Origin of the sequence: Ruegeria sp. YS9 (assembly GCF_024628725.1) — a bacterium.
Classification (GTDB): Bacteria; Pseudomonadota; Alphaproteobacteria; order Rhodobacterales; family Rhodobacteraceae; genus Ruegeria; species Ruegeria atlantica_C.
In genome coordinates, this window is sequence record NZ_CP102410.1 from 171,292 (window position 1) to 401,977 (window position 230,686).

196 protein-coding genes, 3 pseudogenes and 1 riboswitch (2 of these 200 running past the window's edge) are annotated in these 230,686 nt (G+C 58.7%); of the genes and pseudogenes, 91 read left to right on the forward strand and 108 right to left on the reverse strand.

Features of this window, described 5'->3' with window-relative positions; translation table 11 throughout:
- The 3 genes in view from NOR97_RS17165 to NOR97_RS17175 are tightly spaced (at most 5 nt apart) and all read right to left on the reverse strand, a layout consistent with a single transcriptional unit that may run on beyond the window.
- Positions 1 to 1,007, reverse strand: the 5' portion of a protein-coding gene (locus NOR97_RS17165) for an MlaD family protein (protein ID WP_257601270.1). 310 nt of this gene lie to the left of the window's left edge; 1,007 of the gene's 1,317 nt are visible here — the first part of the coding sequence; it begins with the start codon at positions 1,005 to 1,007; its stop codon lies beyond the left edge, outside the window.
- 5 nt (positions 1,008 to 1,012) lie between these two features.
- Entirely contained in the window at positions 1,013 to 1,828 is an 816-nt protein-coding gene (locus tag NOR97_RS17170; protein WP_170347114.1) for an ABC transporter ATP-binding protein, read from the reverse strand.
- 1 nt (position 1,829) lies between these two features.
- Complete coding sequence (locus NOR97_RS17175; RefSeq protein ID WP_257601272.1) at positions 1,830 to 2,954, reverse strand: MlaE family lipid ABC transporter permease subunit; 1,125 nt, start codon at positions 2,952 to 2,954, stop codon at positions 1,830 to 1,832.
- Between the two features lie 260 nt (positions 2,955 to 3,214).
- Between NOR97_RS17175 and NOR97_RS17180 the strand changes: the two genes are divergently transcribed.
- The 3 genes from NOR97_RS17180 to NOR97_RS17190 all read left to right on the forward strand — a co-directional run bounded on the left by NOR97_RS17180 (position 3,215) and on the right by NOR97_RS17190 (position 7,472).
- Positions 3,215 to 4,747: an alkaline phosphatase family protein gene (locus NOR97_RS17180; RefSeq protein WP_257601273.1), complete on the forward strand. Its 1,533-nt coding sequence runs from the start codon at positions 3,215 to 3,217 to the stop codon at positions 4,745 to 4,747.
- 158 nt (positions 4,748 to 4,905) lie between these two features.
- Positions 4,906 to 6,771, forward strand: a complete 1,866-nt coding sequence (locus NOR97_RS17185; protein ID WP_374041639.1) for a PAS-domain containing protein — start codon at positions 4,906 to 4,908, stop codon at positions 6,769 to 6,771.
- A complete protein-coding gene (locus NOR97_RS17190) occupies positions 6,771 to 7,472 on the forward strand; it encodes a response regulator transcription factor (protein ID WP_170347119.1) in 702 nt (233 codons plus the stop codon). Before NOR97_RS17185 ends, NOR97_RS17190 begins: the two co-directional genes overlap by 1 nt.
- A 139-nt stretch (positions 7,473 to 7,611) precedes the next feature.
- On the opposite strand, the gene NOR97_RS17195 is transcribed toward NOR97_RS17190, so the two are convergent.
- From NOR97_RS17195 to NOR97_RS17215, 5 genes are read right to left on the reverse strand one after another with little or no spacing between them, the layout of a single operon-like run.
- Positions 7,612 to 8,922, reverse strand: coding sequence for an HlyD family type I secretion periplasmic adaptor subunit (locus NOR97_RS17195; protein WP_171640945.1), 1,311 nt, complete (start codon positions 8,920 to 8,922; stop codon positions 7,612 to 7,614).
- Entirely contained in the window at positions 8,906 to 11,017 is a 2,112-nt protein-coding gene (locus NOR97_RS17200; protein ID WP_257601275.1) for a type I secretion system permease/ATPase, read from the reverse strand. The genes NOR97_RS17195 and NOR97_RS17200 overlap by 17 nt, the downstream gene beginning before the upstream one ends.
- Positions 11,018 to 11,049: 32 nt before the next feature.
- A complete protein-coding gene (locus NOR97_RS17205) occupies positions 11,050 to 12,393 on the reverse strand; it encodes a TolC family protein (protein WP_257601276.1) in 1,344 nt (447 codons plus the stop codon).
- A complete protein-coding gene (locus NOR97_RS17210; RefSeq protein ID WP_257601277.1) occupies positions 12,380 to 13,213 on the reverse strand; it encodes a SapC family protein in 834 nt (277 codons plus the stop codon). Before NOR97_RS17210 ends, NOR97_RS17205 begins: the two co-directional genes overlap by 14 nt.
- 47 nt (positions 13,214 to 13,260) lie before the next feature.
- On the reverse strand, positions 13,261 to 17,166 hold the full coding sequence (locus NOR97_RS17215; RefSeq protein ID WP_257601278.1) for an Ig-like domain-containing protein: 3,906 nt from the start codon (positions 17,164 to 17,166) through the stop codon (positions 13,261 to 13,263).
- Positions 17,167 to 17,326: 160 nt separating this feature from the next.
- Between NOR97_RS17215 and NOR97_RS17220 the strand changes: the two genes are divergently transcribed.
- The 5 genes from NOR97_RS17220 to rfbA all read left to right on the forward strand — a co-directional run bounded on the left by NOR97_RS17220 (position 17,327) and on the right by rfbA (position 23,104).
- The gene (locus tag NOR97_RS17220; protein ID WP_257601279.1) at positions 17,327 to 19,375 is read left to right on the forward strand and encodes a dockerin type I domain-containing protein; all 2,049 of its coding nucleotides are present in this window, start codon (positions 17,327 to 17,329) and stop codon (positions 19,373 to 19,375) included.
- Between the two features lie 377 nt (positions 19,376 to 19,752).
- Positions 19,753 to 20,322: a dTDP-4-dehydrorhamnose 3,5-epimerase gene (gene rfbC, locus NOR97_RS17225; protein ID WP_257601281.1), complete on the forward strand. Its 570-nt coding sequence runs from the start codon at positions 19,753 to 19,755 to the stop codon at positions 20,320 to 20,322.
- Entirely contained in the window at positions 20,319 to 21,359 is a 1,041-nt protein-coding gene (gene rfbB / locus NOR97_RS17230) for a dTDP-glucose 4,6-dehydratase (RefSeq protein WP_171724549.1), read from the forward strand. Before rfbC ends, rfbB begins: the two co-directional genes overlap by 4 nt.
- A complete protein-coding gene (gene rfbD, locus NOR97_RS17235; RefSeq protein ID WP_257601282.1) occupies positions 21,356 to 22,219 on the forward strand; it encodes a dTDP-4-dehydrorhamnose reductase in 864 nt (287 codons plus the stop codon). The genes rfbB and rfbD overlap by 4 nt, the downstream gene beginning before the upstream one ends.
- A gap of 18 nt (positions 22,220 to 22,237) precedes the next feature.
- Positions 22,238 to 23,104: a glucose-1-phosphate thymidylyltransferase RfbA gene (gene rfbA / locus NOR97_RS17240; RefSeq protein ID WP_170347133.1), complete on the forward strand. Its 867-nt coding sequence runs from the start codon at positions 22,238 to 22,240 to the stop codon at positions 23,102 to 23,104.
- A 73-nt stretch (positions 23,105 to 23,177) separates the two neighbouring features.
- Here the strand turns inward: rfbA and NOR97_RS17245 are convergent, their stop codons facing one another.
- Positions 23,178 to 24,032 carry a glycosyltransferase family 2 protein gene (locus tag NOR97_RS17245; protein ID WP_257601283.1) on the reverse strand — a complete coding sequence of 285 codons (855 nt, stop codon included), beginning with the start codon at positions 24,030 to 24,032 and terminating at the stop codon, positions 23,178 to 23,180.
- An 808-nt stretch (positions 24,033 to 24,840) separates the two neighbouring features.
- Here NOR97_RS17245 and NOR97_RS17250 point away from each other — a divergent pair.
- The 3 genes from NOR97_RS17250 (at position 24,841) to NOR97_RS17260 (ending at position 28,514) form a co-directional block, all read left to right on the forward strand.
- Positions 24,841 to 25,824 carry a bifunctional 2-polyprenyl-6-hydroxyphenol methylase/3-demethylubiquinol 3-O-methyltransferase UbiG gene (locus NOR97_RS17250; RefSeq protein ID WP_257601284.1) on the forward strand — a complete coding sequence of 328 codons (984 nt, stop codon included), beginning with the start codon at positions 24,841 to 24,843 and terminating at the stop codon, positions 25,822 to 25,824.
- On the forward strand, positions 25,824 to 27,089 hold the full coding sequence (locus NOR97_RS17255) for a glycoside hydrolase family 99-like domain-containing protein (RefSeq protein ID WP_170347138.1): 1,266 nt from the start codon (positions 25,824 to 25,826) through the stop codon (positions 27,087 to 27,089). Before NOR97_RS17250 ends, NOR97_RS17255 begins: the two co-directional genes overlap by 1 nt.
- A gap of 129 nt (positions 27,090 to 27,218) precedes the next feature.
- Positions 27,219 to 28,514 (forward strand): glycoside hydrolase family 99-like domain-containing protein, encoded by a 1,296-nt coding sequence (locus NOR97_RS17260; RefSeq protein ID WP_257601285.1) that lies wholly within the window; start codon positions 27,219 to 27,221, stop codon positions 28,512 to 28,514.
- An 80-nt stretch (positions 28,515 to 28,594) separates the two neighbouring features.
- Here NOR97_RS17260 and NOR97_RS17265 read toward each other — a convergent pair whose 3' ends face one another.
- Positions 28,595 to 29,530, reverse strand: a complete 936-nt coding sequence (locus tag NOR97_RS17265) for a LysR family transcriptional regulator (protein WP_257601286.1) — start codon at positions 29,528 to 29,530, stop codon at positions 28,595 to 28,597.
- Positions 29,531 to 29,558: 28 nt separating this feature from the next.
- On the opposite strand from NOR97_RS17265, the gene NOR97_RS17270 reads away from it, so the two are divergent.
- Together NOR97_RS17270 and NOR97_RS17275 are read left to right on the forward strand one after the other, a co-directional pair.
- Positions 29,559 to 30,668, forward strand: a complete 1,110-nt coding sequence (locus NOR97_RS17270; protein ID WP_257601287.1) for a phosphotransferase family protein — start codon at positions 29,559 to 29,561, stop codon at positions 30,666 to 30,668.
- 11 nt (positions 30,669 to 30,679) lie between these two features.
- Entirely contained in the window at positions 30,680 to 31,921 is a 1,242-nt protein-coding gene (locus NOR97_RS17275) for an acyl-CoA dehydrogenase family protein (RefSeq protein ID WP_170347145.1), read from the forward strand.
- 93 nt (positions 31,922 to 32,014) lie between these two features.
- Here NOR97_RS17275 and NOR97_RS17280 read toward each other — a convergent pair whose 3' ends face one another.
- Positions 32,015 to 33,610, reverse strand: coding sequence for a GMC family oxidoreductase (locus NOR97_RS17280; protein WP_152460476.1), 1,596 nt, complete (start codon positions 33,608 to 33,610; stop codon positions 32,015 to 32,017).
- 109 nt (positions 33,611 to 33,719) lie between these two features.
- On the opposite strand from NOR97_RS17280, the gene NOR97_RS17285 reads away from it, so the two are divergent.
- The 5 genes from NOR97_RS17285 to NOR97_RS17305 all read left to right on the forward strand — a co-directional run bounded on the left by NOR97_RS17285 (position 33,720) and on the right by NOR97_RS17305 (position 38,085).
- A complete protein-coding gene (locus NOR97_RS17285; protein WP_170347147.1) occupies positions 33,720 to 34,958 on the forward strand; it encodes a TRAP transporter substrate-binding protein in 1,239 nt (412 codons plus the stop codon).
- A gap of 64 nt (positions 34,959 to 35,022) precedes the next feature.
- On the forward strand, positions 35,023 to 35,688 hold the full coding sequence (locus NOR97_RS17290) for a TRAP transporter small permease (protein ID WP_171205792.1): 666 nt from the start codon (positions 35,023 to 35,025) through the stop codon (positions 35,686 to 35,688).
- Positions 35,688 to 37,046: a TRAP transporter large permease gene (locus NOR97_RS17295; protein ID WP_170347151.1), complete on the forward strand. Its 1,359-nt coding sequence runs from the start codon at positions 35,688 to 35,690 to the stop codon at positions 37,044 to 37,046. Before NOR97_RS17290 ends, NOR97_RS17295 begins: the two co-directional genes overlap by 1 nt.
- Positions 37,047 to 37,057: 11 nt before the next feature.
- Entirely contained in the window at positions 37,058 to 37,837 is a 780-nt protein-coding gene (locus NOR97_RS17300; protein WP_170347153.1) for an IclR family transcriptional regulator, read from the forward strand.
- Positions 37,838 to 37,860: 23 nt separating this feature from the next.
- Positions 37,861 to 38,085 carry a hypothetical protein gene (locus NOR97_RS17305; protein ID WP_170347155.1) on the forward strand — a complete coding sequence of 75 codons (225 nt, stop codon included), beginning with the start codon at positions 37,861 to 37,863 and terminating at the stop codon, positions 38,083 to 38,085.
- Positions 38,086 to 38,292: 207 nt separating this feature from the next.
- On the opposite strand, the gene NOR97_RS17310 is transcribed toward NOR97_RS17305, so the two are convergent.
- Positions 38,293 to 39,789, reverse strand: a complete 1,497-nt coding sequence (locus NOR97_RS17310; protein ID WP_170347187.1) for an aldehyde dehydrogenase family protein — start codon at positions 39,787 to 39,789, stop codon at positions 38,293 to 38,295.
- 18 nt (positions 39,790 to 39,807) lie between these two features.
- A complete protein-coding gene (locus NOR97_RS17315) occupies positions 39,808 to 40,914 on the reverse strand; it encodes a saccharopine dehydrogenase family protein (RefSeq protein WP_257601291.1) in 1,107 nt (368 codons plus the stop codon).
- 598 nt (positions 40,915 to 41,512) lie between these two features.
- On the opposite strand from NOR97_RS17315, the gene NOR97_RS17320 reads away from it, so the two are divergent.
- From NOR97_RS17320 to NOR97_RS17330, 3 genes are all read left to right on the forward strand, one after another.
- A complete protein-coding gene (locus NOR97_RS17320) occupies positions 41,513 to 43,987 on the forward strand; it encodes a CoA transferase (RefSeq protein WP_257601292.1) in 2,475 nt (824 codons plus the stop codon).
- Between the two features lie 240 nt (positions 43,988 to 44,227).
- On the forward strand, positions 44,228 to 45,478 hold the full coding sequence (locus NOR97_RS17325) for an aminotransferase class V-fold PLP-dependent enzyme (RefSeq protein WP_257601293.1): 1,251 nt from the start codon (positions 44,228 to 44,230) through the stop codon (positions 45,476 to 45,478).
- 27 nt (positions 45,479 to 45,505) lie between these two features.
- Positions 45,506 to 47,923 carry an FAD-dependent oxidoreductase gene (locus tag NOR97_RS17330; protein ID WP_257601294.1) on the forward strand — a complete coding sequence of 806 codons (2,418 nt, stop codon included), beginning with the start codon at positions 45,506 to 45,508 and terminating at the stop codon, positions 47,921 to 47,923.
- Between the two features lie 61 nt (positions 47,924 to 47,984).
- Here the strand turns inward: NOR97_RS17330 and NOR97_RS17335 are convergent, their stop codons facing one another.
- Together NOR97_RS17335 and NOR97_RS17340 are read right to left on the reverse strand one after the other, a co-directional pair.
- Positions 47,985 to 48,602 carry a UbiX family flavin prenyltransferase gene (locus NOR97_RS17335; RefSeq protein WP_257601295.1) on the reverse strand — a complete coding sequence of 206 codons (618 nt, stop codon included), beginning with the start codon at positions 48,600 to 48,602 and terminating at the stop codon, positions 47,985 to 47,987.
- Entirely contained in the window at positions 48,599 to 50,107 is a 1,509-nt protein-coding gene (locus NOR97_RS17340; protein WP_257601404.1) for a UbiD family decarboxylase, read from the reverse strand. Before NOR97_RS17340 ends, NOR97_RS17335 begins: the two co-directional genes overlap by 4 nt.
- A gap of 137 nt (positions 50,108 to 50,244) precedes the next feature.
- On the opposite strand from NOR97_RS17340, the gene NOR97_RS17345 reads away from it, so the two are divergent.
- Genes NOR97_RS17345 through NOR97_RS17360 form a run of 4 tightly spaced genes read left to right on the forward strand, consistent with a single transcriptional unit; the run spans position 50,245 to position 53,927 of the window.
- Positions 50,245 to 50,787, forward strand: coding sequence for an SCP2 domain-containing protein (locus NOR97_RS17345; RefSeq protein WP_306980657.1), 543 nt, complete (start codon positions 50,245 to 50,247; stop codon positions 50,785 to 50,787).
- Positions 50,787 to 51,764, forward strand: coding sequence for a peptidase U32 family protein (locus NOR97_RS17350; protein ID WP_257601406.1), 978 nt, complete (start codon positions 50,787 to 50,789; stop codon positions 51,762 to 51,764). Before NOR97_RS17345 ends, NOR97_RS17350 begins: the two co-directional genes overlap by 1 nt.
- 4 nt (positions 51,765 to 51,768) lie before the next feature.
- Positions 51,769 to 52,686 carry a U32 family peptidase gene (locus tag NOR97_RS17355; RefSeq protein WP_170347167.1) on the forward strand — a complete coding sequence of 306 codons (918 nt, stop codon included), beginning with the start codon at positions 51,769 to 51,771 and terminating at the stop codon, positions 52,684 to 52,686.
- The gene (locus NOR97_RS17360) at positions 52,683 to 53,927 is read left to right on the forward strand and encodes an NnrS family protein (RefSeq protein WP_257601296.1); all 1,245 of its coding nucleotides are present in this window, start codon (positions 52,683 to 52,685) and stop codon (positions 53,925 to 53,927) included. Before NOR97_RS17355 ends, NOR97_RS17360 begins: the two co-directional genes overlap by 4 nt.
- A 164-nt stretch (positions 53,928 to 54,091) precedes the next feature.
- On the opposite strand, the gene NOR97_RS17365 is transcribed toward NOR97_RS17360, so the two are convergent.
- From NOR97_RS17365 to NOR97_RS17380, 4 genes are all read right to left on the reverse strand, one after another.
- Positions 54,092 to 54,241, reverse strand: a complete 150-nt coding sequence (locus NOR97_RS17365; RefSeq protein ID WP_257601297.1) for a hypothetical protein — start codon at positions 54,239 to 54,241, stop codon at positions 54,092 to 54,094.
- A gap of 339 nt (positions 54,242 to 54,580) precedes the next feature.
- Positions 54,581 to 55,834: an MFS transporter gene (locus tag NOR97_RS17370; protein ID WP_257601298.1), complete on the reverse strand. Its 1,254-nt coding sequence runs from the start codon at positions 55,832 to 55,834 to the stop codon at positions 54,581 to 54,583.
- A 141-nt stretch (positions 55,835 to 55,975) separates the two neighbouring features.
- Positions 55,976 to 57,148, reverse strand: a complete 1,173-nt coding sequence (locus tag NOR97_RS17375) for a diaminopropionate ammonia-lyase (protein ID WP_257601299.1) — start codon at positions 57,146 to 57,148, stop codon at positions 55,976 to 55,978.
- Between the two features lie 14 nt (positions 57,149 to 57,162).
- Positions 57,163 to 58,305, reverse strand: a complete 1,143-nt coding sequence (locus NOR97_RS17380) for an amidohydrolase (RefSeq protein WP_257601300.1) — start codon at positions 58,303 to 58,305, stop codon at positions 57,163 to 57,165.
- 82 nt (positions 58,306 to 58,387) lie between these two features.
- On the opposite strand from NOR97_RS17380, the gene NOR97_RS17385 reads away from it, so the two are divergent.
- Positions 58,388 to 58,876, forward strand: coding sequence for an Lrp/AsnC family transcriptional regulator (locus NOR97_RS17385; protein ID WP_217355951.1), 489 nt, complete (start codon positions 58,388 to 58,390; stop codon positions 58,874 to 58,876).
- Positions 58,877 to 59,008: 132 nt separating this feature from the next.
- On the opposite strand, the gene NOR97_RS17390 is transcribed toward NOR97_RS17385, so the two are convergent.
- Both NOR97_RS17390 and NOR97_RS17395 read right to left on the reverse strand, forming a co-directional pair.
- Complete coding sequence (locus NOR97_RS17390; protein WP_257601301.1) at positions 59,009 to 61,027, reverse strand: CocE/NonD family hydrolase; 2,019 nt, start codon at positions 61,025 to 61,027, stop codon at positions 59,009 to 59,011.
- Positions 61,028 to 61,113: 86 nt separating this feature from the next.
- Positions 61,114 to 63,153: an NADH:flavin oxidoreductase gene (locus tag NOR97_RS17395; RefSeq protein ID WP_170347173.1), complete on the reverse strand. Its 2,040-nt coding sequence runs from the start codon at positions 63,151 to 63,153 to the stop codon at positions 61,114 to 61,116.
- Positions 63,154 to 63,603: 450 nt separating this feature from the next.
- On the opposite strand from NOR97_RS17395, the gene NOR97_RS17400 reads away from it, so the two are divergent.
- Positions 63,604 to 63,948, forward strand: coding sequence for a RidA family protein (locus NOR97_RS17400; RefSeq protein ID WP_170347174.1), 345 nt, complete (start codon positions 63,604 to 63,606; stop codon positions 63,946 to 63,948).
- 76 nt (positions 63,949 to 64,024) lie between these two features.
- Here the strand turns inward: NOR97_RS17400 and NOR97_RS17405 are convergent, their stop codons facing one another.
- Positions 64,025 to 64,951, reverse strand: a complete 927-nt coding sequence (locus NOR97_RS17405; RefSeq protein WP_257601302.1) for a LysR family transcriptional regulator — start codon at positions 64,949 to 64,951, stop codon at positions 64,025 to 64,027.
- 157 nt (positions 64,952 to 65,108) lie between these two features.
- Between NOR97_RS17405 and NOR97_RS17410 the strand changes: the two genes are divergently transcribed.
- From NOR97_RS17410 to NOR97_RS17450, 9 genes are all read left to right on the forward strand, one after another.
- On the forward strand, positions 65,109 to 66,125 hold the full coding sequence (locus tag NOR97_RS17410; RefSeq protein ID WP_257601303.1) for a TRAP transporter substrate-binding protein: 1,017 nt from the start codon (positions 65,109 to 65,111) through the stop codon (positions 66,123 to 66,125).
- 67 nt (positions 66,126 to 66,192) lie between these two features.
- On the forward strand, positions 66,193 to 66,729 hold the full coding sequence (locus NOR97_RS17415; protein WP_170347177.1) for a TRAP transporter small permease: 537 nt from the start codon (positions 66,193 to 66,195) through the stop codon (positions 66,727 to 66,729).
- 17 nt (positions 66,730 to 66,746) lie between these two features.
- Complete coding sequence (locus NOR97_RS17420; RefSeq protein WP_257601304.1) at positions 66,747 to 68,087, forward strand: TRAP transporter large permease; 1,341 nt, start codon at positions 66,747 to 66,749, stop codon at positions 68,085 to 68,087.
- 17 nt (positions 68,088 to 68,104) lie between these two features.
- Positions 68,105 to 68,599 (forward strand): universal stress protein, encoded by a 495-nt coding sequence (locus NOR97_RS17425; RefSeq protein WP_170347179.1) that lies wholly within the window; start codon positions 68,105 to 68,107, stop codon positions 68,597 to 68,599.
- Between the two features lie 26 nt (positions 68,600 to 68,625).
- Positions 68,626 to 69,012: a nuclear transport factor 2 family protein gene (locus NOR97_RS17430; RefSeq protein WP_217355952.1), complete on the forward strand. Its 387-nt coding sequence runs from the start codon at positions 68,626 to 68,628 to the stop codon at positions 69,010 to 69,012.
- A 36-nt stretch (positions 69,013 to 69,048) separates the two neighbouring features.
- Entirely contained in the window at positions 69,049 to 70,452 is a 1,404-nt protein-coding gene (locus tag NOR97_RS17435; RefSeq protein ID WP_257601305.1) for an FAD-binding oxidoreductase, read from the forward strand.
- Positions 70,453 to 70,496: 44 nt separating this feature from the next.
- The gene (gene xsc, locus NOR97_RS17440; RefSeq protein WP_257601306.1) at positions 70,497 to 72,275 is read left to right on the forward strand and encodes a sulfoacetaldehyde acetyltransferase; all 1,779 of its coding nucleotides are present in this window, start codon (positions 70,497 to 70,499) and stop codon (positions 72,273 to 72,275) included.
- Positions 72,276 to 72,364: 89 nt separating this feature from the next.
- Positions 72,365 to 73,402, forward strand: a complete 1,038-nt coding sequence (locus NOR97_RS17445; protein ID WP_257601307.1) for a YeiH family protein — start codon at positions 72,365 to 72,367, stop codon at positions 73,400 to 73,402.
- Positions 73,403 to 73,492: 90 nt separating this feature from the next.
- A complete protein-coding gene (locus tag NOR97_RS17450; RefSeq protein ID WP_170347472.1) occupies positions 73,493 to 73,864 on the forward strand; it encodes a cupin domain-containing protein in 372 nt (123 codons plus the stop codon).
- Between the two features lie 63 nt (positions 73,865 to 73,927).
- Here the strand turns inward: NOR97_RS17450 and NOR97_RS17455 are convergent, their stop codons facing one another.
- From NOR97_RS17455 to NOR97_RS17500, 10 genes are all read right to left on the reverse strand, one after another.
- Entirely contained in the window at positions 73,928 to 75,004 is a 1,077-nt protein-coding gene (locus NOR97_RS17455) for a 2Fe-2S iron-sulfur cluster-binding protein (protein ID WP_257601308.1), read from the reverse strand.
- Positions 75,001 to 76,155: an aromatic ring-hydroxylating dioxygenase subunit alpha gene (locus NOR97_RS17460; RefSeq protein WP_257601309.1), complete on the reverse strand. Its 1,155-nt coding sequence runs from the start codon at positions 76,153 to 76,155 to the stop codon at positions 75,001 to 75,003. Before NOR97_RS17460 ends, NOR97_RS17455 begins: the two co-directional genes overlap by 4 nt.
- A 23-nt stretch (positions 76,156 to 76,178) precedes the next feature.
- On the reverse strand, positions 76,179 to 76,337 hold the full coding sequence (locus tag NOR97_RS17465) for a hypothetical protein (RefSeq protein ID WP_257601310.1): 159 nt from the start codon (positions 76,335 to 76,337) through the stop codon (positions 76,179 to 76,181).
- Between the two features lie 159 nt (positions 76,338 to 76,496).
- Positions 76,497 to 76,928 carry a DUF2141 domain-containing protein gene (locus NOR97_RS17470; protein ID WP_257601312.1) on the reverse strand — a complete coding sequence of 144 codons (432 nt, stop codon included), beginning with the start codon at positions 76,926 to 76,928 and terminating at the stop codon, positions 76,497 to 76,499.
- A 183-nt stretch (positions 76,929 to 77,111) separates the two neighbouring features.
- The gene (locus NOR97_RS17475) at positions 77,112 to 78,044 is read right to left on the reverse strand and encodes a hypothetical protein (RefSeq protein WP_257601313.1); all 933 of its coding nucleotides are present in this window, start codon (positions 78,042 to 78,044) and stop codon (positions 77,112 to 77,114) included.
- Positions 78,045 to 78,051: 7 nt separating this feature from the next.
- Positions 78,052 to 79,365, reverse strand: a complete 1,314-nt coding sequence (locus NOR97_RS17480; protein ID WP_257601314.1) for a TRAP transporter large permease — start codon at positions 79,363 to 79,365, stop codon at positions 78,052 to 78,054.
- 4 nt (positions 79,366 to 79,369) lie between these two features.
- Positions 79,370 to 79,903, reverse strand: coding sequence for a TRAP transporter small permease (locus NOR97_RS17485; protein ID WP_257601315.1), 534 nt, complete (start codon positions 79,901 to 79,903; stop codon positions 79,370 to 79,372).
- A 69-nt stretch (positions 79,904 to 79,972) separates the two neighbouring features.
- Positions 79,973 to 80,950: a TRAP transporter substrate-binding protein gene (locus NOR97_RS17490; RefSeq protein WP_170347464.1), complete on the reverse strand. Its 978-nt coding sequence runs from the start codon at positions 80,948 to 80,950 to the stop codon at positions 79,973 to 79,975.
- A gap of 52 nt (positions 80,951 to 81,002) precedes the next feature.
- Positions 81,003 to 82,253 (reverse strand): FAD-binding oxidoreductase, encoded by a 1,251-nt coding sequence (locus NOR97_RS17495; RefSeq protein ID WP_257601316.1) that lies wholly within the window; start codon positions 82,251 to 82,253, stop codon positions 81,003 to 81,005.
- The gene (locus NOR97_RS17500; protein ID WP_257601317.1) at positions 82,250 to 83,383 is read right to left on the reverse strand and encodes an enolase C-terminal domain-like protein; all 1,134 of its coding nucleotides are present in this window, start codon (positions 83,381 to 83,383) and stop codon (positions 82,250 to 82,252) included. The genes NOR97_RS17495 and NOR97_RS17500 overlap by 4 nt, the downstream gene beginning before the upstream one ends.
- A gap of 98 nt (positions 83,384 to 83,481) precedes the next feature.
- Here NOR97_RS17500 and NOR97_RS17505 point away from each other — a divergent pair, with 98 nt between their 5' ends.
- Positions 83,482 to 84,402: a LysR family transcriptional regulator gene (locus tag NOR97_RS17505; protein WP_170347461.1), complete on the forward strand. Its 921-nt coding sequence runs from the start codon at positions 83,482 to 83,484 to the stop codon at positions 84,400 to 84,402.
- Here NOR97_RS17505 and NOR97_RS17510 read toward each other — a convergent pair.
- Positions 84,363 to 86,057: a thiamine pyrophosphate-binding protein gene (locus NOR97_RS17510; RefSeq protein WP_257601318.1), complete on the reverse strand. Its 1,695-nt coding sequence runs from the start codon at positions 86,055 to 86,057 to the stop codon at positions 84,363 to 84,365. The genes NOR97_RS17505 and NOR97_RS17510 overlap by 40 nt on opposite strands.
- A gap of 112 nt (positions 86,058 to 86,169) precedes the next feature.
- Between NOR97_RS17510 and NOR97_RS17515 the strand changes: the two genes are divergently transcribed.
- A complete protein-coding gene (locus NOR97_RS17515; protein ID WP_257601319.1) occupies positions 86,170 to 86,874 on the forward strand; it encodes a GntR family transcriptional regulator in 705 nt (234 codons plus the stop codon).
- Complete coding sequence (locus NOR97_RS17520) at positions 86,871 to 87,587, forward strand: aspartate/glutamate racemase family protein (RefSeq protein ID WP_257601320.1); 717 nt, start codon at positions 86,871 to 86,873, stop codon at positions 87,585 to 87,587. The genes NOR97_RS17515 and NOR97_RS17520 overlap by 4 nt, the downstream gene beginning before the upstream one ends.
- A gap of 46 nt (positions 87,588 to 87,633) precedes the next feature.
- On the opposite strand, the gene NOR97_RS17525 is transcribed toward NOR97_RS17520, so the two are convergent.
- The 4 genes from NOR97_RS17525 to NOR97_RS17540 form a co-directional block, all read right to left on the reverse strand.
- A complete protein-coding gene (locus NOR97_RS17525) occupies positions 87,634 to 88,272 on the reverse strand; it encodes an AAA family ATPase (RefSeq protein ID WP_257601321.1) in 639 nt (212 codons plus the stop codon).
- Positions 88,269 to 89,045 (reverse strand): ATP-binding cassette domain-containing protein, encoded by a 777-nt coding sequence (locus tag NOR97_RS17530; RefSeq protein ID WP_170347457.1) that lies wholly within the window; start codon positions 89,043 to 89,045, stop codon positions 88,269 to 88,271. Before NOR97_RS17530 ends, NOR97_RS17525 begins: the two co-directional genes overlap by 4 nt.
- The gene (locus tag NOR97_RS17535) at positions 89,045 to 90,118 is read right to left on the reverse strand and encodes an ABC transporter permease (RefSeq protein WP_257601322.1); all 1,074 of its coding nucleotides are present in this window, start codon (positions 90,116 to 90,118) and stop codon (positions 89,045 to 89,047) included. Before NOR97_RS17535 ends, NOR97_RS17530 begins: the two co-directional genes overlap by 1 nt.
- A gap of 108 nt (positions 90,119 to 90,226) precedes the next feature.
- The gene (locus NOR97_RS17540; protein ID WP_257601323.1) at positions 90,227 to 91,246 is read right to left on the reverse strand and encodes a sugar ABC transporter substrate-binding protein; all 1,020 of its coding nucleotides are present in this window, start codon (positions 91,244 to 91,246) and stop codon (positions 90,227 to 90,229) included.
- Between the two features lie 252 nt (positions 91,247 to 91,498).
- Here NOR97_RS17540 and NOR97_RS17545 point away from each other — a divergent pair, with 252 nt between their 5' ends.
- From NOR97_RS17545 to NOR97_RS17570, 6 genes are all read left to right on the forward strand, one after another.
- Entirely contained in the window at positions 91,499 to 92,623 is a 1,125-nt protein-coding gene (locus tag NOR97_RS17545) for an ROK family transcriptional regulator (protein WP_257601407.1), read from the forward strand.
- Between the two features lie 124 nt (positions 92,624 to 92,747).
- A riboswitch (cobalamin riboswitch) is annotated at positions 92,748 to 92,947 on the forward strand.
- Between the two features lie 130 nt (positions 92,948 to 93,077).
- Positions 93,078 to 93,863 carry a DUF4198 domain-containing protein gene (locus NOR97_RS17550; protein WP_257601324.1) on the forward strand — a complete coding sequence of 262 codons (786 nt, stop codon included), beginning with the start codon at positions 93,078 to 93,080 and terminating at the stop codon, positions 93,861 to 93,863.
- 6 nt (positions 93,864 to 93,869) lie between these two features.
- Positions 93,870 to 94,481, forward strand: coding sequence for a cobalt transporter CbiM (gene cbiM / locus NOR97_RS17555; protein WP_170347453.1), 612 nt, complete (start codon positions 93,870 to 93,872; stop codon positions 94,479 to 94,481).
- Positions 94,478 to 95,053, forward strand: a complete 576-nt coding sequence (locus NOR97_RS17560) for a cobalt ABC transporter permease (protein WP_257601326.1) — start codon at positions 94,478 to 94,480, stop codon at positions 95,051 to 95,053. Before cbiM ends, NOR97_RS17560 begins: the two co-directional genes overlap by 4 nt.
- A complete protein-coding gene (gene cbiQ, locus NOR97_RS17565) occupies positions 95,053 to 95,832 on the forward strand; it encodes a cobalt ECF transporter T component CbiQ (RefSeq protein WP_257601327.1) in 780 nt (259 codons plus the stop codon). The genes NOR97_RS17560 and cbiQ overlap by 1 nt, the downstream gene beginning before the upstream one ends.
- A complete protein-coding gene (locus NOR97_RS17570) occupies positions 95,829 to 96,479 on the forward strand; it encodes an energy-coupling factor ABC transporter ATP-binding protein (RefSeq protein ID WP_170347450.1) in 651 nt (216 codons plus the stop codon). Before cbiQ ends, NOR97_RS17570 begins: the two co-directional genes overlap by 4 nt.
- Positions 96,480 to 96,583: 104 nt before the next feature.
- Here the strand turns inward: NOR97_RS17570 and NOR97_RS17575 are convergent, their stop codons facing one another.
- The 5 genes from NOR97_RS17575 to NOR97_RS17595 all read right to left on the reverse strand — a co-directional run bounded on the left by NOR97_RS17575 (position 96,584) and on the right by NOR97_RS17595 (position 103,252).
- Positions 96,584 to 96,796: a hypothetical protein gene (locus NOR97_RS17575; protein ID WP_170347449.1), complete on the reverse strand. Its 213-nt coding sequence runs from the start codon at positions 96,794 to 96,796 to the stop codon at positions 96,584 to 96,586.
- A 76-nt stretch (positions 96,797 to 96,872) separates the two neighbouring features.
- Complete coding sequence (locus tag NOR97_RS17580) at positions 96,873 to 97,871, reverse strand: hypothetical protein (RefSeq protein WP_170347448.1); 999 nt, start codon at positions 97,869 to 97,871, stop codon at positions 96,873 to 96,875.
- Positions 97,864 to 101,577 carry a hypothetical protein gene (locus NOR97_RS17585; protein WP_257601328.1) on the reverse strand — a complete coding sequence of 1,238 codons (3,714 nt, stop codon included), beginning with the start codon at positions 101,575 to 101,577 and terminating at the stop codon, positions 97,864 to 97,866. The genes NOR97_RS17580 and NOR97_RS17585 overlap by 8 nt, the downstream gene beginning before the upstream one ends.
- Before the next feature lie 177 nt (positions 101,578 to 101,754).
- Positions 101,755 to 102,600, reverse strand: a complete 846-nt coding sequence (locus NOR97_RS17590) for a Rossmann-like and DUF2520 domain-containing protein (RefSeq protein ID WP_257601329.1) — start codon at positions 102,598 to 102,600, stop codon at positions 101,755 to 101,757.
- A gap of 22 nt (positions 102,601 to 102,622) precedes the next feature.
- Positions 102,623 to 103,252 carry a response regulator transcription factor gene (locus NOR97_RS17595; RefSeq protein ID WP_257601330.1) on the reverse strand — a complete coding sequence of 210 codons (630 nt, stop codon included), beginning with the start codon at positions 103,250 to 103,252 and terminating at the stop codon, positions 102,623 to 102,625.
- Between the two features lie 219 nt (positions 103,253 to 103,471).
- Here NOR97_RS17595 and NOR97_RS17600 point away from each other — a divergent pair, with 219 nt between their 5' ends.
- From NOR97_RS17600 to NOR97_RS17625, 6 genes are all read left to right on the forward strand, one after another.
- Positions 103,472 to 104,713, forward strand: coding sequence for an aminotransferase class V-fold PLP-dependent enzyme (locus NOR97_RS17600; RefSeq protein WP_257601331.1), 1,242 nt, complete (start codon positions 103,472 to 103,474; stop codon positions 104,711 to 104,713).
- Between the two features lie 15 nt (positions 104,714 to 104,728).
- The gene (locus tag NOR97_RS17605) at positions 104,729 to 105,925 is read left to right on the forward strand and encodes a malate--CoA ligase subunit beta (RefSeq protein WP_170347444.1); all 1,197 of its coding nucleotides are present in this window, start codon (positions 104,729 to 104,731) and stop codon (positions 105,923 to 105,925) included.
- Complete coding sequence (sucD, locus tag NOR97_RS17610; RefSeq protein ID WP_257601332.1) at positions 105,925 to 106,812, forward strand: succinate--CoA ligase subunit alpha; 888 nt, start codon at positions 105,925 to 105,927, stop codon at positions 106,810 to 106,812. Before NOR97_RS17605 ends, sucD begins: the two co-directional genes overlap by 1 nt.
- Entirely contained in the window at positions 106,812 to 107,783 is a 972-nt protein-coding gene (locus tag NOR97_RS17615; RefSeq protein ID WP_257601333.1) for a D-glycerate dehydrogenase, read from the forward strand. The genes sucD and NOR97_RS17615 overlap by 1 nt, the downstream gene beginning before the upstream one ends.
- 78 nt (positions 107,784 to 107,861) lie before the next feature.
- The gene (glyA, locus tag NOR97_RS17620; RefSeq protein ID WP_257601334.1) at positions 107,862 to 109,157 is read left to right on the forward strand and encodes a serine hydroxymethyltransferase; all 1,296 of its coding nucleotides are present in this window, start codon (positions 107,862 to 107,864) and stop codon (positions 109,155 to 109,157) included.
- 18 nt (positions 109,158 to 109,175) lie between these two features.
- Positions 109,176 to 110,153 (forward strand): CoA ester lyase, encoded by a 978-nt coding sequence (locus tag NOR97_RS17625; RefSeq protein ID WP_257601335.1) that lies wholly within the window; start codon positions 109,176 to 109,178, stop codon positions 110,151 to 110,153.
- A gap of 69 nt (positions 110,154 to 110,222) precedes the next feature.
- Here NOR97_RS17625 and NOR97_RS17630 read toward each other — a convergent pair whose 3' ends face one another.
- The 9 genes from NOR97_RS17630 to glyA (NOR97_RS17670) all read right to left on the reverse strand — a co-directional run bounded on the left by NOR97_RS17630 (position 110,223) and on the right by glyA (NOR97_RS17670) (position 121,299).
- The gene (locus NOR97_RS17630; protein ID WP_257601336.1) at positions 110,223 to 111,224 is read right to left on the reverse strand and encodes a helix-turn-helix domain-containing protein; all 1,002 of its coding nucleotides are present in this window, start codon (positions 111,222 to 111,224) and stop codon (positions 110,223 to 110,225) included.
- A 104-nt stretch (positions 111,225 to 111,328) separates the two neighbouring features.
- Positions 111,329 to 114,184 carry an aminomethyl-transferring glycine dehydrogenase gene (gene gcvP, locus NOR97_RS17635; protein WP_257600875.1) on the reverse strand — a complete coding sequence of 952 codons (2,856 nt, stop codon included), beginning with the start codon at positions 114,182 to 114,184 and terminating at the stop codon, positions 111,329 to 111,331.
- Positions 114,185 to 114,298: 114 nt separating this feature from the next.
- Complete coding sequence (gcvH, locus tag NOR97_RS17640; protein ID WP_170345522.1) at positions 114,299 to 114,664, reverse strand: glycine cleavage system protein GcvH; 366 nt, start codon at positions 114,662 to 114,664, stop codon at positions 114,299 to 114,301.
- A 17-nt stretch (positions 114,665 to 114,681) separates the two neighbouring features.
- On the reverse strand, positions 114,682 to 115,776 hold the full coding sequence (gene gcvT / locus NOR97_RS17645; protein ID WP_257601337.1) for a glycine cleavage system aminomethyltransferase GcvT: 1,095 nt from the start codon (positions 115,774 to 115,776) through the stop codon (positions 114,682 to 114,684).
- Positions 115,777 to 115,792: 16 nt separating this feature from the next.
- Positions 115,793 to 116,215 carry a universal stress protein gene (locus NOR97_RS17650; RefSeq protein WP_171635830.1) on the reverse strand — a complete coding sequence of 141 codons (423 nt, stop codon included), beginning with the start codon at positions 116,213 to 116,215 and terminating at the stop codon, positions 115,793 to 115,795.
- Between the two features lie 78 nt (positions 116,216 to 116,293).
- Positions 116,294 to 117,667 carry a sodium:alanine symporter family protein gene (locus NOR97_RS17655; protein WP_170345519.1) on the reverse strand — a complete coding sequence of 458 codons (1,374 nt, stop codon included), beginning with the start codon at positions 117,665 to 117,667 and terminating at the stop codon, positions 116,294 to 116,296.
- A gap of 25 nt (positions 117,668 to 117,692) precedes the next feature.
- Positions 117,693 to 118,637, reverse strand: a complete 945-nt coding sequence (lipA, locus tag NOR97_RS17660; protein WP_257601338.1) for a lipoyl synthase — start codon at positions 118,635 to 118,637, stop codon at positions 117,693 to 117,695.
- 14 nt (positions 118,638 to 118,651) lie between these two features.
- Positions 118,652 to 120,034: a dihydrolipoyl dehydrogenase gene (gene lpdA, locus NOR97_RS17665; RefSeq protein ID WP_257601339.1), complete on the reverse strand. Its 1,383-nt coding sequence runs from the start codon at positions 120,032 to 120,034 to the stop codon at positions 118,652 to 118,654.
- Positions 120,035 to 120,045: 11 nt separating this feature from the next.
- Positions 120,046 to 121,299, reverse strand: a complete 1,254-nt coding sequence (glyA, locus tag NOR97_RS17670; RefSeq protein WP_257601340.1) for a serine hydroxymethyltransferase — start codon at positions 121,297 to 121,299, stop codon at positions 120,046 to 120,048.
- Positions 121,300 to 121,445: 146 nt separating this feature from the next.
- On the opposite strand from glyA (NOR97_RS17670), the gene NOR97_RS17675 reads away from it, so the two are divergent.
- Entirely contained in the window at positions 121,446 to 122,048 is a 603-nt protein-coding gene (locus NOR97_RS17675) for a helix-turn-helix domain-containing protein (protein ID WP_257601341.1), read from the forward strand.
- 65 nt (positions 122,049 to 122,113) lie between these two features.
- On the opposite strand, the gene NOR97_RS17680 is transcribed toward NOR97_RS17675, so the two are convergent.
- Positions 122,114 to 123,052: a GlxA family transcriptional regulator gene (locus NOR97_RS17680; RefSeq protein ID WP_257601342.1), complete on the reverse strand. Its 939-nt coding sequence runs from the start codon at positions 123,050 to 123,052 to the stop codon at positions 122,114 to 122,116.
- A gap of 80 nt (positions 123,053 to 123,132) precedes the next feature.
- Here NOR97_RS17680 and NOR97_RS17685 point away from each other — a divergent pair, with 80 nt between their 5' ends.
- The 4 genes from NOR97_RS17685 (at position 123,133) to NOR97_RS17700 (ending at position 127,627) form a co-directional block, all read left to right on the forward strand.
- Positions 123,133 to 124,293, forward strand: coding sequence for an acyl-CoA dehydrogenase family protein (locus NOR97_RS17685; RefSeq protein ID WP_257601343.1), 1,161 nt, complete (start codon positions 123,133 to 123,135; stop codon positions 124,291 to 124,293).
- A 2-nt stretch (positions 124,294 to 124,295) separates the two neighbouring features.
- Positions 124,296 to 126,311, forward strand: coding sequence for an acetate--CoA ligase family protein (locus tag NOR97_RS17690; protein ID WP_257601344.1), 2,016 nt, complete (start codon positions 124,296 to 124,298; stop codon positions 126,309 to 126,311).
- A gap of 3 nt (positions 126,312 to 126,314) precedes the next feature.
- The gene (locus NOR97_RS17695) at positions 126,315 to 127,094 is read left to right on the forward strand and encodes a carnitinyl-CoA dehydratase (protein WP_170345511.1); all 780 of its coding nucleotides are present in this window, start codon (positions 126,315 to 126,317) and stop codon (positions 127,092 to 127,094) included.
- 164 nt (positions 127,095 to 127,258) lie between these two features.
- Positions 127,259 to 127,627, forward strand: coding sequence for a hypothetical protein (locus NOR97_RS17700; protein ID WP_170345510.1), 369 nt, complete (start codon positions 127,259 to 127,261; stop codon positions 127,625 to 127,627).
- Here the strand turns inward: NOR97_RS17700 and NOR97_RS17705 are convergent.
- From NOR97_RS17705 to NOR97_RS17735, 7 genes are all read right to left on the reverse strand, one after another.
- Positions 127,618 to 128,688 carry a polyprenyl synthetase family protein gene (locus tag NOR97_RS17705; RefSeq protein ID WP_170345509.1) on the reverse strand — a complete coding sequence of 357 codons (1,071 nt, stop codon included), beginning with the start codon at positions 128,686 to 128,688 and terminating at the stop codon, positions 127,618 to 127,620. The two genes, NOR97_RS17700 and NOR97_RS17705, sit on opposite strands and share 10 nt — an antisense overlap.
- Positions 128,689 to 128,692: 4 nt before the next feature.
- Positions 128,693 to 130,816: an FAD-dependent oxidoreductase gene (locus NOR97_RS17710; RefSeq protein WP_257601346.1), complete on the reverse strand. Its 2,124-nt coding sequence runs from the start codon at positions 130,814 to 130,816 to the stop codon at positions 128,693 to 128,695.
- The gene (locus tag NOR97_RS17715; RefSeq protein ID WP_257601347.1) at positions 130,809 to 131,633 is read right to left on the reverse strand and encodes a DUF3237 domain-containing protein; all 825 of its coding nucleotides are present in this window, start codon (positions 131,631 to 131,633) and stop codon (positions 130,809 to 130,811) included. Before NOR97_RS17715 ends, NOR97_RS17710 begins: the two co-directional genes overlap by 8 nt.
- 14 nt (positions 131,634 to 131,647) lie before the next feature.
- Positions 131,648 to 132,529 carry an encapsulin gene (locus NOR97_RS17720; RefSeq protein WP_170345506.1) on the reverse strand — a complete coding sequence of 294 codons (882 nt, stop codon included), beginning with the start codon at positions 132,527 to 132,529 and terminating at the stop codon, positions 131,648 to 131,650.
- Positions 132,530 to 132,581: 52 nt separating this feature from the next.
- Positions 132,582 to 135,782, reverse strand: a complete 3,201-nt coding sequence (locus tag NOR97_RS17725) for an adenylate/guanylate cyclase domain-containing protein (RefSeq protein ID WP_257601348.1) — start codon at positions 135,780 to 135,782, stop codon at positions 132,582 to 132,584.
- 538 nt (positions 135,783 to 136,320) lie between these two features.
- Entirely contained in the window at positions 136,321 to 137,253 is a 933-nt protein-coding gene (locus tag NOR97_RS17730; RefSeq protein WP_257601349.1) for a choline/ethanolamine kinase family protein, read from the reverse strand.
- An 11-nt stretch (positions 137,254 to 137,264) separates the two neighbouring features.
- On the reverse strand, positions 137,265 to 139,688 hold the full coding sequence (locus NOR97_RS17735) for an FAD-dependent oxidoreductase (protein WP_257601350.1): 2,424 nt from the start codon (positions 139,686 to 139,688) through the stop codon (positions 137,265 to 137,267).
- Between the two features lie 150 nt (positions 139,689 to 139,838).
- Between NOR97_RS17735 and NOR97_RS17740 the strand changes: the two genes are divergently transcribed.
- A complete protein-coding gene (locus tag NOR97_RS17740; protein WP_257601351.1) occupies positions 139,839 to 140,621 on the forward strand; it encodes a DeoR/GlpR family DNA-binding transcription regulator in 783 nt (260 codons plus the stop codon).
- Between the two features lie 69 nt (positions 140,622 to 140,690).
- On the opposite strand, the gene NOR97_RS17745 is transcribed toward NOR97_RS17740, so the two are convergent.
- The 28 genes from NOR97_RS17745 to NOR97_RS17885 all read right to left on the reverse strand — a co-directional run bounded on the left by NOR97_RS17745 (position 140,691) and on the right by NOR97_RS17885 (position 167,804).
- Positions 140,691 to 140,948 (reverse strand): hypothetical protein, encoded by a 258-nt coding sequence (locus NOR97_RS17745; RefSeq protein ID WP_170345501.1) that lies wholly within the window; start codon positions 140,946 to 140,948, stop codon positions 140,691 to 140,693.
- Between the two features lie 13 nt (positions 140,949 to 140,961).
- A complete protein-coding gene (locus NOR97_RS17750) occupies positions 140,962 to 141,654 on the reverse strand; it encodes a NapC/NirT family cytochrome c (protein ID WP_170345500.1) in 693 nt (230 codons plus the stop codon).
- Positions 141,655 to 141,683: 29 nt separating this feature from the next.
- Positions 141,684 to 142,121: a nitrate reductase cytochrome c-type subunit gene (locus tag NOR97_RS17755; RefSeq protein ID WP_257601352.1), complete on the reverse strand. Its 438-nt coding sequence runs from the start codon at positions 142,119 to 142,121 to the stop codon at positions 141,684 to 141,686.
- 12 nt (positions 142,122 to 142,133) lie between these two features.
- Complete coding sequence (gene napH / locus NOR97_RS17760) at positions 142,134 to 143,051, reverse strand: quinol dehydrogenase ferredoxin subunit NapH (protein WP_257601353.1); 918 nt, start codon at positions 143,049 to 143,051, stop codon at positions 142,134 to 142,136.
- Positions 143,048 to 143,866: a ferredoxin-type protein NapG gene (gene napG / locus NOR97_RS17765; protein WP_257601354.1), complete on the reverse strand. Its 819-nt coding sequence runs from the start codon at positions 143,864 to 143,866 to the stop codon at positions 143,048 to 143,050. Before napG ends, napH begins: the two co-directional genes overlap by 4 nt.
- A gap of 27 nt (positions 143,867 to 143,893) precedes the next feature.
- Positions 143,894 to 146,386: a nitrate reductase catalytic subunit NapA gene (napA, locus tag NOR97_RS17770; protein WP_257601355.1), complete on the reverse strand. Its 2,493-nt coding sequence runs from the start codon at positions 146,384 to 146,386 to the stop codon at positions 143,894 to 143,896.
- The gene (locus tag NOR97_RS17775) at positions 146,383 to 146,676 is read right to left on the reverse strand and encodes a chaperone NapD (RefSeq protein WP_170345495.1); all 294 of its coding nucleotides are present in this window, start codon (positions 146,674 to 146,676) and stop codon (positions 146,383 to 146,385) included. Before NOR97_RS17775 ends, napA begins: the two co-directional genes overlap by 4 nt.
- Positions 146,673 to 147,188: a ferredoxin-type protein NapF gene (napF, locus tag NOR97_RS17780; RefSeq protein ID WP_257601356.1), complete on the reverse strand. Its 516-nt coding sequence runs from the start codon at positions 147,186 to 147,188 to the stop codon at positions 146,673 to 146,675. Before napF ends, NOR97_RS17775 begins: the two co-directional genes overlap by 4 nt.
- Positions 147,189 to 147,317: 129 nt before the next feature.
- Positions 147,318 to 148,214: an FAD:protein FMN transferase gene (locus NOR97_RS17785; RefSeq protein ID WP_257601357.1), complete on the reverse strand. Its 897-nt coding sequence runs from the start codon at positions 148,212 to 148,214 to the stop codon at positions 147,318 to 147,320.
- Positions 148,211 to 148,726: a nitrous oxide reductase accessory protein NosL gene (locus NOR97_RS17790; protein ID WP_170345492.1), complete on the reverse strand. Its 516-nt coding sequence runs from the start codon at positions 148,724 to 148,726 to the stop codon at positions 148,211 to 148,213. The genes NOR97_RS17785 and NOR97_RS17790 overlap by 4 nt, the downstream gene beginning before the upstream one ends.
- The gene (locus NOR97_RS17795) at positions 148,723 to 149,544 is read right to left on the reverse strand and encodes an ABC transporter permease (RefSeq protein WP_170345491.1); all 822 of its coding nucleotides are present in this window, start codon (positions 149,542 to 149,544) and stop codon (positions 148,723 to 148,725) included. Before NOR97_RS17795 ends, NOR97_RS17790 begins: the two co-directional genes overlap by 4 nt.
- Positions 149,541 to 150,434 (reverse strand): ABC transporter ATP-binding protein, encoded by an 894-nt coding sequence (locus tag NOR97_RS17800; protein WP_170345490.1) that lies wholly within the window; start codon positions 150,432 to 150,434, stop codon positions 149,541 to 149,543. Before NOR97_RS17800 ends, NOR97_RS17795 begins: the two co-directional genes overlap by 4 nt.
- The gene (locus NOR97_RS17805; RefSeq protein ID WP_257601358.1) at positions 150,424 to 151,680 is read right to left on the reverse strand and encodes a nitrous oxide reductase family maturation protein NosD; all 1,257 of its coding nucleotides are present in this window, start codon (positions 151,678 to 151,680) and stop codon (positions 150,424 to 150,426) included. Before NOR97_RS17805 ends, NOR97_RS17800 begins: the two co-directional genes overlap by 11 nt.
- Positions 151,681 to 151,683: 3 nt before the next feature.
- Complete coding sequence (gene nosZ, locus NOR97_RS17810; RefSeq protein ID WP_257601359.1) at positions 151,684 to 153,591, reverse strand: TAT-dependent nitrous-oxide reductase; 1,908 nt, start codon at positions 153,589 to 153,591, stop codon at positions 151,684 to 151,686.
- Between the two features lie 14 nt (positions 153,592 to 153,605).
- Positions 153,606 to 155,729 carry a NosR/NirI family protein gene (locus tag NOR97_RS17815; RefSeq protein WP_257601388.1) on the reverse strand — a complete coding sequence of 708 codons (2,124 nt, stop codon included), beginning with the start codon at positions 155,727 to 155,729 and terminating at the stop codon, positions 153,606 to 153,608.
- 44 nt (positions 155,730 to 155,773) lie between these two features.
- Positions 155,774 to 156,238, reverse strand: coding sequence for a DUF2946 family protein (locus tag NOR97_RS17820; protein WP_257601360.1), 465 nt, complete (start codon positions 156,236 to 156,238; stop codon positions 155,774 to 155,776).
- An 89-nt stretch (positions 156,239 to 156,327) separates the two neighbouring features.
- Positions 156,328 to 156,591: a hypothetical protein gene (locus NOR97_RS17825; RefSeq protein WP_170345486.1), complete on the reverse strand. Its 264-nt coding sequence runs from the start codon at positions 156,589 to 156,591 to the stop codon at positions 156,328 to 156,330.
- Positions 156,548 to 158,071, reverse strand: a complete 1,524-nt coding sequence (locus NOR97_RS17830) for a nitrite reductase (RefSeq protein ID WP_257601361.1) — start codon at positions 158,069 to 158,071, stop codon at positions 156,548 to 156,550. Before NOR97_RS17830 ends, NOR97_RS17825 begins: the two co-directional genes overlap by 44 nt.
- A gap of 76 nt (positions 158,072 to 158,147) precedes the next feature.
- Positions 158,148 to 159,362 carry a heme d1 biosynthesis radical SAM protein NirJ gene (gene nirJ / locus NOR97_RS17835; protein ID WP_257601362.1) on the reverse strand — a complete coding sequence of 405 codons (1,215 nt, stop codon included), beginning with the start codon at positions 159,360 to 159,362 and terminating at the stop codon, positions 158,148 to 158,150.
- 3 nt (positions 159,363 to 159,365) lie between these two features.
- Positions 159,366 to 159,848, reverse strand: a complete 483-nt coding sequence (locus NOR97_RS17840; protein ID WP_257601363.1) for an AsnC family transcriptional regulator — start codon at positions 159,846 to 159,848, stop codon at positions 159,366 to 159,368.
- Positions 159,845 to 160,294, reverse strand: a complete 450-nt coding sequence (locus NOR97_RS17845) for an Lrp/AsnC family transcriptional regulator (protein ID WP_170345482.1) — start codon at positions 160,292 to 160,294, stop codon at positions 159,845 to 159,847. The genes NOR97_RS17840 and NOR97_RS17845 overlap by 4 nt, the downstream gene beginning before the upstream one ends.
- Positions 160,291 to 161,280 (reverse strand): AsnC family transcriptional regulator, encoded by a 990-nt coding sequence (locus NOR97_RS17850; protein ID WP_171330809.1) that lies wholly within the window; start codon positions 161,278 to 161,280, stop codon positions 160,291 to 160,293. Before NOR97_RS17850 ends, NOR97_RS17845 begins: the two co-directional genes overlap by 4 nt.
- 3 nt (positions 161,281 to 161,283) lie before the next feature.
- Complete coding sequence (locus NOR97_RS17855) at positions 161,284 to 162,429, reverse strand: cytochrome D1 domain-containing protein (RefSeq protein ID WP_170345480.1); 1,146 nt, start codon at positions 162,427 to 162,429, stop codon at positions 161,284 to 161,286.
- Positions 162,426 to 162,809 carry a cytochrome c gene (locus NOR97_RS21175; protein ID WP_306980750.1) on the reverse strand — a complete coding sequence of 128 codons (384 nt, stop codon included), beginning with the start codon at positions 162,807 to 162,809 and terminating at the stop codon, positions 162,426 to 162,428. The genes NOR97_RS17855 and NOR97_RS21175 overlap by 4 nt, the downstream gene beginning before the upstream one ends.
- Positions 162,802 to 163,563: a uroporphyrinogen-III C-methyltransferase gene (gene cobA, locus NOR97_RS17865; protein WP_257601364.1), complete on the reverse strand. Its 762-nt coding sequence runs from the start codon at positions 163,561 to 163,563 to the stop codon at positions 162,802 to 162,804. Before cobA ends, NOR97_RS21175 begins: the two co-directional genes overlap by 8 nt.
- 198 nt (positions 163,564 to 163,761) lie before the next feature.
- Positions 163,762 to 164,163: a plastocyanin/azurin family copper-binding protein gene (locus NOR97_RS17870; RefSeq protein WP_170345477.1), complete on the reverse strand. Its 402-nt coding sequence runs from the start codon at positions 164,161 to 164,163 to the stop codon at positions 163,762 to 163,764.
- 55 nt (positions 164,164 to 164,218) lie between these two features.
- Entirely contained in the window at positions 164,219 to 166,003 is a 1,785-nt protein-coding gene (locus tag NOR97_RS21180) for a NapC/NirT family cytochrome c (RefSeq protein WP_306980755.1), read from the reverse strand.
- Between the two features lie 124 nt (positions 166,004 to 166,127).
- Positions 166,128 to 167,804, reverse strand: a complete 1,677-nt coding sequence (locus tag NOR97_RS17885) for a nitrite reductase (protein WP_257601365.1) — start codon at positions 167,802 to 167,804, stop codon at positions 166,128 to 166,130.
- A 245-nt stretch (positions 167,805 to 168,049) separates the two neighbouring features.
- Here NOR97_RS17885 and NOR97_RS17890 point away from each other — a divergent pair, with 245 nt between their 5' ends.
- Positions 168,050 to 169,246 (forward strand): NnrS family protein, encoded by a 1,197-nt coding sequence (locus NOR97_RS17890; RefSeq protein WP_170345474.1) that lies wholly within the window; start codon positions 168,050 to 168,052, stop codon positions 169,244 to 169,246.
- An 18-nt stretch (positions 169,247 to 169,264) separates the two neighbouring features.
- On the opposite strand, the gene NOR97_RS17895 is transcribed toward NOR97_RS17890, so the two are convergent.
- Positions 169,265 to 170,377, reverse strand: coding sequence for a Hint domain-containing protein (locus tag NOR97_RS17895; protein WP_257601366.1), 1,113 nt, complete (start codon positions 170,375 to 170,377; stop codon positions 169,265 to 169,267).
- A 326-nt stretch (positions 170,378 to 170,703) separates the two neighbouring features.
- Between NOR97_RS17895 and NOR97_RS17900 the strand changes: the two genes are divergently transcribed.
- The 6 genes from NOR97_RS17900 to NOR97_RS17925 are packed head-to-tail and all read left to right on the forward strand — an operon-like array spanning position 170,704 to position 176,120.
- Positions 170,704 to 171,153, forward strand: coding sequence for a cytochrome c (locus NOR97_RS17900; protein WP_152460362.1), 450 nt, complete (start codon positions 170,704 to 170,706; stop codon positions 171,151 to 171,153).
- A 16-nt stretch (positions 171,154 to 171,169) separates the two neighbouring features.
- Complete coding sequence (locus NOR97_RS17905; protein WP_152460361.1) at positions 171,170 to 172,537, forward strand: cbb3-type cytochrome c oxidase subunit I; 1,368 nt, start codon at positions 171,170 to 171,172, stop codon at positions 172,535 to 172,537.
- A 5-nt stretch (positions 172,538 to 172,542) separates the two neighbouring features.
- Complete coding sequence (locus tag NOR97_RS17910) at positions 172,543 to 173,352, forward strand: CbbQ/NirQ/NorQ/GpvN family protein (protein ID WP_374041635.1); 810 nt, start codon at positions 172,543 to 172,545, stop codon at positions 173,350 to 173,352.
- A gap of 8 nt (positions 173,353 to 173,360) precedes the next feature.
- The gene (locus NOR97_RS17915; protein ID WP_257601368.1) at positions 173,361 to 175,283 is read left to right on the forward strand and encodes a nitric oxide reductase activation protein NorD; all 1,923 of its coding nucleotides are present in this window, start codon (positions 173,361 to 173,363) and stop codon (positions 175,281 to 175,283) included.
- Complete coding sequence (locus tag NOR97_RS17920; protein ID WP_257601369.1) at positions 175,280 to 175,828, forward strand: cytochrome c oxidase subunit 3; 549 nt, start codon at positions 175,280 to 175,282, stop codon at positions 175,826 to 175,828. The genes NOR97_RS17915 and NOR97_RS17920 overlap by 4 nt, the downstream gene beginning before the upstream one ends.
- A gap of 4 nt (positions 175,829 to 175,832) precedes the next feature.
- Positions 175,833 to 176,120, forward strand: coding sequence for a cytochrome C oxidase subunit IV family protein (locus NOR97_RS17925; RefSeq protein ID WP_170345470.1), 288 nt, complete (start codon positions 175,833 to 175,835; stop codon positions 176,118 to 176,120).
- 55 nt (positions 176,121 to 176,175) lie between these two features.
- Here NOR97_RS17925 and hemA read toward each other — a convergent pair whose 3' ends face one another.
- Positions 176,176 to 177,399: a 5-aminolevulinate synthase gene (gene hemA, locus NOR97_RS17930; RefSeq protein WP_257601370.1), complete on the reverse strand. Its 1,224-nt coding sequence runs from the start codon at positions 177,397 to 177,399 to the stop codon at positions 176,176 to 176,178.
- A 187-nt stretch (positions 177,400 to 177,586) separates the two neighbouring features.
- Here hemA and NOR97_RS17935 point away from each other — a divergent pair, with 187 nt between their 5' ends.
- Positions 177,587 to 178,279, forward strand: coding sequence for a Crp/Fnr family transcriptional regulator (locus tag NOR97_RS17935; protein ID WP_170345468.1), 693 nt, complete (start codon positions 177,587 to 177,589; stop codon positions 178,277 to 178,279).
- 134 nt (positions 178,280 to 178,413) lie between these two features.
- Positions 178,414 to 179,445 (forward strand): D-cysteine desulfhydrase family protein, encoded by a 1,032-nt coding sequence (locus tag NOR97_RS17940; protein ID WP_257601371.1) that lies wholly within the window; start codon positions 178,414 to 178,416, stop codon positions 179,443 to 179,445.
- Between the two features lie 85 nt (positions 179,446 to 179,530).
- Here NOR97_RS17940 and NOR97_RS17945 read toward each other — a convergent pair whose 3' ends face one another.
- From NOR97_RS17945 to NOR97_RS17980, 8 genes are all read right to left on the reverse strand, one after another.
- Complete coding sequence (locus NOR97_RS17945; protein WP_257601372.1) at positions 179,531 to 182,851, reverse strand: AAA family ATPase; 3,321 nt, start codon at positions 182,849 to 182,851, stop codon at positions 179,531 to 179,533.
- Between the two features lie 187 nt (positions 182,852 to 183,038).
- Entirely contained in the window at positions 183,039 to 183,416 is a 378-nt protein-coding gene (locus NOR97_RS17950; RefSeq protein WP_257601373.1) for a VOC family protein, read from the reverse strand.
- 3 nt (positions 183,417 to 183,419) lie between these two features.
- Complete coding sequence (locus tag NOR97_RS17955; RefSeq protein WP_170345465.1) at positions 183,420 to 183,968, reverse strand: thioredoxin family protein; 549 nt, start codon at positions 183,966 to 183,968, stop codon at positions 183,420 to 183,422.
- Positions 183,969 to 184,089: 121 nt separating this feature from the next.
- Complete coding sequence (locus NOR97_RS17960; RefSeq protein WP_257601374.1) at positions 184,090 to 185,349, reverse strand: TRAP transporter large permease; 1,260 nt, start codon at positions 185,347 to 185,349, stop codon at positions 184,090 to 184,092.
- Positions 185,346 to 185,879, reverse strand: coding sequence for a TRAP transporter small permease (locus NOR97_RS17965; protein WP_257601375.1), 534 nt, complete (start codon positions 185,877 to 185,879; stop codon positions 185,346 to 185,348). Before NOR97_RS17965 ends, NOR97_RS17960 begins: the two co-directional genes overlap by 4 nt.
- 63 nt (positions 185,880 to 185,942) lie before the next feature.
- Positions 185,943 to 186,917, reverse strand: coding sequence for a TRAP transporter substrate-binding protein (locus tag NOR97_RS17970; RefSeq protein ID WP_170345462.1), 975 nt, complete (start codon positions 186,915 to 186,917; stop codon positions 185,943 to 185,945).
- Between the two features lie 23 nt (positions 186,918 to 186,940).
- A complete protein-coding gene (locus NOR97_RS17975; RefSeq protein ID WP_152460347.1) occupies positions 186,941 to 187,483 on the reverse strand; it encodes a 3-hydroxyanthranilate 3,4-dioxygenase in 543 nt (180 codons plus the stop codon).
- 105 nt (positions 187,484 to 187,588) lie between these two features.
- The gene (locus NOR97_RS17980; protein WP_170345461.1) at positions 187,589 to 188,542 is read right to left on the reverse strand and encodes a dihydrodipicolinate synthase family protein; all 954 of its coding nucleotides are present in this window, start codon (positions 188,540 to 188,542) and stop codon (positions 187,589 to 187,591) included.
- Positions 188,543 to 188,688: 146 nt separating this feature from the next.
- On the opposite strand from NOR97_RS17980, the gene NOR97_RS17985 reads away from it, so the two are divergent.
- From NOR97_RS17985 to NOR97_RS18025, 9 genes are all read left to right on the forward strand, one after another.
- A complete protein-coding gene (locus NOR97_RS17985) occupies positions 188,689 to 189,462 on the forward strand; it encodes an aspartate dehydrogenase (RefSeq protein ID WP_257601377.1) in 774 nt (257 codons plus the stop codon).
- A 2-nt stretch (positions 189,463 to 189,464) separates the two neighbouring features.
- Positions 189,465 to 190,430 carry a LysR family transcriptional regulator gene (locus tag NOR97_RS17990; protein ID WP_257601378.1) on the forward strand — a complete coding sequence of 322 codons (966 nt, stop codon included), beginning with the start codon at positions 189,465 to 189,467 and terminating at the stop codon, positions 190,428 to 190,430.
- A gap of 82 nt (positions 190,431 to 190,512) precedes the next feature.
- The gene (locus tag NOR97_RS17995; RefSeq protein ID WP_257601379.1) at positions 190,513 to 191,943 is read left to right on the forward strand and encodes an NAD-dependent succinate-semialdehyde dehydrogenase; all 1,431 of its coding nucleotides are present in this window, start codon (positions 190,513 to 190,515) and stop codon (positions 191,941 to 191,943) included.
- A gap of 352 nt (positions 191,944 to 192,295) precedes the next feature.
- Entirely contained in the window at positions 192,296 to 192,643 is a 348-nt protein-coding gene (locus NOR97_RS18000; RefSeq protein ID WP_257601380.1) for a hypothetical protein, read from the forward strand.
- Positions 192,636 to 193,880 carry a gephyrin-like molybdotransferase Glp gene (gene glp, locus NOR97_RS18005; protein ID WP_257601381.1) on the forward strand — a complete coding sequence of 415 codons (1,245 nt, stop codon included), beginning with the start codon at positions 192,636 to 192,638 and terminating at the stop codon, positions 193,878 to 193,880. The genes NOR97_RS18000 and glp overlap by 8 nt, the downstream gene beginning before the upstream one ends.
- Before the next feature lie 284 nt (positions 193,881 to 194,164).
- On the forward strand, positions 194,165 to 195,415 hold the full coding sequence (locus tag NOR97_RS18010) for a sarcosine oxidase subunit beta family protein (RefSeq protein ID WP_170345456.1): 1,251 nt from the start codon (positions 194,165 to 194,167) through the stop codon (positions 195,413 to 195,415).
- Positions 195,416 to 195,427: 12 nt separating this feature from the next.
- Entirely contained in the window at positions 195,428 to 195,715 is a 288-nt protein-coding gene (locus tag NOR97_RS18015) for a sarcosine oxidase subunit delta (RefSeq protein ID WP_171119335.1), read from the forward strand.
- Complete coding sequence (locus NOR97_RS18020; RefSeq protein ID WP_257601382.1) at positions 195,712 to 198,666, forward strand: sarcosine oxidase subunit alpha family protein; 2,955 nt, start codon at positions 195,712 to 195,714, stop codon at positions 198,664 to 198,666. The genes NOR97_RS18015 and NOR97_RS18020 overlap by 4 nt, the downstream gene beginning before the upstream one ends.
- Entirely contained in the window at positions 198,659 to 199,222 is a 564-nt protein-coding gene (locus tag NOR97_RS18025) for a sarcosine oxidase subunit gamma (RefSeq protein ID WP_257601383.1), read from the forward strand. The genes NOR97_RS18020 and NOR97_RS18025 overlap by 8 nt, the downstream gene beginning before the upstream one ends.
- Here NOR97_RS18025 and NOR97_RS18030 read toward each other — a convergent pair.
- From NOR97_RS18030 to NOR97_RS18045, 4 genes are all read right to left on the reverse strand, one after another.
- The gene (locus NOR97_RS18030) at positions 199,181 to 200,212 is read right to left on the reverse strand and encodes a GlxA family transcriptional regulator (RefSeq protein WP_257601384.1); all 1,032 of its coding nucleotides are present in this window, start codon (positions 200,210 to 200,212) and stop codon (positions 199,181 to 199,183) included. The genes NOR97_RS18025 and NOR97_RS18030 overlap by 42 nt on opposite strands.
- A gap of 45 nt (positions 200,213 to 200,257) precedes the next feature.
- Positions 200,258 to 200,497, reverse strand: a complete 240-nt coding sequence (locus NOR97_RS18035; protein WP_257601386.1) for a hypothetical protein — start codon at positions 200,495 to 200,497, stop codon at positions 200,258 to 200,260.
- Positions 200,498 to 200,753: 256 nt separating this feature from the next.
- A complete protein-coding gene (locus NOR97_RS18040) occupies positions 200,754 to 201,911 on the reverse strand; it encodes an aromatic ring-hydroxylating dioxygenase subunit alpha (RefSeq protein ID WP_257601387.1) in 1,158 nt (385 codons plus the stop codon).
- Between the two features lie 103 nt (positions 201,912 to 202,014).
- Positions 202,015 to 202,962, reverse strand: coding sequence for a LysR substrate-binding domain-containing protein (locus NOR97_RS18045; protein ID WP_306980807.1), 948 nt, complete (start codon positions 202,960 to 202,962; stop codon positions 202,015 to 202,017).
- Positions 202,963 to 203,061: 99 nt separating this feature from the next.
- Here NOR97_RS18045 and NOR97_RS18050 point away from each other — a divergent pair, with 99 nt between their 5' ends.
- The 4 genes from NOR97_RS18050 to NOR97_RS18065 all read left to right on the forward strand — a co-directional run bounded on the left by NOR97_RS18050 (position 203,062) and on the right by NOR97_RS18065 (position 207,611).
- Positions 203,062 to 204,006, forward strand: coding sequence for a PDR/VanB family oxidoreductase (locus tag NOR97_RS18050; protein ID WP_257600908.1), 945 nt, complete (start codon positions 203,062 to 203,064; stop codon positions 204,004 to 204,006).
- Between the two features lie 425 nt (positions 204,007 to 204,431).
- Positions 204,432 to 206,258 carry a BCCT family transporter gene (locus NOR97_RS18055; protein ID WP_257600909.1) on the forward strand — a complete coding sequence of 609 codons (1,827 nt, stop codon included), beginning with the start codon at positions 204,432 to 204,434 and terminating at the stop codon, positions 206,256 to 206,258.
- Positions 206,259 to 206,608: 350 nt separating this feature from the next.
- Entirely contained in the window at positions 206,609 to 207,169 is a 561-nt protein-coding gene (locus NOR97_RS18060) for a hypothetical protein (protein WP_306980143.1), read from the forward strand.
- Positions 207,120 to 207,611: an FAD:protein FMN transferase gene (locus NOR97_RS18065; protein ID WP_306980145.1), complete on the forward strand. Its 492-nt coding sequence runs from the start codon at positions 207,120 to 207,122 to the stop codon at positions 207,609 to 207,611. Before NOR97_RS18060 ends, NOR97_RS18065 begins: the two co-directional genes overlap by 50 nt.
- Before the next feature lie 7 nt (positions 207,612 to 207,618).
- Here NOR97_RS18065 and NOR97_RS18070 read toward each other — a convergent pair whose 3' ends face one another.
- The 6 genes and pseudogenes from NOR97_RS18070 to pedF all read right to left on the reverse strand — a co-directional run bounded on the left by NOR97_RS18070 (position 207,619) and on the right by pedF (position 213,775).
- Positions 207,619 to 208,410, reverse strand: a complete 792-nt coding sequence (locus NOR97_RS18070) for a xanthine dehydrogenase family protein subunit M (protein WP_257600912.1) — start codon at positions 208,408 to 208,410, stop codon at positions 207,619 to 207,621.
- A gap of 95 nt (positions 208,411 to 208,505) precedes the next feature.
- Positions 208,506 to 210,866 carry a xanthine dehydrogenase family protein molybdopterin-binding subunit gene (locus NOR97_RS18075; RefSeq protein WP_257600914.1) on the reverse strand — a complete coding sequence of 787 codons (2,361 nt, stop codon included), beginning with the start codon at positions 210,864 to 210,866 and terminating at the stop codon, positions 208,506 to 208,508.
- 255 nt (positions 210,867 to 211,121) lie between these two features.
- Entirely contained in the window at positions 211,122 to 211,604 is a 483-nt protein-coding gene (locus tag NOR97_RS18080) for a (2Fe-2S)-binding protein (protein ID WP_257600916.1), read from the reverse strand.
- 28 nt (positions 211,605 to 211,632) lie between these two features.
- Positions 211,633 to 212,157 carry a CoxG family protein gene (locus NOR97_RS18085; RefSeq protein ID WP_257600917.1) on the reverse strand — a complete coding sequence of 175 codons (525 nt, stop codon included), beginning with the start codon at positions 212,155 to 212,157 and terminating at the stop codon, positions 211,633 to 211,635.
- A 73-nt stretch (positions 212,158 to 212,230) separates the two neighbouring features.
- Positions 212,231 to 213,127: an ABC transporter substrate-binding protein gene (locus tag NOR97_RS18090; protein ID WP_257600918.1), complete on the reverse strand. Its 897-nt coding sequence runs from the start codon at positions 213,125 to 213,127 to the stop codon at positions 212,231 to 212,233.
- An 18-nt stretch (positions 213,128 to 213,145) separates the two neighbouring features.
- Positions 213,146 to 213,775, reverse strand: a pseudogene (pedF, locus tag NOR97_RS18095) (cytochrome c-550 PedF).
- Positions 213,776 to 214,098: 323 nt separating this feature from the next.
- On the opposite strand from pedF, the gene NOR97_RS18100 reads away from it, so the two are divergent.
- The 6 genes and pseudogenes from NOR97_RS18100 to NOR97_RS18130 all read left to right on the forward strand — a co-directional run bounded on the left by NOR97_RS18100 (position 214,099) and on the right by NOR97_RS18130 (position 221,725).
- Entirely contained in the window at positions 214,099 to 215,154 is a 1,056-nt protein-coding gene (locus NOR97_RS18100; RefSeq protein WP_306980159.1) for an ABC transporter substrate-binding protein, read from the forward strand.
- Positions 215,155 to 215,156: 2 nt separating this feature from the next.
- Positions 215,157 to 215,741: pseudogene (locus tag NOR97_RS18105) on the forward strand (PQQ-dependent catabolism-associated beta-propeller protein); the annotation flags it as partial.
- Between the two features lie 495 nt (positions 215,742 to 216,236).
- Positions 216,237 to 217,478: pseudogene (locus NOR97_RS18115) on the forward strand (PQQ-binding-like beta-propeller repeat protein); the annotation flags it as partial.
- A gap of 130 nt (positions 217,479 to 217,608) precedes the next feature.
- The gene (locus NOR97_RS18120; protein WP_170345438.1) at positions 217,609 to 218,292 is read left to right on the forward strand and encodes a response regulator transcription factor; all 684 of its coding nucleotides are present in this window, start codon (positions 217,609 to 217,611) and stop codon (positions 218,290 to 218,292) included.
- A gap of 46 nt (positions 218,293 to 218,338) precedes the next feature.
- Positions 218,339 to 219,508: an FIST N-terminal domain-containing protein gene (locus NOR97_RS18125; RefSeq protein ID WP_170345437.1), complete on the forward strand. Its 1,170-nt coding sequence runs from the start codon at positions 218,339 to 218,341 to the stop codon at positions 219,506 to 219,508.
- 3 nt (positions 219,509 to 219,511) lie between these two features.
- Positions 219,512 to 221,725, forward strand: a complete 2,214-nt coding sequence (locus tag NOR97_RS18130; RefSeq protein WP_257600920.1) for a PAS-domain containing protein — start codon at positions 219,512 to 219,514, stop codon at positions 221,723 to 221,725.
- Between the two features lie 44 nt (positions 221,726 to 221,769).
- Here NOR97_RS18130 and NOR97_RS18135 read toward each other — a convergent pair whose 3' ends face one another.
- Complete coding sequence (locus NOR97_RS18135) at positions 221,770 to 222,714, reverse strand: LysR family transcriptional regulator (protein ID WP_257600921.1); 945 nt, start codon at positions 222,712 to 222,714, stop codon at positions 221,770 to 221,772.
- Positions 222,715 to 222,843: 129 nt separating this feature from the next.
- Here NOR97_RS18135 and NOR97_RS18140 point away from each other — a divergent pair, with 129 nt between their 5' ends.
- The 6 genes from NOR97_RS18140 to NOR97_RS18165 all read left to right on the forward strand — a co-directional run.
- Positions 222,844 to 223,851 (forward strand): TAXI family TRAP transporter solute-binding subunit, encoded by a 1,008-nt coding sequence (locus tag NOR97_RS18140; RefSeq protein WP_374041627.1) that lies wholly within the window; start codon positions 222,844 to 222,846, stop codon positions 223,849 to 223,851.
- A 79-nt stretch (positions 223,852 to 223,930) separates the two neighbouring features.
- Complete coding sequence (locus NOR97_RS18145; RefSeq protein ID WP_257600922.1) at positions 223,931 to 226,144, forward strand: TRAP transporter fused permease subunit; 2,214 nt, start codon at positions 223,931 to 223,933, stop codon at positions 226,142 to 226,144.
- A gap of 1 nt (position 226,145) precedes the next feature.
- On the forward strand, positions 226,146 to 227,384 hold the full coding sequence (locus NOR97_RS18150; RefSeq protein WP_257600924.1) for an FAD-binding oxidoreductase: 1,239 nt from the start codon (positions 226,146 to 226,148) through the stop codon (positions 227,382 to 227,384).
- 39 nt (positions 227,385 to 227,423) lie between these two features.
- Positions 227,424 to 228,164: an aspartate/glutamate racemase family protein gene (locus NOR97_RS18155; protein WP_257600926.1), complete on the forward strand. Its 741-nt coding sequence runs from the start codon at positions 227,424 to 227,426 to the stop codon at positions 228,162 to 228,164.
- Between the two features lie 153 nt (positions 228,165 to 228,317).
- Positions 228,318 to 230,495 carry a Tex family protein gene (locus tag NOR97_RS18160; protein WP_306980167.1) on the forward strand — a complete coding sequence of 726 codons (2,178 nt, stop codon included), beginning with the start codon at positions 228,318 to 228,320 and terminating at the stop codon, positions 230,493 to 230,495.
- 172 nt (positions 230,496 to 230,667) lie between these two features.
- Positions 230,668 to 230,686 carry the 5' end (the start) of a bifunctional enoyl-CoA hydratase/phosphate acetyltransferase gene (locus NOR97_RS18165; protein WP_257600927.1) on the forward strand. 1,379 nt of this gene lie beyond the right edge of the window, so only the first 19 of its 1,398 coding nucleotides appear in the window; the start codon lies at positions 230,668 to 230,670; its stop codon lies off the right edge, out of view.

A 230,686-nucleotide genomic window follows, 5' to 3' on the forward strand; every position in this document is an offset into this window, starting at 1 on the left:
TCCGCAACGGGCGCCACGTCTTCTTCCATGACGCGGTTGGCTGATTCAAAGGCCGTTTCCGCCGAAGATAACGCCCCTTTGGCCGTGTCCATTGCGGATGTTATCGAACCAAGTGTCGTGTTGGCGTTCAACACGGTCTCGTTCACGATCCCCAAAGTGACGCTGCCCTCATCCGACAAGAGGGTCAACCGTTCGGCCAGTTGCGACCCGCGTTCGATGAAAGGTCGAACGTCCTGCTGCAAGATGCGGTCTGCTGTTTCGATCGTCGTTTTCGCTTCGTCCAGCGCGGCCCTGGCTGACTCGGACGCGGATTTAACCGAATTGAGCGTCTCCGTGCCGGTCTTGAGGGTCGTATCGGCCGTTTCGATCAGAGGGTCCAGACGTTTCGAAAACTCACCAATATCCTTGGCTGCACTGCCAATGTCGCTGGCCACGGATTCAAAACTTGTCAAAGTCTTGTCCAGCCGGCCCGTCGCAGAGGCAAGGTTGTCCAGAATGCTGTTCACGGCTTGGCGGTTCTTGTCGTCAACGACCTTGTTCAGGCTTTCCAGTAGGGTTACGGCTTCGTCCAGCACCTTCGGTGCGCCTTCAAACAATGACTGGATGGTGCTGCGCTTGCTTTTGATCACGCTGTCCTGCGGCAGCCTTTTGGCGTTCGGCGACCCGCCGGTAAGTTCAACGTAACCGACGCCCGTTACACCCAGCGATTGAAGCTGGGCGATCGTTTCTTCGGTGATCGGAATATCTGCATCCACTTCTATACGCACGCGAACCTTGGACGGATCGTCCTTGTCCAGGTTCAAAGAGAGCACCTGCCCAACAGGAAGACCGTTGAAATTTACCCCACCCGCCGCCGAAAGCCCCGAGACGTTGTCGAACAATACATCGTAATAAGCGTATTGGCGGGTCACTTCGAATTTCGCCAACCACAGGAAAAAGCCGAATACGCCCAACAGCCCCGCAAGGGTGAACGCGCCGATCAGGATGTAATTTGCTCTGGTTTCCATCGCTTTTACCTGCCCTGACCCTTCTGTTGCGCCGCGCGGGCGCGGGGGCCTGTGAAATATTCCTGCACCCAAGGATGGTCCACTTTGGTCATATCCTCAATCGGACCTTCAACCAGCACGCGTTTTTCTGCAAGCACTGCAATTCGGTCGCAGATGGCGTAAAGGCTGTCCAGATCGTGGGTGACCATGAAAACAGTCAACCCAAGTGCCTGCTGCAATTCGCCGATCAGTTCATCATATGCAGCCGCGCCAATCGGGTCCAATCCGGCAGTCGGTTCATCCAGAAAAACGATTTCGGGATCAAGCGCCAGCGCCCGCGCCAGTGCGGCGCGCTTTCGCATGCCGCCCGACAGTTCCGATGGAAACTTGCCGCAACTCAGCTGGGGCAGACCCACGAGGCTGATCTTCAACGCACCCAGTGACTCCATCAGTTTTTCACTGATGCCCGTGTGCTCTCGCAGTGGGGCCATCACGTTTTGCAATACGGTCAGCGATGAAAACAGCGCGCCGTCCTGAAAGGCCACGCCCCAGTGGCGTTCGATCCTGCGGCGATCTTCTTCAGGGCCGTTCAAGACATCCACGCCCAGCACTTCGATACTGCCGGCGGCTGGCTTGTTCAGACCCACAATCGTACGAAGCAAAACGGATTTTCCGGTTCCGGACCCGCCAACGATGCCCAGAACCTCGCCACGCCAGACATCAAGGTTCAGATCGTCATGAACCACCTGCGTTCCGAATTGGCTTCTGAGACCGCGAACGCGGATCACGGCGTCACGCTGCGATGCGTTCTGTTCCGTTTCGTGTTGCGTGCTATCGTTCATGTCAGATTCCGATTTCGGAAAAGAAAATCGAAAACAATGCGTCGATTGCAATCACCATGAAAATGGATTGCACGACCGAAGCGGTTGTGCGCTGCCCCACACTCTGGGCCGACCCTTTGACCTGCAAGGCCTGCCAGCAGGCTATGACCCCGATGACCAATGCAAAGAACGGTGCCTTGATCAAGCCAACTGCAAGTTGCCAGACATCGGTGTTTTCTTTCAGACGAGTGACAAACATGCCCGGGCTTACGCCCAGATCGATCCAGCTCATCAGGGCGCCGCCGAACAGGCCGGCCATATCTGCGACAAAGCCAAGAATGGGCAGCATGATCAGCAACGCCAACACCCGCGGAATAACCAGAACCTCGATCGGGTCAAGGCCCAGTGTCCGCATGGCGTCGATCTCTTCCTGTACTTTCATCGAACCAATCGAGGCCGTGAATGCCGAACCCGAGCGGCCGGCGACGATAATGGCGGTCAGCAAAATTCCCAGCTCTCGCAGAATCGAGATCGAAATCAGTTCGACCACAAAGATTTCGGCCCCGAACTGTTTCAATTGTGTCGCACCCTGAAAGGCCAGCACGACACCGATCAGAAAACCCATCAGGGCCACGATGGGAAGGGCTTTGACCCCGGTTTCCTCCATATGAGTGACAAGGGCCGCTTTGCGCAGGCGCCACGGCATGATCAGGGTCCGAAACAAGCGGTGCAGGGTGAGGCCCAGAAATTCGAGGATCGACAGGGTATCCTTCCAGGCTCCGAATGTGCCCTGACCCACGTGAGCAACCCAGTCCAAAAATCCACGAGGGTCCTCGAGCTTGCCGGGTTTGTCCGGGATACTGCGGGTCACGGTTTCTATCAGCGCCGCATGCGCGGGTTTCACGCCTTGAATTTCCAGCGTGGCACCGTTTGACGTGAACCTCCGGCCCAGGTCTGCAACCAGCCAAGCTCCGCCCGTATCCAGTGCTTCGACGCCGGACAGATCAAAAATGACATTGCCCCCGCAAGGTTGGACCGCAGCAAAATCACGCTCCACGGTTTGCAGGGATTGTGTGAGCAACTCACCAGAAATGCGCACTTGATTGCCGCTGGCGTCGCGCTCTGATGTTATCGTTGGCTGCGTCATGGTGCCATGTGAAGTAAAACATTCAATGCCCGCAATGACTTTGTGCCATGTGACCCGGTTTTTGCCGCAAAGAATGGCCTTGGCGTCACGCCGGACCATGAGTTGGAGCAAGCGTAACTGGACACCAGGAACGTATTTTTTCGGTTCAAGTCAGGCCGGAAAAGAAAACGCAGGGCTGCTCGACTAATCGGTTGCGCGAAGATCGGAAGCGGGACACATTCCGCTGCGGAACCCTGGGTGCGGAATTCGGAGAAGTCGGTATGCATCACGCCAAGAACGTTCTGTTCATCATCATCGACCAATTGAGGGCAGATTGCCTGAACGGCGCTCTGGCCGAGCACGTGAAGCTACCGAACCTGCGGGCTTTCATGGACGAAGCGGTGAGTTTTACGCGCCACTTCTCTGTCACCAACCCCTGTGGGCCATCCCGCGCATCGATTTTGACCGGCCAATACGCGATGAACCATCGTTCCGTGCGAAATGGTACGCCGCTGCGTCATGACACGCCGAACATCGCCACGGAAATGCGAAAGGCGGGTTATATGCCGATGCTGTTCGGGTACACCGATACGTCTGCCGACCCCCGAGTCCATGATCCCAACGACCCCGTGCTCAAATCTTACGAGCAATCGATGAACGGGTTCCTTGAAGTTGTCGAAATGCGCCTGGAAGAGTCATACCCCTGGCAATCGTATTTGATGAAGAAAGGCTACACGTTCGATACATATTGGGATGTCTACAAGCCTGTCTCTCCGGATGGTCAAACGCCCAGGCTGAACGACCCGGCCATGTATCGGGCGGAACACAGCGACACAGCCTTCCTGACCGATGCGTTTCTGGACGGTATTGCACCTCATCGTGGCCAGGGGTGGTTTGCTCATCTGACGTACATCCGTCCGCATCCACCTTTGGTTGCGCCTGCTCCGTATAACGACATGTACGATCCGGCGGATATACCGCTGCCGCAGCGATTGCCGAGCGAAGCCGCTGAGAAGGCGCTTCATCCGTTTTTCGGGCCAAAGCTGGACGCCTATACGGCAGAAAAGTTTGTTCATGGCTTTGCTGGTGTTGAGCCAACGGATGAAAATTTACGCACTTTGCGCGCCGTTTATCTGGGATTGGCGACCGAGGTCGATCACCATATCGGGCGCGTTGTTCAGTATCTCAAGGACAGCGGGCAATACGACGATACCATGCTGATCATAACGGCTGATCATGGCGAAATGCTGGGCGATAGGTACAGCTGGGGGAAAATGACTGTGTACGATGCGGCCTATCACACACCGTTGATGATACGCCTGCCGGGGAACGAGGCACGGGCCGGCGCAAAAGTCACCGTTCCTACCGAATCAATTGATGTCACGCCGACAATCCTTGATTGGATTGGGCAGACAGTTCCAAACGCCATGGATGGCAGGTCTTTGCTGCCCTTGTTGCATGGCGACGTTCCCGATGACTGGCGCAGCTATTCCTTCAGCGAGCTGGATTTCTCGGAACCCGAAGAACCGACCGTCTGGCAACAGCGGTTGGGAACGGGCAACAGTGATTCATGTCTGGGAATATTGCGGGACGAACGATTCACGTTGATCGAATTTGCAGCTGACCTCCCGCCGATCCTGTTTGACCACCAGGGACAGGGAGAATTCGAAAATCTTGCGGAAAACCCCGAGTTTGCGGACGATCTTGCCCGGTTGGGCAGACAGATGCTGCGCCATCGGATGCGAAACATGGATCATACCTTGTCGTTGCACTCCATCACGTCCGAAGGCGCGAAGTCCCGTTCCAGGTATTAGGATCACTGCCCGCTTTCGTCCTCTTTTCAGTTGGATCAGGCAAGTTGCATGGGACGTTTTGTCGTTCATCAATTCCACTACCGGCGCATCAATTCTGATGGTACCCATGGGGTGTGGAGAAGACGAACCTGGACATCACCGAACAGCGCATAAAGGCGATGACGACTGCCGGACTGAATCTCATCGGTCAGGCGCTTTCGATCTATGACAGCAACCTGAAACTGGTGCTGAGCAATCGTCGGTTCAAGGAAATGTTCGACCTGCCGGACGAGCTGGTCGAACGCGGAGCCTTGTTTCGGGATACCATCCATTTTCTCGCCAGCCGTGGCGAATACGGTGACGAAGAAAGTGTGGAAGAAATGGTGAACCTGCGCGTCGAGCAGGCTTTGGCGTTTGAGCCTCATTACATGGAACGCGTAAGGCCCAACGGGCAGGTTATCTCGATAGAAGGCGCGCCGCTGCCGCAGGGTGGATGGGTTGCGGTCTATACCGACATAACCGGCACCCGGCGTGCAGAAAACCTGCTGCGGGCGCGATCGGAAGAACTGTCGGAACAATTGCTCGGCCACGCCGAAGAACTGTCAGCAACCAACCGAAAGCTTGCGGCCACCATCAAGGCATTGGAAGAGGCCAAACGCGAGCTGACCGAGATCGAAGCCCGCACACGCATGATGACGGAAATGATGCCGGCTCATATCGCGCATTTGGATAGCACTGGTCGATATGACTACTCCAACCGCCGTTTGAGTGCGGTCCTGCCGGGGCGCCCGTCGGAAATTCTGGGGCTTCACATATCTGAAGCGCTTGGTGCCGCCGCGTTTCGGCGGGTCGAAGCGCATCTGGCAAAAGCATATGGCGGAGAAGCTTCCGTATTCGAGTTCAACGAGGATCAGGATTCCCGCCGCATCCGGGTTTCGTTCACGCCGGATGACGCCGGTGGCGTCTATGTAATGTCGGTTGATATCACCGAAGAAACGCAGGCGCGCGTCGTTTTGCAGCAAACGCGCCGGCGGGCCATGGCCGCCCAGATGACCAGTGGATTGGCTCATGACTTCTCCAATTTGCTGACGATCATCCTTGGGATGCAGTCCAAACTGAACAAAATGGACCTGCCGGATGAAGCACATGAACTGGTTGCCGCGACACAGCAAACCGCGCGTCGGGGTGGGCAATTGCTGAACCGAATTGCAGACATGACCGGGAACCGAACGCCACAGCCTCAGGCCACGGACATGAAGGCGCTGCTGGAAGACCTGAGAATATTGGCCTCGCCTTCCTTGCCGCGCGGCGTCGGTTTGTCGGTGGTCAACACTTTGCCGGACCGGGCTTTGATGCTGGATCCGGGAATGGTGCAGGATGCGTTGCTGAACCTGGTGCTGAATGCGCGGGATGCCTGCGGCAGTTCGGGCCAGATTACGATAAGCGCGCACACCATCGGAGAAATTTGGGTTGAAATCGCCGTATCAGACACTGGCCCGGGCTTTACACCCGAGGCGCTGGAAAAGGCGCTGAACCCGTTCTTTACCACCAAGGGAAGCGACGGGTCGGGGCTGGGTCTGCCCATGGTGTATGACACTGTGAAGCTCGCCGGTGGCGATTTGCATCTCAAAAACACGCCATCAGGCGCGTCCGTCGTTTTGCGGTTGCCCTATCGGCCAGCTCCGCCCGTGCAAGGCGGTTTGGTGCTTCTGGTCGAAGACAGTGAAGATCTGCGGGGTCAGTTTCGGGACATGCTGGTAGAACTGGGCTTCGCCGTCATCGAGGCCAATTCGGTAGATGAAGCGCTGGTACTGATAAACAGCGTTGAAGACATTTCTCTTGTCCTGTCCGACATCCGTCTGGAAGGAAGTGGTACCGGTCTGGACATATTGCGACAGGTGAAGCCGGGATTGCCATGTATCCTTATGACATCGCTGCCCAGTTCGGACCCGTTGTACCAGCGCGCCCTTGCGTTAGCCCCGGTGTTGCGTAAACCGTTTTCGCAGGCTCAATTGTCAGCTCTGATCCAAACCGAGGCCGCCTGATGACGCAACCGCTGGTTACCATCCTCGACGACGAACCCGAAATCCGACGCATCCTGACGGACGCTCTGGAGGATGCCGGTTTCCGAACGCAGAGTTTTTCCCGCGCGCGAGAGTTCGAGGCTGCGCTCAATCGTGTGACGCCTGATGTCTGTCTGGTCGACCTGTCTTTGCCGGACACGGATGGGCTGGCGTTGGTTCATCGTCTGGCGCTGGAACAAGGCGCGGCCGTGATCATCATTTCGGGGCGGGCGCAGGTGCAGGACCGTGTTACGGGGCTGGAACTTGGCGCAGACGACTATATTACGAAACCGTTTGACCCTGCGGAAGTCGTGGCGCGGATCAGGGCAAGGTTAAGAACACCCCGCACTCAGACCTCACATTCGGATACGGCGGAATTCAACGGCTGGACCGCACATTTTGACCGATATGTTCTTGAAAGTGACACAGGTGAGGAAACACCATTCAGCCATGCCGAGGGGGAAGTCCTTCGTCTGTTTCTGGAAAGCCCCAAGCGGCTGATCAGCAGGGGGCAAATGCAGGAGTCCCTGGGCGGTGCAGCCGGCGACAGTTTTGACAGGGCGATGGATGTTCGGATTTCCAGGTTACGCACAAAGCTGGGAGAGGACCCCAAGAACCCGCGGTTGATCAAGACGATCTATGGAGCAGGGTATATATTCTTGGGTGATGTTGGTTGGAAGTAGATGCAGATCCGACCGGTAGAAACTTGGTCAGATGAGTTGTTTTCCATGTCTGTTTGAACCGCCCCGGTTTTCCCGGAGGCTGCTGACACCGTGATATCCATATTGGAACCCACTCGACTGTCCCCAATTGCCCCATCGCTCATTCGCGCAGTGCCTGATCCTTTATTTTAACAACCGGTTGCAGAACATAATCCAGCACTGATTTCCGGCCAGACAGAATGTCCACTTCGGCGATCATTCCAGGTATGATTTCGACTGCTATGCCATTCCCGTCAAGCATGGTGCTTTTGGTTCGGATTTCGACCACAAAGACCTCTTCGTCATTCCGCTCTGATCGTGTGACCGTGTCTGCACCGATGCGGATGATTTCACCATCCAACGCCCCGTATCGTGCGAAATCATAAGCCGTGATTTTGACCTTCACAGGCTGACCCGCGTGCAGAAACGCAATGTCCTCAGGCTTTACATAGGCTTCAACCAGCAATGTGTCGTCCAGCGGCACGATTTCAACAAGGTCCTCTCCACTGCGGGCGAGACCGCCGATGGTTGAGCGATGAATCCGGTTTACAATGCCGCGTACCGGAGACCGAACCTGCGCCCTTGACGCCCGGTCGCGCAAAGCGGGCAGGGCGGGTTGCAAAGCAGCCAGCTCGGCAGTGGCAAGCGCCAGGTCCGTCAGCGCGGCGCTGCGAAACCGGCTTCGCACCGCCTGAATCCGATCGTCGATTTCGTCCAGGCCCGTTTGCAATCTGTTGGTTACAGCTTCTGCCCGCACCTTGCGACCGCGCCATTCGGCTTCACTCCGCCGCAACGCAAGCAATGTTGTTGCAGGCTCCATTTGACGCTCGACCAGCGGCGCCATGATCGCCCTTTCTTCGGCCAGGACCAACAGGGTTTCCTCTGCCGTCACTTGATCGACCAGGCCTTCCTCAAACTCTCGCTGTTTTTGCTGACGCTGACGCTCCAGGATGGCTATTTCTGCCTCCAATTCGGCCCGCCGTCCTTGGTACAGCGCGGTTTCAGATTGCACGACGGTAGGCGCGCCGTTGATCAGTTGAACATCGAAATCCAGTTGTGTCCCATCAATTTCAGACCGAAGACGTTGGATGCGCGCCATCAGCCCGAATGCGCGTTGCTGTTCCTGACTGAGCTGACTGTCAATTTGAGTTGTTTCAAGCTCCATCAGCAGTGAACCTTTTTCGACCAGCTGGCCTTCGCGCACGTGCAATGACTGCAATACGCCGGGCTCGGTGGCTTCGATCAGCTGAATGTCGCCGGAAGGCACGATCCGGCCGTCCACGCGCGTGACATCGTCCAGTTCGGTCAGATGCGCCCACAATACGGCGGCGATCAGGCAGAGCAGAATCACCAAAAGCAGCAAGGAACTCCGAACAGGAGAGCGTCCCTGCATCTCTCGTGCCAGAGAGGCCAGATCAGGATGCTGCGACATTCAGGTGCCTCCCTGTCCGACGAACATGTTGCGTCAGCATGCTTTTGGGGCCGTCTGCCGCGATTTTCCCGTGTTCAAGGATGATGACTCTGTCAACAAGCTCCAACAGGCTGGTTCTGTGTGTAATGACAACCATGGTGGACTCTGCCGCGCATTCTTTCAGACGTTGGATAACCTGGGCTTCGGTTTTGACATCCATCGCGCTTGTTGGTTCATCCAGCAGGAGAACCGGCGGACGGCCTATGAGTGCCCTTGCCAGGGCAATGGCTTGCCGCTGTCCGCCAGAGAGGCCTTCGCCGCGTTCCGCGAGTTGAAGATCGTAACCCCCGGGATGGTTGGCTAAGAAATCCTCAACCCCGGCGGCGCGGCCTGCTTCGATCAGTTCGCGATCTTTGGGCCGGATTGCGCCACTTGCGATATTGTCTCGGACAGATCCGGAAAAGAGCCATATGTCTTGCAGGACGGATCCGATATTGCGGCGCAGATCGCCAGGATCGATCTGGCGTATATCAAGGCCGTCGAACGTAACAGATCCAACACGCGGCGCATACAATCCCAGCATCAGACGTGCGATGGTGCTTTTTCCGCAGCCAATCTGACCCAGGATCGCCACTTTTTCACCCGGTTTGATCGTGAATGAAACGCCTTGCAGGGTATCTTCCCCCTGGTCAGGGTAGGAAAAATACACGTTGTTGAAGGCGATCTCTCCTTTGAAATGGGGCCGGTTCACCCATGTTCGGCCTTGTGGGCGTTCGCTTTCCGCCATCATCAGCGCGTTGAGGTTTCGGTATGCACTTCGGGCTTGGTTAAGCCTTGTCAACGTCTGAGCCAGTTGCCCCAAAGGTGCCAGGGCCCGCCCTGTCAGCATCACCGAGGCAACCAAAGCGCCCATGCTGGTCTGCCCGTCTGTGATCAGAAAAACACCATAAAATACGATCAACACCTGAGCAGCTTGTTGCGTAAAACCGGTCAGGTTGAGGGCAAATTGTGTAACGGCCCGGCTCTGAGCACCGTGCGAGGATTGCCGTTCTATCGCCTGCTCCCAACGGGAACGCATTTGCCGGCCAGCGGCCGTTGTCTTTAGGGTTTCCAGGCCCGAGACAGCTTCGACGAGGACCGATTGTTTGGATTGCCCGTCAGACAGGCTCTTTTCTGCCATGCGGGACAGAAGCGGCTGTACGGCCAAACCTGTCAGCAGAACCACTGGTACGGCCAGAGCCGGGACCAATGCCAGTTGTCCGCCGACCAGGTAAATGACAAAAACGAACAACCCGATGAACGGCAGATCCACGACGGCAACAAGCGTTGCGGACGTGAAGAACTCGCGCAGGGTCTCGAATTCACGGATGGTACTGGTCATGGCGCCGGTGGATCCCGAGCGCGACTTCATCTGGATATTCAGAACGTGGTCGAAAATTCGCCGTCCCATCAGCAAGTCGGCTTTTTGCCCGGCCTTGTCGATGAACGCGGCCCGCAGCAGTTTCAGCGCGAAGTCAAAAAGAAGCGCCAGAGCCACGCCTGCCGTCAAGGCAATGAGCGATTCGGTTGCCTCATTGGGCAACACACGGTCATAGACGACCATAATGAAAATTGACGTCGACAAGCCAAGTAGGTTTGCCAGCGCCGCAGCAAGAGCAACCTGTACGTAAGTCCATCGATTGGCGGACAGTGCCGCGCGAAACCAATGACCTCGGTAAGCTGTGTGGCCGGCGTCCTGTTCATCTGTATGATTTCGCCGAAACAAGACAGCGAAACCGGTGTAGGATTTGGCCAGCCGTTCTTCTGAAACTTCGCCGATTCCTTCGCCAAGTTCCGGGTCGTAGACCAGTAAGGCACCGTTTTTTGTGCGGCCATGGTACACAACGGCCTTGTTTTCGGTCATCAGCAACAAGGCCGGAGCCAATGCTTCGTCAAAACTCGTGATGCGCCGCTCGCCATAGCCCGCCTGTAGACCTGTGTTTTCCGCTACCGAGATGATGTCACGAACAGTCAGATCCCCGTCTGAACCGGTCTGCGACGCCTGGATCGTTGCAAGGGTCAGAGGGCGTTCAAGCGTCGCGGCAATGTTCAAAAGGCAGGCTTCGTAGCATGTCAAGCGAGCGCGGTCTTGCATTGATTCCAACGTGCTCATTTCACCTCGTTCCAATTGCCAAGCGAAATTCCGAGCAGGTCCAGAATGTCTCCGGTAAGGCTCAGAGCCGCGTAGTTGGTCAGAAAATAACTCTGTTCGGCCAGAATCAGGCGTTCTTGCGCATTTACGTAATCGCGTTGAGCGTCCAGGATTTCGATCAGGCTGCGACGCCCAATCGAGAACTGTGCGCGGGACGCAGTAACGCTGTCGGCATTGGCACTTGCCGCAATACGGGCCGCGCGCAGCCGTTCCGCGCCTGCTTTTTGATCGGATCGAATAAAGCCCAGCTCCCGCATGATTTCGCGAACCAATTGCTCTCTCGCGAATTCCGTTTCTTTCACTTTGGCTTCTGCTGCTGCGATGGCGGCGCGGCGTTGGCCGGTGCTGTCCAGCTCGTAGTTGAAAGAAAGATCGACGCCAAAATTTGCATCCCGAGTGTCATCCTGGTTGGCAAATGCGGCGACCCGAACATTCGGTTTCCGCCGCGCCTGAGCTGCCGACCACTCCGCTTTGGCTGCCAGCAAGCCAGCATCCGCTCTGCGGATCTGAGGGCTGTTCATCACGATCTGGGCATCACTTCTATTCAGCAGTGGGGCCGGTACAGGAGGGGGCAATGAGCCAGGAAAAGTCCCGAACACTTCTCGAAACCGCGCTTCGGCCCGATCAGTTCGTGCTCGTGCGTCAGCAAGTCTTGTACGTGCATCCGCCATTCTGGATTGTGCGGTCAGCACATCTGCATTTGAACCGGCGCCACCCGCTGTGCGTTCCGAAATCTGACGCACCAGTTCTTCATGGACCGAGACATTGTCGGCCGCGATGCGGAGCAACTTTCGTTGATCAAGGACAAGCACATAGGTCTCGATGGCGGCCAGAGCCGTGGCCGATGCCGTCTGAATTTGATCGCCCCGTGTTTCCAGAACACGTGCCCGGGCTGCCGTCAGATCCCCCGAGGCAGCCCCACCGTCATAAACCAATTGTGAAATTCTCAGATAGGGTGAAACATCTGCAATATCCGATTCGACCCGTTCGGACCGTGCATTTATTCCCAACGATATCTGTGGAAGAAAGGCGCCTTCGGCCGCATCTTGATTGGCTGATGCGATATCCATCCTGGTATTACTTTGCGCCAGTGTCGGGCTTGTCTCTACCGCCTGGCGCACGCGTTGCCCGAATGCACTGCTGCTGAGCTTTGCCGATGGCTTTGCTGCCCCGGCACCGGTGGTCCCGGGTGCAAAGGATACTGCCACTGAAGTCAAATCAGGAGGCGGCGTGCAGGCAGACAACGGTATTGCAAGCAGAGCGAACGCAACCCAGGACAACACTGCTTTACAGGAACGCATGGTGACCCTCCTGGCTGCAACGGTCCATGGCTTCTTCTTTCTGTTGTGCCGCAATCAACGCGTCCATGAACCCAGAAACACCGGTGGTCTGTTGTGTCAGAGAACCATCAGCTACCCGATCTGCGCGGGCATGAGCATGTGTCAGCCAGATACTATGGGTCAGCGAAATCTGATGAGCGTGAATCAGTCGCAAACCCCCATTCGAAGTAAGTAGTGACAAGTGCGCGCGGGGAATTTTCTCCAGGGCGTTCTGCGTGACGCCAAAATGCCCGCACGGGAACTCAACTCCCTGAAAAGAGTCAAGCGGACCAAACAATCCCATGTCAGCAAGAACACGACACAGATGAGTTGTGTATTTCATCGACTCTTTTAGGGCGCGAAAGAAAGCTGCGACTTTTTTCAGTTCCGGCGCAAATTGACCTGATTTGTCGAAGAAAGCTTCATCCTCCGGATTGTCGGTGATAAGCCACGCCGTTTCGTCGATAAGCAATTCGTCACTGCCGTCACCTTCCGGTTCTATCAGTTGTGGCCGAAACGGAGCACAGCGCAAGACGCAAGGGACATAAGTCGCGAGCCATTTGCCATGTGCTGATACAAATGGCGTAGGCTGGTTCGGTTGCATGGACAAAACAGCTATGGGGTAAAAGCCGTGTTCGGATTTCCGAAAAGTGATTGGAAATGTGGCGGCGGCTTGAAGAATTTCTGCTTCGACCACGGGGCAATCTGCCATAGTCCGTGCGAAATCGAACGAGGTGAACCGCCTCCAGAACCGATGACCATGTCGTCCAAGACTGACCGGAGTTAAGCCATTCTGTGCCATAACCGCCTCATGATGTTGAATTACGTCTGTATGTGCGCCGGTCCGGATCAGGCCGTTGCCCCGGTTGGGTCGGTGTGCAGGATGTTATCTGCGGTCAGGCCGCTCAGATCGCTCAGGTCTTGGAACGTGGCCACGGTTTCAACGCTGGCATCGTTCGCCGCCTGGAAATCTGCCTTGACCAGAACACTGTTTGTTCCGTCGGTTGCCATCACGTAAAGCTCATCGCCCGCCGTGGCTCCGGCAAGACTCTCGACAGCGGCTTCGATTGTGCTGAGGTTGAGGTCTGCGAGTACCGTGCTGAGGCCGACAAATCCGGTGTTTGTGCCCAAGGTGTCTCCTGCGGACAGCAATTCGAATCCGGTGCCATCACCGCGAAGCGTATTGGTGTCCAGCCCGTGGAACATCAGTGCGTCGGTTACATCCGCAGCCGGGCCAATCGTAAAGCCAGTCACAGTGTCCGTACCATTGTTGGTCGGGTCCGCCTCGAAGACGACGATGTCTCGCCCTGGCGCAGAAACATCAATGGTATCGTCGCCGTCACCGCCGCGTGTGATGGTGTCCGTATTCGCAGCGGTGAGCGTGTCATCGCCATTGGTGCCAAACTGAACTGAGGTTGGCCCGCCATCAGACGTTTTGATTGTCAGCTCAATAGGTTGGCCGGAGTCCTGGATCGTCATCGTGAAGGTGACAAGCGGCTGAGAAAGATCTGTAAAGGTTGTCGCGGCGCCGGCAAAATTCATCGCGCCCCCGGCGCCCGGGCTGGCCAAGAACAAATCGAAGGCGTTGTTTTCCGAAACCGACGCCACGTTGAATGTGACAACCGAAGGGTCAAATCCGAGCTCTGCCGTCAAAGCCAGACCGCCAGAGATATCGCGGTCGGCTTCGGCATAGATTGCGAATGTCACCGTAGATCCCGAGCGCCCAACTTCAGAGATAACATAGGCGGCGGGTTCGTACGCAACGGCTTGATCGGAAACCGGCAGCGGATCTGGTCCACCCGCAACTAGCGCCTGCGCGGAAAAAACAAGGTCATCACCTGCCTCCACTGCCGAAAAGTTGGACGCCGCGACAGCCAGCGACCAGGATCCGTCGGCGGCCACCGTTGCAGATCCGACCGAACTGCCGTTTAACGTGACATCCACCGACTGGCCGATTGACAATCCGGTCGATGAACCGCCGAGAGTTATTCCGGAAGCTTTGGCATCGGTAAGAGCAATCGAATTGTTGACCCCGACATCGTTCAACGTCAACAGGGGGCGAAAATCTGTGGAAAGTGAGTTGTTCGCGGCTGCGGAGCTGTTTCCGGCCAGATCGTCAACGGTGGCGGAAATGGAATAGGTCGTTCCGTCAGAGAGCATTCCAAGATCACTTGCTGGAACGGTAACTGCCCACGCGCCATTTGATGCAACGCCTGTATAGGTTTGCCCGCCGAATGTGACCGAAACGGTCTGGCCATCTTCAGCCGTGGTCGTGCCTGAGATTGCAAGATCCACGCCCCTCTCGGTCACGTCCAACACGGCACCCACAGGCAGACTGTTTATGGTTATCGAAGGTGCTGTGAAGTCAGTGGCAAAGCTTGTCGTGGTTTGATTGTTGTTTCCCGCCGCGTCCGAGATCGACGCATTGATATTGTAAGTCTCGTCGTCTTGCAGGGCAGACAAATCTGTCACGGTTGCCGTATAGGTCCAAGTACCCCCGGTTACCGTTGCCGTTCCGGTGACGTCCGTAGTGCCGTCAGCGCGCGTGATTTCGACGGTAACAACGGTTCCGTCCGGCGCATCGGAGGTTCCTGACGCGGTCAGGTCGGTTCCTTGTTCAACGGCGTTCATGACGGCCCCGTCGGATACGGTTGAAATTCCGACCGTCGGTGGCGTGAAATCGGTGGTAAAGCTGTTGTTCGCTTGCAGAGCCGGATTCCCGGCAGCGTCCGTGACATCCGCGGTTACGGTGACGGTCGCCGCGTCAGAAAGCCCCGACAGATCCGAAGCAGGTACAGTTACGCTCCAGTTGCCGCCAGTAACCGTTCCGCTATAGGACTGCCCGTTCAGACTGACGGTTACGATTTGTCCGTCTTCAGCTGACGTGCTGCCCGAGATGTAAAGATCCGTGGCGCGCTCGGCTGCGTTCATGACAGCTCCGTCCGAAAGACTGTCGATGCTGAGCGTCGGCGCGGTCACATCCTTGGCAAGTGTCACTACGGCCTGCGGTGCCGTCAGGCCACTGGCGTCGTCGACATCCGCTGTAATAGAGAAGTTGCCCCCATCCGACAAGGACGCCAGATCCCCAGCTGGCACGGTCACGTTCCAGGCCCCGCCGGATACTGTTCCGGAATAAGTTTGACCATCGAGGGTTACGGTAACTTGCTCACCATCCTCAACATTTGACGTCAGCCCGCTGATGGTCAAGTCGGACCCGGCTTCGACAGCGTTCAGTACGGAACCAACAGGAAGCGGTGATATCGAAATGGAAGGACCGGTCAGGTCCACGGGAACCGATACAAGAAGCGGTACTGCCGGATTGCCCGACACGTCTTCGACAGCAACCAGAACAGATGCCGGGACTCCGGTGGAAAGACTGCTCAGATCGGAATTGGGGATCGTTACACTCCAGCTTCCGCCAGAAGCGGTGCCGGTATGCACTTGTCCGTTGAACGTGACGACAATGGTCTGCCCGTCCTCTGCCGTGGTGGAACCGGTCAAGGCCAGGTCGCCGACTACGTCGATCAGTTCTATCGAGCCGCCAGCCACGGGATCCAGAGAAACAGTTGGTGCAGTAAAGTCAGTATCAAAGCTTCCGCTGGCTTGTTGAGCGGGATTTCCCGCCGCGTCGGCAACATCAGCGGTAACGGCAATCGTCGCGCCATCAGGAAGGGCCGAGAGGTCTGCTGCCGGAACGGTGACACTCCATTGTCCGTTGGATACCGTGCCCGAATAGTCTTGCCCGTTCATTGAGACGGTGACGGTCTGCCCGTCCTCTGCATCGGTTGTTCCGGTGATCGTCAGGTCCGTTGCCTGTTCGATCGAATTCAAAACAGGGCCATCGGAAAACCCGGTGATCGACAGGGTAGGGGGAATTGAATCAATATCGAACTTGACGGATTCGCTTGACAGTTCCGTGCCTGAATCGTCCAGATGTCTGACTGTCACCGTAGAGACGCCTTGCGGAAGCGCATTTGCTTCGGCCGCAGTGAGAGAAACGCTCCAGCTGCCGTCACCGTTGGGTGTTACGGTTTTGACCAGCGAACCTATCGTGACCTCGACTGTCGATGTTCCGTCTGGTGCGGCGGCATTGGTAATGGCGCTGTTCAATGCCGTTGCCTGAAGTTCGGCCAGGTTCAGGCTGGTATAGCTCGGTTCCGGTTGGGGTTGGGGTCCAGGCGCGACAGGTTCCGGGGAATCGCCGCCGCCGCCGCCACCTCCGCCCGCGGCGGCAGCTGCGCCAGCCAGCCCGAGGCCGCCCAGTGCAGCCCCGGCGCCGCTGATTCCGCCAGCTGCTACGCCGGCTTCAGCTGCGCTGAACTGGGCGATTTCAGCAACCGCCTCTTCTGCGATCATGATTGCGCCGCTGTCCAGGACCTGTACGTTTTCCGCCGCCACGATCATCGTCCGACCGTCAGCCATTTTCAGAAGAACATCGCCGTTTTTCAGCAACTTGGCGGATCGCACACCCGGAATAGTCTCTGCGAACTGGAAGGCGTAAAGCTCTTCGATGGTTGCCTGTGACAAGGCAGGCAAGGCCATCAATGTGGACATAAGGCCGCCAGCCGCGCCGCGACCCGCCCAACGACCAAGCTTTCCATTGATCCACTGTTGAACTTGAGATTTGCGATCTCCGTCCGTCGAGTCAACCGCCGAACGATTGTTGGCCTCAGGTGCTTTGGTCATCTTGCCCTCGCATGTGGTGTCCGCGATCATCGCAACAGGAAAGGATGTGCTGTTTGGCGTTTTGCTCATCTGTCTTTCCCATTTGTTGCCGTTGCGATCGGACCTGAAAAAATTGAGTTAAACTGAAACCGAACTTCTCGTTTTCACCACAATTCTGCTTCGGTTTCGGTCTGCTCATCTGGTCATCTTGCCGTAACTGCCAGGGGTGGCGTGTGAGGTGATGGCTGTGATGCTTCAGTTCGAAAGTGTAGTGGCAACGGGGAGCACGGCGCTCGATTCAGGTATCGGCGATACGGCTTTAAAAACGCTTAACGGGAATACGTATCTCTACTCGGTGACCGGCCCGGGTGGCGGCGTCGCGGTCTGGCGGTTGGCCGAAGGTGCCCTGCCGCAGCTGGTTGATACAGAGTATTACAGCGGTTCGATCACCTTCCAGGTGGGGCGCAGTGCCACGCCGATCACGCTGGCGGGAACCGAGCAGATTGCGCTCGATATCAACACTGCCGTGGGCCTGGTCGGGTATGACGTGAACGCGGACGGAACGATCGGCGGCCTGAAGGAAACAGGTGTTCTCAACGGAGGCGGGGATATCTCGGCCATCGTACAGTTTTCACTTGGGTCTTCGGATGTCCTTGCGATGGCGCATGAGGATACCGGCAACATCGGAACCTATCATGTGAACGCGAACGGGACGCTCAGTCTTGCGGGTTTGATTGCCGGCACAGCGGATGCCATGCAGACGTTGCGGTCGGGTTCGGAACATTTTCTGGTCTCAGGTGACGCGGCAACAAACTCTGTCTCGACGTATCGCATCGACTCCGGCACCGGCACGTTAACCGAGATCAACAATGATTCGGCCCTCGGAACCCTTGGTGTTTCTACCCCAACTGCTGTCGAGGCAGTCGAGGCATACGGTAAATCCTGGGTCGTGGTGGCGGGGTCCGGCAGCAACTCTCTCAGTGTTCTTCAATTGAACAGCGACGGAAGTTTGAAGGCGACGGACCATGTGCTTGATACGCTTCATACGCGGTTTGAATCGGTTCAGGATCTGGCGGTCATAGACGTGAACGGGCGGGTCTTCGTGGTTGCAGGCGGGGGCGATGATGGCCTGTCTCTGTTCACTCTGACACCCGAAGGTCAACTGGTTCATATGGACAGTTTCGCGGATACGGTGGCGAGCGGCTTGCAGAATGTCGAATCGATCAGCGTTGCGCATGTGGGTGATGAGTTGCAAATTCTCGTGACGTCACAACAGGATGCCGGACTGACAGTCCTGACTGTCCCGGTTGATGATCTTGGTGTGGTGCGCAAGGGGTTCGGTACCGTGAACGGGAGCGCATCGGACGATATCCTCAGCGGCGGTATTCTGGACACGACCCTTTTAGGAGGCGCCGGAGACGACATTCTCATTGCAGGGAAGGGTGCGACGACGATGTCGGGTGGTGCAGGGGCCGACATTTTCGTGATGCAGTCGGGTAGTGGTCTGACCACAATCACCGATTTTCAGGCGGGCGTGGATCGTCTGGATATGTTCGACTACCTGCTGTTGCGGTCGCCTCAGCAACTCACCTTTACCAGCACGGCAAACGGGGCTCAGATCGAATATCGTGGCGAGGTCGTGCAGGTCCAATCCGCCTCGGGCGGAGCTTTGACAAGCACGGATATCTTTGGCGCAGGCTTCGCCGGACCGGATCATATTCCGGTGGATTTCGGGGACCTGGGCGGGCAGACCCCGGGCAGTTCTGATGGATTGGTCGGGCAGATTACGGTGGACAGTGGGGCGGCTAATCCGGGGCTGACGGATGCGGAAATCCGGTTCACGCCGGACGGCGGGGGTACGGTATCCGCCACCGCAGATGATCAGGGGCGGTTCGATCTGGAATTGCCCGATGGTACCTTTCCCGGAGTGCTGGACATCACCAAACACTATTCCACGGCAAGCGGAAAGATTGACGCGCTGGACGCTTTGCAAGTGTTGCGCATCTCGGTTGGTCTTGATCCGACATGGGGTCCCGCGACCGCGGAAAACCTGATAGCCGCAGACGTCAACAGGGATGGCACCGTAAACGCCCTGGATGCGCTTGCAATTCTGCAAGTCGCCGTCGGGCAGCCCACGGCCCATGACCCTGAATGGGTCTTTCTGGATGAGAACGCGGACCTTTCCGGAATAACCAAGGACAATGTAACCTATCAGACGGGTGTCGATATCGTGGCGGTGGATGGGGTCATCAACGTGGACATGACCTCCATCTTATTGGGAAATCTCGAAGCGGCCTGAGCGCCGAAAGATATCTCGGCCAAAGCAGGGTTGTACCTTTTTGAGCAGCAAGATGCGGATCGGCCTTCGCGGCGAAATTGACACGTCCCGGCCTCAGCGCTCGAATGCCGCCCCATGTCGCGGTGCTTTTGGTTTCGGCCCAAGCGTTGTCGCGCCTGCGGCTTCGTTATCTGTTCCATTCTTGTGCCTTCATGCAGAGATGGCCCAATAATTTCAATGTATTCTACCAGAATCGCAACTTGCCTGCGATAATCGCCTGACCTTCGGAACCGATGAGCCGCTCAAATTGCTGGTCGGACAACATAGGTCTTGGCGTCGGTGGAACAAATGTGACATAGCAGGCCGAGACATCAACACAGAGATGAAAATTAGTAACAATGGAAATATTGGCGCTTTCCATTCCGGAAGTGAAACTGATCACCCCGAAGCGTTTTGGCGATCATCGCGGGTTCTTTGAAGAAACCTACAATGCCGACAGTTTTGCGGCACAAGGGATTCATACGCAATTCGTTCAGGACAATCATTCCCTTTCGAGCACGGTGAACACGGTACGCGGATTGCATTTTCAGGCTCCGCCAAGGGCGCAGGCCAAGCTGGTGCGCTGCGGTCGTGGGCGGCTGTTTGATGTCGCGGTCGATATCCGCAAAGGCTCGCCCACCTATGGTCACTGGGTCGGTGAAGAACTGAGTTTCGAGAACGGGCGGATGCTGTTGGTTCCAGCGGGGTTCGCGCATGGGTTCGTGACGTTGGAGCCGGAGACCGAGATCGTCTACAAGTGTTCTGATACCTACGCACCGGAAACTGAAGGCGCGGTTCGTTGGGACGATCCCGATATCGGCATTGAATGGCCACAGAGCAATTCAGAACCCCAGCTGTCCGAGAAAGACCGGATCGCACCACTTCTGCGCGAAATTGAATCTCCTTTCGTATTCGAGGGCACACAATGAAAATTCTGGTTACGGGCGGGGCGGGCTTTATCGGCTCTGCCGTTATCCGTCGCGCGATTGCCGATGGGCATTCGGTCGTCAATGTCGATGCCCTGACCTATGCAGCCTGTCTGGACAATGTTGCCTCTGTTGCGGATGCGCCGGGATACGTTTTTGAACACGCGGATATCCGGGATGCGGCCGCCATGTCGGCGATACTGGACAGGCACCAGCCCGACGCGATCATGCATCTGGCCGCTGAAAGCCATGTCGACCGTTCGATCGATGGCCCGGCCGCGTTCATCGACACGAACCTGACCGGTACTTATGTATTGCTGGAGGCCGCACGCGCCTACTGGGTGGGTGCCGGCCGTCCCGAGCATTTCCGGTTTCACCATATATCAACCGACGAGGTCTTTGGGTCCTTGGGTAAAACCGGGTTTTTCACCGAAGACAGCCCGTACCAGCCGAACTCACCCTATTCGGCCTCGAAAGCGGGATCGGATCATCTTGTGCGGGCGTGGCGCGAAACATACGGCCTGCCAGTGGTTCTTACCAATTGTTCCAACAACTACGGCCCTTACCAGTTTCCGGAAAAGTTGATCCCCGTGGTCATCCTCAGCGCGCTGGCGGGCAAACCGATCCCGATTTACGGGAAAGGCGACAACATTCGCGACTGGCTGCATGTCGATGACCATGCAGAAGCTCTGTTGCTGGTACTCGAAAAGGGTGAACTGGGCCGCAGCTACAACATCGGCGGCGAGAATGAGATGACCAATCTTGATCTTGTCAGAATGCTGTGTTCGATCCTGGATCGCCTCAAGCCGGGTGAAACGCCCTATGCGGATTTGATCACGTTCGTCGCTGACCGCCCCGGTCACGATCAGCGCTATGCCATCGATCCGACACGGATTCGCACGGAACTGAACTGGCGCCCTTCCTATACGCCCGAAACCGGGCTGGAACAGACGGTTCAGTGGTATCTGGACAACAGCGCGTGGTTGAACGCGTTGCAGGCCCGCAGCGGTGTGGGTGAGCGGCTGGGTGTTGCCAAATGAAGGCGCTGGTATTCGGCCACGGGGGGCAGGTGGCGACCGAGTTGCGACGTCGCGGACAGGCGCATGGTGTCTTGGTTGAATCCTTGGATCGCGCCGCGGTGGACCTGTCTGACCCGTCGCAATGTGCAGACGCCATCCGGCATACGGATGCGGACGTGATCATCAATGCAGCAGCCTATACTGCCGTTGACCAGGCCGAAGAAGAAAGCGACCTGGCGCAACGGATCAACGGAGATTCTCCCGGAGCAATGGCGCGTGCCGCCGCTGCCCGTGGCCTGCCCTTTCTGCATATTTCCACGGACTACGTTTTTGACGGTTCTGGTACGACCCCCCGGAGCACCGATGACCCGACCGGGCCTTTGGGGGCTTATGGTCGAACCAAACTGGACGGCGAACGCCAGATCGCAGAGGCTGGCGGCCACCATGCCATTTTGCGCACAAGCTGGGTGTTTTCGGCCCACGGAAAGAACTTTGTAAAGACCATTCTTCGACTGGCAGAGACCCGTGACAAGCTGACCATCGTCGCAGATCAGATCGGTGGGCCAACACCTGCTGCCGACATTGCTGAAACCTTGCTGAAAATGGCCAAGGCCGGCCCCGCAGCCAAAGGTGGCGTGTTCCACTATTCCGGGGCTCCCGATGCCAGCTGGGCGGATTTCGCCCGTGAAATTGTTTCTCAATCCGGCTTGTCGGTCGAAATCGAGGATATTCCAACTGAGGCGTACCCAACGCCGGCGCCCAGGCCGCTGAACTCACGTATGGACTGTTCGCGGCTTGAAAACGTGTTCGGAATTCAGAGGCCCGACTGGAAAGCTGGACTGGCCGAGATATTGAGCGAGTTGAAGTCAGCGACCAGCTGAACCTTGAAAGGACAGATTATGCAGCGCAAAGGCATTATTCTTGCCGGTGGGTCCGGAACCCGGCTTTATCCGATCACCATGGCGATATCGAAGCAATTGCTGCCGATCTACGACAAGCCGATGATCTTTTACCCGCTGAGTGTTTTGATGCTGTCGCAGATCCGCGAAATCGCGATCATCACCACCCCCCAGGATCAGGATCAGTTTCAGCGCCTTTTGGGGGATGGCAGTCAATACGGGTTGTCCTTGACCTGGATCGTGCAACCGTCTCCTGACGGTCTGGCGCAGGCTTATACATTGGCCGAGGATTTCCTGGATGGTGCGCCGTCGGCGTTGATTCTGGGTGACAACATTTTCTTCGGACATGGCCTTCCGGACCTGCTGCTCGAGGCGGATCAACTGGAGCGCGGCGGGACGGTTTTTGCGTATCGGGTCGCTGATCCCGAACGCTACGGTGTCGTGGATTTCGAAGGGAACAAAGCCCGCGCGATCGTCGAAAAACCCAAGGTGCCTCCGTCGAACTACGCGGTGACGGGTCTATATTTTCTGGATGGCGATGCTCCGGCCCGCGCGCATGAGGTCAAACCGTCAGAGCGTGGTGAGCTGGAAATCACATCGCTGCTGGAGATGTATCTGGACGAAGGTTTGCTGGATGTGCAGACCATGGGGCGCGGTTTTGCCTGGCTGGATACCGGCACGCACGGGTCTTTGCTGGATGCGGGAAACTTCGTGCGCACGATCACGGAACGTCAGGGTATGCAGACCGGAAGCCTGGACGAAATTGCCTGGGCAAATGGCTGGATTGGCGACGAAGCGCTTGATGAACGCGCGCGCCTGTTCGCCAAGTCCACGTACGGCACCTATCTGAAGGGGCTGTTGAGCTAGGCCGCGAACTGTCTCATGGTTACGTGTTCAGGCTTGATTTTGCTTGAGCCGCAAACGGCTTCGCGCTTTGTGATCAAGGTCTGAACGGGGCTGGTCGGGCATTCCGGCCATGCCAGACACCGCGCAAGAAGGCCCATTGCTTGGCGCGTTTTCTCGCTGAAAACAACACAGCCGGAGACAGCAATTGCAGCAGCGCCGATGCCAGGGCCCGACCAAAGGCCATCGGGACTTCATGTTTGCGGGCGACGTAAACCCGCGATTGCCCCATATACCAGCCTTTCAGGCCAGCGATGGCTGGACTTCCCGGCGAAGATTTGCCTCTGGCGTGGCGCATCCGCGCGTTGTGAACATAGAAAAGTGGCCCGCAAACGGCTTTGAGCCGCAGGCTCAGGTCATCGTCCTCATGATACAGAAAGATTTCGGGATCAAACCCGCCGACCGCCTCGAATGCTTCGCGGCGGACCAGGAAGGCCGCGCCGACGAGGACCGGCAATTCAAAATCGGAATCGGTTGTTTTCCTGGGCAGGGTTTCATTTCGGGGAATGATCACACTGTATCGCCTGAAACGAGGTGCCCCCTTCCGGTCCAGAATTGCAGGGTTGAAGGCTGACGCATCCGAATGATTGTCGGCCCCCTCTTGCAACGCATCCAATGCTCCGGGCAGCAAGTGAGAATCCGGGTTCAGAAAAAAAAGCAGGTCCGTTGTTGCCTTGGCTGCACCAAGGTTGCAGGCGCGGCCAAACCCGATGTTGTCGGGGCTTTCGATCAGAGTTGCGCCATGTGCCCTGGCCATTTGCCGAACCGCTTCAATATCATCCGAACCATTGTCGACCAAAATCGTCGGCACGCCTTTCGGAATGGAACTCAGCATCTCCGGCAGTACACCACTGCTGTTGTAACAAACGCTTATGACCGTAATCTGTGACAAACCTGCCTGCCGTGTCTGTGGAATGGGCCTGATCGTTACTTCCTCTCAAACACGGTTAGGGTCAACCCCGGTTCCAGTACGGCGGATCCGGGCTGCTGAATGCGGTCCGTGATCTTGTGCACTCAGTCACGGCAATCTGAGAAATGTTTGAATTGGTTCTTCTCCGCTGAAGCGACGACAGCAAGCCGATCATCAAGCGCGGCCGGATGGCAAAGCCGCGTTTGGGGGGGCATGCCTTTTGGATCGGAGCGGTAAGATCTACCCCGTTGGGATTTTTCGATTTCCGGTGGCCGTGGTGAATGAGCAGATTGTTGCCTGTCGTCGGGTCGAAACCAGTAAGTCGCGACATGCCCTGAAGGCGGTATCGGAATTCTGGCGCCGACCGCTTGCCAGAATGAAGGCGTTGGCGGTTCTCAGAAAGATCCGCAGATGGTTGCAGACGTAAGCTTGTGCGCTCAACACCCTGCGCGCGTTTGCATGACCTCACAATGCCCAAAGCCGTGGCGTCCCGCGATATCGGTAAGCTGTTGAAAACTGTATCAAGCATACCTCAACTGAAGTGCGGCACGAGCCCAAGAGGTTCGACCCGACGCCCACGCGGATGCCGCTTCTTTTGCAGATAAGGCCACGAAACAGAACCCGGTCAAAACATGTTTCTTTGAAGATGGTTGCAAAACGCCCTTGGTGCGATTGACCCTTGGGCGAGTGGTCATTGCTGCTGGGGGAGTTTTGTGCAACATTAACCTCTGAGTTGAACATTATCTGGGTGCAACATCCAAGGCCTTGTGTATCGGTTTGGTATTGGGGATTGCAGAACCAGACCAAACTATATAGCAGCCGAATTGAAGCACGAAATAAGCATCACGGAAGAATTACAGTGAGCGATAGACATACTTACGAATACGACATTGATATGAACAGTGATGTAGCACCCGCACGTGTGCTGCGCATGGTAAAGCCCGGGTCCAAGGTGCTTGAGATCGGGGCCGGGCCTGGTTCGATCACGCGCCATCTTTCCGGTACTTTGGAATGTGATGTTGTGGCGCTCGAGATCGACCCTTCGGCGATCGAAAAGCTAAAACCGTTTGCCCGTTCGGTGTATCCGATGGATCTCAACGATGCTTCATGGAGTGACATCGTTCGCGAAAAAGACGGGGTATTCGACTACGTGATCGCAGCAGACGTTCTGGAACACGTTTACGACCCGTGGAGCGTTCTTTCAGGCATGAAATCGCTGTTGAACGACACGGGATCGGTTATTCTTTCGCTGCCGCATGTTGGCCATGCAGCGATTGCCGGTTGTCTTGTCGATGAAGATTTTGAATATCGTGACTGGGGCCTGTTGGATAGAACCCATGTCCGGTTCTTCGGCATCAAAAACGTTCAGCACCTGCTCAATTCGCAGGGTATGAGCATTGAGCAAGCCGAATTTGTGGTTCGTACGCCAGAGATGACGGAGTTCTGTCACCGGTGGAGTCGTCTGCCACAGGATGTCCAGGCCGCCTTGCAGCGCAATCGCTATTCCCACGTCTTCCAGGTCGTAAGCAGATCGGTCCCCAAAGAACGTGCCGAGAATGATATCTACCTGATGGGCTTGCCCGTCGAACAACCCGATGAAGAGACCAGGCAGCATTGGACCAACATGATGGCAGGTCTGCCCCTGTCCGAAGAGATTGATCTGCAATCGACTATCGGGCCGGTGGACGCGAGCGCCGCTTCCCGAGTCGAGCCCGGCCCACTGGCGAAGAAGAAAAAAAAATCTCTGGCGCGGCTGTTGGGGTTGAAGAAGTAATGTCCTCGACAATCACGGATCGTGAATTCGGCAATATCAGGACAATTGCCTTCTACCTACCTCAGTTTCATCCGATTCCGGAAAACGATGAATGGTGGGGCAAAGGGTTCACCGAGTGGACAAATGTTGCAAAAGCCAAGCCGCTTTTCACCGGGCATTATCAGCCTCATCTTCCTACGGATCTGGGGTATTATGACCTGCGTGTCCGCGAAACGCGGCTTGAGCAGATCGAGATGGCCAAGGCCAGCGGAATTGATGGTTTCTGCTACCACTATTACTGGTTTTCCGGAAAGCGCCTGCTCGAACGTCCCGTCGACGAAATGCTTGCGGATCCCGAAAGCGATATGCCGTTTTGTCTTTGCTGGGCGAATGAGAACTGGACCCGCCGCTGGGATGCGGCCGAGCACGAGATTCTCATTGAACAGAAATACAAGCCCGAGGATGATCTGGAGTTCATCAAGTCGATCGAGCCGTTTTTCCGGGATCCCCGCTACATTACATTGGATGGCGCTCCGTTCCTGATTGTTTATCGGCCGCAGCATCTGAAGAACTCGCGCAAGACCGTGCAGGTCTGGCGTGATTATTGCGCCTCTGTCGGAATTCCGAAAATCCATCTGGCTTGTGCGCTGACGCATCGAAACTGGGACTACGCGTCATACGGGTTTGATTCCGGTGTGGAATTCCCGCCCCACAGCATCAACGTGCCCAACCTCTCGCCAGAGGTGGACCTGTTCGACGAATTCCAAGGCCATTGCGTTGATTTTTCAGCGATCGCAGAACAGTATCTGGGTCACAGCTATGGGCCCGAGAACAATGTTCATCGATCGGTTTTTCCGTCCTGGGACAACACTGCCCGGCGGAAGGAAAATGCCATGGTCGTATTGAACGGAACACCGGAAAACTACGAATACTGGCTTTCGCGTGCCTTGCGCAAAACCGCGCAGGATTTCCCTGACCAGGAACGTTTTGTTTTTGTGAATGCATGGAATGAATGGGCGGAAGGATGTCACCTGGAACCGGATCGCGAGTACGGGCATGGGTTTTTGCACGCGACCAAGGCCGCTCTCCAAGGTTCAAAGCTGACCGACTGGACGCATGTGGGTGTGCCCGAGATTTCGCGCCGTGGCGAAACTACGGAAGGCATCGCGCATCCTGTTCCATATGGTGCCAATAAATCATTGGCCAAACGTGCTTTCCGTCTTTTGCGCGATACGGTCAGCGGTCGCTTGCTGAAGCAATGGCTGTCCGCAGCCCGTACAAAATAGAAAACCACGCTGGATTGAGTTGCATGAAAGTCCCAAGTACTTGTCATGCAACTCTGCCTCGTGCTTTGCATGGAAAAATAGGTTTTCTTTGTCATAGTCGGCACGACGCGCCTTAGTACGAGAAACTGCATGTCCATCAAAGATACCCTGCTTTACCATCTGCTGACCGCTGCGTCGAAACTCAGCCCACCTTTGTCGCCACGTACGGCAAGACGGTTCAGAAATTCAGCCAAGAAAAGAGACCCCAAACGGGGTTGGGACAAACCGGGGCAATCAAACAGGCAGGGATTTGAAGCCGTTGGTCAGGCTGAAGAGTTCAAACCCTTCGACCCGCCTGCGAAAGCTGATCCCGCAGTACGGGCGATCGCGCATTACCTGCCGCAATTTCACCCATTCAAAGAGAATGATGAATGGTGGGGCAAAGGCTTTACCGAATGGACCAATGTCGGAAAGGCCGTTCCGAATTTTCCGGGCCATTACCAACCTCATTGTCCGATTCATCTGGGTTACTACGACTTGCGGTTGCCAGAGATCATGGTCGAACAGGCGCGGATCGCGAAGTCTTACGGGATAGGAGGGTTCTCCTATTACTACTACTGGTTCGGCGGAAAGACCCTGATGGAACACCCGCTCGAACAAATGTTGGGCAATCCTGAAGTCGACATGCCTTTTTGCCTGACATGGGCAAATGAAAACTGGACGCGCCGATGGGACGGGCGGGCGCATGACGTTCTTATCGCGCAGAACCATTCGATCGAGGATTCCCTGAATCTTCTCCGCCATATACGCAAATACTTTGATGATCCGCGCTACATTCGGATTGATGGGAAACCGGTTTTCATCGTTTACCGTGCGAACATCATACCGAATATCGAAGAAACAACCGCGGCATGGCGAAAAGAGGCGCAGAGCTGGGGCGAGCCGGACCTGTATCTCATCGCTGCCCAGACTTTCGATATTGGCGATCCCGAGAAACTGGGTTTCGACGCTGCTATGGAGTTCCCTCCGCATCAGGTAAAGCGCACCGACATCACGGATGAGATGGGGATCTACAATCCAGAGTTCACAGGAGCCGTTCTGGATTATCAAGCCGTGGTCGAGGCAGAGCTTCAAAAGCCGGAACCTGAATACAAGTTGTTTCGGTCCTCCACGCTTTCCTGGGACAATACCGCGCGCAATCAGGATGCTCCTCGGATTATGGGCCGGTTTTCAATCGATGCCTACAGGCGCTGGACGGAACATTTGTGTCGTCAGGTTCTCGCGCAGGAAAAATACAGTGCCGACGAAAAAATCGTTTTCATAAACGCATGGAACGAGTGGGCAGAGGGGACTCATCTGGAGCCTGACCGAAAATATGGCTTTGCCTATCTTCAGGCGACGTATGACGCGTTGCCCAAGAAGTCTGAAAGTCAGATCAATACGTGATGTTTCCGACCTTGAGGTTTCGAGGACCTGACGGTTGGCGCCTCTGATATCCTGATGTCACAGTTGCCCGGGGTTCCGTATCAATTCTGATCGACCCTATGATGCTGTTCCGTATCGTTCGCTCTGACGGTGCGACCTGCGATCTGGTCGAACATCCATTGTACGGCTTCGTCGCCGTCGGACCGGATATGCCGATAAAGGCGAAGTTCGATCGGAGGCACTTCAACCGGCAGCCTCAACATGCGCAGCCCCATTTCACGCGCGCTGCATTCGGTCAGCGTGGCAACCATATCTGTCTTGTGCAGAATGTCCCGGATGTTCAGATAGCTTTGCATCTGAAGCCCGAGTTTGCGCCGCGCACCCAGTTTGCGCAGGACGATGTCGACCGGACTCGCCCCCTGAGGTCGTGAGGAAACATGCAGATGTGTCAGCCGAAGATAACGCTCCAGCGTCAATGGGCCCGAACCCAGCGGGTGGTCGGGTCGCATGGCACAGACATAACGGTCCTTCATGATGGTCCGGCTGATCAGATACGAACTGTCCGGCATCGGAATGTCCGACGCGATATCGATCGTGCCCTGCTGCAACGCCTTGCGCGTATCCCGGCGGGGAATGCGCACGAGGCTGAGTTCGACCTGGGGTGCCGTGCGTTGAAACCCGGACAAAAGCCCGGGCAGGATGATGAGGCTGTGAAGATCGACCAAACTGACCCGGAACAGCCGTTTGCTGGTGAACGGGTCGAACCGTTCACCCTGCGCCGATGCGGCTTGCAACTGGTGAAGAGCGGCTGAGATCCTGTCCGAAATGCTCTCTGCCAGCGCCGTGGGCTGCATCCCCGTGCCGGTCTTCACGAAAAGCGGGTCGTTCAGTGTCTTGCGCAACCGGGTCAGGGCGTTGCTGACGGCCGGTTGCGTGATCGACAGGCGTTCGGCAACGCGGGTCAGATTTCGTTCGGTGTAGATGGCGTCAAAAATAACGAAAAGGTTCAGGTCGATCTTGTTGAGCTTGGTCGTCATGTCATTCACCAGATTTATGCCGACAATCATGCAAGTAAATTTCACAAATGTCATTGGGGGCGGTAAGCTGAATGGCATCCCGGCGGAATACGGAGTTTCACGCATGACCTCATCCGGCCTCGAACTCGATACCGAGCGGCTTTCGACATATTTGGGGCGTCATATCGAAGGCTTCGCCGGCCCATTGTCCTATCGCAAGTTTTCGGGCGGGCAGTCGAACCCAACCTATCTGCTGAAGGCCGGTGGTTCGAAATACGTGCTGCGCCGCAAACCGCCGGGCGACCTGCTGCCTTCGGCCCATGCCGTGGATCGGGAATATCGTGTTCTCAAGGCACTTCATGGCACTGCGGTTCCGGTCGCCAAACCTTACGTGCTGTGTGAGGACACGGATGTCATCGGTTCCATGTTCTATGTCATGAGCTTCCAGGAGGGCCGGATTTTCTGGAACCCGGCGCTGCCCGAGTTGGACGTGGCCGACCATCATCCGGTGTTCGACGAAATGATCCGGGTTCTGGCCGCGCTGCATTCGGTTGACACAGGCGCCGTCGGCCTGTCCGACTTCGGCAAGCCGGGAAACTATTTCCAACGCCAGTACAGCCGCTGGACCAAACAGTATCGCGCCGCAGAAACAAGTACCCTTCCCGAGATGGAACAGCTTATGGGCTGGCTGTCGCGCAACCTGCCCGATGGTGACGGTTCGGTCAGTCTGATCCACGGTGACTTTCGCATAGACAATTTTATCTTCGCTTCGGATGCCCCGCAGATCGCCGCGGTTCTGGATTGGGAATTGTCGACGCTGGGCCACCCGATGGCTGATCTGGGCTATTTCTGTGTGTGTCTCAGATTGCCGCCCACCGGTCTGATCCGGGGGCTGCAAGGGCTGGATCGCGCTGCTTTGAACATCCCTTCCGAAGCTGAGATGATCGAGCGGTATTGTTCGCTGCGTGACCTGCCAGAGATTGAAAACTGGACTTTCTATCTGGCGTTTTCCTTTTTCCGGATGGCTGCGATTGCACAGGGTGTTTACAGCCGTGCGCTGGCGGGAAATGCATCGAACGAGAACGCGATGGCGTTCAAGGATCTGGTGGCCCCTCTGGCGCAAATGGCGCTCGACGAAATCGCCGCTGCAACGCACTGAAGAGGATCACAATGGATTTTGCCCCATCGCCACGCGCCGAGGAAATGCACGACCGGCTAAAAGCCTTCATGCAGGCGCATATCTATCCGCGCATTCGCGACCACAAAGAGGAAATAGAAGCCGGCCATTTCCCGGTTTCGTTCATGGAAGACCTCAAATCGCTGGCCCGCGCCGAGGGGCTTTGGAACATGTTCCTGCCCTCCTTGCGGGATGATGAGCCCGGTACGCGGCTCAGCAACCTTGATTACGCGCCCCTGGCCGAGTTGATGGGGCAGGTGAGCTGGTCTTCGGAAGTGTTCAACTGCAACGCGCCGGATACCGGGAACATGGAATTGCTGCACATGTTCGCCACGCCCGAGCAGCGCGAAGAGTGGTTGGTGCCGCTGTTGAACGGCAAGATCCGCTCGGCCTTTGCCATGACCGAGCCGGATGTGGCGAGTTCGGACGCGACCAACATAACGACATCCATCCGGCGCGCGGGGGATGAATACGTCATCAATGGCCGCAAGTGGTTCATCACCAATGCGTGCCACCCGAACACCAAATTGTTCATCGTCATGGGCAAAACCGACCCGAACGCCGATCGCCATAAACAGCAAAGCATGATCATCGTTCCAAAGAATACGCCCGGTTTGGAGATCGTGCGCAATCCGACGATCCTGAACATGCACGATCCCGAAGGGCATGCTGAACTGGTTTTCAAGGATGTGCGCGTCCCGGCCGGCAATCTGCTGGGTGAAGAGGGCAGCGGCTTTGCACTGGCTCAGGCGCGGCTTGGGCCGGGGCGTATTCATCATTGCATGCGTTCGATCGGGGCGGCGGAAATGGCGCTGAACCTGATGGTGGAACGTGCCCAGGAACGGAAGACATTTGGCAAGCAGCTTTCGGAACAAGGCGTGATCCGTGAATGGATCGCGAAATCCCGGTTGGAGATCGAACAGGCCCGGCTGTTGACCCTGAAGGCGGCCTGGAAGATAGATCAGGTGGGCGCGAAAAAGGCGTTCCGTGAAATATCTCTGATCAAGGTTGTGGCGCCGCAGGTGCATGCAAAGGTTACGGACCGTGCAATGCAGGTTTTTGGCGCAATGGGCATGACGCCCGACACGCCATTGGCCGACAGTTACACCTGGGCCAGGGCGTTGCGCTATGCGGATGGGCCGGATGAGGTCCATCTTCAGGCTATTGCCAAACAGGAGTTGAAGAATTCCAATTATGGGATGTCCGCGCAATGGCTGACGCCGCCTCTGCGCTAGGTCAAGGCAGGGACGGCATCACCGGAATATCTCGAAGATATGCAAGCCGAATTGCCCCGTTTTCCTGGGCATTCGGATACGCAGCATGCCGCGCTATGTTCCGGCGGCAAGCAAGTCACTCGCTTTTTCTCCGATCATGATCGCCGGAGCGTTTGTGTTGCCGCTGACGATTTCGGGCATGATCGAACAATCCGCGACCCGCAGGTTTCCGATGCCGCGAACCTTTAGCGCAGGATCTACGACTGCGGTTTCATTCGTACCCATCGCGCAGGTCCCCGTTGGGTGATAGATCGAAACGGAATTCGACCTGACCCAGTCCAGCGTGCCCTCGTAATCGTCGGTCGAAAGTTGTGACGTCGGGCGGAACTCTTCGGAAATCTTCGATGCCAGCGGATTATGCTGAGCGATTCTGCGGGCGATGTTCACACCGTCAACGATGGTCCGGCAATCCGTTTCCGTCGACAGATAGTTCGGAATGATCTTCACATGCTGTGACGGGTCCGGGCCGTTCAGATGCAGTTCACCCCTACTTTCCGGTCGCAGCTGGCATACGGACATGGTGAAGGCGGAAAACGGATGTACGCCTTCGCCGGGGCTGTCGGCGGACCAGGGCTGCACATGGAATTGAATGTCGGGTGTTTCCACGTCCGGGCGTGTTTTCATGAATCCGGTCGCAAGGCTGGCCGCCATGGTCATCGGACCGGCGCGGAACAAAGCGTATTTGAGGGCAATGCGGGCCTGATTGATAAGGCTGCGCACCTCGTCATTCAATGTGGGCTCATTGCATTTGAAAACGAGACGGGCCTGCAAATGATCTTGCAGCCTTTTGCCGACATTGGGCAAGGCATGGACCGGATCGATGCCGTTTTTCTTCAGGTGGTCCGGGTCGCCGATACCCGACAGCATCAGAATTTGAGGAGAGTTGATTGCCCCACCGGACAGGATGATTTCGCGCCGAACCTTCAGGGTTTTCTCATTGCCTGCGCGATCCCGATAGACAAGTCCCGTCGCCTGTTTCCCATCCAGCGTTATGCGTGTCACCAATGCGTTTGTGATGATGTTCAGGTTTTGCCGGTTTCGAATGGGTTTCAGATACGCCACGGCCGAGCTGCACCTGCGCCCATTGCGCGTGGTCAGCTGAAAATACCCCACGCCTTCCTGATCTGCGCCGTTGTAATCCGGATTGAACGGGTATCCGGCGGCTTGCGCTGCCGCGACCCATGCGTCGCAGATCGGCCGCTGAATGCGCATGTTCGACACCGACAGCGGCCCACCGACGCCGTGATACGGGTCTTCGCCGCGCTCTTGATCTTCGCTGCGTTTGAACAGCGGCAGCACGTCTTCCCAGCCCCAGCCGACATTCCCCATCTGGCGCCAGCGGTCATAATCTTCCTTTTGGCCGCGCACATAGAGCAGACCGTTCAGTGAGGATGAGCCGCCCAGCACTTTCCCGCGCGGCCAGTCGATCGAGCGCCCGTTCAGACCGGGATCAGGCTCGGTCCTGTAACACCAGTCCACCGAAGGGTTGTGCATGGTCTTGAAATAGCCAACCGGGATGTGGATCCAGGGGTTGGTATCGCGGCCGCCGGCCTCCAGCAACGCGACGGTCGTGTTGGGGTCGGCGCTGAGCCGGTTGGCGATGACACAACCCGAAGACCCCGCGCCAACTACCGCATAATCCACTTCCATGACCGCCTCCTTCCAACGTCGTTGAAAAAAACTCTATGCAAGATGCAAGAAATATACTAGCATTTTTTGATACAAAACGTCTCAATAATTGCGAACAGGGAGGTAAGCAATGGAGATTGGTCGGAAACTGAGTGGTATTTCGCGGCGGGATTTTTTCCGGGTGGCGGGGCGCTATGGCATGAGCTCGACGCTGCTTGCAGCAGGAGGGTTTGGCGGGGCGATGAGCCTGGCCAACCTGGCGCAGGCGGCGGAATCCACTTATGAAAAACGCTTTTCGAAAGAACCGAAGCACACGTTGAAATTTGGTGCGTCGGGCTTCAACACCCGCAACCTGCTGATCGAGCGCGCCGGCGCCATCGAATTCGCACGCGATCTGGAAGAACGGACCGATGGCGAGATTCGGATCGAGTTCATCGGCGACAACCAGATTTGCGGACAACTGAGCTGTGTTGAAAAAACCCAGCAGGGAATCGTCGATATCTACGCGGCCTCGACCCAGAATTCGGCCGGCGGTGCGCCTTATCTGAACGTTCTGGACTATGCCTACATGTTCCCCAGCCGGGCGGCGCAGTATCATTTCTTCTACAGCCCCGCCAGCCAGCGCATCCTGCGCGACCCGCTGGAAAAGCGGCACGGGCTGAAATTCCTGTTCACCCATTGTGAACTGCGCGGTCTGCAAATGGGCTCGACCTTTGCCGACAAGCCGACCGTCACCAAGCTGGAAGAGTTGTTCGGCACCAAGAACCGCGTGACGGGCACGCAGCTTGGCCGGATCGCGATGCAACTACTGAACCTGAACCCAGTGCCGGTGGCATGGGAAGAAACGCTGGATGCGCTCAAGACCGGTCTGATCGACGGTGCGGAAACCTGGGCTTCGGCGGTGGCATATGCGAACATGGCGCCTGTGGTCTCGCAATCGGTGAACCTGAAGTTCTTTTGCGGTACCGAACACACTTCGATGTCTGCCAAAGTGTTCGACGGGCTGGGCGGCGAGTTGCAGGATGCCGTGATGGAATCGTCCTACTTCACCCAGGCCCTGATCCAGGGCGCGAACGAGGCGGCGCTGCTGAACACTGTTGGATTCTCGGATCCGCAATTGCCGCATACCATATTCGCGGAAAACGGCGTGCGCCCGGCCTTCCTGCCGGAAGACCAGATCAAGCTGGCCGAGGAAATGTGCGCTCCGAACTACAACCCCGAGCCATGGGCGCAGTGGCGCGAGCGGCTGAACAAGTGGGCCGGTGGCATCGACACATACCAGGAGATCTACGACATCGCGCGCGAGATCCCCGCGGACACGCTGCCGGAAAATGTCGAGCCGCGCCGCTGGTGGAAGGGCGAGGCCTGATTAGACTGCCAGAACCGGCCCGAAGGGGCCGGTTCAATCAATACCCACTGGGAGGACGGGCTTCATGTCACTTTGGGCAGACATTGGCGCAATATTCAGCGCTTTTCTCAGCCAGGATTCATTTGAGATACAACTCGCTCTGGAATCCGACGCCGCTTGGATCGTTGGTGCGGTCGTTGCCGCGATCGGGGGTTTGTTGGTCATGCTGATCTATCGCAAGGTGCCGTTGATCGAGCGTCAACTGGAACGTTCGGTCATGGTGTACTCTTATCTTGCTATCGCGCTGATCATTTTCTGGGGCGTGATCGACCGGTTTGTTTTCAATGATCAGGAACCCTGGTCCACGACCATTCCTCCGCTTCTGTTTATGGTAATGGCCTGGTTTGGTGCGTCCTACAACGTACGCCTGCGCACGCATCTGAGTTTCAGTGAATTCCGCACCGCCATGCCCCGTGGTGGGCAACTGGCCTGCCTGTTCCTGGACGCCGTGCTGTGGTTCATCTTTGCGGTGATCGTCATCGTGACCACCTCGCGGCTGGTGGCGCTTTCGGCTTCGAACTTTCAGATCGTTCTGGGCACGGACAATATCATGCAGTGGTGGTTCCTGCTGGCAGCACCATTGTCATTCTTCTTGATGGTCGGTCGCGTGTTTCAGAACCTCGCCGATGATTTGCACAACTGGAAAACAGGCGAGCCGCTGATCAAGCAGGCCGTGATCGGGGCAGACTGATGACAGACGGAACACTTGTTACACTGATCTCGTTGGGGGTCACCTTTCTGTTCATGCTGGGCGTACCGGTGTTGCTGGTCATCGGTTACTGGGTCATAGGTTGTTCCTTTGTCCTTGGCCTGACGCTGGACAATATGGGGGCCGAACTGCTGAACGTCTTCAACAAGGGCTTCGCCCTGTTGGCGATGCCGCTGTTCATCCTGACCGGAGACCTGATCAACAAATCCGGCATCGCGCGACGGCTCAGCGATTTTGCCTATGCCTGCCTGGGCTGGATACGCGGCGGGCTTGCAATGGCGTCGCTGGGTGCCTGCGGGCTTTTTGCGGCAATTTCCGGGTCGAATTCGGCCACGACGGCGACCATCGGGTCGATGCTGCACCCCGAGATGGTAAAAGGCGGCTATGACGAACGGTTCAGCGCAGCGACCGCTGCTGCGGGCGGCACGGTCGGTATCATCATCCCCCCTTCGATCATCTTCATCGTCTATGGCTTTCTGATGAACCTGCCGATTTCCGAATTGTTCGTGGCCGGTATTCTGCCCGGTGCGCTGATGGTCATCGGGATGCAGGTGGCGTGCTGGATCATCTGCCGCATGAACGGGTGGGGCTATCTGATCCCACTGCAATTGAACCGGGTGCTGAAGACAGCCTTTGGTGCCTGGCTCGGCTTTTTCGCCATTGGTCTTGTGCTTTGGGGCATTTATACCGGCAAGTTCTCTCCGACCGAGGCCGCGGGTGTGACCGTGGGCTTTTGTGTCATTGCGGGGCTGGTCAGCTACCCGATCAACCGGATCATGGGGGCGCGGAACGATATTCCGCCAACCGAAAAGAGTTTTGCGGAAATGTTCGTGGTCGAAGGGTTCACGATTCCTGAGATCCCCTCAATCGTTATCAGGTCTGCGCAGATTACGGGTATCCTGGCCCCGTTGATCGCAATTTCGGTGGTGATGCAGCAAATCCTGTCCCTGCTTGGTGCTCAGGAAACAATCGGAAACTTCGTGACCTCCATGGGGGGCTACCATGCGGTTCTGTTCACATCGATGGTAATCGTCTTCTTCTCGGGCATGGTGCTGGAAAGCCTTCCGGTCACGATCATCCTGGCCCCGATCCTTGCGCCAATCGCGGCCTCGGTCGGAATTGATCCAATCCATTTCTCGGTCATCTTCCTGGTCGGGGCGTCCATCGGGTTTATCACGCCACCATATGGGCTTAACCTTTACGTTGCTTCAGGCGTGACGGGCGTGCCGTATTTCCGGTTGCTGCGCTATACGGTGCCGTACTTGGTGGCCCTGCTGTCGGTCTGGATATTGGTGTCGCTGGTGCCCGGACTGGCCTTGATCCTTCTGCCAAATAACTAGAATGTGAAGGGATGGCCGAAACCGACACAAAAGACCGAGAAACTCAGATTCCCACCAACCTGCGTCTGTTGCTGATCCTTGAAGAGGTGGCACGTCGCGGGGTGGCGGTCAAACCCTCGGACCTGATCGACGCATTGGGATTGGCCAAGCCCACAATCCATCGTTTGCTGCAAACGGCAGAGGCAGAGGGGTTTCTGCAACGTGATCTTGACGGGCGGTCTTATGGTCCGGGCAGGCGATTGCGGCTGTTGTCCGTGAATACCATGTCCGCCGAACACCTGCGGACTGCGCGTCTCGCCATCCTGCGCGGTGTGGCCGACGAAGTGGGCGAAACCTGCAATCTGGCGATCCCGGATCGCGAAGGCATGATCTATCTTGACCGGGTGGAAACCAAATGGCCGTTGCGGATTCAATTGCCGATCGGAACCCAGGTGCCGTTCCACTGCACGGCCAGTGGCAAGATGTACCTTTCCACCTTGCGTCCCAAAACTCTGAACGGGTTTCTGTCAGCCGGAAAGCTGAAACAGCAGACCGCCCGTTCTTTGACAGAGCCGACGGCCCTGCTGAGCGAAATCAAGATCACCGCCGAGCGGGGATTTTCCACCGACGACGAAGAATTCATGGCGGGCATGGTGGCGATTGCCGTTCCGGTGCAGGACGCGCAGGGCAGGCTGGTTGCCACGCTTTCAGTTCATGCCCCGACGCAACGGCATGATGTCGGCAGTCTGATGTCATTTCTCGACACATTGCGCCGTGGTGCAGAAAAACTGTCGCTGCTGTTGGGCGAGTAAGTGGCGCAGAGGGGTGACCGGCAATGATCAGGCCGACAGCCGTTCGTGGCAATGATATCGTGGATGCCGCATACTCAATGCCGGGTTTGTTCGTCTTCGCGCAAAGGGCGGATGAAATTTCCAGCTTCGCGATTGGAACAGCCATGTCCGGCAAGGCCAGGAAGGGCTTCGATCAACGCGTCGACAAACTCGGAACCTATTTCTGTCCAGACCGCCCTTCCGGCGCACCGGACAGGGTCATCTCCTGATCAATGAGATCGCGCAAAGCCTTGGACGGCTTCTTGCCGAAACACATGACAATCCATCAGCACCGGAATGACCGTTGCCGCGGCGGCATCGGAACCCTTGGCCAAAAGACCGCCTCAACCTGCAGGACAAAACACCCGGGACTGGCCGTCCCGGGTGACGTATTTGCGGGCCTTTCAAGTTTATGCCCGACAGTTTTCCGGCGACACTCAGATGTCGAATTTGACACCCTGGGCCAGTGGAAGTTCGGCTGAGTAATTCACGGTATTGGTCTGGCGGCGCATATAGGCTTTCCATGCATCCGAACCGCTTTCGCGCCCGCCGCCGGTTTCCTTCTCTCCGCCAAAGGCGCCACCGATCTCTGCCCCTGAGGGCCCGATATTGACGTTGGCAATGCCGCAATCGGATCCGGCCGCGGACAGGAATTGCTCGGCCTCGCGCATGTTCAGGGTAAACACGCAGGATGAAAGGCCTTGCGGTACATCATTCTGAAGCTCCACCGCGTCGTCGAAATCGTCATAGCCCATGACGTAGAGGATCGGTGCAAAGGTTTCGGTTTTCACGGTCGCTGTCTGACCCGGCATTTCGACGATCGCAGGTTCCATGTAAACGCCTGCCGGAACGCCTTCGGTAACGCGGTTGCCGCCGAATACCGAACCACCTTCCGCTTCGGCCGCTTTCAAGGCTGCGGTCATCGCCGCGCCCGCCGCTTCGTCCACAAGCGGCCCAACCAACGTGCCGTCCGTCAGAGGATTGCCAATGGGCAGACCCGAATAGGCTTTTTTCAGACGGCTCACCAGTTCTTCGCGGATCGAGTTGTGCACGATCAGGCGGCGCAGCGTGGTGCAGCGCTGACCGGCGGTACCAACCGCCGAAAAGACAATTGCGCGCACGGCCATCTCCAAATCAGCCGAAGGGCCGACGATCATTGCGTTGTTGCCACCCAGTTCCAGAATGCACTTGCCAAAGCGCTGTGCGACGATGGGGGCGACAGCGCGGCCCATGCGGGTCGATCCCGTGGCCGAGATCACCGGAACATCTTCGCTGGCCACCAGCCTTTCCCCAAGATCGGCACCACCGATAAGTGTTTGCAGCAGACCGTCCGGCGCATCGCCAAATCGGGCCAGGGCGCGTTCGAAAATCTTCTGGCAGGCCAGCGCCGTCAGCGGGGTTTTTTCGGACGGTTTCCAGATCACCGGATCACCGCAAACAATTGCCAGAGCGGCGTTCCACGACCAAACCGCGACCGGAAAGTTGAAGGCCGAGATCACGCCGACCGGTCCTGCAGGGTGCCAGGTTTCCATCATCCGGTGGCCGGGACGTTCGGACGCGATGGTCAGACCATAGAGCTGACGCGACAGACCGACGGCAAAGTCGCAGATGTCGATCATCTCTTGCACTTCGCCCAGACCTTCCGAGGTGATCTTGCCTGCTTCCCAACTGACCAATGCGCCCAGGTCATCCTTGGCCGCGCGCAGCTCTTCACCCAACAGGCGGATCAGTTCACCCCGGCGCGGGGCAGGGACCACGCGCCATTCCTTGAACGCGGCCTTGGCACGGGAAAAGATGGTGTCCATGTCCGAGATCGGCGTCTCGTGCACTTCGGCCAGCAGGCTTCCGTCAATCGGCGACGTGACCTTTAGCGTGCCGCCTTTCAGTTGGGCCTCGGTCAGATCCAGATTTGCAAGCGTGGTTTGGGCTGTCATAACGATGTCTTTCATATCTCAGGCCGCCTTGTTCTGTTCGGTGACGTCACCAGCGCGATACAGCTGGCCGAATTCAGTGTTGAGGAAATCACCCAGCTTGACTTGTTCCTGCCGGACAAAGCCTTTCGAGGGCAGCGCTCCGATCCGCATCAGATCGACCACGCCCAGCACGCCTGCGGCGGTCGTGACCTGAATGGCGCTCCAGATCTGTCCGTTGATGGTGCGGGCAAAGGATTTGTTGATCAGGGATTTCTCGCGCAGCACACCGTCGATCTTGCCCTTTGCGGTGCAATATACCAGCACCACGTCCTGGTCGGTGCGGGGCAGGGCGGCCTCGAATATCTCCTTCAGCAGGTCGCGGCGGCGTTCCAGTCCCAGATCGTTCAAAAGCAGTTTCAGGATATCGCAATGACCCGGATAGCGGATCGAGCGATAGGACACATCCCGCGCCTTGCCTTCCAGCGTTTCCGGCAACGTGCCCAGACCGCCCGAGGTATTGAAGCATTCGTATTCCACACCGTCATGGCCCAGTACTTCGTAGTTCTCCAGCGGCGCGGTCTTGACCAGCTTGCCATTCACGATGGCATCGCATGGGTTGCAATATTCGTTGATCAACCCGTCGGTGGACCAGGTCAGATTGTATTTCAGCGCGTTGGTCGGATAAAGCGGCAATGCCCCCACCCGCATATGCAGGCTGTCAATCTCGTCAAACTCCGCCGCCAGCGAAGCCCCGGCGATGCCGACAAACCCTGGTGCCAGACCGCATTGCGGCATAAACGCAGTTGCGCTGTTCCCGGCCAGTTCACGCACCGCATTCGTGGCCGCGACATCCTCGGTCAGGTCGAAGTAATGCGCGCCGGCCGTTTTCGATGCTTTCGCAATCGAAGGGGTCAAGAAGAACGGCGCTGCCGAGATGACTGCATCGAAACCGGTCAGTTCCCGGGCCAGCCCGTCCGCGTCATTGGCATCGATCTGTCTGGTTCCAATGCCCATCTTCGAGATATCGCCAAGCGCTTTCAGATCATGATCTGCCACTGTCACAGAGTAATTCGGCGACCCTTTCAACAGGGTTGCGATCATCTGCCCGATCTTTCCAGCGCCGACAACGCACACATTCCAGGACATAAAAATCTCCGCTTCTTCCTATCCTGTACCAAGCGTGACAAGTAGCCGTGACACTTCATAGGTACGAAATTGACGAATTGATGTATGAATGTGTCAAATCATCGGATAAAACGACATAATGACGAAATTGCGATTGCCGCTGGCGTGTCGCGCCGTGACCATTTGTTTTGCGCCGTTTGGTACCTTGGAAGATCCGCTTTCATCAGCCCTTCAGCGAGCCTGTGTTCTGACTTCTGGACGCAACAGTCCGGTGATCTTGCAAGGCGATTGACCCGCTTCCATCCGGGGCTCAGAGCGCTTCCAAATATGCGTCAAACGTGGAATTTTGAACGATGTTCCTCGTTTGCGACACAGCTTGGTCGAATCGAACAACTTCTTGGCTTTGCACGGCTGCATGCTACGTCCAGCGGTCGCCGGAGAAGGCTGTGAAGCTCGGTCGCGGCCGCCTTGTTGCGGGTTGAACAAGGGCAGGTGTTGCATTGATCGCGTTATGTCCCAAGCCTGGAACCTCAGCCTGCTCGGGGCAGGGGGTTGTGACCTCATGCCCGCAAGCCGCTTCGCAACAAACACACCAAACACCCTGGGAGGGTTGCAAGGAATGACTGCAAGGCCGCTCGATCAAATTCGTGTCCTCGATTTCGGTCAGTATTTGGCTGGCCCCCTGGTTGGCATGATGCTTGCTGATTTGGGGGCAGAGGTGATCCGCATCGACCCGCCCTGTGGCCCTCGATTGAAAGAACCGGCCACTGATATGCTGTCCCGTGGCAAAACCGCTGTGACGATCGACCTCAAATCGGACGCGGGTTTGAAGGTCACACGCGAACTGGTGGCACGGGCTGACGTGGTGATCGAGAACTTCCGGCCCGGCGTGATGCAGAGGCTGGGCCTGGGTCCGAAAGCTCTGCGCGACATAAATCCGCGCATCGTGTCATTGTCACTTCCGGGGTTTGCCTCGACCGATCCCGCGCTGGCACATTTTCCCGCGTGGGAAGCCGTGATCGCGGCCCGCACCGGGCAGTTCACGGATATGGGGCTGAACCGGCGCTTGATGGGCATCAACCCATCCTTTTCACCTTTGACGCTGGCATCCGCCTATGGCGCTTCGTTCGGCGCGATGGCCGTGCAGTTCGCTTTGGCTGCACGTGACCGGAACGGAGGCGATCACATCGAGGTGCCTCTGGCTTCGGCCTTGCTGGAGGGGTTGGTGTATAACTGTGAGCAGATTGAAGATTATCCCGAACGCTACAAGTCTCCGCGCGAAGTTGAACTTGACAGGCGCGCAGCCGAAGGCTTGCCAACGGATCTGAGCTTTGCGGAACTGGAAGAGTTCCTGGACCCTTTCTATCGAACTTATACCTGCGCCGACGGGCGCGGGTTCTATGTGGTGGCGGGCAGTGTGAAAACACATCCGCGGCGGGTGTTGGAGACGCTTGGCCTAAAAGACCTTGCTGATCAATTGCCGGACTTCGACGCCTATCTCGATACCGCAGACTGGCCGGATGAATGGTCATTGCGCAACTACCCCGTCGGAGCAAGGGATCGCGCGCGTGTGTCCGAGGCGATGAAAAAGGCCTTTCTGACAAGGCCCTCTCATGAGTGGGAAGCGCTTTTGGGGTCTGCCAAGGCGCCCGGAACGGCGCAGAGGTTCAGCAAGGAATGGCTGGCCGATCCGCATGCTTTGGCCTCGGGTCTGGTGTTGGAGGTAAAGGACTCGCGTCATGGGAACATGAAGCAGATGGGAAATGTTGCGTGGCTTGCGGATGATGGCGCTGCGCTGGTCAAAAAACCGGGCCCCGATCCCGATGACGCACCCGTTTTAACGATCCTTGCCGAACCGCCGCGCAGCGGGCCACCAGCCGCAAGCGGCCAAGGCTGGCTGGAGGGGTTGAAGGTGCTGGACCTGACCAATGTGATCGCCGGTCCGACGATTGGGTCCACGCTGGCGCGATTTGGCGCTCAGGTGACTTCCGTCCAGCCGGCCGAGCCATCAGTCGATCCGTGGAACACCGTGGTTTTCGGCCTGCACGCACATCGTGGAAAACAAAGCGTTTTGCTGAACCTGAGCTCGGATGACGGAAAGCAGGCGTTGCGGCGGCTCATCGATTCTTCGGATGTGGTCACCATGAACGGCACGGATGAGCAGCGCGATGCCCTGGGGTTGAGCGAAAAAGAGCTGACGGCGATCAACCCCCGCCTCATACTGGTGCAACTCGATGCCTTTGGCGGCCCTGCGCGCGGACCGAAGTCGGACCATCTGGGGTATGACGACCTGGCGCAGGCGGCGACAGGGGTCATGGTGCGTTTTGGCGGTGGCATGGCGACACCCGAAGAACATGCGCATTTCGGTACGATTGATGTGCTGACCGGCTATTGCGCATGTGTTGCGCTTGGCGCGGCCCTGCTGAGATTGCAGAAAACCGGCAAAGGCGGGATTGCGCGGGCTGCTTTGGCGGCGGCCGGCAACCTCATTCAGGCGCAGTTGATGTATGATTTCGAAGGCCGCGCGCCCTTTGACGAACCAGCTGGGCGCACGGCTATGGGCTGGGGACCATTCTACCATTGTTACCGCGCGGCGGACGGGTGGATGTTCTTTGCCGCACCCACCGAACAACGCAAAGCCCTGCGCCGTGTCTCGGACCTCGCGAGCGTGGCCGATATGCCGGAAAAGGAATTGCCGGATGCGCTTGCCGATCATTTTGCCAGGCAACCTGTTGAATACTGGCAAAAGGCGTTTTCCGGTTCCGCCAGCACCGTCATGCCTCTGGGATCATTGCATGACACGCGCGACGCCGTGTTGCAGCCGGAAAGTGCCGGAAATATCGACCTGACGCGGGGAACACTCAGCGTCATTCGGCATGACATGCATCCCATGGGCCGGTGGTGCGATCTGGTTGCCCCAAATGCCGTGCGACCCGAACGCGCCCGGATCGTCATTCCCGGACCGATGCCGAAATACGGCGCGGATACACGCAGCATTCTGCGAAACGTCGGTTATGCAGATGAGGATATCGACGCGATGATCTCTGCTGGATCGGCCGCTGAAAGATGGTCGGAAAAGTATTTGCCCGAATAATCAACCAGCCACAGATGGCTCGGAAATCAACGATATATGCCATCCGCTGCCGCAGGCCCGGAGTCCCGGCTCCGGCAACGGGTGGTATCTGTCGTGACAAGCTTTGGCCGGCACCCGCGCGACTTGCAAAGAATATTCAACCGCTTTGCCACAGTTTTTTTTGCATGTCTTGCGGCAGGAACCGTTCTAGGTTCGGCAAAGCATTGCCTTGCATTCACAACGAAACAAGAACCACTGACCATGAGCCAAATTTCAGAGAGCCTGCTGAAACAAATCCGCAGCCGCTTTGCCCAGATCGATCATTGCCCCGAACAGGGAGAGCGGATCTTTTTCGAGAATGCCGGAGGCGCACTGACATTGAATTCAGTGTTGGAAAGTTCGGTGCGCCATGCCGCCATCCCGGACAATCAAGGGCGCGACAATCCGGGATCTCATGCGCTGGTTGCCACGATCAACGCGGCCAAGGCGGATTTGCGGGACTTCATGAACGCACCCTGCGGGCAGTTCTTTGTGGGTGAAAGCGGCACAGAGCTGTTGTTCCGGCTGATCATGAACGCATGTCTGGGAACGGGTCCGGGCGTTGTGCTGGGATCCACATTGGAACACCCGGCAACGCGTTCGGCCTGTGATCGTTGGGCCCGCATTTCCGGGCAAACCCACGTTTTGGTGCCCCATGATGACGCCACCGGTACCGTCTCGGCCGAAGCCTATGCCGCGGCAGTGACACCGGATACCAAAGTGGCGACGATCCTGCATACCTCTCCGGTGACGGGAATGGGCGTTGATGTCGCTGCGGTTTCTCAGGCCATCCGCACCGTGGCTCCGGACTGTTTCATCATCGTCGATGGCATCCAGCACGCAGCGCATGGCCGGATCGATCTGACCGCCTATGACGTCGATGGTTATGTGATTTCGCCCTACAAGGTGTTTTCGCGTCATGGTTACGGAGTGGCGTGGATCTCTGACCGGCTGACCGCGCTGGACCACAACGCCTTGCTGGATGGCCCTGCGGACAATTGGGAGATGGGCACGCGCGACACCGGGGCATATGCCACGATGTCAGACGTCGTGTCCTATTTCGAATGGCTGGGCAGTCAGGTCAGCGATGCCGAAGACCGGCGCGGCAAGTTTCTGGCGGCGGGCGATGCGATCCATGCGCAGGAAAAGGCGCTGACCGACGCGATGATCCACGGCACCGGCAACCTGAGCGGCCTGGCCGAGATGGAGAAAGTCACCATTCTGGGCGGGGCCGACAACCCGGCCCGAGAAGGTCTGGTGTCGCTGCGTGTCGAAGGTGTGGCCTCGTCCGAGGTCGTCAAACGGCTGAATGAACACGGTATCCGCACGCATCTGCGCAAGGCGGATCACTATTCCGGCAATATCCTGACGCCGCTTGGCTATGACGCCTGTGTGCGGGTCTCGATGTGTCACTACAACTCGATCGGCGAAGTCGCCAAATTCCTTGCCGTCATGAAAGAAATTGCCGCCTGAGCCGCGCCATATCCAAGGACATATCTCATGAAAACCCATGCACAAGCTGTTGTCATCGGCGGCGGCCTTGCCGGTACGTCGATCCTGTATCACCTTGCCAAGCTTGGCTGGACGGATTCGATCCTGCTGGAACGCGACGAGTTGACCAGCGGATCGACCTGGCATGCGGCGGCCAACATCCACGGTCTGCATGACAACAACAATATCACCCGCATCCAGCACTATACGATGAACCTGTACAAAGAGCTGGAGAAGGAAACCGGCCAAAGCTGCGGGGTGTTCCAGCCCGGATCGCTCTATCTGGCCCAGACCGAAGAGCGCGAGCAGCAGTTGCGCCTGCAAGAGGCGAAGGCCCGGTTCTATGGGCTGAATTTCCACGAGGTCAGCCGGGAAGAGGCCAAAGAGCTGCACCCGCTGGCGCAGTTCGATGACATCCGCTGCATCATGTACGAACCCGATGGCGGAAATGTGGACCCGTCCGGCGTACCGCATGCCTATGCCGCCGGGGCCCGTGCGATGGGGGCCACCATCGAACGGTTCTGCCCGGTGATCGCCACGGAACAGCAACCCGATGGCAGTTGGATCGTCCGTACGCCCAAGGGTGACATTCATGCCCAATGGGTGGTCAACGCGGCGGGTCTCTGGGGCCGCGAGGTGGCGGCGCTGGCGGGTCTGACCCTGCCTCTGCAACCGACCGAACATCAGTATTTCGTGACCGAGAGCATCGGCGAAGTGGCCAGTCTGGGCCGTCGTCTGCCGTCTATCGCCGACCGGGACGGCGAGTATTATTTCCGACAAGAGGGTAACGGCCTGCTGATCGGGGCCTATGAAAAAGACATGAAGTTCTGGGCCGAAGACGGCACGCCGCTCGACTTTGCCCATGATCTGTTCCCCGACGATCTGGACCGGATCATGGAAAACGTGATCCGCGCCACCGAACGCGTGCCGGTCGCCGCCACGGCCGGGGTGAAACGGGTGATCAACGGCCCGATGATCTGGTCGCCCGATGCCAACATGCTGTGGGGACCGGTGCCCGAGCTGAAGAACTATTTCCTCTGTGGCGGTCTGATCCCCGGCTTCTCGCAGTCCGGCGGGCTGGGGCTGCTGGCGGCGCAATGGATGATCGAGGGTGAGCCGCAATATGACATGTTCGCCTGGGATCTCGCCCGCTTTGGCGATTGGGCCGACAAGAAGTTCACCAAGGCCCGGGTCGAAGACGCCTATACCCATCGCTTCAAAATCCACTTCCCGAATGAAGAACGCAGCGCAGGCCGCCCGGCCCGTGTGCGCCCCGCCTACGAGATGCAGAAACAGATGGGCTGTGTCTTTGGTCTCAACTGTGGTTGGGAACACCCTTTGTGGTTTGCAGATGAACCCGGCACCGAAGAGACCGCTGGCTTTACCCGTCAGAACTGGTTTGATCCGGTCGGGCGCGAGGTGCAGATGCTGCGCGACAGCGTGGGCGTGATCGATATCTCGAACTTCGCCAATTACGTGATCAAGGGACCGGGCGCTTATGACTGGCTGGATCGTCTGGTTGCCAATCGCGTACCCACCGAGGTTGGCCGCAGTTGCCTGACGCCGCTGATCTCGGTGCGCGGCGGCGTGGCGGGTGATTTCACCATCACCAAGCTGGCCGAAGACGAATACATGATGATCGGCTCCGGCATGGCTGAACGCTATCATCAGCGTTTCTTTCAAATGGTGGAATTGCCCGAGGGCACAGCTTTTGAAGTCGCAACAGACCGTGTTGCGGGGTTCAACATCGCCGGCCCGAAATCTCGCGAGGCTCTGGCGCGCCTGACCAATGCTGACCTTTCCAACGAAGGATTCCGCTTCATGCGGTCCCGGAAGATCACCGTTGCAGGTGTTGATTGCGTGGCCATCCGGGTCAGCTTTACCGGCGATCTGGGTTGGGAACTGCACTGTGCCGAGTCCGATCAGGTCGCGCTCTACTCTGCGTTGGTGGAAGCCGCCAAAGACTGCGACGGCGGCCCCGTGGGCGGGCGGGCGCTTGGGTCGCTGCGCATCGAAAAGGGTTATGGATCCTGGGGGCGGGAGTATTCTCAGGAATACTGGCCGCAAGAGGTCGGGCTGACGGGTCTGATCAAGCTGGACAAGGACTTCCTGCACAAAGACGCCTATCTGTCCATCAAGGACAAAGCACCGCGCGAGGTCCTGTCCGTCTTTGAACTGGACGTGACCGAGGATGCCGACGCCACTGGCAGTGAGCCTATCTTTACACCTGATGGTGCGCCCGTGGGCCGTGTCACATCGGGTGCGTACGGGTATTCAGTCGGGAAATCTTTGGCCTTGGGTTTCCGCAACCCCGACGTGGCGCAGCCAGGGGATGAAGTGGTGATCCAGGTGATTGGCAAACCGCATAAGACTCGGGTGCTGGCAGAAGCGCCGTTCGATCCTCTGGGCGGCAGGTTGCGCGGCTGAAGCAACCGGCCCGCCGGATCAAAGTTTTCCCGAGGCCAAAGATCTCATCCGCGATCTGTGGCTATGGGATAGGAAATTTGCTTTCGGACCGATCGACAGGGTCCGCCTCGTTTCCGGGATGCCACTGTTTCGCGGCCGGTTCGCAAACCTTCAGACAATCAACCGCGCGCGCTGCGATCTGATCTGCGATTTCAGTTATGTTGACCGGATTCAAATAGAAGGCAGGCACAGGGGGCAGGATGATGGCTCCCATTTCTGCGGCGGCCGTCATATTGCGCAAATGCGCCAGTGTCAGCGGCGCTTCTCGTGTCAGCAGAACCAGTGGGCGTCGTTCCTTGAGCTGAACGCCGGCCGCGCGTGTCAACAGGTTGTCGTCCAGTCCGTGCGCGATCGCACCCAGTGAGCGCATGGAACAGGGCGCGACGATCATCCCGGATACCGGCACCGAACCGGATGCTATGCTGGCCCCGATATCGGCGGGCGCGTGATGACGGGTTGCCGACTGCCGCAGTTCCTTCAGGGCATCCGGGCCGCATTCCTGTGCAAGCGTCAGGCGGGCGGCGGGGCTGACGACCAGGTCGATTTCGATATCCGCCGATGTCAGATGTCGTGCCACCGCAAGGCTCAGAACTGCACCGGAAGCGCCTGATACGCCTAAGACTACACGGGTTTTCGTCATGTTCTCAGCTCTGGCATCAATCTGTTTATCAGGTCTTCCGCAAATGCGTGATCAACCTTGTCGGTGCGCATGACCGTCCCCCATTCCCGCCGTGTTTCACTGCCTGTTTTCGTCGTGGCGTCGATGCCCAGCTTTCCGGCCAGACCAGGTTCCGGCGAGGCGAAATCCAGATAATCCATAGGTGTCCTGTCCAGGGTCATCATATCACGGCTCGGGTCCATTCGCGTGGCAAGCGCCCAGGCGATATCGTCCCAGTTTCGGGGGTCGATATCAGCGTCGACCGCAACGATCATCTTTGTATAACTGAATTGCGGCAGCATTCCCCAAAGCGCCATCATCACACGTCGGGCCTGGCCCGGATATCGCTTGTCGATGGCGACGATGGCGATGCGATAGGAACAGGCGGCAGGCGGCAGCCAGAGGTCGTGTATTTCGGGGATTTGAGCGCGAATGGTCGGCAAGGCAAGGCGATTGAACACTTCGCCGATAATGGCAGGTTCGTCCGGCGGGCGTCCGGTATAGGTCGACAGATACAGCGGCGCTTCGCGATGGGTCACGGCCGTGACATGCATCACTGGAAACGGCTCGGCGGGATTGTAATACCCGGTGTGATCCCCGAACGGCCCCTCGGGTGCTGTCTCGTTTGGCGACACCCAGCCTTCCAGAACGATCTCGGCATCTGCCGGCACAAGCAGAGGGACGGATTTGGCCGGAACCAAACGTGGCCGGTTCTGGTTCAGGGCCCCGGCAAATGTCAGCTCAGACACCATTTCGGGCAGGGGCAGAGCCGCCGACAGCAAGGTCGCGGGGTTTGCGCCCAGAACAATCGCGACCGGCGTTTTTTCGCCGTGCCGCGCCCAACTGCGATGATGAGCGGCCCCGCCGCGATGTGGCAGCCAGCGCATGATCAGACGGTTCCGGTCCAGCACCTGAACGCGATAGACGCCGGCATTGTAGGTCTGTGCCGCGTCGGGTTCGCTGCCACGGGGCCGGGTGATGACCACGGGCCAGGTGATCAGAGGCCCCGCGTCCTGGGGCCAATGTGTCTGGATCGGCAGCGCACAGAGATCAACATCGGCCCCGCGGTGGCAAACCTGCTGAACAACGGCGGTTTTGACCTGCTTCGGTCGCGTGGACAATGCGGCCTTCAGCATCGGCCACCGGGACAGCGCATCCCGCAACCCGTCCGGGGGCGTCGGGGCCCGAAGCGCAGCCAGAAATGCGCCCAGATCATCCAGCCCTTCGGAAGAAACGCCCAGTCCGGCGGCGACGCGTTCCGTAGTTCCGAACAGGTTGACCACAACCGGTATGTCGCACTGCCCCGAGGGCACACCTGTCGGTGTGTCAAACTGCAACACCGGCCCATTGGCCTCCAACACGGCGCGGTGGACGGCGGTCATTTGATGGCACACGGAAACCGGGTCAGGGATGCGCCTGAACTGCCCTGTTTCCTGACACCATTTCAGAAAATGTCGAAGGCTGGGATATGGCGGCAGAGTGCGAATGGGTTTGCTCCGGCGGTGGTGCCCACCCTCTAGCAACGAAAGAGGCCGGTCGAATTGACAACCGTCAAGTCCCGGGCGCCGGGGCGGCTTTAGGAAGGCCGCACCGGTTCACTTTATTGAGACAGCAGGAGGTCTGTTTGTCCGATCCCCGAAACCCGATACCGCAATGCCCTGCCGCTTTGGCCGCGGCCCTGCGGTTTGTACCGCTTGCGCCCTTGTCGCTGTCACTGACAGTGTTTTCCCGCAAAATAACCAAGAAACACCCCGACCTGCTCAACCGGCTCGGTGAGTACAGCCGGGCAGCCTTTGTGCTTGATCCAACGGATCTGCCGGTTGTCCTTCTGCTCGAACCGAATGGTGGCACGCCGAGAATAAGACTGAGCCGAGGGCGCGTGGCTGGGGCTGCGCGAATATCAGGCCCGCTGGCCGCGCTGCTGGGGCTGGTGCATGGTGCGTTTGACGGGGATGCCCTGTTCTTTTCACGCGATCTGGTGATCGAGGGCGACACAGCCGCGGCACTGGCGCTGCGCAACGCAATTGACGACGCAGAGCTGGACCTCGCGCACGAGGCCGCAACCCTTTCCGGCCCGCTTGCACGCCCGCTGAAGCAGATCATCGCCTTTGCAGAGCGTCGGACCGGCCTGTGCCTGACCCGACCCGAGGACGCGATCCTATGGTAATGGAAATCGTTTGCCCGGCGGGAACGCCCGCGGCCCTGCGTGCAGCTGTCAAGGCCGGGGCCCACACGGTCTATTGTGGGTTCAATGATGAAACCAATGCGCGGAACTTTCCGGGGCTCAACTTTGACCGCGCTGAAATGCGGGCCGGAATTTCCTTTGCCCATGATCACGGATCGAAGGTGTTGGTTGCAATCAATACTTTCCCGCAGGCGGGCAGTGAAGGGATCTGGAAACAAGCGGTGGCGGATGCCGAAACCTGCGGTGCAGATGCTGTCATTCTCGCCGATCTGGGCTTGCTGGACTACGCCGCGCGACACCATCCCAGATTGCGCAGGCACCTGTCCGTGCAGGCCGCGGCGGCCAATGCTGACGTGATCAATTTCTATGCCGAAACATTCGGTGTGAAACGGGTGGTCTTGCCGCGCGTTTTGTCCGTGCCGGAAATTGCCGCGATCAACTCTGAAACCGACGTCGAAACCGAAGTCTTCGTGTTCGGTGGTCTTTGTGTCATGGCCGAGGGGCGATGCTCGCTGTCCTCTTATGCCACCGGGTTGTCGCCAAACATGAACGGTGTCTGCTCTCCTGCCAGCCATGTGCAGTATCAAGAAGAGCAGGGCGCGTTGAACGCGCGCCTTGGCGGGTACCTGATCCACCGGGTCGAACGGGATGAGCCCGCACCTTATCCGACTTTGTGCAAAGGGTGTTTTTCCGCAAGTGAAAAAACCGGGCACCTGTTCGAGGATCCCGTCAGCCTGAACGCAGAACGGCTGATCCCGCAATTGCAAAAGGCAGGTGTGACAGCCTTGAAGATCGAAGGGCGCCAACGGTCCAAATCCTATGTCGCACAGGTCGTTCGGAATTTTCGCGCTGCGGTCGATGCGCTGGAGTCAGGCCAGCCGATGCCTGAAGGAATGCTGGCGCGATTGTCCGAAGGGCAGGCCATGACGACCGGCGCTTACAAAAAGACGTGGAGGTGATCCGATGGAACTGACAGTAGGCCCGAACCAGTTCTTCTGGCCCGCCGAAACCTGGGCTGCGTTTTACGATGATCTGGCCCGATCCCCCGTCGACCGCGTCGTGCTCGGAGAACTGGTCTGTTCCAAGCGCTTGCCATTTTATCAGGATCGTATCCCCGAGGCGATTTCCCGATTGGTCGAAGCGGGCAAAGAGGTTGCACTGACAAGCCTGGCCCTTGTGACCCTGAAACGCGAGCGCAAACTGACGGCTGATCTTGCAGACATGGGCGTCACGGTCGAGATCAACGATCTGACCGCGCTGGCACATTTGCCCGGCACCTGCACGTTTGCCGTTGGCCCGTTGGTAAATGTCTACAACGAAGGCACTTTGAGATGGTTGGCAGCTCGGGGTGCGCGCCGGGTGTGTCTTCCGCCGGAACTGCCCATCGCTTCGGTCAAAACGTTGGCGCAAGCTGCATCGGACTTGGATGTCGCGATCGAAATATGGGGGCATGGCAGGTTGCCGCTGGCCATTTCCGGGCGCTGTTACCACGCGCGATTGCATGGGCGCAGCAAGGACAATTGCCAGTTTGCCTGCGAAGACGATCCTGATGGGTTGGACGTTCTTACCGGTGACGGCAAGCCGTTCATGGCAATGAACGGGGTGCAGACTCTGTCAGACAGCCATGCCTGTACGGACCATCAGATCGACCTGCTGCAACAGGCTGGCATCTCGGCATTGCGTCTGTCGCCGCAATCTGGCGGTTTCCATCAGCTGTGCGAACTGTATCGAAAACGTATCGACGGCGATCTTCCCCAGGGCGAACTTGAGCGCGCCCTGCGAGGCGCTGATCCTGCCATTCGGTTGAGCGACGGATTTCTGACGGGGTCCTTTGGCGCTGAATGGTCGGGCGATTCCGGTACCGGGTCTGCTGCCTTATGATCACATCGGCGGGTGGGGGCAGGGCGTTTGATGCGTTCTGGAAAGCCCCTTACCGCCCGTTGTTTCTGGCCTCGTATGTCAGCGCTTTGATTACGGTGGCTTGGTGGCCTCTTGGGACAGCCTTTGGACTTCCCGGTCCGGCATGTACGCCGGAGGTCCTCTGGCATATCCACGAGCTGATCTTTGGTTTTGCCGGAGCGGCCATTGGTGGGTATCTTCTGACGGCATTACCCGGTTGGACAGGAAAGCCACCGATTCAGGGGACACCCCTGAAATGGCTGCTGGGTTTTTGGCTGTCCGCTCGGGTATCGACCGCGCTGATGTGTGATGTGGCCCCGGCTGTGCCAATCGCTCTGAACGCGGGTTATTTCGTGCTGCTGGCTGCGGTAATGGGCACCCATCTGTTCCCGGCCAGAGCATACAGAAAACTCGGCTTTTTTTGCACTGTCATAGGGCTTGGTATCGGGGAAATCCTGTTTTTGTGGCCCATTGGGGCCGGGGCTCTGTGGGTCAGTCTGGACATGGTTCATGGGCTGCTCATTGGACTGGTCATGCTGATGAACAGTATCGCAATGCGCGCCATTCCGGCCTTTTCGGCAAACTGGATGCTTCAAACCGGCCATTTGAACGACCTCAGGCAAGGATTGCCCTTTGCGGTGTTTCTGGTTCAGACAGGGTTGATTTCCAGCATCCTTGCCCAACTGTTTGAATGGACCATTGTTGCAAATCTGGCGATGATCGCTGTGGCCTTGGTGCTGTGCTGGGAAATGCTCGGATGGCGAACACTGCGGGTGCGTTCCAACTTTCTGCTCGTGGCGCTTCACATATCTTTCTTATGGTTGCCGATCGGGCTTTTGGTTGTAGGGGTATCGGGGCTTGTCCCGACACTTTATCCAGCAAGTGCCGCTCTCCATGCGATCACCATCGGCGGGATGTCCGGGCTGATCATGGCCATCTCGGGCAGAGCGGCGGCGCATTCGGATACAGGTGGAATGCAGGCCAACCTTGGGTTCATCACTGGCCTTGCTTTGGTCTGGCTGGCGGCCGTGGTGCGGTTGGCTGTGCCGATCTTCCCGGATCTTCAGGTTGAACTCGCGGGCGCGGCTTTATGGTGCGCAGGCTGGACGGCATTTATCATCGGCTTCCTGCCTGCTTTGACCGGCCCAACCCGTCGACCAGTTTTAAGCGGTCAGAAATACGCTGTTTCAGAATCCTCTGATCCTGTGCCGTCAAGCGAATGAAGAAATGCGCCTAATTCTATGTCAAACAGGGATTTCTTCCAAATGAAGCGGACGGACAACCTTTGCCACCTCTTCGATTTCCTTGGCAAGCGGACGGTCGGCATCCAGGGTGCCGAAACCTCCGGGACCCGAGATTGATATCTTGCAGAAACGGCACCGATTGATCACTGGTGCGCGCGCAATTCGACTGCCTGGCAGGCGTCCTTCACTTCGATGGCTGCCAGTGTCGACAGGGCACCGGTGATCTCTGGATCTCTGACAGCGGTATCCGGCGCAACAGAATAGCCGATGGAGATCGAGGCCTGATCCCACATCCCCGTCAGTGCTCTTCAGTCCTTGGCCCAAAACCGGGTTGCGCCCGCCATGGCGCGGATTCGGGTGTGTTTCCCGGACACGGGAATTGACCTGTGCATAACACACGAGGACCGCCTTTACCCGCAGCATGAACATATTTCCTTTTTTAACGGCGCCGCCTATCCCTGCTGCACAAAGCAATTTTTTTGACCGATATATCTCGGATGGCGGGATGGGAAACGCCCCGGATCATCTGTTGGTCCATACGGACTGGAGTGCGTAATGCCTGTCACCCGACCTGGACCAACTGGTTCCGCGACGGGCAATCCCGAGGCTTCATAACGCCAGAGCCAAAACTGTCATGAAGTTTGCGCGTTTGCCCTGGTTTCTTCTTCCTGAACCCAGGTTTCGGCCTGCAAAACCCCGGGTTGCCCGGTGCCGATAATCCCCACGACCTGCACATCGCCGGTGTCGGCGGGCGCGGCCACCTGAACACGCCGGATCAATGCGAAAAGGGCGACCGCAATACCGATAGCCGCCAGAAGAAACTGAAGACCGCGCCCGCCGAACAATGAGATAGAGTTCGGCCCCAGCATGGTTCCCACCAGCAGGCCGACATTCAGCAACAGCACCATCGTGCCACTGGCCGGAACGATCTGAGACAGCTTGAGCTGATCATTGGCATGCGCCGTCAGGATCGAATACGCGGGATACAGCCCGATTGCGATCAGTACAAAACCATAGACGATATGAGACGGAGACGTGTCGATGGCCATCCAAAGACTGGACAGGGTCGTAACGACACCCAGCCCGATGACCACATAGCGTCTGTCGGTGTGACCAGACAGCCAGCCGATTGGGTATTGCACCACCGCACCGGCGATCAGCGCCGCCACCAGCGCCCCTGACGCCTGCGCCGTCGTAAAGCCGTTTTGCAATGCATAAAGCGGCAACGAGATATAGGACGCCGCGACACCGATGCTGACCAGAACGATGCCGATGACTGCGATGGGCGAAACCTTGTAAAGCACGGGAACCGACATGCGTTCCGGCGCGGCATATTCCGGCGCCTTGTTGCCCGACAGAAGAAGCGGCACGATCGAAAGCGAAATCAGGATGGAAACAAGGCCGAACAGCAGGTTGCCGGTGGGGTCGGGAAAGCCGACTATGGCGGTGCCAAGCGCCGGGCCGGCAAGCTGGATAATGAAATACAGCGACAGAACCTGAGCGCGCATGTTGTTCTCGGATTTCGCGTTCAGCCAGCTTTCGGTGATGACGTAGAGCCCTGGATAGCAAACCCCTCCCAGCAAGCGCATTACGCTCCAGCTGATCGCGTCGCTGGTCAGCAGATGCACAATGGCCGCAATCGAAACCAGCGAGGCGAGGGCCGAAAATGCCCGAATATGCCCGACATTTTCGACCAGCCTCGGGGCAAGTGCCGTCCCCGCAAGCGCGCCCAAGGGATAGCTTGCCTGCATGACGGAAATCGTGAAGTCACTAAAGCCCAGGCTGGCCCCCCGGATCGTCAGCAACGTCGCCAACAGACCGTTGGCAACCATCAGCATGAACATCCCCAGGAACAGCGCCCAGTTTTCATTCAACGCGCGTATCATGGCCAACGGCTACTGATGCGGGACTGACCTGTATACAACTCGTACGACATCGGGATGTCGTTTGATGGTACTTCTCCGTTGCAGGCCTATATGCCGGGTTCAACCGTCTTGGTGGCCATTTCAAATGGGTTTTCGGCTGAGCTACACGTCGCCTTGCATGATACGGGCATAGATATCGGGATCCGTCACACCTTCGGAGCCGATCGTCAAAACACGAGACTGCGCCGTCAAACCAAGCTTCTGGAAAAGCTCGTGGTTGTTGGCCGCTTCGATCAATGCGGCCAATCCGGCAACGCCGCTCTCTCCGGCTTCGATCGCCGGATCACTGCCTTGCGGACGCGCAAGGCGACGGACGGTTGGCGGTATCAGCTGATCGTCGATTGCCAGAAAGTCCGAGGCTTCGCTGCGCAAAACCTCCCACGCCATCGGAGATGGCACCCCGCAGGACAAACCCGCCATGATGGTTTCTTCATCGATTTCTACAGAGGCGGCTTGCCCCTGCCTTGCGCTTTCGAACAGACACGCCGCCAGATGCGGTTCCACGACCACGACGCGCGGCGCGGCATCACCCCAGGCCTGACGCAATGCTGCCGCAACTGCCGCGGCAAGCCCTCCAACTCCACCTTGCAGAAAGACATGTGTCGGTGCCGTGTCCATTGCATTCACGACTTCTTTGATCATGACGCCATAGCCCGACATCACGTCGCGCGGCGGGTCGGTGTAACCTGGCCAGGATGTGTCCGAAACCACGAACCAGCCGTTCTCGTCGGCTTCCTGCCGACATTGATCCACCGAGGCGTCATAGTCTCCATCGATGCGCACGACGTCGGCCCCCAGATCGCGCATGGCCTGCGCGCGGCCTTCACTGACCTCGGCGTGAATGTAGATCCGGCAAGGCGCGCCGAACCGCTTGCACCCCCACGCGAGGGACCGACCGTGGTTGCCATCGGTCGCCGAAACAAGCGTGATACTGGCAACCATGTCGGCGCAGCGGCCAGTACGGATATCTTGCAATGACACGTCCTGACCGGTGCGGCGCGATACTTCACGTTGCAGAACACGCAAGGCGGCAAAGGCCCCCCCCAATGCCTTGAAACTGCCAAGCCCAAACCGGGGACCTTCATCCTTGTAGTGGACCTCCGCGACGCCGATCTCGGCTGCCAACGAGGGCAAGGAATGCAACGGCGTGGGCGCATACCCCTCCCATTGGGTGATTTCCCTTGCTGCGCGATCGAAATCCCGTCGTGTCAAAACGGTTTCGGCAGCGGGGCCGAAGCTCGGCCTGCCTGCCTGATGGGCGGTGTTTTCCGTCATGGTCGTGTGTCCTGTCAGGGTTTCAGCGGCAGGCGCTGCCGCACCAGCTCTGCCCAGAGTTCTGCACCCAGCGGGAGCAGTTCGTCGTTGAAATCGTAATCAGCCGAGTGCAGCGGACGGCCATTTGATCCTTCGGTCCCGTTGCCGATAAGCAGGAAACACCCGGGCACAACGGCGGCAAATTCGGCAAAATCTTCCGAGAAAGACATGGCAGGGCGGTCTCCGTCCACCTCAAGACCCATGGCCGCCGCCGCTGAAACGACATGCGATGCGGCATCGGCATCATTGTTTGCCTCGATGAATTCGGTGCGGAAATCCACACTCACCTCGACGCCATGGCTTTCGGCCACACCGGTTGCGATCTGGCGCATATTGCGCTCGATCAGCCTGCGATCTGCCGGTGACATGGCCCGCGCGTCACCTTTCAGAACAGTGCGCCCCGGAAGCACATTGCGCTGTCCGTCGGTGATGAACTCGGTCACTGACACCACGGCGCCGGAAGAAGGTGCAAGCTTGCGTGAAACGATGGTTTGCAGGGCCAATACCAGTTCCGCGGCAGGCGTGATCGTTTCGCGCCCGACATGGGGCATCGAGGCATGACCGCCCTGACCGGTAATCGTGATCTCGAACAGGCTTTCACTGCAACAGATGACACCGGCGCGGGTGGAAACCCGCCCGACAGGCTCACCCGGAAGATTGTGCGCGCCGTAAACCTCTTCAATCGGGAAGGTCTGCAAAACCCCTTCATCGATCATCGCCCTTGCCCCAAGCCCATGCTCTTCATTGGGCTGGAACAGAAAGACAACCGTGCCGTCAAACGCTGGATCCTTGGCCAGCAATTCGACGGCCCCAAGCAGCATCACCGTGTGGCCATCATGGCCACAGGCATGCATGACACCTTCGTTCTGCGACGTGTGCGCAAACGTGTTGACCTCGGTAATCGGCAGCGCGTCGAAATCCGCGCGCAGCCCGATGGCGCGATTGCCGTTGCCTGCCTTCAAGACGCCCACGACACCGACCCCTTCAAACACCTCGATGCCCAAGGCTCGCAGATGCCCGGCAATCCGGGCCTTGGTCCAGACTTCCTGAAACCCAAGCTCGGGGTTGCGATGAAACTCATGGCGCAACGCACGCAGGCGTTCTGTCAATGCTGTCACGGCAAAACTTCCCCTTCGACGTGTTGCTTCACAGGTGTGAAACAAGTTTATTGCAAGTGACCTGAAAAAAGGGCTCTAGTTGGTGGCTACCCATGCAAGTTTCTTTCACATGACGCAATTGGATGACTTTGACCGCGCGATCCTGCGGATTCTGCAACAAGACAACAGAACCACGCAGCACAAGATTGGCGAGGCGGTAAACCTGTCCGCACCCTCTGTACAGCGCCGTATCCGCCGGATGGAGGCAGAAGGCGTGATCCGCGCCAATGTCGCCATTGTTGATCCGGCAGCCGTCGGTCTTCAGCTTACCATCTTCGTCGAACTTGAACTGGTCAGCGAAACCCCTGACGAGATTGATGCCGTCAAGAAAACCCTGCTGAATGCTCCGGAAGTCCAGCAATGCTTTTACGTGACCGGAGAGGTGGATTTCATGGTTGTCGTAGTCGTCGAAAGCATGGCGGTCTACGAAGATTTCACCCGCCGGATGTTCTTTGAAAACGGAAATATCCGAAAGTTCAAAACCTTCGTTTCAATGGATACCATCAAATCCGGCAGCGCTTTGGGTTTCTGACCGGAACATGGTGCAGTGCCGAACCCGACGAGACGAGTTCGTCCTGTGCCTCGACCATTTGGTTTGATCGACGGAACCGCAAAGGCAAGTCCCGTCAAGGGTTTCAACGAAGGTGTTCCACCGTGTTTTCACCTACATTCCATTGCGCGGAATGACATGCGCGTTCTCTTCTTCAAAGATCAGCTCCTCCCCCGACCATGCCTTCAGGCGCGAGATCAAATGAAACTCGGTGGCCGTTGCCCGTTGTTCGGAATAGGTCCAGATCCGGGCTGACCAGTCCTCACGGTCGAAACCGGCGGTCTGCTCCATCGTGGCGACAGCCGAAAGCGGGTCGCCCGGAAGGATTGTATACCTTCGATCTGACACATCGCTGAGCACCGTCCCAATATCGTCCAGGCGGAAATCACCCACCGGCCCGAAGACGCCCCCGTCAAGAAAAGACCTGTGAGTTACCTCGCCATTCGTCAGGTCCGTGTGGACCGAGCGTTCCATCGAGCCCGAGCGCACCTTGGTCTTTCTGGGCCGGGAACCGGACGCTGCCGGTTCGGGCAGCGGGCGGGGTTCCGAAGTGTCAACGCCTGGGTTTCGGATGGGCAAGTGCAACTGAGACTGACCCGGACGGATCGTAAGTGTCACAGGTTCGGGGGCGGGCCAAAGTACGGGCCAATAAGCCGAAGCGATCTGCAAGACGATGCGATGACCTGACAGAACCCGATATCCTGTTCCATACATCGGGACGGTTACAGCCATCTCCTCTCCGGGTGTGATCGGTGTGGGTTCTGTATCGCTGATCCGGTGGTTGAGGTTGCAGAATCCCCGTGCAATCAACGTCTGCGCACCGTTCGGGGCTTCGTCCACCAGCAATGCAACGACAAAGCCCTGAGCCTGATCTGCGGACACTTTCAGATCGACGGACGGTTGCCCCAGGATATCAAGCGCGTCTGCAAGTGGCGTCGCTTTGAACTGCAACGCGCCGGCGGCGTCGATCCGGCAGTCTGCCGCCATGTCTCCGGGTATGGCGAAAGAACACATATCGCCTGCGGCCGCCCCGAAGCTTTGCGGCGAGCAAATCGCAAGCTCTGCTGCGGAAACGGGGTCTGCCTCAAGCGTCAGCTGATTCAGCCAAAGGGACGTGTTGGTGATATTCGGTGACGGCCAGCTCGGCTCTTCAACCCAGCGCCCCGTGCGTTCGATATGCGTCCCGGTCGGCGCTGCGCTGTCTTGAAGGAAAAAACGCAAAGGCGGTTCGTCCATCAACCCTGTGTCTTTTCCTTTCAACCAGTGATCCCAGAACCGGATGACCTCTGCGACGAAATCAGCCTTGGGGCCGGGCACCCCTTCGTGCGGGTACAGATGCGCCCATGGCCCCATCAGGATCTTGACCGGCCCTCTGAGGTGTTCGGCGATGCGGAATGGTGTATCGCGGTACAGATCCATCCAACCGCCGAAAAAGTAGACCGGCACATCCACGTCGGCATAGTTTTCGCAGATCGAACCGCGCCGCCACATCTCGTCATGGGTCTGGTGTTCCAGCCACATGGCCGGCCAGAACGCCGCGCCTTCCAACCGCTCGCGCCACATGTCAAGCCAGCGGTCCGCGCCGACAATCTGTGGGTCCGGTGGCATGGCGTTGTACAGTTGCATGATCGAGCCCCACCAGAAATTGTCGTTGGCCAGACACCCGCCGTAAAAGTGGATGTCCTCGCGCCACCTGTCGTCTGTGCCCATCACCGGTGCTATCGCCTTCAACGCCGGAGGGCGTGTCGCCGCCACCTGAAACGCGTTGTATGCCCCCCAGCTTTTGCCGAACATTCCGACATTTCCATCGCACCAGTCCTGATCGGCGATCCACTGGATGAGGTCGTGACCGTCCTGAATCTCCTGATGCGAATACTCATCTTCTGCGACACCATCACTGTCGCCATAGCCCCGGATATCAACGCGGATCGACGCGTAACCGGCGGCGGCAAACTGCGGGTGCATGCTTTCATCCCGCATGCGTGTCCTGTCCCGGCGGCGATAGGGGATGTATTCCAGGATACAGGGCACAGGGGCGTTTTTCGCGCCTTCCGGCAGCCACAGGCGCGCCGCAAGTTTCGTGCCGTCAGGCAGCGGTATCCAAACAGTCTCGATGACCTCGATATTGCTCATGTCCGGTCCTTTTTGTTCGCGCCTAAGGGGTTTCATGCCGTACAGGCAATCGGTGGTACGTGTTCAAAGCGCATTCTTCGATGGCGTCACCACCGAAGGCCAAGGCGCAGCGCATCATAGACTGCCGCGTGTATGTTGCGCGAGGAAACGGCGTCTCCGATCCGATACAGATCAAAGCCCGCCTTCGGGTTCACCTGCGGAAACACGTCGCCCGAACTGGCGACAAGAGCGTCGTGATCCACAGCGCCAAGATTTCGCGAAAGCGGTTTGAGTTCGAAATAGAGATCGTCCAGAGGCAAGGTGCCCTGATTGACGATCACCTGATCATACATGCGCTTTTCAACAAGATCCGAGTAATCCGTTCCAATCGCCGCTTCCAGTTGATTGCCTGAGCGTACCAGCGATTTCAGCGTCCGGGTTACGGTGAACAGCGCCCCCGTTTTTTGCAGCGCCCGCATATATGGCACCAGATTCATGCCCATGATCTCGGGCGCAAAGCTGCGGTCGCGGGTCATGATCTCAACCCGCGCACCTGACCCGGCGATGATCTCGGCCGCCATCAGGGCCGGGTGGTCGCCCGCATCATCGTAGATCAGCACGTTTTCGCCCGGGTGCGCGTCTGCGGACAGGATGTCCCACGCCGAAACCGCCAGATCGTTGCCGGTTTCCAAGATTGTCGTCTCGGGCAAGCCTCCGGTCGCGATCACGACCATATCCGGGGCAAGGGTTGTTACGTCATCCGCGTCTGCAAAGGTGTTGAATTGGAACCTGACATCGCGTGCAGCGCATTGCGCCATGCGCCAGTCGATGATCCCGATCATCTCGGCCCGGCGTCGGGACTGCGCGGCCAGACGCACCTGACCGCCGGGTTCAGAGGCCGCTTCCAGAACGGTAACGTCATGCCCGCGCTCTGCCGCAACCCGTGCCGCTTCAAGCCCTCCGGGCCCTGCGCCCACGATGACCGCCCGGCGGCGGGACTTGGCCGCGGTGATCACATGCGGCATCGACAATTCGCGCCCGGTGGCAGGGTTGTGAATGCACAGGGCTTCACCGGCCTGATAAATCCGGTCCAGGCAGTAGGTTGCGCCGACGCAGGGGCGGATGTCATCTTCCCGACCGGCCCGGATTTTGGACACGATCATCGGGTCGGCCATATGTGCGCGGGTCATGCCGACCATATCCAGCAACCCGGACGCCACGGCATGTCGTGCGGTGGCCACATCGGGAATGCGCGATGCATGAAAGGTCGGCATCCCGATTTCGGCTCGTACGCGCCCGGCAAAATCCAGATGCGGTGCGCTTTTCATGCCCTGCACCGGGATCACATCCGTCATGGCCGGATCCGTATGAATGCGCCCGCGAATGACGTTCAGGAAATCGACCTGACCGCTGTCGCGCAGCCTTCGGGCGATTTCCAGCCCGTCTTCTTCGGTGATGCCGCCTTTTTCAACCTCATCTGCCGTGTAGCGGACGCCAACGATGAAATCCGTCCCGACACGGTCGCGGATCGCATCCAGAACCATGAAGCCGAACCGCAACCGATTGTCGAGACTGCCGCCATAGGGCGCATCCATCGTATTGGTGAGCGGTGACCAGAACTGATCGATCAGGTGGCCATAGGCTTGCAATTCGATTCCGTCGAGACCTGCGGCCTTCATACGCTCGGCTGCATCGGCATAATCGCTCACGATCCGTTCGATATCATGGTCTTCCATCTTCTTCGCAAAAGCCCGATGGGCCGGTTCACGATAATGCGACGAAGAGACCGACGGCAGCCAATCGCCCTTGTTCCAACCCGTGCGTCGCCCCAGATGGGTCAATTGGATCATCACTGCGCAACCATGAGCATGGCAGGCGTCGGTCAATTCAGCCATCCAGCGCACGACCTCGTCCTTGTAGGCAAGGACGTTGTTGAACACCGGCGGGCTGTCGCGGCTGACGGTGGCGGAACCAGCCGTCATGGTCATGGCTACACCAGCTTTCGCACGTATCTCATGATAGGCGCGATACCGCTCTTTCGGCATGCCGTCTTCGGGGTAGGCGGGTTCATGACTGGTCGTCATGATCCTGTTCTTCAGTGTCAGATGTTTCAGCTGATAGGGTTGCAGCAGCACATCGCGGCTCATGACCAGCCGTCCTTTGTGGGAACCATTGACGTCAGTCGACCAACGTCGCTGTCCTGCATGGGACATGCAAAAGGCAGTGTTTCGGCAGTGTCGGGTGGCATATGGCGCTCCGATATTGGGGTGAGCCGAGGAGCTCTTTGCCGATTGAAAGCAGACTGGGAAATCTCCGTCAAACGCCTTGTGAGCCGAGGCCGCGATGTTTCACCGAATTCGTTGGCCGGGAAGCGCAAGACAGGAAGGAAAAGCCATCAGTGAAAACGACCTGTCCGCATGGCGCGGGCAACTGAATGTCACATCACCGCGCACCGGACATAAGCGTGCTGTCGGGCTGAAAAACCCCGCGCGGCAGGTTGGCAATTATTCGATTGTTGAGGGTCCGGGCTGGCGGTTGGCGTCGTTTCACTCTATCGCCCAACCGGAACGTACCTTTCGTGACAGGAGACAGCAGTCGTGACCATCACCCGCATCGAAACCGGCCAGCGCATGAGCCGCATCGTCAAACACAACGGAACCGCCTATCTGTGCGGTCAGGTTTCAGATGCCGCGACCGTTGCGGATCAAACCCGTGACATCCTTGCCAAGATCGAGGGCCTTCTGGCCAAGGCCGGCAGCGACAAGACGCGTATCCTGCAATGCGTGATCTGGTTGTCGGACATGGCCGACTTTGCCGAAATGAACGCGGTCTGGGATGCCTGGGTGCCAGAGGGTCACGCCCCGGCCCGTGCCTGTGGCGAGGCGAAACTGGCCCGTGATGTTCTGAAGGTCGAAATGATCGTTACCGCAGCCTGCGATTGATCCGGCCGCGCGTCGTGCGCTGAATTCGGGCGCGGGTGGGTTCGGGCTTGGGAATCAAGACGCCCTGAGCACGTTCCTACTGTACCTGAGAATGCACCTTTACCAGAGTTTCCAGAAACAGCTTGGCCACGCGTGTTAGCGCAGGTTGTTTTCTGGCCACGGCCGCGAAACGGGTTCTGTATTTGATCTCTTTGGGCAGGACCTTTTTCATGAGCCCCTGTTCGACAAATTCCTGCGCCAGATGATCGGGAAGAAACCCAAGGTAGCGACCTGAAAGTATCAGGATAACCAGTGCCTGTTCGTTCTGCACTTTGGCTGCACGCCGAAACCCAAGTTGTTGACCAACGATGAGGTTCGGAGAGTTCACGTTCAAACCGGCGTAGTTGAACTTGCGAAGATCGCTCAATTGCAACTCCGGATCTGGGCGATCAAACAGCGGGTGTTCCTGCCCGCAGTACAAGAACATGTTTTCCCCGTAGAGCGGCGTGTAGTCCAAGCTTGCCGATGGTCTGTGCAAAGCGATGATGCCGACATCCAGATGCCCGGTGATGACCATGGTTTCGATCACGTTGGGCGGTTCCAGCGACAGCTCGATGTGGACCGCCGGTGCGGCCTCATTGAACTTGTGAATCGTGCGGGCAAGTCCGGCTTCGGGGTTGGTGGTGCACTGATCGAACAGAGCCACGCGAATACTGCCGGCCAGTTGCTGTTTGACTTCGTTGACCTCGGTTCTGAACTGCGCGACGGAAATAAGCAGGTCTTCTGCCGCCGCCAGCACCTTCTCGCCGTCTTCCGTCAGTGAAAACCCTGACGGCCCCCGGTTGCACAGCTTCAGGCCAAGCCTCAGTTCCAGGTCAGACAAGTGTTTCGAGATCGTTGATTTACCGATGTTCAGCTCGATCTCGGCGGCCGTGATACCACCACTTTCCGCGACGGTTTTGAACACGCGCAGCAGACGGATGTCGGTGTCCCCGATCCGGGTATCAAGTTTGTTCTGTCTCATATCGTATGTTTGATATCTATGAAACCTTTCACGCAAATATTAACAACGACGAAACCATTTTGGCAAGCTAGCTATACGTCGCCGAGGTAGAATCGGACTGGCCTATTTCTCCCCAGGTCAGCGCGCACCTCGAAACACGACAAATGGGAGGAAATCCATGTCATTTCTCAAAAAGCTTGGCACTTTCAGCGCAGCCGTTTCCGTTGCCGCACTGATGGTCGCCGGCACGGCCGAGGCGAAGAACTTCAAGATCGCTGTCGGCGACAGCGCAGGCAGCGCTCAAGAGGCGCTGGGGCTCGCTTTCGTGAAAGCACTCGAAGAAAAATCGGGTGGTAAGCACACCGCGACACTGTTCCTGAACGGTCAGCTCGGGTCCGAGCAGGACACCGTGAACGAGGCCGCCATCGGCACGCTCGACATGTCGCTGCTGGCGATCAACAACATCACGCCCTTCTCGCCTTCGGTCGGCGTTTTCACCTTGCCTTATGTCATTCTCAGCCTGGAAGATGCTGAAAAGCTGACCCAGGGGCCAATCGGTCAGGAACTGGTCGAAAACACCATCCGTGATGCCGGCGTCCGTATCATCGGCTGGACGTATACCGGTTTCCGCCGTCTGACCAACTCGAAGAAGCCGGTCAAATCGGTTGCGGACTTGCAGGATCTGATCATCCGCGTTCCCAAGAACGAAATCATGATCGAAACCTACAAGGCATGGGGCATCAACCCGACCCCAATGGCCTGGTCCGAAACCTTCACCGGCCTACAGACCAAAGTGGTCGACGGTCAGGACAACCCTTACCTGACCATCAATGCGATGAAGTTCTACGAGGTTCAGGACCACGTCACCAACCTGCGTTACATCTTCTCGATCGAACCGCTGATCATCTCGGAAGCCATCTTCCAGGATCTGTCCGAAGAGGAACAGCAGATGATCCTGGAAGCAGGGCAGGAAGCCACGCAGATTTCGGCACAGTTCCTGCGTGATTCAGAGGCTGCCATCAAAGAAGAGCTGACCGCAAAGGGAATGGCAATCATCGACCCCGAGAACGACGAAGCCGAGTTCATTCAACTGGCAACCGAAGCCGTATGGCCGCAGTTCTACGAGTCCATTGGTGGTGTCGAGAAGCTGAATGCAGTTCTCGAAGCCATCGGCCGCGAGCCGGTCCAGCAATAATCGCCCCAGAGCGATAGCGGGAGGAGCGCTGCGGCGCTCTTCTCAATTCAGGGAGGAGTGAAACCACATGTTCTGGAAATTTCTGGACAACATAGAAAGTATCATCTGCCGGATCCTCTTATCCGGCTTCGTCTGCCTTTTGTTCGTGCAGATCATCGCGCGCGAAGTCTTCGGCTTTTCGATCAGCTGGATCGAAGAACTTTCGGTCTACATGTTCGTGTGGTTCGTCTATTTCGGCGCAAGTTACGCCGCTCTGAAGGGCGCGCATAACCGGGTGACGTTCCAGTTCAAGTTCCTGCCTGAGGGGGCGATCAAGTACATCGAAGCTTTTGCCGATCTCTTCTGGCTCTTCTTCAATGTCTACTTCCTGTATCTGGCGACAGATTTTGTCTTCAACAAGATGAACAAATTCTGGAAGTCCCAGACCCTGGGTATCGAGATGAAATACATCTACATGGTGCTGCCCATCGCCTTTGCGCTGATGACCGTCCGCATCATTCAGGTGAACTACCGCCGCCTTATCAAGGGCGAAGATATTCACGATCCCGATCAGATCGACCTCGACGAAATCAAAGCTGCGACTGAAGCAGCAAAGAAATCCTAAGGGCAGGGGGATAAACCATGGAATCCGAAATCGTCACAATCCTGTTTGGGTCTTTCCTGTTTCTGCTGCTCATTGGCGCACCGATCACGGTGGCGCTGGGTGTGGCTTCGCTGGTCTCATTCCTTTATCTGGACGAGAACCCGATCAAGTTCGTGCAGATTGCCTTCACCTCAGTCGGTTCGTTCCCGCTGATGGCTCTGCCCGCGTTTATTCTTGCCGGCGCTTTGATGGAAGCCGCCGGAATTTCGAAACGCCTGATCAATGTTGCCGAAAGCCTGGCCGGTCCCTTCACCGGCGGTATTTCGGCTGCAACGGTCATGGCCTGTCTGTTCTTCGGCGCTATTTCGGGCTCGGGCCCGGCAACAACCGCGGCCGTTGGGATGCTGATGATCCCTGCGATGATCGAACGCGGCTATGAGCGCGGCTATGCCTCGGCGATCACTGCGTCCTCTGGCGGCCTTGGGATTATCATTCCTCCCTCTATCCCGATGGTGATCTTCGGCATTGCCGCGCTCGGTATGGCGCCGCCGCCGGAAGCCGTGGAAAAATTCGGTACATTCCAGTCGGTTTCGATCTCGAAACTGTTCATCGCCGGATTCGTCCCTGCCTTCCTGATCGCCACCAGCCTGCTGATCCTGAACTTCTTCATGTCGAAAAAGCGCGGCTACAAGGGCGTTTCCGAAGGTTGGTCGATCCGTCACGTGGGCTGCGAAATGTATCGTGGGTTCTGGTCGCTGATGGCGCCGCTGGTGATCCTGGGCGGTATCTACACCGGCTTCTTCACCCCGACCGAGGCGGCAATCGTGGCAATCTTCTACACCCTGTTCGTGGGCGTGGTCATCTATCGTGAACTGACATGGCAGTCGCTGTTCCAGTCGCTCGAGGCCACCACGTGGCTGACTGGTCGGGTGCTGCTGATCCTGTTCACCGCGACGGTGTTTGGCCGCCTGCTGGTGGAAAACCAGATCCCGGCGATTATCGCGGATTCGATGCTCAGCTTTACCGACAACCTGTATGTGATCTGGGCGCTGATCATCTTCTTCCTGCTGTTCGTCGGCATGTTCATGGAGACGCTGGCCACCATCCTGATCCTGGTTCCGGTGATGCTGCCGGTGGCCTACTCGGTGGGTATCGACCCGATTCACTTTGGCGTGGTGATGGTCTGCACGCTGGGCATCGGTTTCCAGACGCCGCCGCTGGGCGAAAACCTGTTCATCGCGTCCGGTATCTCGAACATCACGATCGAACAGATCTCGTTGCGCGCTCTGCCTTTTGCCGCAGCCAACACGGTGGCGATCTTCATCATCGCCTTCTTCCCTGAACTGTCGCTGTGGTTGCCGCGGCTGTTTGGCTACTGACCTGAAAGGATGACGACATGAAACAACTGGTCACAAACATCCTCTTTGCCACTGATCTGTCCGAAAATTCGGGTCATGCCATGCGCCATGCCGCCAGCATCGCGCAGGCCACGGGGGCTGAAATTCACGTGCTGCATGTGAATGAACCGCTGTCGGACGATGCCAAGATCACGATGGAGATCTTCATCCTGAATGAAGAGACCCGCAAAACCGCCGCTGCGCGCCGTCACGAGATGGTGCGCAAGGTTCTGGCCGAGCGGCAAGCCAAGTTCTGGGCTCAGTTCGATGGTGACGATGAGAGAATTCGCGAACAGGTCACTTCGGTCGAAGTCACCGATGGCCACCCGGCCGAAGTGATCCTGCGCCGCTCGGTCGAACTGGGCTGCGATCTGATCGTGCTGGGCGCGCATGATCACGGCTTTTCGCACACGTTTCTGGGCACCGTCGCAAAGCGTGTTCTGCGGCGCTCCAAGATCCCGACACTGATCGTCCCGAACCCGGACGAAACGTAACAACCCCACTGACAAGGAAGCACAAAATGAGCAAAACCCTGACCGCGCAGGACCTGGCGGACACGTTTGACGCGTTCAACCGCCACGACATCGACGGCGTGATGACCCATTTCGCCGACGACTGCGTGTTCTACACCGTGGCCGGCGACGAGAAATACGGCAACAAGATTGAAGGGTCCGAAGCCATCGCCGCCGCGTTTTCAGGCGTTTGGGCAGGCATGAAAGACGCCCATTGGGATCACCACGGCCACTTTGTCCATGGCGATCGTGCGGTTTCGGAATGGACCTTTTCGGGAACCGATGCAAACGGCATGCGGATCGAAGCCGAAGGTGCGGATCTGTTTACCCTGCGTGACGGGAAAATCGTCGTAAAACAGGCGCTTCGCAAAACGCGCCCGATGTTCAAAGCCTGATCCGCCGCACCGCGCGCAGCTTCGGAGAAAACAAGAATGGTGGACAACAGCATCCCGCGTCATTGGCCCAAGGCCAGCTATGACCCGAAATATGACCCCATCATCGATGCGGGTCCCGGTCACAATCGCGACCACGCGCCCACATACTGGATCGGAACGGCCGGTACGCCCCCGGCCGATGATGGTCCGGTGTCCAGCGATATGGATGCCGATGTGGTGGTGATCGGGTCGGGTTATACCGGCCTGTCCACCGCCATTCACCTTGCCAAGGAACACGGTATCCAGGCGGTTGTTCTTGAAGCGAATACCGTGGCCTGGGGATGTTCGACCCGCAATGGTGGGCAGGCCCAGATCTCATCCGGGCGGCTGAAACGGTCGCAATGGATTCAGCGCTGGGGCACGGACGTGGCCAAAGGCATGCATGCCGAAGTCACTGAAGCTTTCGAGTTGTTCAACGATCTCATCGCGTCGGATGACATCGACTGTGATCCGCAGCCGGGCGGCCATTACTACATCGCGCACCGCGAAAAAGTCATGCCGTCGCTCAAGAAAGAGAGCAAATTGTTGAACGATGTGTTCGGCTATGGTTCGCGTATCCTGTCCCGAGATGAGCTGCATGAAAAACACGTGCGGGACATGGAAGCCGCAGGCGCGATGTGGGAACCGGACGGAACCTGCATCCACGCCGGCAAGCTGGCCTTCGGTTATGTCAAGATGGCGCGCAGGCTGGGTGTGAAAATCCATACGGGCAGCCCGGTCATGGGGTGGCAAACCAAAGGCGGAATACATCACTTGCGGACGCCGGGTGGTATTGTGCGCGCGAAATCGGTGGCCTTGGCAACGGCGGGCTATACCCCGCCGGGTCTCAACAACCGCACCAGGCACCGCCTGATGCCAATCCTGTCAAACTCGATGGTGACACGGCCTCTGACCCGGGCCGAGCTGGATGAATGCGGGATCCAGACCAAATCCCCCCTGACCGACACGCGCACGCTGCGCCATTATTACCGCCTGTTGCCGGACAACCGGATGCAGATCGGCAGCCGCAGCGCGGTGACAGGGCGTGATGCCGAGAACGGCAAACATCTGGACTTGCTGAAAAAGGGACTTGCCCGCAAGTTCCCGGCGCTGGCGGATATCAACCTCGACTACTCCTGGTGGGGCTGGGTTGATGTCAGCCACGATATGATGCCGCGCATTTTCCGGCCGGATCCTGAGCAAAGCGTGTTCTATGCCATGGGCTATGGCGGCAATGGCGTCATGTACTCGGCCCAGGCCGGACGACGCATGGCGCAGTTGGTTGCCGGCAAAAAGGACAAGGCGTTTGAACTGCCGATCTTCACCTCCCCATTGCCGAGCCACGGCATCCTGACGCCGTTTCGCCGACTGGGACAGCGCATGGCGTATGTCGGCTATTACCTCAAAGACGAAATACTGTAACTCACAGGGGCTTTGCCGCCCTGAAAAGACAAGGAAGCACCCACATGAAGATGACGACGGAAGAGGCGTTTGTTAAGGTTTTGCAGATGCACGGGATCGAGCATGCGTTCGGGATCATTGGATCTGCGATGATGCCGATCTCGGACTTGTTCCCGAAGGCCGGGATCATGTTCTGGGACTGTGCGCATGAAGGCAGTGCGGGGATGATGGCCGACGGCTATACCCGCGCCACCGGCAAGATGTCGATGATGATCGCGCAGAACGGCCCGGGCATCACCAACTTCGTGACGGCGGTGAAGACGGCCTACTGGAACCACACCCCGCTGCTGCTGGTCACCCCGCAGGCGGCGAACAAGACCATCGGTCAGGGCGGTTTCCAGGAAGTCGAGCAGATGAAGCTGTTCGAAGACATGGTCGCCTATCAGGAAGAGGTCCGCGATCCGACCCGTGTCACCGAAGTTCTGAACCGCGTGATCATGAAAGCCAAGCGCGCCAGCGCCCCGGCCCAGATCAACATCCCGCGTGATTTCTGGACCCAGGTGATCGATGTCGATCTGCCCGCCATCGTCGATTTCGAACGCCCCGCGGGCGGCGAAACCGCCGTGGCGCAGGCGGCCGAGCTGCTGTCGAACGCCAAGAACCCGGTGATCCTGAACGGTGCCGGCGTGGTTCTGTCCAAAGGCGGGATCGAGGCCTCGAAAGCACTGGCCGAGCGTCTGGATGCGCCGGTCTGCGTCGGCTATCAGCACAACGACGCCTTCCCCGGCAGCCACCCTCTGTTTGCCGGTCCGCTGGGCTACAACGGTTCGAAAGCCGGGATGGAGCTGATCAGCGAGGCCGACGTGGTGCTGTGCCTCGGCACCCGCCTGAACCCGTTCTCGACCCTGCCCGGCTATGGCATGGAATACTGGCCGGCCGAGGCCAAGATCATCCAGGTCGACATCAACCCCGACCGGATCGGCCTGACCAAGAAGGTCAGCGTGGGCATCGTGGGTGACGCGGCCAAGGTGGCGACCGGCATCCTGAACCAGCTGAGCGATACCGCGGGCGACGAGGGCCGCGAAGAACGCAAGGCGAAGATCGCCGAGAAGAAATCCCGCTGGGCCCAGCAGCTGAGCAGCATGGACCACGAGGATGATGATCCCGGCACCACCTGGAACCAGCGCGCCCGCGCCGCCAAGCCCGACTGGATGAGCCCCCGCATGGCCTGGCGCGCGATTCAGGCGGCGCTGCCGAAAGAGGCGATCATCAGTTCGGACATCGGCAACAACTGCGCCATCGGCAACGCCTATCCGTCCTTCGAGGCGGGCCGCAAATACCTGGCGCCGGGCCTGTTCGGGCCCTGTGGCTATGGCCTGCCGGCCATCGTCGGTGCCAAGATCGGCTGCCCGGACGTTCCGGTCGTGGGCTTTGCCGGTGATGGCGCCTTCGGCATCGCGGTGAACGAACTGACCGCGATCGGGCGTGAGGAATGGCCCGCCGTGACCCAGATCGTCTTCCGCAACTACCAGTGGGGCGCGGAAAAGCGCAACTCGACCCTGTGGTTCGACGACAACTTCGTGGGCACCGAACTGGACACCAAAGTGTCTTACGCCGGTATTGCGCAGGCCTGTGGCCTGAAGGGCGTCGTGGCCCGCACCCAGGACGAGCTGACCGCGGCGCTGAACCAGGCGATCGAGGACCAGAAGAACGGCATCACCACGCTGATCGAGGCCCTGATCAACCAGGAACTCGGCGAACCTTTCCGCCGCGACGCAATGAAAAAACCCGTCGCCGTCGCCGGAATCTCGGCCGACGACATGAAAGCTCAGGTCGAGCTGTAATCTGATCATGCCTCCACCCGGGCCGAATACGGTGCGGGTGGGAGCAGGCTTTGCCTAAAAGGCAACTCAAATATTGCAAAGGAAGTAAGATGCAGGTGTTGAGTGCATCCAACTCGCCGTGGCTTCGGGCACGGTCTTTCGTTCGTTTGAACGGGCACGGTTTCCTTGTTTCCGTGGTTGTTGCCGTCGCAGCGAAGTTCTTGTCCGAACATTATGGTGCCCCGGCGATGCTGATGGCCTTGTTGCTGGGCATCGCGTTCCATTTCCTGGCCGAAGACGACGCGGGCGACTGTAAGGCCGGAATCGAATTTACCGCACGAACCGTTCTTCGTTTTGGCGTTGCGCTGCTTGGGGCGCGTATTTCCGTTGAATTGATGATGAGCCTTGGCGCGGATCTGATTGCCGTTGTGATTGCGGGTGTGATCCTCACGATCCTGTTCGGCCTTCTGGGCGCGCGCCTGCTGGGTCGTGGCTGGCGCTTCGGTGTGTTGACGGGCGGTTCGGTTGCGATTTGCGGCGCGTCGGCCGCGATGGCCCTGTCTGCCATTCTGCCCAAAAACGAGCATTCGGAGCGAAACCTGGTTTTCACGGTATTGTCGGTCACTGTTCTGTCGACAATCGCGATGATCGCCTACCCGATCCTCACCGAGGCTTTCGATTTCAACGACGAGGTTTCAGGGGTCTTCCTTGGCGGCACGATCCACGATGTCGCGCAGGTTGTCGGGGCCGGGTTCTCGGTCTCGGATCAAACCGGTGAGGTCGCGACTTTGGTCAAGCTGATCCGTGTCGCCATGCTGGCCCCGGTGGTTCTGGTCATCTCGTTTCTTGTCCGACGCCACGCGGAATTCGGCGAAGAAGACGGCAAGCGCCCGCCCATTTTGCCGATGTTCGTGGTTGGCTTTCTGATCTTTGCCGTCCTGAATTCAATGGGTCTGATCCCCGGAGTGGTCTCGTCGGCCATGGCCGATCTCAGCCGGTGGGCGCTGCTGGTGTCGATTGCGGCAGTGGGCATGAAGACGTCGCTCAAGCGGATTCTGGATGTGGGCGGGCAGGCCATCGTCCTGATCGTGGCCGAGACGATTTTCATCGCGGCTCTGGTTCTGGCGGGTGTCTACCTGTTTCATTAGAGGATGGGGGAAATCCTAGTCCGGCATGTGACCGACCATTGGCCGGTCACGTCATCTCGCAATACACGACCAGCAGGAGGGTATGACCTCATGACGACACAGGTACTCAACCTTTTCGATCAGCCCGCAACGCGCAGCGAACGGCGTTTGGCCGATCTTCCCGATCGCGTTGTCGAGGGTGATCCGCATCACAAGATTGGAATGCACTTCACCAGCCCGGATGGACAACTGTCTGCCGGGATCTGGACGTCCACGCCGGGCAAATGGCACGCGTTCACGGACAAGGACGAATATTGCTATATCGTCAAAGGCCATTGTGCCCTGATCCACGAAGACGGGACCCGTCAGGATTTTCGCACCGGGGCCAGCTTTTTGATCCCCAACGGCTTTCGCGGTTATTGGGAAGTCGTGGAAGAAACGACCAAGCACTTCGTGATCCGAGATTGTGCGCCGGACGCATGATCCGATCCGCGAACGAACCTGAGGCGGCGTGAATCGGCATGCCTCAGGCGCGTCATCGGTTCTTCAGCGACGGGTCTGGTCAAAGCTGATCGCCAGTTTTCCCGCCGTGGGTATTGACTGGCAGGTCAGGATTTCTCCGGCTTTGATGTCTTCATCCTCCAGCGCCATGCGCGCCCGCATATGAACTGTGCCGTCGGTCAGTTTGGCCCGGCACGCGCCGCAGACCCCCGATTGGCAGGAATAGGGTGGCTTGAGCCCCGCTGACTGCGCTGCGTGAAGAACGGTCTGTCCCTTGGTGATCGGAATGAGGTGTCGGGCGCCTTCCAGCGTCAGTTCAGCGGTTGCGTCCACCCCCTCAATACCAGCGTCCAGATCCGGCGCAGCACCATAGCTTTCCATGTGGATGCGGTTCGCGGGCACATCAATGGACATCAATGCCGATTTGACGGCCTGGTTCATGTTGCCCGGACCGCAGACATAGTATTGAGCGTCCTGGGCGTAAGGAGGATACTCGGCGATCAACGCTTCGATTGCGGCCTGGTCGATCGTACCCTGCCGCCAATATTCGGCGCTGGACCACCAGCCGGGCTTCGAAAAGACATGATTGATTGTAAAACGTTCGGGATGCGCTTGCCGAAGACCGTTCAGCTCTTGCTGCAACAGGATGCTCTTGGCGTTTGTGTTGCCATACACCAGATGCGCGACTGAATGGGGCTCGGCTGTCAAAACCGAGTTCAGCATCGCGTAGAGCGGCGTGATGCCAGAACCCGCGCCAAAAAAGTAATGGGTGCGCCGCGCCGTTTCGTCGGGGTCCAGGCAGAAACTGCCAAATGGCGGCATGACGTCAATGGTTTGTCCTTCCTGGACAGTGTCGTTGATGAAGTTGCTGACACGGCCACCCTTGACCCGTTTGACGGTGATGCGAAGCGGGCCCCCGGAGTAAGGTGAACTGGAGATCGAATAGCTTCGACGGTGCTCCTCGCCATCAATATTGAAACGCAGGGACACGTGTTGGCCCGACCGCCAGGCGAATATGTCCATCAGGCGGTCAGGTACCTCGAACATAACGGTCTTAGCCACGCCATCCAGTTCAACTCGGGTCCCGCAAACGCGCAGTGGGAAAAAGTCACGTGGGTTCATTTCCCTTCTCCCAACCATTGCAGAACAACTTTCTGGTGCTCGATGACGGGGCTTTCACCGTTTGCTGCCGGACCTGCTTCAAAATACGGAGAATGCAGGGATTTCTGCTGCTGCTCGCACGCGTAGATGTCTTCGCCGGTAAAATCGCCAGCAACCATCGGGTCATCTTCGCCCATCGCGTCACTGGATTCGTATTTTCCGCCTATTCCAAACTTGGACCAGAAAGAGGACGACTTCATCGACTGTTTGGTGAATTCCCATTCCGAGCTGTTGGACACCCGCCCGCGGTTGTGAACTCGTGTCAGTTCCGGGCCAAGGGGTTCGACAATGAAGATGCTCCAGCCGTCTTCCGAAGCGGCCAGTCCAATCCCCGGAAACAGCATCGGCACCCAGGCGCCGTTCATGTCTTTGGGAATGACGCGCGGGGCGGTCAGTTTGCTGTCCTGATCTTCCAGAAATTCTGCCACCGGCGGCTCCCAAAACATGTAATGAGGTCCTTCCCAGTGGAATTCGGCGGATTTGTGATCATACATTTGCAGCGTGTTCGAATGCAGATGACTCAGGTGGTAAACGTCGATGTAATTCTCGACGACAACCTTCCAGTTGGCCTTTATCTCATAGCTGGTGTTCAGGTCTTCGTATTCGACCAGCTCTTCCGGGACGTGCGGGCCGATATGGGGTTCGACCGGGCCGAACCATTCGGCGATGGAAGGCGCGTCGGGGTCTGGATGGACGAAAATCATCGATTTCCAGATATCGACCTTGGCGGGTTTCAGGCCAAGGCAGGACTTGTCGACCTTGCCATATTCCTCGTGCTCGTCCGGCACCGAAATCAGATTGCCTTCAAGATCGTAGGTCCAGTCGTGATATGGACAGGTCAATGCCTTTTGCGTTTTGCCAACCGCGCGGATCAATTGGGTGCCGCGGTGGCGGCAGATGTTATGGAACGCGCGCAGGCGACGGTCGCGCCCCATGATCACGAATATGTTGTTGAGTCCGGCCTGCACGGCGATGTACTGGCCGGGTTCACTGACATCCTCCATAAACCCGGCATAGCGCCAGGTTTTGGAAAAGATTTCGCGCATTTCCCGGTCGAACCAATCCTGGCTCGTGTAAGCCTCGACCGGCAAAAGGTGCAGCATGGGTTTCATTTGAGCCTCTTGTAAAGGAAGTTTCAAAACGTTCGAGTGAGAAAGTCGATGGCGATCATCGACAGGCCAAGTGCCATCCAGGCGAGTTGGATCAGCCAAAACAGGATGGGGTCCTTGTCCCGGGTTACGTCGGTCAAAAGCAAAGCGTGACCGGAATGGAAATTCGGGATTGTCCAGAACATGAAAAGAAGCCCCTAAAACGTCTGATAGCCAAGAACGGTCGTAACCATGAGCACAGCGAAAGAGATGCAACATCGAAACCAGATATCGCAACACATCTGATCAGAGCCTGCACGACCTGCTCATAACGTTCATCACGATTTGAGGGGCGCCCGATCATGTTATTTCCAGTATTTCAGCGTCACGTTTGCCGTTGCGCCGGTGCCGACGGCGACGGCGGCATCCGTGAATTCCGGCGGCAGACCGCTCTGCCCCATACCGCCAAAGCCGTACCCTTCGGTTGGGATATCCTTTTCGGTATCCAGGTTGCTGTTGCTGTTCTCGTCGTGAATCGCGGCGATCCCATAGGTGCCAAGCGGGAGATCGTGAAAGGTCACCGAAACCTGCCCTTTGACAGCAGGAGCGGAGGCCAAGGCCGCCGCGTTCGCCACGTCCATGGCCTTGAAAGATTTTGCTTCATCGAACACGGCAATGATCAAATCACCCTCTGCATTGCGCACGTCCTGCACCGTTGCAGTGAGAGTTTGTGCGGATGCCCCGAGGGTTGAAGCCAGTGTCATTACAGATGCGACGACCAGTTTTCTAATCGGCATGATATATCCTTTACTGTCAACATTGACAGTAATTAGGGAAGGTGCGATTAGCTGTCAATAGTGACAATCATTCGCCCGATTTCCCTGAACGTGTTTATGGCCTGAACTAAAGGCGAGGTACCGGCCCAACGTCGGCAAGGATCGGAGAAAGGGGATAAAAAACCCTAAAGGGGCTTTCCAACGCTACTCGGGCAAGACTTGCCTCATGTAGAGATGACGCATGACCATTGGCGTCAGGTACATCGGAACTTGATACGCCCCGATAAAGGCCATGATGGGTGCGGTGACTTCGGGCGGCAAAGCAACGAAGAAAATCGCGATGTTTCTGTTTCCCGCGATCAGAGAGACGGCAGTTGCCCTGGCTGCCGGCAGACGCCCTCGGGTCATCCGGAACGAAATGAACTGTGCTCCGAAATTGGCCAGACAGGCGAGCGCGATCCAGAAGGCCGCGACGGCCGGGCTTTTCAGCGCCGTGGAGCTGACGGAAGGCATAAGGCCGATGACAAAAACGGCCAATGTGATCGTGCCCAACCCTTCCAGATTCAACAAGGTGGAGCGGGATGGCGAACGCAACCAAACACGCCGAGCAAAGATGGCGGCGCCGGTTGCGCAGAGTATCGTCAACAACAGTTGCAGTCCGGCCAACAGCACGGATTGAATGTCGCCCAATTCGGGCATGAGCAGGAACACCGGAAACGCTGTCAATGGCAACAGGGCAGTGCCAACAACCAGCATTCGCATCGCGTGTTCAGGTGGGTAGCCCATCATCAGACACATGTTGGGACTGCCTGAAATCGAAGGTGCTGCCGCCATAATCAGCAGGGACAGAAGCACCGGCGTTCCGGTCCATCCCCCAATAAATCCGATGGCCAGAATGATCAGCGGCATCACGAATTGAAACCCGATGACGGTGAACGCGACCTTGTGCAGATCGCTCAACGATCCAAAAATGGTTTCGGGGTCCATTCTCAGGACGGTGACGAACAGCAGCAACACGACCAGGGGCGGCAGCAGGTTCCGCATGGGCTCGGCCAAACCCGGCAAAAGCAGACCCGCCGCCAATCCGGCGACCAGAACACGGGGCCCGTGACGGGCCGCCAGATGGAGCGGGTTCAAGGTCGTTTTACCCGCCGGGACTCTGCCGCAAATTCTCGGGCAGCCAGGTGGCGAGGTCGGGGAACCAGATGAGGATGAAGACCATCAGTACCATGATCAGGAACATCGGTATCGCGGCGCGTGCGATATAGCTCATCTCATGGTTGGTCATACCCTGCATCACGAACAGGTTGAACCCGATCGGGGGTGTGATCTGTGCCATCTCGACGACGACCACGATGAAGATGCCGAACCAGATCAGATCGATCCCGGCGTCGCGGATCATCGGTTCCACCACGGCCATGGTCAGCACAACCGAGGAGATCCCGTCAAGGAAACAACCCAGAATGATGTAGAACACCAGCAGAACCATCAGCAGCTCGAACCGGGTCAGTTCCCATCCGGCGATCAGATCGGCCAACCCGCGCGGCAGGCCGGTAAAACCCATCGACAGCGACAGGAACGCAGCGCCAGCAAGGATCAGGGCGATCATCGCGCTGGTCCGCGTGGCCCCCATCAGGCTTTCCGTGAATGTCTTCCAGTTCAACGACCCCTGGCCTGCCGCCAGCAACAGGCCGCCGATCACTCCGAACGCCGCGGCTTCGGTCGCAGTGGCATAGCCCAGATACATTGAGCCGATGACGACCGTGATCAGAAGGATCACAGGCAACAAAAAACGGGAGTTTCTGACTTTCTCGGAAAAGCTCAGCTTGCCCTCGTCATTCGGGTTCCAGTCTTTGCCCAACTTGGAATAGATCGCGACATAGCCCATGAACATCGCCGCCAGCACCAGGCCGGGAAGGATGCCGGCAAAGAACAGCTTGGTGATCGATTCATTGATCGTCACCCCGTAGACGATCAGGGTCAGCGACGGCGGGATCATCAGCCCCAACGTCGCAGCGCCGGTCAGAGTACCGATGATCATCCGTTCGGGGTAATTGCGTTTGCGCAGTTCGGGGATCGACATCTTGCCGACGGTGGTCAGCGTTGCCGCCGACGAACCTGAGACCGCCGCGAAGACAGTACAGCCCACGATATTCGTATGCACCAAGCCGCCGGGCAGGGGGGCCATCCACGGGGACAGCCCCTTGAACATGTCTTCGGATAATCGCGTGCGGTACAGGATTTCGCCCATCCAGATGAACATGGGCAAGGCGGTCAGGGTCCACGACGACGAGGCGGACCAGATGGTGGTGATCATCACGTCGCCCACCGGGCGGGTGGTGAACAGCTCCATCCCGACCCAGGCAACCCCCATCAGGGCCAATCCGACCCAGACACCGGTGCCGAGCAAGGTGAACAGTACAAAGAGGAAAAGGATGATGACGGACAGGTTTTCCATGCGCTTACTCTCCGTGGCTCTGGTCGGCCAGATCGCGGACAATGCGATGGTCACCTTTGAACAGGACGTGGATCAGGTGATCCGTCAGCGCGATGGCCAGGATCACGGCACCGATCAGCATCGCCGACTGGGGAATCCAGAGTGCGGTTCTGTCCTGTCCCTGACTGATGTCGTTGAACTTCCAGCTCCAATAGACGAAGCGATAGGCATACCAGCAGAAATACCACATGACGGCAGTGCCGATGGTGAAACACCAGATTTCAAGGATACGCCGCACACCGCCCGGCACGGAGTTCAGAAGGATCGAAACCCGAATGTGGCTGCCCCGGTTCAACGCATTGGCAAAGGCCAGGAAAGATGCCGCCGCCATTGCGTAACCGGCATAGTCAGGCGCTCCGGGAAATACCTCACCTGTCCAGCGGGCCAGCATCTGAACGACGATCAGCAAAAGAATGGCAATCAGGCTGAGCGCCGCCAATACCCCTGCTGCCTGATAGATGAAGTCCAGAACGGACCGAAGCCCTCGCAATACCGCCATGGTGTCCCCGCTGTATTATGATTGGGTGGAAAGCGGGCGGCATAGTGCAACGCCGCCCGCCCCGAACGGTTACTTAGATGCGTTGAACGCATCGACGATGGCTTTGCCTTCGTCGCCAGCGGCTTCCAGCCATTCATTGGTCATGGTTACACCAATCTCCTTCAGCTCATTCGTCATCTGTTCAGATGCCGGACCGACGGTCATGCCACCATCACGCAGACCTTGCAGAGTAAAACCGGTATATTCCTTGGCGCGCCAGTTGCCTGCGTATTCCGCCAGTTCCGCGCAGGCCTTGATGATGTTCTTGTTGGCGTCGGACACGCCCGACCAGACATCCGAATTCACCATCACATAATTGCGCGGCAACCAGGCGTCGACCTCGTAGAAATAGTTCAGGCTTTCCCAGACCTTGCGGTCATACCCGGTTGATCCCGAAGACACCATCGACTCGGCGACGCCCGTGGCAAAAGCCTGACTGATTTCCGCCGCTTCGATCGTTACCGGCAACATCCCTGTCAACTCGGCCAGTCTCGAAGTCGCGTTGTTGTAAGAGCGGAACTTGATGCCCTTCATATCGGCGACCGAGTTCACCTCATTCTTGAAATACAGTCCCTGCGGCGGCCATGGCACCGCGTAAAGCAACGTCAGGTTCTGTTCGGCCAGCACCTTTTCAATTGACGGTTTTGCCGCTTCCCAAAGCTTGGCGCTGTCATCGAACGAGGTTGCAAGGAACGGTATCGAATCGAAACCGAACAACGCGTTCTCATTCTGGTGGCCAGACAGAAGGCGTTCGCCAATCGGGGCTTGCCCGGTCTGGATTGCGCGTTTGATATCGGCACCTTTGAACAACGAGCCGGATGGATGCGTAACGATTTCGATCTCACCGCCGGTTCCGGTCGTTACACATTTGGCGAATTCCGCTCCGGTGGCCGAATGGAAGTTCGACGCCGAATAGGCCATCGGCATGTCCCATTTCTCGGCCACGGCCGGTGCTGCCGCTGCGGCAGTCAAAGCGGTTGCCGCCAGTAGGTTTGTCAGTTTTTTCATCGTTTTCTCCCTATCGAGTTTTGAAATACCGATGTTTTTCATCGGTCTGTTCTTATGTTGCAAAGCGCGACGGCGCGTAGACGCTTACGTCGGTGTTCGGTGTTCTGCCCGCGATCATCTGCGCCAGAAGCCGTCCGGTCTTTGGCCCGCCTGTCAGGCCGATGTGATGATGACCAAAGCCCATATAGGCCCCTTTGATTCCGGGCACGTCTCCGATTATCGGGATCGAGTCAGCCGGGGCCGGCCTGTGCCCCATCCATTCCACTTCCTCCTTCCATGTTATGCCCGGAAACGCGGCCCGGGCATTTCTTCGCATCAATTCAAACGGCGCGCGCGAGGGCGGTGCGTCCAGCCCTCCGAACTCCACAATACCCGCCAAGCGTATGCGCCCATCCATGGGCGTGGCAACAAACTTGCCCGAAGCCACCATGACCGGGCTGCGGGGCATGGCAGAAGGTGCCACCAATTCAAGATGATAACCGCGCTCGCTTTCAAGAGGAACAGAAACCCCCAGTCGCTTGGCCAGTGGCCCGGACCAGACACCAGCCGTGACAATGGCGGTGTCGCAAGCGATTGTCTCACCATCCGCGCGCACGCCGGTAACGCGGCCGTTGTCGCGGGTGACGTCCTCGACATTGGCGCGGATGATCCGGCCTCCACCAGCCTCGACATGGGCGGCCAGGTCTTTCACGTACCGCCCGGGATCGGTGATATGACCGTGGTTTGACAGCTTGGCAGCGAAACCGATATCCGGGCTGAACACGGGGTCATAGTCGTGAAACGCCTTGCCCTCCAGTTCTTGCCAATCAAAGCCGTTCTTCCGACGGATTCCCCAGCCCAACGCATCTTGTTCAAAATGAGCCCGGTTCTCGTAGAGAAACAGATAATCGCTGGGCACGATCCACTTTTCAGCACGTGTGCCTGCCGCCAAAGCCTTGTGATCATTCAGGCTGTCGCCGACGATCGGTGTCAGCGCCGCCGCGATCCGTTCAACGTCTGCCACGTTCGCGTGGCTCAGATATTGCCGGAGCCATGGGAGCAACTTCGGTAAATATCCCCATTTCAAAAACAGCGGCTGCGAGGAGCTCAGCAGCATTTTGGGTGCTTTGCCAAGCAGTCCGGGAACCGTCACAGGTATGATGGAACAGGACGCCAGCACACCGCCATTGCCATGAGACGTGCCTTCACCCGGTCCGGCCTTGTCGAACAGGATCACGTCGTGCCCGTCCCGTTGCAGCCAGACCGCGGCCGAAACGCCGACTATACCGGCGCCGATGATGGCTATGGTTTTCTTTTCACTCATTCTGAAACCGCCTTGGCCACTGCATAATGGTTCAGCTTTGCCAGCTCGGGCTTGCCGCCAAGTCCCGGGCTTTCGGGCACGCAGACCTGTCCGCCTCTGATCCGGAAGGGTTCTTCCAGAATGTCCTCTTTCAGGAAATAGGACGCCTGATAAAACTCGCAGCCCAATGTGATCTCGGGTGTCGCGGCAATCAGATGGGTGCCCGCAAGATGGGCCAAACCGGCCTCGAACATGTCCCCGCCATACGCAGTCAGACCGTGCGCCGCCGCGATGCGGGCGACCGTTTGCCCGCGGGTCAGTCCGCCAGACTTCATTATTTTCACCGAGACACCATCGCAAATGCTTTCACGCGCGGCGCGTTCCATATCTTCGGGACCAAAGACGCTTTCATCGGCGAGAAGGGGAACATCGGTCATATGCCTTAGCTTCGCCATCATGCCGAAGTGATGGGCGCGAACCGGCTGTTCGATGAAATCAGGATTGAACCGGGCCACGTCCCGCACCCGTGCCGGAGCCTCCTCGATGCTCAGCCCCTGATTATAGTCCACGCGGATCGAGAATTCAGGGCAGTTCTGCGCAAGGTACTCCAACCGCATGATGTCAAAGGCGTGATCCTTGAACCCGGTCTTGAGTTTGACAATCCGCACGCCGTCCTCTCGCAACCGCGCCAACAGGTCTATGTCCTGAGAGAAGTCCGGGTTGGCGATGGAACAGCTGAGCGGAATGGTGCTGCGGCAACGACCGCCCAGCAAAGACCAGACCGGGATGCCGCTGATACGGCCGGCCAGATCCAGCAGAGCGGTTTCCAGCGCGGCCTTGGCCTCGGTGCAATGCGCCACGGCATAGGTGGCGCGTGCCATGATGGCCGATCGGTCACTTACGCTGGCGCCAAGAACTAGGGGTCGCAAGTATCGATCCAGCGCCGCGAAAGTCGCCTCCGGGGTGCCGGTGAACACCGACCATGGTGACGCTTCGCCAAATCCCTGTGTGCCATCCTCGGAGGTCAGTCGCAGTATGACGACTTCGCAAACGCCTTCGACGGATCCTATACCGTGATCCCGGCGGGACGTGACCGGAAGCTTCAGGTGCCAGAGGTCGTAACCGATGATGTTTTGTGCCAGATCGCTCATTCCGCCCCCTGTGGATGAGCGGAAGCCTGCCTTGACGGGCATATCATTTCAAATACTATATCTTCGACAGTTCATCAGAAAAAATGATGTGATTACCGATGTCCCTGCGCTTTCGCCAGCTTCAAGCGTTTCACGCCATCATGGAAACCGGAACCGTAACCGGTGCGGCGTCGGTACTTGGGATATCCCAGCCTGGTATCAGCAATCTGTTGGCTCAGTTGGAACGCGAAGCGCGACTGCCTCTGTTCGAGCGCAACAAGGGCCGTTTGCTGCCCACCCCGGAAGCCGAGTTGCTGTTCCGCGAAGTCGACACCGTCGTGCGCGGGCTGGATCACGTGGCGCAGGCCGTGACGGATTTGCAGAACAAGCATCCCGGTCAGTTGCAGGTTGCGGCGCCGCATCTTCTGTCATTTGGTTTCATGCCGCGCGAGATCGCTCGTTTTGCCAAAAGCCGCCCCAACCTGTCAGTCAGTTTCCAGTCGCAGTATTCATCCAAGATTCAGGAATGGGTGATTTCCGGCCTGTTTGAAATCGGCATCGTCGAGATGCCGATCCTGCACGACACGCTGAACTATCAGGTGTTTCAGTTCGAAACGCTGGCGACTTTTCCAGAACACAGCCCCTTGGCCGAGTACGACGTTCTGACACCGGAAATACTGGAAAATGAACCCTTCATCGTGATGGGTCCGGAACACCAAACCCACCGACGAACCCGTGACATCTTTCAGGCATCCGGGCGCACGTGGCGGACGCAGATCCACACGCACCTGTCCGAGAACCTGCTGAGTTTTGTGAAACAGGGCATGGGTGTTGCGATGATCGACCCCTTTACCGTGACGTTCGACGGTGAGAGCGGGTACCAGACCCGCCCGTTCAGGCCTTCCGTCATGCTGGATCTTGCAATCATCACCGCAAAGGGGCGCCCCCTGTCCACGATTGCGCAGGAGTTTCTGGCCCAGCTGACCCCGTCGATTGCCTCTTACGCGACCCATTCCGACACAGGTGCAGCGGCGTCGTGAAGCTGCTGCGAATGGATGTCGACCAATGTGGGGCCATCATGTTCGACGGCCTGTTTCAACACTTTCGGCAAGTCCTCAGGATCCTTGACCGTCCATGATTTCACTCCAAAGGCGGCTGCGACAGCGGCGTGGTCGGTCCGGTTGAAATCAACGTTGTAATAGCGTTGATCAAACCCAGCATCCTGACCCGCCTTGATCCATCCGAAAACCGAGTTCGAGAACACGATCGAGGTGATCGGCATTTTGTGCCGGACCATCGTTTCAAACTCACCGCAGGCGAACCCAAACGAACCATCACCCATGACGGCAAGCGTCTTGACCGAGGGCCGCCCGACATGTGCACCCATGGCCGCCCCCAGAGAATAGCCCAGTGCTCCATGCGCGCGATTTGTGATGAAATGCCGCCCGGGTTGCCGCCAACGGTAATGCGCACTGAAATAGGGGCAGGGGGTGCCGGGATCAGCGACCACAATCGCATCGTCGTCCAGAATGTCCATCAGGGACGCCATGACGGCCTCAGGCCGTATCGGGGTTTCCCGACTTGCAGCCAAGGGGGCAAACGCCGCCGCCTTGGCCTCCCATGCGGCGCGGGCCTTGGCTGTTCCGCCTTGACCGTTCAGGTCCTGCCGTTGCTCCAGTGCATGAGCAAGTGCCTCCAACGCCAGACGGGCATCGGCGCAAATCGCCACTTCGGTCTGATAATTTGCGCCGATCACCATAGGGTCACTGTCGATGTGAATGATCGTGGCGTTGCGCCCGGGGCTTCTCCACCGTTCGGTCGTGACCGAACCGGCGCGGCACCCGATGAACAGGACAACGTCAGCCTGATCCACCACGGCGCGTGTCGCGGGGATGCCGCCGTTCGATCCGACGACACCCAGGGCCAGAGGATCGGTTTCGGCTATGGACCCTTGGCCTGAAACGGTTGTGGCGACGGGCATATCCAGCAGACCGGCGACGCGGCGCAACGCATCGGTTGCGCCGGACAGAACCGGGCCGCCGCCACAGACCGCGACAGCGGATTTGGCCTGGGCAAGAATGGCTGCGGCTGCTTCGATGGCATCAGGTTCGGGGGCAGCCCGCTCTGCGGGATAGCTGCGATGCCGCTTGTCGGCCCAGATTTCCGCTTCGTCCACCTGTGCCTTCTGCGTATCAAACGGCAGTGCCAGATGGGTCGCGCCGGGTGTTCCCGTTGTCATCGCCCGGAACGCCGCTCGAACCATGGCCGGAAGACGGGCAGCATCATCCAGAGACGCGTTCCACTTCGTCAGCGGGTGGAACAACGCTGGCTGATCCAGTTCCGTCAAAGGATACTTCCCACGGCTGGTCGTCGCCACATCGGACGTGATCGCCAGGATTGGAACCGAACTTTCATTGGCCTCGACCACACCCGGCAGAATGTAGGTCGCACCACCGCCGGAAGGGCCTTCGCAAACGCCGGGTTTGCCTGCCACACGAGCATAGCCATCCGCCATGTAGGCCGCGTGCCGTTCGTCGCGGGTCAGAATGTGCTGAATGCCGTGATCCAATCGGGCGAGCGCATCATAGAATGGCAAGGTGGTATCGCCGCACAGACCGAACATATGGGTGACGCCATGCGCCTCGAGCATGCGCACCATTGCCTCGGCTCCGGTCAGGTAATTCGTTCCTGTCATCGTTCGCGACTCCTTCGATTCACGTCTGCACACAAAGCTGTATACAGTTTTGTATATTGATTTCAAGAACTGTGTGTGGCACCTGTGAATCAACGGAAGAAAGGCAGGGTTTATGGCGGGTCCACGTGTCGATGATATCTATGATCAGGTCAAAGCCATGGCGGTGTCCTTCCGCCTGCGCCCCGGTGACCGCCTGAACGAGGTCGCTCTGTCCAGGGACCTGGGCGTCAGCCGCACGCCGTTGCGTGAAGCGTTGAATCGTCTGGTCGCCGAACGGCTGTTCGATTTCCGCCCGGGGCAAGGGTTCTTTTGTCGTCCCTTGGATGCGCAAAGCGTGTTCGACCTTTTCGAGCTGCGCCAGATCATCGAATCCGCGGCGGCCCGATCCGCCTGCGCCAGGGCGACGGATGAAGACCTGCAAATGCTGCGTGATGAACTTTACGAAACGGGCATCGACATCACCGGCCTGACGATCGAAGAGGCAGTGACCCGGGACGAAGCGTTCCATCTGGGGATCGCAAAACTGTCAGGGAACATGGAGTTGTTGCAAACTCTGACGCGGATCAACGAGCGTATCCGCTATATCCGCTGGATTTCCATGAGCATGGACCGGGTGCAGAAGTCCAAGGACGAACATAAACATGTCATGCAGGCCCTTCTGGATCGGGATGCTGATGAGGCGGCCCGGGTTCTGGCGGCTCATATCACGAAACGAATGGATCAGGTTCAGGACGCAGTGCGCCACGGGATTACCAGCATCTACATGGAAGGGGCCGAAGACATCTCGACCCGCATTATCGAGGAGGCGCAGGGATGATCGCGCAGGGCGGCAAATCCATTTATGGCGCATCGGTGGGAATCCTCATGCTGGACGCGCAATTCCCAAGAATTCCCGGCGACATGGGCAATGCTCAGACATGGCCGTTTCCGGTGCTGTACCGCGTCGTCCGGGATGCCTCGCCCGATCGGGTGGTCCGGCATCGGGCCGAAGGTATGCTCGGGGTCTTCATCGACGCCGCGCAAGAGCTGGTCAAAGACGGCGCAGATGGCATAACAACCAATTGCGGGTTCTTGTCCCTGTTCCAAAAGGAACTGGCCGAGGCCGTTCCGGTTCCCGTCGTCACCTCGTCCTTGATGCAGGTCGAAATGGTGAATCGTATCCTTCCCAAGGGAAAGCGCGCGGGCATTCTGACCATTTCGGCATCCACCCTGACCAGTGATCATCTTCAGGCCGCCAATGTCCCCTTGGACACGCCAATCGGCACGACCGAGGGTGGGCGGGAATTCACCCGCGCAATTCTTGGCAATGAACCGCATCTGAATGTTCAGAAGGCCCGGGAGGACAATGTCGAGGCCGCAATCGCGTTGGCCTCGGACCACCCCGAACTTGGGGCAATAGTTCTGGAGTGCACGAATATGTGCCCCTATGCGCCGGATATTCAGCAGGCGACCGGGCTGCCGGTGTTTTCAATCGTGTCTTTCGTGACTTGGTTCCAGGCCGGTCTTGTTCCGCCGGTGTACCGGAGCTGACCTCTGGCCTTTCATCAAGACGGATTGTATTGGCCGAAGGCAAAACTCAAGCCAGTGTCAGATCACCGGGTATCGAATTTCGGATCACGCGCTCTGCATTCGGCAGATCGTTCGACTGCGCACGGTCCTTGGCGGCATTGGCGTCCAGACCGTGGCCGATCCATCTGTTGGTCAGGCGGGATTCGAGTGTTTTCAGATCAGTGTCCAAAAACACCTTGAATGCCCACAGTTGGTGAAGGTCCGACCAACCCGGTTCATTCAAGAGAAGGTAATTGCCCTCAACCAGAACAACGCGCTGATCCGCCGTGATCATGGACCGCGCGGCAATGGCCAGATCGAGATTTCGGTCAAACTCGGGTATTGCGACTTCTTCTTCCGCACGCAATCGACCAAGCAGCGCATGAAAGCCGGCACGGTCAAAGGTTTCGGGGGATCCTTTGCGGTTCAGCAGGCCGCGATCCTTCAAGATCACGTTGTCATAATGGAAGCCGTCCATGAAGACCAGTCCGGTTGCGACGCCGCGTAGATTCAGCTCTTTGGTCGCAAGGCTGGCCGCAGTCGTTTTCCCCGATCCCGGTGGCCCGGCAATTGCGACAAGATGACGGTCTTGCAGCGGAGGCAAAGCCTTAACGGCATCCGCGATCCTGGTTGCAAGCGCTTCGGGGGTGGCACGTGTATTCGTCACGCGGCCTGATCCTCGGCGGGCGGTTCCTTGGCACCGGTCATGAACGCCACAGCGTCGGACATCGTGTAATCCTTGGGATCAACGACGCAGAGGCGTTTGCCAAGCCGGTGCACGTGAATTCGATCGGCGACCTCAAAAACATGTGGCATATTGTGGCTGATCAGGATGATCGGAATGCCCCGCGATTTCACGTCGAGGATCAGTTCAAGAACGCGACGGCTTTCCTTCACACCCAGTGCGGCCGTTGGCTCGTCCAGGATGATGACTTTTGATCCGAACGCCGCGGCCCGCGCCACGGCAACACCCTGACGCTGACCCCCGGACAGAGTTTCAACGGCTTGATTGATGTTCTGGATCGTCATCAGGCCCAGTTCGCTCAGCTTGTCGCGGGCGAATTTCTCCATCGCCGGACGGTCGAGCATTCGGAGCCATGATCCCAACGGCCCTTTGCGCCGGATTTCGCGCCCCATGAAGATGTTGTCCGCAATCGACAGGGCGGGGGACATCGCAAGCGTCTGGTAGACCGTTTCGATACCGGCTTCGCGCGCGTCAATCGGCGAGTGGAAATTCACTTTCCGGCCTTCCAGCCAAACATCACCTTCATCCGGCACCACCGCGCCCGATATCGCCTTGATCAGTGTTGACTTGCCTGCGCCGTTGTCGCCGATCACGGCCAGAATCTCGCCCGGCATCAGATCGAAATCGCACTGATCCAGCGCCGTTACCTTGCCGTAGCGCTTCACAAGGTTCCGTCCTTTGAGAATAGGTTCCATTAGGCTGCCACCTTTCTGATCCACTGGTCGACCGCGACCGCCGCGATGATAAGGATGCCGATCAACAGGAACGTCCATTGCGCATCAGCGCCCAGCAATCGAAGCCCAAGCGTGAAGACCCCGACGATCAACGCTCCGAACAATGATCCGAGAATGGACCCGCGGCCACCGAACAGGGATATGCCCCCGATCACGACCGCCGTTATGCTTTCAATATTGGCCAACTGGCCAGAGGTCGGAGACACTGACCCGATCCGACCAATCAGAGCCCAACCCGCGAAGGCGCAGATCAGCCCGGACAGCATGTAAACTGACATCAGCGTGCGATGCACATTGACACCGGACAGCTCGGCAGCTTCCGGATCATCACCGACCGCATAGACATGCCTTCCCCAGGCGGTATGACGAAGCGCATAGGAAAGAACGAGGATAAGCACCAGCATGAAGATCACGCCGACGGTGAATACTGCCCCGCCGACGTTGAACTTGGCACCGAACAGTTGCAGGATGCTGGCATGTTCCTCGATCTCCTGTGACCGGATCGTTTCGTTCTGAGAATAAAGGAAATTTGCCGCGAGAACGATTTGCCACATGCCAAGCGTCACGATGAACGGTGGCAGTTTGATGCGGCTGACAAGATAACCGTTCACCGCGCCGATTGCTGTGCCAACGAAAAGCCCGCAAATGATCGCGACCGATGGCGGCAGCCCATATCGGAAGGTGAACTGACCCATCACAACCGACGACATCACCATGATTGCCCCGACGCTGAGGTCGATACCGGCGGTCAAGATGACGAGGCTTTGCGCCGCCGCCACGATCCCGACGATCTGGACCTGCTGCAAAATCAGGGTCAGCGCAAATGGCGAGAAAAACTTGGAGCCCAACAAGACACCGAAAATGACGATGGCAGCCACAAGGACGATCAACGGCACCAGAGAGGGGTTCACATGCAGAAAATGCTGAACCGTTCCGACAAACCCGCGGTGGTGATCGTCAAATTCAGCAATCTGTTCCGGGCTGCCTTTTGCAGCGGCTTCGAAGTCGTCTGATCGTCGTGAAGTATCGGACATAAAGGTTCCCCCAAAGCGTCAGGTTTCTGACGACTTTAGCAAGTTTTCGGGCGAATGGGTGGTTGGAAAAGCGGAAGGCCGCCCTCTGCGGCCCTCCGGGTGGTCATGTCATCCCCAGCAGAGGTCCATGCCTTCTTTGACCGAGATCGACTCGACGCCTTCGGCAGGCTTGTCCGTTACAAGCGCTACGCCGGTGTCAAAGAAATCCTTGCCAGGCGTGTTTTCAGGCTTCACGCCTTCGTCCGCCCATTTCTTGACGGCCTCAACACCCAGCGATGCCATCAACAGCGGGTATTGCTGCGACGTCGCGCCGATAACACCATCGGCAACGTTTTGGACACCCGGGCAGCCTCCGTCCACGGAAACGATGAGCACGTCATTTTCGCGCCCGATGGCTTTCAGCGCCTCGTAGGCACCTGCCGCGGCAGGTTCGTTGATGGTGTGAACAACGTTGATCGTGGGATCCTTGGCCAGAAGGTTTTCCATCGCGCGGCGACCACCTTCTTCGTTGCCGGCAGTGACATCACTTCCGACCAGTCGTGGGTCATCTTCATCACCTATTACGTTCGGGTCCGCCAGATCGACACCAAAGCCTTGCAGGAAACCCTGATTGCGCAGCACATCCACTGTCGGCTGACTGACGGCAAGATCCAGTGTCGCGATCTTGGCGTCGTTGGCCGCGTCGCCCAGCGTTGCTTTGGCCCATTGTCCAATCAGCAGCCCGGCAAGGAAATTGTCCGTGGCAAACGTTGCGTCAGCCGAGTCAATGGGTTCCAGCGGCGTATCCAGAGCAATAACCAGAACCCCTGCATCCCGCGCCTGCTTCACGGCCGGAACGATGGATGAAGTGTCCGAAGCCGTCAGCAGAATGCCCTTGGCGCCGTCCAGAATGCAGGTCTCAATGGCTTGCACCTGCGTTTCATGGTCGCCGTCAACTTTGCCTGCAAAGGCTTTGAGCGTCATTCCCAGCTCTTCCGCCTTCGCTGTCGCGCCTTCCTTCATTTTGACAAAGAACGGGTTGGTGTCTGTCTTGGTGATCAGGCAAACGGTTTCACCGTCCGCCATTGCACTGCCAGCCATGGCAGTAACCCCGAGCGCAGCTGCACCCGCAAGTTTTGCAAGTTTCATCGATTATCCTCCCAGTTTTTCCTATGCCGAGTAGGGCACGAGGGCGATCAGGCAAAAATCCTGATCCCATAAGAAACAATCACAAGAATCGAAATTTGAGTCAATAAATAAATCACTCTTAATTATTATTGACAGGGCGGGCGGGCTTTCCCATCCTTCAGCAGGAAAGGGGTGGTCGTGCCGGAAAAATCATCACGGAAAAATTCGATTGGTTCACAGGGGTCAGTGGTGCGCGGAACCAATCAAAGCGGCATGCGGGCCCGCAACGAACGGCTGGTGTTGTCGCTTGTCCGACGTCATCAGGCCCTTGCGAAGTCCGAACTCGCGCGCATGACGGGACTGTCGGCACAAACGGTTTCCGTCATCATGCGTCAATTGGAAAAGGATGGGTTGCTTCTGCGCGGTGAACCGGTCCGCGGGAAAGTCGGGCAACCTTCCGTTCCCATGCGTCTCAACCCGGATGGTGCGTTTTTCTTTGGGCTCAAGGTCGGGCGCCGCAGTACCGAGCTGGTTTTGACTGACTTTGTGGGAAACGTGCGGCAACGCAAGCGGCGAACCTATGACTATCCAACGCCGAAAGCCACTTTGGAGTTTTCCACGCAGAGTCTGGGCAAAATGATGTCATCCATGTCGCCCGAGGCCAAAGGCAGGATTGCGGGTCTTGGAATTGCCATGCCGTTCTACCTGTGGGACTGGGCCCAGGCCCTTCAGGTTCCTCAGGAAGAAATGGACCCGTGGCGCGTATCAGACCTGAAGGCTGACCTGGCTGGTCGCCTCGATATGCCGGTTTTTCTGCAAAATGACGCAACGGCGGCTTGTGGTGCGGAACTGGTATTCGGTCCGGCCGATGGACCAAGGGATTTTCTGTATTTCTATATCGGGTTTTTCATTGGCGGCGGTGTGGTTCTCAATGGCGCGATCTTTTCGGGGCGTGGAAACTCGGGGGCGATCGGCCCCCTGCCTGTGCCGGATGGTACGGGCGGTGTCAGGCCGCTTATCGACGTGGCCAGCCTTTATGTGCTCGAGCGTGCGATCACGACAGCAGGGGCGACCTCGCAGTCTTTATGGGAAACGACCGAACGTTGGGATGTGCCAAATGTTCAACTGGAAAACTGGTTGAAACGGACGGCGAGCGGGATTGCCCATGCGATTGTCTCATCCTGTAGCCTGATAGATTTCGAATGCGTGAAGATTGACGGCTGGATGCCGCAGGACATCAAGGCGCGTTTGGTTGAAATGGTCGAAGACAAACTGTCCAAGCTGAACCTGACCGGTCTTGAGCGCCCCGTGGTGCTGGAAGGGACCGTGGGCCCGGAAGCACGCTCACTGGGCGCGGCAAGCCTGCCGTTGTCGGAACGGTATCTTTCAGAAGCTTAGGCATGAAATCATCCTGCTGCCTTGGATTTTTCACGAAGTCGATTTACCCGCCCGAACTGCCGAATTCAGCATTTTTTCGACGGCCACGGCACATTTTCGTTGACCGAGGGCTGAGTTGTCTGGCAAGCCGCTCGGCATGTCCGGTTCCGGGGCTTGCTCTGGAATCAATAGGGAATGCGGTGCGGGCTCAGGCCCAATTCCGCAACTGCACCCGCAACTGTAAGCGGCGAGCAGGGCTGAAACGCCACTGGGGTTTGCCCGGGAAGGCCAGTCCAACGCTTTGACCCGCAAGTCAGGATACCTGCCGGACATGTGCCCTCTAACGGGCACTCCTAATCGGCGACGGGATGTGCGTCGGACCAGGATGCCTGAAAGGGTAATTTGGCGTCGAATGTCCCGTGGTCAAAACGAATTTCGCGCCGGGATTGGCGCGACGGGACAAGGACGACTGTTCATGAAAACGCTGCTCAGTGCAGCCGCTGCCGTGATGGCACTTCCTGCCATGGCAAATGCGCATTTCCTTTTGGAATACACCACCGACACCATGATCGAGAAACCGGGTGATGTGCCGGTCAAGCTGGTTTTCTGGCATCCGTTCGAAAACGGCCATGTCATGGATCTGGAAAAGCCGCAGGAATTCTATGTGATCCACAACGGTGAAAAGACCGATTTGCTGGATACGCTGGAACCTATCCGGTTCACCGGCGGGCAAAACGAGGGCGCGGCGTTCAAAGGCAGTGTCCCGGTCAAACGGTCGGGTGACTATGTGCTGGTGACGGTTCCTCAGCCTTACTATGAGGAATCCGAAGACATCTATATCCAACAGCTCACCAAAGCCTTCCTGAACCGCAACGAATTACCGACCGACTGGATGAATCCCGTGGGTCTGCCGACCGAGATTATCCCGCTGAACAAGCCGACCAACATCATCGCGGGTTCAACCTTCACGGGCCGTGTGCTGGCTGATGGTCAGCCGGTTGCGGGGGCCGAGATCGAGATCGAATACATGGCCGCCGAACCCGACATGGACAGCGCGGCCGCTTCTGCACCGAAAGTGTCCCCTATGCCGGGTGGTGCGGTGGTCGCCATATCTGACGACAACGGGTATTTTTCGTTCGGCGTTCCAAAAGCCGGCTACTGGGGTTTCGCAGCACTTGGTTCCGGTCCGGCAACCGAACATGAGGGCAAAGAACTCAGCCAGGATGCGGTGATCTGGATTCGCGCCTGGGATCTGGAGTAACCCCGAATGCACATCGTCGACGGAGCCCTTTCCAACCCGGTTGTTGTTGGCGGCGCCATAGCGGCCGCGGGCGGGATCGCCATGGGTCTCAGGTCTCTGGATCTTGATCGCATCCCCACTGCCGGTGTGCTGTCAGCCAGTTTCTTCGTAGCATCGTTGATCCACGTACCCATTGGTCCGTCGTCGGTCCATTTGATCCTCAACGGCATGGCCGGGCTGCTGCTTGGTTGGGCCGCATTCCCGGCTTTGTTCGTCGGGCTTTTGTTACAGGCGGTCTTTTTCGGCTTTGGCGGGTTGACGGTGCTGGGGATCAACACCGTCAATATCGCCCTGCCCGCGGTGGTGGCCGGAATGCTGTTCGGTCGTCTGATCGCGCGCGGGACACCTTTGCATGGTGCGATTTGGGGTGGTGTCGGCGGCGCATTTGCAATTGCGGCGACAACCGGCATGGTCGCGATTTCCCTGGCGCTGTCGGGGGATGAGTTCCTGCCCGCTGCCAAGCTTGTTTTCTTCGCCCATATTCCAGTCATGGCCATCGAGGCGATTTTGACCGGGTTCGCCGTCTTGTTGGCGCGCAAGGTCAAGCCCGAACTGTTTTTCAGAGGAGCAACCACATGAAACATCTGGTTGTCATACTGGCTGTGTGCTGTGCGCCCGTGCCTGCCCTGGCGCACAAGGTCATAGCCGGCGTTTTCGAGTCGGGAGACGTGATCGAGGGCGAGATCGGCTTTTCCAACGGTGATATGGCAAGCGGGACCGAGGTCATTGTCACCGGCCCGGACGGGGCCGAGCTGGGTCGATCGGTCACGGATGCGGACGGTTTCTTTGTCTACACGCCGACCTCGGCCGTGGCGCACACCTTCTTTGCTGACCTTGGCGCCGGGCATGTGGCCGAAGTCACGATGTCTGCCGAAGATGTCGCGCGGGTTCTGGGTGTTGCCGTGGCAGAAACCGGAGACTCGTCTTCGGCTGCTTTGACACCGGCCAGCGGTTCGGCGGCTTCTCTCAGCGTCGAAGAACAGCAGGTTATCGCCAAAGCCGTGCGTGATGAATTGCGCCCGCTCAGGCGCGAGATTGCGGCCTATCGCGAACAGAATGACCTGCAAACCATCCTTGGCGGGATCGGGTACATCGTTGGTCTGTTCGGTCTGGGCTTTTACATGGCGGCCCGCCGCAAGCTGGCGTCCTGATGGCACACGTTCTGGGGCACCAAGAAAAAACACTGGCCGAAGCCGGTGACGGGCCGGACGGTCTGATCAGCCAGCTGGATCCCCGGATGCGTATCGTCATGGCGGTTGCTTTTGCTGTCGTGACCGTGGCGCTGTCATCCCTCGGCGCGCTTTGCGTGGCGCTGACAGTGTCGCTTTCGCTTCTGATAGTTTCCCGTCTGCCGTGGCGAAAGACGTTGAAGCGAATGGCCATGATGGATGGGTTCATCCTGTTCATGCTGGTCCTGCTGCCCTTTTCCATGCCCGGAGCCCCGATGTTCACGCTTTGGGGATTCCCCGCAAGCTGGCAGGGTTTCTGGAAAGCGGTCGAGATTGCTTTGACCGCCAATGCCGTGATCCTGTCCCTGATGGTTTTGGTCGGCACGATGGAGCCAGTCACTCTGGGTCACGCCTTGCATCGTCTGCGGTGCCCGGAAAAGCTGGTTTACCTGCTGATGTTCACGATCCGGTATATCGAGGTGTTGCGGGAAGAATACCTGCGCTTGCGCGCCGCCATGAAGGTGCGCGGTTTTCGGCCAGCAACAAACTGGCACACATATCGCAGCTTTGGCTACCTTGTGGGCATGATGCTTGTGCGCGCGATCGAAAGATCGGAACGCATCCTGGCCGCGATGAAGTGCCGGGGGTTTTCCGGGCGTATGCCGTTGCTTCAGGAATTTGCCCTGACCCGCGCGGACATTGTGTTTGCGGCTGGTTTCAGCGGTCTCTGCCTGGGTCTGATCATTCTGGAATTCGCATGACACTGATCGCGCTAGAAGACATCTGTTTTTCCTACCCCGGCCAGCCACCCGTTCTGGACGGGGCCAGCCTGAGCCTGAATGCCGGGCAGCGCCTGTCTCTGACTGGTCCGAACGGTGCGGGAAAATCGACGCTCCTGCGCATCACGCTTGGGTTGCAGCGCCCGAGTTCTGGCACCGTCACCGTTTTTGGTCAGAAACGCGTGGAAGAGGCCGATTTCCACGAAGTGCGCCGCCGGGTGGGGCTTGTATTTCAGGATGCGGACGATCAGCTGTTCTGCCCGACCGTCGCCGAAGACATCGCCTTTGGGCCGCTCAATCTGGGCAAGACCCGTGACGAAGCGCTTGCCATTGTCGACAAAGTTCTGGGCGATCTGGACCTGATACACCTGAAGAACCGCATCACACACAAATTGTCAGGCGGTGAAAAACGGCTGGTGACACTGGCGACGGTTCTGGCGATGGATCCCGAAGTGCTGTTGCTGGACGAACCGACGAATGCGCTGGATACGAAAAACGAAGCGCGCCTGCTGGAAATCCTGCGCGCGTTGCCACAGGCGATTCTGCTTGTCAGTCATTCGCCGGCGTTCCGCTTGGAATTGGCACCCGATGAACTGGATCTTCGCGACGGGAAGCCGGTGCCGGTCTGAACTGTTCCCGCGATAACCGGACATGGTGGTTTCAGAAATGCAATCACACCGCCTGAGCCTGGCCATGAATCCGACAGCAAGCCCAGTGCGTCGTCAGGCCTCGGTTATGTGCGCTTACGGCTCATCAGCCCATATCTGACCGCCCATGCCCGAAAAGACCCGCGTTTGCGCCTGTCCTGTTTCACAGGTTGCCTGGATTGCGCACCGCCTTTGCGGTTGAATTCGAACACGTCGATTATCCGCTCGGCACAGCCACAGGCTTCGCCCATGCCGACTTTGGCGAAATAGAATTTCTCGAAACGTTCCGGGTTTTGCATGGCTGACCTCCTGAATGCATTGAACCTCATGAAGGGTGCTCTGCCAAATCACTTTCCTGCATTTCAGGCAGCCGCGCTATGGCGCGGCGAACTCGTTTCCTGTCCAGACATTGTCCAGTTGATTGAAGACCGGTGAGGTGATGAGCATTTCAGCGGAATAAAGCAGTTGCAGCTCATCCGCAAACCGCGTGACGCCCGGCACAAGCCCGGTGATATTGCGCCATTCAGCCCAGGTTCCGGGATTTGACAGGCTGGTCGGATTGCCGGGATCAGCGGGCTGGTGCCACCCGGCGGCGTTCAGCAGCGGCGTGAGCGCAAAGCGCGCATCATTGCTGTCGACCTCGGTACAGGCAGCGGCATCGCATTCCCAACTGGTCCAGTCCGCCGCCGCGATGGTTCCGGCGATCGGAGCGGCGGCGTCGATGACCCGAACCAATACCTCGAAACCGCCACCAGCAGTCGGGCGGCTGAGCGACAGGGGATCGGTTGCCACGGCGTGCAAAGCCGCAGTTGGCGCCAGGCTGAGTGTTCGGCCGATCAGAGCCAGCTGCGCAGAGCCGTCTGTTGCGGGAGCAGACCCCGCAGCAGGCAGTGTTCTGACAGGTGTCAAAATCGGAACCGCGCCACCACGGATCGTGATTTCCTGCACCGCATTGTCAAAGGCCGGAACAAAGTCGCTGCGGATCGTATAGGTCAACGGGAAGCTGGGTTGTTGCGGCCCCGCAGGTCGGGCGCCATCACGGGTGACAAAGGACAGCGGTGGAACGGCACCGGGCTGTGGCAGCGAAATCTGCGGCCCCGCTATGCCCAGAGCGGCTGCGATCATGCGCGCGCGCTGTTCGGCCTCTCCATACTCGCTCAGCAGATTTATGTAGCCGCCGATCTCGGTGATATTGCGCGGCGCAGGGATGCGGGATGGGGCAATGTCGCCTGCGATGGCAAGCCTGTGGGCAATCACCTCTCGGGCGCGCTGTATCGCCGGAGAATTGGTGGTTTCGAGAATATTGATGATCGCCTCGGCAAGGCTTTCATCGATGCCGGGTTCGGCGGTTGCATTCGTGCTGGTGTCACTCATCGTCGTCCTCCGCAGGGGCGCTCAGGCCATTGAGGAAATCCAGAACGGATTGGCTGCCGGCCTTGGTTGCGCTGCCGTCATCCGCATCCGTATTGGCTTTGGTAAAGGCCCCGAAAAGCTTGGCCAGAAGCAACGTGTTGGAGGGATTGGCCAGAGCGGCGGCACCGCCGGGGAAATCCTTGAACAGGTTTTGCGTGAAGGCCGCCCGGTTGCCATCCGGTTGCCCGCCGATCAGCGCAGAAACACCCGAGGCGTTCTTGGCGATATCCTCAAACCCCTTGATCTTTGCGGCATTGTCGGCAGCTGACTTTTTCTTTTCGGCAGCTTGTTTTTTGGCTTCTTCCTCTTTGCGGGCCGCGGCGATCTCCTGGCCCTTGCCGGCAAGCTCAGTGGCCTTGCCGACAAGCTCTTTGGTCAGATCCGTCGCCGTGTCTATGGCCTTGTCCCGACCGGCGGCGACCGATTGCGTTTCAAGGGCCAGTTGCGCCTGCAACTCTTTCAGTCCCGTCAGATCGGTTCCCGCCCGTGCAAGATCAGGCGCGGCCTTGAGGATCTCGGCCAGTTGCGAAGTGGGCACGGCCTGGCCTGTGCCGATGTCGCCCCCTGCGATGGTAAGCGTGTTCGAAGGTTGATTGGCCGGCAGGTCCGATGGCGCACGGGTGCCAAAGATTGCATCACTGTCCGCGGGCAGGACCGGCGTGTCACCAACCGGGGGTGGCGTCGGGCTGTCCTGCCAGTTCCAGAAGCGGCGATGGTCGATCATCTCGCAGGAATTGCAGCGGCCCAGAACGGCCTCGCCCAACAGCCCCCGGGTCGGCAGCGAGATCGTGCGGCGCGGTGGCCGGAAGTCTTCCCGATGGAAGGCCAGCAGACTGTCCTGAATGTCGCCGGTCCGCATCTCCATTCTGTCGGCCAGATCGGGCGGGATCGAGAAGGGCATGATCATCGCGTTGCCATAGAACCCCAGCACCTTGTTCTGGACCGTGCTGAGCAGCGATATTTCGCTTGAGGCGTCATCCAACCCGCCATCCGGCACGCCAATCGTGAAACGTTCCAGCAGGATGGCCCGTTCTTCATCCGTCATACTGGCCCAGATCACGCGAGAATAGCGAACGGTGTCGGCCACGATATGCTGATACATTTCTTCGATCCGCCGCAGATCACGACGCGACAGCACGTCCGGCACTTCCTGTACGGAATAGGGCAGGGTTGCAGGCAATGCCTGGAATGTGTTGTCGTCAACGATGGTCTGTGCGTCTTCGTTCATGCGCGCTTCGAACTCGCTGATCATCGGCGCGCCGACCAGATCGTCGAAATCCGAGCCTGAAATCGTCGTGTGAAGGCTCCGGTTGATGTTGCGCGTGGCGCGATCCAGATCATCGGCATCTTCCAGGTTCGAGATATGTTCCCAAATGTTGAAGATGTTGATCGGGTCGGGGCCGGTATAGAATGAATAGGCAAAAGAGCCCGTCCGCCTGCGCAACTCGACGCGGGCGATGTCCGAACGTTCGACCGAGCGGGGCAAAGCCACGGATCCGGTATAAGTCCGCCGTTTCGTTGGATCACGGCGCGCGTCAGCCAGCCGAACCAGAAGGTTTTCACGTGTCTCGGCAGGCAAGTCATGCAGGTTGTCGATATCGATCGGCGATCCGGTCAGGGGCACTGGCCCAACGCGGTCGCCATCCTGCGTGAAGATCACCGCGGATATATCATCATTGGGCATGAAAGTGCCCTGAGCCTCGAAGCTGACGATGTCCTGAGCGACACCCGGAGCATTTTGCGGTGTCGCGTCCTTGTCCGCATAAAACTCTTCCAGCAGTTTGAGCGCGGTGCGGAACCTGCGACGGTTTCGGAACACCCGGCGGAAAACGTCTGCGTGGCGCAGGATCACTTTGTATCGATGCAGCAATCCTGACCGGTTGACATTGCCCGGCAGTTGATCGCCTTGCCCCAGGCGGCGAAAGCGGATGAGCTGCATGGGAACGAAGACCACCAATTGCACCCCTTCGATCCGCGTTTCCAGGGAAAAGTCGCGCAGAACTTCGAACCATTGCATCGTCATTGCATGACAGTGGTTGCGGTTGGCCACGAATTTTGTTGTCGCCGTCCGCCGATCACTTGCCGTGGCTGTGCGAACGCTGGTTCGGGCCGAACTTCGCTTGACCGAAGCGGCCCGTTCCAGCGCGGCCGAGAATGTCTCGTGCGTGTCGGACAGAAAATCGCGTGACGTGTTCTGCGTGTTGGACGAACTGCCTGACGAGTTGGAACTGGAACGCGCGCCGCTGAAACCGACCCCGCCCACTATGGCCCCGATGCCGCCGAACAAACCGCCACCAATGCCACCAGCCCCCCCGAAGCTTTTTGTGAACGCCTTGGTCGAGAAGGAGGACGTACCGCGGATCACTTCATCGAGCGCGGTTTCAAACGTACTGTTGAAGGAAGTGTCGCGTGCTTCTTCGAATTCCTGTTGTTCCTCGAAGGTCAGGCTTTCGCGTTCGCGCACGGTCAGGGTTTCGCGCTGTTCCGAAACGACGATCCGCTGTTCCTCGCCCGGGGCAAGCGGCAGGGAATAGACCAGACGCCCCAATGACATTCCGGCGTGAACGGCGGTCGAGCGCATCTTGGCGATATAGCCGAGCGCAAGGCTGGAGGCCTTTGGCACATCCTGCGGGCGCTGCTCAAGATCTTCGAAGAAATCCTCTACATCAATGGGCTCGTCGATTGGAATCCGGTCGCGAAAATCCCAGTCTCCGCCGTCATTGTTGAAAGCGTTCAAAAGTGTTTCGGCAGAAAGATTGGCCTGCGCAAATGTGCTGCCCGGGATTGTCGTGACAAAGCGATTGCCGCCAACGGGGCGGGTACGAACGATGTTTTTCGGCCCGACAAGCGGGTCGATCAGCCGATAGAGAACCGAATAACGCCGCCGGGAAACCGTGCCTCCTTCGGTTCGGTATTCCGAAGCGCAGTCACCTTCGCCCAGTACGATAGGGGCCTGCGTGCCGGTGAAGTCGGATATGTTTTCTTCCGCATCCTCGGGGTCTACCGGCAGAATATCGGCCAGCTCACCCAGGATCGAGCGCTGCAAAGGGAGGACAGTGCGATCCAGCACCACGAGACCAAGTTCGCCATCCAATGCGTCAATGCGCGGCACTGCTTCGGTCAGAGTGGTGTTCTGCCCGCGGATCCGCAATCTCAGGCCGTTTTGCGGCAGCCGCAGATTGGGCAGATCAAGGGAAAACAGGCCCCGCGCATCCGTAACGGCGGCTTTTACAGCCCAGGAAAAATCCGCGTTGTCGATACCTTCATTGGCGGTAAAGGTGGGGCGCAGCGCTTCGACGATTACCCGCTCGGCGGGGGTGCCGTCGGGATTGATCAGTTCTCCGCGCAGTTTCGGGGCAAGGGTTGGGACGACAGCGCCCAGAAATCCGTCGGCCAGATCCTTGCGAATGGTTTCAAGCTGTCGAAAGACTGCACCGGTGGCCTGTACGCGCTGATCGACCAGATCGTTGATTACTTCGGCGGACAGGTCGATACCGACACCACGGCGCAACGCCTTGAGTTTCTCGGCTTCGACGCGCCTGAGATCGTCAATGCTGTCAGCAGTAAAACCGGCCGATCCTGATAGTTCCGCCGAGATCGTGGGATTTGGTCGAGAGGATGGAAGGGACAGCGTAATGCGCGGGGGCTCACTGCTGGAGTCGGACATGAAGTCACCTCGTTGGAAAGCGCTGCAAGAAACTGGGTGCCAGGAAAAAACAAATCTTGAAAGTTGACCCAACGTAACATGTTTCAGGGATTCGCAAAAGAAACGCGCGGGCCCGCCTTTTCCGCGACGCGTTTCGAGCGCAGGTTCCAAAGTGCTTTCCAGCAATGGACCTGGCGATTACTTCGTGAAGCCTGTTGCCTTCAGTTTCTGCGCCAGCAGGCTCATTTGCCTGTAGATTTCACCTGCGTCGCGGTGCCACGCCGCTACATCCGCGCCCTGCTGGGCAACGACTTTTTCGTCCCCTCTTGCCGCTGGACCGGTCAGGGCAGCTTGCGGGCCAAGAAGGTTGACGTTTTCGACTGTGCTACTCAACAAACCAGCGTTGAGCTTGCGGGCAGTTTCGTCCGGCACGCCCGCCTTGGCCCACGCCTCGCGGGCGATGGCCTGCAAGACAACGGCGAAGTTGTTCGAAATCACCGCGGCCGCATGATACAGGCTTTTGCTTTCAGACCGGATGGGAAAACAGGTGGCTCCCAATCCTTCCAGAAGCGGCTGAATGAACGCTGTGGCGTCTTCGTCGCCTTCCAACCCGCACAACGCCTGTTTGAATTGCGCGGCAGCGGCCTGTGGATCGGCGAAGGACAGGACGGGGTGAACGCTGGCCAGAGACCACGAGAGGCCGCGCAACGGCGCCAGTTGATCGGCAGGAAAATAGCCGCTGCAATGGAACGCCACTGAACGCATCCCGGTTGTTTCCTGGTTCTCGAAGGCCTCTTTCAATTCGTGGGCCACCGCAGAGATTTGCGTGTCGGGCACTGATATGATCCACAGGTCAGCGGGTCGCAAATCGGCATAGCTTGCTGCAACGCGCCCGGTTCTGGATAATCGGGCGGCTTCATTTGCCGACTGAAAGGATGTGCTCAGAACATCCTGGATACGGCAGCCATCAGTGCCATCCAGAAGGCGGATCAGCGTTTTGCCGACCCGCCCGGCACCGACAACGTTTATTTTGATTTCAGTCATCCGGGCTCTCTGTTCTTTTCGTCTAGTCCGCGCCACGATGGGACGAATAGAAAAACGCAATGGCTTGTGTTCTGTTTTTGACGTTCAGCTTCTCATAGATATTTGACAGGTGAAACTTGACCGTGTTGGTGGATATCTGAAGTTCCCTGGACAGTTCCCGGTTCGACATCCCCTGCGCCAAGGCCTCCAGAATGGCGCGTTCCTTGCGCGACAGGCTTTGAATCGGATCCTGTTTCATTTTCCGGACGTCGATGAACGGAAACACCATCTTACCTGCTGCCACTTCGGCACAGGTCTCAAGAAGCACGTCAACCTCGCCCGAGCGGGCAGCAAATCCAGCGGCACCCGCCTGCATGGCCAATCGCGGGACATCTCCGGAGGCATCGCCATAGATGACAAAGCGCGGTGCATCGGCCTGATCGCGCAACACTTCGATCAATTTGGCGGCGCCCAGGGCCGAAAGCGTCCAGTCCACGACGCCGACCTGAACAGGTATCCGCATCACCGTTCCCAGAAATCCTTCTGCCGTCGCCGACGTGGCAACCAGAGAGAATCGCGGATCACGTTCGAATATCTCCGACATGGCAGACAGAACCAGCGGATTGCTGTCAGCAAGCATGACGTCGATGGGTTTGCCCGATGTTTCAACCATATGATTTTGCCCTGACTTTCTAAAAAACCACCCAAAAGAATGGGGGTGTTTTCGGTATACCTTGGTATTTTTACCAATACGGGTGGGTAGAACCCCATACTTTTAGACATCCAAAAGCAGTAGTAAGTTACGTTGCGCCGTTGGGCAAGCTCGCGTTTTCTGGTCGACATCTTAACACATCAGGCCGCAATGCCCGGCCAACAGCCGAGGATGCAAGCCATGACCTTTCAGATTTTCCCTCCGCTCGAAATTCCCGAGACCCTTGCCGCAGGGCCGGGGCCGGGCAACACGGATGTGCGTGTCCTGAAAGCCTTCGCCGGCGCAGGTGTCGCCGATCACATGCAGGGCGATGTCCTCAGGGGCATGATCGAATGCAAGCACATGCTGCGGAAAATCTGGGGCACTGGAAACGCTTATACATTCGCTGTCGCGGGTACCGGCTGGAGCGCTCTGGACACCATGTTCTCGGCCGTCATGCCGGGCGACAAGGTTGTGGCCTTCACCAACGGCACATTCTCGGGGATCGACGCGCTGACGCTGCGGATCAAGGCGGCAACGCCCGCCGAGCACGCGGCCAGCCCGCTTGACCCACAGGCGGCCAGCGTCACGGTCGTCGAGGTTCCACATGGCCAGCCGGTGACGGCTGAACTGGTTGAAGCCACTCTGGCCGAACACAAGCCGAAATGGGCCTTCATGGCGCATTGGGAAACCGGATCGGGCAGGGTGAACGATCTGCGCGGTTTCTCGGACGCGTGTGAACGTCATGGGGCGATGGGGCTGGTCGATGCGGTCTCGTCACTGGGTGTCGAAGACTTTTCGATCGATGACTATCCGGGTGTGGCAGGTTGGGCTTCCTGTCCGCAGAAAGGCCTGTGCTGCCTGCCGCTGACCTATGCCCCTGTCAGCTTTACCAATGCCTATATCGAGGCGCTGAAATCCACAGGTGCCTATACCTATGTGCACAATCCGATCTTCGAGGCCCGTCACTGGGGCATCGTCGATGGGCAGGACGTGGAAAAGGGAACCTACCACCGGACCCATTCCGGATATGCGGTGGCGGCGTTCCACGAGTCATTGCGCCTGACCTTGCAGGAAGGTCTGGCCAAGCGGTCGATGTCTTACCGGACGCATGAAAAGGTTCTTCGGGACGCGGTGACCGAGATGGGGTGCGAGGTCACCTCGGACATGCCCAGTCTGATCGTGCTCAACCTGCCTTCCGAGCTTTCTGGCCGCGAGATGGAACTGGTGCAGAACTGCCGCGCCCGCGGGTTTGGCATCTGGCCCACTTTGAGCGAACCGGTGCAGGTGCGCATCGGCATCCTCAATCAATTGAATCGCGAGGCCGTCAGCCAGATCGTACGCCTGTTCGCCGAAGCCATTCGTGAGCTGGGCGGAGAGGTCGATCAGGACGCGATCGAAGCTCTGCTGGAAAGCCGTTACGGCACTTCGATAGCTGCGTAAACAGGAGCACATCAGATGGATATCCACGAATACCAGGCGAAAGAAGTTCTTTCGAAATTCGGCGTCGACGTGCCCGCGGGCGCGCTTGCCTACAGTCCCGAACAGGCGGCCTATCGGGCGCGCGAACTGGGGGGCGACAAATGGATTGTCAAGGCGCAGGTCCATGCGGGCGGGCGCGGCAAGGCCGGAGGGGTCAAGCTCTGCAACAGCGAAAATGAAATCTACAAGGCTTGCGATGATCTGTTCGGTCGCAAGCTGGTCACGCATCAGACAGGTCCTGAAGGCAAAGGCATCTATCGTGTCTATGTCGAAGCCGCCGTGCCGATTGATCGCGAAATCTACCTTGGCTTTGTTCTGGACCGCTCCAGCCAGCGGGTGATGATTGTCGCCTCGTCCGAAGGCGGGATGGAGATCGAGGATATCTCGGCCGACCGCCCCGACAGCATTGTCAGGTCCATCGTGGAACCTGCCGTCGGGCTTCAGGAGTTTCAAGCCCGTGAAATCGCCTTCAATCTTGGGGTTGAAGCCAAACTGATCCAGCAAATGGTGCGGACGTTGCAGGGCTGTTATGCCGCCTTCAGCAATCTCGACGCCACGATGGTTGAAATCAACCCGCTGGTCATCACCGGTGATGATCGGGTGCTGGCGCTGGATGCCAAGATGAGCTTTGACGACAACGCTCTGTTCCGCCACCCCCAGATCGCCGAACTGCGCGACAAGAGCCAGGAAGACCCGCGCGAAAGCCGCGCTGCGGATCGCGGGCTGTCTTATGTCGGGCTCGACGGCAATATCGGCTGCATCGTCAATGGCGCCGGTCTGGCGATGGCCACTATGGACACGATCAAGCTGGCAGGCGGCGAGCCTGCAAATTTCCTCGACATCGGGGGGGGCGCGTCGCCTGAACGGGTGGCCAAGGCGTTCCGGCTGGTTCTGTCGGATGGCAATGTTCAGGCCATTCTGGTCAACATCTTCGCCGGTATCAACCGCTGCGACTGGGTGGCTGAAGGTGTCGTGCAGGCGTTGAAGGAACTTGACCTCGATATTCCGGTCGTCGTGCGGCTGGCCGGTACGAATGTCGAAGAAGGCCAGAAGATCCTTGCCAAATCCGGATTGCCGATCATTCGCGCCACGACGCTGATGGAGGCGGCAGAACGCGCTGTGGGCGCGTGGAAAAACGACCTTACCCAAGGCACCAAAATGAGGGTTGTGTAATGAGCATTCTTCTCGATCGTGACACGCGTGTCATCGTGCAGGGCATCACCGGGCGCATGGCGCGGTTCCACACCAAGGACATGTTGAACTATGGCACAAACGTGGTGGGTGGCGTCGTGCCCGGAAAGGGTGGGGAAACCGTCGAAGGCGTTCCGGTTTTTGACACCGTAAAACAGGCCGTCGAAGCCACCGGCGCAGATGCCAGCCTGGTCTTCGTTCCGCCACCGTTCGCCGCGGATTCGATCATGGAGGCCGCGGATGCCGGCATCCGCTATTGCGTCTGCATCACCGACGGCATTCCGGCACAGGATATGATCCGGGTGAAGCGGTACATGTATCGCTATCCGAAAGAAAAGCGCATGGTTCTGACCGGTCCGAACTGCGCCGGCACTATCTCGCCCGGAAAGGCGTTGTTGGGCATCATGCCGGGGCATATCTATCTTCCCGGACATGTAGGGATCATCGGCCGCTCGGGGACATTGGGCTATGAGGCGGCAGCGCAGTTGAAAGAGCGCGGTCTCGGCGTTTCGACCAGTGTCGGAATCGGGGGTGACCCGATCAACGGCTCATCCTTCAAGGACATCCTTCAGCGGTTTGAAGACGACGAAGACACGCATGTCATCGCCATGATCGGTGAAATCGGAGGCCCGCAGGAGGCGGAAGCCGCCGAATATATCCGCGACCACATATCCAAACCCGTGATCGCCTATGTCGCTGGCCTGACCGCTCCGAAAGGCCGTACCATGGGGCACGCGGGTGCGATCATCTCGGCCTTCGGCGAAAGCGCCAGCGAAAAGGTCGAGATCCTGTCCGCCGCAGGTGTCACCGTGGCCGAAAACCCTGCCGTGATCGGTGAGACGATCGCCCGTGTGATGGAGGCTGCGTGATGGTCAAACCTTCGGTTCTGGTAACCCGTCGCTGGCCCGCTGCCGTCGAGGCGCAGCTGGCCGAGAACTACAACACCGTTTTGAACACCGGCGACAAACCCATGTCCCCGGCTGAAATACGGCAAGCGTTGAAATCCTATGACGCCGTGCTGCCCACCGTAACGGACACGCTGAGCGCCGAGGCACTGGATGTGCCGGGTGTGCAGACGAAAATCCTTGCCAATTACGGTGTCGGCTACAGCCATATCTGCGAGCCATCGGCACGCGAATTGGGTATGACCGTGACCAACACGCCCGATGTTTTGTCCGAATGCACCGCCGATATCGCCATGACCCTTTTGCTGATGGTTGCGCGTCGGGCGGGCGAGGGTGAACGCGAGCTGCGTTCAGGTCAGTGGACGGGATGGCGGCCCACGCATCTGGTCGGAACCAAGGTCAGCGGCAAGACACTGGGCATCATCGGATATGGCCGCATCGGACAGGAGATGGCCCGCCGTGCGCATCACGGGTTCGGCATGGACGTGCTGGTTTGCAACCGAAGTGCCGTATCGCCCGATGTTCTCGCCGAATGCAATGCGAGGCAGGTGGACACCATAGACGACCTGCTGCCGCAATGTGACTTCGTTTCACTGCACTGTCCGGGCGGCGCAGCCAACCGTCATCTGATCAATTCGCGCAGGCTTGACCTGATGAAGCCTGACGCATTTCTGATCAACACCGCACGGGGCGAAGTGATCGACGAATGGGCCCTGATCCAGGCGTTGATGTTCGACATGATCGGCGGCGCTGCATTGGATGTATTCGATGGTGAACCGCGTGTCAGCCCGGACCTGTTGCAATGCGACAACCTGGTCATGCTGCCGCATCTGGGCAGCGCGACCCGCGAAGCGCGCGAGGCGATGGGGTTTCGGGTTCTCGACAACCTGAGCGATTTCTTCGAAGGCCGCGAACCTCGGGACCGCGTGATCTGAGGCCACCTTCAAACATCACAAAATGACGTCCAACGCAGCCGTGGCTGCGTTGCGTTCCTCTATAAGGAGATATGACCAGTGAATGCACCGCACCGTTCAGACGGATTTTTTACCCAGTCCCTTGCTGATCGTGATCCCGAGCTTTTTGGCTCGATCACGTCGGAACTGGGTCGTCAGCGCGACGAGATCGAGCTGATCGCGTCCGAGAACATCGTCTCTGCCGCCGTGATGGAGGCGCAGGGCTCGGTGATGACCAACAAATACGCCGAAGGCTATCCCGGTCGCCGCTATTATGGCGGTTGCCAGTTTGTCGACATTGCCGAAAACCTGGCCATCGACCGCGCCAAGCAGCTGTTCGGCTGTGAATTCGCCAATGTGCAGCCCAATTCCGGCTCTCAGGCCAATCAGGGCGTGTTTCAGGCGCTGATCAAGCCCGGCGACACCATTCTGGGCATGAGCCTGGATGCCGGTGGCCACCTGACCCACGGTGCGCGGCCCAACCAGTCGGGCAAGTGGTTCAACGCGGTGCAATACGGCGTGCGCCAGCAGGACAACATGCTGGACTATGATCAGGTCGAGGCGCTGGCGAAGGAACACCAGCCCAAGCTGATCATCGCCGGTGGCTCGGCGATCCCGCGCCAGATCGACTTTGCCCGCATGCGTCAGATCGCCGATATGGTGGGCGCCTATCTGCACGTGGACATGGCGCATTTTGCCGGTCTGGTGGCGGCGGGCGAGCATCCCAGCCCCTTCCCCCATGCGCATGTGGCGACCACGACGACCCACAAGACCCTGCGCGGCCCGCGCGGCGGCATGATCCTGACCAATGATGAAGATATCGCCAAGAAAGTGAACTCGGCCATCTTCCCCGGCATTCAGGGCGGCCCGCTGATGCATGTGATCGCGGCCAAGGCCGTGGCCTTTGGCGAGGCCCTGCGGCCCGAGTTCAAGGACTATGCCAAGCAGGTGATCGCCAACGCGCAGGCGCTGTCGGATCAGCTGATCAAGGGCGGTCTGGACACGGTGACCCACGGCACCGACACCCATGTGGTGCTGGTCGACCTGCGCCCCAAAGGGGTGAAAGGCAACGCCACCGAGAAGGCTCTGGGCCGGGCGCATATCACCTGCAACAAGAACGGCGTGCCGTTTGATCCCGAAAAGCCGACCATCACGTCGGGCATCCGACTGGGGTCGCCCGCCGGCACCACCCGCGGCTTCGGCGAGGTCGAATTCCGCCAGATCGCCGACTGGATCATCGAAGTGGTCGACGGCCTGGCTGCCAATGGCGAAGACGGCAACGGCGCCGTCGAAGCCAAGGTCAAGGCCGAAGTCGCAGACCTCTGCGCACGCTTCCCGATCTATCCGAACCTGTAAGACGAAGGACCCGAACCCATGAGTTTTCATTCCATTGACCAAGCCCCAGCCCGTCTGAACCGCAGTGAATTGGCCGTACCCGGCAGCCAACCCGGAATGTTCGAAAAGGCAGCCAAATCCGATGTGGACGTTATTTTCCTTGATCTGGAAGACGCTGTTGCGCCGGATGAAAAAGAACAAGCCCGCAGGAACATCATTCAGGCGCTGAACGACATCGACTGGGGCAACAAGACCATGTCGGTTCGGATCAACGGTCTGGACACGCATTACATGTACCGCGATGTCGTCGATGTGGTCGAGCAGGCTGGTGAACGGCTGGACCTGATCATGGTCCCCAAGGTCGGGACGGCTGCTGATGTCTATGCCGTCGATATGCTGGTGACCCAGATCGAAGACGCCAAGGGTTACAAAAAACGGATCGGGTTCGAGCACATCATCGAAACCGCGCTTGGCATGCAGAATGTCAGTGAGATTGCGGCAGCATCCAAGCGCAATGAAAGCCTGCACTTCGGCGTGGCCGACTATGCGGCCTCGACCCGTGCGCGCACCACGATCATCGGCGGTGTGAACCCGGACTACTCTGTTTTGACGGATACGGATTCGGACGGTGGGCGCCAGACCCATTGGGGTGATATGTGGCATTATGCACTGGCCCGCATGGTGGTTGCGGCGCGCGCCAACGGACTGCGCCCGATTGACGGACCTTTTGGCGATTTTCAGGACCCGGACGGTTACAAGGCTGCCGCAAAACGCGCCGCCGTTCTGGGTTGCGAGGGCAAATGGGCCATTCATCCAAGCCAGATCGCACTTGCCAACGAGGTGATGTCGCCGTCGGACGCCGAGGTCAACAAGGCTCAGCGCATTCTCGTCGCCATGGCCGAGGCCGAAGCCGATGGAAAAGGCGCTGTTTCGCTGGACGGCCGGCTGATAGATTACGCCTCGATCCGTCAGGCCGAAGTGCTGGTGGAAAAGGCAAGCCAGATTGCTGCGGCGTGAACCAAACCAAAGCTGCGTGGGCAAACTGCCCACGCGATAGTATCGCCCGTTGCGCACGTCGAAGAAGTGCTAGGATCCTTCCGGCGCCATCGACCCCATGAACCGACGGTCGCGCACATCATCCGGGCTGGTTTTGTAGCAGCGTTGAAACGCACGTTTCAAAGCGACGGTCGATGAAAAACCAGTGGCTGCCGAGATTTCGATCTGCGACATGTTCGTGAACTGCAACAGGTTCTGCGCCCGTTCCAGACGAAGCTCCTTGTACGTGGAAAGAAGCTTTGCACCGGTTTTGCTCAGGAACCGTCGTTGCAGCTGCCGCGTCGAGGTTTTGAGCAAACGGGAAAGATCGGAAATCGTCATCGGATCTTCGATGTTTTCCTGCATCGCATCCAAAGTACGCACCACCAAAAGATCACCCTTTGCCCTGTGCACCAACCGGGCAGCCAACCTGCTTTCGTGTTTTTGCGTGGGTTCGGTCAGACCAATATAGCTGCGCAGTGCGTCCGCTATATGCTCTCCGTGATCTATGGACACGAATTCGGACAACAGCCGCAACGCGCTCAGTCTGCTGGTTGCGCTGTGGGGGTGCCCGTCGGCGGCCAGATGGGTTGCCGCACCGCAGCTTTCCAATCCGCTTTCCAGCGCGGCCGCGGCAAAGTTGGGATGAACCGCAACGATGTTTCGGCCCGCTCTGCCCAATTGCACCAGCAGCAGGACAGCTCCGCCGACCAGAACGGTCCTTGAAGACAGGTTGAGAACTTGCGAAATCCAGCTTCTGCGCGGACCGGAGACGTCCCAGTTGTTCTCCAGGTCGCCCCAGAATATTGCCGTTCGACCTGTCCAATAAAGAGGCCCGCCGACCGAGTCATTTCCGGACACCCGGAGATTGACGACGTAAGAGCAGTTTTCGACCAGGCTGTTCAGTGCTTGATAGAACTCGACGACGATTTCAGCCGATGCCAGCGCCCGCGTGTCGCTGAGGATAACATCGATGTGTTTTAATCTTTCTGGCACCTCCGGCGCGGTCTTTGCCAGGTCGGCGCGATCATTTGCGAGGACATAGTGTTTCATTGTTCCTCCATCGAATTGACGAGAGGCAGCGCCTCGCAGGACGCTGCCCTCATTTTCGGATTTCAATCCGCCAGGGCAAAAGGCGGATTGCCACCCCCGGTTCCCTATTCCGCGGCGTCTTGGTATGCGTCCATTGGGGGGCATGTGCAGACGAGGTTTCGGTCGCCGTATGCGTTGTCGACGCGGTTGACGGGGGACCAGTATTTGTCGACGCCCATGGAGCCCGGCGGGAAGCAGGCCTGTTCGCGGGTGTAGGGGCGGTCCCAGTCGCCGACCAGATCGCGCACCGTGTGTGGGGCGTTTTTCAGCGGATTGTTGTCCGCATCGATCTTTCCGTCGATGATGTCCTGCGCTTCCGCCCGGATCGACAGCATGGCGTCGCAGAAACGGTCCAGTTCGGCCATGGGTTCCGATTCCGTGGGCTCCACCATCAGGGTGCCGGCCACCGGCCAGCTCATCGTCGGCGCGTGGAAGCCTGAATCGACCAGGCGCTTGGCGATGTCATCCACGGTGACATGCGCCTCGGCGTCCAGCGGACGGGTGTCGAGGATGCATTCATGCGCCACCCGCCCCGTTTCCGAGGTGTAAAGGATCGGATAGGCATCCTTGAGCCGCGCCGCGATGTAGTTGGCGTTCAGGATCGCCACTTTTGTGGCCTGCGTCAGCCCCGCGCCACCCATCAGCAGCACATAGGCCCAGGACACGGGCAGGATCGAGGGCGAGCCGAAGGGCGCCGCCGAGACCGGGCCCACGGCGGTGCCGTATTCCGGGTGGCCGGGCAGGTGCTCGGTCAGATGCGCCTTGACGCCGATCGGGCCCATGCCGGGGCCGCCGCCGCCATGCGGGATGCAGAAGGTCTTGTGCAGGTTCAGGTGGCTGACATCTCCGCCGATGTCACCGGGGCGCGACAGGCCGACCATGGCGTTCATGTTGGCGCCGTCGATATAGACCTGACCGCCGTGGTCATGGGTGATCTGGCAGACCTCCTGCACGGTGGTCTCGAACACGCCATGGGTGGACGGGTAGGTGATCATGCAGGCGGCCAGATGATCGGAGTGCTTTTCCGCCTTGGCGCGGAAGTCGGCGACATCGATATTGCCGTTCTCATCCGCCTGCACCGGCACGACCTGCCAGCCCACCATCTGGGCCGAGGCCGGGTTGGTCCCGTGCGCCGAGGTCGGGATCAGGCAGACATTGCGCTGACCCTGCCCACGGGCGAAGTGATAGTTGCGGATGGTCAAGAGGCCCGCATATTCCCCCTGCGCGCCCGAGTTGGGCTGCTGGGAGATCGCGTCATAACCGGTGATCTGGCACAGCTTGTCGTTCAGATCGGCGATCATCTCGTGATAGCCCTGCGCCTGATCTTCCGGGCAGAACGGGTGCAGGTTGCTGAACTCGGGCCAGGTGACTGGGATCATCTCGATCGTGGCGTTCAGCTTCATGGTGCAGGACCCCAGCGGGATCATCGCCCGGTCCAGCGCCAGGTCGCGGTCGGCCAGACGGCGCATATAGCGGGTGATCTCGGCCTCGGCCCGGTTCTTGTGGAAGATCGGGTGGGTCAGATATTCGCTTTCACGCAGCGCATAATCGGGCAGGCGGTACTGCTTGTTCGAGCTGTCATCCTTGCGGTCGATGCCGAAGGCGCCCCAGACCGCCTCGATGGTCTCGGGGCGGGTCTGCTCGTCCAGGCTGATGCCCACTTTCGTGTCACCGACCTTGCGCAGGTTGACGCCACGCGCCACGGCGGCCTCCATCACCGTCTTCTGCAGATGGCCGACCTCGACCGTGATGGTGTCGAAGAACACCTCGGGTTCGACCGAGAAGCCCGCCTCTTCCAGGCCGGCGGCCAGGCGCGAGGTCTTGCGGTGCACCGATTGCGCGATGGCCTTGATGCCGTCGGGGCCGTGATAGACCGCATACATCGAGGCAATCACCGCCAGCAGCGCCTGCGCGGTGCAGACGTTCGAGTTCGCCTTCTCGCGGCGGATATGCTGCTCGCGGGTCTGCAACGACAGGCGGTAGGCCTTGTTGCCGCGGCTGTCGATGGACACACCGATGATCCGGCCCGGCATCGAGCGTTTCAGCTTGTCGGTGGTCGCCATATAGGCAGCATGGGGCCCGCCATAGCCCATCGGCACGCCAAAGCGCTGGGTCGAGCCGATGGCGATATCCGCGCCCATCTCGCCCGGGGATTTCAGCAGCGCCAGCGACAGGATGTCGGCGGCGACGATGGCGATGGCTTTGTGTTCGTGCAGCGCCGCGATTTCGGCGGTGAAGTCGCGCACATGGCCATAGGTGCCCGGATACTGGAAGATCGCGCCGAATACCGCGCCCGCGTCCAGCTGATCCGGGTCGGCGACCTGCACGTCGATGCCCAGAGGCTCGGCGCGCGTCTTGATCACCGCGATGGTCTGCGGGTGGCAATTCTTGTCCACGAAGAAGGCCGCGTTGTTGGCCTTGGACCGGCCGCCGCGCTTGGCCATCGCCATCGCCTCGGCCGCCGCGGTCGCCTCGTCCAGCAGGGACGCGTTGGCCACGTCCAGCCCGGTCAGGTCGCTGACCATGGTCTGGAAGTTCAAGAGCGCCTCGAGCCGGCCCTGGCTGATCTCGGGCTGATAGGGCGTGTAGGCGGTGTACCAGGCCGGGTTTTCCAGGATGTTGCGCAGAATCGGCGCCGGCGTGGTGGTGCCGTAATAGCCCTGACCGATCAGCGAGGTCAGAACCTTGTTCTTGCCCGCCACCTGTTTCATATGGAACAGCGCATCGCGTTCCGTCATCGCCGGCCCCCAGTCCAGCGGCTGTTTCTGCCGGATCGCCGGGGGGACGGTGGCGTCGATCAGCTCGTCCAGCGTCTTGAAGCCGATCACCTTGAGCATGTCGCGCATCTCGGTGGGCGACGGGCCAATGTGGCGGCGGTTGGCGAAGTCATAGGCTTCGTAGTCGGTCAGTTTGAAGGCCATTGCAGCGCTCCTCACGGATAGGTCAGGGCCGGCGGAGACTACGGGAGCCTCCGGCGGGAGTATTTGGAAAAAGATGAAGCGGTGGAGCCCCAAAGGCGGGGCTTCGGGTTTGGGTTAGCCGATGAAGGCTTTGTATCCGGCCTCGTCCATCAGGTCCTCAAGCTGCGATGCGTCCGCAATCTTGACCTTGTAGATCCAAGCTTCGCCTTCGGGGTCTTCGTTCAGCGCGCCGGGGTTGTCGGCCAGCGCCTCGTTCACTTCGACGATCTCGCCATCGACCGGAGCATAAAGCTCGGACGCGGCCTTGACGGATTCGATCACGCCGATCTCGCCGTCTTTCTCGAACTCGTCGCCCACTTCCTGCTGCTCGACGAAGACCACTTCACCCAGCTGTTCAGCCGCGTGCTTGGTGATGCCCAGCGTGGCGGTATCGCCCTCGACGGTCAGCCATTCATGCTCTTCGGAATAATAGGTTGCCATGTCTCTCTCTCCTGACTTCAACGCTTGTAATTCTGTTTGACGAAGGGCAGCGCCACGATCTGCGCCGGTTGTGCCTTGCCCCGGATGATCAGGTTCACCTTCTCGCCCGGCGCGCCATGGCCCGCGGACACATAGCCCATCGCGATCGGGCCTCCGACCGTGGGGCCAAAGCTGCCCGAGGTGATCTGGCCGATCCTGTTGCCCTCAAGGCATTGCACTTCCACGCCCTGACGCGCCGGCGCGCGGCCGTCGGGCTTGATGCCCACCAGCTTGCGCGATGCGCCTTCGGCCAGTTCGCGCTGGATACGCTCCGCACCCGGGAAACCACCTTCCTCCTTGCGGCGCTTCTGGATCGCCCAGGCCAACGAGGCCTCAATCGGCGAGGTGCTCTGGTCGATGTCATTGCCATACAGGCACAGCCCCGCCTCGAGCCGCAGGCTGTCGCGTGCGCCCAGACCCGCCGCTTCGCAATCCTCATGCGCCAGGAAAGCCCGTGTGATCTCGATCGCCTTTTCCTCGGGGATCGAGATCTCGTACCCGTCCTCGCCGGTATAGCCCAGCCGCGAGATGCGGCATTCGACGCCGTTGATATCGGCCAGGGTGGTTTCCATGAACTTCAACTCGCGGGCCGCGGGGCAGAGTGCGCCCACCACATCCTCGGCCTTGGGACCCTGCACAGCAACCAGCGCGCGGTCGAAGATCTCGGTCACGTCGACGCCTTCAAGGTGCTCACGCATATGCGGAATGTCCTGATGGCGCAGCGCCGCGTTCACCACCACGAAGTAGTGATCCCCCGCATTCGACACGATCAGATCGTCCATGATCCCGCCTTCGGCATTGGTAAAGAACCCGTAGCGCGCCTTGCCCTCCTTCAGCGTCGCATATGCCTGCGGGCACAAAGCTTCCAGCTTCTCACCCACATTCTCGCCGCGCAGGATCACCTGACCCATGTGAGACACATCAAACAACGCCGCCTTCTCCCGGCACTGCTTATGCTCTCCCATGATCCCCAAAGGATACTGAACAGGCATCTCCCACCCAGCAAAATCAACCATCTTGCCGCCAAGCTCGACGTGAAGGTCATACAAGGGCGTGCGCTTCGGTGTGGTCATTTCTTCAACCTTTCAATCAGCGGGACTGGTCGCGAACGACCATGACAGTGCAATGCGCATTGCGCACGACACGGGCCAGGTTCGGGCCAATCTCGTAGTTCGGGAAATCGCCCTTGGTCGATGCCATGACGATCAGATCAAAGCCTTCCTTGTAGGCAAGCTTCAGGATTTCGCGGTAAACACTGCCTTCTTCCACATGAACCGGCACGTCGGAAGCCTTGGCATGATCCAGAATCGCCTGAACCGCACCCCGCACGTGGTCTTTGGCGCCGGCACCATAGTTGGCGGGCAGGTTCGGCAGCTGGATGATCTCGGGGATGACGGCAACCGCATGCAGTTCGGCGCCGTAGAATTTGGCCTGCTCCAGCGCGACCGGCAGGGCCAGTTTCCACGAGCGGTCGTCGGTGTGATCAATGGGCAGCAGGATTTTCGTGGCCATCACGTCTCTCCTCGAGATATGGAATTCTATTTCAAAGGCGGGGGGCCGGGTTGGCCCCCCGTTTTGGTGGGGCCGAGCTTATTCGGCAGGTGTGCCGCCCGGCTCTTCGGACTTGCCGCCCGAGGCGAAGAACTCTTTCGTCAGTTTGAAGACGATCGGGCTCAGCAGCGCCAGGGCGATCAGGTTCGGGATGGCCATCATGGCGTTCAGCGTGTCTGCCAGCAGCCAGATGAAGCCCAGATCTGCAGTTGCCCCGAAGTAGATCATGACGATCCATAGAACGCGGTAGGGCATCAGAGATTTCACACCCAGCAGGAACTCGACACATTTCTCGCCGTAGAACGACCAGCCGAGGATGGTGGTGAAGGCAAAGATCGACAGAGCGATGGCGATCAGATACCCACCGATACCCGGAAGCGACAATTCGAACGCATGGCTGGTCAGCGCCGCACCGGATTCACCCGATGTCCATGCCCCCGACGCGATGATTGCCAAACCGGTGATCGAGCAGACGATGATGGTATCGATGAACGTCCCCAGCATCGCGATCAGACCCTGGTTGACCGGACCCTTGGTCTCAGCCGCTGCGTGTGCGATTGGCGCAGAACCCAGACCGGCCTCGTTCGAGAACACACCACGTGCCACGCCAAAGCGGATGGCGGCCCAGACGGCTGCACCCGCGAAACCACCTTCTGCGGCGGACGGGGTGAACGCATGGGTAAAGACCAGTGACAGCGCATGTCCGATGTTGCCGATGTTGATGAGCAGAACCAGCAGGCCTGCGATGATATAAGCAACGGCCATGAAGGGAACCAGCTTACCGGCAACGGCACCGATGCGGGTGATGCCGCCCAGGATGACAGCTGCGGTCAGAACCATCAGAACAACGCCCGTGACCGAGGTGTTGAGACCGAAATTGGATTCCAGGACCTGCGCCACACCGTTGGCCTGCACACCGTTGCCGATGCCGAAGGCAGCAACCGCGCCGAACAGGGCAAATGCAACACCCAGCCAGGCCCATTTCGCGCCCAGACCGTTTTTGATGTAGTACATCGGGCCCCCGACATAGTTGCCCAATTCGTCTTTCTCACGGTATTTCACCGCCAGAACGGCTTCGGCATATTTGGTGGCCATGCCCACCAGGGCGGTCATCCACATCCAGAACAAGGCGCCTGGACCGCCCAGGAAGACAGCAGTGGCCACACCGGCGATGTTGCCTGTACCGATGGTTGCCGACAGCGAGGTCATCAGCGCGTTGAACGGGCTGATCTGCCCTTCGCCCTGCCCTTCACGGCCTTTGAACAATAGGCTGAAGCCCGTGCCGATGCGCAGGATCGGCATGAATTTCAGCCCGACCTGTAGAAAGAAGCCGACGCCAAGAATGAGGACCAGCATCATCGGCCCCCACACGACGCCATTGATGGCCCCTACGATTGAATTCAACGCTTCCATGGTTTCCCTCCCATTTGCGTTTGGTTTATGCCCCGGTCGCGATGGCCCGCTGGCGGGCTTGCTTGAGGGCAGTGAAATCTTCGTCGGCGTGGAACGACGAACGGGTCAGCGGTGTGGCTGACACGTGCAAAAAGCCCTTGGAACGTGCGATCTGCTCCAGTTGGGCGAACTCCTCGGGTGACCAGAACCGGTCAATCGGATGGTGTTTCGGGGTCGGTTGCAGATACTGCCCGACCGTCAGAAAATCGACATGTGCCGCGCGCAGATCATCCATCACCTGACGCACGTCGTTCAGGCTTTCACCCAAGCCCACCATCAGCCCCGACTTGGTGAAAATCTCGGGGTTTGAACGTTTGGCGTCGTCCAGCAGCCGCAGCGAGGCATAATAGCGCGCGCCGGGGCGAACCGTCGGATACAGGTGCGGGACGGTTTCCAGGTTGTGGTTGAACACGTCCGGCGCGGCGTCAAAGACGATGTTTGCGGCGTCGCCCTTGCCCAGGAAGTCCGGCGTCAGAACCTCGACCGTGGTGCCGGGGTTCTGATGGCGTACGGCGCGGATCGTCCGGGCGATATGCTCGGCCCCGCCATCGGCCAGATCATCCCGATCAACCGACGTGATCACCACGTGGCGCAGGCCCAGTTTCTTGACCGCCGCCGCAACCCGGCCGGGTTCGAACGCGTCGAGCGCATCGGGGCGACCGGTGGCCACATTGCAGAACGAACAGCCCCGCGTGCAGATCTCGCCCATGATCATCATGGTTGCATGGCGTTTGGACCAGCATTCGCCGATATTGGGGCAGGCTGCTTCTTCGCAGACCGTTGCCAGATCGTGCTCGCGCATCAGACGCCGGGTTTCGTAATACGCGGCGCTGTCGCCTTTTTTCTTGCGAATCCACGCAGGCTTACGCGGGATCACGCTGTCGGCCTTCTTGGCCTTTTCCGGGTGGCGTGGTCGAAGCTGGATGGTCATCTGGCTGTCCCTCGTTATGCGTGGATTGCGCGGCCCATGGCATCGAGGCAGGCTTCCTTGACCGCCTCGCCCATCGCCGGGTGCGCATGACAGGTTGCTGCAACCTCGGCGACGGTCGCGCCTTTGGTCATGGCCAGTACCAGCTCGGCGATCAGATCGCCGCCATGGGCACCACAGATATGGGCTCCGAGGATCTTGCCATCAGAATCGGCCAGAACCTTGACTGCGCCATCTGTCTCACCCGTCGAACGCGCCCGCGAGTTGGCCATGAAGGCGAATTTGCCGACAACATATTCGACGCCCGCGTCTTTCAGTGCCTCTTCGGTCTGACCAACCGAAGCCACTTCGGGATCGGTGTAGACCACACCCGGCACGGTGTTGTAATCGACATGACCGGTTTCGCCGGCCAGCATCTCGACACAGGCAACACCGTCCTCTTCGGCCTTGTGGGCCAGCATCGGGCCGGGCACACAGTCGCCAATGGCATAGATGCCGGGCACAGACGTTTGGAATGCTTCATCGACTTCGATGAAACCACGCGGATTCACGGCCACGCCCAATTCTTCCAACCCAAGCCCGCGGGTGACGGGGCGGCGTCCGACGGCGATCAGAACCTTGTCGGCCTCGATCACCTCTTGCTTGTCCTTGCCGACGCGATCCACGGTCAGGGTCAGGCCAGCCGCGGTTTTCTCAACCGATTTGAGGGCACGGCCCAGGTGGAACTTCAAACCGCGTTTGGACAGCGCCCGCTGCGCCAGCTTGGCGATCTCGCCATCGATGCCGGGCAGAACGCGATCCAGATATTCGACCACAGTGACATTGGCGCCCAGACGTGCCCAGACCTGCCCCAGTTCCAGACCGATGACACCTGCACCGATCACCACCAGATGATCCGGAACGCTCTGCAACGCAATTGCGCCGGTCGAACTGAGGACATCCTGCTCATCAATTTCAATCCCCGGCAGAGAGGTCGGCTCGGACCCGGTCGCGATCAGGATGGTCTTTGTTTCGTATACGCTGTCGCCGACCTTGACCTGACCGGAGGCCGGAATGCTGGCCCAGCCTTCGATCAGATCGACGCCGTTCTTCTTGAACAGGAACGCGATGCCCTTGGTCAGATCACCGACGATCTTGTCCTTGCGCCCCATCATCGCGCCGACATCAATGCTGGCCCCCTCGACCGCAATGCCATGGGAGGAGAGATGTGCAAGCTCGGCAAATTTGGCCGAGGAGGTCAGCAACGCTTTGGAGGGGATGCACCCCACGTTCAGACAGGTACCGCCCAGTGCGCCGCGCCCTTCGATACAAGCCACTTTCAGCCCCAGCTGAGCCGCGCGGATCGCGGCAACATAGCCGCCCGGTCCACCCCCGATAACGATGAGGTCGTAGGTATTCATTTCACGTTCTTTCAATAGATCGGGTAGTTTGCACAGAGCGCGCGAACCTGTTCGCGTGTTTCCTTTTCGACGGTTTCGTTCCCGTCAGGAGACTGCGCGAGCGCCTCCAGAACATCCCCGATCAGATGGCCGATCTGCTTGAACTCTTCCGGGCCAAAGCCACGGCTGCACCCGGCGGCGGTGCCCAGACGGATGCCGCTGGTGATGGTGGGTTTTTCCGGATCTCCGGGAACGCTGTTCTTGTTGCAGGTAAAGCCGGCCCGCTCGAGCGCGGCTTCGGCGTCTTTGCCGGTCACGCCGATCGGGCGCAGGTCGACCAGCATCAGGTGGTTTTCGGTGCCGCCGGAAACGATGTCACATCCGCGCGCCATCATGACGTTTGCCAAGGCCGATGCGCTGTCAACGACACGCTGCATATATTCCTTGAATTCAGGCTTGAGTGCCTCGCCAAAGGCCACCGCCTTGCCTGCGATCACATGCATCAGCGGGCCGCCCTGCAAGCCGGGGAATACGGCCGAGTTGATCTTTTTCGCCAGCGCTTCGTCATTGGTCAGGATGATGCCGCCACGAGGCCCGCGCAGGGTCTTGTGCGTGGTCGAGGTCACGACATGTGCGTGTCCTACAGGCGAGGGGTGCAGGCCGGTCGCCACCAACCCGGCGATATGAGCCATGTCGGCCAGCAGCCATGCGCCAACCTCGTCCGCGATTTCACGGAATCTGGCAAAGTCGATTTTCTGCGAGTAGGCCGACGCACCTGCGATGATCAGCCTGGGCTTTTCCGCCCGCGCCAATTCGGTGACCTGATCATAGTCGATCAGCCCTGCATCGGTCAGACCGTACTGTACGGGCCGGAACCATTTGCCGGACTGCGCCGGTTTTGCGCCGTGGGTCAGATGGCCACCGGCGTCCAGCGACATGCCAAGAATGGTATCGCCCGGGCTCAGCAACGCCAGCTTGACGGCTCCGTTGGCCTGTGCGCCTGAATGGGGCTGTACGTTGGCATATTCACAGCCAAACAGTTTCTTGAGGCGTTCGATGGCCTCGACTTCGACTTCGTCAACATGTTCGCAGCCGCCATAATAGCGGCGGCCCGGATAGCCTTCGGCATATTTGTTGGTCAATACCGAGCCCTGCGCTTCGATCACGGCCTTCGAGACAATGTTCTCCGAGGCGATCAACTCGATCTGCTCCGCCTGACGCTCTCCCTCGCGTGAGATGGACGCGGCAATGACGGGATCTGCCTCAATCAGCGACGTTTTGAACATGGTCTCCTCCATTTGCCCCGAATCCTCAGTACGAAACTTTGTTTCCTATAGGGGAAATAATGCGCTTCCGGCAACAAAAATCTCTTATTCAAGAAGTTGCGTATATACTGAGAGGCATGTAACCTTTGATAAAACAGGGGAATTCAATGGGCGACGAAGGCCGAAATGATGTTTCCGGGCAGGAAGTTCCGGATGAAGGTGAGGCCCTGGGCCGCTCCATCCGCGATGCGCGGCGCGCGAAAGGGTGGACTCTGGAAGAAGCCGGCCGCGCTGCGGGTATCGGGCGGTCGACGCTGTCCAAGATCGAAAACAACCAGACCAAGCCAAGCTTTGACATTGTGCGGCGTCTGACGCAGGCCCTGGATATGAGCACCCCGCAGTTGTTTCTTCAGTCGGGTCAATCCGGCATTTCAGGCCGCCGTGATTTCACTCCGAAGGGCGAGGGGGAAATCAAGGATACGCCCACTTACCTGCATGAACTGCTTTGCCCTGAACTGACCAGCAAGCGGATGCTGCCCTATATCGCGACAATCAAGGCGCGCGACCTGTCGGAATTCGAGACGTGGATCCGACATTCCGGAGAAGAATTCATGTATGTGCTCAGCGGTGAACTCATTTTCGTGTCTGAACATTACCGCCCTTTGCCAATGAAGGCTGGTGACTCGCTCTATTATGACAGCGGAATGGGGCATGGGTGTATTTCAACCAGCGAAGAAGACGCCAAGGTGCTGTGGGTCTCGCTGGAATAACCTCCGTGGTTTTCCTTGGTTCTTGAGGTAAGCGGGCATCGCCATGCGCACCCCCTTCAGCCGTCCTACAGGCTTCGGTGGCGAAACGCAGTCGGCGTCTGGCCGAATTCTGCCTTGAAAGCCCGCGTCATGGCGCTGGCGTTTTCATATCCGCAACGACCGGCGATTTCGGCGATGGATTGTTCGGTATCTTCTGCCAGATTGCGTGCCAGGTTCAGCCGCAGCCGGCGATACAGCGCTTGCGGCGTGGTTTTGAGTTCCGCCTGAACACGCATTTCGATCCGCTTTTGTGAACACCCGATCTTGCGGGCCAATTTCCTGATCGAAAGAGGTGTTTCAAGGTTCGCCTGCATGACAGCCAGTGCGCGATTGACCAAAGTGTCTTCGGATTTCAGAGGCAAAGGGTAATGATCCTGCCCATTTCGGCTCATCAGAAGATACCCGACTTCCATGGACAAAAGAGGCCCGTGATCCCGGCGGATCAGGGCCGAGGCCAGATCGAACGCGGCCATCGCCCCGGAACACGTCAGCCTGTTGCCGTCGATGACAAAACGTTCCTGCACCGCATCCACGGCCGGAAAGCTTTCTTCGAACCGGGAAAGTTCGTCCCAGTGAATGGTTGCCCGGTGCTCATCCAGCAAACCGGCGCGGGCCAGCAGCCAGCTGCCGGTATCCAATCCGGCCACTTGCCGGTGTTTTTTGGCAGCATCCAGCACGGTACGGGTGGTCGATCGCGTGTCCAGCTTGCGATACCCATAAGACGGCATGACCACCAGAACGTCGCCTTGCTGGTCAGAGATTGAACCATTCGGTGTAACGACAAGGCCGCTGGAACTTTGAACGGGGTCTCCGTCAATGGAACAGAAGCGCCATGAATACAAAACCTGCCTCGACAGGTTGTTCGCAGCCCTGAGCGGTTCGACCATGTTTGCAAGGCAATGGTTCGAAAACCCGTTGAAGAGCAGAATGTTGTATTGTCGCGTCAAAAAATTCGAATTTGGCATGATCAGGTGTCAACTCTGCATGTCGTGACCATGAGTGATGGCGTTTGGTTGGTCAACCACCGATCCAGGGAACACGCGCCATGCAGTTTGGTCTGACAGAAGAACAGGAAATGATCGTCTCGACGGTCCGCAGCTTTGTTGAAAACGAAATCTACCCGCATGAAGACGCGGTCGAGCGCTCGGGAACCGTGCCTCCTGAGTTGGGCGCGCAGATCAAGCAGAAATGTATCGATCTGGGCTTTTATGCCTGCAACTTCCCCGAGGAAGTCGGTGGTGCGGGCCTGTCTCATCTGGATTTCACCTTGGTCGAGCGCGAGCTTGGCCGTGGATCGATGGCACTGACGCATTTCTTTGGGCGCCCGCAGAACATCCTGATGGCCTGCAACGACGAACAGCGCGAACGTTATCTTCTGCCTGCCGTACGTGGCGACAAGATGGACGCCCTGGCGATGACCGAACCGGATGCGGGTTCGGATGTGCGTGGTATGAAATGCCAGGCGGTGCGCGATGGCGGCGACTGGGTTGTCAACGGATCGAAGCATTTCATCTCGGGCGCGGAACATGCGGATTTCTTCATCGTTTTCATCGCGACCGGCGTGGACGAAACCCCCAAAGGCCCGAAGAAACGCATCACCACTTTCCTGGTGGATCGCGGTACGCCGGGGTTTGAAGTGCGCGAAGGCTACAACTCGGTCAGCCACAAGGGCTACAAGAACTACATCCTGTATTTCGACAACTGCCGTCTGCCCGACGCACAGGTCCTGGGCGAGGTCGATGGCGGCTTTGCCGTGATGAATGAATGGCTTTATGCAACCCGCCTGACGGTTGCGGCATTCTCGGTCGGTCGCGCACGGCGCTGCTTTGACTATGCGCTGAACTATGCGGCCGAGCGCAAGCAGTTCGGCCAGCCCATCGGCAAGTTTCAGGGCGTCGGCTTCCAGATCGCCGACATGATCACGGAAATTGATGCCGCCGATTGGCTGACACTCGCCGCCGCATGGCGTCTGGATCAAAACCTTCCATCGAACCGCGAGATCGCCTCGGCCAAGCTCTATGCCTCGGAAACGCTGGCGCGGGTTACGGATGCCACACTGCAAATCTTCGGCGGGATGGGCTTGATGGACGATTTCCCGATCGAACGGTTCTGGCGCGATGCCCGGGTCGAACGCATCTGGGACGGCACCAGCGAAATCCAGCGCCACATCATCAGCCGCGATCTTCTTCGTCCCCTGGGCGCCTGACCATGAACAAAGACCTGACCCGGCTGCTGCGCCCGAAAACCATCGCCGTCATCGGCGGCGGCGCGTGGTGCCAGCAGGTTGTTCTGCAATCCGAACGCATGGGCTATGCCGGCCAAGTCTGGCCGGTGCATCCCAAAGCGTCGGAAATTGCGGGCCACAGGGTTTTTGGCCACATCGAAGACCTGCCCGAAGCCCCGGATGCGGTTTTCATCGGTATCAACCGCCACGCCACCATCGAGGCCGTTCGTGTCCTGTCCAGTATGGGCGCAGGCGGGGCGGTGTGTTTTGCCTCGGGCTTTTCCGAGGCCGTTGCCGAAGATGACACTGGTGGGGACTTGCAGGATCAACTGATTGCCGCAGCCGGAGACATGCCCATTCTTGGCCCGAATTGCTATGGCTTCATCAACGCGCTGGACGGGGCGCTGTTGTGGCCGGACCAGCACGGAGCGAATCCTGTGGACAAGGGCGTGGCGATCCTGACGCAAAGCTCGAACATCTCGATCAACCTGACCATGCAGAAACGTGGGTTGCCGATCGCCTATATGATGGCCTGCGGAAACATGGCCCAGACCAGCCAGGCCGAAATCGCCTCGTCCTTGATCGACGATCCGCGCGTAACCGCGGTGGGTCTGCATATCGAAGGGTTCAAGGACATCCGGCAATGGGAGGCGCTGGCCGCCAAGGCCTATTCCAAAGGCATCCCGCTGGTCGCCCTCAAAGTGGGCGCATCGGAACAGGCGCAGGCGGCCACCATTTCGCATACCGCGTCTCTTGCGGGCAGCGACGCGGGCGCACAGGCCCTTTTGGACCGGCTCGGAATCCCGCGCCAGTCCGCGTTGCCGGACTTTCTTGAGACGCTGAAACTGTTGCACTGCTATGGGCCGCTGCCGGGTGGCCGCATCGCTTCGATCAGTTGTTCAGGGGGTGAGGCGAGCCTGATCGCGGATATGGCCGTTGGTACGGGACTGCGTTTCCCGCAGTTGAGCGATGACAAAAGGGCGCGTCTGCGCGACGCGCTCGGCCCCATGGTCGCGCTGAACAACCCGCTGGATTATCACACTTATATCTGGCGTGACGAAGAGGCGATGGCACAGGCATGGTCGGGCATGACGGGTGAAGACATCGACCTGACGTTCTCGATCGTCGACTATCCGACGACGGATCCGACTGACTGGAGTTGCGCGACCCGCGCTGCGTTGAGAGTGCGTGCCGAAACCGGTGCTCGGTTTGCGATTGTTGCGACGCTGCCTGAACTTCTGCCTGAAGACGTCGCGCAGGACCTGATGGCCGGTGGTGTCGTTCCGTTCATGGGTCTGCGCGAGGCACTGGCGGCAACCTGCGCGGCGGGTCAGGTCTCGGCCCCGTCCGCGCATCCTGTCTGGTTGCCGGGAACGGCTGAGGCGACCCAAACCCTGACCGAAGGCGAGTCGAAGCAGGCGTTGGCTGAATGCGGCCTGCATATCCCCCGAACCTGCACGGTTTCTGGGCCAGCGGCAGCCCTCGCAGCAGCGCAGGATATGGAAGCCCCCTTGGCCGTGAAAGGTGTTGGGCTTGCGCATAAATCCGAACACGCCGCTGTTCGGCTGGGCATTCAAACCAAAGACGTGGCCAGTGTGGCCGCTGACATCGGCACCGAAGATATCCTGATCGAAGAGATGATCACCGGAACCGTTGCCGAATTGCTGGTCGGTGTCGTCCGTGACCCGGCGCATGGGTTTGTCCTGACATTGGGGGCGGGGGGCGTGCTGACCGAAATCCTGCGCGATACGGTGTCGGTGCTGGTGCCAAGCGCGCCCGAGGACATCCGTGCCGCGCTTGGCAAACTGAAAATCGCCCCGCTTTTGGCAGGCTATCGCGGCCAACGGGCGGCTGATATGGATGCAATCATCGCCGCAGTCGACGCCGTTCAGGCCTATGTCATGCAAAATGCCGACACGCTTGGCGAGGTCGAGATTAACCCGCTCCTGTGCACGCCGGACAAGGCCGTTGCCGTGGATGCACTGATAAGAAAGGCCTGAGATATGGACCCGATCAAAACCCGCCGCGACGGAGCGATCCTTGAGGTGACGCTGGACCGGCCCAAGGCCAACGCCATCGATCTTGTCACCAGCCGCAGGATGGGTGAGGTGTTCGCCGCGTTTCGCGACGATCCAGAGCTGCGCGTGGCCATTCTGACGGGCGGCGGAGAGAAGTTTTTTTGTCCGGGCTGGGACCTGAAAGCAGCGGCCGACGGGGATGCGGTAGACGGGGACTATGGTGTCGGAGGGTTCGGCGGCCTGCAAGAACTGCGCGATCTGAACAAACCCGTGATCGCGGCCGTCAACGGCATCGCCTGTGGCGGCGGGCTGGAGCTGGCCTTGTCAGCCGACATGATCCTTGCCGCCGATCATGCCACGTTCGCCCTGCCGGAAATCCGCTCGGGTACTGTCGCGGATGCGGCCAGCGTCAAACTGCCCAAGCGCATCCCTTACCACATCGCGATGGAGTTGCTGCTTACCGGCCGTTGGTTCGACGCCGAAGAAGCCAATCGCTGGGGTCTGGTGAACGAGATCGTCGCCGCGGATCAACTGATGGACCGCGCCTGGGAACTGGCCCGGTTGTTGGCCTCGGGACCGCCCCTGGTTTATGCCGCTATCAAGGAAATCGTACGCGATGCCGAAGATGCCAAGTTTCAGGATGCCATGAATCGCATCACCAAGCGCCAGCTCAGAACCGTGGACGTTCTCTATGCCAGCGAAGATCAACTGGAAGGCGCGCGCGCTTTCGCCGAGAAAAGAGATCCGGTCTGGAAAGGGAAGTGAACTCTGATCGCAGAACGTGAATTTGCCATTTACTGATCCGCACAGCACGTGCACAGTTAGGCATGCCGTATTTCGAACGAAAACCATATGTTAGTGCATCTCGGGCGGTCAGCCCGATTGCTCCGCAGCCTGACAATCAACCGATTTCCGATATAGCACGCCGCGTGCTCGACAGGGAACGGGGCCCGCAGCAGCATCTGGACGGTCCGTTCAGGTGCCGCAAAACCTGTCATCCCGGCGGCACCGCCACCATTCTGCTGTGTTTTGAAGCACCGGAAGGCGCGGCCCCTGTTCAGATGCAGTTCGAACCGGGGGATCTGACCAACCCGAACGGGGACATTTTGCCGGCCAACCGCATCAATGTGATCCCGCCACAAATCCAGCTTGAACCGGGGGAAGCAACGGATGTTGCTGTTGCCGTCACTATACCCGATCTCACCGAACCCGGTGAATATCATGGCCGGATCGCCTGTACCGGAACGGACCAGACCTCGGTCGTGGTGGTTTTCGAGGTTGCGGGCGCTCAGACCTGACGGGTCACGAGATAGTCCATGAACTGTCCAAGAAACGCGCGCGGCCCGTCTTTGGTCCCCGCGAATACCTGCGCGAACTCACTCCGGGCCGAGGCCAGCAGATCACTTGCCGCGTCTTGCGCATAGCGGATGCTGCCGTAATGGTTCATGCGCTCCAGCACCCAGGCGACATCTTGCGTCGACCGGGCATCGCGTGGGTTTGACAGCATCTCGGCCAACCGTGCCTGTTCGGGCTCTTCCGCCTTCAGGCCAAGCTGGCCCAGCATCAGCGTGCGTTTGCCTTCATAGATGTCCCCGCCGATTTCCTTGCCGTAACTGTCCTGAGAGCCAACGAGATTCAAGACGTCGTCCTGAATCTGAAACGCTGCACCCAGGAAAAAGCCAAAGGCATTGAAATCATCCAGATTAAGCGCACCGGACTCGACATCACGTGGCCGTGCAATCAGGGCCCCGATGCGCATCGGGTGAATGAAACTGTACCAACAGGTCTTTTTCAGACACATCCTCAGATAATCTGATGCATCGACGTTCAAACGATTGTCGCGAATCCAGCCAAGTTCCAACGCCTGACCTTCGATGGATTGCTGCAACAGATGGTCGAACTCATCCACCACGCGCATACCTGTTTCCGGGCCCAACGGTCCCAGGTTCTGACGCAGCAGGCGCAGGGCCAGCGATTGCATCCCGTCGCCGGTATTGATCGCCAGGGGAACCCCAAGCCGCTTGTGCATACATTCGCGCCCGCGCCGGAAATCGCTTTGATCTTCGATGTCGTCATGGATCAGAAAGGCATTGTGCAGCAACTCAAGAACTGCGGCCGAGACCCTCGCATTCTCGCTGTTTCCGCCGAAGGCTTCGCATGTAGCCAGTAACAGCGCAGGCCTCAGACCCTTGCCCGAGGTTTCGATGTAATCGCGCATCGGGCCATACAGATAGGCCTGAGGCTCACCCGTCGGCAACAGGCCCAACAGCGTTTCGCGCGCCTGATCCCCGTAGGAGGTCAGGGTTTTCAGAAAATCCTGTTTCGCCGCAGGATCCAAATGCGCGGTTCCGGGTTTCACAGGCTCAGCCCTTCTGGGTGATGATCACGCGACTTTTGTCTTCCCGCGCACCGGATCGTTCCGAACCGGCGCCAAAAACAGAAAGCGGTGCATCCGAAACGGGCAAGGCCCTGGACAGGGCACCTGATTGACCGCTGTCCCGACCCAGATCATACGCGACATCTTCCGCCAGCTCATCCCCCGGGATCGGCAGATCGGCAGTGGGCTCGTAATTCGCGATGAGGTCGAACAGCTCTTTCGGGGGGCAGATCATTCGAAGCGCTTCGGCAATGGCTGGCTCCTCGGTGATACCGCCAGGTTTTGAATATTCCGTTGCCGGTTCTCCTATGGCGGCAAGGGGGCCATCACCGCCGCGCTCAACTCCTGCCGTGTCCTGACCCATTCTCAGCGCGGCTTCGACCGCGACCGCGAACCGGTTGTCCCACGGAAGGCCAGCCTGATAGCGGGCGTAATCATAGGCACGCAGCGGTTTGAGGATGTCGGGCTCGTGCAGATCCCAAATCTGGCAGGGCTCTGCATCCGATCCACTGCGCTGAAGGATGGCGTTGACGGCACGGCGCGCGGCCTCGTTCGCCCCTTCCATCGTGGCAAGGTCGGTGAAAGTGCGCACGTAATCCGATGCCAGGAAGAAATTCGGGATCAATGTGGCCGCGTCCGGGCGCAAGCGCCAGCTGTTGATACGGTTGACCAGCAAGGGTTCGACATTGCTTTGACGCTTGGGGTCGTTCGGGTCTTGAACGATATCGGGATCGAGGAACCAGTAATGCATATCCTCGTCCCGCAAAACGGTTTGGCCATCCACGTTGATGCCGCGCTTGACCTGTTCCCAAACCTCGCTTGCAATCTCTTCCCGGCTGCAATTTCGCGCTGTCTTCCCGTTCAGACCGGGTTTGTCCCATTCGGAAATGTCGATCGACAGCAGGCCTTTGGTCTTTCCTTCAGCCCAGTTGTCGAAATCAATCTGGTGCCAGAACTGTTTTTGCGACACAGCCGTCAAAGCCCATGGGCTGTCGATGAAAATGACGTGGCCATGGGTCAGTTCAACTTCCTTGGTCAGATAGAACTGAATGCCGTTCATCCATTGCACGTCATTGGCCAGCAAGGGCAACTTGGCAAGTGCGGGGTCAACCGCCATCATTTCCGGGGTCACAAGCGGTGCCATGCGTTCAATCGGCATGGCGCTGATGAACCAGTCCCCCGTGACCTGCTTTTCTTTACCATCCTGTTCGACTGTCGCGCCGATAATCCGCCCGTTCCGGCACTCGATTCCGGTGACTTTGGAGTCAAAATTGTACACGACCCCCTTGCTTGTCAGATAATCCAGCCACGGTTGAATCCAGACAAGATTGGTGGGCCCGTTCAGCAGCCTGTTGCAGTGGGGTTCGGGTGTGGCGATGCCCAGCTGAAGCTGAATAGCAATGTCCCCCACTGTCTTCGTGCTTGCCGTCGTGGCCTTGGCGGCCACCAGCGAACGGGTCAGGCCGATGGCAAGGAACTTCTGATAGGCTTCCGAACGGTCCTGCGCGCCGATGAAATCCCACCAGCCGATCCGTTCATATTCGTCGAACCGGCGTTCCTTGCAGGAACTCGCGATCCGCCACATGCAGGCGACAAAATGTTCGACATCCTCATACGCGATCTGGTCCCTCGGCGACAGCGCGAAGGCAATGGTCTTGAAGGCATCCGCGACATCCTTGAGCGTGCGGGGAAACCGTTCCGGGACAATGATGCCGGGCTTGTCGAACTGGCTGACCAGAACCTGAGTGGTCGGGACCAGATTGTCAAAGCATGTGCCCTTGTCGTAATACGGCGTGCGGGCCATCGTGTCGGTGATATGCCGATAAAAGTTCGGAAAGAACCTGAACCCATGTTCGCCGGGCAGCCAGGGGCGTTTCACGCCGGGCGGATAACTGGCCCCATCCATCTCGGCCCATTTCTCCAGTGCCTTGATGTGTTTTGCTTTTGAGCCATGATCCCCTTCACCCTTCATTACGGGGATGCTGCGGGCCTTGCCGCCGGGGATCAGCTGGCGTTCGTGGACTTCGACCTCGAACCCGCGTTCAATCAGTTCGTGCGCGGCGCTCATTCCGGCCACGCCGCCTCCAAGAATGACAACCTTGTCAGGCATCGGAAATTCCTTTCGCGGAATAGACGTCAAAGCGCAGGGTGATGTCTGACAGGCTGGCTTCGCCAATGCCAAAACCCTGCACCCGATTCATCCAGCTGAAATGCGGATTCGAGGTCAGGTAACGCGGCGCAAGCCGTACCGGAGCCGAAGCGGGCAGATTGCCCTTGGCCAAGGCCGCATATCCGTCCGGGCCGAAGTCACACACACCCGTATCTTCGAACAGGATCGGAGCTTTCCCGGTGGACGGTCTGATAAGCGCCTTTGCATGAAGCAGCCCCACGCCATCGGGTCGAACGCGCATCCAGTCTCCTCCGATCGGTTCGATCACCCCTTTCAGATGCGGGCCTTCGACGGTGCCACCTTCTTTGATGGCGAAATGCAGCCAGATCCCATCCGGCGTCTCGCCCGAGGGGTGAAAGCTGCTTTCGAACGGCACCACAAATTTGGCAACATGTTCCAGTACCGGCGACGTCACTGCGGTTTTTGTCGGTTCCGGTGCGGCAGGTTGAACTGCTTTTTCCGGCCCGGGATCATATTCGCGCCCTCCCGACGTCAGCACCGGACGCCAGGACAGGGTTTTTTCCTGTGTCACGGACGGCAAAATGGCTGCGAATTGTTGAAACCCGGTTTGCGGGTCTCGCAACACGGGCCACCCGCGAATGGCACGCTCGGGGCCGCCTTCTTCCGAACAGATCAGACGTAGCGAGTCATGCGACGACACGGATGGACCTGCTTCCACCAGTACCCGACTGAGACCGTCTGCGTTGATCGCCTCGGACCAACGCAGGGTAACGCCCCGATCTGTAAACTCGCGCACGACCCGATCTCCGGTCAACAGGTTATCGTGCGGACGGCCTCAGCTTCTTTGATCCTGAGATGGAACTTCTGCTGCACGCGGAAGACGTGCTCGCCCTCGGCAGAGGTTTGCAGGTACTTCACGGCGATATCCGAAGGCACGACGATTTCAACCGGTGCACCCAGCAGGGACACAAGCACTGCCTTGTTCGCGGGCAGGGTGCTGGAACGCAGCAACGGCCCGTCCAGGAACGGAAGAATGCTGTCACGCGGCAGCACCATCGAATTCGGCAGCGGAGTCGTGACCGCACGGAACAGACCATTGCCCATCACACAGGCATAGGGGCCCAGATAGCCATGCGTTTCCAGCTTGCTGATGCCCTCGACGACGGCCTCGAAAACCTCGGTTCCGGTATAGTTCTTTTTGGTCGCGGAATTGGTTTTGCCTTCGCCTGCTTCAAGCAATCCCGGATATTTGCCACCGCCGCTGATCGTATAGATCTGCGGCAATGAGTCGGGCGCGCCGCCAGCGTGTTTGGGGGCCTGTCCGGTGCCGGGTTGACCGTTGAAAATGATGTCATCCTCTACCCGTGCCACAACGGCGGCCGCTCGGCGGAACATGATCTGAGCAGCCGTCAGTTCCGGATCAGCCACCTGTGCGCCTTTCAGGTACACGTTCACCGATACGGTGGTAAGGCGCAGCGTGTCATAATCGTTCACGTCAAGCCGCTGCTTGGATGCACCAGATGAGTTGTCGACCAGATCCAGCTTGTTCAGCGGAACGGACTGCGTGTCAGCGGGCAGCGGTCCGTACAGGGGCAGGAAACTGGCGGCCACCCGGGCGCGCAGTGCCTCGTCATGAACGGCCTTGTTCACGGCGCTCCACTGGTCTTCGTTCCAATCCAATGCATCGGTCATTGTAAATCCCTCTCGGTGCTGCTGCCCAATTCGGCGGGGCAGTCAATCTTGTTCATTTTGCTTCTTTCAATCTGTCCAGCAGATCGCGGGCCCGCTGCTCCTGAACAACTCCACGGCAATCCCGGGCAAGCGAAAGCGCTTGTTCCGCCTCGCTGATTGCAGCGTCCAAGTCCCCTTTTGCGGCAAAAGCCTTTGCTCGCACACGGTGATATTCAGGTTTGTTCAACGTCTCGCCGCGTTCCCAGCCGGGAATGCAGACGGCTTCGAGCCGGTCCAAAGCCTGATCAACATCTCCGTGATCAATCATCAACTCAGACAGAACAATCTGATTCTGTGGAAAAGTAAAGTTTCCACCAGATTTGGAGATCAGGTTCATGCATGCCTCGATGCGTTCCGGAACGCCTGCAATATCGCCTTTCCCGGCCTGCGCGAGACCCATATAGATGTCCTGCATCGCGTGAAGGTAAAGAAACCCTTCCTCATCTGCGACTTTTCTGGCTTCTTTCATCGTCACATCAAGCCGGTCCCATTCCCCCGCATAGGGCAGGAACATGCTGCAAGCGCCCATGACGTAGACAAGGTTGGGTGCGTGGTTCAGCGGCCTGCTGACCTCGATGGCTTCCAGGCGCGCGGCCTCGGCTTTTTCGAGCTTTCCCTGCTGCCACAGCAGGCATCCCTGAATGGCCAGCAATGACGCGGCCGTGGAAGACTGGGTCATGGGCATCATGGCCATATCCAGCTCGGGCGTGATCAGGGCGAATGCGCGCTCCAGCTGTTGTTCGCATTCCGCAAATTCCCCGCGGAAGTAATGCGTAAAGCTCAGGGCCCGTGCCGCAAGCACATTGGTGACGGGGTCTTCGGTCATGCCGGCCATCATATCCAGCGCCTGTCCCATTTCCATCGCGCGGTTCATCTGACCGGCAACAAAGAAATGGGTCCAACGGCAGAAGGTTGCGGCGAAAAGCGTCTCGCCGTCGCCCAAAGTCTGGGCCAGTTCCATCGCCCGGGCGGCAGTTTCGCCGACCTGATCGGACGACCACCCGTAGATCGCCATATACGCGGGCAGAATATTCATCTGAACCCGAAGCTCGAAGCCATCGCGATCTGCGTTGGCCTTCATGGTTCCGATGTTGCGCAGGGCAGCCCGGAAAGCGGAAATCGCAGGCAGGTTCGCCAGCCGGGACAACGCCAGTTCACCTGCCGTGACCCAATTCGCAACGGCCTCATCCTTCAATCCGCCAAGATCGCAATGATGCGCGACGGTATCGGGGGCCGGACTGCCGAATGCATTGTGACCGTCCAGCAAGGCCCGGGCGATTTTCAGATGCACCTTCTGCCGGTCTTCCCGCAGCAACGAATTATAGGCCGTATCCTGAACCAGCGCGTGGTTGAACGTGTATGTGGCCGACCCTGAATCGCTGGTGATCAGCACGACGCCAGCCGCCATAAGCTGCATGAGGGCGCTTTCCACATCCATGTCTTCATGCGCCACAGCGTGGATCATCTGAGCGGTGAAACTGCGCCCGATAACCGATCCGAGCTGAGCGACTGGCTTGGCATGTTCCATTCGGTCAAGACGCGACATCAGCGAGTCCTGAAGGGTGGCCGGGACGCTTAGTGTATCCAGAACCTCGGCATTGATCGGGGCATCCTGGGGCAGCTGGTCCAGAACCGCCTTTGTCATTTCTTCGATATACAGCGGCACGCCATCCGCCTTCTCGATGATCTGCCTGATCAGGATGACAGGCAAGCTGTACGGCTCGGCCACGCGCCGGACCAGTTCGGATGCCTCGGTGTTGCCAAGCGGAGACAGATCAATGCGCGCGGCTCGGCTCTCGAAATGTTCCGGAGGTTCGTATTCAGGTCGGTGTGACAGAACCACCAGTACCGGAAAGTTGCTCAAGGCGGATGCAAGCGCGTCCAGTACATCCAACGTGGTTGCATCGGCCCAATGAACGTCTTCGACCACCAGCAACAACGTGCCGCGCCTGTCACACAGGCTGCCCAGACTGCGCAGCATCACGTCAAGGGATTTGCGCGCCTTCTTCAACGGGTCGGATTCTGTCGGGGCGCCGGTCTCGACACCTGCCAGATCCAGAAGAACGGGCAAGTCCGCGTCACTCAGCCGTGAGGCCGATTGCACGAAGTCCGAAATCGCAGCCCGGATGCTGTCATTTGATTTATCGCCAGAAACGCGCCTCAGTTCCCCTACGATCGGGTGCAGGGGAAGACTGGTCAGGTGCGGGATGCACTGCAATGTAAAGGGTTTGACCCCTATTGATTCAGACAGTGACTTGATCAGCCTCGACTTGCCGATTCCCGCAGCCCCCCTGACAAGCGCCAGCCGGCCCGAGCCTTTCTGCGCTTCGCTCCAAAGCCGGGTCAGGGTTGAAAGATCGTCATGCCGGGCGACAAGATCGACCGCAGATTGACCCACCCGTGCGTCGAAGCGGCTGGAGGACATGATTTCCGACACCACGCGATAGACTTTGCGCTGATTGTCAAAGCCTTTCAACTCGTGGCTGCCACGTGGTTCGAATTCAAAGGCACCCTGGGTCAGCCTCCAGGTTTCTGAAGAAATGATCACTTCACCCGGTTCGGCCAGCCCCTGAAGGCGGGATGCAAGATTCGCCGTTTCACCCACCAGAAAGTCCTGAGACCCCAGGCTTTTCGAAGAAACGACGCCCACGACAACCATGCCGGTCGCAATGCCTGCGCGCAGGTCGAGCTTTTCTCCAAACTCGTTTTCAAGGTTCTGAACGGCCTCGATGGTCTCCAATACGGCTCGTACGGCCCGTTCGGCATCATCTTCCATGGCCTTGGGGTATCCGAAATACACCATGATTCCGTCGCCCTGCCGATAGGCCAGATGGCAGCCGTGCTGCTTCAGGGTGCCGATCGCCGTATCCAGATACAGGTTCATGATCTGCATCAGGTCTTCCGGATCATATCGCTGAGCCAGCCGGGTCGACCCCACAAGATCGCAGAAAACCAAAGTCAGCTGCCGCCGCTCGGCCTTGGACTGGACTTCGGGCCGCTTCGACGCTTCCTGCGATTTCAGCCTGGCCTGCGCCTTTCGAAAGCGCTTCCTTTCACCAACCGTCAACCCGAGATCACGCAGTTCCGGATCCGTCAATTCGTCCAGAATCTCGTCGTCTACGCCCTCTCTCTGAAACAGAGTGGCATAGTCATTCAGATCTGCCAGATGAAGGACTTTTGAAATGCGTGGTGATGCCTCAAGGACTCGCGTCATTGTCTTGCGACTCCTTCCATAACTGTCCCCCTGTTTTCCCCTTAATACATATACATAATGTATATGTATAATCCAAAAGTAGAGAGGTATTCATGCTGAATCCATAGCAGGAACAGGCGGCACTGTTAACTTGTTACATTGATTGACCGGTTTACTTCAGAATTTCCACGTCGTCACGCGCATTTCCTTGGAAATCATAAGGTTCAAGTCTCAAGTTGACTTTGTTGGCAAGGTTTCAGGGCGGCCGAACGACCGGATAGGCAGGGCTGCGCCTGACGTGACGTCAAGGCTGACAGAGGTGCAAAAGTGCCGTGGCCGACATGAGATACCGGACAGAAAGGCAGACTCAACCTGAGCACCAGCAAGAAGCCGACGCCCGAACGTGCTTCGAATTGAAACATCTAAGCTCCAGGCGCATCCCGTGTTTTGCCCGGCCCGTTCTGCCCGGGCATCCCGGCACCATGGAAAGCGGCTCAAAGATCTGAGACGAGGCAGGAAACATCCGGTATCCAGGGCGGATCCGGCCGTGGATGAAACCCTATTCCTCGGCCACGGCTTTCATATGGGCCGCAAAGGACGGGGCCAGCATCAGGGACTTGCACCGCTCGAACCGGTTGGTGGCATAGGCCCAGAAATCTTCGGCGGGGTTTTCATCCGCATGCTGGATCAATCCCCACAGCGTCCACAGCAGGTCGCACATGGCTTTGTAGATCACCATGCGCCCGATCTGAGCCTCGCTCGGCGGGCCGTCGAAATAGGCCGTCAACATTTCCAGTTCCTGTTCGTCGTTCAGCCCGGCTTCGACCGACAGATCACCCAGATCCCAAAGGGCATCGTTCATGCCTGAATACTCGTAATCCACGATCCACATGCGCTGGCCGTCATCCAGAAAATTCTCGCACAGCGGGTCGCAATGACTGGGGACCAATGTTCCGGGTTTGTCCCGCAGCACCTCGCGGATCGGGGCCGCTTCGGCCACGACGTCCGCGTAACCCTCTGGCAGGGTCGCGTTTTTGTCCGCAAGCACCTTCATGTAGTCGTTGATCATCGAAAACAGCTCGAACCGAAACTTGAACGGCTCGGGGGCATCATGAAGCTGTCTCAGCGCCTTACCCGCTCGGGCGGCAGACCCGGGACGCGTCGCAAACATCTCGGGTGTCATCGTGACGATGTCGGGCACGCAATCACTGATCATCACGCCGGATGCCGCGTCTGCCCACAGAACTTCGGGGCCGACCCCGGTTTTCGCCGCCACCCGTGCGTTGTGGATTTCAACTGCGCGGTCGATATAGGCTTCGGTGCCTTCACCGGGGATGCGCACGATCACCGTCCTTGGCCCGCCTTCGACGCGATAGACCAGATTGGTCAACCCGCCCAGCCGCTGGGTGTGAATGTCCGCCTCGGCAAGGGTTTCGAACCCCGCCACGTTGCGAAGGGCCTGAATAATCTCATTTGTTGGTTCATTCTGCATCGCTCTCTCCCTCAGGCTTTCAACCGGCTGTTTGCCGGGTCGTAAAGCGGCCCGTCCACGCGGCGGATGGCGTGGCGTTCGCCGAACACCTCCACTTCGAAATCTGACCCACCAGCCAGTCCCGCAGGCAGATAACCGTAGAGGATGCTCTTGCCGACGGTAAACCCATAGCCACCGCTGCACGCAAGCGAGACTGTTTTGCCGCAATGCAGTATGGTCTCCCCTCCGGTGATCGGCAGCCGCACGTCGGTGATGAATGTACAGAGCCGCCGGTCAGGACCCTTCGCTTTCTGCGCCTCCAGCACCGGTCGCCCGATGAAGCCCTGTTTGGATTTCAGATGTACCCGCGCGCCAAGGCCCGCTTCGATTGGCGAATAGTCGGGAGTGATGTCGGCGCTCCAGTAAAGATAGCCTTTTTCCAGTCGCAAGGACTCGATCGTGCGGTAGCCGATGTCGCGGATGCCATGGCTCTGACCGGCTTGCCAAAGCAGGTCATAGACATGCAGGGCGAATTCGGTCGGAATATGCAGCTCCCATCCCAGCTCTCCGACGTAACCTATGCGGATCGCGCGGACCTTTGCCGTTCCCAGAGTGATCTCTCGGGCCGTTGCAAAGGGAAACGCAACGTTCGAGACGTCTTCTTCCGCAACGGCCTGCATCACATCTCGCGCTTTGGGGCCGCAAATGTTGATGACGGCGCGTGCCGACGTCATTTCGATCAGCTGCGCGCGCCCATCGCGGGGCAGGTGGCGTCGGATCCAGTCCGCGTCATGCACGCCGAATCCGGACCCGGTGACGATATAAAAGTGTTCCCGCCCCAATCGGGTGACGGTGATATCGGCTTCAACGCCGCCGCGATCATTGCACAATTGGGTGTAGATCACCGCGCCATCCGGCTTGTCCATGTTTGAAACGGCGAGGTTTTGAAGGGCCTCCAGCGCGCCGGGGCCGATCAGTTCGAACTTTGAAAAACTGGTTTGATCGATCAGAACGACCCCGTCGCGCGCGGCCTTGTGTTCCTGCTCGGCATAGGCTTTCCAACCCGGAGACAGGAAATCCAACTGATCCACCGGCTCTACACCGGCCGGAGCAAACCAGAGCGGCCGTTCCCAGCCATTCTTGGACCCGAATACCGCGCCATGTTGTTTTAGCCGCTCATGCAGGGGCGACAGACGCAGGTTTCTGGACGTTTCCGCCTCCTGCCCCGGATATCGCATCTTGTAATGATGCGCGTAATGCTCGACCGCGCGGGGATACATGAAGGCGCGCGTGGCGTGATGCGGACTGAACCTGCGCACGTCCAGAGGCCACAGATCAAGGCTCGGGCGGCCGTCGACAATCCACTCGGCGATCATCTCTCCTGCGCCACCACCTGCCGCGATGCCGTACAGAAATCCGGTCGCCAGCATCAGGTTTCGCAGCTCGGGCGCCCATCCCATGACAAAATCGCCATCCGCGGAGTAAGGGATGGGGCCGTTGATCACCTGCCGGAGTCCAACCGTGTTGACGACCGGCGTTACCTGACCTGCCAGTTCAGCAAGGGGGGCAAACCGCTCCAGGTTGTCGGGCAACAACTGCCGGACAAACGCGCCCGGAATGCCCCTGTCGCCGAACGGCAGCGTGTTGTCCTCATACCCGCCGATCACAAGCCTCCCGCCTGCATCCGGTTTGTAATACACCAGCCGCTCGGGATCCCGCAGGGTTGGCAGGCGTTTTACAAGATCGGGGTCGGGCAGGGGTTCTGTTACGATGTATTGATGCTCGACGGCGCAGGCCGGGACAACGACCCCGAGTTTGGCGGCCAGTTCGCGGCTCCACATTCCGGCGGCCAGAACGACGGTGTCCGCTTCATAATCCCCTTCCGATGTCATCACTTTGGTGATGCGATCGTTGTGGATTTCAAAATCGGTGACCTCTACGGATTGGCGGATCCGGGCACCGTGCATCCGGGCGCCGGTCGCGATTGCCTGACACAGGCCTGCGGGATCGACATGACCGTCCGAGGGGATAAAGGCCGCGCCTTCCAATCCCTTCGCGTCGATATAGGGAAACAGCGTTTTGGCTTCTGCCGCCGAGATTATCTCCATCTCCAGATCAAAGCTGCGGGCCATTGTCGCCAGACGCTTGGCTTCCAGAAGCCGCTCTTTGGTTGCCGCCAGGCGCAGGCTTCCGACTTTCTTCCAGTCGAACGCCATCCCGGTTTCTTCGGCCAGACGATCATACAGTGCCACGGACCGTTTCAGCATCCGCGTCGTGTTGCGTGATGACCGCAACTGCCCGACAAGCCCCGCCGCATGCCAGGTGGCCCCCTCGGTCAGGGACGCCCTTTCCAAGAGAACAACATCCGTCTCACCGGACCGTGCGAGGTGATACGCGATGGAGCATCCGATGATGCCGCCGCCAATGATGAGATGTCTGACCGACTGCGTTGTCATGCGTTCACTCACTTCAGGTGATATGCTGTCATCAAAAATCTCAAAACAACAAAAAGCAACATAAATGTTTGAAAAGTGTTGAAGTAAGTCGCTTGAACAGCGTCATTCTTGCAAGTAACCTGATGAAATCAACAAATAACGCGGCGCTATATGTCGAAATACGAGCAAGAGATTCTCAGCACGGTAAACCTGCATGGGCGAATTTCGGTCATGGAACTGGCGCGCATTCTCCGGGTGTCGGACCAGACAGTAAGGCGAATCGTGAAGCCGATGGTCGCCAAAGGCAGCCTGTCCAAGGTGCATGGTGCATTGGTCAGCACTCAAAACGTGTTGGATCCACCGTTTCTGGCCCGCATGACAAAGAACCGCGCCGCCAAAGTCGCGATAGCCGATGCCGTTGCGGGGCGGATACCGGACGGTTCGGCCATCGCCATCGACACGGGTTCGACCTCGGGCTTCATTGCTCAGGCGCTTCGCGCGCGCAAAAACCTCACGGTGGTGACAAATTCGGCCTTCATCGCCGCCACGTTATCGATGGAAGAGGGCAACAGGGTGTTCATGGCGGGTACACAGTTGCGCAACCACGACGGCGCCGCTTTCGACCGGGCCGCTTATGACGTCATCGCAGGGTTCTCGGCCCGAACGGCCATATTGTCGGCATCACTGGTGCATCCCAGCAAGGGCTTCATGGTCTATGATCAATGCGAAGCTGACATGGCCCGCGCGATGTCCGATATCGCTGACCAGACCTTCATGGCGGTTGATTCAACAAAATTCAACGAGGCCCAGACCAGCCCGGCATTGCGCCTGCCCGGGATGACGGAAAAGGACGTGCTTTTCACCGATCGCATATTGCCCGCAGCCTTCCGGTCCTTGCCCGGAGACGCGGAATTGGTGATAGCGGGCGTGAAAACACAAGCAGACAGCAATTGACTTGGTGACGACACTGCCCGGCCCGACGTGACAAGCCGGTTCCACCGAAACGGTGGAACCGGCTGTGTTTCAGGCCGTCGCGCCCTTGATGCGAATGGCAGTGCCCAGGCTTCCTGCACAGATGCCGACCACAATAGCGATGATCAGTTCCAGTGGCTCTACACGCGCAAACTGGAAGCCCGCAAAAACCAGCGTTTCAAATACGCCGACTGCGCCGCCCAATGCCGCGCCCAGCCACAGCTTGCGGGTCATCATGCCCAGCGCCAGACCGAGTATGCCGGGCAAGCTCAGGACGTTTCCACCGATGGTTCCAAGTAACTCTAACATCTCTGCCCCCACATCAATTCGAGCTGTTGTTCAGGAAATCGCGGATGTCGTCACCCGTGGCAGCAGCGTGCTCCTGCGCATCTTCCTCTTCCAGTGCAGCAGTCACCTTTTCGTATGTTTCCAGGTAGTTGGGTGGCAGGCTGTGGGCGATGCCCTGGTGGCAATCGATACAGGTCATGCCGCTGTCAATGGCGCGTTGGTGTTCCGACGCGGCGCGTGTTTCCTGAATGGTGAAGTCCATGTAGTCAAAGTTGTGACAGTTGCGGCACTCGCGGCTGTCAGACGCTTTCATCTTCTTCCACACGGCCGAGGCCATCGCCAGGCGATGTTCCTCGTACTTCTCGGGTGTGCTGATCGTGCCCGCCAGTTCATGATAGACGTCCTTCACGGCCATGATCTTGGCTTTGATCTTGTGGTTCCACTCATCCGGAACGTGGCAATCGGAACAAATCGCACGCACGCCCGAGTGGTTGTTGTAGTGGACCGTCTCGCGATACTCGCCCAGGTTCGTTTCCATCGTGTGACAGGACACACAGAACTCTTCGGTGTTGGTCAGTTCCAGCGTCCAGTGAAACCCACCCCAGAACAGGATACCGGCCAGAAAACCGGCGAGGATCAGAAAGCCCGAGCTGAACATCACTGCCGGTGTCCAGATCGCGTTCCAGAGGCGACCAAGCAAGCCGCGTTTTTCAGGGGAGTCTGCCATGTCGGTGCTCCTTTCAGTCTTGCGTTGGATCAGTTGCCGGCGGAGGGCTGGAACACGTTGTCGACCAGCGGCGGTGCGTCCGCCTGCGGTACGTGGCACTGATTGCAGAAGTACCGGGTTCCGGCAATCTTATCCAGTTCGTTGCCATCGCGATCCAGGTAGTGGGTCATCGACAGGGTCGGTGCGTTGCGCTCGCCGGCCTTGGTCCAGTCATGACAGGACAGGCATTGGTTGGTCCGAATGTCGATCTGGTATTGTTCGACCGAATGGGGGATCAACGGTGGCTGCTGGCGATAATTGCGCTGCTGCCGCCCTTCGGCGTTGCGGTGGATCTGATCCAGTGGCACCGGCTCGTCAACGCCGGCCCCGCGCAGGGATTCGACCTGTGCGGATTGCGCAAGGGCCCATCCGCTCAGCAACACTACGGGTAGAAGGGCAATTCCGCCTGTAACGATTGTTCTTTTCATCTTGGCACTCCCCTAGATAGGTCTGGCAGCGCGCGGCTCAGGCGCGGCAACTGGATCGGAAGGTTGAACGACATGGTCGTCGAACCGGTGAGTAAAGTTGAAGACGTCGACTGCGCAGACATCGATGCAGCGTCCGCAGTTTGTGCAGTCAGGTGACAGGATCAGGGGCGAGCTTCCCGGCTTGCCTTTCAGCGCGGGTGAGATCACCTGGTTTTCAGGACAGACCGCATAGCAATCCATACAGTCATCACAGGCCGTGCGATTGGCTGCACTGACCCGCAGCAGGCTTTTCGACCCGATCAGCCCGTAGAACGCGCCCACGGGGCACAGATGGCCGCACCAGCCATGGCGTGAGACGAATACGTCAAACACGAAGATGGCCGCGATCATGGCCCAGACAAAGCCCATGCCGAATACCAGCCCGCGATGCAGCATGGTGATCGGGTTGACCAGCTCCCACGCGATGACGCCACTCAGGCCCGAGACCAGCAGCACGGTTGCCAGAATCCACAGCCGGGTGCCGCGCTTGGGTTGCCAGCCTTTCGGCAGGTCCAATTTGCGATGCACCCAATTGGCCGCGTCCGTTACCGGATTTATCGGGCAAACCCAGGAACAATAGACACGCCCGCCAATCAGGGCATAGACCACCAGAACGATCAGCCCACCGATCAGCGCGGTCACCTCGGGCCAATGGCCCGCGACGAAGCTTTGCAACAAGATGAACGGATCGGTCAACGGCAACACGCCAAGCGTCAGTGACCCCGCCAAAGTGCCCTCTACAATCCAGATGCCGAACCATGGGCCCAGCAGAAACAGAACCAGAAAGAACAGCTGACTTGCACGACGCATCAGCAAAAAACGATGCGCCCCGATCCACCCTTTGCCTTCAACGGCCTCCTGACCTACGGGCATATGTGTGCGGGCACTCATTGTCCCACCCCCGGCAGATCATATTCCGGCGCAAACCCGCCGGGTGCGGCAAGATTGTCGGTTCCCGGCCCCGGCAAACGGTCGGGCAGATCGATGATCCCCTCGACGACCGGCGCACCTTTGGCGGCCTTTTCCTCCCACCCCTTACGGTAATGCTCTGCCGAGCTGCCGCGCGCCAGCCGGGCAGGCAGAACCTTGATGGCGGCCTCGGGCAGAACACAGCTTTTTTCGCACATGCCGCAACCCGTACAGTGGTCGGCATGGACGGTGGGAATGAATAACGCATGATGACCCGACCGGGTATTGTGCGCCGTCTCCAAAGTGATCGCCTCGTCAATGACGGGGCAGACGCGGTAACAGACGTCGCAACGCAGACCGAGGAAATTCAGGCAGTTTTCTTGGTCGACCAGTACGGCAGTCCCCATTTCGGCGTCGTCTATATTCTCCAGCCCGGGGTCAAGTGCCCCCGTTGGACATGCAGCGACACACGGAATGTCGTCGCACATTTCGCAGGGAACATCCCGGGCGGTGAAGAATGGTGTTCCCGTCGCCACCGCATCCGAGCCGAGCTCGGCCAGTTTCAGGGTATCGTACGGGCAGTCCCGCACGCATAGACCGCAACGGATGCAGGCTGACAGGAACTCTTTCTCCGGCAATGCGCCGGGCGGGCGCAAGGCATCGGCCGGCAGGGCGCGGGCGTCGCGGGCCAGATAGGCCAGCAACGATCCGGCGACCACGCAGCCGCCCGCCGCCCGCGCCGAGTCCTGAAGGAACCGGCGCCGCTGCGGCGAAAGGGGTTTATCGACAAGAGACATGGGAACGACCCCTACGATCCTTTCTGGTTACGCGCGCTCGACTTTACATGCGCACTTCTTGAAATCGGTCTCTTTCGACAGCGGGCAGGTCGCATCCAACGTCAACTTGTTGGTCAGCTGGCTTTCGTCGAACCAGGGCATGAAGACCAGACCGCGCGGCACCTTGTTCCGGCCCCGGGTTTCGACACGGCTGGTGACCTCGCCGCGACGGGTTGACAGAACAATCTCCTGGCCCCGGCGCAAGCCGCGATCCTTGGCGTCCTGCGGATGCATGTAGACCACGGCGGCGGGGTAGGCGCGGTGCAGTTCCGGCACCCGGCGTGTCATCGACCCTGAATGCCAGTGTTCCAGCACGCGACCGGTGCACAGCCACAGATCGAACTCTTCGTCCGGCTCTTCTGCCGCAGGTTCATAGGGCGCAAAGATGATCTTGGCCTTGCCATCCTTGTGGCCATAGAATTCCACGCCGGCACCCTCGGACACGTAGGGGTCGTAACCCTCGCGGAAACGATAGAGCGTTTCCTTGCCGTCCACGACCGGCCAGCGCAGACCGCGGGCCTGGTGATAGGTTTCGAAGGGTGCCAGATCGTGCGCATGGCCGCGCCCGAAGTTGGCGTATTCCTCGAACAGACCTTTCTGCACGTAAAAGCCGAAATGCTCGGATTCGTCATTGTCAAAGCCTTCGGCGGTTTCCGACAGCGGGAACTTGTCGACGCTGCCATTGGCAAACAGGACGTCATACATGGTCTTGCCGCGGTGCTCGGGCATGGTGGCCAGCAATTCTTCGCCCCAGACCTCTTCGACGGTGAAGCGCTTCGAGAACTCCATCACCTGCCACAGGTCCGATTTGGCCTCGCCCGGGGCCTTGACCTGTTGCCGCCAGAACTGGGTGCGGCGCTCGGCGTTGCCATAGGCGCCTTCCTTCTCGACCCACATGGCGGTGGGCAGGATCAGGTCGGCGGAAACAGCAGTGACCGTCGGGTAGGGGTCTGAAACAGTGATGAAATTTTCCGGGTTGCGATAGCCCGGATAGCCTTCCTCGTTGATGTTCGGCGCAGCCTGCATGTTGTTGGTGCACTGAACCCAATAGGCGTTCAGATCGCCATCCTTCAGCTTGCGGTGTTGCAGCACGGCGTGGAAACCGGGCTTGGCCGGAATGGTGCCCGCAGGCACATTCCAGGCGGTTTCGCAAATCTCGCGGTGCTTGTCATTCATGACCACCATGTCGGCGGGCAGGCGGTGCGCAAAGGTGCCAACCTCGCGCGCGGTACCGCAGGCCGACGGCTGGCCGGTCAGCGAGAAGGGCGAGTTGCCGGGTTCCGAAATCTTGCCCACCAGCAGGTGCACGTTGTACATCAGCGAGTTCACCCAGGACCCGCGGGTATGCTGGTTGAAGCCCATGGTCCACAGGCTCATCACCTTGCGGTCGGGGTCGGCATATTGCTTGGCCAGACGCTCCAGCTTGTCAGCCGGAACACCGGACAGCTCCGAGGTGTATTCCAGCGTGTATTTCGAAACGGCCTCGGCATATTCCTCGAAGCTGATCGGCTCCAACTTGCCCGAGTTCGGGTTTTCAGCCTCTTGTTGCAGGGGGTTGTTCTCCCGCAGGCCGTAACCGATATCGGTGGCGGTTTTGGTGATGTTGACGTGGTTCTTGACGAACTCTTCGTTCACCGCACCATTCTGGATGATGTAATTGGCGATATAGTTCAGGATCGCCAGATCGGTTTGCGGTTTGAACACCATGCCATTGTCGGCCAGCTCGAACGAGCGGTGTTCGAAAGTGGACAGCACATGCACTTCGCAACCCGGTTTCGTCAGGCGGGTGTCGGTCAGGCGCGACCACAGGATCGGGTGCATCTCGGCCATGTTCGATCCCCACAGCACGAAGGTATCGGCGTGCTCAAGGTCGTCATAGCACCCCATCGGCTCGTCAATGCCGAAGGTGCGCATGAAGCCCACAACGGCCGAGGCCATGCAGTGACGCGCATTGGGATCAATGTTGTTCGACCGGAACCCGGCCTTCATCATCTTGGCGGCGGCATAGCCTTCCCAGACCGTCCACTGCCCCGAGCCGAACATGCCCACGCTGGTCGGGCCTTTCTTGGCAAGGGCCTCTTTCCATTTGGCGGCCATCACGTCGAAGGCTTCATCCCAGCTGACCGGTTCGAACTCGCCATTTTTGTCGTATTCGCCGTTGGTCTTGCGCAAAAGCGGTGTGGTCAGGCGGTCTTTGCCGTACATGATCTTGGACAGGAAATAGCCCTTGATACAGTTCAGGCCCCGGTTCACCGGTGCGTCCGGGTCGCCTTGCGTGGCCACCACGCGGCCGTCCTTGGTGCCCACCAGAACCGAACAGCCTGTACCGCAGAACCGGCAAGCAGCCTTGTCCCAGCGAATATCGGGCGCGCCGACCTGGGCGTTGGCCTGACCTGCGGCCATGGGAATGCCCGCAGCCGAGGCAGTGGCTGCCGCTGCGGACGCTTTCAGGAATGTACGACGGGATTCAGAGATGGTCATTGCATGGGCCTCCTGCTGGACGGTTGGCTTGGAGCATCAGGACGCGGAGCCGTCTCCGCGAGATCTTCGAAATGGTGATAAGTCAGTGACAGTGAGATCACTCCGGGGATCTGGTGCAGATCCATGATGGTGTCCGAGGCCAGCCGGTCGGCCGTATCCTCGACAACAACTACAAAACGGCCGTCCTCGGCTTCGGCATGAAGCTCGACGCCCTGGGTTCCGGCCATCGCCGCGCGTGCGGCATCGGTGTAATCGGGGGCGATGTGGACCAGGCAGCCACAGATGTTCATTGGTTCACCTCCGGGTGTTGTAGGGTGGGGCGGTGCATCACGATCGCCCCGGCGGGGCAGGCGGCGGAACAGCTTCCGCAGCCGATGCAGGTTTCTGCTTCAAGCGCCGGTTCCGCGCGTCCGCCCAGTTGCAGGCGAAAACGGATGGCATCCTTTTCGCAATTGTCCTGACACAGACGGCAGCTTACCCCGTTCGTCGACAGGCAGCTTGCGTCGTCGATCTGCGCGCGCCATGGCCACTCGGCAACGCGTTCGGGCAGCAACGCAGGGGTCGGGCAAATGTCAGCGCAGTCACCACACAAGGTGCAACCGCCTGCGGACAGGTCCAGAACGGGGAAACCGCTGTCGTCGAATGTGATGATGTCTTCAGGACAAGCCGCGGCGCAATCTTCGCAACGCGTGCACAAATCGCCGAAACCAGTTGCGACTGCCCCCGGCGGACGGATCGCATCTGGGTCCTTCCGCAGGACACGCGCGCTCAGAAAAGCGCGTCTGCTTGTCAACTGGCTCATGGCTGGCGACTCGAAATTCGATTGATAGGTTCGCGTCTTCACTTCCTAGCTGCCTTCAGCAGCGCACGAATTGACCTATATCATACTTTTTCGGATTTTTTTGATCGGGCTGAGATTTCTACCTCTTCGTCATACGTTCAACTCGATACGGGCGTCGTGGAAGAACGTCAGGATCTCTCTGGCTTTGTCGGCGGATGCCGCGCAAAGTGCAGTGGACAGCCCATCCGCGAGTGCCGCTTCCGGGGCAGAAACCGAAACGGTCCTGTCGTGGCTTGAGGGCCCATCCAGGGTAATGATGTGCCCGACCCCCGGGCTGAGCTGAGTCGCCAGCGTTGAAGATGTCGCCACTGCCCGATCGCTCAATTCAATTCGTTTCAGAACCGTTTGGTCCGGCGCCGCCAATCCAACTTTCCAGGGCGCACCGTCGCCACGCGCGCCCAGGGCGGCTATTTCCCCCATATCAACCATAACATCACGCAGACCATGGCCACGCAGCAGGTCGGCGATCCGGTCGGTGATCGCGCCCTGCGCAATACCGTTCAACGTCAGCGCGGATTTTCCGGGCACCGGAAGGCGAATGGCCGAGACGTCGAAAGATACCCTTTCCCAGCCTATTGCCTGTTGAACTTCAACCAGATCGTCAGCGCGCGCGCCCGTAGCCAATGCATACCAAAGGGGCTGAATGCTCGGATCAAAGGCGCCATCCGATGCCTGATGCAGCGCGGTGCAGAGACTCAGCACGTTCAACAATTCAGGAGCAGGCGCCGTCAGAACACCGTCGCGATTCAACCGGCTGAGCTGCGATTGCGGGCGATACAGGCTGAAAATGTCTTCCAGCCGGGCAACCTCGGTCTCAACGGCGGCTATGATGGGTGCAGCTTCGACATCCGTCAGCCCGACCAAACGCAGGCTTGCAGCGGCACCCAGCGCGGTGCCGTGCCAACGCGCGTCAGAGGCTGCGGCCGGTGTGGCCGCAGCGCAGGCGGCTGAGATGATCAGAAATCGGCGGCGGGACAGGGCGGTCATACGGGGGTCTCCAATGAGAGTTCAAGATCGACAGGGCCAAGCACTTCGGTATCCGGGATGTCCGGAAGGCCCAGTGCCGTCCCGCCGTAAATCTCAATGAATGCCTGAGCATCGGCAGGATCGGCAAATGGCACCACTTCGCGCGCACCCATGCCGCCCGCCACATTGGCGCCAACCACAAAGGTCGCGTCATCCGCGGCGATCCAGTTCGAGATACCCGGCTGCCGCCAGCTTGGCGCAATGCCCATGTCGCTGACATAGACGGCTGTGATGTCGGCATCTCGCTCAGGGCTTTTGAGATATGCCACCATGTCGCGCACCTGCGCGAAGAACAGCGGTGCGGGATATCCCTTCAGATGGATCTGGCCCTTGGGGCCGCCGTGCTCGGCGATGTTCATCTGGCAGAAATAGCTCAGCGCGTCCGGGGTCAGATCCACCGGATCGGGGGCTTCGGCCAGGTCTTCCTTGCAGGCCGCCAACGCGATCAGGGCAACCAGAACGAGAGGTTTCATGGCTCGACCCTCCGGAATGCCAGCCGCGCGAGGGCAAAACCGATCACTGGCCAGATCAACAAAGATGCCGGCGCGGCCCACACAGGCAGGGCCTGCGCGGCCCCGGTCATGCCCGAAGCCATTGCGACTCCTTCGGTCGCGGCGATGTTCCACAGACGGAATGCGTCGGCCGGGTTGGCCACCATCACCCATGGAAAGACGGATTGGGTAAAGGTGCCGCCCTTGTCCATGACGACAGCCCCCAACAGGCCCAGATCATAGAGGACAACAAAAACCAGCCAGAGCCCGGCCGACAGACCTGCCGCCGCCGTAGCCCCCTTAGCCAGGGCAGACAGCAGGTATCCCAGCGCCAGAAACACGGCGCCCAGAAGGATGGATGTGAGGATGAGACGGACCAACGCCATCAGGCTTTCCGGCCCGGCACCACCAAAGAAGGCCGCCACCGCGCCGGCGGTACCGAAACCGACCGTCATGGCGAAGGCCAGCGCTGCAAGGTGTGCGGTGAATTTGCCCAACAGGATTTCTCCGCGCCCTGCAGGGTAGGACAACAGCAGTGACAGGCTGCCCCGGTCCACGTCACCGGCGATGGCATCGAACGAGATCATCAGCGCCAGAAGGGGCGCGAGGTAGACCGAAAGCGTGGTCATCGACGCAACCGAAACGGTCAGCATGTCAACGCCCAGCGTGCCGGTAGGCGCGCTGCCCGCAAAGGTCAGCGCCAATGCGAACAGCACCATGATAACCGTGGCGACCAGCAACCAGCGGTTGCGGCGCAGGATCAGCATTTCGGTACGGGTGATGGCGAGAAAGCGGGTCATTGCAATCCCTCCTGCGCGTAGTGACGATAAAGATCTTCAAGCTTGGGCGGGGTCATTTCCACATCCGCGACCGCGTCGCCCATTCCGGCGATGCGGCGCAGAGCCTCCATCTTGTCAGCGGGGGTGCAAAGCAGTTCCACCAACGCACCGTTGATCCGGTTGCCACCCAGTTCAGCAGCCAAGGCATCGGCGTTGGCGCTAGCACGCACTTTCAGACGGATCGGCAGGCCTGCAAGGGCCGACAGATTGTTCAGCGTGTCATCAGCTACCATCCGGCCCTTGCGCATGATTGCGATCCGGTCGGTACGGGCCTCGACCTCGGTCAGTGCGTGGCTGGCGATCAGCACGGCGATGCCCTGCGCGGCCAACTCGTCGATGATGGCATAGAGGTCCTGGCGCGAGATCGGGTCCAATCCACTGGTAGGTTCGTCCAGCAAAGCCACTTTCGGTTGACCCAGCAGCACCTGTGCCAGACCCAGACGTTGTCGCATCCCTTTGGAATAGGTGCCGATCCGGCGATCCAGCGCATCGCTCAGACCTACGCGCTCCAGCAGACCGGCTACATCCGCCCTGGCACCGGACAATTTCGCAAACAGTGTCAGTTGCTCGCGCCCGGTCAGGGCCGGGTGGAACGAGACCGCCTCGGGCAGATACGCCGTTTCCCGCCGCGCCTGGGCGCTGCCGGGGGTGGCGTCTCCGATCCGAATTGCTCCGCCTTGGATCGGCGTCAGGCCAAGGATGGATTTGATCAGGGTCGACTTGCCTGCGCCGTTATGGCCCAGCAGCGCAACGCGCTGACCGGGGGCAAGAGACAGGGTGATATCGTCAAGAACGCGGGTTTTGCCCCGGTCCTTGCTGACATGGTCAATAGTCAGGGCCTTATCCGTCATGAGGCACCTTTTTCATAGCTGGGGGTTCAGGGGGTTGCATCAATGGATTGCTGTCCATCACGCCACCGGGCAACAGTGCCGGAAAGGCGGATTGCGACCAGCGCACCAGCTGCACGGCAGGAGAGCCGAGCAGCAGTTTGGCTGCGGGTTGGGTCCACAGCACATGGTCCATCGAGTCATTAGGGCGATAGGGGGCATCGGCGATGCCGTTGCCATCCACATCATAGGCGGCAAAATCGGACCAGTAATTGCCGCGCCCGTCTTCCGACCACTCGACCCATTTGGTCGAGACGTATTTCACCTGTGTCCGGTTCCCGATGAAGGAATTGCCAACGATGCGGTTGCGTTCGCTGCCGGCGGTGAAATGGATTCCGATGCCGCATCCCTGGAACCAGTTGTCGGTGAATTCGTTCTTGTTGGAGTTATAAAGGAAGGTGCACTTTTCCTTGGCGCCGATCACCACGTTTCCGGTGATCTCACTCTTGTTGGCGTAGTTCAGCATCACGCCATGTTCACGGTCACTGATCGAGACGTTGTCTGCGACCTTCACATTGGTCGTGAACATGACCGCATAGCCCAGATCGTTGCCGATCGAGACATTGTCGCTGACCACTGAATTGTCGGCATACATGTAGTGCACCGCGAACCGAAGGTCGCGGAACAGGTTGCCTGTAAAGGTGTTCTTCTTGGACGAGTTCACGAAGATCCCGTCGCGCCCATAGCGGATGTCATTGCCCTCGACCACCGCGCCCGGTGCATTCCAGACATAGACGCCATTGCCGCGGTCATTCATCCGCTGGTCCTGACGCCCTTCGATCCGGTTGCCGCGCACGATGCTGTCCTTGGCACCGTGAATGTCGATGCCGTAAAGATTGCCCAGCAGCACATTGTCTTCTACCACCGGCGCTTTTGACGTTTTGGTCAGTTGGATTCCGCTGTCGATCCCGTCATGACTTGAGCCCGAGCCGATCACAGTCAGACCGCGCACGGTCACGCCCGGGCCGGTCACGGTGATGACGCTGCCGGTGCCTTGCCCGTCAATGGTGGCCTGTCCCAGCCCGTCGATCGTGACGGGCCGGTCCAGAATCAGATGTTCGGCATAAACACCGGGGCTCAGGCGGAGGGTATCTCCGTCCGCCGCCTGAGCCAGTATTTCATTGATGGCCCCCGCCCGGTTGGGCACATCCCAGTCCGCCGCCCAAAGGGGCGAGCCGAGCAGGAGCGGTATGAGCAGGGGCCAGCGCATGGGTCAGGCTCCTTGCGGTTCGACCAGCATCCGGCCGCGCATTTCCATGTGCAGCGCATGGCAGAACCACTGGCAATAGAACCAGTGCACGCCCGGACGGTCGGCGGTGAAGGTGACCGAGGCGGTTGCCATCGGTGCGACTTCCATCGCGATTCCGTAGTTGCCCAGGCAGAAGCCGTGGGTCACGTCGTCCACATCATCCAGGTTGGTGATGTAAACCGTGACCTCGTCGCCCTGTTTGACGGTGAACTTCTCGAGGCTGAAGGTCGGGGCCTGCGATGTCATGTAGACCCGCACCTTGTTGCCATCCCGGATCGGTTCCTCGGCACCTTCTTCCAGATCGATGCCATCGGCTTCGGCCTGTTTGCGGGCGTCTTCCCATGTGACGTCGTTGCGGTCCCACACGTTGACCGGGTTGACGATGTCACTGCGAACGATGATCGAGTCATGCGGCTCGGCAAAAGTCGGGCCGTCGTGAACCACCTTCATCTCATCCGACGAGATGTCGATCAGCTGTTCGTTTTCAGGCTTCAGCGGACCCACATTCAGGAAGCGGTCTTTTGAGAACTTGTTCATCGAAATCAGCCACTTGCCGTCGGCATCCTTGGTTTCACCCATCGATGTCGAGTTGTGGCCCGGCTGATAATGAACATCGACCTTCGAGATGATCGGATCGACATCCTCACCCGCGTAGGCGCGGATCGCCTTGTCCATGTTCCACTTCACGATCTGGCTGTCCAGGAACAGCGTGGTGAACGCGTTGCCCTGACCGTCATAGGCAGTGTGGAGCGGACCAAGACCCAGCTGTGGCTCACCGACGATGCAGGACCGTGGATCGGCATCGCTTTCGAACAGGGCGTCCAGCTTGGTCACGTCCATGATCGACACGGTGGGCGACAGCTTACCGTTGATGCAGACATGCTTGCCGTCAGGCGCGGTGTTGATGCCGTGGGGCGAGTTCGGGATCGGGATGTAGCGGGTGTATTTCTTGTTCTGACCCTTACGTCCATCCAGAACCTTGACGCCTTTCAGTTCCTGATAATCACCAGCCTCGATGCCTTTTTCGATTTCCGCGAGGTTGAAAACAACCACGTGGTCCAGCTCGTTCTCGGTCATCTCGGCCAGGTTCATGCCCATTTCCGAGTTGTACGAGGTCGAGAAGGCGTATTTGCCCTGATAGTCGCAGTCGGTGTTGTCGAGGTTGCCCGACACGATCACCTGCCACGCCACTTCCATGGTGTCGCCGTCCAGCGCGGTGAAGATGTTCACGTATTGCGACGGATCGTCCAGCACGCTGCCATCATTGACCAGCGGCGTTTCATCTTCGCCGTTGGCAAAGACATAGCCGGTGCGCGGGAATTTCTGCGGACGCAGACCGTGGATCGCCTTGGCATTCGGGATCTCGGTGATCTTGTCGCATTTCATCACATCGCAACGCACACGGGCGACACGGGTGTTGGCCTTGTCGTTCATGAACAGGTAACGGCCGTCATAGGTGCCGTCGGTGAACGACATGTGCGGGTGGTGCAGGTCGCCGTTGTCATAGGTTTTCATGCCACGCTTGGCGAGGAATTCCTTGGTTTCCGGCAGCAGACCATCGGTCATGATCTTCAGTGACTCGTTGGTCTGGCCCCAACCGGTGGCCGAGCAGCGGTTGAACACCGGAACGCGCATCAGCTCGCGCATGGACGGGAAGCCCAGGATGCGCAGCTCGCCGGTCTGACCCGAAGACCAGAAACCGTAATACTCGTCCAGCTCGCCGGGCTCGAGATTGGCATTGGCCGCGGCGCTCGCCTGTTTCGCGGTCATCAGGGTCGAGCCCAGACCGGTCCCGGCAAGCACGGCGCCGGTTGCAGTTGCACCCAGCATCCCGCGGCGTGTGACGGTTAGCTTGTTGTCATGTTCCGACATGTTCGTTCCTCCTTTTAGGAAACGGATTGCGGTTTGGCGTTCGGATGGTTCGCCGGTGGTTGTCCGAGTGGGGTCTTCATCTGGACCGACCCTGTCTTGGCCCGCCGTTTCAGTTGGCGGATAACGACGGGACATTTGTCCTCGGACTGGTAGAGCACCTGACAATGCAGGCAGGTGACGCACTCGTTCGGATTGATCTCACCGGTGGGGTGGATCGCCTGAACGGGGCATTCGTTGGCGCAGGTCTGACAGGGGGAGCCGCAATCCTTGTAGCGGCGCAGCCAGTCGAACATGCGGATACGGGCAGGGATCGCCAGTGCTCCACCCAGCGGGCAGAGATAGCGGCAGTAGAACCGTTCGATGAACAGCCCGATTCCCAGCAGGGCCAGCGCAAAGACCACAAAGGGCCAGTCGCGCATGAATTTCAGAATGATCGCCGTTTTGAACGGCTCGACCTCGGCGTATTTCTCGGCCAACGGGATCGAGACAAAGCTGAGGCCGAAGAGACCGAGGAAGATCATGTATTTTGCAGGCCACAGGCGCTCGTTCAGTCCCCAGGGCAGCGTCCATTGCGGTACTTTCAGCGCGCGGGCGATCTTGTTGGTCAACTCCTGCAACGCGCCAAACGGGCACAACCAGCCGCAATAGGCGCCTCGCCCCCAGAACAGCAGCGCGGCAGCGACAGCGAACCACTGGATAAAGACCAGCGGGTCCAGCAGGAACGCATCCCACGAGAATCCTGTGCGCAAGCTGCCCGCCAGCGCCATCAGATTCACCACGCTCAGCTGCGCGTTGGCGTACCAGCCGATGAAGAACAGGGTCATGGTCAGATAGCCGATGCGGAACCAGTAGAAGACCCGCGCATTCATCGTCGCGTGGAATTGAAAGAAGAACGTCGCGGTCAGGACCAGCAGCATGACGCCGAGAATGGCGATTTCGACGGTGCGATCCTTCCAGATGCGTTGCCACAGGGCGGCCTTGGCGGCGGCTTCGCCGGTTGCATCCTCGACAACCGTTGGGGCTGCAACGGGCAGCAGGTAGTGGTCGGGCAGTTTGTAGCCCAGATCGAATGTCAGAAAGGTTTTCTCAACGGCACCCACGGCACGCTGTACCAGCAGTTGCAGGCGGAACGGCTCGGTCGGGTCAAACTCGGCATCGGCGGGAATCTTGAAGATGTCCAGCTCGGTGAAACTGGGCGCATCCGGGGCTGCAACCTTGCCAAGGCGCACTTGCTGTTTGTCGAAGAACCGGACCGAGTTGTCGCCCTGGATCAACTGGATCCGATCGAAGATCCCGCCGCGCACATAGCCTGATCCCTTGAAGCTGTAGGATCCGCGACCCAGCACCAGAATGGCCTGTTCGCCCTCGTCCAACCAGTTCACAAGGTTCCGGTATTCGGCGTCGCCCAGCAGTGACTTGCCGATCGACGGAACCGAGACAAGCGCCATATGCATGTCGATGAAGGTGTCATCCGGTTCGCCCGGTTCGGGGCGCTTGATCGCGCGCTGGTCGCCGGTGGCCTCAAAGGCGGCGTTGACCTGCCCGACATCCAGCGTCAACCGCCGGATCGAGCCGTCACCCGACAGGGTCGACCAGTCATAGACCGCATTCTGCGCCATATCGACTTCGCGCTTTGGCCCGTCGGCCTGCAACGGCGACAAGCCGCCCAGACCCAATGCACGCGCCACTTTGATGCCGCCACGCACAAGGCTGTCGTCGATCACCATGATCGTGACGGTCGCGCCCGAGATGATGTCGAGGTCGTGCCCCTCACCCCCGGTTTCAGCTTCAACCTTCAGGTCAAGGCCGGCATAGCCTTCGGTCAATTCAACCATGCGGGAATTGGGGATGCCGATCAGCACGATGGGTTCCGAGTGCTTGACCAGTTGCACTCCGGTCAACACGGCATTGTTATCGATGGCGGCAACGACATGGATCGGCTTGCCGGAATAACCGGTCGTGCCAACAAAGTCCGAGGTCAGGAATGCCCAGGCAACGGTCTCGCCGCCCTTCAGGACGGGGGCGACCTTGACGTCATCGCGTACCGGGCCAAAGGCATCGGCACCGGGGGCCAGATCGGCAGGTTCGATGTCGGGCAGGAAGCTGGCCAGGCTGTCGGCATGGGCGCTGATCGCCATCAGGCAGGACAGGGTAAAAGCCAGCAGGAAATGGATTGCGCGACTTACGACCACGGCGCACCTCCGTTTACTTGAGTGAACGCCACGGACGCGCGCAGGGCGCGTTCAGATTTTTCTTGGGTCGCAACCGGGGGCCCTCGGGTTTCGGGCCACAGTCGCCTTGAGTTGTACAAAATGCACAGATCCCCGATTGCAGCGGGTACAATCTGTACATTTCCGGATTGCGTCAGCAGCGGCAGGTCTGGCAGCGGGGCTGCCACTGTCACCGCGCACAGCGCGCAATCGGCGCATTTCGGGCAAGGTGCGGTCGGGTCATCAGTGCCTTCCTCAAGGTCCACTTCAACCCAGACCGCCCCTGCCTCCGAGCAGATCTCGATCCACATGCTGTCCCCGGGACTCGCCAGCACCGGGCCAAGCATCTGCAAAAGCAACAGGAAAACACCCACCAAACCGCACACCGCGCGGGACACGCGATCAAACAGGCTATGCGGGGGGCGGACGGTGGGCATTGAGAATCCAGCTCGGCGTTCTTTTCTGAACCGTAGGGGATTCTTCCAGGCGAAGACTTGACTTAGGTCAGGTGCCTGAAAATTTGAATCTACCCGTCGGCCTCGTCCATCAATCCGCGCAGCCACCGACCGGCCAGCCATGCCGCAGGAATGCCCAGCGGAATCGACCAGAGGAGAGCCGGCACCGGTTCGATTGCACCGAACCCGACGCTGTGCAGGATAAGCCCGAGCAAAAACAGGTTGATGGCCACGGTCAACGCCGTGGCCGGATACAGCAGAATGGCCAGTTTCCAAACCGGCCATTTTCCCTCAGTGGCTGGTTCCTTCCGAGAAGGTGATCTTGTTCCAGACATTGTATTTCCCCGAAGGTTTGCGCATCGGCAGGCGGCGGATTTCTTCCAGCGTCTGCGCGTCATAAACGATCACCGCGCCGTCATCTTCCCAGATCGAAACCAGCGCGTGGCTGCCATCCCTGGTGAACTCGACATGGGCCACGGTTTTTCCGGGAGCGGGGCGCAGGGTCTTTACGATTTCAAGGCTTTGCTTGTCGATGACGTGCATTGCGTCCTTGTTGGGGCCAAAGAAAACATCGGCCCAGACATAAGGCGAGTTCTCATGGCTGCGCATGAAGAACCCGGGGCCCTCGGTCTTGATCCGTTTGACGGTTTCCCAGCTTTCCATGTCGATCACCGACACGGCGCCGTCTGTCAGGTGCGGCGTGGCCATCACGGTCGTATCGCCGTGTTTCCATGTGATGCCCGAGCCCAGATGCGGCATTCCGGGCAAATCCAGATCGGCCACCTTGTGCCCGATCACCAGATCAATCACTTGTCCGCCCTTGCCATCGCGGGACGCTCCCATGACATATTCATAACTCTGGTCGAAAAAGAAATCGTCCAGATAGTCAGGTGTGGTGATCTTGCGCACCGGGAAGGGGTCGGGGTTCTTGAACTGGCCTTCGATGCGGAAATCATGACCAAGCCCGGATTGCGGGGGATTGGCACCGTAGAACACTTCCCAAATCTCGGGCACATCCTTCAGCGCCAGAACAAAGCTTTCCCGCGGAGGGGCCTGATAGACAGCCGAAACGCGGCTGGGCACGCCCTTCTTGCTTTTGACCTCGATGACCTTTGCGACTGAAAGGTCTTCGGTGGACAACACCGTCAGGCTGTTGGGCAGATAGTTGGCTACAGCCACCCATTTGCCATCGCCGGACATGGCGATGTTACGGCTGTTCAGGCCGGCACGCACACGGCCCACCTGCTTCAGGGCCCAAATGTCGTACTTCTGGACCCATCCGTCGCGGGACATGATGAAGACATACCGCCCATCCGGGCTGAATTTTGGACCGCCATGCACGGCGAAGGGGGTTTCGAACCGGTCCAGAACCTCGAACGTGTCGCCATCCAGAACGCTGACATGGTGATCTCCGGTTTCCACCACCAGCGTGATGTTCATCGGGTCGCTGTCCCAGACGGGCGCATCCACCGGCACATATTCCTCGTCCAGCATCCGGCTGGTCAATATCTCGGCCTCGCCCCATTCGGGGTCGGATTCCAACGGCGATTTCAACCAACCGGCCAGCTCTTCGATTTGCAGAGCATCCAGCTCGTGCGAGAAGGCCGGCATTTGTGTCGCGGCGCGCCCTTCCGCGATTACCGCGGCAACCCGGGGACCCCGCATGCGTTTGAGCGTTTCAGGGATCAACGCGGGGCCAACACCGCCCAGACGGTTCTCGCCATGACAGGATGCACAATGCTCCGCATAGTCCGAAGGCGCGTCGGCCCAGGCGACACCCGCGCCAAGGATCGAGCATAATGCCCCAATCTTCATCTTTTCAAAAATACTCCCGCCGGAGGTTCCCGCACGCGCCACAGGCGCAGCGGTTGAAAGCCTCGCACTTACGGTGTCAAAAGAACTGATGCGCCGGATCATGGCTTTTCCCCCGAAACGGTGTGACCTGAAGGCGTTCCCCTGCTTCATCCACACCGATTTCCTGGTTGGACAGGTAACAGGCCGGATCCTCGGCCCATGGATCACCGGTCAATTGCAAGGCGCGGATGCGGGTATTGCCGCCGCACACGTCCTTGAGTTCGCAGGTTCCGCAGCGCCCCTTCAGCGGGCGTGGGCGGGTGCGGAGCATCGCAAGCATCGGATCATCGCTGGTCCAGAGTTCGGAAAACGATTTGGTCTTTACGTTGCCCACCGTGTAATCGGACCAGTAAGTGTCTGGATGGACCCGGCCAAGGTTGTCGATATTGGCGACGCCCAAACCACTTGAGTTCCCGCCCCACGCGGCCAGGTGCGCGCGCACATGTGCCGCTTTTTCGGCGTCGAAATGCGTGCGAATCCAGTTCAGGAAATACCCGGCATCAGCGTCATTGTTCCCCGTCACGATATCCAGCGGACGACCGCCCGATGCGGCTTCCCAGGCGCGTTCCAGCAACAGATCCAGGCCTTTGCGCGTGCGCTGATGCGCGGCATCTTCGCCCCGGTTCTTGTCGCCGCGTCCCGCATAGACAAGATGCGACAGGTAGAACTTGTCGACACCTTCATCATCACAAAGGCTCAGCAAGTCAGGCAAGTGATGTTGCGTGCCTTCGGTCAGGCAGAACCGCAGGCCAACCTTGATGCCGCGCTTTTTGCATTCTCGCACGCCGCGCAAGGCGTCTGCAAAAGCCCCTTCGACGCCACGGAACCAGTCATTCGTCGCTCCGATCCCGTCCAGCGAGATGCCGACATAGTTGAAGCCCACATCCGCAATCATATCGGCGGTTTCGTCGTAAATCCGGGTGCCGTTGGTCGACAAGGCCAGCATTGGCACCAGATCACGGGCCCGTTTTGCGATGTCGAAGAAATCGAACCGGTCCAGCGGTTCCCCACCCGAGAGGATCAGGGCTGGGACGCGAAATTGGCCCAGATCCTCAAGGGTTACCATGGCTTGCTCATGGCTGAGCTCCCCCGGGAACGCGACATCCGCCGAGACGGTGTAGCAATGGCGGCACTTCAGGTTACAGCGCCGCGTCAAATTCCAGATCACAACCGGCTTTACCGGGCCGGGGCGACGCTTGCGCACCGGAGTCGGTTTGACCAGTTGATGCATGTATTCGGTCAGGCGGAACATGTCTCAGGCTTTCTGTCTCAGGCGCAGCCCGGTCTTTTTCAGGATGCGCGTGGAATAGAGGATATCGCTGCCCCGGCAGGCCGATCCCAGAATCGCGGCGATCTGGCCGCGTTTCTCTTCGACCTCGTCGCGCGAGCTGCCATGAACCATGGCGAACAGGTTGTAGGGCCAGTCGGGCAGGGCACGGGGCCGTTCATAACAATGGGTGACGAAGGGCAGTGCCCCGATATGAGCGCCCAGTTCGGTGATCAGGTCATCCTGAACATCCCAGACGGTCATGCCGTTCGACGTCATGCCCAGCTTGTAATGATTGGGGGCTGCGGCGATCCGTCGGATCACCCCGCGCGCTTTCAGCGCGGCCAGCCGGTCCAGCAGGGTGGCTTCGGTCAGGCCCAGATCGGCAGCGACCTGCGCATAGGGCGCGGACACCAGGGGCAATCCCCCCTGGAGCGACTCGATAATCTGTCTGTCTGTTGCGTCGATCATGCCGCCACCCGGAAGCCGATGAAAAATTCCTGAAGTTTGGGGAAACGGAGAACACTGATCCCCGTTTCCCGTTCGATGGCATCGGCGGCGGCCTCGATCCCCTCGGGTGTTTCGGTGGCCAGCACGAACCACATGTTCAGCCGGTGCGTGCGTTCATAATTATGGGCCACCTCGGGATGTGCATTGACTTTGGTCAGGACGGTTTCGAAATCTTCGGCTGGAACGGCCATTGCGCAAAGGCAGAAAGCCCCACCCATGGCCGCGGCGTCGAAAAATGGACCGAAGCGCGTAATGGTGCGGTCATCTTTCATACGGCTCAGACGCGTCAGCAATTCGGCCTCGGACAGGCCAAGCTCTGCGGCGACGGTTGCGTAAGGGTGCGAAGTAAGCGGCAGATCCTCTTGCATACGATTCAGGATCGCGCGATCCGTTTGGTCCAGCGTCATGCGGCAGCCTCCTTGGCCTGAATCAGCGCGCCGGTCTGCTTGAAACAGCGGGTTGAGAAGAGAACCTTGTGTCGCGCTCCGGCCAGTTCGGGCAATGCAATCGCGCCGGCCAGAACATCCAAAGCCTCATTGCGTGTGCGGGCGTGGATCATGGAATACAGGCGATATGGCCAGACATCGGGAACCGGATTGCGCTCGTAGCACAAAGTCACCCCCGGGAAGGCCGCCAAAGCGGGACCAGCGGTTTCAATCTGTTCTGCCGGCAGATCCCAGACCACCATCGCATTGGCCGACCAGCCAAGCGCCCGGTGACGCACGATGACGCCGAGCCGCGAGATTATTCCGGCTGCATGCAAAGCCTCGACCCGCTCCATCACGTCGGTGACATCCCGTTTCAGCGAACGAGCCAGAGCGGCGTAGGGTTCTGAGACCAAAGATAGCCCGGAACTCAGAGACTGTAGCAGGCAACGATCGCCCTCGCGCATGACGGATGCATCGACCTTTCGCGCTGTGGGCACGTTCTTGATGCCTCCAGTCATGCGAAAGCCAAGATCCACGTTGAAAGGACGCACCAGCCGCAGGTCCAGCACTTGCAATCCGGTGGATCGACTGATCCGTGAAAGGGTATCGTTGACATGCGCGCGATCCGGCCCGGTCGCGACAAACCACAGGTTCCAGGCGTCTTCGCGTTGATAATTGTGATTCACGCCGGGTTCGGCATCGATCAGGGCGGCAACCTCCTCCAACCGATCTTCCGGAGCCGCCACGGCAGCCAAAGTGCTGGCCGTCACCGCGCCGGGTGTGATGGTTGCGCCAACCCGTGTAATGCGGCCTGTGGCGCGCATCCGGGACAGGCGATGAATGACTTCGGCTTCGTCCAGCCCGAGAGCGTTACCCAGTATCTGAAACGGTCTTTCGGTGATCGGGAAGTCGCGCTGAAACTCGTCCAGCAGGCGGCGGTCGATCGGGTCCGTGATATGTCGCATCGGTTACAGCCCTGTTCTGTGGGCGCGAGCAGTGAAGAAAATGCCGGACGGGCTGTCCGCGTCGATCTCGCGCAGTTTTTCAAAACTATGCGTGTCGTAGACCATGACCTTGTTGGCATCGCGCACGCTGATCCAGACCTCATGTCCGCGCGGCGTGAACTCCATGTGCAACACGGCCGGGCCGGGTTTGAATTCGTGGATGATCTCTTTGCTGACGCTGTCGATCACCTGAATGGTGTCATTCAGCGGGTGGGCGAAATTGACCCAGACCTGCCGCCCATCCGGACGCGCCATTGCAAAGACCGGTTGCCCGTGGGTTTTGGTCCGGCCCGTTTCGGACAGGGTATCGGCGTCGATCCACAGAACCTCGTGATGACCGACAGCGGGCAAAACGAATTCGCGGCCCGTCAGCGCCCAGCCTTCCAGATGAGGCATCTTATAGACCGGCATTTCTTCCTGCCCGCGCCCGTAATCGGGCAGAACCCGGATCGGTTCGGGTGTTTCGGCCCACAGATCCAGTGCGGTCAGGCCGTCCTCGCCAAACAGGCCGGTGATATAGGTGCGGCCATTGGCAGTGATCAGCGCGTCATAGGGGTTCTTGCCCATGTCCGGGATCTTGGTGATCTCTGGTGCGCCCTTTGCGAAATCGGCAATCCAGGTTTCCCCAGTGTCCCACATCGTGAAAACGAACCGCCGACCCGGCGCATCGACCAGGCCGATGGTTTTGCTGCCGGTCGGGATGTCAGCGACCATTTCAAGCGTGTCCGCATCGAATACGCGCACGCCACCGGGTTCATAGTTCGACACCGCCACAAGCTTGCCATCGTCCGAAATCGCCCCGCCAATGGCGTTGCCGGCCTGCACGACGCGGTTCACGATCTGGCGGGTCACGATGTCGATCTTGGTCAACCCTCCGTCGCGGCCAAACACATAGGCAAACCGTTCATCGGGTGAATAGACCAAGGACGCGTGCGACAGATCACCCAACCCCTCGATCCGGGCCAGAGCTGCACGGTCGGATTGATCCACCAGCAGAACCGAGCCCTTGGCGCGTTCGATGACCAGACCAAGGTCGCCTGTCGCAGTTGGTTCAGCCTGGGCGGTGGACATCATCAATGTGGCTGCAAGGCCAAGGATAAAGTGTTTCATTGTGACTCCTGTTCCAGCAGGTAACGGGCGATCCACTCGGCTTCTTCTTCACTGATCAGAGGCCGCCACGGGGGCATCGCGGTGTCAGGGATGCCGTCAAGGATGACGCTGGTCAAAACATCCGCGTCGTAGTGTTCAAGCGTCTCACTGCGCAGATCGGGACCAAGGCCGCCCTTCAGGGACAGTCCGTGACAGGAACCGCAATCCTGATGCACAAGTCTTTTCAGGGTATCGGGATCGATGACATCCGCCGCGAAGGCGGAGGTCGCGGCCAGAACCGCAATGGTCAGACAGGTTCGCGCCACCCATCCCGAACGCCCCGGCGACCTGTCGGTGTGTGTTGGGTCAATCCCTCGGTCTCGTCTTCCCAGCTTAGCCATGGGCCTGTTCCAGAAGCTCGGCCACAGGCCGTTCGGCATAAAGCGAAACCACCTTGCCAATGATAAACAGCGTCGGCGCCTTCAGGTCGGCTGCGCGCACATCCGTGGCCAGCTGGTCAAGCCGTGACACAAGACGACGCTCATCAGGTGTCGTGGCCTTGCCCACCGCCAGAACCGGCGTCGAGCCCGGCAGGTTTTCGGTCATCAACCCCATGGCGATCTGACCGATATTGCCAACGCCCATATAGACCACCAGCGTCGAGTCCGGGTCGGCAAGGCGTTTCCAGTCCAGATCCAGCACTTTGTCGGCCTGCCGATGCCCGGTGACATATTGAACCGAGGTTGCCAGCCCGCGATGGGTCAGCGGCACACCCGTCGAACAAGACGCCCCCTGGGCTGCAGTAATGCCCGGTGCGTGTTCAACAGCAACACCGCGGGCCATCAGATAGGCAGCCTCTTCCGAGCCGCGACCAAAGATCATGGGGTCGCCACCCTTCAGCCGGGCAACCGTGTGACCAGCGCGGGCTTCTTCCAGCAGTATTTCGTTGATGCGGTCCTGCGGAACGGTGTGGCATTTGGGCGCTTTGCCGACAGGGATCAGGCGGGCGCCTTCCGCGTGCAAGTTCAGAATGTCGGCGGACACCAGCCGGTCATAAACCACGACATCCGCTTCTTGCAGCATCCGCAGTGCGCGCAAGGTCATCAGCTCGGGGTCGCCGGGGCCTGCGCCAATCAGAAAAACCTTACCGCTCATGTGCAAACTCGCTTGGTCTGAAAGTCTTCGAGATCCGGTATCCCATGCAGATCGATTGCGTTTGCAAGACGTTGCTGGGTGAGCCGGGCGTGTCATGGGGGAAGATTGGCCCAATCGAAAACCAACCTCCTTGACATAAGTTAAGGAGCGCGGGATTTGCGCCCGCGCTCCTTCATCTTGCCTGTATTGTGCCTTGTTTCAGGGTTCGACGGTGATCATTCCGATCATGTTCTGTGTCTCCCAATGCGGGCCGCACAGATAGTCCTGTGGACCGGGCGTGAGAAAAGTCAGTTCAACGGATTCCTCGGGGAACAGGCGATCACTTTCAGGTTGGCTGCCATCCTTCAACAGAACGGAATGGCTGGTGCGTTTGTCGACATTCACCCACCGGACAGTTGTGCCTGCCTTTACGGTCAATTCGGCTGGGCAGAAATTGTATTTGTACATCAGCACCACTTCAGCGTCTTCGACGGCCGACGAAGGCTGACCGAACAACTCGACATAGCGCTCTTCGGCCTCGGCGCAGATTTCGGCGGTTTCGTCCGCCCAGGCGGGCGCGGCCAGAAGCAGCAGCGCGGGAAGAAGGCGTTGGGGTTTCATGGTCCATGTCTCCTTTCCAAAAGTGGCCGGGGCCGGTTGACCCGGCCCCGATCCGTTATTGTTTGACCACGTTGATGAGCGCGCTGTCATCATCCAGCGCCAGGCTGGTATTCAGCGTCACGTGGTGGAACCTTGCGGCAGCAAAATCGTCGTGGATGGCAAAGCCAACGGTATAGGTCTTGCCTGCCTCCAAAGGCACATCACCGGGCGCACCCGAATTCAGGGGGCGCGTAAACACCACGGTCCACATGCCACCGGACAGTTCGGCCGATGCGGCGATTTCACCATCATTGACCACGCGCTGCTCCAACAGATAGCCATTGGTGGCGCTTCCGTCGGCGTAGACACGCATCAGGTCAAGATAGGTGCCGTCGACCAGATACTGCTCGATCTGTTCCTCGGCCTTCAGCTTGTCCCAGCCACCCAGGGCCTTGCCGCGGCGACCTTTGACCTCAACATCGGTGCGGCTTTCGCTGATGTATTTGGTAATGGTGTCCGTGGCATTGAGGCGACCGGCAACATCCGCATTTGCCGCGATCGCATCCGCTTCGGGCGCAAAAGGCATATAGGTGTTGTCGGCGTGGCACGAGGCCCAGCAGCCCACCTGATCGCCGAGCTCGATACCAGTGCCGGTAATCATCATGGCAACCTTGATCTGGTTGTCCGGGTCCATCTTGCCGCCATCGACGAACGGGGCAGGGTTGTGACCCGCGTCCGGCCATTGCAGACGAATGTAGAGGTTTTCGTCGTCATGTGCCGCCTGAACGGTTGCGTCGATGACACCGCGTTTGCCCGGAATGGGAGTCGGTTCAAGATCGCCACCTGCAACGATCTTGTTGCCGATGGTGTCCAGTTCCTTGGCGTGGCAGGTGGTGCACTGATCCCCGCCTTTGGTCAGGGGGCGTGCGCCACCATGGAACTTGCCGTTCTGGACCCATTCGAAAGAGGCCTGACCGGGGTAGAACAGCTTCAGATCCGCCGCGGCCACTGCGTTCCAGTCAATGTTGGACGCAACGTCGCTCGCTCCGCCAGAGGGCGCTGCGGCCTCTTCACCGGAGGCTTTTGCGCGTTCTTCCTCCAAAGCAGCGTCAACAGCCGCTGCGATCTGGGCCTGAACGGCCTCTTGCTGAGCCTTCTTGGCGGCTTTTTCTGCTTCTGCTTCAGCGGCCTCTTTGGCTTCGATCTTTTCAAGGCTGGCCAGGTATTCCGGGGGTATCGGCCGGATGAAGTCCGGGTTCGGTGCTTCAAGCTTTTCCAGATACTCTTCGTCCGCCCGGTCGCGTGCATCCGAGTGTGCAATCCCCTTGTGGCAGTCGATACAGGTCTGTCCGACGGTCATCGCATTGAGGTGCTGCTGACGGGCGCGTGGCTTCTGGAATTCGGGCATCATCGATTCGAAATCGTGACAGTTGCGGCATTCGCGCGAATCGGTGGCCTTCATCCGCTCCCACTCGTTCATGGCCAGATGCACACGTTTGGCTTCGAACTTTTCGCGGGTGTTGATGGTGCCGACCAATTTGCCATAAAGCTCTTTGGACGCCTTGATCTTGCGGATCATCTTATGGGTCCAGTCTTTGGGTACGTGGCAGTCGGAACAGACAGCCCCCACGCCCGACCGGTTCACGTCGTGAATCGTGCCGGTATATTCTTCGTAGACAAAATCACGCATCTCGTGACACGAGATACAGAATTCCTTGGTATTCGTAGCTTCCATTGCGGTGTTGAACCCGCCCCAGAAGATGATGCCGGCGGCAAAGGCCGCGGCGATACCGGCCACAGGCATTCCCCATAGGAAATACCGGCGCCAGATCGGTTTTTTCTTATCCGGTTCGGAGGTCATATCCGGGCTCCGTTTTGGCTGTATTGTCTGGCCCTTGGTGGCAGGCCGGTGAGTTTGGCTGATGCCTCGAACAAGGAAAGGGCGGGCGAGGGGCCCGCCCTTTCCTGTGATGGTCTCACCCTCGTCAGGTGACGTGGTTCGACCGGTTGTAGACGTTGAACTTGCCGGTCGGGGCATAAAGCCCGTCGATGCGGCCGATCTCTTCCAGCGTCTTGGCGTCGAAGATCACGATCTGACCGTTGGGTTCTTTCGAGTCCGACAGGTTCCACTTGGAGACCCAGACCTCGGTGCCGTCGGCGTTGAATTCGAAGTGAACAGCAGCGCTGCCTTCGTCTTCGGTGATCTGGATCGTTTTCACGATCTCGCCGGTTTCTTTCGAAATGACCTGTACGGATTGCTGCACTTCCGGTTCCGGATGCTTGGTCTGGTCAGCCCAGATGTAATCCGAGTTCGGGTGGGTGCGGACGAACAGGCCGGGGCCGTCGGTTTCCACTTCGTAGCAGACTTTCCAGGCGTCATCCGGACGGTTTTCAGGATCGTTGCCCCAAACGGTCACGGTACCGACACCAAGGTGGGTCGTGCCGGCCACAGGGCCACAGTTCGGGTCGACCCAGTTGGCGCCCGGACCCGGGTGCGGCAGGGCGGCGGTGTCGATCATCGCCTCAAGCTTGTGGGTTTCGGTATCGACAACCACCATCTTGTTCGACGCGTTCGCGGCGATCTGGAAATAGCGGCCCGTCGGGTCAAAGAACCCGTCATGCAGGAACTTGGCGCTGTCGATCTTGTCGATCCGAAGGTTGTCCAGATCGGTGTAATCGACCTGCCATAGCTGTCCCAGCTCTTTCACGGCGACGATCCAGGTCGGTTCGTTCGGCGTGGTGTAGATGGCGGCCACGCGGCTTTCTTCGACATACTCGCCGTCCACGTTCACGCCGCGGGTCGATACGACCTTGAGCGGTTCCATGGTTTGCGCATCAACGATTGCAAAGTGCGGCGGCCAGTAGCCACCACCGATGACGTATTTGCCATCGCCGGACACGGCAACGTCGCGGGCGTCATAGGCGATCTTGACTTCGGATACCAACATCTTGTCCGGCGTCTGCCAGAGGTCGATTTTGGTCATCTTGCCGTCGCGGCCCATGGTGTACCAGAAGCGCCCGGGTTGTTCCGGCTCTTCCAGCGAGTGGTGCTCGGATGCTTTCAGAACGTGCACCGCATAACCGGTCGGAATGTGGGTCAGGACCTCTTTGGTGTCACCGTCGATCACGGCCACCTTGCCTACGTCACGTTCGATGACGACAAAGAAGTTTTCCCAGTTGCGGCCGTGCAGCGGCTCGGTCGGATAGTCCTCTTCTTCGACGTAAACCTTGCGGGTCGCCTTCATCTGTTCCAGCGACATTTCAGGCGGTTTCGGCGGCTCCATCATGATGTAGGTCGCCATGTCCTTGATTTCCTGCTCGGTCATGATGTCCGAGAAGTTGTTCATGCCGCCTTCGGTTCCCCAGGCGATAATCTTTTCAAGGCGTTCCTGCCCCAGTTTAAGGGTGCCGCCTTCGGTGACCGTGCCGTCGGCTGCGGTCTTCTTCCAATGCGGTTCCAGGTTTTTACCCGTGGCCCCTTTGCGCAAAACGCCGTGGCAGCCTGCGCATTGTTCGAAATAGAGCTGTTTAGACGATTCAAAGGCTTCTTCGCTCAAAGTTGGCTCTTCGGCGAAGGTCGGAGCAGCGACGCTGCCCAACAACATTGCCAATCCGACCCCAAAGGCGCGGCCGGGTTTGTTGTAGCTGATTCCAAGTGACATGATCACTCTCCATATGCGTGGTGAGGCGCTGCCGAGAGTGAAACATCACGTGGATGTCATCCTTGACCAAAGTCAACGGGAAGGGCGCAGACCAGGCACTTTGGACAGAAAACACGGATCAAAACCCCCAATAAAACTTGTGTTTTTCACACATGTTTAAGCCCGGTCTTGATTTTGGTTAAGGGCGCCGGGTCGTGAAGGAACTACACATTGCTCAACGGCGGGAAAAGCTATGGAGAGCAGGCATGACAGCTGTAATCGCACGTGTTTTCAGTGAGGGGTTCCGGGTCTTTTTCCTTTCGGCGGGTCTTTACGGAGTGTTTGCAGGGGTCGCGTGGGGCGTGTGGTTGGCGTCGCTCGACGGCCTGATGCCTTACATGGACCAAAGCTATGCGATGCCCCCGGTCATGTGGCACGCGCATGAGATGATTTTTGGGTATGCAACGGCCGCCTTGGGGGGGTTTTTTCTGACCGCCGTGCCGAACTGGACCGGTGCGCCCGAGGCGCGGGCCCGCTTTATCACGCTTGTCGCATTGATCTGGATGGCCGGGCGTCTGGCGGTCTGGTTTTCCGGAGTGTTGCCTCCCTTGTTCGTCGCAGTTGTGGACCTGATCTTTGTTCCCATTCTGGCGCTGAAGATTGCCAGTCAACTGGTTCGTCGACCCAAGCCCCAGAATATGGTGTTTCTGTATCTTTTGGTTCTGATGCTGGCCTCGAACGTAATGGTCCATTTGGAATGGATGGGGGTCACGGTGGATACGTTGAACACCGGCATCCGGGCCGGGCTTTTGACATTGTGTTCGATGATCGCGATCCTGGGCGGCCGGATTACGCCCGCTTTTACTCGCAATGCCATGAAAAGAGCGGGTCAACCCGAAGCATCGTGGCCGGTAACCGTGGCCTGGCTGGACAGGGCGACGATGATTCTGGCGCTGCTGCTGCCCCTGCTTGTGCTTGCACTTGATGTCGGGCCTGTTGCGGGAGCCGTAGCTTTGGTGATGGGCTTTGTTCAACTGATACGCATGGCGCGTTGGAGAACAGGCTGGGCTTTGCGTCAACCGATCCTGATCGCCCTGCATCTGGGCCTCGGGATGCTGGCCCTGGGTCTGGTTCTCTGGGGGATGGCTGCCATCGGAATGGGAAATGAGATCGGCGCGCTCCACGTTCTGGGCATTGGTTGCGTTGGCGGCATGACCCTGGCCGTAATGAGCCGCGCCGCCTTGGGCCATAGCGGTCGACCCCTTGTCGCGCCAAGGCCCATGGCGATTGCCTATGGCTTGATGGCGGTTGCTGCGCTTGTGCGATGGTTGGGATCCGACATGGCAGCAGGTTACATGGCGGCGATGCTGACTGCGGATGGATTTTGGATCGCGGCAATGGGGCTGTATCTGTTCGCCATGTGGCCTGCCCTGACCGGCCCTCGCGCCGTGCAACAGACCTGACGCCTGTTCGGGCGGCGTCTATCGTCCAGCGATCAGAGGCCGCGCGTTCTTGATATGACGATGGACCAAAGCCCGAGCGCGTTTCCCTTTTTCCGGGATCCGTCTTGCGGCCAGCGGAACGTAATTGCGCTGATCCAATTCAGGGAACAGTTCAAGAATTTCCGCCCTTGCGTCCGGGTGAACACTGGACAGGGCCTGTGCGCCGGTGAGCAGGCTTTCGGAAGGTGCACCTTCCGCATAGATGATTTCATGACGGTCGAACAAAAGATGAACATAGGTCACCGCACGGGTGTCATCAGCGATTGAAATGCCAGGCACGCCGACAAGAATGTGAGCAGGAACAAGAACCTCTTCGGCGTCGAACATTCTGACGGCAATCGGCGACCGGACCAGCATGCGGTGTTGCGGTGACACGAACAGATCACGCTCGGGCAACTGATCGCCCAGTGAACCGGCCTCGATCCGGATGGGCTTCAGCCTGGGACGGGCGCGAAGCGCCGCTTGGTCCAGATGTCGCGTGCCAATCCAGCGTATGTGTTGCGGCCCATTGTCCGCGGTCAAAACGACATCGCCAACTTTCAGATCCTCGATCGGAGTTGGACCGGTTGGGGTCATGATCCGTGTTCCGGTAACAAAGCAGGGTACATCGACAATCGTGGTGGGGTCCGTCGTGTCAGGGGCGTTGGTCGGGGTAACGTTCGAAACCTGGAACGTATAGGTCAGGCCCGGAACCAGGGGCTCGGACGTGATGTATCCGACCAATGTGCCCTCGACTTCGACCCGAAACACATCGATCGTTCCGCCCGATGGATTGGTCAGGGAATAGGATTCTTCAAGGTAGATGTCTCCGTTGGCAAAAGTGGTCGATCCGTCCAGGTTGGTCACCACACCTGTTTGCGTGGCGTCGTCACCGTTTTCGTTGTTGAATCGGTCACCATTGAACACAGTGCCGGTATCGGGCAGAGGGTTCGCCCCGTTCAGGATCGTTCCGCCAGCTGCATCGGTTACATCAAATACACGACGGTCTGTTGCGGGGTCGAAATTGGGGTCAAGCGTAATGAAATCGGGGCCGAGGTTGAAATCGACCGTAATGACCCCGGGGGCGTAACCAATATAGGAATAGTTTGCCATATTCGTACCTTTTAACCATTGGCGCTACCGAGGCACCGGAAATCTTGCACACAGCAAGGAAAGTGCGCTGACTTTCCTTCCTTCCATACTGCTTGGCAAATACTTGCGTCAATTCAATGGCCATTCAATGGAGAGAAGACTCAATACGGAAATGCTGTTCGCAAATTGACTGGCAGCTCTTCTTCTCCTGACGATCAGCCGGTCCAAATCGTTCAATTCTGAACCGTCCGGTTGATCTCGTGACAGGTCTTGACTTTCGTTAAGGCACTACCGCGTCCCGCCCGTCATGTTGCTGACACTAGCTAATCTGCGCAAAGGAGAGCGCAATGCGAGACGTCATGACAAAGAGCATGGCCCGCAATATTTTTTATGGCGGGTCACTGTTCTTCATTCTCATCTTTCTGGCCCTTTCGGCCCATTCCCACTGGTATATCGTCAATTCTGAAAATGCCGCGAAACTCGATGACAGTGTGGTTCGGGGTAAACATGTCTGGGAAAAACACGCCTGTGTGAACTGTCATTCGATTCTGGGTGAAGGGGCCTACTTTGCCCCCGAAGTCGGCAACGTGATGACCCGCTGGGGCGTGCTGGACGACCCGGAATCAGCCTTTGAATCCCTCAAGGGCTGGATGGAAGCACAACCGACCGGCATTCCCGGTCGTCGGCAGATGCCCAATTTCAACCTCAGCGACGAAGAACTCCGTGACCTGACCAACTTCCTGATCTGGACGGACAATATCGACGCGCAGGGCTGGCCGCCCAACGAGGCAGGCTGAGAAAGGGAACGAAACAATGAAATACGAATCCCAAAAAATCGCCTATGCCTACTTTGCGGTAGCCATGGCGTTGTTCGCGATACAGGTGATTGGCGGCCTTCTGGCCGGTTTCATCTATGTATTCCCCAATTTCCTGAGTGAGCTTCTGCCGTTCAACATCGTGCGGATGCTGCACACCAACTCTCTGATCGTCTGGCTGATCCTGGGCTTTTTCGGTGCGGCCTACTTCCTGATCCCGGAAGAAGCCGAGCGCGAGATCCACTCGCCCAAGCTGGCCTATCTGCAACTGATCATCCTTGTTGTCGGTACGTTGGGCGTGGTCGTCACGTATGTCTTCAACCTGTTCGAAGGCAACTGGCTGCTGGGCAAAGAGGGGCGCGAGTTCCTTGAGCAACCCAAATGGGTCAAGGCCGGCATCGTCGTGGCTGCATTGATCTTCCTTTACAACGTGTCGATGACCGTTCTGAAAGGCAAAAAGACAGCCATTACCAACATCCTGCTTCTGGGCCTTTGGGGTCTGGCGCTGCTGTTCCTGTTCGCCTTCTACAACCCGGGCAACCTGTCGCTGGACAAGCAATACTGGTGGTATGTCGTCCACCTGTGGGTCGAAGGCGTGTGGGAGCTGATCATGGCATCGATCCTGGCCTATCTGATGCTCAAGCTGACCGGTGTTGACCGTGAGGTGGTCGAAAAATGGCTCTATGTCATCGTCGCCGCCGCGCTGTTCTCGGGCATCCTCGGCACCGGCCACCACTATTACTGGATCGGCACGCCGGCATACTGGCAGTGGATCGGGTCGATCTTCTCTAGCCTCGAGGTGATCCCCTTCTTCGCGATGATGGCCTTTGCCTTCGTCATGGTCTGGAAGGGCCGCCGGGACCACCCCAACAAGGCCGCGCTGCTGTGGTCGCTGGGCTGTGCCACGCTGGCCTTCTTCGGTGCCGGTGTCTGGGGCTTCCTGCACACGCTGCACGGGGTGAACTACTACACCCACGGCACGCAGATCACCGCAGCCCACGGGCACCTGGCCTTCTACGGCGCCTATGTCTGCCTCAACCTTGCGATCTTCAGCTACGCTATGCCGATCCTGAAGAACCGTGATCCCTATAATCAGGTTCTGAATATGGGTTCGTTCTGGCTGATGACCAGCGGCATGGTCTTCATGACCTTCGTGCTGACCTTCGGGGGAACCGTGCAGACTCACATGCAACGTGTCGTCGGAGACTACTTCATGGACGTGCAGGACCAGATCGCGATCTTCTACTGGATGCGTCTTGGCTCTGGTCTGGTCGTTGTCCTTGGGGCGCTGCTGTTCATCTACTCGATCTGGGTTCCTCGCAAAGAGGTCATTGAACCCGGCGCAGCCGAAACCCCAGCGGAGTGATGGATATGGATGGCTCCATGAACCTGAAAGAGGGGGCGGCAAACGCCCCCTTCTACCTGGCCCAGGGCGATGAATGCGATGTCTTCACCGCCGCTTACAACAACGATCTGCCGGTTCTGCTGAAAGGTCCGACGGGTTGCGGCAAGACCCGGTTTGTGGCCCACATGGCCGCGAAACTTGGCCGCCCGCTCTATACCGTAGCGTGCCACGACGATCTCGCCGCCGCCGACCTGATCGGACGCTATCTGCTGAAGGGCGGCGAAACCGTCTGGGTCGATGGCCCCCTGACCCGCGCGGTGCGCGAAGGCGCGATCTGCTATCTCGACGAGGTGGTCGAGGCGCGCAAGGACGTGACCGTGGTGCTGCACCCGCTGACCGACGACCGGCGCATCCTGCCGATCGATCGCACCGGAGAAGAGCTTGAGGCCGCGCCCGGCTTCATGCTGGTGGCCTCGTACAACCCCGGCTATCAGAATATCCTGAAAACCCTCAAACCCTCGACCCGGCAGCGGTTCATCTCGCTGGAGTTCGACTTTCCCTCGCCTCAGATGGAAGCCGAGGTGGTCGCGCAGGAAAGCGGCCTGCCGCTGGAACGCTGCAAGCCGCTGGTGCGGCTGGCGGGCAAGCTGCGCGGGCTCAAGGGTCAGGACCTCGAGGAAGGCGTGTCCACCCGGCTGGTCGTCTATGCTGCGACGCTGATCGCGCAGGGCATGTCCACCGACCGCGCCATCCTTGCCGCCATGATCGAACCTCTGACCGATGACGAGGATATCAAACGCGGGCTCCTCGATCTTGTCACCGCCGTCTTTGGGTGAGGCCGGTGATGGTCAGGATCGACTTTGAGCCATGGGAACCCGAAGAAACGATCGGGAAACTGTGGCACACCCTTGCCAGCCGCCTCGATGCACCCCAGGTGCATGTTGGAGCCGCGGTCGACCTTTCCGAGGTCGCGGGGCGGCTGGCAGTCCTCTTTCGGGGGCTTGGGGGTAGTCCGGGCGTTGAATTGCGCCCGGTCTCACCCGAGGTTTCGCGTCACCGCCTGAGTTGGCGCCGCAAACTTGCAACCGAAGTGGAATTGATGCCGCGCGCCTCGTTCGATGGCGAGGTTTTGCGCCTGCCCGACCGTCTGGCTGTATTCCCGGCGCGCGAAGCTAATGGCGCGCTCTATGTCTGGTTGGCCGCCGCCGCTGCCCATGCCGGAACCCGAATTGACGAAGACGATCCACTGCGTGCCGACCTGCGTGCCTTGGTTGCTGCCCGGCACATGGTCGAGGCGACTCTGGACGACGCGCCTGGCTTGCGTCCGCTTTACACCGAACTTTGCAAGGGCGTGCTGTATCAGCGCGATATCCCCAGTCTGCCGCCTGCCGAGGCTGCGGTCGAAGAACTGATCCGTCATATGTTGGGCGATCCCAAACCCTTGTCGGATCAGGCCGAGCAACTTCTGGCACTTGACGACGACCTGATCGCTCCGCGCGGCTATCAGCCGATGCGCCCGGTTCCCCTGTGGCCGGAATTGCGGGCCGTCGGGTTCTCGGAACACAACGAGGTTGAAAACCCCGATACTGAAGGCCCGCCAGAGGAATCCGGCGAAAAGACACACCGCGCCCGACGCCGCAAATCGGATCAGGCCGAGCGCAGCGACAGTTTCATTCTGCACAAATTCGAAGCCATCCTCAGCTGGGCCGAATTCCTGAATATCAACCGTCGCATCGATGACGACGATCCCGACAACGCCAAGAAGGCGGCTGACGATCAGGAAGAGATTGGTCTTGGCCAGATCTCAAAAGCGCCGCCTACCAAGTTGAAGCTTCACCTTGACCTGGCGCCCGAAGACGTCAACCGCGAACGCCTGTCAGGCCGTATTCTATATCCCGAATGGGATGTGCGGACGGGTCAGTACCTGCCGGATCATGTGAACGTTCTGCTTTCGGATGCCGATATCCGCGACGATGCCGCCGAGTTCGGCAAGGATCCGGCCACTGCGCGGCGCATTCGTGCCGTCAAGCGCCAATTCGAGGCGTTGCGCCCGGGGCGTGTGATGACCCGGGGCCATCTGGACGGAGACCAGCTGGATGTGGAAGCCGCCGTTCGGGCGCAGGTTGACCGCTGCGCAAATGGTGAAGGGACGGAACGCGTCTGGTTGCAATCCCGCCCCGAGGCCCGCGATCTGGCGGTCTCGATCCTGCTGGATGTCAGCCGCTCGACTGAAAGCGCCGTTACTGGTCGCGCCGTGATCGATATCGAACGCGAGGCGCTGGCGGCCTTGGCCTGGGGCCTGAACGCTTGTGGCGACGATTTCGCCATTCATGCATTCAGCTCCCTCAAGCGTCAGCGCGTCTATGTGCAACGTTGCAAACGGTTTGACGAACCGATGGGAACCAAAGTTGAACAGCGCATCGCGTCGCTGCGCCCCGGACATTACACAAGGTTGGGCGCGGCAATCCGGCACTGTTCCGCAGATCTGGCAAGCCAGTCCCGCAAGCGCCGATTGCTGCTGGTCATAACGGACGGCAAGCCAAACGACCTGGATCACTACGAGGGGCGCCACGGCATCGAAGATACCTGCATGGCCATACGCGAGGCGCGTCGGGCCGGACAGTCAGTGTTCGGCGTCACCATCGATAAAACCGGCAAAAGCTGGTTTCCGCGCATGTTCGGGCAGGGCGGTTTCGCCGTCATTCCAGATCCGCATCGCCTGACCATGGCCCTGCCGCAGATCTATCGCCAGTTGGTCGGCGCATGAGTGATACCTCTCTGATAGACGAACTGCCGGGCGAGTTCCTGATGTGGGTTCTGATCATTTCGGAACTGCTGGTTTTTGGCGCGGGGATGATCGCTTTCATGGGGGTGCGCCTGACGGATCCGGCAGGTTTTGCCGAGGCGCAGTCGCATCTGCATCGCACGGGTGCGGCCTTGAACACGGCGGTTTTGGTGACATCCGGCTATCTGGCCGCACAGGCGCTGCATTGGCGGCGGAACATGCAACGTTTGCGGGCCCGCTTGGCGCTGATCCTTGCCGCGCTTCTGGGTGTCGTGTTCCTGATCATCAAGGGTGCGGAATATGCCGACAAGGCGTCTCAGGGGATAGGATATGAAACGCATCCATTCTTCCTGTTCTACTATATGCTGACCGGCTTTCATGCTGCGCATGTCCTGGCCGGGGTTGGTATTCTGTTGCTGGTGGCCTGGCGCGACGACCCCAGTAGCGTCGAAGCGGGCGCGCAGTTCTGGCACATGGTGGACCTGGTCTGGATCATGCTGTTTCCAGTGATCTATCTGCTGGGATAGTCAGATGGCCCAACCTTCATCTTTGACCAACATTTCACGTCAGAGGTCGTCGAACCCTTTGATCCAGGCGTGGCTTGCGCTCTTGGGCCTCAGCGTGGGATCCGCGCTGCTGACCCTGATTGGGGCGCCAAGCGCGATCATTGCTGGCGGTATCCTGTTGCTGGCGCTGATCAAGGCCCGCGTGATCCTGAAACACTACCTGGATTTGGAAAACAGCCAAAGCTGGCTGCGTGGGTTCACCATGGTGTTGACCGGGTTTTCGGTTGTGGTTTTTGCGCTCTATCTGGTCTGAAGAAAAAAAATGCCGCCCCGAGAGGCGGCAGTATTCAAGCAAAGGGGGGTCCTGATTACTGAGCGGCCTGTGGGATCCGCGCGATCTGACAACGCTGCCAGAGCGCCGACAAGGCACCGACCAGATGATCGATATCCTCATCCGTGTGGACCGGGGACGGCGTGATCCGCAAACGCTCGGTGCCCTTGGGAACAGTGGGATAGTTGATCGGCTGGATGTAGATGCCGAATTCTTCAAGAAGCGTATCCGAGATAAACTTGCACTTCACCGGGTCGACCACCATCACAGGGATGATATGGCTGGGGTTCGGCAGATGCGGTATCCCTTCCGCATCCAGCCGGGTGCGCACCTGTTCCACACGGGCCTTTTGCAGATCACGCTCGGCGCTTGACTGCTTCAGATGTTGGATGGATGCGGCGGCACCTGCGGCGATCGAAGGCGGCAGGGCAGTGGTGAAGATGAAGCCGCTGGCAAAGCTGCGAACGAAATCGCACAGCGCTGCCGAGGCTGCGATGTAGCCACCAACCACGCCGAAGGCCTTGCCCAACGTGCCCTCGATCACGGTCAGGCGATCCATCAGGCCCTCGCGCTCGGCAATGCCACCGCCGCGCGGGCCATAGAGGCCGACGGCGTGAACTTCGTCCAGATAGGTCATCGCGCCGTATTTGTCGGCCAGGTCGCAGATTTCCCTGATCGGCGCGATATCACCATCCATGGAATACACGGATTCAAAGGCGATCATCTTGGGCGCGTCGGGGTCGGCGGCAGCCAGCTTGGCCTCCAGATCCGCAAGGTCGTTGTGTTTCCATATCACCTTCTGCGCCCGTGAGTGGCGGATGCCTTCGATCATCGAGGCATGGTTCAGCGCATCAGAGAAAACGATCAGACCGGGGATCTTCGCAGCCAGCGTTCCCAGAGCGGCCCAGTTGGACACATAGCCCGAGGTGAACAGCAGAGCGGCCTCCTTGCCATGGAGATCTGCCAACTCTGCCTCAAGCAGAACGTGGTCATGCGTCGTGCCCGAGATGTTGCGCGTTCCGCCTGCACCGGCGCCACAACGTTCCAGCGCATCGTGCATGGCGTTGATGACCGCAGGGTGTTGCCCCATTCCCAGGTAGTCATTCGAGCACCAGATGCGAACATCCCGCTGGATTGACCCATCGGTCTGGCGTGCGTTCGGGAAAGCTCCGCAACGTCGCTGCAAGTCGATGAAAACCCGATAGTTCCCTTCCTCTTTCAAAGCGTCGAGGCTCTGGCTGAAAAATCGCTCGAAATCCATCTGACATGCTCCCCGGATAACTGGCTGTGAACCGACCCTAGGGCAGCGACGGGCGCTACGACATGACAATTGTCAAGTTGATCTTCAAGAAAAAGACTGGCCCTGACACGCCGACTTTGGCATAGCAGGGCATTGGGGATGATTACCCGGGCCATCGCCCGGACTGGATGAAGAAGGGAGTGCCTTCATGCCACACGAGGCACAAAAGGCGATTGCGCGGCAGTCTCTGCTTCTGCGCAGCCTGCCGGATCAACATGTGGATACTTTGCTGCGGCAAGCGATTTGGCGGCAATATGACCGTGGCGAGACGATCTTTCTGCAAGAGGAAGAAGCCAAGGCTGTACACGTTGTCCTGGCCGGATGGGTCAAGCTGTTCCGCATCTCTCCGACCGGGGCGGAGGCGGTGGTGAGCGTTTTCACCCGTGGAGAAAGCTTTGGTGAGGCCGTTGCGCTGCGCAACGTACCGTATCCCGTGTCCGCCGAAGCCGTTTCAGCCTGTGAAGTGATGCATATTCCCAGCCCTGTGCTGTTGTCCCTTATGAAGGAAGACCCGGAAATCGGCGTTTCAATTCTGGCTGCGACGTTCACGCATCTGCATGCTCTGGTGGCGCAGCTGGAGCAATTGAAAGCGCAAACCGGGGCGCAACGCGTTGCAGAGTTTCTGTTGAACCTGTGCGATTGTGATTCCGGTCGGTGCGAGGTGGAACTGCCCTACGACAAGATGCTGATCGCCGGACGTCTGGGGATGAAGCCCGAAAGCCTGAGCCGCGCGTTTTCGCGATTGAAACCCGTTGGCGTCAAGATCGACAGGAACCACGCGGATATCGCCGACATGGACGATTTGCGCAACTACGCCGAAAGCGACACCAGCGAGAGGTGATTGATCACCGGCGGCCGGCCCGCTTCAGCAAGGGGTTCAGTCGGGCGCTTTTGCGCGTGACCGGCTGTCTTTCACGCTTTCCAAAACCTCATTATCCTGATCAGCAGTGCCATCCATCGGCACGAGTCGTTTGCATGAAAATGAAGGGCACCTGGTCCATGATAGACGCAGCGCTTTCAAACTATCCCCGCGCAAGGTTGATGACATCGGTCACACCGGTCGAACGGCTAGAGCGACTTTCTGACCAATTGGGGCTGGATTTGTGGATCAAGCGCGACGACCTGACCGGGCTCAGCTTCGGCGGAAACAAGACCCGTCAGCTGGAATTTTACATGGGGGAGGCGCTGAGGCAGGGGGCGGACACCATCCTGATCACGGGTGCCGTGCAATCCAATTTCGTGCGCACTGCGGCGGCAGCGGCGGCAAAACTGGGAATGTCATCCGTTCTTCAATTGGAAGACCGCGTGGCGCATATGGGAGAATTCTACCATCGATCCGGAAATGTTCTTCTGGCCCAGCTTCTGGGGGCTGAACACATGAGCTACCCCAAGGGTGAGGACGAGGCGGGCGCCGACAACGCTCTTCACGAACGCGCCGACCAACTGGTGGCTGAGGGCCGAAAACCATACGTGATCCATCTGGGCATCGATCACCCTCCGCTGGGGGCATTGGGCTATGTGGCGGGGGCGGCCGAGTTGCATACTCAGGTCAGCGATTTCGACGCGGCGGTGGTGCCGTCTGGCAGCGGGTCTACCCATGCGGGGTTTTTGGCCGGATTGCGTTTGGTCGGGCAGTCTGCACCAGTCTACGGCATATGCGTGCGTCGCGATCAGAACCAGCAGAAAGCGCGTCTGCAAAAGGTCCTGGGGCGATTGGCAACCATGATGGGTTTCGACCCTGCCTTGGTCATGGAAGACATCTGTACCTGGGGCGGCGCTTTGGCTCCCGGATATGGGCGGATCGGTCGGGCAACCCGCGAGGCGTTGACCCTGATGGCGCGCTCCGAGGGCATCTTTCTTGACCCTGTTTATTCCGCCAAAACCTTTGCAGGTCTTCTTGGACTGCTTGAACAAGGCGTCATCGAAAAAGGCCAGAAAGTTGTTCTGCTGCACACAGGTGGCCAACCGGCGTTGTTCGGATATCAGGACGAGTTGCAACCGAGTTGACGCAGCGAAGCATAGCGCGTGGGGTCCTACGGAGCGACGGGATGGATGGAAGGCTGTTGCCCGCCGAACTGGCCGGGAAAGTACTCTACGACGCTTTCGAGTGATTGAGCAAAGACATGGCTTGCACGACATCGCGGGATTGCGCGCCATCAACGATCGTGGCCAGAATCTTTCCAAGATCAGGCGGCGAGGCCGGTGTGCAGCCAAGTTGGCCGCAGGTTTGCACGTAATCCACCGCTGTGCGCAGTTCGAACATTCTTGCCCGCTGTTTGCGCGCGGTTTCCAGAGCCTCCGCGAACAGATCATCTGCGGCAGTTTCCATGGACCGCGCCAACGCCTGTATCCGATCTGTTTCCGCTTGAGCCCACCCTTCATGGGTCAGTGCCTGCTGTTCACGTGCTTCATCCAGCAGGCGCTGCGCGGCCTTCGGTTCGCCCGCTTTTAGTGACGCTTCGGCAAGGGCCGTCAGGAACACCGGCTTGTAGTTTCCAGCCCCGCTGGCCCACCAGGCTTCGGACGCCTCGCGCATTGCTCGGATCGTTTCCGGGCCAGGCGTGATCTGCGCGTCTGCCCAGCATCGCCAGACATTCGCCGTCAGTATCATGAAGGGGAAGGTGTGTTTGGTCGCCACTTCTTCAAGGCGGGCGACAACGTCGTAAACCTGTTCCGGTTCACGCCGCAACAGGTGCAGCATACACAGATAGGTCAGGGTCTGGGCCAGACTATGCGCGTGATTGAGTTTCCGCGCCGCCGAGATCGCCCGCTGCTGGATTTCGAGCGCGCGGTCCGGTTCTCCGCGCAACCAGGCCGTTATGCTCAGGAAACAGGATGTAATGGCGGCATGATCCGTTCCATAGACATAGGCGAGGCGGCTGTGCTGCTGTGGATCATACAAGTGCAGCGCTTGCAGCAGATGATCGTGGGCCGCGTCCAGATGTCCGATATGCAACATGACGGCACCCATGGCCCGGAGCGCAATCATAGTGTGATGCGTTTCCCCGGTCAGATTGGCCAGCTCCAACAACTGCGCCGCGACGTCCTTGGCAAGGTCGTATTCACCGCGGACAAGATGATACGCGTAGAGCCCATTGAGCACAGGAAACAATTGTTCCGTTTCACCCAGCCGATTGCACAAGTCGCGGATCCGGGCATATACGGCTCCCGTTTCGTCGGCCGCGATGCCAGCGGTCGAACGAAGAACGCCAGCCCGCAACGTTTGAATTCTGGTTTCCTTGCGATCGCGGTCAACCGAGTCTTCCTGCCGTTCCAACAGCGCGATGGCACGCCCCAGTTGAGTGGCCGCTTCGATCCCGGCTGAGCGTTCTACGGCACGTTGTCCGGCCAGATACCATTGTTCAATCGCTTCATCCGGTAAATCTGCCATCGTGTAGTGATGAGCCAGAATTTCCGGTTCGGCGAAATCGTCATGCAATGACGAAGAGTTCAGTGCTTCGACCACACGCGCATGAAGCGTTCGCCTCTCGCGTTTCAGCAGGCTGTTGTAAGCGGTGTCACGAATGAGTGCGTGACGGTAACTGAACGTTTCCTCGGGCTCTGAAGCTGAGACAATCACGATCCCGGCATCCACCAATGAATCCAGGCCGGAACGTAACGCCCCCTCATCGAAACGGGAAACGCTTGCAATCATCGGATAAGAGAATTGCGGGCCAATGACAGCACCAATCTGTGCGACTTCCTTGGCCGAGCTCAGTCGGTCAAGACGAGCCATCAACGCGTCATGCAGTGTTTTCGGCACAGTTGGTGATGGCGTGGACCGGTCGATCGTATAGGCGTCGGCGCGTTCAGTCAGAAGATCGGATTCCAGCAGATCTTTCGTCACCTCTTCTACGAAAAGCGGGACACCGTTGGATCTGGCAGCAATCAGTTGGTGAACTTCGTCCGGGACGGTTTTGCCTTTGGCAACGTCGTTCACGATCTCTTTGACCTGCGCAAAGTCCAGTTGTTGGAGTGCGACGTGCACCAGGTTGTGTGATTGTGGCCAGCCCGGATCAAAGCCTGTCCGAAAACTCGTGACCATCAGCAGGCGCGCGTCCTCTATCCGGGTCACAAGCTGATCAAGCAGAGTCTTCGTCGTTGGATCGATCCAATGTGCATCTTCAAACAGCAAGAGGGTCGGGGTTTCCTGCGCCAAGCCGATCACATGATTGACCAGCATGTCCAGCGTCTGCTTCATGATCTGCTCAGGCGTCAGATCCAGCGGGCCAAGCCTGTCTTCAAACGGGATCGACAACAGTGCCGCAGCCAGTTTCAGTGACCCTTCAGAAGGATCGCCCAGGACGCTGTGGATCTTGTCCAGTTTTTCGTTCGCACTGTCACCGGCCCGCAGGTCGGCCGCGCTTTCAAGCTGGCGAATGATCGGGTAGAGCGCACTTGCGTCATGGAAGGGTGAACACTGAAATCGAAGCTGTCGGTGTTTTGCGCCCGGCATCGTACGGCAAAGCTCTTCGATCAGCCTGGACTTTCCTATGCCCGCCTCGCCCGAGACCAGCACCACCTGACCTTGACCCTGGCGGGCCAGCCTCCACTTGCTTTGAAGGGTTTCGTGCTCCTGCGCGCGCCCGACCAATGAACTCATCCGGGCGTCGTCTGCCGCGAGGAAGCGGCTGAGAGTCTGGCGCGTGCCAGTGACCTGCCAGGCTTCGACCTCTTTGGCAAAGCCTTTCAATTGAAAAGTGCCACGGCGCACATATTCGAACGCATCACCCGCCAGTTCCCGTGTCGTCGGCGCGACGATCATAGTCCCCGGATCAGCCATCGACTGGAGCCGTGCGGCCAGGTTCGGGGTCTCGCCCATGGCGGTGCCGTCTTCGAACATCTTCTCTCCCCGCAGGTCACCGACGACAACCAAGCCAGTCGCGACCCCGATGCGGACTTCAAGATGTGCATGCGTGCGGATTTCCGGAATTTCACGAACGATCCGAAGACCTGCATGAATGGCGCGTTCCGGATCGTCCTCGTGCGCGTGCGGAAAGCCAAAAAACACCATGATGCCATCGCCATAGTAACTGGCGACATGCCCGTCAAAAGCGGCGACCGCGGCGGCGCAGGTTTCCTTGAACAGTCTCAGAACGTCGGCCAGATCTTCAGGGTCCAGCTTCTGCGATATCGCTGTCGACCCAACAAGATCGATGAACATGACCGTCAGCTGTCTGCGCTCGGCAACGATGTTGGGTTCCTGACTTGCGCGTTGTGTTGCTGCGGGCCCTTGGTTTTCTTCCCGCATGGCTTTCAGAAAGCGGCGTCTGGGTCCCAGGGGCAGGCCGATCGTGACGAGGTCATCGTCACTCAGTTCCGGAAGATCGCCCAGCTCGATCTCGTGCCGAGAAAAGGCATCGACATATTTGGACAAGCCGTGCCTGGCCAGCCAGTCCTTAATATCAGTCATTCGACTGCCATGCATGTCGGCGGTGGCGCGATGCCATGCAGCCCCCATTTCTTTTTGGCCAGTACAATTTACCCGGGAGTAATCAGGAGAAATCAAACCCTATCAAGGACTACCCAGCAATTCGGGTCAAGTCTTCAAATTGAGAGAGAAACTGTTTACTGGCCAGAAATACCGGCGACTTTCGCCCTTATTCGTCAGCCGGAAAATCGATGTGGATATGATTGCCGTCCGGATCCCAGACATTCAACTGCACTATATCGACTGCCGTCAGATCCGCACGATGATAGCGAACATCGTTTGTTTTGAGGTGAGCTTCGAAACTGTCCAAACCGTTCGCCGAAAAGGCGAAATGCTCGAGCTTCAACTCGGTCTCCGATCCCGCGGCTGCGGTCTCGACACCGACCAGATGCACGTACGCGTGTTCACCGACATAAAGCCAGGCTCCGGGAAAGGGGAAGGGCGGGCGTGGACCGACCCGCATCCCCAGCACGTTGCAGTACCATTCGATCATCTCATCCAAACGCGTGGTGCGCAGGTTGACATGATCCAGTGAAGCGATCCCCATGACCTAACCTCGGGTCCACTTGATCGAACATCCCATTGATGGAATCTGGTCCTGGGGACCTTGTCCGGTCTCGGCAATTTGCAGCATCGCATTGACCAGCTCCGGTTCGCGCTCGCCTGTCTGGCCGCGGCCGAGATTGTCCAGACGGCCCCGGTACTGCAACTTTCCATCCGCATTCAACCCAAAGAAATCGGGTGTGCAAACAGCACCATAAGCCTTGCCTACGGATTGATCTTCGTCCACGAGATAGGGAAAGTTGAAGCCATTCTGCCTTGCGAATTCCAGCATGTTCTGCGGTGAATCTTCGGCGTAATCGCGATAGTCGTTCGACATGACCGCCAACACGCCGATCCCTTTGGACATCAGCAGATCCGTGTCCTGCGCAAGCCGATCCGTGATCGTTTTGACATAGGGGCAATGATTGCAGATGAAGGCGATCAGCAACCCGTTTTGCAGGTGATCGGACATCGTGAACGCCTGACCGTTCGGGTCTTTGAGCGTGAAGTCCGGGGCTTTCCAACCGAAATCGCAGACTGGAGTGTCGAGCAGCATGATTATCCTTTTTTGTGACCAATTTGCGTGTTCAGACCAGCTTAGCTGACGGGCACCGATAAGTAGAGCGTGATTTCCGGCGCCATGTCTGCGACGGAATGCGCCTGCAAACGCATCTGACTCAGATCAGCAGCGTTGACAGGCTTGGGTAATAGCTGAGCAGAAGCAACACCAAAGTTACCGCGATCAGGAAAGGCCAAAGCGATTTCAGGATTGAACCGGGCGATGTGCCGCTCATGGATGAGGCGATGTACAATCCGATCCCGACCGGGGGCGTCAGCAGCCCAAGCACAAGGTTCAGGCAGGCAACAATGCCGAACTGATAGGGGCTGATATCGTATGAACCGGTTGCAATCGGCAGCAGGATCGGCGTGATCAGGATGATCGCGGCGATGCCATCGATCACCATTCCAACCAGCAAAAGCGCAAGGTTCACGATCAGCAGGAACACGAACGGGTCCGAAGTGACGGAGGTGATCAGCCCTGCCAGTTGCTGTGGTATTTCCTCATAGATGATGACCCAGCCGAACACGCTGGCGGCCGCGATCATGAACAGGATCATCGAGGCATTGGCCGCCGTGCGTTTGAACATCTGTGCCAGGTTGCTCGGCTTCAGATCCCCGTAGACCAACCAGCCCACCAGAAACGCGATCAGGGACGCGATTGCGGCGGATTCGGTCGGTGTGGCGATCCCGAACAGAATACCGCCTATGATCGACATCGGGATCAGCAGGGCAGGGGCGGCGCTGATCACGGCCTGAACGGCTTCGGCACGCGTCATCCAATGCCCTTTCGGAAAGTTCTGCCACCAACCGATCAGGGTGATAACCGATGCAAATGCCCCAGCCAGGATCAAACCGGGCAGGATTCCTGCAATGAACATGTCACCAATCGGGATCTGAGCCAGAACACCGAAGATGACAAACATCATCGACGGCGGGATGACCGGAGCCAGCAGTCCGCCCGCGGCCGTCGTGGCAGCGGCGAAACCCTTGTCATAACCTTCTTCCTCCATCGCGGGGACCATGGCGCGCGACATCACCGCGATCTGCGCCGTCGCAGACCCGATGATTGCCGCCATGAACATGTTTGCCAGCAAGTTGATATAGGCCAGCCCGCCGCGAAATCCGCCGACAAACACCCGCGCCAGCGCGACAAGGCGCCGGGTCATGCCGCCTTCGTTCATCAATTCCCCGGTCAACATGAACAGAGGAATTGCCAGCAGGCCGTAATTCTCAAGACCGCCGAACATCTTCTGCGCGAAGCTGTCATAAAGAACCGTGTTGCCGCTTTCCCAGATGTACCAGATGGCCGTGATTGCCAGCACGATCGCCACGGGCACGGACAGAAGTAAAGTGGCCAGAAAGACGATGGGGCTCATGGCTGTGCCTCTTGCTCTGGGGTGCTCAGCAGATGCATGGTGGAATGCAGCGTTGCACCCAGTGCGAAAAGCCACATCACCAACCAGAACAGGTACTTCGGCAGGCCCAGGGTCAATGTTGGCTCGGCATAGATGAAATTGAATGTCTGACCTTGAAACGCCGCCACATCAAATCCGTTGCTGGCAATGTCCAGCGGAAGGAACCAGCGCCAGCAGAACCACAGCATCGCAAGGGAAAAAGCAAACACGACCACGTCCACACTCTTGCGGATCAATCGTTTCGCGCGCTCCGGCACGTTGTCGGAAACGATGGAGATCGACACCGAACTGCGATGATGCAATGCGGAAGACGCGCCCAGAAAGGTCATCCAGACCATCGCGTAGATCGCCAGCTCATCGACCCAGAACAGGGCGTTGCCCGCCGTGCGCGTCACGACATTCAGCAAAATCAAAACCGTTATGCAAACCGCCAGAAAGGCAGCGCACCACAACTCGACCCGCGCCAAGCCTGCCGACAGCCGATACAACATCGCTGTTCTCCCGCGAAAAAGGGCGCAGGATCGAGCTGCGCCCCTTTCGTCATGCCGTTTTCGTTATTTTGTTTCTGCCGCAGTCTGCCGCAAAGCGTCAAGGGAAGAGGTCTTCTGGGACCAGATCCCATTCCATTCTTCGATTGCGTCGCCGAAGAACGAGGCGTCGACCTTTTTGTAGGCTTTGCCAGTGCCCTCGATCTGCTCCAGCCATTTGGCATCGTTTTCAACGTAGGCATCAATGGTGCTGTCGACATGCTTGGCCATAAGGTCCGCAATCATCGCGCGGTCTTCTTCGGACAAACCAGCCCAGACCTTGGCCGAAACCAGACCGACCATCGGGAACATCATGTGATCCGACTGCACGATCGTGTCGGCGTGCTCATAATATTTGAGCACCCAGATCAACTCGGCGTCCATGTCGATGGCGTCGACCTGACCATTGGCTAGCGCATCATAGACGGCAGGCAAGGGCATGGGCGTGGGTGCTGCCCCCACCGCGTTGTAGAAATCCAGGATCGGCGTGAAGGGCGTGATCCGCAGTTTAAGGCCCGCCAAGTCTTCGGCGGATGATACCTCGCCCCGGCTGACGATCTGGCGCAATCCGGCCATCCCGTATCCCAGCCCAACGACGCCTACCTGCCCCGGCAAGGGTTCCAGCATGGATTTGGCGGTGTCAGACCGCAGAATGCGCCCTGCGTGCCCTATGTCATCTGCCAGATAGGGCGCATAAAACGCCCCCAACTCGGGCGCGCGGTTGGAGACCTCGGCCACCGTCATGAAGGCCATGTCCAACGCGCCGGTCTGCAATTGTTGCAGCATTTCGGCCTCGTTCCCCAACTGGCGGGCCGGGAAAACCGATACCGAATGCGCGCCACCACTGGCCTCATTCAACTCTGCCCCGAACGCTTCGGCGGCCTTGGTCCAGATATGCGGTGGCGGCGTGATCAGACCCAACCGAAACTCTTCGGCGTGAACGGCCACAGCCGACAGTGCCAACGCAGCCGCAGCGGCGGCGGTTTTTGCGAAATGTTTCATTACTTCCCCTGTTTGATCTTGTTTTACAACGTGACCCAACCCTCGGGCGGTTCCTTTCCCGGGTGCACAGCCTGACAATTGGGGCAGGTGCGGTCTTGTTCCGAGGCATAGAACTTCTGATAAACCGGAGGCAGGTCATCAACGATGGACTTTAGCTGCATTTCTGCACGATGCACCAGTGATCCGCATTCGAAACAATACCATTCGATGGCGTCCAGCTCTCCGGTCTGGCGCTTGGGTTCAATTACAAGCCCGATCGAGCCTTCCTGAGGGCGCTGTGGTGAATGGCGCACATGCGGAGGCAGCAGGAAAACCTCGCCTTCACGGATCGGAACATCATAGAACTCCTCTCCGTCATAGATTTTCAGCACCATGTCGCCTTCAAGCTGGTAGAAGAATTCTTCCACCGGATCATCGTGATAGTCGGTTCTCTTGTTCGGACCACCCACAACAGTGACCATCAGATCGGCGTCTTCCCAAACCTGACGATTCCCTACGGGCGGCTTGAGCAGATGGCGATGCTCGTCGATCCAGGCCTTAAAGTTGAACGCTTTCAGTTTTGACATGTCCCACTCCCTATCCCGGAAAGTTTGGCGCGTTTTTCCACAACCGCAAAGAAATTATCAGCATCTCGCTATCCGATTTCCTTATACTGCCGGGCCTCACCCGGCTCAGACGCGCAGACCGCTTTCATCAAATGCTTTGCGAATGATCGCTTTTTCCGCGTCGGTCAGTTCCAGCATCGGCGGGCGCACACGGCCACCGACCTGACCCAGCAACTCTTGCCAGTATTTTCCGAATGCAGTGGGTTTGCCCGCGGGACGCGCGCGTTTCATCGCATCGCGGACAGGGTTCAGGCTGTCAAAGACACGCCGCGCTTCATCGGCCTGTCCCGCAAAGGCCAGGCGCGTGTATTCGTTCATCCGCTGATCGACCTTGCTTTGCAACTGATAGGGCGGGGACGAACAGAGATACAGCTTCCAGTCCAGTTCCAGTATGTTGTCCAGCCATTCATGTTCGGCCGAGGTCGAGACGTGGATCCTGTCGCCCACCATATGGGTCAGCTTCACGTACATCTCACGCGGAACCGAGTACTTAATGGCGACGATATTCGGCAAATCCGCAATGCGGGCGCATTCTTCAGGTTGCATCAAATAGCCGCTGTCAGGATGGCTCCACATGGCGATGCCGATATCCAACTCATCGCAGAAGCGCTTGTAATACTGGTACAAGACCTCGCCACGATCCTGTACGAAGCTCAGAACCGGGGCGTGAAGTACGATGTAATCGGCACCGCAATTCTGAGCGTGATGGGCCAGTTCCAAGGCCGTATTCATGTTCTGATCCGAAACCGAGACAATTACTCCGGCTTTGCCCGCGCATTCGTCAACGGCAATTTCGAAGTTGCGTTTGCGCTCTTCGATGCTCATTGAAAAAAACTCGCCCTGTTTGCCGGCGACGAAGAGGCCCTGAATATCCAGATCGTCGATCCAATGGCGGATGTTGGCGCGCAGTCCCGATTCATCCAGAGTCAGATCATCTTTGAACGGGTTCAGTGCCGCTGCCCATATCCCCGTCATATGTTCGCGGGCATAGGCCTTCGCGTCGTGTTTTGAGTATTTCATTTCCAACGTGGTCCCCGTGGCTTCATCAGGAACAAAACACACCAGGCGGGTCGGTCCAGTGCCATTTCAGGGAAATGGCTATCGGAAAAAAATATACCACCAAGTTACCAATTCAGATTTCTTCAATGCTGGTCTAGGGTCCAGACATGAAGATCGCAGTCATCGGAACCGGCGCAATCGCGCAATATGTGCAGCGCATGTTGCCAGAACATGGGCATGAGTTGGCAGCCATTCTGGTCAGGCCAAAGCGCGTTGATCCTAAATCGCCCAAGTCAGTTGGTTCGGTTGATGACCTGCCGGCCGGAATCGAATTGGTTCTGGATTGCGCGGGGCACGAGGCATTGGCCGGGTTGGGTCCGGACATTCTGGCGCGAGGGCTGGATATCATCAGTGTCTCTGCCGGTGCGCTTGCGGATCAGCAGGTCAGTGACCGGCTGGACAGGGCCGCGCGAAAGGGTGGGGGGCGGCTGCATCTGGCAAGCGGCGCCATAGGCGGGCTGGACTGCCTCAGCGCCGCAGCGGTCGGTCCGCTCAAATCCGTCACATATGTGGGGCGCAAGCCGCCGGCGGGTTGGAAGGGATCACTTGCTGAACACAGTCTTGACCTCTGCAGTATCACCGCGGCTGAAACTCATTTTCTGGGTTCCGCGCGAGAGGCGGCGCTTGCCTACCCCAAGAACGCAAATGTCGCCGCTGCCGTCGCCTTGGCAGGTGTGGGGTTCGACAGAACGCAGGTTCGTCTGATCGCCGATCCGACGATCCACAAGAACATTCACGAGGTCGAGGCCGAAGGTGATTTCGGCACTTTTCAGTTCCGGATCAGCGGCACCGCGCTGCCCGACAACCCAAGAAGTTCGGCGCTTGCGGCCATGAGCGTGCTGTCCAAGCTGGATCAGCTTAGCAAGCCGATTGTGCTGTAGCCATGGTGGGGCGTCATTCTCGCATCGTGGACCGCGCCTTGACCCGCCTGAAACTGCGACAGCTGCGTCTGCTGGTTGCCGTGGGTGCGCATGGAAACATTCAGAATGCCGCGCGTGAGCTGGGAATATCTCAGCCAGCGGCAACCAAGATGATTCAGGATCTTGAACTGGACTTCGAAGTCAAGCTGTTCACGCGCACCAACCGAGGCGTCGTGCCAACGGTTTTTGGCGAAACTCTCATACGTCACGGGAAGCTGATATTTGCGCAGGTGTCGAATGCCGCGCAGGAACTGGACGATCTGAACGAAGGAAATTCCGGCCGCGTCGTGGTGGGAACACTGCTTGCAGCGTCAACCAGCTTGCTACCTGCCGCCATTGAACTGCTGCTGAAAGACCGCCCGAACGTTGCAGTCAAGATCAGCGAAGGTACCAACGAGGTGCTCATGCCCCGGCTGCTGTCGGGTGAGATCGACATGGTTGTAGGGCGGCTGCCGTCGCACCGGCATCGCGACAAGATACGACAGGAAAAACTGTTCGAGGATCGGATATTGGCAATTGTCGGCCCTCAACACCCGCTGGCTGGGCGGGACGCCGTGACCTTTGCGCAAACCAAACCGTTTGGCTGGATCCTGCCCCCGCAAGAGACCACGTTGCGACGTCAGGCGGATCATTTTTTCGTCGGTCAGCAGCAATATGTGCCACCGGTCGCCATTGAATCCGTGTCCTACCTGACGAACCGGGCGCTGCTGCAATCCCGTGACCTGATCGGCCTTATGCCTGCCGAGGTCGTCGACCAGGATATCGAAAACAACCATCTTGCCCAGCTTGCCTGGGAGGTTCCGTTCGGGCAGGGGCCAATTGGAGTGTCCTTCCGCGCCGACGGCGATCTGTCGCCTGCGGGGCGCGCTTTCAAAACGGCTCTGCATCGGGCGGCACAGAGCAGACAGACCAGATATTCGCCGATTTGATATCCGTATTCGCGCAATGCGCTTGAACTCATACGAGGCATCGCGCGATCAAAAAAGCAAGGCAAACGGAGGCGCCGGTTTCATGTATCCAGAACTCAAGCTGTTCATCGGTGGCACGTGGCGAAAAACCGGGCGCGATATCCCGGTTGTCAACCCGGCGACCGAGGAAGAACTCGGCCGATTGCCTTGCGCATCGGTGAAAGACCTGGATGACGCTCTGCAATCGGCTGTCGAAGGCTTTCGGCTGTGGCGCCGCACATCGCCGCGGGAACGCGCGGATACGATTTTGCGGGCGGCAGCCCTCATGCGCCAGCGACAGGAAGAGATCGCGCAGTCTATAACTCTCGAACATGGCAAGCCCCTGAAACAGGCCCGGCTGGAGGTCATTCGCGGCGCCGAGTTTTTTGAATGGGATGCGGGCGAGGCGATGCGGACCTATGGACGGATCATTCCGGCCGCTCAGGGCCACAAGTTTGCAGTTCATCACCAGCCCGTCGGCGTTGTTGCGGCATTTTCGCCGTGGAACTTCCCCATGAGCCAACCTGCCCGGAAAATCGCCGGTGCTTTGGCCTCTGGCTGTTCGGTGATTCTGAAAGCGGCAGAAGAAACGCCTGCCGGAGCTTTGCACATAGCAAAAGCGTTCGAAGATGCCAGTCTGCCAGCAGGGGTTCTGAATTTGGTGTTCGGTGAACCGTCCGAGATATCCGGCCACCTGATCCCGCAGGACCCCGTTCGCTTGGTGGCCTTCACGGGCTCGACGACCGTCGGGCGCCATTTGACCACTTTGGCGGCCCGGCACGACACCCGTGTGCTCATGGAGTTGGGCGGCCACGCGCCGGTCATTGTTTGCGAAGATACGGATGTGCAATCGGCGGCTGTTTCAGGCGCGGTCCGCAAAATGCGTAATGCCGGTCAGGTCTGCACGTCGCCAACCCGTTTCTTCGCGCATGAGAGTATTTTTGGCGCCTATGCGGCCGGGTTTGTTGCAAGGGCCAAAGCCACGGTCGTCGGCAATGGGCTTGACGCAACCGTTGAAATGGGCCCAACGGCCAACGACCGGCGCGTGCCGGCCTTGTCAGATCTGGTTGAAGACGCGGTGGCACAGGGGGCAACGCTTGCCACAGGCGGATCGCGGCTTGGTGAACGGGGATATTTCTTTGAACCCACGGTTCTATTGAACGTTCCCGAAACGGCGCGGATCATGCGCGAAGAGCCGTTTGGACCGGTTGCGGTGATAAACTCGGTGGCTTCGCTGGATGAGGCGATCGATCTGGCGAATTCAGTTCCCTACGGGCTGGCGGGTTACGCTTTCACCAACCGGGCGGATTACATCGACCGTCTGATCGACGAGGTCGAGGTCGGCAATCTGTCGATCAACACACTTGAAGCATCCATGCCTGAAACGCCTTTTGGGGGCGTGAAATCCAGTGGTTACGGCCGGGAAGGCGGAACCGAAGGCCTTGAGAATTACATGACGGTCAAGAACGTCTGGCATTCGGCCGGGATCTGCTGAAAAAGATCCCGACATCTGCACTTGTCGACTTTTTCGCGGCCAAGCCAGCCTATTTCCTTTCGAAACCGACCAAAGGGCCAGCGCAACGCTGCGGGTGTGATTTCAATACCTGCGGAACCAACAGAAACTGCGGAACCAACAGAGGCGGCAATGTACCCTTCCCGATGGAGCGCCCGAACAGCGGATCATGACCTATGTCAATGACAGTTAACCCGCCGTGCTGTCCATTGGCCGGGAATTTCCGGCCGGACTGTGCGACAAAAGCCATCGCTTCCTTTTGCCGGTGATGATCAGCGTTTCGGCTGACCTGCTGGGGGGGTCCCGCCGGGCGGCCTGAACTCCGGAGGGACGGATGAACACTTGGCTGACGCTATCTGCACCAATCCCTGCCTGGGATACCGTGGGCTTCAAGAGGTCGTCGAGAGGGCCCACCGCAACGTCCACCCCTGGCATGGGCTCTGACTGCGCGCGCGTATTTGAGCTTTGCGGCCAACCCGAGCCGGATTTGTCGTCCGGAAAAGAAGGCGGCGACGGCATAGGTCGCGCCGCGCATGGTCTGCATAACATGGGTACGCTGCCGGTCGTTGGTGATCCCAACTCGGATTTGGAAGCGGTCAAGGCCGGTCTGCCCAATCTCGATCCGGCCGAACAGCCGGGGTTCGCAGGACCCTTTATGTTTTCGGAGACTCAAAATGGCTGATGGATGCGCCTGTGACCGCCACGCCCACATGTATCTGACTGTAGATGACGCCCTTCAGCGCGGTCTTTCCGTCGCCGATCCTGTTGCCGAAACCGAGATTTTGCCGCTGGAACAGGCGATAGGCCGGGTTCTGGCCGAGGATTGCGCCAGCAAGGTCGACATGCCTGCCTTCGACAACTCGGCCATGGATGGCTATGCCATCTGCACCGGTGATCTGGGTGACGGGCCGGTGTTCGAGCTGCCCATCGCCGGGCGCGTGGCTGCGGGTGACTGTGGCGACCATGATGCCCCCGAAGGCAGCGCTTTGCGCATTTTCACGGGCGCTCCGGTGCCGCCTGAATTCGATGCCGTGTTGATGCAGGAAGACTGCGATCTTCTGAACGACAGGATTCGCTTCAGCCGACGCCCGAAACCGGGCCAGCATATCCGGCGCGCGGGAGAAGATCTTTGTGCCGGGGGGCTGGTCCTGCGAGGCGGCTGTGAAATTGGACCGCGTGAGGTGGCAGCCCTGGCATCCGCCGGGTACGGCGAGGTCCTGGTGTTCCGAAAACTGAAGGTCACGATCTTTTCGACAGGCAGCGAACTGCGCCAACCGGGTGAGCCCCTTGGCCCCGGCCAAATCTACAACTCGAACCGATATATGCTGCTGGCGCTGTTGCAAAAACCCTGGATCGAACTGACCGACCGGGGGCCGGTCGTGGATGACCCGACCCGTCTGGAACAGGTTCTGCGCGAGGCGTGCGATGCCTCGGATCTGATCGTTACAACCGGGGGGGTGTCTGTTGGGGATGAAGACCACATGCCCAGACTGTTCAGTGAGATCGGCGGCGAAACCGATGTCATGAAAGTGGCGATGAAGCCGGGTAAACCGGTCATGTTCGGGAGGCGCGGGCATGCTCTCTATGTTGGTCTGCCGGGCAACCCTGTTTCGGCCTATGTGACATGGCAGATAATCGGATCGCAGATGATGGCGCGCCGTGCGGGTCTGCGCCACAGGCCTCAGATACCTGTTCAGGCCGTGCTGGCTGAACCCGCGCAGCGCCACGCGGGCCGGCAGGAATACCGTCCGGTCCAGATTGACGGCACCTCGCCCGATGGCCTTCCCAAAGTGCGTCTGATGGCACCATCCTATAGCGGCCGTGTTGCCTTGCTGGCGCAGGCAGACGGGTTGGCGATCATACCCGCTGAGATCGAAGACCTGCCCGCCGGGCATACGCTTGAATTGTTGCGGTTCTGATCCCCGCTAGACAGGTGCGTTGCCTTTATTCCTGCAACTGCAACGCCGCGGTCATGGTGGGCAACCGGAGATCGGCCGGATGGTTGGCATCGCGTTCTTCGCGCGATGGCTGTGCCGGCCCGTGATGCATGCACCGGAAAACCGTCAGGTGGCGCGACAATCAAACCGAATACCGGCCTGAAAATTGTCGCAACCGATAAACTCCGTGACGGATTACGTCGTGACTGGGGCTTTCCCGGCGGCACATGATACTTCGGCGCACTGAGGGTTAAGGACACAAATTCATGCGGTATTCGGCACTCGCGATTATGCGGCAGGTTTTGAACGGGCATCGGGGCTGGAAACCGGCATGGCGCGATCCCGAGCCTCAATCAAGCTATGATTTCATCGTGATCGGCGGCGGCGGTCATGGCCTTGCGACGGCATACTATCTGGCCAAGGAACACAACGCCGCCAGGGTGGCGGTTCTGGAAAAAGGCTGGATCGGTGGCGGCAACGTCGGGCGGAACACAACGATCATTCGCGCCAATTACCTGTTGGATGGCAACCAGCCATTCTATGAGCTGTCGCTGAAGCTGTGGGAAAACCTTGAACAGGACCTGAACTACAATGCGATGGTCAGCCAGCGCGGTATTCTGAACCTCTGTCATACGGACGCGCAGCGTGACGCGTATCGTCGCCGCGGCAACGCGATGATGTTCACCGGCTCTGGGGCGGAACTGCTGGATGCAGAGGGCGTTCGCGCGATGTATCCGTTCCTGAACTTTGACGATGCGCGGTTTCCGATCAAGGGCGGTCTGTTGCATCGCCGCGGTGGTACGGCGCGTCATGACGGTGTGGCCTGGGGCTATGCCCGTGCCGCGGATCAACGGGGGGTCGACATCATCCAGAATTGCGAAGTCACCGGGTTCCGCATCGAAAACGGAAAACTGCTGGGCGTTGAAACCACACGGGGTTACATCGGCGCCAAGAAGGTGGGCGTGGCGGTTGCCGGGTCTTCCGGGCGCGTGATGGCAAAGGCAGGGATGCGCCTGCCGATCGAAAGCCACGTGCTCCAGGCCTTTGTGACCGAAGGGCTGAAACCGGTGCTTGACGGGGTGATCACTTATGGTGCCGGACATTTCTATGTCAGCCAATCGGACAAGGGCGGTCTGGTCTTTGGCGGCGATATCGATGGCTACAACACCTATGCGCAACGCGGCAACCTGCCTGTGGTCGAGGACGTGGCCGAAGGCGGTATGTCCCTTATGCCGATGATCGGTCGCGCGCGTCTGCTGCGAATGTGGGGCGGCGTGATGGATATGTCGATGGATGGCTCGCCATTCATAGATCACACCGGAATTGACGGGCTCTACTTCAATGGTGGCTGGTGCTATGGCGGGTTCAAGGCAACGCCGGCATCTGGTTTTTGTTTCGCGCATCTGATGGCCACCGACCGACCGCATGACGTTGCAACTGCCTATCGGCTGGACCGGTTCAGAACCGGCCGGATGATTGACGAAAAAGGTGTGGGCGCACAGCCCAACCTGCACTGAGGAGGCCCGCACATGATCATCAATCATCCACTGCTTGGCCCGCGAGACGCGTCCGAATTCACCTATCTGGGCGACGCGAGCCTGATCAATCGGCCCGACTGGCAATCCGACACGGCCGCCGCTGAGTTTCACGACTATCTCTACCTGCGCGACAACCCGGCAGGAACCCACCGCGAGTTGTGGTTTCACGAGCAGGGCGACCGCTCGTGGCTTGTTGTGACACGCGACACGCTGACCCATGAAATTCTGGCAACAGAACTGGCGCGGGATGTAGCCCGCAAGACGGGGCGGGGAAAATGACCCAGAACAATCGTTTGCAGGGCGGTCTGATCGACCGGTCCAAAAAGCTGCGCTTTACCTTCGATGGCAAATCCTACGAAGGCTATCAGGGTGATACGCTGGCCTCGGCTCTGCTGGCCAATGACGTGCGGTTGGTTGGCCGCTCGTTCAAGTACCACCGTCCACGCGGTGTGCTGGCCTCGGGCTCGGAAGAGCCCAACGCGCTGGTCGAGCTGCGCACGGGCAACCGTCAGGAGCCCAACACACGCGCGACCACGGTCGAGTTGTTCGACGGGCTCGAGGCGACATCGCAGAACCGCTGGCCCTCGCTCACCTTCGATGCGCTGTCGATCAATGATCGCCTCTCACCGTTTTTGACGGCGGGTTTCTATTACAAGACCTTCATGTGGCCCAAGGCGTTCTGGGAAAAGCTCTATGAACCGATGATCCGCAAGGCGGCCGGTCTGGGCAACCTGACGCAGGAGGCCGACCCGGATATCTACGACAAGGGCTATTTGCATTGCGATGTCCTGGTTATCGGTGCCGGTCCTTCCGGCCTGATCGCGGCGTTGACGGCGGCGCGGTCTGGCGCGCGGGTCATTCTGGCCGACGAAGACAGCCGGATGGGTGGGCGTCTATTGTCTGATTGTGACCGGTTCGAGGGCATATCGAATGCCGATTGGGTCGCGCAGACACTGGGAGAGCTGGCGTCGATGGACAATGTGCGCCTTCTGACGCGCACCACCGTGTTCGGCGCCTATGATCACGGCATTCACGGCGCGCTTGAGCGGGTCTCGGATCACCTTGCGGTGCCCGAGGCGGGGAAACCACGCCAGATTCTGTGGCGCATTTACGCGAAACACTCGGTGCTTTGTGCCGGCTCTACCGAACGTCCGATTGCTTTCGAAAACAACGACCGACCGGGCATAATGCTGGCGGGCGCGATGCGGGCCTATGCAAACCGCTGGGCTGTGACGCCGGGCCAGCGCGTGGCGATCTTCACCAACAACGACGAAGGACACCGCGCTGCTCAGGATCTGATCAAAGCCGGGATCAAGGTTGTTGCCGTGATCGACCCGCGCCGCGATGCTCCGCGCATCGCCGAGTGTGAGTTGCTGGCCGGGGCGCATGTGACCAACGCGCAGGGTCGTCTGGGGCTGAAATCGATCACCGTGCAGATGGCCGATGGTCAGACCCGCCCCATCGAAGTCAGCGGTCTGGGCGTTTCGGGTGGGTGGAATCCGAATGTGCAACTGACATGCCACCAACGCGGCCGCCCGCAATGGTTCGAACCGCTTGCAACCTTCATCCCGCCGGCCGAACTGCCGAAGGGTATGGTGGTCGCCGGTGCCGCCGCTGGCAACCTGACCAGCCACGGGGCGGTCGCCTCGGGCACCAATGCGGCACTTGCGGCGCTTGACGGGCTGGGGATCAGGGCCTGCCCGGTCGACCTGCCGAAAGCTGAGGATGATGTGATCCGTATCACCCCGCTGTGGCACGTGCCCGGCAAAGGCCGCGCCTGGCTGGACTTCCAGAATGACGTGACCGTCAAGGACGTCAAACTGGCCGAACAGGAAGGCTTCCGCAGTGTCGAGCATCTGAAACGCTATACCACCCTTGGCATGGCGACCGATCAGGGCAAAACCGCGAATGTCGGCGCGCTGGCCGTGATGGCCGAGATCACCGGCAAGAGCATTCCCGAAACCGGCACAACCATCTTCCGGCCACCTTACACGCCGGTGGCGATGGGGGCCTGGGCCGGGCGCTCGGTCGGGACAGAATTCAAACCGACGCGACTGACGCCCAGCCACCAATGGGCCGAAGAACAGGGCGCGGTATTCGTCGAGGTGGGCCCCTGGCTGCGTGCGCAGTGGTTCCCCAAGGCTGGTGAGACCCATTGGCGCGAATCCGTGGATCGCGAAGTTCTGGCCGTACGCAGCGGTGTCGGTGTCTGCGACGTGACCACGCTGGGCAAAATCGACGTGCAGGGCGCGGATGCGGCAGAGTTCCTCAACAAGATCTATTGCAACGGCTTTGCCAAACTGCCGGTGGGCAAGACCCGTTATGGTCTGATGCTGCGCGAAGACGGTATTGCCATGGATGACGGCACCGCCGCCCGCCTGGCCGAGGATCACTTTGTGGTCACCACGACAACCGCAAACGCGGTTGGTGTCTATCGCCACATGGAGTTCGTGCGCCAATGCCTGTTCCCGGACATGGATGTGCAGATGATCTCGACCACCGACGCCTGGGCACAATATGCCATAGCGGGCCCGAAATCCCGTGAGTTGCTGCAAAAGGTCGTTGATGACGGCTATGACATCAGCAACGAAGGTTTCCCCTTCATGGCGTGTGGCGAGGTGACCATTGCCGGGGGGATCCCGGCGCGGCTGTTCCGTATCTCGTTCTCGGGTGAACTGGCCTATGAGCTGGCCGTGCCGACCCGGTACGGTGACGCGCTGATCCGACATTTGATGGCGCTTGGGGAACCCTTTGGCGTAACGCCGTATGGCACCGAAGCGCTTGGTGTTCTGCGGATCGAAAAGGGGCACGCCACCGGAAACGAACTGAACGGAACCACCAGCGCCCACAACCTGGGTATGGGGCGCATGGTCTCGGCCAAGAAAGACAGTATCGGTGCGACGCTCAGCGCACGCGAAGCTCTGACGGATCCGGATGGCCTGGCTTTGGTCGGCATTCAGCCGGTCAACACTGCCGATACCGTGCTGGCCGGTGGCCATGTGTTCGACGAAGATGCGCCGCACGTGCCGGAAAACGATCTGGGCTATGTCACATCGGCTGCCTATTCGCCGCACCTGTCCAGCAGCATCGGCCTGGCCTTTGTAAAACGCGGGGCGCAGCGATTGGGCGACACCGTACAGATTGTCAGCCCGGTGGATGACACCAACATCAAAGCGACGCTTGTCAGCGCGCATTTCCTTGACCCCGAAGGAGAACGGCTCCGTGCGTGATTTTGTTGCCAAGACCGCCATTGGCGGCAGTGAACCCAAACGGGACGTGGTCGGAACTCTGACCTTTCAGGAACGGGAGGATGTGGCGCTGGCATCCGTCTCGGCCCGGTTGGGGCAGGAGGAAACCGTCAAAGCCAAACTTCAAACCGTTTGCGGAATCCCGGCGCCTGAGGCGGGGCGGTGGGAAAAGGGCGAATCCAGCAGCCTGCACTGGCTGGGCCCGGATCAGTACCTGTGCGAGGAAGCTTTTGCAGGCCCGTTGGAGTTGGCCAGGCGTATGGAGGCTGAGCTGGCCGGCATGGCGTCGGTGACCGATCAGTCTGACGCGTTCACACGCATCGACATGACCGGGCAGGGTGCCACAGGCTTGCTGCAACGCCTGACCGTTCTGGATGTCGAGCAGATGCAGGCCGGAGCTTTCAACCGCACTGCAATCCACCATGTGGGGTGCCTGCTGCGCTGCAATGAGGCGGGAACGGATTTTTCGGTCTACGCGCCACGCAGCTATGCGATTTCAGTTCACCACATGCTGATCGAGGTGGCCAAGGCCCTGTGAAGGACGGTGCCCAAAGGACAAAGCCGCGTGTCTGGCACCGCGGCTTCGTTCCTTGCGTTCCTGTGTCGGCGGCAGACCGAATTCGCGCCGATAGTTGCTTGAAAACGAACTGGCGCTGTCATACCCGACCGAAAGCGCGATTTCCTGCAAAGACTGGTCGGTGTAAAGCAGCTTCTGCCGCGCCGCATCCAGTCGCAGCCTGCGATAGTACCCTCCGGGACTGATCCCGGTTTCCTTCTTGAAATGCCGTTCCAATTGCCGGATGGACATGCCAACGCGTTTCGAAACCTGCTCGATCGAGATCTTGTTTTCGATGTTGTTTGCAAACAACTCGATGGCCCGTCGAACCGGGCGCGGCAGGGCATTGCGGGTCTGATTTTTGCTGTAGCCCGGCAAAACCTGCAACGTATCCGCATCGCGCAAAGTCGCGTATTGGAACCAGCAGGCGGTTTCGACGGCAACTGCATCAGACACCTCGTCCGAAATCACGCCCAGCATGAATTCAAACACCGCTGAAGTCCCAGCAAAGGACATTCGGTTGCGATCTATCGTATAGAGCGTGTCACACAGGTTCACCCTGTCGAATTGTTCCTTCAAAGCAGCGGTATAGCAGAAATGTGCGCTACAACTGTAACCATCGAAGAACTTTTCTTCCGCCAGCGCAAAAAGTGAGCCGCTGACCGAACCGATCCGCGCGCCACGGGACAAAAGCCGCCGCAGCGCTCCGCCCGAAGCCTTGCGATCCTTCAACCGGGCCGAGGCCCCGGCAAAGACCAGCACGACGTCGGTTTCCTCCACCTCGGACAACGCCTTGTCAGGGTTGATGCTGAGGCGTGAGCTGGACATGACCTGTTGTCCATCTTCCGATACGACAGTCCAGCCAAGACCATCGCTGCGGCTGATCTCATTGGCCACGCGCAGCGGGTCGATGGCCATGGACAGGGCCGCAAGCGGGAAATCTTCGAGGCACAGAAAGGTGAAATGGGTCATGCTTTGTCTCTTTGCCAGCACGATACCCCAACTACACCGATTTCGTCAGAACACCAAACGATGGACGCGGCCGCGTTCGTACAGTTTTCGGTTCAACTCATCCGCTTCGGGCGCACCGTATTCCAGCGCGAACACAAACGCATGTGTAAGGTAAAAACAAGCAGCGTCGAGATCCTGATTTTGTTCGGCCCTGTCGGCTGCTTCGTGGTACAGCCGGATCAGCGCAGGCACATCATTATCCGCATGAGCCTGCAACAGTTGCTTGTCGAGTTCTCGCAGATCCAAGGTCAGCCTCTTACCGGAAACGCGAAGTGTGTTGGTTTGTACGCAATCATTTGCTTTCTACCTTTTTGCGCCTGAATCCTGATTTTTCGACGCCATCAACGATGCGAACCGTCCCTTGATTAACCCATCACACGCAGCCGCATGCGTCTTTCCGCAATCGCGGAACATCGCCTGCATCTGCGATGTTCCTGATTGCAAATGACAGAGCAGGGCGCATCCGTGGCGCCCTCAACCCATGGTCCGGCCGGAAAGCCGCTCATGCCTCGGCACGGGCTTTTTCGATCTGAGTGGCCACCCAGTGGTGGAAACAATGCGTTGGGCCATCCATCGCGGGCGAAAAGCGACCACCGTCGAATTTGACGCCATGACGGCCTTTCTGCATGCCCTCGACCACGAATACATCCTCTTCGAAAACGGTTTTCCAAAGCTGCGCGTTCTTTGCGCGCAACGCTTCGTGCTCGGGTGCGTCTTCCGGTTTTTTGGCGTAGTACAGCTCGATCCTTTCGTTCGACCGCTCATGGGTGATCGGATCGATGATGAAGGCAAAGCCATGGTCGCGTTGAACACCCAGCAAGGTGTTCGGGTACACGACGATGTATTCCGCCCCTTCATTCCACTGTTCGCTCAGGTTCTGGAAGTCATCCAGCTTCTCGCCGTTCTGACCTTCGAACTGACGATAGACGTAGGTGCCCTGACCCGAGTACTTGCCCAGTTCATTGATGTTGTAGTGGTCTTCCAGACGCGAATAGCTGTTAAGGCCCGGGTGAACCCAAGGCAGGTGATAGCTTTCGCAGAAGTTTTCGACCGCCAGTTTCCAGTTCGACTCCAGCTCGAGCCGGACAGACGCGCCCGCACCGCCATGATACATGGGCTGTTCAAAATCTTTCCAGCGTTCCATCAATTCGCGATGGACCTCTTCGAACTCCGGGGCGTTGCCATCCACATTTACGAAGACAACGTCGCGCCAGACATAGGAACGTATGCGGATCAGGCCCAGTTCAGCAAAGTCCAGATCTTCATGCGTGTTCTGTCCGGGGCCACCGACATGCGGCGCAGTGCGCAGCTCGCCATTCAGGCCGTAACACCAGCTGTGATAGGGGCAACGAATCGCGCCGCGGATTTTCTGCGGCTTGTCGACCAAGATCATTCCGCGATGGCGGCAGGTGTTCTGGAAAACGCCGATCTGTCCGTCACGGTCGCGAACCATCAGAAGCGGCATGCCGAGAAAGTCGATCGGAAAGGCATCTCCCGCTTCGGGAATGTCCTTGCCAAAACCGATGCCCGACCAGTTCGCGAACAGGACCGCCTCCCGTTCCTCGGCAAAGACAGCGGGATCGACATAATGCTCGTTCGGCAGGCCCTTGGCGGTGTTTACCGGGGTCAGAACAGACGAAAGCGCTGAATGCTTGTTCATCGGTTGCTCCTGAGTAATTCGGAATGTGTTGAACGTTACTCCCATTGGCCGGTCGAGCCGGCTTCATTCAATACCAAAAAACCTCATGGCGGATTGAGGCAGACTAAACCGAACCCCCGGACAATTCATCCAGCAACCAGTTTTTCAGCGCCAGGGCACCTTCTGTCAGCTGGTCGTCCGGGCGACCGACGAGGTAAAAATTGTTCGGGGCAGGGAGGCTGAATTCTTCCAGCGCCACAAGTTTTCCTGATGCCAGCATGGGCTGGATCAAGCGTTTCCACCCCAATGCAAGCCCGGCCCCTTTGCGGGCCAACTGCAACGCCAGGGCATAGCTGTTTACACGCGACTGCACCGGTACAACTCCGGTATATCCGAGGTCGTGAAACCAAGATGGCCAGGTGGTCCAGGTGTTGTCCTGCGTTTCAAGGTGGATCAGGCGACGTTCGACCAGGTCTTCCAGGCTTGCCCCCTTCAGTTCCATGGCCATCTCGGGGCTACAGACCGGCGTCAGAGTATCACGGTACAGTTTAGTATGGTTCAGCTGCGAGTTCACGTCACGACCGTAGCGGATGAAAAAGTCGATATCCGGCCTGTCCGAGAATGGCTTGTCCTGTGCCATCTGGTTCACTTTCACGTGCGGGTAGTCCTGCCAGAACCGGATGACCGACGGGGAAAGCCACAACGCCGCCACAGCGGTAGTGGACCCGACCGTCACCGGATTTTCTGAATCGCCGCTGCGAATCTTTTCAAGCACCTTCGAAATCTGCCGGAACGACGAACCGAGCACCTCGAACAGGTCCTGGCCGTCTTCGGTCAGTTCCACGCCCCTGTGTTTTCTGACGAACAGCGCTGAACCCAGTTCACTTTCCAGCGCTTTTATCTGGTGGCTGACAGCACCCGGCGTAACCGACAGTTCGCCGGCCGCTTCTTTGAAACTGAGATGCCGCGCGGCGGCCTCGAAGGCCGACAAAGTCGTAAGGGGTGGAAGATTATAGTGGCGTCGTGACATGGCTGCTGCGTGGCTCAAGAGATAGAGGTGAGCTACATTCATCCGAATGTGAGAAATTTTGCAATTGAAATCTATGTTTTTTTCCTGCTGTTTGCGATCGGGTACAGGACCAAAGTCGACCGAGAACGAACAGGATGTGTGATGGATACACAAGTTGCCCGCCTCGTGCGCAAAACACAGCTGAGCCCGGACACGTCCGATTTTTGCTTTGAAATCGAAAACGGCCGCTTCACAAGTCTTCAACCCGGCGCACATGTCGATATCCATCTGGCCGACGATCTGGTGCGGCAGTATTCACTGTGGAGCTGGAGTCAGGACGGTCGCGTAATCAATGTCGCCGTCAAACGCGAAGATGAAGGGCGTGGCGGCTCGGTGGCGATGCACGCGCTGCAAGATGGGTCGATGGTCGAAATCGGTGGGCCGCGTAATCACTTCAAACTCGAAAGTCACGATCGGCACGTCACGTTGATTGCAGGCGGTATTGGGGCGACGCCGCTGGTGGCAATGGCGCGGGAACTGTTGAACCGAGGGCAGGATTTTCGGGTTTATTACCTGGTGCGGTCAAGGGAATATGCCGCGATGGATGCGCAGTTTCGTTCGCTTGGATTGGATGAATGGTATCATTTGCACTGCGATGATACTGACGGTCAGTTTGATTTTGCATCGGTCATGCAATCGACGCCGATGGGTGCGGATGTGTATACCTGCGGACCTGAACCGATGCTGAATGCTGTTCTCGAAGCAAGTGCATCCTTGCGCGGCGGTGCCATCCATTTTGAACGATTTGCAGCCGCATCTGATATCGAGCACGACACAAACGCCGAATTCCGGGTCGAAATTCAGTCAACCGGCGCGGTTTACCCGGTCGGAAAGGAGGAAACCATTCTCGAAGTATTGCAAAACAACGGCGTGCAGGTCGATTTCGGCTGCTCTGAAGGGTTGTGCGGGTCATGCATTGTTGACGTAGTGTCAGGTCAGGTCGACCACCGCGACGGAATACTGACACCGCAAGAGCGGGAAAGCCACGAATTCCTGTGCACCTGCGTTTCGCGGGCCAAGTCCGAGAAACTGGTCCTGAAGCTATAGACAGTATGATGGCTACCGCAATTCATAGCATTGCACTGTTCTCGCTAACATGGAAAACGAGTGAGTTTTATAGTCGTTTCATGTAATCGAAGTGTCGGATTCTCAAATTAGAACACTTAACCCATGCTATAGGTGTTTCGAAACTGGAAGCCCAATAACAACTTACGACGCTGCGATTATGTTTAAAGACATGCTGACTTATCACTAGGACCAGGGATGTCGGCTGGCAGCGAATAATCGGGAGGAGATCTGCAGTAAGAAACGTAATGGGAGCACGCGTTGTTACTGCAAGCCCAAGTTTGGGCTGAACACAACTCACCATCGGTTTGCGCATCGTGCATGATTGTCCGCGTCGTGCAACGCGATGGTTTCCAGCACTTTTTCCAGAAGAACAAAAACGACACACTCGAGGAGGAACGCGCGATATGTCGATACCCGAACCTTTCACGGACGTTGAAATAGAAACGGCTGATTCCGGATTCTATGAAAACTACAGCGTCCCAATTGCCCTGATCAGCAAGGCCATCATGGTCGGGCTGGTCCTGTGGGCCCTGGTTTTCCCTGCGAATGCAAACAGCACGTTGGGCAGCCTGAACAGCCAGTTGCTGGAAGTCTTCAACAGCTTCTACATCGTCATTGTCGGTTTTTTCTTCTTTTTCCTGGCCGTTGTTGCGATCATTCCGTCCACGGGTCGCCGGATCATGGGAACGCCGGGGGAAAAGCCCGAGTTTTCGAACTTCTCATGGTTTTCCATGATGTTCGGTGCCGGTCTTGGTGTCGGTCTCATGGTCTTTGCGACAGCAGAACCGCTGGGTCTCTGGGGATCTAACCCGGTTGTCGTTTCCGGCGCGGTCGAAGGTAACACGCCTGAGGCACTGCAATCGGCCTACCGTTTCACTTTCCTGCACTATGGTTTCCACGCCTGGGCGATCTACGTGGTGACCGGTCTGTCGTTGGCGTATTACGCTTATACACGCGACATGCCTCTGACGATCCGCTCGGCGCTGACTCCGCTGTTTGGCCGTTTCGTCAATGGTTTTTTCGGCCACGTGGTCGACGTTTTGGGCGTTGTCGCAACGATCCTCGGCGTGTCCGTAACTATCGGTTTTGGCGTCAGCCAGTTCATCGACGGCCTCTATGCCATCACCGGCATGCAGTGGATCATGGATCTGGGTGGCGAGGTGCCGACCCCCAGCAAGGTTGGTCTGATTGCAGGCTTGGTCGTCATCATGGGTCTGTCGATCATTTCGGCGGTTTCCGGTGTTGGCCGAGGTGTCAAGTACCTGTCCAACCTGAACCTGGTGCTGTCGATCATCCTGCTGGGCACTTTCGTGGTCTTCGGTTCGTTTGTCTTTGCCATGACCACTTATGGCACTGCGATGATCGACTACATTTTGCACTTCGTGTCGCTCAGCTTTAACGCCTATGGCCCGCTGTCGGCCGAAGCATTCGCAGCGGCCCTGCCGGCCGAGGCGCAAGCACATGCCGCAGACCTGATGGCAGGCGCGACCAATGCCTGGGGCAGCTTCGACGGCTTCAAAAGCGGTCTGGAAGGTGCAGCAGCCGAGTTGGACGAAGCAACCTTGGCCGCGGCCTATGCTGCGGGTGAGCAAGGTCGTCAGTTCGGCTGGCAATCAGGCTGGACTACCTTCTACTGGGCATGGTGGATCGCATTCTCGCCCTTCGTGGGTCTGTTCCTGGCGCGCATCTCCAAGGGGCGCAGCGTTCGTGAGTTCATTCTGGGCTGCGTGTTCGCACCTGCGCTGGTATGCTTTGCCTGGATGACCGTTCTGGGCGGCACAGCGATCGATCTGGAACTGGCAGGCGCGGCGGAAGGTGCGATCATTGGCGCATCGAACACCAACAAGCTGTTCGTAACCCTGTCCTACATGATCGACAGTGGGCTTCTGTCCATGCTGAACATCATGTGCGTGATCCTGATCATGACCTTCCTGGTGACCTCGGCTGACTCGGGTATTCTGGTGATGAACACCATCATGTCGGGTGGTAGCCAGGAAACCGGTATCAAGCACCGCATCATCTGGGGTGTGATCCTGACGGCGGTGATCGGCGCGCTGATCCTGGCGGCCGGTGAAAACAACCCGATGGACGCACTGCGCAACGCCATGATCATCGGTGCGCTTCCGTTCACCGTGGTGATGGGTCTGATGTGCGTATCGCTGGCCAAGGCGCTGTTCCGCGACAGTCAGCGTGACAAGCACTCTGCCAGCAGCACGCAGGCTGCTGAATAAGGCATAGGCTCAAAAAAAACAGGTCAGGCCGCCCCAACTGGGCGGCCTGTTCTTTTTTGGCAGATCGTAGCCTTTGAAATGAAAAACCCCAAAATTACCCCGGGGTCGATGCCGTACTGAACGGAGAACCAAGTCTGCCCCCTATCGACTGCCCGCATACCCCGTACTTCCGCCACCTCTGGCTGTTGTGGTGACAGTTTGCTCACCGGACCGGCGAGGGCCGCATCACCCGCCAGGGTCAATTTCCTTGCTGTTGCAACTTTGGATAAAAGGCTGTCACAGGGCCGCGGCAGGAACTTAGGACTTTCATCGAATGTTCCAGCGAAGGGCGGAAAGCTGGTCTTTCGAACATGCGCGTACTCGCAGGCATTCAGATGCTGCTTTTCAGTGGCCTGGCGGCTTTGGCCGAACCTTTGTCGCGCGAAGATATCGAATCCCATATCCGCGCGCCGTTCTCTTTGGGGCCGGCGTTGAACGAGAACGGCGTCGACAGTCTGCTGAACTCCGGCGGGGCCGATGCAGGCTATGTCTTTGAATCGGAGCCCCTGGCGCCATTGCCCGGTTTTTCCGGCGCACCGATCAACATGTTGATCGTGCTGGATCTTGAAGGGCGTTTTCTTGACGTGCAGTTGATTGAACATAACGAACCTTTTTTTGTTTCAGGGCTGGGAAAGGCCCCTTTCCACAAATTCTTCGAGCAATACAGGGGCCTTTCGTTCTCGGATTCCATCGTTGTCGGAACCCCGTACGGCGATGCAGCAAGCGGGTCGTCATTGGTGTATTTGGACGGGGTTACAAAGGCGACGGCAATGGTGCGGATCGCGCATGAATCTGTCATGGGTGCTGCTTTGGCAGTCGCGCGTGAGAAAATGCAGGGATTGGAACCGCACCGCTCAGGGTTTTGCTACTGATCTGGTCGATCGCGCCTTGCGCAAGGCCGGGTGGGAAAAGGTTCTGGTCAATATCGGAGAGTATTATGCAAGTGGCCGTCAGTGGCTGCTGGGTGTCTCGGATCCATTGCACGGGCTTGAGGAAGCCACGCATTTGAAAGACCGCGCCATCGCTACGTCCAGCCCCGGCGTCATGCGCCTGCGGTCCGGCGGTGCTTACATCATCGACCCGATGGGCGAAAACGCACCGCTTTGGTCAACGGTCAGTGTCCAGGCCCTGGATGCTGCGACAGCAGGCGCGCTTTCAACGGCATTCTGTCATGCTTCCGAGACTGAAATAGCAGCGGCCCTTGCGCGGGCAGCCGGCGATTGCATCGCAATCTGTGTTCGCCCCAATGGGAAAGTGGTCGTGCTTCAGAGTCAAAAAGCCCCGGATCACACCGAGGCTTTTCGAGTTCTTTGAGAGTGGCTTATATGCAGTCTGCAACCGCGCGTTTGGTCATGACCGAAACGAGATGTGCTCGATACTCCTTGCTGCCATGTAGATCAGCGATCATGTTCACCGGGTTCACGCGCAGGTCCATGAGGGCATCAGGGCGAAATTCTTTGTTCAGCGCCTGTTCAGCCTCTGACCACCGGAAAACGCCGTCCTCGCTCGCGCCGGTTACCGCGACACGTACTCCGTCTGCGAAGCGGGCCAGATAGACCCCGACAAGCGCAAATCGCGACGCTGGCTGAAGGAACTTTTGGTAGCTCGCCGCTTGCGGTACCGGGAAACGGACCGATGTGATGATTTCACCCTCATCCAGCGCCGTCGTGAACATTCCCTGGAAAAAGTCATCGGCGGCAATCCGGCGGGTATTGGTCACCACTGTCGCCCCTGATCCCGATACCCCTGCCGGATAACAGGCCGCAGGGTCATTGTTGGCAACCGAACCGCCAATCGTCCCGCGGTTGCGGACTGCCGGATCGCCGATCTGACCGGCCAGCGCTGCAAGCGCTGGATATGATCCCGCGGCCTCGCGGGCGACGACAGCGTGGGGCGTCGCGCCACCGATCGACACCGATCCGTCATCCTCGACGCAAACGCCTTGCATCTCGGGAATTCCGCTGACCGACACCAACTTGGACGGGGCCGCCAACCGTTGCTTCAATGTTGGGATCAGCGTCTGTCCGCCCCCCAACGCCTGCGCATCCTCAGCCGTCAGTGCGGCAACCGCATCAGCTATAGTCGAGGGTTTCTCAAACTCGAAACTGTACATTTCGTTCTTCCTTTCCGAAAGGCGCTGATCCGCCCTTCATCTGGCTATAAATATCCCGGGGAGCGCGAGGGGCTGGCCCCTCGCACTCTAACCTCTCAACCTTGCATCGCCGTCCAAACGCGTGACGGGCTCATCGGCATGTCGATATGATCAATAGCCCTTCCACCCGAGTTCAACGCATCCAGCACCGCGTTGACCACCGCAGGCGGTGAGCCGATCGCGCCGGCTTCGCCGCAGCCTTTCACGCCCAAGGGGTTGTGGGTACACGGCGTCTGGCTGGAATGGTCGACACCGTAGAATGGCACGTCATCCGCACGCGGCATCGCGTAGTCCATGAAGGACGCGCTCAGCAGCTGGCCGTTTTCGTCATAGGCACAGTTCTCAAGCAGCGCCTGCCCGATGCCCTGACCGATACCACCGTGCACCTGACCATCCACGATCATCGGGTTAACGATGTTGCCGAAGTCATCCGCCGCAGTGAATTTCTCGATGCTGACCTGACCGGTTTCCGGATCAACCTCGACTTCGCAGGCATAGGCGCCTGCCGGGAAGGTAAAGTTGGCCGGATCATAGAACGCGGTTTCCTCCAACCCGGGCTCCACTTCCAGTGGATAGTTGTGCGGGACATAGGCCGTCAGGGTCACATCGCCCCAGGCCACTGACTTATCAGTACCCGCAACGCTGAACTGACCGTCCTTCAGCTCGATATCGGCCTCGGACGCCTCCAGCAGGTGGGCCGCGATCTTCTTGGCCTTGTCGATCACCTTCTCGGTCGCCCTGACCATGGCAGACCCGCAAACGGCCAGCGAACGCGAGCCATAGGTGCCCATGCCAAACGGGATCTTCGACGTATCGCCATGCACGATCTCGACCATCGACTCGTCGATGCCGATCATGTCGGCCACAACCTGCGGGAAGGCGGTTTCATGCCCCTGCCCGTGGCTATGCGCACCAACCATGACGCTGATCGAGCCGGTGGCGTTCACCCGCACGGTCGCCGCATCGTAAAGACCCGCTCGGGCCCCCAACATGCCAACGATGTTCGAGGGCGCAATCCCGCAGGCCTCGATATAGCAGTTGATGCCCAGGCCCCGCAGCTTGCCATTAGCCTCACTGGCCGAACGACGCGCCGCAAAACCCGCCAGATCGGCAGCGGCCTCCAGCTTGTCCATGGTCCCGTTGTAATCCCCGGTGTCATAGGTCAGCGCCACCGGCGTGTCATAGGGAAACTGGGTGACGAAGTTCTGACGACGCAGCGCAATCGGATCAACGCCCAGCTCGCGCGCGGCCTTGTCGATCACGCGCTCCAGCTGGTACGTCGCTTCGGGGCGGCCTGCGCCGCGATAGGCGTCCACCGGCACTGTATTGGTGAACATCGCCTTCACGTTCACCTGAATGACCGGCGTCTTGTAGTTGCCTGCCATCAGCGTACCGTGCAGCCAGGTCGGGACCGAGCTGGAGAAGGTGGACAGATAGGCACCCAGATTGGCGTATGTGTTGGTGCGCAGCCCGACGAAATTGTTGTCGGCATCCAGCGCCAGCTCGATCTTGCTGACATGGTCGCGGCCCTGTGCATCCGACATGAACGCCTCGGAGCGGCTGGCCGTCCACTTGACCGGACGGTTGCAGGCCTTGGCGGCGAAAGTACAAAACGCTTCCTCGGCGTAGTGGAAAATCTTGGTGCCGAAACCGCCGCCCACATCCGGCGCCACGACGCGGACCTTGTGCTCAGGCAGGCCCAGCACGAAGGCACACATCAGCAGTCGGATCACATGCGGGTTCTGCGAGGTGGTATAGAGCGTGTATTCATCCGTGCCCCGGCTGTATTCCGCCACGGCCACGCGCGGTTCCATCGGGTTGGCAACCAGACGGTTGTTCACCAGTTCCAGCGTGGTGACATGCGCCGCGTTGGCAAACACCTCGTTCACCTTGGCGTCGTCCGCCTCGCCCAGCTGCCAGTCATAGCAGATGTTGTTCTTCAGATCGTCATGGACCAGGGTCGCGCCATCCTGCGCGGCGGCTTTCATGTCGATCACCGCGGGCAGTTCCTCGATATCCACCTCGATGGCCTCGGCCGCGTCGCGGGCCTGCTCAAGGCTGTCGGCCACAACGGCGGCGATCGGGTCTCCCACATGGCGCACTTTGCCCTGCGCCAGAATGGGGTGCGGCGGCTCTTGCATCGGCGCGCCGTGCTTGTCGGTGACTTCCCAGCCGCAGGGCATCCCGCCCACGCCTTCAAAGTCTTTACCGGTGAAAACCTTGACCACGCCGGGCATGCTTTCAGCCGTCGAAGTGTCCACGGATTTGATCCGGCCATGCGCGATGTCAGACCGCAGAAAATGCACATAGGCCTGACCATGTACGTTGATATCGTCGGTGTAATTGCCTGCTCCGGTCAGAAAGCGCACGTCCTCGCGTCGCTTGGAACTGGCTCCGATGCCACTGTCTTTGGGCATTGCTTGTTCTCCTCCCTAAATCTTGAATAATGGAACCGTCAGTCTCTCCCGACAGTTCTGGCCTTGCCTTTCCAAGCCAACAACCCGGTCAAGGTAGCAAAGGCCAATACGATCAACTTTCCCAAAAGTATCCACATCTGCAGATTATGTGGTTGCGGGCTTACCCACTCCACAAACACATTCCATCCCTGTAAAAAAACCACACAAACGAGTGCGATAGCGATGAAAGGAAAGATGTTCTTTGCTCGCTTCATGCTATTCTGCAGCTATGCTGCCGACGTCCTGACCAGATGCGGCCATGATCGCTTTGACAATGTTGTGGTATCCAGTGCAGCGGCACAGGTTGCCTTCCAGATATTTCCTGATTTCGGCCTCGGTCGGGCGCGGGTTCTCTTTCAGCAGAGCAGCGGTACTCATCACCATTCCCGGAGTGCAGAACCCACACTGAAGCCCGTGGTGATCCTGAAAGGCCTGCTGGATTACGTTCAGCGAACCATCCGGCGATGCCTGACCTTCAATAGTTCCGACATCAGCGCCGTCTGCTTCGGCAGCCAGCATGTTGCACGATTTCACGGCTTCGCCGTTCACATGTACCACGCAAGCACCACATTGTGCGGTATCGCACCCCACATGCGTCCCCGTCAAAGACAGGTTATCGCGCAGAAAACCGGACAACAATGTCCGGCCCTCGACGTCTCCGCTTACGGCTTTGCCATTCACGGTCATGGAAATCTTCATGACTTTCTCCTCCCTGAATTCCAAAGGATCAACCGCCTAACACGCGCTTGATCCAACCTTTCTTTTCTTCCCCGGTCTCGCCTTCTTCCGAGGTTTCGGGTTCGGGCGCATCCTGAGGTTCGACCGCATTCTGGAAGTTCTCAAAGAACTGGTCGGCCATTTTTCTGGCAACCCCATCAATCACGCGCCCCCCCAACTGAGCCAGCTTGCCACCGACGCGCGCATCAACCTTGTAGGTCAGCAGCGTACCTTCGGGGGCGTCCGACAAGGTGACATCGGCCGCACCCTTGGCAAATCCGGCGGCTCCTCCCTTACCTTCACCCGATAACTTCACGCTTTCAAGCTCCACGAGATCAGAAAGGGTCACAGAGCCTTTGAAAGTCGCTTTGACCGGGCCTACTTTCTGCACGACGGTGGCCTCGAACCCGTCTTCGATCGAACCTGTCATCTCCTGACATCCCGGCACGCATTCTTTCAGAACCTCTGCCGACAAGAGCGCGGCCCAGACTTTGGATCGCGGCGCGGCGATGACGCGGCTGTCATTGAGTTCCATTTCACTTCTCCAAGTATATTTTTTGTTACGCTACGCGGTGTTCGCCGCCTTGCCTATAAGACCTTGGGTGTAGTCACCGCAGCGCGGGCGGCGAAAGTGTAAGGCCGTGACGATTGAAGATTTCGGTGATGCGCCCGTCCCGCAACGCCGCATAAATGGCATCGTCCACAGCATAGCCGAGGCCGCGATAGGCGAAATGAACGGCCACGCCAGTGGTCCATGAACTGACGGCAAAACCGGGCAGGGGTGGGGTATGGATGTCCAGCTCTGGCGCCAGCCTGGCCTCAAGTTGGGCACGTGGTCCCATGGCCGCCATCGTCGCACCACCGGCAAGCGCCTGCATTGCCTTGGCGACAGTGGGATATCTGCGCATGTTTTGGGCCAATTGACCGCCGGGAAATGCCGACAAATAGAAATCGGCAATCGAATCGTTCTCGACGGCGACAGTGTCGATCCGGAAATACGCAGGAACTGGCGGGTCATCGGGATAGGTATCGCGGCCATACGCGATGGCGATTTCCTCGACATGGTATTGCCCGGTGAAGACCACCTGTTCGACCCGGCAGGCGAATTCGCTGTCATAGGGGACGTGCAACATCACATTTGCGACCCGCCCATTGATCAGGGGTCCCTTCCAGATCCAGTTGCGCAGGTCGGCCTCAAGGTTTTCTCCGGCAGCCACCAGATTGAAACGCGCTTCAACATCCAGCTCCTCGGCAATCAACCTGCCTATGTCGATGTCCACGCCAAGTATCTTGCCGTCCCTCTCATAGGACCACGGTGGGAAATCGTCATAGGCGGCGAATTCGATATAGCCACGCTCGACAATGGTATCGAGATCGGCGCCAACGATATCCCGACCGGCGTTTTGTGGTTTGGGTTGAGGCACATGATCCTCGCATCGGGCCATCGCCATTCCGGTGGAAAGGGTGGCAGCCAACAGGAGGAGAAAAAGTGAGCGTCCGATCATGTGCCTCAGTCTGCCGTCCTATTGCGCGGCAGACAATCCAATTGTCAGTTGTTCTGCGGCTTCCGCGAAATCAGGACTGTCGCCCGAGATCAGAACAGCGGCGCGGAAGGCCACGCTGTCAGCCACTGGGGCGCCCGATCCTGTTTCCACGGTGCTTGCAATCTCGCTGAGTTCCGACCGAAGCGCCGCGGCATCGCCTTCCCCACCGTCGGCCATCGAGGCCAGAAGGTCACGGATTTCTTTCAGCCGATCCGTATGATCGTCCAGCGCTCCATCGTCGCGGCGCGTTTCGATATAGGTGCGAATGGCCCAGGCGGCCTTTTGGCCCAACAGCTCTCCGAAGGCCGGCATCTTGGTGATCCCGTTCTGGGTATAGCCTTCGCGGAACCGTTCCACGTAGCATTCGTCGCCATATTCTTCAGCCTCGAGTTAGCGCAGGTCAGGCGCCAAACCGCCGGAAACCACGCCCAACCCATGGCAGCGCGCACAGTTTTGATTGTAACCGGAATCGCCAATTTCGATGGCGGCTTGCCAAACCTCATCACCCTGATCGCGATAGGGGTTTTCGATCAACCATTCCTCACCCACATCCGGCAGGGCATCTGTATTCACCGGCTGCGGGGCGACATCTCCGTGCGCAAACGCCATGCCGCCTGCGGTCAGGCCAGCCAGCGCTGTGTGAAAAAAAATACAAGACGCATCGTTTCCTCCTTCTGATGCTTGCCCCGGTCATAGCTCAGGGAAAACCATCGTGAAATTCGACCTTGGTTGCAGATGATCCGCCGCGTGCGACAAAGGTCGAATGGCATGCCACCCAAGGACTCATTTTAGTGGAGGCGCATCGGAGGAGGAGCAAACACGGCCATGTTTTTCGCGTCTTAGCAACCCTTGTTCTGTTGCCAATGGTTGCTGCGGCTGAGGTCTCTGTATCTGTTGTCTACCTTCAGCATCAGGTCAGGCGACCACCGGTTTTGTCGAACCTTGACCCATTGCCCGAAGACCTTGGTGCGGCGGGTGCGAAACTGGCACAGACAGACAATCTGACAACGGCCAAGTTTCTGGGTCACAAGTGCGAACTGACAGTTGCGACAGCCCCGCAAGACTGGGATTGGCTTCAAACGGCGCGCCGGGCCCTGTCCCAGACAAGCTTCCTGATATTGGACGCACCTGCGCAGGCGCAACTGGCGGTCGCTGATCTTCCCGAGGCCGCCGACGCCATCTTGTTCAACGCGTCTGCACCCGAACGCGACATAAGAGATACCACCGGCCGCGCCAACCTGCTGCACACTATGCCATCAGACGCGATGCGCACGGACGTATTGGCACAGTTTCTGGTCAAAAGACGCTGGGACGATCTGGTTCTGATCACCGGAGAGCACGTGTCGGACGTGGCCTTTGCAGACGCCTTGAGACAGCCGCTGACCAAGTTCGGACTGGAGTTTCGTGCAGAAAAGATCTGGCGTTTTGATGCTGACCTGAGACGTAATGCGGCCCAGGAAGTTCCAGTTTTCACTCAGGATTTCGGAGATTACGATGTCTTGCTGGTTGCTGATGAACTGAACGACTTTGCCCGGTCCATACCGTTCAACACATGGGAACCCAGACCGGTTGCAGGTTCGGAAGGGTTGCGACCGGTGGCGTGGTCGCCCGTGGTCGAGCAATGGGGGGCGGTTCAGTTGCAGAGCCGGTTCGCCGATCAAGCAGGACGGTCGATGAGGTCAATCGACTATGCGGCATGGGCTGCGTTTCGGTCATTGGGCGAGGCTGTGACCCGAACGCAATCTGGCGATCCTTCTGTTCTGCCGGACTACATTCTGTCGGACAGATTTGAACTGGCAGGCTTCAAGGGCCGGGCGATGAGTTTCCGCGCCTGGAACGGCCAGTTGCGCCAACCAATCCCTTTGGTGACGGGACGGGCTGTCGTGGCCCTCGCACCGCTTCAGGGTTTCCTGCACCAACGAACGGAACTGGATACGCTTGGCATTGATGAGCCCGAAAGCCAGTGCACGGCCTTCAAGGAGGAATGAAGATGAAGGTAGCCACCCTTTTGGCTGCGACGGCACTTTGCGCCCCGGCGGCCGCAGATGAAATCTGGGTAAGCAACGAAAAAGACGACACGCTCAGTGTGATCGACATCGAAACGTTTGAAGTGATCCGCACCCTTGAAACCGGTGAACGACCACGCGGGATTACTTTTACCAAGGACTTCTCGGTTCTCTACATCTGCGCGTCAGACAATGACTCGGTGCAGGTCATGGATCCCGAAACCGGAGAAATCCTTTATGATCTGCCGTCCGGCGAAGACCCCGAACAGTTCGTTTTGCACCCGAATGATCGGCATCTCTACATCGCCAACGAAGATGACGCGATCACAACTGTCGTCGATACGGTGTCGCGGAGGGTGATTGCCCAGATTGACGTGGGTATCGAACCGGAAGGAATGGCGGTTTCACCCGATGGAAAGATCGCTGTCACCACATCCGAGACCACCAACATGGCTCATTGGATCGATACTGAAACACAGGAGTTGTTCGCCAACACCCTGGTGGATTCGCGCCCGCGCCACGCGGAATTCATGAAGGGCGGAACCGAACTTTGGGTCAGCTCTGAAATCGACGCCGAAAACTGAAACAAGCTCCTGAATTTCAGCGGCAATGGTGGTCGGCAGATTTTTGGGCGGCCTGAAAGGTCAAGGAAACATATCCCGGCATTCTGGGCGGGACGTCGCGGGACAGACCCGTTCCGAACGACGCGCGCAGGGCCAAATGGCGCAACCGTATCAAGATCATGTTCGTCCGGGAGAAGGATCGGCGCCGCGTCGCAATCCGTTGCGACAGATGCCCGAAAGTGGTCCGATAAGTCACCGCTGGTGCCGCCGAAACCATGAGTGTGGAGCCCGGATGAAATGCGCGAATTGCCCCCACGACCATTGTGCAATTTCGCCGACAGACCCGCCTGCGAATAGTTGCCATGCCAACAGCTCCGACCTGTCGGGGATTCGGCGTGGAGGGAAGACTCAAGTCTAGGGAGGAAACCGAAGAACCGGTTCACAATGACGGTGGTCGCAAGCGTGATTGCAGTGGGCACGGCCCATGCAGAAGTTACCGAGGACGATCTGGCCAACGACCAGTCAATTACGACCTAGGTCGTGACAAACGGGATGGGACGCCACTTGCAGCGCTACAGCCCGTTGGACATGCTGAACAAGGACAACGTCAAGAACCTGTTGCCGGCCTGGGCGTTCAGCCTTGGTGGCGAAAAACAGCGCGGGCAGGAAACCCAGGCACTGATCTATGACGGCATGATGTACATCACCGGATCGTATTCGCGCCTGTATGCGATTGATCTGGAGACCGGCAAAGAGGTCTGGCAATACGATGCGCGCCTGCCCGAGGGCATCCTGCCTTGCTGTGACGTGTTGAATCGGGGTGCCGCCATCTACGGTGACAAGGTGATTTTCGGGACACTTGATGCCCGGATCGTGGCCCTGAACAAAGACACCGGTGACGTTGTGTGGCGTGACAAGATCGCGGATTACAAGGCGGGGTGCTCTTACACCGCGGCTCCGCTGATCGTCGACGGGCTGGTGATCACCGGAAATCCCGGCGGGTATTTCTATGTTCTGAACCGCGAAGACGGCGCCTTTGTGCCGGCCAATCCGTTTGTCAAAGACATAACATGGGCGTCCGGCGTGGATGGGACCGGCCGTCCGGTCTTTGCCGAAGACAACCGCCCTGGCGATCCGGCGTCAGCGGCTGATGGCAAGAAGGGTGAAGTGATCTTTGCATCGCCTTCTTTCCTTGGCGGCAAGAACCGGATGCCGATGGCCTTCTCGCAGCGTACCGGTAACTTCTATGTGCCATCGAACGAATGGGGCATGGATATCTGGAACGAGCCGATCTCGTACAAAAAGGGTGCTGCCTATCTGGGCGCAGGCTTTACGATCAAACCAAACTGCGAAGATCACATCGGCTCGCTCAAGGCCATCGACCCGGATACCGGCGAATGGAAATGGGAATACAAGAACGACGCGCCGCTGTGGTCAGGCGTGATGACGACGGCTGGCGGGCTGGTGTTCTTTGGCACGCCCGAAGGTGAGTTTATCGCGCTGGATGACGAAACCGGCGAGAAACTGTGGTCGTTCCAGACCGGCTCGGGCATCGTCGGGCAGCCTGTGACCTGGGAACAGTACGGCGAACAATATGTCTCGATCATTTCGGGCTGGGGCGGCGCGGTTCCTCTGTGGGGTGATGAGGTGGCCAAGAAGGTCAACTACCTGAACCAGGGCGGCACCTTGTGGACTTTCCGCCTGCCGAAGGAACTGGCTTCGGCTAACTGCCCTAGGACGTAACAAAATCCTGACGCGTGCCCCTGATCCGGGGTGCGCGTTGCTATACGACTTTCCGCCAGTATGCGTGGATTTCATTCGTTGCTAGGATTGGTTAGGCTGGAGACCATTTGAATGCAAAAGGCTATACCAGATGCTTGCTGAATCCGCCGCACGCAATGATTTCGAAAACGTGCTGATCGTTGATGACCATCCATTGTTTTGCGACGCCTTGTCGATGACCCTGCAAAGTGTGGCTCAGATTCGGGAAATCCATACGGCAGACCGGCTGGAAGACGCATTGGATCTGCTGGCAAGTGGGCTGAAACCTGATGCTGTCATGCTGGATCTCAATTTACCGGATGTGGACGGGTTGGATGGCCTTGTCCGCTTGAAGGCTGCCGCAAACGCACCGGTAATCGTGGTGTCGTCGCTGACCGACAACCGCGTCGTCAGCCAGGTGATACGGGCCGGCGCATCGGGCTATGTCCCCAAGCACAGTCAGCGCGACGTGTTCCGTACTGCATTCGAGACCGTGCATGCCGGTGACGTCTTCGTGCCGGAAGGCTGCGTTTTGATCGACACAGAGGAAGACGACGAACACGGCGAAGCGGTCAAACGACTGGCGACACTGACAAACCAGCAGGCGCGTATCCTGCAACTGATCTGCGAAGGTAAACTGAACAAGCAAATCGCCTATGACCTGTCGATTGCGGAAACGACCGTCAAAGCGCATGTGACCGCAATAATGCGAAAACTGGGTGTCCAAAGCCGCACGCAGGCGGTTCTGATCGCCAAGAAAGCGTCTTTTGCCAGTGTCTTGCAAGATCAAGGCTAGGCGTCATACTCTCACGTTATCGTCGCGCTTTTAGGGAGGAGGCACGATGGACCAAGCAGTCGGGCGGGCAACAGCCCGGGCCCGTACGCCAGGCATCGTCAAAACGGCTTTTGCACGCCACGACACCGGGCAGTCGATCGAGACACTCAGACGCCAGTTGGGTGATGACCCACTTGCGCTTGTCATTCTTTTTGTCAGCCCGAACGCTGATGCACCCGTGGTGATCGCGGATGCCGCGCGCGCCTTTGCGCCGACCCCGATTGTTGGATGCACCACCGCCGGAGAGCTGGCGGATAGTGGGTATTGCGAAGATCAGATCGTCGCGATCGGCCTGCCGCAATCCCATTTCGAAACACGCACGGTTCTTGTTCCGGACCTGAACGAATTCGATTCCGACAGCATCATCAAAGAGATGATCCACAACAGGAACGCGATGATGGCAAGCGCGCCCGAATGGAGCCACGAATTCACGTTCCTGATGATTGACGGGCTGTCGACAAAAGAAGATGAACTGACGTCGGAATTGGCTGTGGGGCTTGGGCCGGTACCATTGTTCGGTGGATCGGCGGGGGATGGAACCAAATTCGGGCGCACATATGTTCTGTATCAGGGACAGGCAAGAAGCAATGCCGCCATACTGACCCAGGTTCGCACGCGGTGTCCGATCAAGGTGTTCAAGACCGATCACCTTCTGCCCACCGCCCGCCGCATGGTGGTGACCAAGGCGGACCCGGCCAAACGCATCGTTCAGGAAATCAATGCCGAACCCGCGGCCCGCGAATACGCCCGCATTCTCGGCAAAGACCCGGAACAGCTCACTACATTCACATTCGCAGCCCATCCGGTCGTTGTGCAAATAGGCGGGCAACACCATGTCCGTGCGATCCAGCAGGTGGCGGGAAACGGCGATCTTGTCTTTTTTTCGGCGATTGACGAAGGCTTGGTCCTGACGCTGGCCGAACCTCGGGACATGGTTGAACACCTACAGGAAGAAATCAGCCTGTTGACCGAGAAGCAGCAACCCGACACCATTTTGGGTTGTGACTGCATTCTTCGCCGGCTGGAGGCCCAGCAAAAGCAGAGGACGCGCGCGATCTCGAACATTCTGTCTCGCAATCACGTGGTCGGTTTCTCGACCTATGGAGAGCAATTCAATTCGATCCATGTGAACCAGACCCTGACCGGTGTGGCGATATACCCGCCCGAGAAAGAGTAAGGCATGATCGAGCATCTCACAGATCCCTCGGACTCACTTGATCGTCAGAACGAGAAGCTCAGGAAAATCGTCGAAGCCCTGATGCGGCGCGTGGAAGAATCCACCAATGCCTCTGGCGCGGCTTATGCTCAGTTCCAACGGGCGGCGGTGCTTGAACAAGAGGTCCGCGCCCGAACGGATGATCTTGAGCGCGCGCTTGAGCTTCTGAATGACTCCAACGCCAGGTTGGCGCAGGCCAACAAGGAAACCGAAGCAGCGCGCGCAGATTTGGCAAATGCGATCGAAACGGTGCAGGAAGGATTCGCCCTGTTCAATCGTGACGAAGAACTGGTGCTGTGCAACAGCCGGTTCGGGATGCATATGCCCGACATTCAGGAACAGCTGAACCCCGGCTTGCGCTTTGCCGACTACGTGGAACTGGTCAGCCAATCCGGGTTCCTGTCCCTGCCAGAGACAATGACCCCGGGGGACTGGGCCAAAAGCCGCCTGGATCGTCACGCAGATGACCACGTGGTGTTCAATGTTCGTCTTTCTGGCAATCGGTGGTCGCAAGTTTCCGAACACCGCACGCCAGACGGGGGCACCGTGATCTTGCAAACCGACGTGACAGACATCATGCGGATCGAACGGCAAGAAAGGGATCGCATTCTGGATGACAAGGCGCGGTTGATCCGCGCCACGCTTGAACATATCGATCAGGGCGTCTGCATCTTTGACAACAAGCACCGCATGATCGGGTGGAACACCCGCGCAAGCGAGCTTTTGGCCATTCCGATCACGCAGTTTCAGATGGGCACGCGGTTTGAAACCCTGTCCAATCGCCTGGGCGACAATATCAGCTTTCAGAAAGGCATAACCGAGGCGGATCTGCTGGATTGGGTCAGCCGACCAACCTATCGCCGCCCCCTTCAGTTCCAGATGCATCGGGGGCGATCGAAAATCCTGTCGGTCTTTGCCCAGGAAATGCCTGACCGGGGCTTTGTGATTTCCTTTACCGATGTAACTGCGGAGCGGAAGTCTGCTGAGGCTTTGTACGAAGCCAAGGAAATGCTGGAACAACGTGTGGCTTCACGCACAATGGAGCTTGCGGATGCGCTGAACGAGGCTGAACGGGCGAATGCGTCAAAATCGCGTTTTGTGGCTGCCGCCAGCCATGACCTGTTGCAACCTCTGTCTGCGGCAAAACTCTATGTTGCGTCACTGGGCAGCGGTTTGGACAAAGACACAGCGCAGACCGTCGCAGCAAAAGCAGAAAGCGCCCTGAACAGTGTCGAACACATTCTCGAAGCCCTGCTGGACATCTCAAAGCTAGATTCCGGGCGGGCCAAGGCGCATCTGTCCACGGTGTCGGTGGGCGAACTTTTCTTGCAGATGGAAGACGCATTCAAGCCCGTCGCCCAGGCCAAAGGTCTGAAATTGCGTTTTGTCGACACAAAGGCTCTGGTCACAAGCGATGCCAGTTACCTGCGGCGGATATTGCAGAATCTGCTGTCAAACGCGATCCGGTACACCGAGACCGGGAAAGTTCTTGTTGGTGTCAGGCATCGCAAGAACGCAATTGCCTTGGAGGTCTGGGACACGGGCATCGGTATAGCATCAGACCAAAGAGATATCGTGTTTCAGGAATTTCAGCGCCTGCATTCGGATGCCAGCGCTGCCGAAGGCATGGGGTTGGGTCTTGCGATTGTCGAGCGGGCCTGCGGGTTGCTTCAACATCCCATCCAGCTGTTTTCCGAAGTTGGAAAGGGAACGGGGTTTTCGGTCGAAATACCTTTGGCCCGGGCAAAACCAGAGGTTTCTCTCTGCTCTTCAGTGGTACAAAAACCGAACTCGAATGTGCTGGGCAACACCGTCGCCCTGTTGATCGAAAACGATGAAAACCTGCGCGGCGCCTTGACCATGACCATCGAATCCTGGGGCGTCGAAGTTCTTGAATGCGAAAGCGAAAGCGAAGCGATTGGCCTTCTGCGCGAAATAGGTATCCTGCCAGATTTTGTTGTCGCAGACTATCAATTGAATAACGGGAAAACAGGGACGGACGCCATGCGTGCCCTGACGGATGAATTCGGGTATTTGCCCGGCTGCATTATTTCAGCCAATCGATCACAAGAGCTTGTCCAGCAGTGCAAACAAGCAAAGCTGCCGCTGTTCTACAAACCGATAGATGCGCAACAGCTCAAATCGACGCTGGAGGCCTCTGTTGCGCGCGGCATCTGAGTTCTTCCGGTTGTCGCCTGCGTCACAGTGCCGTCCTGTGTCTTTCAGAAATCTTCCGTCCGCGGGTTCGCGTTGGTCTGATCCAGCATCGATACAACTTCCGCCTTCCACCCCGCTTTTATTTTCAGCGCCAATTGCGACGGGGGGCGGTGATCCGGCGACAGGATGGCGTATTCGTATCTGAGGGGGTCCTTGAAAGGCAGGAATACCACACGGCCATGCGAGATATTCAGCTTTCGTTCCGTCGCAACGGTCAACGGATCGACAATCGAGCAGCACTGCCCCGATCCAACAAACGGAATGAGCGGAAGAAAATACTGGCACGTCACACTTGGTTTGTAAGTGGCTGAAACCATCTGAAAAGCGCGCTGAACTTTTTTCTGGAAAGGGTGGGTGTCGTACAGTCCACCCATTGGCACATCATCGAGATCCGAAATCTTCAAAGCCTTTTCTTGCGCCAACGGATTGTCCCGATCCATTGCGCAAAAGCAATCTCCGCTGATGATCTCTGCCGTGAATTGCGGCTTCTTTCCGACCGGGTGTTCGAAATCAGCAAACCCGAAATCAATGTTCTGAGTGCCAGCAAGTTCCATTATCTGGGGCGAGCTGCGGGTTGACAGCGTAACCCGAATGTCCGGATTTCCGCCAACCGAGCGGCTGATGAAATTCGGAAAGGCAAAAATGGACGGTCCCGGCATGGCGGCAATGTTCAGGTTGCCTGAACTTCCTTTAAGAAGCCCGTGCATCGTGCTGGAAACCGTTGATAATCTGTCCAGTATCCCAGTGGTTTCCGCCAACAGGTAATGCGCCTCGGGCACCGGGATCAAACGCCGGCCTTTTCGTTCGAACAGGGTCAGTCCAAGACTTCTTTCCAGGTTCTTGATTGCCAGGCTGATCGCCGGTTGTGTCCGGTTCAGCTTCTTTGCGGTCTGAGAGATGGACCCGGTTTCCATCACCTCACGAAAAACAGTCAATTGAGCAAGGTTCATGTCCAAAGCATAAGCTAAACTTTCGTTTTGTTAAATATAACAAATTTGTATTTATGTTAAAATTGCATAGGCTGAACGGATCAGAATTCGGACAAACCGAATCCAATGATCCACAACTGGGAGCTTACGATGAGATTGATGAAATGCCTGACGGGTTTGGCTTTGGCGGGTGCATTGGCTGCACCGGCGCTTGCACAGGACCCAACCTTTTTCCGCATCGGCACCGGCGGTGCAGGCGGCACTTATTTCCCGATCGGAGGGACCATCGCCAACGGAATTTCGGCCCCTCCGGGCTCACGCCCCTGCGAAGAGGGCGGCCAATGCGGTGTGCCCGGGCTGATCGCTATCGCACAGTCAACAACTGCGTCAGTCTTCAACAATGCCGCCGTGCAAAACGGCGAGCTTGAGGCCGGCCTGGCCGCGGCTGATGTAACCCGTTCGATGTATCTGGGTGAGGGCAAGTTTGAAGGCAAACCCCACCCGAAGCTGCGCATCGTCGCAAACCTGTTCCCGGAAGACCTGCACCTGGTTCTTCCCGCAGGCCAGACGATCAACGATCTGAGTGACCTCAAAGGCAAGCGCGTTGGTATCGCGCAGGCCGGTTCGGGCACGCAGGTGGCCGTGTTGCAAATGCTGGAAGCATGGGACGTCAACCGTGACAATATGGATGAGGCCGAGTTGAACAACAGTCAGAGCGCCGAACGTCTGGCCGATGGCCAACTTGACGCCTATTTCTACGCAGCAGGATGGCCGGTTGCCGCAATGGTGCAGCTGTCTTCGACCAAGGGCATGAACCTGCATTCCTTCAGCGATGAAGATTTGGCAAAGATCAACGAGATCATTCCTGCCTATATCCCGTCCGCTATCCCGGGGGGTGTATATGAAGGCATCGATTCCGAAACCAAGACCCCTGCGGTAAGCGCGATGCTGGTCGTGTCATCGGATCTGTCCGAAGACCTAGTCTATCAGCTGACCAAGGCCCTGTGGAACGACAACACGCGCAAGCTGCTGGACAACGGCCACGCAAAGGGCAAGCAGATCACGCCTGATACCGCCCTCGACGGCGTCGAGGCGCTGGGTGTTCCGCTGCATCCGGGTGCCGAGAAGTTCTATAAAGAAGCCGGTCTTCTTCAATAACCAGACCTGACTGAAACCTGTTGTCGGTGCCCCGGTCGGGGCACCGCACTCTGGAATCATGCGAAATCGGGGGGCCATCATGTCCGAGACCCAGAAACTTGATGACCACGAACTGACGGCCGAGGAACTTGCGGCCATCGAAGAACAGTTCGACGAAGGCGCCGCTGTCCGGCAGGTCACGCCCACGGCAGGCAAGGTGTTGCGTGTCGTCGCCCTGATCTTTGCATTCTACGAATTCTTCACGGCTGGTTTCGGCCTGCCTGCCGACCACTGGCATATGGGCATCTATCTGGCTCTGCTGTTCATTCTGGTCTACGCCACGATCCCGATTGTCGGAGCCAAAAGCCTCTATGCTCTCAAAGTCAGTCGTTTCCGCATCGGCAACGTCCCTCTCTATGATCTAGTCTTCATGGCGCTTGGCATCATCGCCGCGCTTTACGTGGGTTTCGCCTGGCGCGGCATACCGTTCCTGGGGATCGAGGAACAAACCTTCCGAATGGGCAACCCAAACAGCTATGATGTAATCCTCGGCGTCATCATCATCCTTCTGGTACTGGACATCGCGCGCCGCACGCTGGGTTGGGTGCTGCCGCTGATTATCTGCGTATTCATTTCATACGCGCTGCTGGGCCCCTATTTTCCCGGGTTGCTTCAACATCCGGGCGTGAACTTCAAAACCTTCGTATCGTCAATGTACTTCCCGCAGGAAGGAATCTATGGCGTGACGCTTTGGGTCGTTTCGACCATCGTGTTCCATTTTGTCCTGTTCGGCGTGATCGCTCAGCGAACGGGGCTTGGGCAACTGTTCATTGACAACGCAACCATTTTGGCGGGCCGCTATACGGGCGGCCCGGCCAAAGTGTCGGTGGTATCCTCGGCCTTCTTCGGCACGATCTCGGGCTCTTCGGTGGCCAACACCGTTTCGACCGGCGCGCTGACAATTCCCAACATGAAGCGCCTTGGATACCCCGGTCACTTTGCGGGCGGGGTCGAGGCCGCGTCTTCGGCTGGCGGCCAGATCACACCGCCCATCATGGGCGCTGCGGCCTTCATCATGGCCGAGTTCCTCGAGGTGCCTTATACCACCATCGTGATCGCTGCGATCTTCCCGGCGCTCTTGCATTATGTCGGCGTCTTTGCCGTGGTGCATCTGATGGCGCGCAAGCTGAACCTGCAAGGTCTGGCGAAAGAGCAATTGCCGCAGCTCAAGGCCGTCTGGGCCGAAGGCTGGGCCAATATCGTGCCGCTGATCGGCCTGCTGGTGGTTTTGTTCACTGGATACACACCCTTCATGTCGGCCTTCTGTGGCATATCGCTGGCGGTGATCGCGGGCATGTCGCGGATCAAGCAGCCGCCAACTCTGATCTACGCAGCGGCGTTTCTTGCGTTCGTGCTTTGGAAGTTCTCCGACGGTGGGTTCGACCTGTCCATGACCGCGATCCTGTGCGGATTGTCGGTTATCGCCACGCTGAACCCGCAGAAACGGATCGAAGTGCCCGAGATGCTGGCCGCGGTCGAACTTGGGGTAAAGTACTCGCTGGCCGTGGGGGCCGCTGCCGCCGCGGTGGGTATCGTGGTGGGTGTGATCAACACCACCGGTATCGGTTTCCGCATCGGATTCATGGTGACACAGGGTGCGGGCAATCTGGCATCCGATCTCTACAACATGATCTCGTTCGGCAGCTTCCAACTGTTTGCGATGGAAGACCTGCAACTGTTTATCTCGCTGGTTTTCATTGCCATCGTCTGCATTCTGATGGGGGCCGGCATTCCGACCACCGCACTGTACATCATGCTCGTTTCGGTCGCGCAGCCTGCGCTGGCGCAGTTGGGGGTTCCACCCATCGCCAGCCATCTGTTCGTGCTGTATTACGGCGTGGTCTCCGAGATCACACCTCCGGTCTGCACGTCGGCCTATGCCGCCGCAGCGATTGCGAATTCCAACCCGTTCCGCACCGGTCTGTCCGCCTTTACGCTGGGACTGGGCAAGGTGATCGCGCCGATGGCCTTCGTCTATGCGCCGGTTTTGCTGTTCGTGTCTTCCACAGGGTTCGATCTTTGGGAATTCACCTATACCGCCGCCAGCTGTATTGCCGGTGTCATCGCGCTTTCGGCGGCGGTCGTGGGGTATTGGTTGCGGCCACTCAACCGCGTGTCGCGCATCCTGATGGTCGTTGCCGGGATTATCTTCGTTGCGCCCACGCTGACGGCTGACCTGATCGCTCTGGCGGTGGCGTCTCCTGTCATCGTCACACAGTTGATCGCCCGCAGCCGAATTCAAGCAACGATCTGACATGCCTGAACAAGTGACCATCATCGGCGCCGGGATCGTCGGCCTGTGTTGTGCGCTCTCGTTGCAGGAGCGCGGTATTGCCGTGCGTCTGATCGACCGTGGAGATCCGGGGCAGGAGACTTCGTTCGGCAATGCCGGTGTCGTCTCGCCCTGGTCGGTCATTCCACAGGCCACGCCGGGTATCTGGAAAACGATTCCTCGGATGCTGCTGGATCCGAAAAGCGCGTTGACCGTCAGGCCTGCGTTCTGGCCCAGGATGATACCCTGGGGCCTGAGGTTCCTGAAGACTTCGAGCGAGAAATCCGTACGCAATATCTCGGACGCAATGGAGTTATTGTGCCGCCCATCGGTAGATCTGTACCGAAGGCATCTGCAAAATACCGGGCACGAAGACCTTATTGTTGATTCCAATTATATCCACGCGTTTCGCAACCCGGATCAGGCTGACCTGAAAGAACTGGGATACCTGATCCGGCAGGAAAAAGGCGGACGGCTTGAGCGGATCGGCGGGCCAGAGCTGCGCCGGATCGAACCCGCTTTATCCAGGGATTTCAAAGCAGCGATCCTGATCAAAGGGCAGGCGCGGGTTACTTCACCCGGCCGGGTTGGCGAGGTTTTGGCCGACAAGGCCCGTCGACAAGGCGCCGAGTTCGTGCGGACAGAAGTCAATGAAATAAAGCGCACCGAAGACGGCCAATGGCATTTGACCTCGCCGGCCGGTGCGCTTCACGCCGATACTGTCGTGTTGGCCGCCGGGGTTTGGTCTGCCGCGTTGCTGAAACCTTTGGGTTTGCCCGTGCCACTGGTGGCCGAGCGTGGATACCATGTCCAATTCCCGACCCCCTCTGCCAGCCTGGAAAACTCGGTGATGGATGTGGACGCCAAGGTGGTGGCCAGTTCGATGCAGGACGGTTTGCGTGTGGCGGGCACGGCCGAATTCGGCAGCATCGACGCGCCGCCAGATCCACGCAAACAGTCGCTTCTGACCGCACAGGCCCGCGCAATGATGCCGGATCTGAACACCTCGGATACGCAGTTCTGGATGGGTCGACGCCCGTCTTTTCCCGACAGTTTGCCGGCGATTGGTCCGGTTGAGGGGCACAAGGGCCTGTTCACCGCCTTTGGTCATTCCCATTACGGTTTGATGATGGCCCCCAAAACAGGTGAGCTGGTGGCTGATTTGGTGTCAGGGCAACGCCTCAACATCTCATTGGATTCATTCGCCTTGTCGCGATTTTGACGCGCAACAACCACCGTTTCGAAGAAGGATAGCCCCATTATGCCGATCTACCAGGGTGGACAGAATACCTGCGGAGCCTCTATCGGCGTTTTGTGTCTGGAAAGCTATTTCCCCAAACCGCCCGGGCATATCAAGAACCCATCCAGCCTGCCGTTCCCGGTGCTGTACGAGATGATAGATGGCGTCACGGTGCCAACGCTGCTGAACAACCCGACACCTGATCTGCTGAACCCATTCATACAAGGCGCGCAACGGCTTGAGGCTGAAGGCGTTCGCGCCATTACCGGAAGTTGCGGGTTTCTCGCCCTGTTCCAAAAAGAGTTGGCCGCGGCCGTATCGGTGCCAGTCTTCGCTTCGAGCCTGATACAGGTGCCATTGGCCTTTCACATGACCGGGGCCAGCGCACCGGTCGGGGTGATTACAGCGGATTCATCAGCGCTGACACAACGTCATTTCGAAGGCGTTGGGGCGGGGGGCGTTCCGGTGGCCGTGCAGGGTCTGGAACACACCAGCGAGTTTGCCGAAGTCATCCTGCGCAACACGCGCACCCGTATGGATACTGATCTTATCGAGGCCGAAGTGCTGGACGCTGCGCGCAGGCTGAAGCGCGATACGCCTGAAATACGCTCGGTGGTATTGGAATGCACGGATCTTCCGCCTTATGCAAACCGCATTCAGGAAGACCTGAAACTGCCGGTCTTTGACCTGACGACGCTGGCGCAAATGGCGCATAACGCAAGCGCGCGCACCGGGTATTGCGGGCTGATGCCGTGGGGTTGAGGCCGTTGCACGCTGGTAGTGTCCAAGAAATGCCAAATAGCCGCAAAAACAGTGGCTACCTGCTGATGCCTTTCGACGGACCGGTACAAGGGACTTCCCCTTGCTGAAACGGCTCGTTAAGAAGCCCTTCCACTGCCGTTTCAGGAGGCCCCCTTGGACCGTATCGCCCGCACCATAGCCACCGAGATCAACGCACGTTCCGATCAGGTCGGTGCTGCGATCAATCTATTGGATGACGGAGCGACAGTTCCCTTCGTCGCCCGCTATCGGAAGGAAGCAACCGGTGGGTTGGACGACACCCAGTTGCGCCTTCTGTCCGAGCGATTGACCTATCTGCGTGAGCTTGAGGCACGGCGGGAAACCATCCTGAAGTCGATAAAAGAACAGGGAAAGCTGACCGAAGTTCTTAGCAATTCGATCGCTCGGGCCGAAACCAAGGCACAGCTGGAAGACATCTATCTGCCTTACAAGCCCAAGCGGCGCACCAAGGCGATGATCGCGCGTGAAAACGGGCTGGAACCCCTGATCGAAGCCATTCTGGCCGATCGCGATGCGGACCCGGAAACACTGGCCGGGGCATATCTGAGCGAAACCGTTGCCACCCCTCGTGACGCGCTGAACGGCGCGCGCGACATTCTGACCGAACGATTGACGGAAAACGCGACATTGCTGGGTGAATTGCGGGCCTTCATGCAGCGCGAGGCGCTGCTCAGCGCCAGGGTTATCGACGGGAAGGAAAAGGAAGGCGCCAAGTTCAGCGATTACTTTGACCATTCCGAGCGTTGGGCGGATGTTCCATCGCACAGGGCATTGGCAATGCTGCGGGCGTCAAAAGAGGGCATTGTTTCACTTGATATCGCGCCGGAACCGGAGTTCGGGGCAGCCCGGGCCGAGACCATCGTGGCCGCACATTTGCAGACACGCGGCAATGGGCCGGGTGATGCCTGGCTGCGCAAAGTTGCCGGGTGGACATGGCGGGTCAAGCTTTCGCTGTCCATGATGGTCGAATTGATGGCCGATCTGCGCAGCCGTGCGCAGGACGAGGCAATTCAGGTCTTTTCACGGAACCTCAAGGACTTGCTGTTTGCTGCTCCGGCAGGTGCCAAGGCCACTTTGGGCCTTGATCCCGGCATCCGCACCGGCGTGAAAGCGGCGGTGGTTGACGCAACGGGCAAGGTCGTGGCCACTGACACGCTCTATCCCTTTCAACCCAAAAACGATTTGCGCGGGGCGCAGGCGACCATCCTCAATCTGATCTCGGCCCACCAGATCGAGCTGATCGCCATCGGAAACGGAACTGCGAGCCGAGAAACCGAACGGTTGGTTGCAGATACGCTGGCTCTGCTGCCCAAGACGGTAAAAGCGCCAACCAAGGTGGTTGTGTCCGAAGCCGGTGCCTCGGTCTATTCCGCGTCTGAACTGGCAGCGCGAGAGTTTCCCGATCTGGATGTCTCGCTGCGCGGGGCGGTGTCCATCGCCCGGCGATTGCAGGACCCATTGGCGGAACTGGTCAAAATCGAACCGAAATCCATTGGCGTCGGTCAATACCAGCATGACGTTGACCAGCACCGCCTGTCGCAATCCCTGGATTCCGCGATCGAGGATGTCGTGAACGCGGTCGGGGTTGACCTGAACACAGCCTCTGCACCTTTGCTTGCCCGTGTGTCGGGGCTGGGCCCGGCGCAAGCCGAAGCCATCGTCGCCCATCGCGATCTGAACGGACCGTTCCAATCGCGCAAGGACTTGTTGTCCGTCGCAGGTTTGGGTCCGCGTGCCTTCGAACAATGCGCCGGGTTTCTTCGCATAAGGGACGGCGCCGAACCGCTTGATGCGTCGTCGGTGCACCCCGAAGCCTATGAAGTCGCCCGCCGCGTCGTGTCCGCCTGCGGGCGGGATATCAGGCACATCATGGGCCATGAAGGGTCCTTGAAAGGGTTGCGGGCACAACAATTCGTAACCGAAGATTTCGGCCTGCCCACGGTTCTGGATATCTTTGCCGAGCTCGAGAAACCCGGACGGGATCCGCGACCCAGTTTTGTCACGGCCAGTTTCGCGGATGGCATCGAAGAGATAACCGATCTGAAGCCCGGAATGGTTCTTGAGGGCACCGTGACAAACGTGGCGGCCTTTGGGGCATTTGTGGATGTGGGCGTTCATCAGGACGGGCTGGTTCATGTCAGCCAGCTGGCGGACCGCTTCGTCAAGGATCCGCATGAGGTCGTCAAGGCCGGGCAAGTCGTGAAAGTGCGCGTGGTCGAGGTGGATGTGCCCAGAAAGCGGATCGGTCTTTCGATGCGCAAACAGGGCGGCGGCGGAAAGCGGCGCGCCTGATCTGCAATCTGCACATTATCCGGGCGTCACGACATGAAGGCGTTACCCACCGGAAATAGCGTGCAGACCGATACCGGCAGCCAGCATGCGTTGTTTTCATTGTGCGCTGAACTCGGTATCAGCAAGAGAGTTCACAGCGTCGCCAAACCGATCGAAACAGAAACGAAAGCTCATGCAGTACCACAACAAGC

What these genes read in the sequence shown, in the direction of transcription:
- NOR97_RS17170 (WP_170347114.1), bottom strand. Translation starts at nt 1,828, where the DNA reads ATGAACGATAGCACGCAACACGAAACGGAACAGAACGCATCGCAGCGT.
- NOR97_RS17175 (WP_257601272.1), bottom strand. Translation starts at nt 2,954, where the DNA reads ATGACGCAGCCAACGATAACATCAGAGCGCGACGCCAGCGGCAATCAA.
- NOR97_RS17180 (WP_257601273.1), top strand. Translation starts at nt 3,215, where the DNA reads ATGCATCACGCCAAGAACGTTCTGTTCATCATCATCGACCAATTGAGG.
- NOR97_RS17185 (WP_374041639.1), top strand. Translation starts at nt 4,906, where the DNA reads ATGACGACTGCCGGACTGAATCTCATCGGTCAGGCGCTTTCGATCTAT.
- NOR97_RS17190 (WP_170347119.1), top strand. Translation starts at nt 6,771, where the DNA reads ATGACGCAACCGCTGGTTACCATCCTCGACGACGAACCCGAAATCCGA.
- NOR97_RS17195 (WP_171640945.1), bottom strand. Translation starts at nt 8,922, where the DNA reads ATGTCGCAGCATCCTGATCTGGCCTCTCTGGCACGAGAGATGCAGGGA.
- NOR97_RS17205 (WP_257601276.1), bottom strand. Translation starts at nt 12,393, where the DNA reads ATGCGTTCCTGTAAAGCAGTGTTGTCCTGGGTTGCGTTCGCTCTGCTT.
- NOR97_RS17210 (WP_257601277.1), bottom strand. Translation starts at nt 13,213, where the DNA reads ATGGCACAGAATGGCTTAACTCCGGTCAGTCTTGGACGACATGGTCAT.
- NOR97_RS17215 (WP_257601278.1), bottom strand. Translation starts at nt 17,166, where the DNA reads ATGAGCAAAACGCCAAACAGCACATCCTTTCCTGTTGCGATGATCGCG.
- NOR97_RS17220 (WP_257601279.1), top strand. Translation starts at nt 17,327, where the DNA reads ATGCTTCAGTTCGAAAGTGTAGTGGCAACGGGGAGCACGGCGCTCGAT.
- rfbC (WP_257601281.1), top strand. Translation starts at nt 19,753, where the DNA reads ATGGAAATATTGGCGCTTTCCATTCCGGAAGTGAAACTGATCACCCCG.
- rfbB (WP_171724549.1), top strand. Translation starts at nt 20,319, where the DNA reads ATGAAAATTCTGGTTACGGGCGGGGCGGGCTTTATCGGCTCTGCCGTT.
- rfbD (WP_257601282.1), top strand. Translation starts at nt 21,356, where the DNA reads ATGAAGGCGCTGGTATTCGGCCACGGGGGGCAGGTGGCGACCGAGTTG.
- rfbA (WP_170347133.1), top strand. Translation starts at nt 22,238, where the DNA reads ATGCAGCGCAAAGGCATTATTCTTGCCGGTGGGTCCGGAACCCGGCTT.
- NOR97_RS17255 (WP_170347138.1), top strand. Translation starts at nt 25,824, where the DNA reads ATGTCCTCGACAATCACGGATCGTGAATTCGGCAATATCAGGACAATT.
- NOR97_RS17260 (WP_257601285.1), top strand. Translation starts at nt 27,219, where the DNA reads ATGTCCATCAAAGATACCCTGCTTTACCATCTGCTGACCGCTGCGTCG.
- NOR97_RS17265 (WP_257601286.1), bottom strand. Translation starts at nt 29,530, where the DNA reads ATGACGACCAAGCTCAACAAGATCGACCTGAACCTTTTCGTTATTTTT.
- NOR97_RS17270 (WP_257601287.1), top strand. Translation starts at nt 29,559, where the DNA reads ATGCAAGTAAATTTCACAAATGTCATTGGGGGCGGTAAGCTGAATGGC.
- NOR97_RS17275 (WP_170347145.1), top strand. Translation starts at nt 30,680, where the DNA reads ATGGATTTTGCCCCATCGCCACGCGCCGAGGAAATGCACGACCGGCTA.
- NOR97_RS17280 (WP_152460476.1), bottom strand. Translation starts at nt 33,610, where the DNA reads ATGGAAGTGGATTATGCGGTAGTTGGCGCGGGGTCTTCGGGTTGTGTC.
- NOR97_RS17285 (WP_170347147.1), top strand. Translation starts at nt 33,720, where the DNA reads ATGGAGATTGGTCGGAAACTGAGTGGTATTTCGCGGCGGGATTTTTTC.
- NOR97_RS17290 (WP_171205792.1), top strand. Translation starts at nt 35,023, where the DNA reads ATGTCACTTTGGGCAGACATTGGCGCAATATTCAGCGCTTTTCTCAGC.
- NOR97_RS17295 (WP_170347151.1), top strand. Translation starts at nt 35,688, where the DNA reads ATGACAGACGGAACACTTGTTACACTGATCTCGTTGGGGGTCACCTTT.
- NOR97_RS17300 (WP_170347153.1), top strand. Translation starts at nt 37,058, where the DNA reads ATGGCCGAAACCGACACAAAAGACCGAGAAACTCAGATTCCCACCAAC.
- NOR97_RS17305 (WP_170347155.1), top strand. Translation starts at nt 37,861, where the DNA reads ATGATCAGGCCGACAGCCGTTCGTGGCAATGATATCGTGGATGCCGCA.
- NOR97_RS17310 (WP_170347187.1), bottom strand. Translation starts at nt 39,789, where the DNA reads ATGACAGCCCAAACCACGCTTGCAAATCTGGATCTGACCGAGGCCCAA.
- NOR97_RS17315 (WP_257601291.1), bottom strand. Translation starts at nt 40,914, where the DNA reads ATGTCCTGGAATGTGTGCGTTGTCGGCGCTGGAAAGATCGGGCAGATG.
- NOR97_RS17320 (WP_257601292.1), top strand. Translation starts at nt 41,513, where the DNA reads ATGACTGCAAGGCCGCTCGATCAAATTCGTGTCCTCGATTTCGGTCAG.
- NOR97_RS17325 (WP_257601293.1), top strand. Translation starts at nt 44,228, where the DNA reads ATGAGCCAAATTTCAGAGAGCCTGCTGAAACAAATCCGCAGCCGCTTT.
- NOR97_RS17330 (WP_257601294.1), top strand. Translation starts at nt 45,506, where the DNA reads ATGAAAACCCATGCACAAGCTGTTGTCATCGGCGGCGGCCTTGCCGGT.
- NOR97_RS17335 (WP_257601295.1), bottom strand. Translation starts at nt 48,602, where the DNA reads ATGACGAAAACCCGTGTAGTCTTAGGCGTATCAGGCGCTTCCGGTGCA.
- NOR97_RS17350 (WP_257601406.1), top strand. Translation starts at nt 50,787, where the DNA reads ATGGAAATCGTTTGCCCGGCGGGAACGCCCGCGGCCCTGCGTGCAGCT.
- NOR97_RS17355 (WP_170347167.1), top strand. Translation starts at nt 51,769, where the DNA reads ATGGAACTGACAGTAGGCCCGAACCAGTTCTTCTGGCCCGCCGAAACC.
- NOR97_RS17360 (WP_257601296.1), top strand. Translation starts at nt 52,683, where the DNA reads ATGATCACATCGGCGGGTGGGGGCAGGGCGTTTGATGCGTTCTGGAAA.
- NOR97_RS17365 (WP_257601297.1), bottom strand. Translation starts at nt 54,241, where the DNA reads ATGTGGGATCAGGCCTCGATCTCCATCGGCTATTCTGTTGCGCCGGAT.
- NOR97_RS17370 (WP_257601298.1), bottom strand. Translation starts at nt 55,834, where the DNA reads ATGATACGCGCGTTGAATGAAAACTGGGCGCTGTTCCTGGGGATGTTC.
- NOR97_RS17375 (WP_257601299.1), bottom strand. Translation starts at nt 57,148, where the DNA reads ATGACGGAAAACACCGCCCATCAGGCAGGCAGGCCGAGCTTCGGCCCC.
- NOR97_RS17390 (WP_257601301.1), bottom strand. Translation starts at nt 61,027, where the DNA reads ATGAGCAATATCGAGGTCATCGAGACTGTTTGGATACCGCTGCCTGAC.
- NOR97_RS17395 (WP_170347173.1), bottom strand. Translation starts at nt 63,153, where the DNA reads ATGAGCCGCGATGTGCTGCTGCAACCCTATCAGCTGAAACATCTGACA.
- NOR97_RS17405 (WP_257601302.1), bottom strand. Translation starts at nt 64,951, where the DNA reads ATGAGACAGAACAAACTTGATACCCGGATCGGGGACACCGACATCCGT.
- NOR97_RS17410 (WP_257601303.1), top strand. Translation starts at nt 65,109, where the DNA reads ATGTCATTTCTCAAAAAGCTTGGCACTTTCAGCGCAGCCGTTTCCGTT.
- NOR97_RS17415 (WP_170347177.1), top strand. Translation starts at nt 66,193, where the DNA reads ATGTTCTGGAAATTTCTGGACAACATAGAAAGTATCATCTGCCGGATC.
- NOR97_RS17420 (WP_257601304.1), top strand. Translation starts at nt 66,747, where the DNA reads ATGGAATCCGAAATCGTCACAATCCTGTTTGGGTCTTTCCTGTTTCTG.
- NOR97_RS17425 (WP_170347179.1), top strand. Translation starts at nt 68,105, where the DNA reads ATGAAACAACTGGTCACAAACATCCTCTTTGCCACTGATCTGTCCGAA.
- NOR97_RS17430 (WP_217355952.1), top strand. Translation starts at nt 68,626, where the DNA reads ATGAGCAAAACCCTGACCGCGCAGGACCTGGCGGACACGTTTGACGCG.
- NOR97_RS17435 (WP_257601305.1), top strand. Translation starts at nt 69,049, where the DNA reads ATGGTGGACAACAGCATCCCGCGTCATTGGCCCAAGGCCAGCTATGAC.
- xsc (WP_257601306.1), top strand. Translation starts at nt 70,497, where the DNA reads ATGAAGATGACGACGGAAGAGGCGTTTGTTAAGGTTTTGCAGATGCAC.
- NOR97_RS17445 (WP_257601307.1), top strand. Translation starts at nt 72,365, where the DNA reads ATGCAGGTGTTGAGTGCATCCAACTCGCCGTGGCTTCGGGCACGGTCT.
- NOR97_RS17450 (WP_170347472.1), top strand. Translation starts at nt 73,493, where the DNA reads ATGACGACACAGGTACTCAACCTTTTCGATCAGCCCGCAACGCGCAGC.
- NOR97_RS17455 (WP_257601308.1), bottom strand. Translation starts at nt 75,004, where the DNA reads ATGAACCCACGTGACTTTTTCCCACTGCGCGTTTGCGGGACCCGAGTT.
- NOR97_RS17460 (WP_257601309.1), bottom strand. Translation starts at nt 76,155, where the DNA reads ATGAAACCCATGCTGCACCTTTTGCCGGTCGAGGCTTACACGAGCCAG.
- NOR97_RS17465 (WP_257601310.1), bottom strand. Translation starts at nt 76,337, where the DNA reads ATGTTCTGGACAATCCCGAATTTCCATTCCGGTCACGCTTTGCTTTTG.
- NOR97_RS17470 (WP_257601312.1), bottom strand. Translation starts at nt 76,928, where the DNA reads ATGCCGATTAGAAAACTGGTCGTCGCATCTGTAATGACACTGGCTTCA.
- NOR97_RS17480 (WP_257601314.1), bottom strand. Translation starts at nt 79,365, where the DNA reads ATGGAAAACCTGTCCGTCATCATCCTTTTCCTCTTTGTACTGTTCACC.
- NOR97_RS17485 (WP_257601315.1), bottom strand. Translation starts at nt 79,903, where the DNA reads ATGGCGGTATTGCGAGGGCTTCGGTCCGTTCTGGACTTCATCTATCAG.
- NOR97_RS17490 (WP_170347464.1), bottom strand. Translation starts at nt 80,950, where the DNA reads ATGAAAAAACTGACAAACCTACTGGCGGCAACCGCTTTGACTGCCGCA.
- NOR97_RS17495 (WP_257601316.1), bottom strand. Translation starts at nt 82,253, where the DNA reads ATGAGTGAAAAGAAAACCATAGCCATCATCGGCGCCGGTATAGTCGGC.
- NOR97_RS17500 (WP_257601317.1), bottom strand. Translation starts at nt 83,383, where the DNA reads ATGAGCGATCTGGCACAAAACATCATCGGTTACGACCTCTGGCACCTG.
- NOR97_RS17505 (WP_170347461.1), top strand. Translation starts at nt 83,482, where the DNA reads ATGTCCCTGCGCTTTCGCCAGCTTCAAGCGTTTCACGCCATCATGGAA.
- NOR97_RS17510 (WP_257601318.1), bottom strand. Translation starts at nt 86,057, where the DNA reads ATGACAGGAACGAATTACCTGACCGGAGCCGAGGCAATGGTGCGCATG.
- NOR97_RS17515 (WP_257601319.1), top strand. Translation starts at nt 86,170, where the DNA reads ATGGCGGGTCCACGTGTCGATGATATCTATGATCAGGTCAAAGCCATG.
- NOR97_RS17520 (WP_257601320.1), top strand. Translation starts at nt 86,871, where the DNA reads ATGATCGCGCAGGGCGGCAAATCCATTTATGGCGCATCGGTGGGAATC.
- NOR97_RS17530 (WP_170347457.1), bottom strand. Translation starts at nt 89,045, where the DNA reads ATGGAACCTATTCTCAAAGGACGGAACCTTGTGAAGCGCTACGGCAAG.
- NOR97_RS17535 (WP_257601322.1), bottom strand. Translation starts at nt 90,118, where the DNA reads ATGTCCGATACTTCACGACGATCAGACGACTTCGAAGCCGCTGCAAAA.
- NOR97_RS17540 (WP_257601323.1), bottom strand. Translation starts at nt 91,246, where the DNA reads ATGAAACTTGCAAAACTTGCGGGTGCAGCTGCGCTCGGGGTTACTGCC.
- NOR97_RS17545 (WP_257601407.1), top strand. Translation starts at nt 91,499, where the DNA reads ATGCGGGCCCGCAACGAACGGCTGGTGTTGTCGCTTGTCCGACGTCAT.
- NOR97_RS17550 (WP_257601324.1), top strand. Translation starts at nt 93,078, where the DNA reads ATGAAAACGCTGCTCAGTGCAGCCGCTGCCGTGATGGCACTTCCTGCC.
- cbiM (WP_170347453.1), top strand. Translation starts at nt 93,870, where the DNA reads ATGCACATCGTCGACGGAGCCCTTTCCAACCCGGTTGTTGTTGGCGGC.
- NOR97_RS17560 (WP_257601326.1), top strand. Translation starts at nt 94,478, where the DNA reads ATGAAACATCTGGTTGTCATACTGGCTGTGTGCTGTGCGCCCGTGCCT.
- cbiQ (WP_257601327.1), top strand. Translation starts at nt 95,053, where the DNA reads ATGGCACACGTTCTGGGGCACCAAGAAAAAACACTGGCCGAAGCCGGT.
- NOR97_RS17570 (WP_170347450.1), top strand. Translation starts at nt 95,829, where the DNA reads ATGACACTGATCGCGCTAGAAGACATCTGTTTTTCCTACCCCGGCCAG.
- NOR97_RS17575 (WP_170347449.1), bottom strand. Translation starts at nt 96,796, where the DNA reads ATGCAAAACCCGGAACGTTTCGAGAAATTCTATTTCGCCAAAGTCGGC.
- NOR97_RS17580 (WP_170347448.1), bottom strand. Translation starts at nt 97,871, where the DNA reads ATGAGTGACACCAGCACGAATGCAACCGCCGAACCCGGCATCGATGAA.
- NOR97_RS17585 (WP_257601328.1), bottom strand. Translation starts at nt 101,577, where the DNA reads ATGTCCGACTCCAGCAGTGAGCCCCCGCGCATTACGCTGTCCCTTCCA.
- NOR97_RS17590 (WP_257601329.1), bottom strand. Translation starts at nt 102,600, where the DNA reads ATGACTGAAATCAAAATAAACGTTGTCGGTGCCGGGCGGGTCGGCAAA.
- NOR97_RS17595 (WP_257601330.1), bottom strand. Translation starts at nt 103,252, where the DNA reads ATGGTTGAAACATCGGGCAAACCCATCGACGTCATGCTTGCTGACAGC.
- NOR97_RS17600 (WP_257601331.1), top strand. Translation starts at nt 103,472, where the DNA reads ATGACCTTTCAGATTTTCCCTCCGCTCGAAATTCCCGAGACCCTTGCC.
- NOR97_RS17605 (WP_170347444.1), top strand. Translation starts at nt 104,729, where the DNA reads ATGGATATCCACGAATACCAGGCGAAAGAAGTTCTTTCGAAATTCGGC.
- sucD (WP_257601332.1), top strand. Translation starts at nt 105,925, where the DNA reads ATGAGCATTCTTCTCGATCGTGACACGCGTGTCATCGTGCAGGGCATC.
- NOR97_RS17615 (WP_257601333.1), top strand. Translation starts at nt 106,812, where the DNA reads ATGGTCAAACCTTCGGTTCTGGTAACCCGTCGCTGGCCCGCTGCCGTC.
- NOR97_RS17625 (WP_257601335.1), top strand. Translation starts at nt 109,176, where the DNA reads ATGAGTTTTCATTCCATTGACCAAGCCCCAGCCCGTCTGAACCGCAGT.
- NOR97_RS17630 (WP_257601336.1), bottom strand. Translation starts at nt 111,224, where the DNA reads ATGAAACACTATGTCCTCGCAAATGATCGCGCCGACCTGGCAAAGACC.
- gcvP (WP_257600875.1), bottom strand. Translation starts at nt 114,184, where the DNA reads ATGGCCTTCAAACTGACCGACTACGAAGCCTATGACTTCGCCAACCGC.
- gcvH (WP_170345522.1), bottom strand. Translation starts at nt 114,664, where the DNA reads ATGGCAACCTATTATTCCGAAGAGCATGAATGGCTGACCGTCGAGGGC.
- gcvT (WP_257601337.1), bottom strand. Translation starts at nt 115,776, where the DNA reads ATGACCACACCGAAGCGCACGCCCTTGTATGACCTTCACGTCGAGCTT.
- NOR97_RS17650 (WP_171635830.1), bottom strand. Translation starts at nt 116,215, where the DNA reads ATGGCCACGAAAATCCTGCTGCCCATTGATCACACCGACGACCGCTCG.
- NOR97_RS17655 (WP_170345519.1), bottom strand. Translation starts at nt 117,667, where the DNA reads ATGGAAGCGTTGAATTCAATCGTAGGGGCCATCAATGGCGTCGTGTGG.
- lipA (WP_257601338.1), bottom strand. Translation starts at nt 118,637, where the DNA reads ATGACCATCCAGCTTCGACCACGCCACCCGGAAAAGGCCAAGAAGGCC.
- lpdA (WP_257601339.1), bottom strand. Translation starts at nt 120,034, where the DNA reads ATGAATACCTACGACCTCATCGTTATCGGGGGTGGACCGGGCGGCTAT.
- glyA (WP_257601340.1), bottom strand. Translation starts at nt 121,299, where the DNA reads ATGTTCAAAACGTCGCTGATTGAGGCAGATCCCGTCATTGCCGCGTCC.
- NOR97_RS17675 (WP_257601341.1), top strand. Translation starts at nt 121,446, where the DNA reads ATGGGCGACGAAGGCCGAAATGATGTTTCCGGGCAGGAAGTTCCGGAT.
- NOR97_RS17680 (WP_257601342.1), bottom strand. Translation starts at nt 123,052, where the DNA reads ATGCCAAATTCGAATTTTTTGACGCGACAATACAACATTCTGCTCTTC.
- NOR97_RS17685 (WP_257601343.1), top strand. Translation starts at nt 123,133, where the DNA reads ATGCAGTTTGGTCTGACAGAAGAACAGGAAATGATCGTCTCGACGGTC.
- NOR97_RS17690 (WP_257601344.1), top strand. Translation starts at nt 124,296, where the DNA reads ATGAACAAAGACCTGACCCGGCTGCTGCGCCCGAAAACCATCGCCGTC.
- NOR97_RS17695 (WP_170345511.1), top strand. Translation starts at nt 126,315, where the DNA reads ATGGACCCGATCAAAACCCGCCGCGACGGAGCGATCCTTGAGGTGACG.
- NOR97_RS17710 (WP_257601346.1), bottom strand. Translation starts at nt 130,816, where the DNA reads ATGCCTGACAAGGTTGTCATTCTTGGAGGCGGCGTGGCCGGAATGAGC.
- NOR97_RS17720 (WP_170345506.1), bottom strand. Translation starts at nt 132,529, where the DNA reads ATGACCGATGCATTGGATTGGAACGAAGACCAGTGGAGCGCCGTGAAC.
- NOR97_RS17725 (WP_257601348.1), bottom strand. Translation starts at nt 135,782, where the DNA reads ATGACGCGAGTCCTTGAGGCATCACCACGCATTTCAAAAGTCCTTCAT.
- NOR97_RS17730 (WP_257601349.1), bottom strand. Translation starts at nt 137,253, where the DNA reads ATGCAGAATGAACCAACAAATGAGATTATTCAGGCCCTTCGCAACGTG.
- NOR97_RS17735 (WP_257601350.1), bottom strand. Translation starts at nt 139,688, where the DNA reads ATGACAACGCAGTCGGTCAGACATCTCATCATTGGCGGCGGCATCATC.
- NOR97_RS17740 (WP_257601351.1), top strand. Translation starts at nt 139,839, where the DNA reads ATGTCGAAATACGAGCAAGAGATTCTCAGCACGGTAAACCTGCATGGG.
- NOR97_RS17745 (WP_170345501.1), bottom strand. Translation starts at nt 140,948, where the DNA reads ATGTTAGAGTTACTTGGAACCATCGGTGGAAACGTCCTGAGCTTGCCC.
- NOR97_RS17750 (WP_170345500.1), bottom strand. Translation starts at nt 141,654, where the DNA reads ATGGCAGACTCCCCTGAAAAACGCGGCTTGCTTGGTCGCCTCTGGAAC.
- NOR97_RS17755 (WP_257601352.1), bottom strand. Translation starts at nt 142,121, where the DNA reads ATGAAAAGAACAATCGTTACAGGCGGAATTGCCCTTCTACCCGTAGTG.
- napH (WP_257601353.1), bottom strand. Translation starts at nt 143,051, where the DNA reads ATGAGTGCCCGCACACATATGCCCGTAGGTCAGGAGGCCGTTGAAGGC.
- napG (WP_257601354.1), bottom strand. Translation starts at nt 143,866, where the DNA reads ATGTCTCTTGTCGATAAACCCCTTTCGCCGCAGCGGCGCCGGTTCCTT.
- napA (WP_257601355.1), bottom strand. Translation starts at nt 146,386, where the DNA reads ATGACCATCTCTGAATCCCGTCGTACATTCCTGAAAGCGTCCGCAGCG.
- NOR97_RS17775 (WP_170345495.1), bottom strand. Translation starts at nt 146,676, where the DNA reads ATGAACATCTGTGGCTGCCTGGTCCACATCGCCCCCGATTACACCGAT.
- napF (WP_257601356.1), bottom strand. Translation starts at nt 147,188, where the DNA reads ATGAGCCAGTTGACAAGCAGACGCGCTTTTCTGAGCGCGCGTGTCCTG.
- NOR97_RS17785 (WP_257601357.1), bottom strand. Translation starts at nt 148,214, where the DNA reads ATGACCGCCCTGTCCCGCCGCCGATTTCTGATCATCTCAGCCGCCTGC.
- NOR97_RS17790 (WP_170345492.1), bottom strand. Translation starts at nt 148,726, where the DNA reads ATGAAACCTCTCGTTCTGGTTGCCCTGATCGCGTTGGCGGCCTGCAAG.
- NOR97_RS17795 (WP_170345491.1), bottom strand. Translation starts at nt 149,544, where the DNA reads ATGACCCGCTTTCTCGCCATCACCCGTACCGAAATGCTGATCCTGCGC.
- NOR97_RS17800 (WP_170345490.1), bottom strand. Translation starts at nt 150,434, where the DNA reads ATGACGGATAAGGCCCTGACTATTGACCATGTCAGCAAGGACCGGGGC.
- NOR97_RS17805 (WP_257601358.1), bottom strand. Translation starts at nt 151,680, where the DNA reads ATGCGCTGGCCCCTGCTCATACCGCTCCTGCTCGGCTCGCCCCTTTGG.
- nosZ (WP_257601359.1), bottom strand. Translation starts at nt 153,591, where the DNA reads ATGTCGGAACATGACAACAAGCTAACCGTCACACGCCGCGGGATGCTG.
- NOR97_RS17815 (WP_257601388.1), bottom strand. Translation starts at nt 155,729, where the DNA reads ATGGCGATCAGCGCCCATGCCGACAGCCTGGCCAGCTTCCTGCCCGAC.
- NOR97_RS17820 (WP_257601360.1), bottom strand. Translation starts at nt 156,238, where the DNA reads ATGCCCACCGTCCGCCCCCCGCATAGCCTGTTTGATCGCGTGTCCCGC.
- NOR97_RS17825 (WP_170345486.1), bottom strand. Translation starts at nt 156,591, where the DNA reads ATGTCTGGAACAAGATCACCTTCTCGGAAGGAACCAGCCACTGAGGGA.
- NOR97_RS17830 (WP_257601361.1), bottom strand. Translation starts at nt 158,071, where the DNA reads ATGAAGATTGGGGCATTATGCTCGATCCTTGGCGCGGGTGTCGCCTGG.
- nirJ (WP_257601362.1), bottom strand. Translation starts at nt 159,362, where the DNA reads ATGTTCCGCCTGACCGAATACATGCATCAACTGGTCAAACCGACTCCG.
- NOR97_RS17840 (WP_257601363.1), bottom strand. Translation starts at nt 159,848, where the DNA reads ATGATCGACGCAACAGACAGACAGATTATCGAGTCGCTCCAGGGGGGA.
- NOR97_RS17845 (WP_170345482.1), bottom strand. Translation starts at nt 160,294, where the DNA reads ATGACGCTGGACCAAACGGATCGCGCGATCCTGAATCGTATGCAAGAG.
- NOR97_RS17850 (WP_171330809.1), bottom strand. Translation starts at nt 161,280, where the DNA reads ATGCGACATATCACGGACCCGATCGACCGCCGCCTGCTGGACGAGTTT.
- NOR97_RS17855 (WP_170345480.1), bottom strand. Translation starts at nt 162,429, where the DNA reads ATGAAACACTTTATCCTTGGCCTTGCAGCCACATTGATGATGTCCACC.
- NOR97_RS21175 (WP_306980750.1), bottom strand. Translation starts at nt 162,809, where the DNA reads ATGGCTAAGCTGGGAAGACGAGACCGAGGGATTGACCCAACACACACC.
- cobA (WP_257601364.1), bottom strand. Translation starts at nt 163,563, where the DNA reads ATGAGCGGTAAGGTTTTTCTGATTGGCGCAGGCCCCGGCGACCCCGAG.
- NOR97_RS17870 (WP_170345477.1), bottom strand. Translation starts at nt 164,163, where the DNA reads ATGAAACCCCAACGCCTTCTTCCCGCGCTGCTGCTTCTGGCCGCGCCC.
- NOR97_RS21180 (WP_306980755.1), bottom strand. Translation starts at nt 166,003, where the DNA reads ATGACCTCCGAACCGGATAAGAAAAAACCGATCTGGCGCCGGTATTTC.
- NOR97_RS17885 (WP_257601365.1), bottom strand. Translation starts at nt 167,804, where the DNA reads ATGTCACTTGGAATCAGCTACAACAAACCCGGCCGCGCCTTTGGGGTC.
- NOR97_RS17890 (WP_170345474.1), top strand. Translation starts at nt 168,050, where the DNA reads ATGACAGCTGTAATCGCACGTGTTTTCAGTGAGGGGTTCCGGGTCTTT.
- NOR97_RS17895 (WP_257601366.1), bottom strand. Translation starts at nt 170,377, where the DNA reads ATGGCAAACTATTCCTATATTGGTTACGCCCCCGGGGTCATTACGGTC.
- NOR97_RS17900 (WP_152460362.1), top strand. Translation starts at nt 170,704, where the DNA reads ATGCGAGACGTCATGACAAAGAGCATGGCCCGCAATATTTTTTATGGC.
- NOR97_RS17905 (WP_152460361.1), top strand. Translation starts at nt 171,170, where the DNA reads ATGAAATACGAATCCCAAAAAATCGCCTATGCCTACTTTGCGGTAGCC.
- NOR97_RS17910 (WP_374041635.1), top strand. Translation starts at nt 172,543, where the DNA reads ATGGATGGCTCCATGAACCTGAAAGAGGGGGCGGCAAACGCCCCCTTC.
- NOR97_RS17915 (WP_257601368.1), top strand. Translation starts at nt 173,361, where the DNA reads ATGGTCAGGATCGACTTTGAGCCATGGGAACCCGAAGAAACGATCGGG.
- NOR97_RS17920 (WP_257601369.1), top strand. Translation starts at nt 175,280, where the DNA reads ATGAGTGATACCTCTCTGATAGACGAACTGCCGGGCGAGTTCCTGATG.
- NOR97_RS17925 (WP_170345470.1), top strand. Translation starts at nt 175,833, where the DNA reads ATGGCCCAACCTTCATCTTTGACCAACATTTCACGTCAGAGGTCGTCG.
- hemA (WP_257601370.1), bottom strand. Translation starts at nt 177,399, where the DNA reads ATGGATTTCGAGCGATTTTTCAGCCAGAGCCTCGACGCTTTGAAAGAG.
- NOR97_RS17935 (WP_170345468.1), top strand. Translation starts at nt 177,587, where the DNA reads ATGCCACACGAGGCACAAAAGGCGATTGCGCGGCAGTCTCTGCTTCTG.
- NOR97_RS17940 (WP_257601371.1), top strand. Translation starts at nt 178,414, where the DNA reads ATGAAAATGAAGGGCACCTGGTCCATGATAGACGCAGCGCTTTCAAAC.
- NOR97_RS17945 (WP_257601372.1), bottom strand. Translation starts at nt 182,851, where the DNA reads ATGACTGATATTAAGGACTGGCTGGCCAGGCACGGCTTGTCCAAATAT.
- NOR97_RS17950 (WP_257601373.1), bottom strand. Translation starts at nt 183,416, where the DNA reads ATGGGGATCGCTTCACTGGATCATGTCAACCTGCGCACCACGCGTTTG.
- NOR97_RS17955 (WP_170345465.1), bottom strand. Translation starts at nt 183,968, where the DNA reads ATGCTGCTCGACACTCCAGTCTGCGATTTCGGTTGGAAAGCCCCGGAC.
- NOR97_RS17960 (WP_257601374.1), bottom strand. Translation starts at nt 185,349, where the DNA reads ATGAGCCCCATCGTCTTTCTGGCCACTTTACTTCTGTCCGTGCCCGTG.
- NOR97_RS17965 (WP_257601375.1), bottom strand. Translation starts at nt 185,879, where the DNA reads ATGTTGTATCGGCTGTCGGCAGGCTTGGCGCGGGTCGAGTTGTGGTGC.
- NOR97_RS17970 (WP_170345462.1), bottom strand. Translation starts at nt 186,917, where the DNA reads ATGAAACATTTCGCAAAAACCGCCGCCGCTGCGGCTGCGTTGGCACTG.
- NOR97_RS17975 (WP_152460347.1), bottom strand. Translation starts at nt 187,483, where the DNA reads ATGTCAAAACTGAAAGCGTTCAACTTTAAGGCCTGGATCGACGAGCAT.
- NOR97_RS17980 (WP_170345461.1), bottom strand. Translation starts at nt 188,542, where the DNA reads ATGAAATACTCAAAACACGACGCGAAGGCCTATGCCCGCGAACATATG.
- NOR97_RS17985 (WP_257601377.1), top strand. Translation starts at nt 188,689, where the DNA reads ATGAAGATCGCAGTCATCGGAACCGGCGCAATCGCGCAATATGTGCAG.
- NOR97_RS17990 (WP_257601378.1), top strand. Translation starts at nt 189,465, where the DNA reads ATGGTGGGGCGTCATTCTCGCATCGTGGACCGCGCCTTGACCCGCCTG.
- NOR97_RS17995 (WP_257601379.1), top strand. Translation starts at nt 190,513, where the DNA reads ATGTATCCAGAACTCAAGCTGTTCATCGGTGGCACGTGGCGAAAAACC.
- NOR97_RS18000 (WP_257601380.1), top strand. Translation starts at nt 192,296, where the DNA reads ATGAACACTTGGCTGACGCTATCTGCACCAATCCCTGCCTGGGATACC.
- glp (WP_257601381.1), top strand. Translation starts at nt 192,636, where the DNA reads ATGGCTGATGGATGCGCCTGTGACCGCCACGCCCACATGTATCTGACT.
- NOR97_RS18010 (WP_170345456.1), top strand. Translation starts at nt 194,165, where the DNA reads ATGCGGTATTCGGCACTCGCGATTATGCGGCAGGTTTTGAACGGGCAT.
- NOR97_RS18015 (WP_171119335.1), top strand. Translation starts at nt 195,428, where the DNA reads ATGATCATCAATCATCCACTGCTTGGCCCGCGAGACGCGTCCGAATTC.
- NOR97_RS18020 (WP_257601382.1), top strand. Translation starts at nt 195,712, where the DNA reads ATGACCCAGAACAATCGTTTGCAGGGCGGTCTGATCGACCGGTCCAAA.
- NOR97_RS18030 (WP_257601384.1), bottom strand. Translation starts at nt 200,212, where the DNA reads ATGACCCATTTCACCTTTCTGTGCCTCGAAGATTTCCCGCTTGCGGCC.
- NOR97_RS18040 (WP_257601387.1), bottom strand. Translation starts at nt 201,911, where the DNA reads ATGAACAAGCATTCAGCGCTTTCGTCTGTTCTGACCCCGGTAAACACC.
- NOR97_RS18045 (WP_306980807.1), bottom strand. Translation starts at nt 202,962, where the DNA reads ATGAATGTAGCTCACCTCTATCTCTTGAGCCACGCAGCAGCCATGTCA.
- NOR97_RS18050 (WP_257600908.1), top strand. Translation starts at nt 203,062, where the DNA reads ATGGATACACAAGTTGCCCGCCTCGTGCGCAAAACACAGCTGAGCCCG.
- NOR97_RS18055 (WP_257600909.1), top strand. Translation starts at nt 204,432, where the DNA reads ATGTCGATACCCGAACCTTTCACGGACGTTGAAATAGAAACGGCTGAT.
- NOR97_RS18060 (WP_306980143.1), top strand. Translation starts at nt 206,609, where the DNA reads ATGCGCGTACTCGCAGGCATTCAGATGCTGCTTTTCAGTGGCCTGGCG.
- NOR97_RS18070 (WP_257600912.1), bottom strand. Translation starts at nt 208,410, where the DNA reads ATGTACAGTTTCGAGTTTGAGAAACCCTCGACTATAGCTGATGCGGTT.
- NOR97_RS18075 (WP_257600914.1), bottom strand. Translation starts at nt 210,866, where the DNA reads ATGCCCAAAGACAGTGGCATCGGAGCCAGTTCCAAGCGACGCGAGGAC.
- NOR97_RS18080 (WP_257600916.1), bottom strand. Translation starts at nt 211,604, where the DNA reads ATGAAGATTTCCATGACCGTGAATGGCAAAGCCGTAAGCGGAGACGTC.
- NOR97_RS18085 (WP_257600917.1), bottom strand. Translation starts at nt 212,157, where the DNA reads ATGGAACTCAATGACAGCCGCGTCATCGCCGCGCCGCGATCCAAAGTC.
- NOR97_RS18090 (WP_257600918.1), bottom strand. Translation starts at nt 213,127, where the DNA reads ATGATCGGACGCTCACTTTTTCTCCTCCTGTTGGCTGCCACCCTTTCC.
- NOR97_RS18120 (WP_170345438.1), top strand. Translation starts at nt 217,609, where the DNA reads ATGCTTGCTGAATCCGCCGCACGCAATGATTTCGAAAACGTGCTGATC.
- NOR97_RS18125 (WP_170345437.1), top strand. Translation starts at nt 218,339, where the DNA reads ATGGACCAAGCAGTCGGGCGGGCAACAGCCCGGGCCCGTACGCCAGGC.
- NOR97_RS18130 (WP_257600920.1), top strand. Translation starts at nt 219,512, where the DNA reads ATGATCGAGCATCTCACAGATCCCTCGGACTCACTTGATCGTCAGAAC.
- NOR97_RS18135 (WP_257600921.1), bottom strand. Translation starts at nt 222,714, where the DNA reads ATGAACCTTGCTCAATTGACTGTTTTTCGTGAGGTGATGGAAACCGGG.
- NOR97_RS18140 (WP_374041627.1), top strand. Translation starts at nt 222,844, where the DNA reads ATGAGATTGATGAAATGCCTGACGGGTTTGGCTTTGGCGGGTGCATTG.
- NOR97_RS18145 (WP_257600922.1), top strand. Translation starts at nt 223,931, where the DNA reads ATGTCCGAGACCCAGAAACTTGATGACCACGAACTGACGGCCGAGGAA.
- NOR97_RS18150 (WP_257600924.1), top strand. Translation starts at nt 226,146, where the DNA reads ATGCCTGAACAAGTGACCATCATCGGCGCCGGGATCGTCGGCCTGTGT.
- NOR97_RS18155 (WP_257600926.1), top strand. Translation starts at nt 227,424, where the DNA reads ATGCCGATCTACCAGGGTGGACAGAATACCTGCGGAGCCTCTATCGGC.